Consider the following 227,607-nt stretch of genomic DNA (forward strand, 5'->3'; position numbering starts at 1 on the left):
CTGATGGCCCTGCTGTGCATGATCGGCAGCGGCGCCGCGTTGATCTACGTCACGCCGTGGATCGTCAAAGGCCTGGGCCAGTTCAACAACTACAGCCTGGCGCCAGTGTTGTTGGTGGTGCTGGTGCTGATCGGCGTAGTCGCCGACCGCCGCTGATCTTTGGCTACACCCAAAACAACTGTAAGAGCCGAGCTTGCTCCGGGCGGCGTTCCGACGAAGAGGCCATAACATTCAACATTTATGCTGACTGTTAAGCCGCCATCGCGAGCAAGCTCGGCTCCTACAGTTTTTACAGCGTCACAGCTCAGGACTGTTTTTCGAACTTCAGGTCCCACACGCCATGCCCAAGCCGTTCGCCGCGGCGTTCAAACTTGGTGATCGGGCGTTCGGGCGGGCGCGGCACGCACTTGCCGTCTTCGGCGAGGTTGCGATATCCCGGTGCGACGTTCATCACTTCCAGCATGTACTCGGCGTATGGTTCCCAGTCGGTGGCCATGTGCAGCACACCGCCGACCTTCAACTTGCTGCGCACCAGTTCGGCGAATGACGCCTGAACGATACGGCGCTTGTGGTGACGGCTCTTGTGCCACGGGTCCGGGAAAAACAGCATCAGGCGATCAAGGCTGTTGTCGGCGATGCAGCGATTGAGCACTTCAATCGCGTCGCAATCGTAAACCCGCAGGTTGGTCAGGCCCTGTGTCAGCACGCCATTGAGCAGCGCGCCAACACCTGGACGGTGAACTTCCACGCCAATGAAATCCTGTTCCGGCGAGGCCGCGGCCATTTCCAGCAGCGAATGGCCCATGCCGAAACCGATTTCCAGCGAGCGCGGCGCCGAGCGGCCGAACACCTGATCGAAGTCTACCGGCGCGTCGGCCAGCGGCAGCACAAACAGCGGCGTGCCCTGCTCCAGACCTTTTTGCTGGCCTTCAGTCATGCGTCCGGCGCGCATCACAAAACTCTTGATGCGGCGGTGTTGGCGCTCTTCGCCTTCTTCCGTCTGGATTGGCGTGTCGTTTGATTCAGTCATCAATGGCTCTTACTTGATCAGACCATCCAGCGGCGAGGAGGCGCTGGCATAGAGTTTTTTCGGCATGCGGCCGGCGAGGTAGGCCAGGCGGCCCGCGACGATGGCGTGCTTCATGGCTTCAGCCATCATGATCGGCTGCTGGGCGTGGGCGATGGCCGAGTTCATCAGCACCGCGTCACAACCCAACTCCATGGCGATGGTGGCATCGGATGCAGTACCGACACCGGCATCCACCAGCACCGGGATTTTGGCTTCTTCGAGGATGATCTGCAGATTGTAGGGGTTGCAGATCCCCAGGCCTGAACCGATCAGACCCGCCAGCGGCATGACCGCGATGCAGCCGATTTCCGCCAGTTGGCGAGCGATGATCGGGTCATCGCTGGTGTAGACCATCACGTCAAAACCTTCCTTGACCAGCGATTCAGCGGCCTTGAGGGTTTCGATCACATTGGGGAACAGGGTTTTCTGGTCCGCCAGCACTTCCAGCTTCACCAGGTTGTGACCATCGAGCAGCTCACGAGCCAGGCGGCAGGTGCGCACGGCCTCGATCGCGTCGTAGCAACCGGCGGTGTTCGGCAGGAAGGTGTAGCGATCCGGCGACAGGAAATCCAGCAGGTTCGGTTCGCCCTGGTTCTGGCCCAGATTGGTGCGGCGAACGGCGAAGGTGACAATTTCGGCACCCGAGGCTTCGATGGCCAGACGGGTTTCTTCCATGTCGCGATACTTGCCGGTGCCTACCAGCAAACGCGACTGGTAAGTACGACCGGCCAGGACGAAGGGCTTGTCGCTACGAACGATGCTCATGGGAAATCCTCTGTAGGGGTGAGGTTCTTGCAGAATTCTGTACCCTCGCGGGCTGCACGGCTAGCCGCCACCGATGGCGTGGACGACTTCGACGCTGTCGCCATCGTTCAGCGTGGTGTCGGCATGCTGACTGCGCGGGACGATATCCAGATTGAGTTCAACCGCCACCCGGCGTCCGGTCAGTTCCAGACGGGTCAGCAGGGCCGCAACGGTTTCACCGTCGGGCAGTTCAAGGGATTCGCCGTTCAACTGAATGCGCATACCGAATGCCGCCATCATTTTTAGGGGCTGGCATTCTAGCCCGATCAGTCTTGGCGACCCAAGCCATTCGTCATGAAATGGACCACCCGGTCAGCTCAACCGCCAGGCGGCAAGCCCCAGGCACACCCAACCCACAAGGAATGCGAGCCCGCCGAAGGGCGTGACGATCCCGAGCTTGCTGACACCGGTCAGGGTCAGCAGGTACAGACTGCCGGAAAACAGCAGGATGCCGATGGCAAACGAGGCGCCGGCCCAGGTGATCAAACGCCCCGGAATCTGTGTGGCCAGCAGCGCGATGCCCAGCAATGCCAGGGTGTGCACCAGTTGGTAGGTGACGCCGGTGTGGAAAATCGCCAGGTACTCAGGGGTCAGACGGCTTTTCAGGCCATGTGCGGCGAACGCACCCAGGGCAACGCCGGTGAAACCGAAGAAAGCGGCCAGCATCAAAAAGCCACGCAGCATGAAGAACTCCAGTCAGACTCGATCAACAGGGTCTGTATAATGGCCCGCTCAACGGGTTCGGCCAAGCCATCTCTATGCTGCGTATATTTTTGCGACGATTCACAAAGGCCGTGCTCTGGTTCGCGGGTGGCAGCGTATTGCTGGTGCTGATTTTTCGCGTGGTGCCGCCGCCGGGAACGGCGTTGATGGTCGAGCGTAAGATCGAATCCTGGTTCGACGGCGAGCCGATTGACCTGCAACGGAGCTGGAAGCCATGGGATGAAATCTCCGACGACCTGAAAGTCGCGGTGATTGCCGGTGAGGATCAGAAATTTCCTGAACACTGGGGCTTTGACTTCGGCGCGATTCAGGCGGCTCTGGCTCATAACGAACTGGGTGGGTCGATTCGCGGTGCCAGCACGCTGAGCCAGCAAGTGTCGAAGAATCTGTTCCTGTGGTCTGGCCGCAGTTGGTTGCGCAAAGGTCTGGAAGCCTGGTTTACCGGGTTGATCGAAGTGTTCTGGCCCAAACAGCGGATTCTTGAGGTGTATCTCAACAGTGTTGAGTGGGATGACGGCGTGTTTGGGGCAGAGGCTGCGGCACGGCATCACTTTGGTGTGAGCGCTAAACGTCTTAGCCGTCAGCAATCGAGCTTACTGGCCGCCGTATTGCCCAACCCGCGAGTGTGGAGCGCGAGCCATCCGACCAACTACGTCGCACGACGGGCCGGGTGGATTCGGCGGCAGATGAGTCAGTTGGGTGGTGACAGTTATCTGGTTGGCCTCAACGATTCGCGCCGGGCGCCTTGGGCTCAATAACACTGCAAATCCCTTGTGGGAGCGCGCCTGCTCGCGAATGCGGCGCGTCATTCAGCTCTGATCTTGACTGACACACCGCATTCGCGGGCAAGCCCGCTCCTACAGGGGCCGGTGCCAGCCAGGATAATGTGCACAAACAAAAACGCCCCGATCAATGATCGGGGCGTTTTTTATTGCCGGTTCGCAGGTTATGCCGCAATCGACAACTTGAGCTTGTTCATCGCGCTCTTCTCGAGCTGACGGATACGCTCGGCCGACACGTTGTACTTCTGCGCCAGGTCGTGCAGCGTGGCTTTCTCTTCAGCCAACCAGCGCTGATAAAGGATGTCACGGCTGCGGTCGTCCAGCACTTCCAGTGCTTCGTGCAGGTTGTGGTTGGAGTTGTCGCTCCAGTCAGCATCTTCCAGTTGACGGGCCGGGTCGTACCGGTGGTCTTCCAGATAGTTGGCTGGCGACTGGAAAGCACTGTCGTCGTCCGCTTCCGCGGCCGGGTCGAAGGCCATGTCATGGCCAGTCAGGCGACTTTCCATCTCGCGCACTTCCCGAGGCTCTACACCGAGGCTTTCCGCCACACGGTGGACTTCCTCGTTGTTCAACCAGGCCAGACGCTTTTTCTGGCTGCGCAGATTGAAGAACAGCTTGCGCTGGGCCTTGGTGGTCGCGACTTTCACGATGCGCCAGTTGCGCAGGATGAACTCGTGGATTTCCGCCTTGATCCAGTGCACGGCGAACGAAACCAGACGCACACCCATTTCCGGGTTGAAGCGCTTGACCGCCTTCATCAGGCCGACGTTGCCTTCCTGGATCAGGTCAGCCTGAGCCAGACCGTAGCCGGAATAGCTACGGGCGATATGTACGACAAAACGCAGGTGGGCGAGCACCATCTGCCGAGCCGCCCCCAAATCCTGCTCATAATAGAGACTCTCGGCCAGTTCACGCTCCTGCTCCGGCGTCAGCAATGGAATGCTGTTCACGGTGTGCACATAGGCCTCCAGGTTCGCACCCGGGACCAGAGCATATACAGGTTGCAAAGAATTGGTCATACGAAAAAACCTCCCACTTACAAACTCGTGCAGTTCAGCACTGCGAAAATTGACCGGAAACCGAAAGACAAGTTCCCATAAACGCTGAAAGGTCAATACGAGCAAAATGATACTACTTAGGCGCAAGCTCCCTCAGGTGGCGTGCGACTGCAATCCATGCACCGATATACCCCAACAGCACCGCGCCAAGCAAGAGAGACAGACCATCGGCAACTGGCACACCGGCCAGCGCGAAATCACTGCCGTACAAACCGGCCAGTCCAACCACGGCGTCGTTCAGCCAGTTCAAGCCAAACGCCAGTACGCCCCAGGACAGCATCCCCGCACCGAAGCCATAAAGCGCGCCCATGTACAGAAAGGGCCTGCGCACATAGCTGTCCGTGCCGCCGACGAGTTTAATCACTTCTATCTCTGTGCGGCGGTTTTCAATATGAAGACGAATGGTATTGCCTATCACCAAAAGTAATGCAGAAACCAGCAACACGGTCAGACCGAAGACAAAACGGTCGCCCAGCTTGAGGATGGCGGCCAGACGCTCGACCCAGACTAGATCAAGTTGCGCCTGTTGTACCTTTGGCAGCTCGGAAAGTTTTTGTCTTAATGCTTCAAGCGCAGGCTTGTCGACTTCCTTCGGCGTCACCAGAACCACGCCAGGCAGCGGGTTTTCGGGCAACTCCTTAAGTGCATCGCCCAAGCCGGACTGCTGCTGAAACTCTTCCAGCGCCTGGTCGCGACCAACATATTGCGCATCAGCTACGCCCGGCATGCCTTTGATCTGCTCGCGCAACGACTCGCCCTCAGCAGGGCTGGCCTCCAAATGCAGGTACAGGGATATTTGCGCCGCACGCTGCCAGGAACCGCCCAGCCGCTCGACGTTACTCAGCAAAAGTGACAACCCCATCGGCAAACTCAGCGCAACGGCCATCACCATGCAGGTGAAAAAGCTGCCGATGGGCTGCTTGCCTAAGCGACGCAAGCTGTCCAGCAGACTCGCGCGGTGGCTTTCAACCCAGGCGCGGAACAACGTGGCGAAGTCCGGGCCGTCGTCATCGTCGTGTTTTTTCTTTTGCGGTTGCGGATCGGCAGCCTTCGGGGCTACACGTTCGGAAACTTTGGGGCTGCGTGTCGCACTCATTCGGCAGCCTCCCCGTCGCCAATCAATCGACCACGTTGCAGCGTCAGCATGCGATGACGCATCCGGGCGATCAGTGCCAGGTCGTGACTGGCGATCAGCACACTGGTGCCCAAGCGGTTGATGTCTTCGAACACGCCCATGATTTCGGCGGCCAGACGCGGATCGAGGTTACCGGTCGGTTCGTCTGCCAACAGCAAGGCCGGCCGGTGAACGATGGCGCGGGCAATGCCGACGCGCTGTTGCTGACCGGTGGACAGGTCGCCGGGGTACAAATCGGTTTTGTCCGACAGCGCCACACGCTCCAGGGCCGAATCCACGCGCTTGACGATCTCGGCCTTCGACAGGCCAAGGATCTGCAAGGGCAGCGCGACGTTGTTGAACACCGTGCGATCGAACAACAACTGGTGATTCTGGAACACCACGCCGATCTGCCGGCGAAGATAAGGAATCTGCGCGCTGCTGATGGTGGCGAGGTCCTGGCCGGCCAACAGCAATTTGCCAGTGGTCGGACGCTCCATCGCCAGCAGTAGGCGCAACAAGGTGCTTTTACCCGCGCCGGAATGCCCGGTTACAAACAAGAATTCGCCCCGACGGACTCGAAAGCTCAGCTCATGCAAGCCGACGTGACCGTTCGGGTAGCGTTTACCGACCTGTTCGAAACGAATCATGAACGCTCCCGCTCGGCAAACAGTGCCTGGACAAAGGGTTCTGCTTCAAAGGTACGCAAATCGTCGATGCCTTCACCGACGCCGATGTAGCGGATCGGCAGGCCAAACTGCTTGGCCAGGGCAAAAATCACCCCACCCTTGGCGGTGCCGTCGAGCTTGGTCAGCGCCAGGCCAGTCAGTTCGACGGTCTGGTTGAATTGTTTGGCCTGGTTGATGGCATTCTGGCCGGTGCCGGCATCGAGCACCAACAACACTTCGTGCGGCGCGTCGGCGTCGAGCTTGCCGATGACCCGGCGAACTTTCTTCAGCTCTTCCATCAAATTGTCTTTGGTGTGCAGGCGACCGGCGGTGTCGGCGATCAGTACGTCAATGCCACGGGCCTTGGCCGCCTGAACGGCATCAAAGATAACCGATGCCGAGTCAGCGCCAGTGTGCTGGGCGATGACCGGGATCTTGTTGCGCTCACCCCAGACCTGCAGTTGCTCGACCGCTGCGGCGCGGAAGGTGTCACCGGCCGCGAGCATGACTTTCTTGCCTTCGAGTTGCAGCTTCTTCGCCAATTTGCCGATGGTGGTGGTCTTGCCGGCACCGTTGACGCCCACCACCAGAATCACGAACGGCTTGTTCTGCGAGGTGATTTTCAGCGGCTGCTCGACCGGCTTGAGCATGGCGGCCAGCTCGGCTTGCAGGGATTTGTACAGTGCATCGGAATCAGCCAGTTCCTTGCGCGCTACCTTTTGGGTCAGGCGCTGGATGATCACCGACGTGGCTTCGACGCCAACGTCAGCGGTGAGCAGGCGGGTTTCGAGGTCTTCGAGTAGCTCATCATCGATGGCCTTTCTGCCCAGAAACAAGCTGGCCATGCCTTCGCCGATGCTGGCGCTGGTCTTGGACAACCCCTGCTTGAGGCGGGCGAAGAAACCGGCTTTGGATTCTTCTGTACGCGTTGGCTCGACGGGTGTTTCGACGGGAGCGACGACGGGGGCTGGTGCTTGCACAACCGGAGCAACCGGAGCAGGTACCACAGGTTCTGCAACAACCGGTTCAAGCGCAGCCACGACGACTGGCGCTACAACCGGCTCAGGCGCAGCCACGACGACTGGCGCTACAACCGGCTCAGGCGCAGCCACGACGACTGGCGCTACAACCGGCTCAGGCGCAGCCACAACGACTGGCGCTACAACCGGCTCAGGCGCAGCCACGACGACTGGCGCGACAACCGGCTCAGGCGCAGCCACGACGACTGGCGCTATAACCGGCTCAGGCGCAGCCACGACGACTGGCGCTACAACCGGCTCAACCACCGGAACCTGTACGGGCTCAGGCGCAAACGCGGCCGGAGCAGGAATCGGCGGCGTAATGTGCGGCGCCAATTCATCTTCAACGAGTGCCACTGGCTCTTCGGCCACCGGCAGCGTCAGCCAGGGTTCGGCAATCGGTGTCAGGGAGGCTTGGGTAACGGCCTCGGCAACGAGATCAGGCTCGACCACCGGTTGCAGCACCGGCTCGGCGATGGTTAACACAGTCGGCGCGAGCGCTTCTTCTATAACCGGCACCGGCGTGGGTTCAGGAAGTGGCTGTGGCTGTTCGACGACGGGTTCCTGCGGCTTTTTGCGCAGCCATCCGAACAGGCTTTTCTTCTCGCCAGCCGCAGCTGGGGCTTTCTTGTCGTCGTTGGAACCAAACATGGAGGACGGCTATCTCACGGTAGCGGCGCGCCCAAGGGCGCCCCGGCAAATAAATATTCGATGCAGAACAGACTGTGATTGACCCAGCTTGTTCACGCGCAACATTTTGTCGAGGTGAAAACCGCACCTCAAAGGTCGACTAATTCAAAGGACTGGAACGGCATCGTCGGCGAAAACTCAGAGTTTAGCTGTCAAACTCAAAGCTTGCGCCGCAAACCCAAACAACCTGCTGACCGATCAAAGGCCTGATAGGCGTGGCCGCCAGTAAAACGGATCAGTATCCTAGCACCCTCTCGCCCGCTGACGCTAAGACCAAGCGGGCAGCCCAACAGGTTTAAAAAAGAATGAATGCTCTAGCCCGCCGCGCTGCAGGCCTGCTGCTCAGCACAGTTTGCCTGCCACTGTCAGCCTTGGCTGCCGATCCACAACCCACCCACGAATTCACTCTCGATAACGGCCTGAAAGTTATCGTGCGTGAAGACCATCGGGCGCCAGTGGTGGTTTCTCAAGTCTGGTACAAGGTCGGCTCCAGCTACGAAACACCAGGGCAGACCGGTCTTTCCCATGCCCTCGAGCACATGATGTTCAAGGGCAGCGAGAAAGTCGGCCCCGGTGAAGCCTCGCTGATCCTGCGCGACCTCGGCGCTGAAGAGAACGCGTTCACCAGCGACGACTTCACGGCTTACTATCAAGTGCTGGCCCGCGATCGTCTGGGCGTGGCCTTCGAACTGGAAGCAGACCGCATGGCCAGCCTGCGCCTGCCAACTGACGAGTTCGCCCGCGAAATCGAGGTCATTAAAGAAGAACGTCGCCTGCGCACCGACGACAAACCGATGTCCAAGGCCTACGAACGCTTCAAGGCGATGGCTTACCCGGCCAGCGGTTACCACACGCCGACCATCGGCTGGATGGTCGACCTGGATCGGATGACGGTTGAAGATCTGCGCCACTGGTACCAATCCTGGTACGTGCCGAACAACGCCACGCTGGTGGTGGTCGGTGACGTAACCCCGGACGAAGTCAAAGCCTTGGCCCAGCGTTACTTTGGTCCCATCGCCAAACGCGATGTCCCCCCGGCGAAAATTCCGCTGGAACTGGCCGAACCCGGCGAACGCCTGATCACCCTGCATGTGCAAACCCAATTGCCAAGCCTGATGCTGGGTTTCAACGTGCCGAGCATCGCCACCGCCGAAGACAAACGCTCGGTAAACGCCTTGCGCCTGATCTCGGCCCTGCTGGACGGCGGCTACAGCGGTCGCATCCCGACGCAACTGGAACGCGGTGAAGAGCTGGTGTCTGGCGGTTCGTCGAGCTACGACGCCTACACCCGCGGCGACAGCCTGTTCACCTTGTCGGCTTCACCCAACACTCAGAAAAAGAAAACCATGGCCCAGGCTGAAGCCGGTCTGTGGAAGTTGCTCGAACAGTTGAAAACCACTGCTCCGTCCGCCGAAGAGCTGGAACGCGTACGGGCTCAGGTGATTGCCGGCCTGGTCTTCGAGCGCGACTCGATCACCAGCCAGGCCACTTCCATCGGCCAGCTGGAAACTGTCGGCCTGTCGTGGAAGCTGATGGACACCGAACTGGCCGACCTGCAAAGCGTAACGCCGCAAGACATCCAGAACGCCGCCAAGCTGTATTTCACCCGCGAACGTCTCAGCGTCGCCCATGTTCTGCCACTGGAGACGACTCATGAGTGAGCGTAAAAAAACACGTCTGGCCCTGATCGGCCTGGTCACTGTCGCACTGATCGGCTCCGCTGCCTTTTACTTGTCCAGAAGCAATGAGTCCAAAGCCAGCGAAGCACTGGACAAAGCCAAGTCCAGCCAGAAGCTGCAATCGCTGACTGAACTCGATGGCAAGGCACCGAGCCACCGCTCCCTTGACGTACAGACCTGGAACACCGCCGAAGGCGCCAAGGTGATGTTCGTCGAAGCCCGCGAGCTGCCGATGTTCGACATGCGCCTGATCTTCGCCGCTGGCAGCAGCCAGGACGGCAATGCGCCGGGCCTGGCCGTGCTGACCAACGCGATGCTCAACGAAGGTGTGGCCGGCAAAGATGTCGGCGCCATCGCTCAGGGCTTCGAAGGCCTGGGCGCTGACTTCGGCAACGGCGCGTTCAAGGACATGGCGCTGGTTTCCTTGCGTAGCCTCAGCGCCGCGGACAAGCGTGAACCGGCCCTGAAGTTGTTCTCTGAAGTCATTGGCAAACCGACCTTCCCGGCCGACTCCTTCGCGCGCATCAAGAACCAGATGCTCGCCGGTTTCGAATACCAGAAGCAAAACCCCGGCAAACTGGCGAGCCTGGAGCTGATGAACCGTTTGTACGGCGATCACCCCTACGCGCACTCCAGCGATGGCACGGCGAAAACCGTTCCTGCGATCACACTGGCTCAGCTCAAGGCGTTCCATGAGAAAGCCTACGCCGCTGGCAACGTGGTGATTGCGCTGGTCGGTGACCTGTCTCGCACCGAGGCCGAGGCGATTGCCGCGCAAGTCTCCAGCGCGCTGCCGAAAGGCCCGGCACTGGCGAAGATCGCGCAACCGGAAGAACCCAAAGCCAGCGTCGGCCACATCGAGTTCCCGTCCAAGCAAACCAACCTGATGCTCGCGCAACTGGGCATCGACCGTGACGATCCGGACTACGCCGCACTGTCCATGGGCAACCAGATCCTCGGTGGCGGTGGTTTCGGCACTCGTTTGATGAGCGAAGTGCGCGAGAAGCGTGGCCTGGCTTACGGCGTGTACTCGGGTTTCACCCCGATGCAGGCGCGTGGCCCGTTCATGATCAACCTGCAGACTCGCGCCGAGATGAGCGAAGGCACGCTGAAACTGGTGCAGGATGTGCTGGCCGACTACCTTAAAACCGGCCCGACGCAAAAAGAACTCGATGACGCCAAGCGTGAACTGGCCGGCAGCTTCCCGCTGTCCACCGCCAGCAACGCCGATATCGTCGGCCAATTGGGCGCCATGGGCTTCTACAACCTGCCGCTCAGTTATCTGGATGATTTCATGCGTGAGTCCCAGAGCCTGACCGTCGAGCAAGTCAAAACCGCACTGAACAAACACTTGAGCACGGACAAAATGGTCATCGTCAGCGCTGGCCCGACCGTGCCACAAAAGCCGTTACCGGCCCCAACTGATAAACCTGCCGAGCAGCCGCTCGGGGTTCCGGAGCATTAATGGCCACGCGTCCTAAAAAACCTGTTCACAACGTCCATAACGGCGTGAATCAACTGCGCATCATTGGCGGCGAATGGGGCAGCCGAAAGCTGAGCTTCCCGGATGCCCCGGGCTTGCGCCCGACGCCAGACCGGGTGCGTGAAACCCTGTTCAACTGGCTTGCGCCTTACGTCGCGGGCGCCAAGGTACTGGACCCGTTCGCTGGCAGCGGCGCACTGTTTCTGGAAGCCCTGTCCCGCGGCGCGGCCATGGGCCAGGCGCTGGACGCCAGCAACATCGCGGTCGCCAGCATCAAGGAGCATCTGGGCACACTGCGCTGCACCACCGGCCAGATTCAGACCGCCGATGCCCTGCGCTACCTGGAAACCCAGACAGCCACGGCCTACGACCTGGTGTTCCTCGACCCGCCGTTTAACCAGAACCTGCTGCCGAGCGTCTGCACGCTGCTGGAAGAGCGTCAGTGGCTGGCCAACGAGGCCTGGATCTACACCGAAAGCGAGAACGCGCCGTCGTCCCTTGGCTTGCCAGGCAACTGGCGCCTGCACCGCGAGCAGAAATCCGGGCGGGTTTACTATGCGTTGTGGCAACGTATGGCAGAGATCGCCGGTTAATCGACCGGCCTGAAAAGGTGCGCACCCGTTGCGCACCGCTGCATCGAGAGTAATTGTGTCCCATCCGCCAGACCGCTTCACCCCCGCCCTGGGCCTGGGCAACCCGCACTTGCAAACCTTGTGGGGACCGCTATGGCGAAAAACCACGCACATTGAACGCGAGCGCGAACGCTTGTGGCTCGATGACGGAGACTTTCTCGACCTCGACTGGCATGGCCCACACAGCGCGACGGCGCCGTTGGTGCTGGTGTTGCACGGGCTGACGGGGTCGTCGAACTCACCCTATGTGGCCGGCGTGCAAAAGGCACTCGCCGCCCAACGCTGGGCCAGTGTCGCGCTGAACTGGCGCGGCTGCTCGGGCGAGCCGAACCTGTTGGCCCGCAGCTACCATTCCGGAGCCAGCGAAGATCTGGCCGAAGTCATCAGGCACCTGCGGGCCAAACGCCCGTTAGCGCCGCTGTATGTGGTGGGCTATTCCCTGGGCGGCAATGTCTTGCTCAAGCACTTGGGCGAATCCGGCAGTGACAGTGACGTGGCCGGTGCGGTGGCGGTTTCGGTACCGTTTCGTCTCGACCACTGCGCCGATCGCATTGGCCAGGGCTTTTCCAGGGTCTACCAGGCGCATTTCATGCGCGAGATGCTCGCCTACATCAAGAACAAACAGCGCCAGTTCCAGCATGACGGACGCGAAGAGGGCCTGGCGGCGTTGGCGGCGCTCGGTTCGCTGGAGAACATGCGCACCTTCTGGGATTTCGATGGCCGGGTCACGGCGCCGTTGAATGGTTTTATCGATGCCGAGGATTACTATCGCCGCGCCTCGAGCCGCTATTTCCTTGGAGAGATTCGCACACCGACCCTGATCATTCAGGCAGCAGACGATCCCTTCGTGTTCCCCCACAGCCTGCCGCAAGGCGACGAACTGTCCGCCTGCACGCAACTCGAATTACAAACCAAAGGTGGGCATGTTGGTTTCGTCGATGGCTCGTTCAGGCAACCGGGTTATTACCTGGAACGACGCATCCCGCAGTGGCTGGCAGCCGTGGGGCGCGGCGGGAGATGAGCAGTACTGTGGGAGCCCGCTCGCTCCCACAGGGGGGATTTGCGTTATTCGCCAGTGGCGATGCCGCGCGCGGGATCGTTGATCCACTCGCTCCACGATCCGGCATACAACGAACCCAACGGATAACCCGCCAGGCACAGCGCGAACAGGTTATGGCACGCCGTCACGCCTGAACCGCAGTACGCCACCAGATCGCTCGGCGAACGATCACCGAGTCTTGTGGCAAATCGCTGCTTGAGCTGATCAGCCGGCAGGAATCGTCCATCGCTGCCCAGGTTCTCATTGAACGCCGCACATTGCGCTCCCGGAATGTGCCCGGCAATCGGATCGATCGGCTCCACTTCGCCTTTGAAACGCGGCAAGGCACGGGCGTCCAGCAAGGTCAGCGCCGGCTGGCCGAGACGCTGCTGAAGTTGTTCGGCGCTCAAGATCAGCGCGTTGTCCGGGGTTCCGGTAAAGGTGCCGCGTTTGGTGTCGCACGCATCCAGGCTCAGCGGCAAACCCGCCGCATGCCAGGCCTTGAGCCCGCCGTCCAGAATAAACACGCCGTCACGCTTGCCCAGCCATGCCAGCAACCACCAGGCCCGCGCCGCGTAGGCACCCGGGCCGTCATCGTACAAAACCACTTCGCTGTCGGCGTTGATGCCCCAGGCTTGCAGGCGTTCGACCAACGCTTCAGCGTCAGGCAGCGGATGACGCCCCGTCATGCCCTTGACCACCGGTCCACTCAAATCACGCTCAAGATCGGCAAACTTCGACCCGGCGATGTGCCCTTCGGCATAGCTGCGCTGGCCATAATCCGGGTCTTCGAGGGCAAAACGACAATCCAGAATCACCAACCCCGGCTCGTCCTTTTTCAGGTCCAGTGCTTGCGGGCTGATCAGTTGCGCAATGGGCATAGCGGGCTCCTGTGACTAAGTCGGTTTTAAATCCTACTGCACTTCTTCAAGGGCTTGGGCCAGCGGCACGTAAAACTCTTCGTACAGCGCGTTCACTGCATCGCGAGACTGATCCGTCACGAAACCGGCCTCAAGCACCAGCACCTGATACACCCCACGCTTAATGGCTTGTTCGCTCAGGTGATTGGAGTTTTCCCGCGTGGTGCACAGAAACCGCACCCAGGACGTCAGGATGATCCACGCGTTGAGCGTCAGGGACTCGATCTGCACCTTGTCCATTTGCAGGATGCCGGCTTCGACGAAGGCCCCGTAGATGTGCGTGCCATGAATCAGGCAGCGCTGGGAAAACCGCCGGTAACGGGCGGAGAGTTCCGGATCGCTGTCGAGCAGGTGCTCGAGATCGCGATGCAAAAACCGGTAGCGCCACATCGCCGCCAGCAACTCCTTAAGGTAGAAGCGCTTGTCGTCCACCGTGGACGCACGCCCCTGAGGCGGGCGCAGGAAGCTGTCCACCAGGCTTTCGTACTCACTGAACAACACGGCGATGATCGCCTGCTTGTTGGGGAAGTGGTAGTAAAGGTTGCCCGGCGAAATCTCCATGTGGGCAGCAATGTGGTTGGTGCTGATACTGCGCTCACCCTGCTGATTGAACAGCTCCAGGCTGTTCTGCACGATGCGCTCGCTGGTTTTGATCCGAGGGGCCATGGCTTGAGCTTAAATTCAGAGTGCGATGACGGGCATCTTACGACCTATCCGCGAGTGGATAAAACAAAGCTGTTCGAGGATGTCATTTGACTTTCTAGAGTATAGACTCTAAAAAGGTCTTCATTACAATTAATCCGGAGCCGACAATGACTGCTGACATCGCCTACCTTCAGAACCTGAATCAGCCTCTGGAAGAACTGCAAACCCTGTTCGACGCACAACGCGCCGCGTACGCCGCCAACCCGATGCCGCCGGCCGCCCAGCGTCAGCAATGGCTCAAAGTATTGCGCGACCTGTTGAACAGCGAACGTCAGGCGTTGATCGAGGCGATCAGCCAGGATTTCAGCCACCGCAGCGCCGATGAAACCCTGCTCGCCGAAATAATGCCCAGCCTCCACGGCATTCATTACGCCAGCCAGCGCCTTAAAGGCTGGATGAAGGACTCGCGGCGCAAGGTGGGCATCGCTTTTCAGCCGGCGGCGGCCAAAGTTGTTTACCAACCGTTGGGCGTGGTCGGCGTGATCGTGCCGTGGAACTACCCGCTGTACCTGGCCATCGGCCCATTGGTGGGCGCGCTATCGGCCGGTAATCGGGTGATGCTCAAACTCAGCGAATCAACCCCGGCCACCGGTTTGCTGCTCAAGGAATTGCTCGCCCGGGTCTTCCCTCAAGACCTGGTCTGCGTCGTGCTGGGCGAAGCCGACGTCGGCGTAGCGTTCTCTCGCCTGCCTTTCGATCACCTGCTGTTCACCGGCGCCACCAGCATCGGCAAACACGTGATGCGTGCGGCGGCCGAGAACCTCACCCCGGTGACCCTCGAACTCGGCGGCAAGTCCCCGGCCATCGTGTCCCATGATGTGCCACTTAAGGACGCCGCCGAACGTATCGCCTTCGGCAAGACCCTGAACGCCGGTCAAACCTGCGTGGCCCCGGATTACGTACTGGTGCCGCAAGACCGTGTGGAGGGTTTCATCGAAGCTTATCGTCAGGTGATTCGCGGTTTTTATCCGACACTGGCTGACAACCCGGACTACACCGCCATCATCAACGAGCGGCAACTGGCGCGTCTCAACGGCTACATCAGCGATGCCACCAGCAAAGGGGCGCAGCTGATTCCGTTGTTCGATCAAGGTCAGGGGCGGCGCATGAGTCACAGCCTGCTACTCAATGTCACCGACGACATGACGGTGATGCAGGACGAAATCTTCGGCCCGCTGCTGCCGATCGTGCCGTACAAGACTCTGAACGAGGCGTTCGCCTACATCAACCAACGCCCTCGCCCACTGGCGCTGTATTACTTCGGCTACGACAAGCGCGAACAAAACCGTGTACTCCACGAAACCCACTCCGGGGGTGTTTGCCTCAATGACACGCTGCTGCACGTCGCTCAGGACGACATGCCGTTCGGTGGCATCGGCGCCTCGGGCATGGGTCATTACCACGGCCACGAAGGCTTCCTGACCTTCAGCAAGGCCAAAGGCGTGTTGATCAAACAGCGCTTCAACGCATCGAAGTTGATCTACCCGCCGTACGGAAAGTCCATTCAGAAACTGATCCAGAAGCTGTTTATCCGCTAACCATCACCACCACCGGGTAACAACAATAATGAACCCAAGCTTGACCGATACACCCGCGCTGTCACGGCGCGGCTTGCTGAAATTCAGCCTCGGCGCGAGCGCCTTCCTGGCCACGGCCGGCTTGGGCGCGAGCCTCAGCGGCTGCTCGTCGAGCACTCCGGCGACCGGCTTCATGTTGCTGCGCAGCGGCGACCTGCTGTTTTTGCGGGCCCTGATCCCGGTGATGCTCGAGGGCGCTGTCACGGCCGAGAAAATGTCGGCATCGGTCGACCAGACCTTGCACAGCCTGGATAACAGCCTGAATCACCTGTCGCCGGAAATGCTCAAGTTGACACAACAATTGTTCGATGTGCTGGGGATGGCCGTGACTCGCGGACCGCTGACCGGGATCTGGGGCAGTTGGGAAAACGCCAGCACTGATGAAATCCGGCACTTCCTTGATCGTTGGGAAAACAGTTCGTTGGGCTTGTTGCGCATGGGCCATAGCTCGTTGCTGCAACTGGTGATGATGGCGTGGTACAGCCGGGCGGAATCGTGGGCGCATTGCGGGTATCCCGGACCGCCTACGGTCTGAAACCGGGGCGACCCTATCGCGGGCAAGCCACGCTCCCACAGGTTCGAGGTGAGCCACCCTTTTATGAACGACTCAAAACCCTGTGGGAGCCGGGCTTGCCCGCGATGGCGTCAGTCGCCTCACCACCGCCAATAAAAACAACAAGAGAACCAGAAGATGCCTGTACCCGATCCGTTCCGAGAAGGCCTGTCCCGTGGCTGGAAAACCTACAATGGCTCGCAACTGACCCAAGACCTGATCCTCGAAGCGGACGTGGCGATCATCGGCAGCGGTGCTGGTGGGGGCACCACGGCTGAAATCCTCAGCGCGGCCGGCTACAAGGTGCTGCTGATCGAAGAAGGCCCGCTCAAGACCAGCAGCGACTTCAAGATGCTCGAAGACCAGGCCTACTCCAGCCTCTATCAGGAAGGTATCGGGCGCATGAGCAAGGATGGCGCGATCACCATCCTTCAGGGCCGGGCGGTGGGCGGCACCACGCTGATCAACTGGACCTCGAGCTTTCGCACGCCAGCCCTGACGCTCGAACACTGGGCCAAGGAGCACGATGTCAAAGGCCACTCGCCTGCCGATATGGCGCCGTGGTTCGAGAAAATGGAACAACGCCTCGGCGTCGCACCGTGGATGGTGCCGCCCAACGCCAACAACGACGTGATCCGCAAAGGCTGTGAAAAGCTCGGCTACGCCTGGCACGTCATCCCGCGCAACGTGCGCGGCTGCTGGAACCTTGGCTATTGCGGCATGGGCTGCCCAACCAACGCCAAGCAATCAATGCTGGTCACGACCATTCCGGCGACGCTGGAAAAAGGCGGCGAGCTGCTGTACCTGGCCCGCGCCGAAAGGCTGTCGATCAAGGACGGCAAGGTCACCGGCCTGCAATGCGTGGCGATGGACGACCGCTGCGTCGCGCCGACCGGGCGCACGATCACGGTCAAGGCGCGCCATTACGTACTGGCCGGAGGCGGAATCAACAGCCCGGCGTTGCTCTTGCGTTCCGATGCACCGGATCCGCACAAGCGCCTCGGCAAACGCACGTTCCTGCATTTGGTGAACATGTCCGCCGGGCTGTTCGACGAGGTGATCAACCCTTTCTACGGCGCGCCACAGTCGATCTATTCCGACCATTTCCAATGGCAGGACGGCACCACTGGCAAGATGTCCTACAAACTCGAAGTCCCACCGCTGCACCCGGCATTGGCGACGACCCTGCTCGGCGGTTTCGGCAAGGAAAACGCCCTGCACATGGAGCACCTGCCCCATACCCACGCCATGCTCGCGCTGCTGCGCGACGGTTTCCATCCGGACAGCCCCGGTGGCAGCGTCGAATTGCGCGGTGACAATACGCCAGTGCTCGACTATCAAGTCTCACCCTACACCTGGGACGGCTTGCGCCGAGCCTTCCACAGCATGGCCGAGATCCAGTTCGCCGGTGGCGCCAAAGCGGTGATGCCGATGCACGCCGATGCTCGCTACGTGAAAACCCTGGCCGAAGCGCGCACGCTGATCGATGGTTTGAGCCTTGAGTTGTATCGCACACGTCTGGGCAGCGCCCACGTGATGGGCGGTTGTGCGATGGGTGAAGACCCGAAAAACGCCGTCACCGACAGCCTCGGCCGTCATCACCAGCTCAGTAATCTGTCGGTCCATGACGGCTCGCTGTTTCCCACCAGCATTGGCGCAAACCCGCAGTTGTCGATCTACGGGCTGACAGCACAACTGGCCACTTCGCTGGCCGAACGTTTGAAAAACCCATGAAAAGGGAGAATATTCTTATCGTCTATAGTGCTTTCTTACCCAACAGGCGACTTGGCCGACCGGGAAGGCTGCGATACCATCCGACTCCCCAACGGACTCCCGCCAGGACGACGCGATGAACCGAGTGTTGTACCCAGGTACCTTCGACCCTATTACCAAGGGCCATGGCGACTTGGTCGAACGCGCCGCGCGCCTGTTCGATCATGTGATCATCGCCGTTGCCGCGAGCCCCAAGAAAAACCCGTTGTTTCCTCTGGAACAGCGTGTGGAGCTGGCCCGCGAGGTCACTAAACATCTGCCGAACGTTGAAGTCGTCGGTTTCTCGACGCTGCTCGCGCACTTCGCCAAAGAGAAGAACGCCAACGTGTTTTTGCGTGGATTGCGCGCGGTATCGGACTTCGAATACGAATTCCAGCTGGCCAACATGAACCGCCAACTGGCGCCGGATGTGGAAAGCCTCTTTCTTACTCCATCCGAGCGTTATTCGTTCATTTCTTCAACGCTGGTCCGTGAAATCGCTGCGCTTGGCGGCGACATTACCAAGTTCGTCCACCCTGCCGTGGCGGACGCCCTCACCGAGCGCTTCAAGAAGTAACGACCGCTGAATCGGCGCCCGCGTGCACTGCGGGCGCCAATGCGGCACAATTGTGCGCATTGGTTTATTGCGCCCGGGCCTGCCGCCCTGGCTGGAGTTAGCATGTCCCTGATCATCACCGACGATTGCATCAACTGCGACGTCTGCGAACCCGAGTGCCCAAACGCCGCCATTTCCCAAGGCGAAGAGATCTACGTGATCGACCCGAACCTGTGCACGCAGTGTGTCGGCCACTACGACGAACCTCAGTGCCAGCAAGTGTGCCCGGTGGATTGTATTCCTCTGGACGAAGCGCATCCGGAGACTCAAGACGAGTTGATGGAGAAATACCGGAAGATTACCGGTAAGGCTTGAGTCTTTTAAGACCGCAGGACCTCTCAGCTCTGACAGCGAGGGCAAAAGACGCTGGCGCGCTGCCCGAGTTTCACATCCCGCAGCTCTGTGCCGCAAACCTTGCAGGGCTCATGGCCTCGGCCGTACACGAACAGCTCCTGCTGGAAGTAACCTGGCTGACCGTCACCGCCGATAAAGTCGCGCAACGTGGTGCCGCCGCGCTCGATGGCCGCGGCCAGGATGCGTTTGATCTCGATCGCCAGCTTCAAATAGCGCGCCCGGGAAATGCTCTTCGCTTCGCGGCGCGGATCGATGCCGGCGGCGAACAGCGCTTCGGTCGCGTAGATATTGCCGACGCCGACCACCACGGCGTTATCCATGATGAACGGCTTGACCGCCATGGAGCGCCCGCGAGACTGCTGAAACAAGCGCTCGCCGTCGAACAGGTCGGTCAACGGTTCCGGACCCAGGCGAATCAGCAACTCGTGGTTATAAGGGTCGAGGCTCCAGAGCATCGCGCCAAACCGACGCGGGTCGGTGTAACGCAGCGCCAGGCCGGACTCCAGTTCGATGTCCACATGCTCATGCTTGGCCGCCGGCAGGCCTGCTTCCACCAGCCGCAAATTCCCCGACATGCCCAAATGGCTGATCAGCGTGCCGACTTCTGCATTGATCAACAGGTACTTCGCGCGCCGCTCCACCAGCACGATGCGCTGCCCGGACAGCCGCACATCAAGGTCTTCCGGAATCGGCCAGCGCAAGCGCCGGTCGCGCACGATCACCCGGCTGACCCGTTGGCCTTCCAGGTGCGGCGCAATTCCGCGGCGGGTGGTTTCGACTTCTGGCAATTCAGGCATGGCGCACTCGAATCAGGCTATCCAACATTCAGCGGTGAGTGCCGAGGTCGCGAATCGTTTGCTTGAGCGTCTCGAAGTCATAGTCCGAGAGGCCGACATAATCGAGCACCAGATGCCCGATGCTGTTCCATTCGTGGTCTTCGGCCTGGTTACCCAATACCCGATAGGACGCACAAATGTGTTCGGCCATCTTGAGGATCGCCAGCAGGTTCTTGAGCTGGGCATTGCGCGACGACTCATCGCTGAAGATCGCCAACGCGTTGTGGTGATTGGCGATAGCGGCGGTCACATGATCCGGCAGACGCCAGGACTTGGCGGTGTAGTAACCCACCACGGCATGGTTGGTGTTAAACGCCCGGTTCTCGGTGTCCACCACCCGGCATTCGGTACTGGCGTTAGCATACGCCTCTTCCAGAACCGTCATGTATTGGGGGAAACGCTGAAGCATCAACGGCACACCGCAATCGTGGAACAACCCCAGGGCGTACGCTTCATCGCCGGCCTGAGCGCCAATGCGCTTGGCCAGCGTCAGGCAGGTCATCGCCACGTCTTGAGCCGTATCCCAGAAGCGGTTCAAGGTGACAATGGTGTCGTCATTCATCTCACCCTTGATCGACTGCGCGTTGATCAGGTTGATGATTGAACGGCTGCCCAGCAGGTTCACCGCACGCTGGATCGAGGCGATCTTGTTGCTCAAGCCGTAATACGGCGAGTTGACGATTTTCAGCAAAGCGCCAGAGAGGCCCGGGTCTTGGGAGATCAGCTTCGCGATCACTTCCAGGTCCGGGTCGGGCATGTATTGCTCCATCTGCAAATCCACCATGATTTGCGGCTGGGCGGGCACGCTGATGCCTTGCAGGGATTGTTGAATCTGTTCGGTAGTCAGCTCTTGGGACATATGTACACACTCTGGGCCAGGCGCAGATTCTAGCTTCTAAAAGTTGGATCCGACACCTTGGACGGTACATCTGCTGAAGTTTCATCTCCACCCGCGGCCTTCACCGCATGTCTAACCGCCAAACCGTGGCCTTGCGCAACACGCTATACTCCCGCTCTTTTTTCCGGAGCGACGTCATGTCCCTGCCTAGCCTGCGCCTCAAAGCCAACGCCGACCGTCGCCTGCGAAATGGCCACTTGTGGGTCTACAGCAACGAAATCGATGTAGCCGCTACTCCTTTGCACGGTTTCAAGGCCGGTGACCAGGCGATCCTCGAAGCCGCCGGCGGCAAGCCGCTGGGCATCGTTGCCATGAGCCCGAACAACCTGATCTGCGCCCGTCTGTTGTCGCGCGACATCAAATTGCCGCTGGACAAGTCGTTGCTCGTTCACCGCATCAACGTCGCCCTGTCGCTGCGCGATCGTCTGTTTGACAAGCCGTTCTATCGTCTGGTCTACGGCGACTCCGACCTGCTGCCAGGTCTGGTGGTCGACCGTTTCGGCGACATCCTGGTGGTACAGATCGCCTCGGCGACCATGGAAGCCCATAAAGAAGACGTGATTGCCGCGTTGACCCAAGTGCTCAAGCCAAGCGGCATTCTGTTCAAGAATGACTCCGCCGCCCGTGATGCCGAAGGCCTCAACCGCTACGTCGAAACCGTGTTCGGCCTGGTACCGGAGTGGGTGGCGCTGGAAGAAAACGGCGTGAAATTCGAAGCACCGGTCATGCAAGGTCAGAAAACCGGCTGGTTCTACGACCACCGCATGAACCGCGCACGTCTGGCCCCGTATGCCAAAGGCAAACGCGTGCTGGACCTGTACAGCTACATCGGTGGCTGGGGTGTGCAAGCTGCCGCGTTTGGCGCCAGTGAAGTATTCTGCGTCGATGCTTCAGCCTTCGCCCTCGACGGCGTCGAGCGTAACGCCGCGCTGAACGGTTTCGCCGACAAAATGACCTGCATAGAAGGCGACGTGTTCGAAGCCCTGAAAGAGCTGAAAGCCAGCGAAGAACGTTTCGACGTGATCGTGGCCGACCCTCCGGCCTTCATCAAACGCAAGAAAGACATGAAGAACGGTGAAGGCGCCTACCGTCGCCTGAACGAGCAAGCCATGCGCCTGCTCAGCAAGGACGGCATCCTGGTGAGCGCTTCGTGCTCGATGCACCTGCCCGAAGACGATCTGCAAAACATCCTGCTGACCAGCGCCCGCCACCTGGACCGCAACATCCAATTGCTGGAGCGTGGCGGTCAGGGCCCAGACCACCCGGTTCACCCTGCCATCGCCGAGACTCGCTACATCAAGAGCATCACCTGCCGCCTGCTGCCAAACAGCTGATTACGCCGGTTTGACGGGGAGCCGATCGGCTCCCCGTTCTATTATCTGACATTCAACCCTAGAACTTCCTACACTTGCAGTCCTGACGACTTGCAGGACGTTTCTCTGCATTCTTTATTCTAACGAAAACGCCTTACAAAACTCATTCACACTCTCGATTCATCCGACAAAACTACTAGAACATTCCTACTCAATCTCTCCTTGATAAGAGCGCATTAGCAACTATGATTGAGTTGTCACATTGGAGTGACGCTCACTATCAATTACAAGGAGTTCCAAACATGAAAGCAATTACTCTGGAAGCTAACAACATCGCCAACCTGGCTTTTCTGGTTGCGCCAAAAGCCCGCTAAGTAAATGAAGCGCTGGGGAGTGCCGGCTACCCAGCGTTCTCTATGGAACACTCCAGAGCGAACCGCCCACCATGCAGATAAACCCTTATCTCTTCATACTTCCTCGCACGCCAGGTCAAATAGTGTGGGATTACAAAAACCACAAACAGTATGAGTTGGATCTTGAGCATTCAACCCGACTGGCAGAACTTATTAACAAACCGAACAGATTCAATAATAAAAACAGCATAGACATACAACTTCTTGAAGCAGGAATACTGACCACCGCAACACATTCTGTTATTGAGTGGGGCTGGGATGATCTGTCGAAAATATTCCATATCGGCACCAAGAACATTCCCTGCCAACATACCCCACAAAATATTCATGAATGGTCCAGAGAGTATCTGAACCATTGCAGCGAAGTCCTGGCCACACCGACCCCGGACACGCGACTGGCGGAACGCCTGGCAGGCGAGTTGATTACGCTGCCGAAACCTTCATGGCTGCCGGAAGGCTCTCTGGCTAACACACTGATCGACCGAAAAACCTGCCGAACCTTCACCGGGGACACTCTCCCCTTCGAAGCGGTCAGCACGTTGCTTTACTTGTCCCTGGGCTACTTGCGAGAACGTGAAAACGACATCGACGAAACCATTGCAGAAGGACTCGACGCCCGGCGTACAAGTCCTTCCGGGGGTGGGCTGAACGCTTGTGAAGGCTTCCTTCTTGTACAAAATGTCAGCGGCCTGAAGCCCGGGCTCTATGCCTACCATCCAACCGAGCATGCGTTGAGCTACGTCAACCCACTGCCAATGCGACCGTTAGGGCAACTGCTGTGCGGGCAACACTTCATTAATAACCTGCCGGTGGGCCTGTTCATCACCAGTCGATTCGACAAGCTGTGGTGGAAATATGAACACTCGCGCGCTTATCGAATGGCCTACGTTGAAGCCGGACATATTTCCCAGACCTTCCAGCTGGTGGCCACCTCGCTGGGATTGAACACCTGGCTGACCGGAGCGCTGACGGACGATCAGGTCGAAACGCTGCTGGGTCTCAATGACAGCTCAGAGCAGCCTTTGTTTTTTGTCGGTTGCGGCAACAGCGACGGCGACGTGATGTGCAAGGAACTGAAAATGCTGCTGAGCCGTCAGGACTCGCAACCATGACCGGCTCGCTCATTGAACAGGCATCGCTTCCCGCCGGCTGGGCCCAGCGTTTCACCCTCGGCGCCTGGGATAACCGGGCCGCCGTGCGAACCAGCAAGCACACCTATTTATTGCCGCCGGATGTCGAACAGCAACTGGAAACCCGACATTGGTTTCCACCGGCCTTCCTGCCGTACCTGAATCACCCGGCAGTCAAAGAAGCCGGCCGGGCAATCTCTCATCGCATGTCGGCCAATCACCTGGTGTATTTCCTCGACTACACCACCTTGCTCGAACACCGTATCGTCAACCGGTCTATCGAAACCATCGTCCATGGCGAACTCGGTGTGTGCGTCCCCCAACGGATGAAAAAGGCCGCGCTGCAGTTGTACACCGACGAGGGTTACCACGCTCTGTTTTCCAATAGCCTCGCCGAGCAGATTGCCGATCATTACCGCATGGCCGATCGGCCGGTAATGCCGCAGCGAATCACCCGACTGAACGCCCTGCTCGAGCGCACACCCGACAGGCACAAGCCACTGGCCTGGTTCCTCACCGGTTTCGTCTCCGAGACGATCATCGCCAAGGATCTGCTCGACATCTGTCGAGACGCTTTGGTGTGCGGTGTTCAGGAAATGCTCAGGGATCACCTCGCCGACGAGGCGCTGCACAGTCGCTATTTCTCCGAGGTTTTCCACCATCTGTGGCTGCACCTGAACAGCGCTCAACGCCTGTTCTGCGCCGGGCTGCTGCCGGAGATCATTCGGGTTTTCTTTGAGGTCGATGAGCTTTGGCTGAGGGCAAGCTTTCGCAGTGTCGGCCTCAGCGAGACATCCTGTGTAGACATCATCGACGGGCTGTCCGACGCACAAGCCTGCCTGCAACGAGCGCGGTCGGGTGCCAGCGCCACTCTGAACGCCTTGAAAAAAGCAGGGTTCTTCGATCTGCCTCACAACCGGCAACTCTTCACCAAGGCAGGGCTTTTCGATGAATGAAGGACACGATGCAGCCCACGGCAAAAAACAACGGGTCATGGTCATTCTGTTGATGACCATGACGCTGCTTGGGGTTTTCCCTCTCGACGTTGTGCTCCCGTCTTTTCCTGCGCTTTCTGACTATTTTCAGACTTCGTCGTCCGAGATCGCCCTGTCTGTCAGCGTGTTCGCCATCGGTCTGGCATTGGCTGTGGTGCTGGTCGGGCCACTGTCGGACAGGTGGGGGCGCAAGAAGCTGCTGCTGGGAGGCATTGCTATTGCGGCAATTGGAGCAGCTGGTTGCATGGTCGCCAGCGACTTTGGCTGGTTTTTGTTCTTTCGCGTGATTCAGGCGATTGGTTGCGGTTCATTTTCGTTGTCACAGGCGCTGATACAGGACCTGTTCGCCGGTCGAGAACGGGAGCGCATCAGGATCTGGATGGTGACGGGGGGCGGAGTGTTCATTTCAATTTCGCCACTGCTGGGAACCTGGCTGCAATCATGCTTTGGTTGGCAAGGCAGTTTTTATGTCTTCATTGCACTGGCGGTTATTGCCTGGCTCGGGGCCTACCGGCTAATCAAGGAAACTCCGCCTGTCCACAGGGCGCCACACAAGGGGTTTTTCAGTACTTATTGGCGCTTATGCTCGGATGTACGCTTCATGGGTTACTGGTTGATTTCCGCCTTGGGCTTCGCCTGTCATTTTTCGTTCATTGTTTCTTCGCCCATCATTTTCATGGAGCGTCTGGCGCTTTCGCCGTATGAATTCGCCTGGACGTTATTGCTGTATGGCGCGGCGTATGTATGCGGCGGAGTATTAGCCAGCGTGCTGCATCGATACCTGCAAGCCAACACCCAGATCGTTATCGGGCTGGGGCTGATCGCAGTTTCAGGTGGGATCATGCTGTGGATAACTCGCCAGTTCGGTCTTTCTGCTGCGACGGTGTTGATCCCCATGCTGGTTTGCACCATAGGCACCACCATTGCCAGGCCAATCGTCAACTCCAAAGCCATGAATCTCTACCCGGAAAATGCCGGGGCCTCCACCTCGGTCGGCACCATGCTGATTTTCATGTTCGGCGGTGTGACCAGCTCGCTGATCAATCTGATGCCCGAAAACCTGATCACCACTTTGGCTCTGGGCTTCCTGATACTGAGCGTTGCAGGGCTTGGAGTGAACGCAGTGATCAATCACAAGACTCAACAGGCACTCAATACCGGGTGATACGTGCCAGTCGTCATCTCACCCGCTCCGTCTGCACTGGATCAACGCTTCCCGGCATTCCCTCCTGACGCCAGCCGTGTAGAATCGCGACATTCATCGCCAGTCATCCCCCGGCGGGTTTATGAGCTCAAGCTGAAGCGCGCGGCGATCCCGCAAAGTTATCGGCAACTTCCGGACACACGGCCATTTCTGAGTGTTCCAGACGTCAATAGAAGCTCACTTCCCTTTTGATACCTGATTAGCCGCCCGGAGTGCTTCATGCCTGATTACCGCTCGAAAACATCCACCCACGGCCGCAACATGGCCGGTGCCCGCGCACTGTGGCGCGCCACGGGGATGAAAGATGACGACTTCAAAAAGCCGATCATCGCCATTGCCAACTCGTTCACCCAGTTCGTACCGGGCCACGTCCACCTCAAGGACCTGGGCCAACTGGTCGCCCGCGAAATCGAACGCGCTGGCGGTGTCGCCAAAGAATTCAACACCATTGCCGTGGATGACGGCATTGCCATGGGCCACGACGGCATGCTGTATTCGCTGCCGAGTCGCGAAATCATCGCCGACTCCGTCGAGTACATGGTCAACGCCCACTGCGCCGACGCCATCGTCTGCATCTCCAACTGCGACAAGATCACCCCTGGCATGTTGATGGCCTCTCTGCGCCTGAACATCCCGGTGATCTTCGTCTCCGGCGGCCCGATGGAAGCCGGCAAGACCAAACTGGCCAGCCACGGTCTCGACCTCGTCGACGCCATGGTGATCGCCGCAGACTCCAGCGCTTCTGACGAGAAAGTCGCTGAGTACGAGCGCAGCGCCTGCCCGACGTGCGGCTCGTGCTCCGGCATGTTCACCGCCAACTCGATGAACTGCCTGGTCGAAGCCTTGGGCCTGGCATTGCCGGGCAACGGTTCGACGCTGGCCACCCACAGCGACCGCGAGCAATTGTTCCTGCAAGCCGGGCGCACCATCGTCGAGTTGTGCAAGCGTTACTACGGCGAGAACGACGAGTCGGTACTGCCGCGCAATATCGCCAACTTCAAGGCGTTCGAAAACGCCATGACGCTGGACATCGCCATGGGCGGTTCCACCAACACCATCCTGCACTTGCTGGCTGCGGCCCAGGAAGCCGAGATCGATTTCGACCTGCGCGATATCGACCGTCTGTCCCGCCACGTACCGCAACTGTGCAAAGTCGCGCCGAACATCCAGAAGTACCACATGGAAGACGTGCACCGTGCCGGCGGGATCTTCAGCATCCTCGGCTCGCTGGCCCGTGGCGGCCTGCTGCACACCGACCTGCCGACCGTGCACAGCAAGACTCTGGCCGAAGGCATTGCCAAGTGGGACATCACCCAGACTGACGACGAAGCGGTGCATCACTTCTTCAAGGCCGGTCCTGCGGGCATCCCGACGCAAACCGCGTTCAGCCAGTCGACCCGCTATGAAACACTGGACGACGACCGTGAAAACGGCTGCATCCGCAGTGTCGAGCACGCTTACTCGAAAGAAGGTGGCCTGGCCGTTCTCTACGGCAACATCGCACTGGATGGCTGCGTAGTGAAAACCGCCGGTGTCGACGAATCGATCCACGTCTTCGAAGGCAACGCGAAGATCTTCGAAAGCCAGGACAGCGCCGTACGCGGCATCCTCGCTGACGAAGTGAAGGCCGGCGACATCGTGATCATTCGTTACGAAGGCCCGAAAGGCGGCCCGGGCATGCAGGAGATGCTGTACCCGACGTCCTACCTGAAATCCAAAGGCCTGGGCAAAGACTGCGCCCTGCTCACCGACGGTCGTTTCTCCGGCGGCACCTCGGGCCTGTCCATCGGCCACGCGTCGCCAGAAGCGGCGGCAGGCGGTGCAATTGGTCTGGTGCAGGACGGCGACAAAGTGCTGATCGACATTCCGAACCGCTCGATCAACCTGTTGATCAGCGACGAAGAAATGGCCGGACGTCGTGCCGAGCAGGATCAGAAAGGCTGGAAGCCTGTGGAAAAACGTCCACGCAAGGTGACCACCGCACTGAAAGCCTACGCCCTGCTGGCAACCAGCGCCGACAAGGGTGCCGTGCGTAACAAGGCGATGCTCGACGGGCTGTAATACTTAACCGTCGCACAAAAAAATGCCCCGCCAAGTGCGGGGCATTTTTTTGACTAAAATCTCCAAACACTGGAGATCAACTGTAGGAGCTGGCTTGCCTGCGATGCAGACAACTCGGTCTATCTGGCTAACCGCGTCGATGCTATCGCAGGCAAGCCAGCTCCCACATGGACCGTGCTCGTCGCAACGATCCTTTTACCTTTACTGAATCTCCTCCGGCTTCACGATCACCCAGTTCTTGTCCGCCGTAACCTCCAACCCCTCCTTGGCCTGGGCCGCAGCGTTCTTGGCCATCATGCCGTTAATCTGGGTCATGTATTTGTCTTTGCGATTGACCCACAAGTGGATGCCGCCCTTGTTCACGTCGACGCTGTGGAACAGCATGTAACCGTCGCTGCTCGGGGTATCGCCGCCGACCAGCACCGGTTTTTTCCACTGATCGATGTAGGTCAGGATCGCCGCCTGTTTACCGGCCATCCAGGTCGCCGGGGTCCACAGATACGGAGTCAGTTCGAGGCCAAGGTTAGCCTTCTCGTCATACTTGCCAGCGGTGATCTGTTTGCGCGCGGTGGTCAGCTCGCCGGACTTCGGGTCCTTGAGCAGCAGGCTCACGCCGATGACGTTCTGCGGTTTGACGTTGTAGCCGTACTTCGGATCGGAGGCGACCATGCGCACCAGTTCTTCAGAGGCGGCGGTCATCACGTAGACCTCGATGCCGTTCTCCATCAGTTTGTTGTACAGCTCGGTCTGGCCAGTGAAGACTTTCGGCGGGTTGACGTCGAGCTTTTTCACCACGTCGCCTTCGTAATATGTGGCCGGAACCGGTTTGCCGGACGCCATCAACTCGTCGACATAACCTTTGAGTTCTTTAAGCGTGAAGCCTGAGAACACTTGGGCGACCCATGGGTAACACACCATGTCGTCAATTTCGCAGAGGCGGTAGTAGTAACTGAACAGGCTTTCCTTATGGTCGGCCGTGTCTTTGAACGGAATCAGTTTCAGGGAAGGGTCGAGTTTATCGCGGGTGATCAGACCCTTGTTCTCCATGAACGGCAGCAACGACTCTTCCAGGTCGTAGCGGTAACTGGTGTTGTCCATATCGAACACCGCGTAGTTACCTTTGTTGGCGTTGGCGGCAATCATTGCGTCCAGCGCCTTGGCCTGATCGGCTGGCCAGTGTTTCAAGTCGGTGGCGAGTGCCTGGCCGGCAAGGCCCAGGCAAAGTGCTGCAGCCAGTAATTTCGGTACGAATTTCATCGACATGCTTCTCCTTATTAAAAGTCCCTGAATGTGAAAGACATCGACGCTAACAAATAAGTGTGACAGTCCCCGTCTGTCAGCGACCACTACCGTACCCATCGCGCCAGCTGCATCCCTGACAGCGACACCTGCTTATTCCAAAAACGACACTTAACCTCTGTTTTTGATATTAATTCATTAGATATCAAGCTGTTAGGCTTGCCGGCTCGCGGCTGCCCCGGAAGGTAGCTGGCACACGTCTTATCGGAGTTTTCCAATGAATCTGCCGCTGATCCTCAATCTGCTGGTGTTCCTTGCCCTGCTGTTTGGCCTGGCACAAACCCGTCACTCCACCTCGAGCCTGGCGAAGAAAGTCCTGCTCGCGCTGGTGCTGGGCGTGGTGTTTGGCGTGGCGCTGCACACCGTTTACGGTGCCGGCAACCCGGTACTGAAAACTTCGATCGGCTGGTTCGATCTGGTGGGCAACGGTTACGTGCAGCTGCTGCAAATGATCGTGATCCCGCTGGTGTTCGCCTCGATCCTCAGCGCCGTGGCGCGTCTGCATAACGCATCGTCGTTGGGCAAGATCAGCTTCCTGACCATCGGCACGCTGCTGTTCACCACCGCCATTGCGGCGTTGATCGGTATCGGGTTGACCAACCTGTTCGGCTTGACCGCTGAAGGCCTGGTCGCCGGAACCCAGGAACTGGCGCGCCTTCAAACCATCCAGACCGACTACGCCGGCAAGGTCGCCGACCTGAACGTGCCGCAGTTGCTGCTGTCGTTCATCCCGCAAAACCCGTTTGCCGATCTGGCTCGCGCCAAGCCGACCTCGATCATCAGCGTGGTGATTTTTGCTGCCTTCCTCGGGGTCGCTGCCTTGCAATTGTTGAAGGATGACGTCGAGAAAGGGCAGAAAGTGATCAACGCCATCGACACCCTGCAAGCCTGGGTGATGCGTCTGGTGCGTCTGGTGATGAAGCTGACCCCGTACGGTGTCCTGGCGCTGATGACCAAAGTGGTTGCCGGTTCCAACCTGCAAGACATCATCAAGCTCGGCAGTTTCGTGGTGGTGTCCTACCTCGGCCTGGGCCTGATGTTTGTGGTTCACGGCGTGTTGGTGTCGGCGGCCGGGATCAACCCGCTGCGGTTCTTCCGCAAGGTCTGGCCGGTGCTGACATTTGCCTTTACCAGCCGATCGAGCGCCGCGACCATTCCGCTGAGCATTGAAGCGCAGACCAGTCGATTGGGTATTCCTCAGTCCATCGCCAGTTTCGCCGCGTCGTTCGGCGCGACCATTGGCCAGAATGGCTGTGCCGGTCTGTACCCGGCGATGTTGGCGGTGATGGTGGCGCCGACCGTGGGCATTAACCCGATGGACCCGCTGTGGATAGCAACGCTGGTGGCGATTGTGACGCTGAGCTCGGCCGGTGTGGCGGGCGTGGGCGGTGGAGCGACGTTTGCCGCGTTGATCGTGCTGCCAGCGATGGGCTTGCCGGTGTCACTGGTGGCGTTGCTGATTTCCGTTGAGCCACTGATTGATATGGGGCGTACGGCGCTGAACGTCAGTGGTTCGATGACGGCGGGGGCGATTACCAGCCAGATCATGCAGCAGACGGATAAAGAGTTGCTGGATGCAGATGAGCATGCGGAGTTGGCTCACGCTTAAGTCTTCCAGCGACTGGGTGGGCCTCATCGCGAGCAGGCTCGGCGCCTACAGGGTTTAGTGGTGTTCACACAAAACCCTGTAGGCGCCGAGCTTGCTCGCGATGCTTTTAGGCCTTTTCCCAAACCTCGAAGTTGTACGCCGGTTTGTCATCTACAGCAGGATTCGGGGTGTTGGACACCAGTTTCCACTGGCCCAAATCAAACTCCGGAAACCACGCATCTCCTTCCGGGCTCAGCGCCACGCGCGTCAGATACAACCGATCCGCCTGAGCCATCCCCTGCGCATACAACTGCGCGCCGCCAATCAGCATCAGCTCATCGACGCCCTGCTCCTTCGCCCATTCTTCGGCGCGAACTACTGCAGCTTCCAGCGAAGGGTAAACCTCGGCACCTTCCAGCATCAGGTCCACTTGACGGCTGACCACGATGTTCAACCGGCCCGGCAGCGGACGCCCAAGGGAATCCCAAGTCTTGCGACCCATGATGATTGGCTTGCCGAGGGTGGTGGCCTTGAAGTATTTGAAGTCCCCCGGCAAGTGCCAGGGCATGCTGTTGTCGACGCCGATCACGCGGTTTTCACCGAGGGCTGCGATCAGGCTGAGGGGGAGTGATTTAGTCATGCCCGCGAGGATACCAGAGCCATCCGTACCCCGATAAGCGCCACAGCGGTTATGCTCACAGCTCAATGGAGCGATGGGATCGCGCGTGACTGAGCTGACTGGACTGCAAAACCTCTGGCTGACCGAAACCGTGCGCCTGCGTGAAGAGCACGCCGGCCCCCTGGAAGATCTGGAAGCCAACCGACTGGCCCGCAGCGCCGGTGGTGACTTGCCGACACGGATTCAACGGCGGGCCGTTTGGCTGGCCGAGCGTGATGGTTTGGCCAACGCCCTCCAGCACTGGCTGCAAGGCGCGCGACTGGCGCTGATCGTGATGGCGGTGCTGGCCGTGGTCAGCGGCGCCGGTCTGGCCTTTGCCGCGATGGGCGACGGGCAGACCCCGGTGAACGTGTTCTGGGCCTTGGGCAGTCTGCTCGGGCTGAACCTGATTTTGTTGTTGAGCTGGGCGCTGGGCCTTGTCTTCGCCGGCGAACAGGGCGCCACCCTTGGGCGCTTATGGTTGTGGCTCAGTGAAAAACTCGCCCGCGATGCCAAAGCCGCGCAACTGGCCCCGGCCCTATTGCTGTTGTTGCAACGACAGAAACTCAACCGCTGGGCCATCGGCATGCTGGTCAACGGCCTGTGGTTGCTGGCCATGCTCAGCGCCCTGGCGATTCTGCTGACGTTGATGGCCACCCGGCGCTACGGCTTCGTCTGGGAAACCACTATTTTGAGCGCTGACACCTTCGTCGCCATGACTCAGGCCCTCGGCGCGTTGCCGGCCGTGCTCGGCTTCAGCGTGCCCACCGTGGAGATGATCCGCGCCAGCGGCGATGCCGCGCTGAACATCGAAAGCGCCCGACAGGCCTGGGCGGCCTGGCTGGTGGGTGTCCTGCTGATCTACGGGGTGCTGCCGCGTTTGCTGCTGATGCTGTTTTGCCGATGGCGCTGGAAAACCGGCCAAGCGAAGTTGCATTTGGATCTGAACCTGCCCGGCTATGCCCAACTGCGCGAACGATTGATGCCCACCAGCGAACGCTTGGGCATCAGCGATGCTGCGCCAGAGCAACTTCATCGCGTGGAACGCGGTGTCACCGACCAGCAAAGCAACGGCGCCCTGCTGGTCGCCATCGAACTGGATGACCAACGTCCATGGCCGCCGCAACTGCCGAAAACCGTGAGCAACGCCGGCGTTCTCGACAGCCGCGAATCACGCAACCGACTCCTCGAACAATTGAGCCGCTTTCCACCCGCGCGCCTGGTCATCGCTTGCGACCCACGTCGCTCGCCGGACCGTGGCAGCCTGGCGCTGATCGCCGAACTGGCTCGCAATGCCGCTGCCACCCGCGTCTGGCTGCTGCAAGCGCCACCCGGCGAAGCGCTGGATGCCGAACGACTGGGCGACTGGCATGTTGCGTTGCAACAACTGGAGCTGCCGTTCGCCGATTGTGCGCCGCTGAACTGGCTGGAGAGCGGTCATGACTAACGCCTGGAAGGCACCGTTGAAGCTGGCCGTGGTCGGCCACACCAACGTCGGCAAAACCTCATTGCTGCGCACACTGACCCGTGATGTCGGCTTCGGCGAAGTGTCCCATCGCCCCAGCACCACGCGCCACGTCGAAGGCGCACGCTTGTCGGTGGATGGCGAGCCGCTGCTCGACCTCTACGACACCCCCGGCCTGGAAGACGCCATCGCCCTGCTCGACTACCTCGAACGTCTGGAACGTCCCGGCGAACGCCTCGACGGCCCGGCACGCCTGGCGCGATTCCTTGAGGGCAGTGAAGCCCGGCAGCGCTTTGAGCAGGAAGCCAAAGTCTTGCGGCAACTGCTCACCTGCGACGCCGGCCTCTACGTGATCGATGCCCGCGAACCGGTGCTGGCCAAGTACCGCGACGAACTGGAAGTGCTGGCCAGTTGCGGCAAACCGCTGCTGCCGGTGCTGAATTTCGTCAGCAGCGCCCAGCACCGTGAGCCGGATTGGCGCGAAGCATTGGCGCGTCTGGGCTTGCATGCCCTGGTGCGTTTCGACAGCGTTGCACCGCCGGAAGATGGCGAACGTCGCCTCTATGAAAGCCTCGCGCTGCTGCTGGAAAATTCCCGTGAACAGCTAGAGCGATTGATCGCCGATCAACAGGCCCAGCGCCTCGCCCGCCAGCAAAGCGCGGTGCGGCTGATTGCCGAGTTGCTGATTGATTGCGCCGCCTGCCGACGCAGCGTGGCCAGCGATGCGGAGCAGGAACGGCACGCCATCAGCGAATTGCACAAAGCCGTGCGCCAGCGCGAACAGCGTTGCGTTGAAGCGCTGCTCAAGCTTTACGCGTTTCGTCCGCAGGATGCAGCGGCCAGCGACTTGCCGCTGCTTGATGGCCGTTGGGGCGATGATTTGTTCAATCCGGAAACCCTGAAACAGCTCGGTGTACGGGTCGGCAGCGGGATCGCGGCCGGCGCGGCAGCCGGGGCCGGAGTCGACTTGCTGGTGGGCGGCCTGACACTTGGCGCAGCAGCACTGGCCGGCGCGATTGCCGGCGGCGCACTGCAAACCGCGCGCAGCTATGGCAGCCGGTTGATGGGCAAGCTCAAAGGCCAACGAGAACTGACCATCGATGACAACGTTCTGAGGTTGCTGGCATTGCGTCAGCGCCAACTGCTACAGGCGCTGAACACGCGTGGGCACGCGGCAATGGACAGCATTCAGGTCGCCACGCCGCAGGACAAGACCTGGCGCGAAGGCAAATTGCCCGAGGCCCTGAACAAGGCTCGGGCGCATCCGCAGTGGTCGTCGCTCAATCCTCAGGCGAAGTTGAATCAGGCGGAGCGGCAGGAGCAGATTGAGGTGTTGGCGCAGCAGCTTTAAAGTCCGGTAGTTTGCCGTGCCTGACATGGCCCCATCGCATCGGTTCCAAGGCATTACGCAGCCAGCAGGCGCCGCGCTTTTTCTTTCAGAATCGCCAGGTCAATGACCGGCACCCACATTTCCTTGGCCAACTCATCCCACTGGCGCATACGCAAACTGATCTCGCACAACGGATCTTGCTCGAAGGCTTCAGCCTCGGCAGGCATCATCACGCCGCCCTGATACTCCAGCGTGCGACGGCTGGCTTCACTCAAGCGCTGGTAGTACCCAGGCTCCTTAAACGTCAGATAACGCTTGGCCTGCACGTGGTATTCCACCAGTCGCGCCATGCGCTCGCTGAAACCGGCGCGGCGCAAGTAGTCGGCGCCTAGCCGCTCGTGGCTGACCACGCCGAAGCCGCCCATGTTCTCGGCGCTTTCGACACAGATGTGCCCAATGTCGTGAAAAAACGCAGCCAGCACCACTTCATCATCGAAGCCTTCAGCCATCGCCCGTTGCGCGGCCTGAGACATGTGCTCGATCTGTGACACCGGTTCCCCGATGTAGTCGCTGGCGCCAAAGCGTTCGTACAGACCGAATACTTCGGCAATCACCTGTTCGTGGTTGCCCATCATTGCTCTCCCAACAACGTCGCAACGTTACGTTCAGCCATCGCTGGCCCGACGCTCATGCCGACGCCAGTGTGCATCAGCGCAATGCTGACGCCCGGCATCGGTCGCAGGAACGAAAACGGCCCCGGCCCGCGTGATCCATAAACACCCTGCCAGCGCTCGATCACATGTACCTTGCAGCCCAGTGTCTGCTCGGCCAGTTCGATCATCCAGTTGTCCACTTGCTCGGCGTTGAACGGCGACGGATCGCTACCGTAGTGGTGAGAGTCGCCGATGATCAATTCGCCATAGGGCGTGGGACTGATCAGCAGGTGAATGCCGTTGTCATGCAAATGCGGCTCGTCTCGTAGAATCTGCGCCTGCACCGCCGCCGCTTCCGGCAGATCGGCGAAGGCGCCGTAGTGCACGCCACTCAAACCGGTGAGCAACGCGTGTTGCAAGTTGAGGTTGATCTGCGGGCGGGCGCGGAGCATTTGCAGACGGCAGATTTGCGGGTTGAGTGTGGCAATCGGCTCGGCCAGCAAGGTCTGATAATCGTGGCCGGAGCACACGATGATCTGCTCGGCGCTGAAGGTGCCGGCGGTGCTGTGCAAGCGGCCCGGCTCGATGTCGCGGACCAGGGTCGAAAAGTGAAAGGTGACACCGAGTTCGCGGCGCAGGTAATCAATCAGCGCCGGAATCGCCTCGCGGGAATACAGTTGCTGATCGTCCATCCCGTGCAACGCAGCGCGGTGATGGCTGAACTGGCCGCCGTACAGATCACGCAACGCAGCGCCGCGCAGCAACTCGACGCGATAACCGTGCTGCACCGCGCGACCGGCGCAAAAAGCTTCCAGCAGGTGTTCTTCGGCTTCGGTGCGGGCGAACAGGTACGAGCCGTTACGTTTGAGTTGCAGGCCGGCGAGTTGCGCCCATTGGCCCCAGATCTCACGGCTGGCTTTGGCCAGTTCGAGCATCGGTCCCGGCGGCTGGCCGGTGACGAGGGCCTGGCCGAAGTTGCGCACCGAGGCGCCCAAAGGCGTTTCGCTGCGTTCGAAAACGGTGACCTTGAGACCGCGCCGGGCGGCGGCGTAGGCGTGGGCCAGGCCGAGGATGCCGGCGCCGACGATCAGCATGTCGTTGTGGTGTGTCATGGGGTTTGTTCCCTGAATCCAGAACCGCTATCACGAGCAGGCTCGCTCCTACAGGGGAACGCATTCCAATGTAGGAGCGGGCTTGCCCGCGAAGGGGCCCTGTCAGCCGATAAAGATCTTACTTGGCAGCCACTTTTTCGGACTTGCCGTCATAGCGCTTGCGCCATTCGGTGAGAATTTCGTCGCGGTTCTTGGAGGCCCAGGCAAAGTCGTTCTTGATCAGACGTTGCTCGTAATCAGCCGGCAATTCGGTCTGTGGCTTGGCGATCCCGGGCTGGGCGAGAACAGCGAAGTTCTCTTTATAAAGCTCCATCGCCGCCGGGCTTGCCGAGAAGTCAGCCAGTTTCTTCGCCGCCTCTTCATGCGGTGTGCCCTTGATCACAGCGGTCGCTTCGATCTCCCAGCCCAGGCCTTCTTTCGGCAGGATGATGTCCAGCGGCGCGCCCTGACGCTTCAACTGAACGGCCGGGTATTCAAAGGAAATACCGATCGGGAATTCGCCAGCAGCCGCCAGTTTGCAAGGCTTGGAACCGGAGTGAACGTACTGGCCGATGTTCTGGTGCAGGTCGTCCATGTACTGCCAGCCCTGCTTCTCACCGAAGGTTTGCAACCAGGCGCTGACGTCGAGGAAACCGGTGCCGGACGAGGCCGGGTTCGGCATGACGATCTTGCCTTTGTACTCAGGCTTGGTCAGGTCCTGCCAACTCATCGGTTTGGTCAGGCCCTGCTTCTCGGCTTCAACGGTGTTGAAGCAAATGGTCGCGGCCCAGACGTCCATGCCGACCCAGGCTGGCGGGTTGGCGGCATCGCGATAGTTGCCACCGATTTTGCCCAGGTCCTTCGGCGCGTAGCTTTGCAGCATGCCTTGCTGGTCGAGGATTGCCAGGCTCGAAGCGGCCAGGCCCCAGACTGCGTCGGCTTGTGGGCGGGCTTTTTCGGCCAGCAACTTGGCGGTGATGATGCCCGTGGAATCGCGCACCCACTTGATCTCGACATCCGGGTTGGCTTTTTCGAAGGCTTCTTTATAGGTCTTCAGTTGTTCCGCTTCGAGGGCGGTGTACACCGTCAACTCGGTTTGCGCCGCGAAGGCGTTCAGGCTGAAAGCGGTGAGGACAGCAGCGGCCAGGGCCATAGGCTTGAACATGATCTTTTCCTGTTTTTGAGTTGAAAGGCTTTCGGTTTTAGGAGCAGCGAATCAATTGCCGGGCGCCGTTTGCCGCCAGGCCTGGGAGCGACGCAGCAAACCGCGCGAGGCCCAGGCCAGCAGCAGGGACACGCCCGCCGAGGTGATCAGAATCAGGGTCGACATCGCTGCCGCGCCGCCGACGTTGCCGGCGTCGTCCATGTTCAGCACCGCCACCGCCGCGAGGATGGTGTCGGGGCTGTAGAGGAAGATCGCCGCCGAGACGGTGGTCATGGCCGAGACGAACAGGTAGCGCACGATGTCCAGCAGCGCCGGCAGGCAGATCGGCACGGTGACCCGCAGGTAATGCCGATACAGCGGCGCCTTGAGCGACAGCGCGGCGGCTTCGAACTCGGCGTCGAGCTGACGCAATGCGGTGGTGGCGGTCATTTGCGCGGTGGTCAAATAGTGAGCAATGGTGCAGACCACCAGCAGGGTCATGGTCCCGTAGAGCACATGCAGCGGATTGCCGGTGAGGTTGAAGAAGAAGACGTAGCCCAGGCCCAATACCAGTCCCGGCACCGCCATCGGTACGAAACTGAGCATGCGCAGGGTTAGATTGAGTCCGCGCTGACCTTTGGTTTTTTCCATCAGGTAAGCGCCGGTGAAGATCAGCACGCTGCCGATCAACGCCGTGCACAGGGCCATCTTCACGCTGTTGCCGTAGGCCAGCCAACCACCGCCCGCTGTGTCGTTGAACTGGTAATGGTTGAGCGACAGCGACAGGTTGTACGGCCAGAATTTGACCAGCGATGAGAAGATCGCCATGCCGAACACCAGCAGCAACGCCGCGCAGATCAGCAACACGATGGCCAGGTAGCAACCGTCGCGCCGCTTCGATTCTGCAGGTTTGAACACCTGGGCACGCCCGCTCATGGAGTCGCCATGACGTCGACGCAACCACGCATCGACGCCGAAGCTGAACAGCGCCGGCAACAGCAGGACCATGCCGATCAACGCGCCGCGACCGAATTGTTGCTGGCCGACCACGGCTTTGTAGGCTTCCAGCGCCAGCACTTGATAGTCGCCACCGACCACCACGGGCACGCCGAAGTCGGTGATGGTCAGGGTGAATACCAGGCAGAACGCTGCGAATACGGCCTGACGCGTCGCCGGCCAGGTAATGCTGCGGAAAGCTTTCGCCGGACTCGCGCCCATGCTGGAGGCAGCATCGAACAGTCGCGCATCCGCCAGGGACAGCGCCGACAACAGAATCATCAAGGCGTGCGGGAAGGTGTAGATCACCTCGCCGAGCACAATGCCCCAGAAGCCGTAGATGTTGTCCGAGAGCAGACCGCGCAACAGGCCCTGATTGCCGAACAGGTAAACCAGCGCAATACCCGGCAGCATCGACGGCGCCATCAATGGCAGCAGCGAAATCCCGCGCCAGATGCCTTTGCCGGGAATCAATGTGCGTTGCAGGGCGTAGGCAAACAGATAGGCCAGCGGTACGACAATCGCCGCCACGCTGAGCGAAACCTTCAGGCTGTTACCCAGCAACCAGTGGAAATTCTCGCTGGTCACCAACTCCCGCGCGGCCACCAGACCACCGCCCTGCCCGGCTTCGGCGCTGAAGCCGCGCCAGAAGATCGCCAGCAACGGCATCAACACAGCGACGCCGAGCAACACCAGCAACAGGACCTTGCCGCCGACCACGAACACCCGGTCGCCGATTTCAGCGCGGGAGGTCTGCCGAACCTGCTTGTGCGGTATTGGCAGCGCGATGTTCGCGCTCATCAGGCAAACACCTGCAGGCTGCGCGGCGGCAAGGCGACCATGATCTGCTGGGCGCCGAGGCGCGGTATGGCTTCCGGCGCCAGTTCGGCCAGCAACGGGTGACCTGGCAATTGGTCGAGTTCGAAGCTCACACGGCAACGGTTGCCGAGGAAGGTGATTTCGCGAACCTTGGCCGGGAACAGGTTTTCTTCATGCACCAGCGGGTTGACGTTGATTGCTTCCGGACGGCAAAACAAACGTCCCGACGCGGTTTTCGCGCTGCCATTGGCCAGGCGCATGTTCAACCCGCCGACCTGAGCGTGGCTGTCGCTGCTGCGTTGGAACGGCAGCCAGTTACCCTGACCGACGAACTCCGCCACAAACGGTGTCGCCGGGCGGTCATAGATTTCCTGCGGCGTGGCGTACTGCTCGACCTTGCCGTTATTCATCACGGCAATGCGGTCGGCCATCAGCATGGCTTCATCCTGATTGTGCGTGACCATCAGGGTGGTGATGCCGAGGTTGCGCTGCAGTTGACGCAGTTCAGTGCACAGATGCTCGCGAACCCGGGCGTCGAGTGCCGACATTGGTTCGTCCAGCAGCAGTAACGAAGGCGCTGGTGCCAGGGCCCGCGCCAATGCGACACGTTGCTGTTGGCCGCCAGACAACTGACCGGGGTACTTTTTCTCACTGCCGATCAGGCCGACCAGTTCCAGCATCTGACCGACGCGCTTGCGCACTTCGTCGCGACCGCTGCCCGCGAGGCCGTAGGCAATGTTCGCTTCGACGGTGAGATTGGGGAACAGCGCGTAGGACTGAAAAAGAATGCCGTAGTCCCGCGCCTGAGGGGCCAGATGGGAAACGTCGCGATCGCCCAGGTACAACTCGCCGCTGTCTTGTTTCTCCAGACCGGCGATGCAGCGCAGCAAGGTAGTTTTGCCACAACCCGACGGGCCCAGCAGGCACACCAACTCACCGGCCGCCACGTCGAGGGAAACGTTATCCAGCGCGGTAAAAGCGCCAAAGCGTTTCTGCACGCCGCGCACTTTCATCGGGGCGCCGGGGTGGGTCAGGGCAGTTGCAATCGAGTGGTTCATGGACAGGCCTCATCTAGCAGATGAAGGCCATCCTAGGGATGTAATGCGTCCGTCATGTGGCAGTGAGGCAAAAAAGGCTGATAGTGGTATTCAGGGATTTTGGTTGAGGTCATGTGGTGCCTGTACAGGCCTCTTCGCTGGCAAGCCAGCTCCTACAGGTTATCGCGTTCCCCTGTAGGAGCTGGCTTGCCAGCGAAGAGGCCAGAACAGTCAGCACACATCTCAGGCCGGGGCCATTTCCTGCGCCAACCCGAGAAACGCCGCCGGCAACCGCGCGCCTTTGCGTTCCTTGAGGCAATACAGGTACTCGGGAATCTGCGGCGCATTTTCGATGGTCAGCACCCGCAATTGCGGATCATGCGGCACTTCCTGCCGGGCAATGATGCTGATGCCGATGTTGCGCAGCACCGCCTCGCGAATCGACTCGCGGCTGCCAATTTCCAGCAACGGCCCGAAACTCACCCCGGCGCCGGCCAACAATTCTTCGGTCAATCGCCGGGTAGTCGAGCCCGATTCACGCATTAACAACGTATGCCCGGCCAGCGCACTGAGCGGCACATGATCGTGCACCGCCAGCGGATGATTGCGATGCACGGCCAGCACCAGCGGATCGCTGCCGAGCACTCGGCGAATCAGTCGCGCATCGTCGAGCAATTGCGACGACGCCGCGACATCGACCCGGTAATCCTCCAGCGCTTCGAGCACTTGTTGGGAGTTGCCGATTTCCACCGACACTTCCACTTGCGGCAAACGCTCGCGGAAGGTCTTCACCAGATCAAGGATGTAATACGGCGCCGTGGCCGCGATACGCAGCGTGCCCTGCACCTGACCGCTGTTGCGCAGAAAAAACTCGATGTCGGATTCCTGCTGCAACAACGCCTTGACCATCGGCAGCAGCCGCGCGCCTTCCTCGCTGACACTGAGGCGACGGCCGCCACGGTAGAACAGTTCAACTGAATACTGGCTTTCCAGATTGCGGATCTGCGTCGTCACTGTGGGCTGGCTCAGGCCGAGTTTCTTCGCCGCCAGGGTAATGCTGCCCAGGCGGGCCACCATGTAAAACGCCTTCAGCTCGGCACTCAGCACACCCGCTCCTCATCGCTTATTTGCGCAACAGGCGCAAACCATTGAACACCACCAACAGGCTCACGCCCATGTCGGCAAACACCGCCATCCACATGGTAGCGATCCCGGCGAAGGTTACCCCAAGAAAGATCGCCTTGATGACCAAAGCGAGGGCGATGTTCTGTTTGAGGATGCTGGAGGTCTGGCGCGACAAGCGAATGAACGCTGGAATCTTGCGCAGATCGTCGTCCATCAGGGCGACATCGGCGGTTTCGATCGCAGTATCGGTACCGGCGGCCGCCATGGCGAAACCGATTTCCGCCCGGGCCAGTGCCGGTGCGTCGTTGATGCCATCGCCGACCATGCCGACGTTATGACCCTGTGCATAAAGGGCTTCGATGGCTTGCAGTTTGTCGGTCGGCAGCAGGTCACCCTTGGCTTCGTCGATACCGACTTGCGCGGCAATTGCCTGAGCGGTGTGGATGTTGTCGCCGGTGAGCATCAGGGTTTTGATGCCCAGGTCGTGCAATTGCCGGATCGCCTCGCGGCTGGATTCCTTCACGGTATCGGCCACGGCGAACAGCGCCAACGGGCCGGAGCTATCAAGCAACAACACGACGGACTTGCCCTGTTTTTCCAGTGCAAACAGCTTCTCTTCCAACGCGGGTGAGCAAAGGTTCAGCTCTTCAACCAGACGATGGTTGCCCAAGTGGTAAACCTGACCGTTGATATCGCCGCGCACACCGCGACCGGCCAAGGCTTCGAAGTTATCCACAGTCAGCGGCGCGAATTGTTTATCCACAGCCGCGTTGGCGATGGCCAGCGACACCGGGTGGTCCGAACGACCGGCCAGCGCGGCGGCAATCGCCGGGGCGGATTCGTCGGCAGTCGGATCGAGCGACAAGTAATCGGTCTGCACCGGTTTGCCGTGGGTGATCGTGCCGGTCTTGTCCAGGGCCAGGTAATCGAGCTTGTAACCGCCCTCCAGATAAACGCCGCCCTTGACCAGAATCCCTTTACGCGCTGCTGCCGCGAGGCCGCTGACGATGGTCACCGGGGTAGAAATCACCAGGGCACACGGGCACGCAACCACCAGCAACACCAGCGCCCGGTAGATCCAGTCGAACCAGACCTCGCCCATGAACAGCGGCGGGATCACCGCCACCGCGAGGGCCAGGATGAACACTGCTGGCGTGTAGATTTTCGAAAACTGGTCAACGAAGCGCTGGGTCGGTGCCCGTGCCCCTTGGGCCTGTTCGACGGCATGGATGATCCGCGCCAACGTCGAATTATTGGCTGCGGCGGTGACGGTGTACTCAAGAGAACCGGCCTGATTGATGGTGCCGGCGAACACCTTGTCGCCGACGGTTTTCTCCACCGGCAGGCTTTCGCCCGTGATTGGCGCCTGATCAATGGTAGAACTGCCCGAAACCACTTCACCGTCCAGACCAATCCGTTCACCCGGACGTACCCGCACCCGCGCACCGCGCTCGATGGTTTTGACGTCTTGCTCAGCCCAGCTCCCATCGGCCAACTGCACCGTCGCCTGTTCCGGGGTCATCTGCATCAAGCCGCTGATGGCGTTACGCGCACGGTCCAGGGATTTGGCTTCGATCAACTCGGCCACGGTGAACAGGAACATCACCATCGCCGCTTCCGGCCACTGCCCGATCAGGATCGCGCCAGTCACGGCGATGCTCATCAGCGCGTTAATGTTCAGGTTGAGGTTTTTCAGGGCGATCCAGCCCTTTTTGTAAGTGCTCAGCCCGCCGCTGAGGATCGAGACCAGCGCGATGATCGCCACCACCCAATTGGGCGCGAAATGGGTGAAGTGGATCACTTCGGCGGCCAGCGCACCCACACCGGACAGCGCCAAAGGCCACCACGGCTTGTTCTCCGGTGCTGGAGCGGGCGCTTCCACGCCCTGCTCCAGCGGCTCAGCCTGCATGCCCAAGGATTTGATCGCCTCGATGATCGGCGCGGTATTCGGCAAGTCGTGGGTCACGCCCAACACCCGATTGATCAGGTTGAATTCCAGTTGTTGCACACCCGCGAGCTTGCCGAGTTTGTTCTGGATCAGCGTCTGCTCGGTCGGACAGTCCATCGCATCGATGCGGAAACTGCTCAGCCGTGCGCCGGCGGTTGGCGTTTCGCTCAACTTGATCAGTGAGGGTGCCGCCGCTTTGGAAGAACAGCAGGAATCGCCGTGGCCGCCATGCTCATGCTTCTGAACAGGCTGTAACTTGTGGCTGTGATCGTGCCCAGCCTCGTGTGTGTGGGTGTGTCGGGAATCGCTCATCGGGTCGCGTCCATAAAGGTGCCTGTTGCCAAGTAAAGACCCTGTAGCCACTATAGGGTCAAGCACCCATTTGGAGATTGCCGTCATGAAGATCGGAGAACTGGCCAGACTCACCGACTGCGCCGTGGAAACCATCCGTTACTACGAGCGCGAAAATCTGCTGCCGGAACCGGCCCGCAGCGACGGCAACTATCGCGTCTACACCCAGGCCCACGTCGAACGCCTGACCTTTATCCGCAACTGCCGCACCCTCGACATGACGCTGGAAGAAATCCGCAGCTTGTTGGCCTTGCGCGACAGTCCGCAGGACCAGTGCGAAAGCGTGAATGCGTTGATCGACGAGCATATCCACCACGTCAAAGCGCGGATTGATGGGTTATTGGCCTTGCAGGCACAACTGCTCGACCTGCGCCAACGCTGTGGCGAAGGGCCGGAGATTGATCAGTGCGGGATTTTGCAGCGATTGGAAGTGAGTGGCGGGGTTGTGGCGACAGAGGTTGAGCATTCCCATGTTGGCCGCAGCCACGGCCACTAAAACCACCACATAACCCTGTAGGAGCCGAGCTTGCTCGCGATGGCGGCCTTACAGTCAACATAGATGTTGAATGTGATGGCCTCATCGCGAGCAAGCTCGGCTCCTACAGAGTTAGCGGTGGTTCTTTAGACCGCCATTGGCGCGGTCATTGGCGCATGGTGCTGATAACCCTCAAGCGAGAAATCGCCCGGCTCGATCAGCTCCAGCCACTCCGGCTGATACTCACCCGTCTTGGCAAACTCCGGCACACGATCACTGATCACCAGTTTCGGCATCGGGAACGGCTCGCGCTTGAGCTGTTCGTTCAACATGTCCAGGTGGTTTTCGTAGACGTGGGCATCACCGATGAAATAGGTGAACCAGCGCGGCGTGTAACCGGTCAGGCGACCGATCAGGCTCAGCAGCGCGGCACCTTCGGTGAGGTTGAACGGCGTGCCCAACCCCAAATCATTGGAGCGGATGTAGAGCGTCAAAGAAATCTCTTTGGTCTCGACATTCGGGTGTAACTGGTACAGCAGATGGCACGGCGGCAAGGCCATTTCATCGAGTTGGGCCACGTTCCAGCCGTGGAACAGGATGCGGCGGCTGCCCGGGTCTTTGATGATGGTGTCGACGCACTGGCGGATCTGGTCGATCGCCTTGTACAGCACCACGTAGGCCTGGCCGTCTTCTTCGCCTTCAGCGATCTGGCGATAGCCTTGGCTCAAGGTCTGCTCGATGGCAGCCTGGTTGCTGACCGGGATCTGCTTGTACGCCGGCCATTTGCGCCATTGCACACCGTAGATTTCACCGAGGTCGTCTTCGCCCTGACGGAACGGGTTGGCCAGCCACTGCGCGTTTTCGTTGGCGTTCTGGTCCCAGACTTTGCAGCCCAGCGCCCGGAATTCGGCGGCGTTGTTCACCCCACGCAGAAAACCACACATCTCGCCGATGGCCGATTTGAAGGCCATCTTGCGAGTGGTGATCGCCGGGAACCCTTCTTTCAGGTCATAACGCAGCATCGCGCCTGGAAAGCTGATGGTGTTCACGCCGGTGCGGTTGGCTTGCTTGGTGCCGTTCTTGATGACGTGGGCGACCAGTTCGAGATATTGCTTCATGAGTTACCTGTGTCCTTGAACCCGGAGGCCGTCGCCCCCGGGATTCGAATTTATACGGCCGCCGCTGGGGTCGCCGGGGCGCGGTGATACGCCAGCCAGATCAGGAACAGACCACCGACAATCATCGGTACGCAGAGCACTTGGCCCATGGTCAGCCAGTTCCAGGCCAGATAGCCCAGTTGCGCGTCCGGTACGCGGAAGAATTCGACGATGAACCGGAAGATGCCGTAGAACAGCGCAAACATCCCGGACACCGCCATGGTTGGCCGCGGCTTGCGCGAGAACAGCCACAAGATCAGGAACAGCGCGACGCCTTCCAGCGCGAACTGATACAGCTGCGACGGGTGGCGCGGCAACTGCGACGGATCGCTGAACGGGGGGAAGATCATCGCCCATGGCACGTCGGTCGGCTTGCCCCACAACTCGGCGTTGATGAAGTTACCGATACGCCCGGCACCCAAGCCAATCGGCACCATTGGCGCGACGAAGTCCATCAACTGGAAGAACGACTTGTTGTTCTTTTTCCCGAACCACAGCGCTGCCAGCATCACACCGATGAACCCGCCGTGGAACGACATGCCGCCCTTCCACACTTCGAAAATCAGCGCCGGGTTGGCCAGGTAGGCGTGCAGATCGTAGAACAGCACATAACCCAAACGGCCACCGACAATGACGCCCATCGACATCCAGAAGACCATGTCGGAGAGTTTCTCCTTGGTCCAGGTCGGGTCGAACCGGTTCAACCGGCGAGACGCCAGCAGCCAGGCGCCGCCAATGCCGACCAGGTACATCAAACCGTACCAGTGGATTTTCAGCGGACCGATGGCCAGGGCCACCGGGTCGATCTGCGGGTAAGGCAGCATTGCGACTCCTTGTTGAAAGTTGAAAGCAGAATTCCCGGGCGACGCTGCCACCTCAGGATTAAGCCAGGATTGCGCTGTGCGTCAGAGCAAGAAATTCAGGCCAACGCAAAACAGCAAAGCGGCAAACAGTCTTTTCAGCAACTTCGGCGACAGCCTGTGGGCCAATCGCGCGCCGATACGGGCGAAAAACATGCTGGTCAGGGCGATCCCCAGCAGCGCCGGCAAATAAATAAAACCGAGACTATGGGCCGGCAACAACGGATCGTGCCAGCCCAGAATCATGAAACTTAATGCACTGGCCAACGCGATGGGCAGACCGCAGGCCGATGATGTGGCCACAGCTTGTTGCATCGGCACACTGCGCCAGGTCAGGAACGGCACGGTCAAGGAGCCGCCACCGATCCCGAAAATCGCCGAAGCCCAACCAATCACACTACCGGCCAGGGTCAGACCGAGTTTGCCCGGCACCGTTCGGCTGGCCTTGGGTTTGACGTCCAGCGCCAGTTGCGCGGCGATGACCAGGGCGAATACGCCGATGATCTTCTGCAGGTTCGGGCCGGAGATCGCCTCGGCGGTCAGTGCGCCGAAACCGGCGCCGATCAGAATGCCGACGGTCATCCAGACAAAAATCGGCCAACGCACCGCGCCACGACGCTGGTGTTCGCGGACAGCGTTGATCGACGTAAAGATAATCGTCGCCAGGGACGTGCCGACCGCCAAGTGGGTCAGGATCGACGTGTCAAAGCCCTGCAAGGTGAAACTGAATACCAACACGGGGACGATGATGATCCCGCCACCCACCCCGAACAGCCCGGCCAGCACGCCTGCGCAGGCGCCCAACGCCAGATAGAGCAGAAATTCCATGCCTGCATCCCACTCTTCACCCAAAACCGGAGCGGCATGGTAACGGATGCATGGCCTTGGGCTCCACTGGATGGCGATGGATACCCGCGCGATGTCTGCGTAGAGTGGGCAAAAAACACACAAGGACCACCTTATGTGCCTGATTGTCTTCGCCTGGCGGCCCGGCCACGCCCAGCCGCTGATCGTGGCGGCCAACCGCGACGAATTCTATGCCCGCCCGAGTCTGCCGCTGGCGCAATGGCCCGAAGCGCCACACGTTTATGCCGGTCGTGACCAGGAAGCCGGCGGCACCTGGCTCGGTATCGGCGCTAACGGACGCTTCGCCGCGCTGACCAACATCCGTGATCCGCATCAACCGCCGTCGCGCAAATCGCGAGGTGAACTGGTGGCCGGGTTTTTGTCAGGCGACAAGCCGATTGATGACTATTTGGACGATGTTGTCAGACGTTCACTGGAGTATTCCGGGTTTAATCTGTTGATCGGCAATGCCAATGAGCTGTGGCATTTCAATGCACGGGCGTCCGAGGCAGTGGTGCTGCCACCGGGTGTTTATGGGCTGTCGAACGCCGGGCTCGATACGCCGTGGCCAAAATTGCTCAAAGCGCGGGCGGCGCTGGAGGAAGTGTTGGTAGATCCACATCCTCAGGCCTTGCTGACGTTACTGGCGGATTCGCAGACGGCGCCGTTTGCCGAACTGCCGGACACCGGGGTTGGGCTAGCGACCGAGACGTTGTTGTCGAGTGTGTTTATTGCCAGTCAGAGTTATGGGACGCGGGCGAGTACGGCGTTGATTGTTCAGGCGGATGGCACGCGGCATATGGTCGAAAGGAGTTTCGGGCCATATGGCGGGCATCTGGGGGAAGTGGAGATCAGGGTTTAGTTCTGTTGGCGTTTTTGAAGATGCCATCGGGGGCAAGCCTTGCTCCTACAAAGATCGGGTCGTACGCGATATCCGCGAACAACACATAACTGTAGGAGCAAGGCTTGCCCGCGATGGGGCCGCCAATGTCTTAGAGAGTTTTGACCGAAGCCGGATTGATCATCCGCGCCAACCCTAGGTTCTTCAGCGCCAGTTGTAACGAGCTGTGGATAACTTGCGGGTTGTCGATGGTCATCAGCTCCGCGAGCAAATCCTTGGCCTTGCTCAGGTTGATCTGACGCAGCATCCACTTCACTTTCGGCAAGTTGGTGGCGTTCATCGACAGGCTGTCGAAGCCCATCGCCATCAACAACACCGCTGCTGCCGGATCGCCGGCCATTTCACCGCAGATGCTCACAGGCTTGCCTTCGGCATGGGCGTCACGCACTACATTCTGCAACGCCTGAAGCACCGCCGGGTGCAGGTAGTCGTAAAGGTCGGCCACCCGCGGGTTGTTACGGTCCACGGCCAGCAGGTACTGGGTCAGGTCGTTGGAACCGACCGACAGGAAATCCACCTGCCGCGCCAATTCCTTGGTCTGATACACCGCCGCCGGAATCTCGATCATCACGCCAATCGGCGGCATCGGCACGTCGCAGCCTTCGTCACGCACTTCACCCCAGGCCCGGTGGATCAGGTGCAGCGCCTCTTCCAGTTCATGAGTACCGGAGATCATCGGCAGCAGAATGCGCAGGTTGTTCAGGCCTTCGCTGGCCTTGAGCATGGCACGGGTCTGCACCAGGAAGATTTCCGGATGGTCGAGGGTGACGCGAATGCCGCGCCAGCCGAGGAACGGGTTGTCTTCTTTGATCGGGAAGTACGACAGTGACTTGTCGCCGCCGATGTCCAGGGTGCGCATGGTCACCGGTTGCGGATGGAAAGCGGCAAGTTGCTCGCGGTAGATCGCCAGCTGTTCCTTTTCGCTCGGGAACCGCTGGTTGATCATGAACGGCACTTCGGTGCGGTACAGCCCGACGCCTTCGGCACCGCGCTTCTGCGCTCGTGCTACGTCCGCCAGCAGGCCGGTGTTGACCCACAACGGCATGCGGTGGCCATCGACGGTGATACACGGCAGATCGCGCAGTGCATCCAGCCCGAGGGCCAGTTGTTTTTCTTCCTCGACCACTTCGGCGAACTGCTTGCGCAGCACTTCACTCGGGTTGGTGTAAACCTCGCCGTGGTAGCCGTCGACGATCATCTGGATGCCGTCGACTTTCGAATACGGCAAGTCGACCAGGCCCATCACCGTCGGGATGCCCATGGCACGCGCCAGGATTGCCACGTGGGAGTTGCCGGAGCCGAGGACCGACACCAGACCCACCAGCTTGCCTTCCGGCACCTCGCCGAGCATCGCCGGCGTCAGTTCTTCGCTGACCAGAATGGTGTTGTCGGGGTAAACCAGGGTTTGCTGACGCTCTTCTTGCAAATAGGCGAGCAAGCGGCGACCGAGGTCTTTGACGTCCGAGGCGCGCTCACGCAGGTAGGCGTCGTCCATCAATTCGAAACGGTTGACGTGATCGGTGACCACTTGACGCAATGCGCCCTGGGCCCATTGACCGGTCTTGATGACGGTAGTGACTTCGTTGCCCAGCGCGGCATCGTCGAGCATCATCAGGTAGACGTCGAACAAGGCGCGCTCTTCCGGGCGCAACTGCGTAGCGAGCTTGGTCGATAACGCGCGCATGTCGGCGCGCACGCCTTCGATGGCGGTCTTGAACAGCCCGAGTTCGGCTTCGATGTCGACGATAGTCTTGTCTGGCACCACGTCCAGATCGGCGGGGGGCAGCATGACCACCGCCGATCCGACCGCCGCACCCGGCGAACCCGGCACGCCGACGAACTTGGCTTCCTGAATGCCTTTGCCCTGACGGCCCAGACCCCGGATCGAACCGGTCGCCTCGGCGTGGGCGATAACGCCGGCGAGCTGCGCGCTCATGGTCACGAGGAAGGCTTCTTCGCCTTCATCGAACTGGCGGCGTTCTTTTTGCTGGATGACCAACACGCCGACAACGCGGCGGTGGTGAATGATCGGCGCCCCGAGGAAGGAGGCGTAGCGTTCTTCGCCGGTCTCGGCGAAGTAACGGTAGCGCGGGTGATCCGCGGCGTTTTCGAGGTTCAGGGGTTCTTCACGCGTGCCGACCAGGCCGACCAGACCTTCGTTGGGTGCCATGCTGACCTTGCCGATCGAGCGCTTGTTCAAGCCCTCGGTAGCCATCAGCACGAAGCGGTTGGTCTCAGGGTCCAGCAGGTAGACCGAGCAGACCTGGCTGCCCATGGCCTCTTTGACGCGCAACACAATAATCCCCAACGCCGCCTTGAGATCCTTGGCGGAGTTAACTTCCTGGACGATCTTGCGCAGCGTATTGAGCATGGCTCGGGGTCGAACTCCGTCGTCAGTCGCGCGTTAAAAGGCGCGGGGCAAGCTCTTTGAGAGCGCGTCGATACACCTCGCGCTTGAATGTCACCACCTGGCCCAACGGATACCAATAACTGACCCAGCGCCAGCCATCGAACTCCGGTTTACCGGTCAAATCCATCCGCACCCGCTGCTCGTTGGAGACCAGGCGCAGGAGAAACCATTTCTGTTTCTGGCCGATGCACAGCGGTTGGCTGTGGGTACGGACCAGACGTTGCGGCAAACGATAGCGCAACCAGCCCCGGGTGCAGGCGAGAATTTCAACATCTTCGCGCTCAAGACCCACTTCTTCGTTCAACTCGCGGTACAAGGCGTCTTCCGGCGTCTCCTGGGGGTTGATCCCACCCTGTGGAAACTGCCACGCATCTTGATTGATACGGCGAGCCCATAGCACCTGTCCGGCATCATTCGTGAGAATGATCCCGACATTGGGGCGGAAACCATCGGGGTCGATCACGGCAACAACCTCGCAAACGCATGTCGCCGCATTGTTCCACAAAGGTTGTGAAAGCAGCAACGCGCCGACCGACCTTATGTGCACTCTTGTGAAAAGTCCGTATTCTGGGCGCCTTTCTACAGACTTTTCAGCGAGTAACTGCAATGCGGCTGGCTTTATTCGACTTGGACAACACCCTTCTCGGCGGCGACAGTGACCACGCCTGGGGCGATTACCTGTGTGAGCGCGGCTTTCTCGACGCCGTCGCCTACAAGGCACGCAACGACGAGTTCTATCAGGATTACCTGGCCGGCAAGCTGGATAACGCCGCCTACCTGAACTTCTGCCTGGAAGTCCTCGGCCGCACCGAGATGGCCACGCTGGATCAATGGCACCTGGATTACATGCGCGATTGCATCGAGCCGATCGTGCTGCCGCAGGCCATCGACTTGTTGGCCAAACACCGCGAGGCGGGCGACAAACTGGTGATCATCACCGCGACCAACCGTTTTGTGACCGGGCCGATTGCCCAGCGTTTAGGGGTTGAAACCTTGATCGCAACCGAGTGCGAAATGGTCGATGGTCGTTATACCGGGCGCAGCACTGATGTTCCGTGCTTCCGGGAAGGCAAGGTGACGCGGTTGAATCTTTGGCTGGAAGAGACGGGGTATTCGCTGGAGGACAGCTATTTCTATAGCGACTCGATGAACGATTTGCCGCTGCTGGAGCAGGTGACGAATCCGGTGGCGGTTGATCCTGATCCGAATTTGCGCGCTGAAGCCGAGAAGCGTGGGTGGCCGGTGATTAGTCTGCGCGGCTGATATCGCTTTCGCGAGCAAGCCCGCTCCCACATTAGATCTGCGCCGTACACAAAACCTGTGTGCACCGAAGATCTAATGTGGGAGCGGGCTTGCTCGCGAAGGGGTCAACTCGATTTCAAGCCCTACACAGGCTTGGCACCCATCAACCCCGCAATGGCGATAAAGCAGACAAAACTGAACAACGCCAAGGCAAAGGTAAATTTCCCCACCCCACCCGGCGCCTTGCGCAACTTGTTCAAGCGCACCAACAACCAAAACCACGCCATCGCCGCCACGGTGTAAAGCACGCTCGACGCCAACAACCACGTCTGACCCAACGACCAGCCCACCAGATGCACCATCCACCAGCCAGTCACCGGCATGCTCAGCAGCGCCAGGCCCATCAACAGCCAGATAAACACCTGCGGTCGCTGCAAGGTACGGCTTGCCGCCGTCACGTCACCATTGCGCCGCGTGCGCCAGACCCAGATCCCCAGACCCAGCGCACCGATCAGCAACACCACCGTTGCAACCATGTGCGCCGCTTTCAGGGCAGTTAACGTTTCCATTGTTCGATTTCCTTATGACCTGCCCTTCAGAGTAGCCGCTCAGCCCAGAAACAGCTTATAGGCAGGGTTATCGCTTTCGTCCCAATACGGGTAGCCGATGTCTTCCAGTGCCGCCGGCACCAGATGACGCTCTTCATGCGGCACTTGCAGGCCGGCTACCACCCGGCCATCCGCCGCACCGTGGTTGCGGTAGTGGAACATCGAGATATTCCAGCGTCCGCCGAGTTTGTTGAGGAAGTTGAACAACGCCCCCGGACGCTCCGGGAATTCAAAGCGCAGCACCACTTCATCGACGACCTGGGCCGCACGACCACCGACCATGTGGCGGATGTGCAGCTTGGCCAATTCGTTGTCGGTCAGGTCCAGCACAGGGAAACCCTGCTCGGTGAGGCTCGCCAGGAGCGCACTGCGCGGATCGGTTTCCGGGTGCGTCTGCACGCCCACGAAGATGTGCGCTTCGCTGCCGGTGTTGTAGCGGTAGTTGAATTCGGTGATCTGGCGTTTGCCAATGGCTTCGCAGAACGCCTTGAAGCTGCCCGGTTTCTCGGGAATGGTCACGGCGATGATTGCTTCGCGCCCCTCACCCAGTTCGGCGCGTTCGGCGACGTGGCGCAAGCGGTCGAAGTTGACGTTGGCGCCGGAGTCGATGGCCACAAAGGTATGGCCGGTGATGCCGCGCTGTTCGACATACTTCTTGATCCCGGCCACGCCCAGCGCGCCTGCCGGTTCAGTGATCGAGCGGGTATCGTCGTAGATATCCTTGATCGCCGCGCAGATCTCGTCGGTGCTGACGGTGATCACTTCATCGACATAGTCTTTGCAGATATCGAAGGTGTGCTGACCGATCTGCGCCACCGCGACGCCGTCGGCGAAGAGGCCCACGGTCGGCAAGACCACGCGCTCGCCGGCCGCCATGGCGGCTTGCAGGCAATTGGAATCGTCCGGCTCGACGCCGATGATTTTGATTTCCGGGCGCAGGTACTTCACGTACGCCGCGATGCCGGCGATCAGCCCGCCGCCGCCGACTGGAACGAAGATCGCGTCGAGACGGCCAGGGTGCTGGCGCAGAATCTCCATGGCCACCGTGCCCTGCCCGGCAATGGTGTGGGGATCGTCGTAAGGGTGGATGTAGACGTAACCTTTTTCGTCGACCAGTTTCAGCGAGTAGGCCAGGGCTTCGGGGAACGAATCCCCGTGCAACACCACTTTGCCGCCGCGCGAACGCACGCCTTCGACTTTGATTTCCGGGGTGGTCTTGGGCATGACGATGGTGGCTTTGACACCCAACACTTTCGCCGCCAGGGCCAGGCCTTGTGCGTGATTACCCGCTGAAGCGGTGACCACGCCGCGCGCGCGCTCTTCATCGCTCAGTTGGGTCAGCTTGTTGTAAGCGCCGCGAATCTTGAACGAGAACACGGGCTGCAAGTCTTCACGCTTGAGCCAGATACTGTTGCCCAGCCGCTCGGAGAGCTGGCGGGCAGTCTGCAATGGGGTTTCTACGGCAACGTCATAAACGCGCGAGGTGAGGATCTTTTTGACGTACTGTTCGAGCATCGGAAAGCATCACTGAGCGGGTTGGGCTGGGCCAAGGAGTCTAACCCGGCTTTCGGCTGGGCGACCACACGAATCAAGAGGTTTTAGCCCGGCATGGGGCTATAATGCCGGCCTTTCCGTTCTCCCCTTGCCCGCTTCGGAGCCCGCATGACCCAGGATCAACTCAAACAGGCAGTGGCTCAGGCCGCCGTCGACTTCATCCTCCCGAAACTCGACGACAAAAGCATCGTCGGGGTCGGCACCGGCTCCACCGCCAACTGCTTCATCGACGCACTGGCCAAGCACAAAGGTGCGTTCGACGGCGCGGTCGCCAGTTCCGAAGCCACCGCTTCCCGCCTCAAGGGCCACGGCATTCCGGTGTATGAGCTGAACACCGTCAGCGACCTGGAGTTCTACGTCGACGGCGCCGATGAAAGCGACGAACACCTGAACCTGATCAAGGGCGGCGGTGCAGCCCTGACCCGCGAGAAGATTGTCGCGGCCGTGGCCAAGACCTTCATCTGCATCGCCGACGCCAGCAAACTGGTACCGGTCCTCGGCGCGTTCCCGCTGCCGGTCGAAGTGATCCCGATGGCCCGCAGCCACGTGGCCCGCGAGCTGGTGAAGCTGGGCGGCGACCCGGTTTACCGCGAAGGCGTGCTGACCGACAACGGCAACATCATCCTCGACGTGTTCAACATGCAGATCACCAACCCCGTTGAACTGGAAAAGCAGATCAATGCGATTGTGGGCGTGGTCACCAACGGTCTGTTCGCGGCGCGTCCGGCGGATTTGCTGTTGCTGGGCACCAGCGAAGGCGTAAAAACCCTGCGCGCCGAGTAAGCCCGCCACACCGCAAAACCTGTAGGAGCCGGGCTTGCCCGCGATGGCGGTCCATCATTCAACATCTCTGTCGACTGATGCACCGCTATCGCGAGCAAGCTCGGCTCCTACAGCGTTTGGGGGTCGGTCAGGGTTGAGCCGGTTTTTTGAAGACGTAGAACAGATTGGGCTCGCTGACGAGGTACAGCGTGCCGTCGTCGTCCATGGCGATGCCTTCCGCTTGCGGCACGGTCTTTTGCAGGCCCTGGCGTCCCTTGTTCAGTGACATCGTGCTCAGCGGTCGACCGTCCACATCCAGTTCCAGAATCAGCCGCGACTCGTCAGACAGCGCCAGCAAATGGCCGCTGCGTTCGTCGTATTGCAGGCTCGACAGGTCTCGCACGAACATCCCGGCATCGCGCTTGGGGTTGTTCACCACATGCACGGCGTAGGATTTCTCCGGGTTGTAATGCGGGAAGCCCTGCACTTCGTAGATCAGCATCGGGTCGCGCTCCTTGGCGACGAACAGGCGCTTGCCCACCGAATCATAAGCCAGCCCTTCAAAACCCTTGTTACTGCCCATGTGCACGCCGAGGACCATCTGCTCGGCATCCGCCTCGTCGAGAAAAGTCGTGTCCGGCTCCAGATGAATCTTGATCAGCCGCTGCTGGCTCTCATCCGTAATCACGTAGGTGTCGGCGCTGATGAATTCCACCGCCTCCGGGTCGCCAAAGCCAATCAACGCCACACGCCGCAGGATCTTGCCCTCAAGGGACAGCTCGATCAGCTCGGAGTTTTTGTTGGTGACCGTGAACAGGCTTTTGCGCACCGGATCGAAGGTCAGCGCCGAGACGTTATCGTCCAGCCCGTCGATCACCCGTGCTTCGATGTCCACCCGGTATTGATCCAGACCGATGGATTCGCTGCTCTGGGGCTGCCAAAGGGTGTGCAGGTTGAACCAGGCACGCTCGAACAGCCGCATGTATTGGCCGACCGCAACCAGAGCGATCAGCGCAATCACTGACAGGATCAAAATGAGGGGTTTGGGACGGGCAAGTCGGCGCATTCAGGCAAGCTCGAAAACAAAACGGGCGGATGAAATATCACGCCCGTATGAATTCAAGCTTAATGGCCAGCGGCTTGCGACTACAACTGCGCGATTGTTGCTGCCTACTTCTGCTTTTCGAAGCGATAGAACAGATTCGGCTCACTCACCATGTACAACGTGCCCGCTTCGTCCATGGCCACGCCTTCGGCACGGGGAATGGTTTTTTTCAGGTCGTTGAAACCGCTCAGCAAGGTCATGAAGCTGACCTGCTCGCCCTTCTCGTCCAACTCCAGCAACAAGTGGGAGTCGGCAGACAGCACCAAGGTGTGACCTGTACGTGGATCGATGGCCAGGGCCGACAGGTTACGCATGTCCAGTTCGTCACTGACCAGTTTCTGCTTGTCGCCCTTGAGCAATTGGCTGCCGTCGCTTTTCCAGCTGAACAGCGCAGGCGGACGCTCCTCTCCGAGCAGGATCTGCTGATTGCGTGCATCCCAGACAACGGCTTCAAACGCTTTGTTCTGGTCTTTCGAAGGACCGAGGTCGTATTTCGGGAAGTCGGCGATGTTCAGCTCGCGGGTGTCGGCATCGACCTTGACGATGGACAGGATGTGTTCGCGCTCATCAACAATGGCCAGCAGACCATTGCCCATCACGGTCACGCCTTCCGGGTTGCTCCAGCCCACCAACGGCATCTTGCGCAACACGTCGCCCTGCAACGACAACTCGACCAGGAACGGATTTTTACCCATCACCGAAAACAGGGTTTTGGTCTGCGGATCGTAAGACAGGTCCGAGGCTTCGTCCTTTTCCATGCCCGGCAGCAGCTTGGCGTCGATCACTGCCCGGTAATCCGGCAGCCAGACACTGGCCTGACGCTCGGCCGGGCTTTCGAAACGCTCATGCAGCCAGAGCATGCCGCGGTCATCCCAATGCATCGCAAACGCCACGCCGTAGGCGATGGCCGCAACCAGCAACAGCCAGGAATACCAACGCAAGGCAAAGCGGGAGCGGCGGGCAGTTTTGAAGGTGGGCAGCGGTCGGGTGGCCATTGGGGGATGCGTTCCAGAAATTCAGGCTAGGGGTAATAGCATAATTGAGACCGGCTCAGACGCCGCAAGCGCCGGAATTATCCAGAGAAAATGTGAAAAAAACGGGAAATGGCGGGTTGCCCTAAGCCCTTGTAGGAGCTGGCTTGCCAGCGAAGAGGCCCTTACATTCAACATTCATGTTGACTGTTACGCCGCTTTCGCTGGCAAGCCAGCTCCTACAGGGTTTTGCGCAGGACTTAACGCACGCTGCTGGTGAAGCGGCTCGCGCCTGGCAACTCCAGAACAATCTCATCACCGACATTCAACGGACCAACGCCCACCGGCGTACCGGTCAGGATCACGTCACCGGCCTGCAGCGAGAAGCAGCCGGCCATGTGCTGGATCATTGGCACGATCGGATTAAGCATCGCACTGCTGTTGCCATCCTGGCGCACTTCGCCGTTGATGGTCAGGCGGATGCCGATATCGGTCAGATCCGCGAAGGTGCTGCCGGACACGAACGGCGCAATCACCGCCGCGCCGTCGAAGGACTTGGCGATTTCCCATGGCAGGCCTTTGGATTTCAGCTCGGCCTGCTTGTCACGCAGCGTCAGGTCCAGCGCCGGGGCGAAACCGGAGATGGCATCCAGCACTTCTTCACGGTTCGGCCTGGTCGACAACGGCTTGCCGATCAACACGGCGATTTCTGCTTCGTAGTGCACCGAACCGCGCTCGGTCGGAATCGTGAAACCGCCTTCCAGCGCCACCACGCAACTGCCCGGCTTGATGAACAGCAGCGGCTCGGTAGGCACCGGGTTGTCCAATTCCTTGGCGTGTTCGGCGTAGTTACGCCCGATGCACACCACTTTCCCCAGCGGGAAATGAATACGCGTACCGTCGACATACTGGTGCTGATAGCTCATTGACCGACTCCTGGTTCGTAGCGCTTAAGTTCGAAAGTCAAACAGCAAAGATCTTGCCCGGGTTCATGATGCCGTTCGGGTCGAACACCGCTTTAACTGCTTTCATGTACTCGATCTCAACCGGGGAACGGCTGTAGGTCAAATAATCACGCTTGGTCATGCCCACGCCGTGCTCGGCGGAAATCGAACCGTTGTACTTCTCGACGGTTTCGAACACCCACTTGTTGACGGTGGCGCACTTGGCGAAGAACTCGTCCTTGCTCAGGTTTTCCGGCTTGAGAATGTTCAAGTGCAGGTTGCCGTCGCCGATGTGGCCGAACCAGACGATTTCGAAGTCCGGGTAATGTTCGCCGACGATCGCGTCGATTTCCTTGAGAAACGCCGGGACTTTCGACACGGTGACCGAAATGTCGTTCTTGTACGGCGTCCAGTGGGAAATGGTTTCGGAGATGTATTCGCGCAGCTTCCACAGGTTCTGCAGTTGGGTTTCGCTCTGGCTCATCACGCCGTCCAGCACCCAGCCCTGCTCGACGCAGTGTTCGAAGGTTTCCAGCGCGTGGTTGGCCACTTCTTCGGTGGTCGCTTCGAATTCCAGCAGCGCGTAGAACGGGCAGTCGGTTTCAAACGGTGCCGGGACATCGCCGCGCGCCATGACTTTGGCCAAGGCTTTATCTGAGAAGAATTCGAAGGCGGTCAGGTCGAGTTTGCTCTGGAACGCGTGCAATACCGGCATGATCGAGTCGAAATCGGTGGTGCCGAGGACCATCGCGGTGAGATTTTTCGGTGCGCGATCCAGACGCATGGTCGCTTCAACCACAAAACCAAGGGTGCCTTCAGCGCCGATGAACAGCTGTCGCAGGTCGTAGCCGGTGGCGTTCTTGATCAGGTCGCGGTTCAGTTCCAGCAGGTCGCCCTTGCCGGTCACGACTTTTATGCCCGCCACCCAGTTGCGGGTCATGCCGTAGCGAATAACCTTGATCCCGCCGGCATTGGTGCCGATGTTGCCGCCAATCTGGCTGGAACCTGCCGAAGCGAAGTCCACCGGGTAGTACAGGCCTTTTTCTTCTGCGACGTTCTGCAAATGCTCGGTCACGACGCCCGGCTGACAAACGGCCGTGCGGTCGGTGAGGTTCACATCGAGAATCTGGTTCATGTAGTCGAACGACACGACCACTTCGCCATTGGAGGCCACCGCCGCCGCGGAAAGCCCGGTACGACCGCCGGACGGCACCAGCGCCACCTTGTGCTCATTGGCCCAACGAACAATGGCCTGCACCTGTTCGGTAGTCTTGGGAAACACGATGGCGGTCGGGGCCGGGGCGAAATGCTTGGTCCAATCCTTACCGTAAGCATTCAGGGAGTCGGCATCGGTCAGCACCTTGCCGGGCTCAACCAGGGTCTTCAGCTCTTCAATCAAGGCAGGATTGGTCATCGACAGAACTCTCGAACAATTCATGGTCATCCTGAGAACGCTTCACGTCGCAGGAATGAGTGTTTAGCGGGGTGCGTATGCTAGCATACCGACCCCGCAGCATAGTGCCCAACAGCCATTCTGCGGCGACGGCCTTCTTGCCGTCCGGGTCAGCATCTGTTGACCATTTCCTGCCATTTTTCTCCGGGATACAGGTTTACGCAGATGAGCAAGACTTCTCTCGATAAGAGCAAGATCAAGTTCCTTCTTCTCGAAGGCGTCCACCAATCGGCTGTCGACGTTCTCAAGTCGGCGGGCTACACCAGCATCGAGTACCTCACCGGTTCTCTGCCGGAAGCCCAGCTGAAGGAAAAGATCGCTGATGCGCACTTCATCGGCATTCGCTCGCGCACTCAACTGACCGAAGAGATCTTCGATCACGCGAAGAAGCTGGTCGCTGTCGGCTGTTTCTGCATCGGCACCAACCAGGTTGACCTGAACGCAGCTCGCGAACGCGGGATTGCGGTGTTCAACGCACCGTACTCCAACACCCGCTCCGTAGCCGAGCTGGTGCTGGCCGAAGCAATCCTGTTGCTGCGCGGCATCCCTGAGAAGAACGCTTCCTGCCACCGTGGCGGCTGGATCAAGAGCGCGGCCAACTCCTTCGAGATCCGCGGCAAGAAGCTGGGCATCGTCGGTTACGGTTCGATCGGTACTCAACTGTCGGTCCTGGCTGAAGGCCTGGGCATGCAAGTGTACTTCTACGACACCGTGACCAAGCTGCCACTGGGTAATGCCACCCAGGTCGGCAACCTGCACGAGCTGCTGGGCATGTCCGACATCGTCACCCTGCACGTTCCGGAAACCGCTGCCACCCAGTGGATGATCGGCGAGAAGGAAATCCGCGCTATCAAGAAGGGCGGCATCCTGATCAACGCTGCTCGCGGCACCGTGGTAGAACTGCAAGCCTTGGCAGATGCGATCAAGGACAAGCACCTGATCGGCGCGGCCATCGACGTATTCCCGGTGGAGCCTCGCTCCAACGACGAAGAGTTCGAAAGCCCGCTGCGTGGCCTGGACAACGTGATCCTGACCCCGCACATCGGTGGTTCCACCGCTGAGGCGCAAGCCAACATCGGTCTGGAAGTGGCAGAAAAATTGGTCAAGTACAGCGACAACGGTACTTCCGTATCGTCAGTGAACTTCCCGGAAGTGGCCCTGCCGGCTCACCCTGGCAAGCATCGTCTGCTGCACATCCACGAGAACATTCCGGGTGTGATGAGCGAGATCAACAAGGTGTTCGCCGAAAACGGCATCAACATCTCGGGTCAGTTCCTGCAGACCAACGAGAAAGTCGGCTACGTCGTCATCGACGTCGACGCCGACTACTCGGAAATCGCCCAAGAGAAACTGCAGCACATCAACGGCACCATTCGTTGCCGCGTGTTGTTCTGATAGCGACTTGAGCGACAAAAAAAGGAGACCTTGGGGTCTCCTTTTTCATGGGCGCGGTTCTTTATTCCAAGCAGGTTACTTGACGTTGACGGTGATCTTCTCCGACACGATCGGTGGATCGAACGGCATGTGGTTGCTGTCGCCCAGTTCCAGCTGCAAGGTGTGCTTGCCCGGTGTCAGCGTTACTTCGCCCTGAGTTTCCGCCTTGCCGAAGTGCATGTGGTTGGCATCTTTGGGGATCGGCACACCGGCGGCCGGCAGTTCATCGACATCGATCAGCAAGTGGTGATGGCCAGTGTTCTTGGTGGCGTCGCCCGCGGGCGCCAGCGCAACGTTCTCGACCGCGAACTTGACGACGACCGTTTGCGGAACCGTCGCTCCGTCCTTGGGAGAAACAATGGACACTTCAGCACCCGCGGGGGCAGGCGTAGCAGCACTGGCCAGCACCGAAACACCCATTAGCAGGCCAGCCAAAGCAGCACGAGACATAAACGTTTTCATTCTCTTCTCCAGTTTTTCCGTAAAATCCGCGTGACCATGACAACTTCATGGTCAATCGTTGTCGAAGGCACTCGACAACCATAGCAAAGCGATCCTGAATCAGAGCATCGCGATAATGAATTCAAAGGAGTGACCATGCGTTTTCTGCCTGGCCTGATCTGCTTGCTACCCCTTCTGAGCCCTCTGGCTCATGCCGAACTGATTGACGACATAAACGACCGCGGCGAACTGCGTATTGCGCTTGAGGCCAATACACCGCCCTTCAATTTCAAGGATGAAGGCAAACTCACCGGGTTCGAAGTCGAGCTGGGTCAACTGCTGGCCAACGAGCTCGATGTCCGGGCCGACTTCGTCGTCACCGATTCGGGCGACCTGTTGACCGGCGTTGAAAGCGGCAAGTACGACGTCGCCATCAATCACATAGCAATGACTCCGGATCTGAAAGAACGTTTCGACTTCAGCGAGCCTTACGTTCAAACCAATGCGCAATTGATCGCGCAGAAAGAAGAACAGCGCTCAATGCTGCTGGTGCAGTCGTTTGCCGAAGAGAAACCCAAGGCCAGCCTGCCGGTGGGCCTGGCGATTCCGTTTCAGAAAGGTAACCCGGCGTTTCACGCCAGCCTGGAAAACGCGCTGCAGCGGATCAAGAGCGATGGCCGGATGGCCGCGCTGGAGAAGAAGTGGTTTGGGGCGGATGCAAGCGCGGCGCCGAAACCATAAGGCACTGAAGATCTAATGTGGGAGCGGGCTTGCTCGCGAATGCGGAGTGTCAGTCGACATCAACGTGTCTGGCACTCCGCCTTCGCGAGCAAGCCCGCTCCCACATTAGTTTTGTGTTGGTCTTCAGACTAAGGTTGTCAGGGCTGCCGCCGCTTGCGGCAACTCCAGCTCGCTGAAGACGAGCACGTCATTGCGCCTGAGCAAAGCCGCCGTCACACCTTCGCCCGTAACCTTCACGCCACTGAAGTTTCCGTCATACGTCAGCAAATTCCCGCAGGAAGGGCTGTTGGCCTTGAGCACGGCGATGCGGATGCCGTGCTTTTGCACCAGCTCCAGCGCCTGATAAGCCCCCGAAAGGAACTCGGCACTGACATCCTCGCCCTCGGTGGTGATCACGCAGGCCTGGCCATCCAGCACTTCACCGCCCTGCCCGCCGGGAATTTCCGCCGCGGCCCTGGGCGTCGGCAAGCCGCCGGCAACCTCGGGACACAACGGTACAACCCGGCCTTCATCCAGCCACTGCTGAAGCTGATCGAATGGCCCGCTGGCCCCGCCGTCGTAACGGACGCGGTGACCCAGCAGGCAGCGGCTTACCAGAATCTTTTGCATGATCAGAACGGCTCGTTACCCCGACGCCGGAACCAGCCCGTCAATGACAGGCGATCCCGGGTGGCGGGCAGGACTTCGTGGGGCACTTCGCCCGACAGAAACACCACCAGGCATCCGCCGGTGGGCACGACATCGTATTCCACGCCCTCTTCCAGATACATGCGCAACTGACCGCCGTGCTCGGGCAGCCAGGCGTCATTGAGATACACCACCGCCGACACCATGCGCCGGTCGTCATCGCGGAAACGGTCGACGTGCTTGAGGTAGAACGCGCCGGGAGGGTACAGCGCGAAATGGCTTTCGAAATCTTCCAGACCCAGAAACAAACCGCGATTCATCGCTTGTCGCAGGCTGTCCATCAACGCAAGGTAGCTGTCGCACGCCTCGGCCTGGCCGGGGTCGATCCACTGAATATGGTCACCGCGAATCCCCTCGCGAACCTCCGATGAGGGGCCTCGGCCCACGGCGGCTGGGGCCAGTTCACCCTCGGCCGCACGTTTACGGCACTCAGCCGCCAGCGCTCGGGTCAGATCCTGAGGCAGGAAAATATTCTGTTGCGACCAGCCGCGTGCAGCCAGGTCGTCAACAATACGTAACAGCAGCGGGTGATCCGAGGGTATTTGCATGGCGCGCATAGTATTCCTGTGCCTGAAAATCCGACAGAGCCGCGCAGCGGGTTGATACGAATTCTCGACAAGTGCGGATGCCGCACGGAGAATAGTCGGCTGCTGACAGGAGTCCCTATGCGCCGGTTGCTTTTTTCACTGTTGATGCTCTGTGCTTGGCCCGCTTGGGCAGACGGCCACGACCAGTTGTACAAGGTCGCCGGCTGGCCAGAGCAACGCGCGCATTTCAACGACGCACTCACGGCCGCACAACAACGCTACAAGAGCAGCCTGCCACCCGCAGTGTTTCAAGCGCTGGTCAATAACAGCAATCAGCGTTTCGCTGCCCAGTCCGTCGATCAGCGTGCCGAAGCGCAATTGCGCAAGAGCCTCGCCGATCCAAAACCCGCACTGACCTTCTTTCAATCGCCCCTTGGCAAAAAAGTCGTTGCTGCCGAACTGCTGGCAACCCGTCGCGACCAATTGGCGAAAAACGCCAAGGGTCTGCCGAAGATTCAGGCCAGCGACAGCCGTCAGTTGATCATCGGCCATCTGGCCCAGGCCCTGCCCGCCCGCGAGGCGGGGGCTGAAGTCAGCCTGGCGATTGCCGGTGTGGCGGCCGACAGCCTGAGTTCAATGATCCCAGGGTTGCTCGGTGGCGGTCAGGCGCAAGGGATGTTGAACGGTCAGCGTCAGCGCTTGATGGACCAGATCAGCAGCGACCTGAACAACACGTTGCTGTATGTCTATCGCGACCTTTCGGATGACGAACTGGAAGAGTTCGCCACGTTTGCCGAGTCCACCGAGGGCCAGGCTTATTACCAGGCGGCGCTGGCGGCGATTCGGGCGGGGTTGGCGGTGGGGCGGGATACTTCGAACCTCAGCCAATAATTTTCGGCGCCTACAAAGGCCCCTTCGCTGGCAAGCCAGCTCCTACATTCCGGCCCTTGATCCGCTTGGTCAAAAACCCGAAATACTCCTCCCGCATCACCCGCGTCTCATTCGCCAGATGATGCCGCGCCTCCGGCAGCATCAACACCTGAGGCCGATCGAACTTGGCCTTCAACACCTCAAGGTTATGCTCCCAATCCACCGTCATGTCAGCCTGCCCCTGCACGATCAGCGGCCGACGCGGGCTGTTGGGTGCGGCTTCGATTCGCTTGATCCAGCGCGCCAACGCCCCGACCCAGGCCGTTGGCAGACGCAGCGGCTGCAAAGGATCGGCCTGCAAGAACGGCAGGAAATCGGGATCGTTGGAGTTCTCGCTGAAGCGCCGGGCGATGGCTTTGACGAAAGGTTTGAGCAGGTAATAGCTGAGTTTTGACCAACCCCAGGCTCGTGGCCTCACCAGTGGCGACAGCAGGATGACCTGGCCTTGCGCCGGGCTGCTGGCACCTTGATTGAGCACATGATCAATCACGATCGCCCCGCCCGTGCTTTGCCCGCACAGGTGCCACGGCTGCGGCAGATCGATGGACAACGCCTCGGCGAACAAGCCTTCCAGCGCGTCCTGATACTCAGCGAACTCCTTGATGCTCGCTCGCTCGCCGCTGGACAGACCATGCCCCGGCAGGTCGCAGGCGATCACGGCGAACTCCTGATCCAGCGCCCACTCGATCACATGGCGATAGAGCCCGGTGTGATCGTAGAACCCGTGGAACATAAACAACGTCGCCTTCGCCCGCTCCGGCCACCAGAACTGACTGACCAATTCATAGCCATCGATCTCGAAACGCCCCAGCCCCCTGCGCAGCGTACGACCCGGAAAATCCAGCCCGTAAAAACGCTGATATGCCATGGCCTCGGTCGACAGCGCCTGCCCTTCGGCCAATGGCCGCAGGCTGGCGCGCAAGTGATCGGGGGCAAAAGTGGCGGACATGAAGGATTCCAGAGCGTTAAACAGACTTTATAGGTCTGCGATATTCATCTGTCGCAGCAAGCATGGCAAGCTAGCCGACCTTCGAGGATTCAAACCCATGCGTCCGGCCTACCGCACCCCACTGCTTGCCAGCCTGCTCGCCCTCGTGTGTGCCGGCGTTTTGTGGGCCGCATATGACTGGTTTCAGGGGCGCTACTTGCGCGCGTTCAGCGAACACACCGCGGTGTTTTCCGGCGACCCGTTGCGCCTGCCCGACGACCTCGCCGGCCCCGGCGCCATCCGCCTGGTGCACTTCTGGGACCCGGCCTGCCCGTGCAACGTCGGCAACCAACAACACTTGAGCGAACTGGTTGAGCGCTATGTGCCGCAAGGCGTTGAGTTTTACGCCGTGCAAAAACCCGGCAGTCACGGCCAGCTACCCACCACGCTGAGCGACCTGAAAACCATCACCGTGCTGCCCGGCTCCGAACAGATTCCCGCCAGCCCGGCCGTGGCGATCTGGGACCGCAGCGGCAAACTGGCCTATTTCGGTCCGTACAGCGAAGGTCTGACCTGCAATTCGAACAACAGCTTTATCGAACCCATTCTGCAAGCCCTGAGCGAAGGGCGCGCGGTGAGCGCAACCCATACGCTGGCCATCGGTTGTTACTGCCCGTGGCCGGTGGAAGTGAAGTAAGGCATTCCTGACTTTTGCAGGACCGCAATGCCCGACACAGAAGGTCTGTGTTACATGTTTGCAGCCCACACGGGCGGCAATCCAACAAGAACAAGGAGTCACCATGAAACGCGTCCTGACCGTACTTGTCTTGCTGGTTGTGGTGCTCGTCATCGGCGTCGGCGGGTACGTGTACAGCAAGCAGCCGACGCGCCAGGGCCAGGTCGAGTTGCAACGCCTGCAAGGCTCGGTGACCGTGCGCTACGACGAGCGCGGCGTACCGCATATCCGCGCTGAAAACGAAGCCGACCTCTACCGCACCCTCGGCTATGTGCAGGCCCAGGACCGCTTGTTCCAGATGGAAGCCATGCGACGCCTGGCCCGTGGTGAACTGGCCGAAATCCTCGGCCCCAAACTGATCGACACCGACAAACTGTTTCGCAGCCTGCGCATCCGCGAACGTGCCGCGAGCTACGTGGCCGCGCTGGATCGGCAGTCGCCGGCGTGGAAGGCCCTGGAAGCCTATCTGGACGGGATCAATCAATATCAGGACAGCCACGCAGCGCCCGCCGAGTTCGACGTGCTGGGCATCCACAAACGCCCGTTCACGGCTGAAGACAGCATCAGCGTCGCAGGCTACATGGCGTACAGCTTTGCCGCAGCGTTCCGCACCGAACCCTTGCTGACGTTCGTGCGCAATCAATTGGGCGCCGACTACCTGAACATCTTCGACCTCGACTGGCAGCCCAAAGGCGTGTTGGCCAATGGGCAGTCCAAATCGGCGTCGGCACTGTCCGTCAGTGACTGGAAAGACCTGAACGCCCTTGCCCGCCTGAGCGAACAGGCACTGGCCGACAATGGCCTGCCACAATTCGAGGGCAGTAACGCCTGGGTGATTGCCGGCAACCGAACCAAAAGCGGCAAGCCGTTGCTGGCCGGCGACCCGCATATTCGCTTCTCGGTGCCGGCGGTCTGGTACGAGGCGCAACTCTCGGCGCCGGGCTTTGAGCTGTACGGCCACCATCAGGCGTTGGTGCCGTTCGCGTTTCTCGGCCACAACCTGGATTTTGGCTGGAGCCTGACCATGTTCCAGAACGATGATCTGGACCTGATCGCCGAGAAGACCAACCCGGACAACCCCAACCAGATCTGGTATCGCGGCAAGTGGGTGGACATGGTCATCACCGAGCAACAGATTGCCGTGAAGGGCCAGGCACCGATCAAGCTGACACTGCGTCAATCGCCCCACGGCCCGATCATCAACGACGCACTCGGCACAGCGGCGGGCAAGACGCCGGTGGCCATGTGGTGGGCGTTTCTTGAAACACCGAACCCGATTCTCGAGGGTTTCTATCAGCTCAACCGCGCCGACACGCTGGCCAAGGCGCGCGCCGCAGCCGCCAAGGTTCAGGCACCGGGGTTGAACATTGTCTACGCCAACACCAAGGGCGACATCGGCTGGTGGGCCTCGGCACTGCTGCCAAAACGCCCGGCCGGGGTGAAGCCCGGTTTCATCCTCGACGGCAGCACCAACCAGCCGGACAAGGACGGTTTCTACCCGTTCAGCGCCAACCCGCAGGAAGAAAACCCGGCACGCGGCTACATCGTCTCGGCCAACTTCCAGCCGCTGTCGCCGACCGGCATGGAAATTCCTGGCTACTACAACCTCGCCGATCGCGGCCAGCAACTCAATCACCAGCTCAGCGACAAAAACGTGAAGTGGGACATCGACGCCAGCCAGAAGCTGCAACTGGGCACCACCACTGCTTACGGCCCACGTCTGTTGGCGCCGTTGTTGCCAGTGCTGCGTGAGGTGGTGAGCGATCCCGCAGAACTCAAGCTGGTGGAGCAACTGGCGCAGTGGAAAGGCGACTACCCGCTCGACTCCACCAGCGCCACGCTGTTCAACCAGTTCCTGTTCAACCTGGCCGACGCAACGATGCACGATGAGCTGGGGAATGATTTCTTCGAGACCTTGCTCTCGACCCGGGTGATCGACGCCGCACTGCCACGACTGGCTGCCACGCCTGATTCACCGTGGTGGGACAACCGCAACACCCTCGACAAGGAAACCCGGGCCGATACGGTCAAGGTTGCCTGGCAAGCGAGCATCGCTCACCTCAAGACCACCTTGGGTGCGGATTCTGCGCAGTGGCAGTGGGGCAAGGCGCATACCCTGACGCATGGCCATCCACTGGGCATGCAGAAGCCGCTGGACCTGATCTTCAACGTTGGGCCGTTCGCCGCACCCGGCACGCATGAAGTGCCGAACAATCTCTCGGCCAAAATCGGCCCTGCGCCCTGGCCGGTGACTTACGGCCCGTCGACGCGGCGTCTGGTCGACTTTGCCGACCCGGCTCACAGCCTGACCATCAACCCGGTCGGCCAGAGCGGCGTACCGTTCGACAGCCACTACGACGACCAGGCCGAAGCGTATGTCGAAGGGGTTTACTACGAAGCGCATTTCAACAACGAAGAAGTCACGGCCAATACGCGCAGCACGCTGAAGTTTTTGCCGGCACGGGCTGAGCCCTAGATTTTTGGTGCCTGGACTGACGCCTTCGCGAGCAAGCCCGCTCCCACATTAGACCGTGCCGGTCCGGACACCTCGGTCAACTGTGGGAGCGGGCTTGCTCGCGAAGAGGCCCTGAAGGGCAATACAAACTCTATTGTCCGCGCTGCACTCTGCCCGGCGCCTCTCGCCAGTTGCTCATCATCATTGCTCAATCGGCTCTCAAACCATCGCAGCAAAATTCAGCCTGAACTGCTGCGGTGTCACCCCCAGCCTGCGATTGAACACACTGCGCATGTGCTGGGCATCGCGAAACCCACATTGGTAGGCCACGGTCTTGAGCGGCGAATGCGTGCTCTCCAGCAGTACCCGCGCCGCGTCCACCCTCGCCCGCTCGACGAACTCCGCCGGGGTGATTTTTGCTTCCTTGGCGAACACCCGGGAAAAATTGCGCGTGCTCATGTTGGCCGCATTCGCCAGGTCAGCGAGGGCCAGGTCGCCGGTGAGGTTAGCCAGCACGTAGAGCTGAACCAGCGCCACGGCAGAGGTGGGCTCGGCGTGGGGCGTGAGGAATGGGCTGAACTGCGATTGCCCGCCTGAGCGCTGGGTGAATACCACCAGACGCTTGGCCACGTTCAACGCGACTTCCGGCCCGTGGTCCCTGGCCAGTAAATACAACGACAAGTCGATTCCCGCGGTGACACCGGCCGAGGTATAGAGCTCGCCGTTCTGCACGTACAATCGATCCGCCTCGACCCGGGTCGATGGACACAACTGTGCCAGCGCGGCAGCGTCGCCCCAGTGGGTCGTCACGGTTCGTCCATCAAGCAATCCGGCCCGGGCGAGTATGAACGCGCCATTGCAGATCGAGCCAAAGCGTTGCGCCCGCGCGCAGGCACCCCGCAGCCAGGCATCAAACGCGCCGCCAAAATCCATGAACGGCAACTGCGGCCCACCGGCCACCAGCAGCAAGTCATACGCCTCCAGCGCCTCGCTGAAGTGTCGATGGGCGTTGAGCGACAAACCGTTGGAGCACGGCATTACTCCGCGTCCGACGCCGATCACCTCCAACCGATAGTGGTCGTGCGGCTCGAGGAAACGATTGGCTTCAGAAAACACATCCATGGGGCCGGTGACGTCCAGGGACTGAACGCCGGCGAAGACCACGATGGCGATGGTTTTACTCATGGCGGGAAACGCCTTCTATGGGTTGATGCCGCAGTTTGGGCAAACACAAAACCTGTGGGAGCCGGGCTTGCCCGCGATGACGGTCTTCCAGCCGACATGTGTGGTGACTGACACGCCGCCATCGCGGGCAAGTCAGATCGCCGCACCGCCGCTCCCACATGGACCGCGCACAACCTGCGACGTCTCAAACTTAGCCAATCCACGCGCAACAAGCGAGGTTGGCGCGATATGCCTGTTCATTGGCAAGGATCGCAGCCATGGATCGATTGTCCGCTTTCGGGGGCCAGCACAGACTTTGTCCATCAGCGCCGCCACGGCGTTCCCCGCGAGGACAGCACCATGAGCAGCATCATTGCCGGTATCAACATCCCCGACAGCGCATTGGCCAAGGCCACCACCGAATACATCCGCGACGTCGAATCCGACCTGCTGTATCACCACTCGCGCCGGGTGTTTTTGTTCGGCGCCTTGAGCGGCGAGCGCAAGCAACTGGCCTACAACCCGGAGCTGTTGTACGTCGGCGCGATGTTCCATGACCTCGGTCTGGTGGAAGGTCATCGCAGCGATGACGAGCGTTTTGAAGTCGACAGCGCGAATGCCGCCAAAGCGTTCCTTAAGCCTTACGGGCTGAGCGACGACGATATCGAGCAGGTCTGGTTGTCGATTGCGCTGCACACCACACCGGGCGTGCCGCAGCACTTGCAGCCGAACGTGGCGCTGGTGACCGCAGGCGTTGAAATGGACGTGCTGGGCATCGACTACGCGGCGTTTTCCACCGAGCAGCGTGAGGCGGTGGTGCATGCGCATCCAAGGGGCGAAGGTTTCAAGGAGTGCATCCTGTGTGCATTCGCCAACGGCTTCAAGCACAAGCCGGACACCACGTTCGGCACGGTGAATGCGGATGTGCTGGTCGACAGCGAGGTCAGGTTCAAGCCGATGAACTTCGTCGAGATCATCCGCAAATCCCCTTGGGTGTCCTGACCCCCAGACTGATCGTTCCCACGCTCCGCGTGGGAATGCAGCCCAGGACGCTCCGCATCCCAAAGCGTGACGCGGAGCGTCACAAGAGGCGTTCCCACGCAGAGCGTGGGAACGATCATCCGTGGATCAAGCCGCTTCTGGCGCCTGTTGCGCCCGGCGCACGTCCGGTTGTTTCCAGGAGTCGGCGGCGCTCTCTTCGATCGCTTGCTGAATCGCACGCTTGCGGCTTTCTTCGGCGCGGCGGCTGAAGAACCAGACCAGGAAGGTCACGATCGACACCGCCAGCAGAATCAGACTGGCCACGGCGTTGATCTCAGGCTTCACACCCAGGCGCACCGCCGAGAACACTTCCATCGGCAGGGTCGTCGAACCCGGCCCCGACACGAAGCTCGCCAGCACCAGGTCATCCAGCGACAGGGCAAATGACATCATGCCGCCCGCCGCCAGTGACGGCGCAATCATCGGGATGGTGATCAGGAAGAACACCTTCCACGGCCGCGCACCGAGGTCCATGGCCGCCTCTTCGATGGACAGGTCCAGCTCACGCAACCGCGCCGACACGACCACGGCCACATACGCCGCACAGAAGGTTGTGTGTGCGATCCAGATGGTGATGATCCCGCGTTCCTGTGGCCAACCAATCATCTGCGCCATCGCCACGAACAGCAGTAACAGCGACAGACCGGTGATCACTTCAGGCATCACCAGCGGCGCGGTAACCAAACCACCGAATAGCGTGCGCCCCTTGAAGTGAGTGATACGGGTCAGCACAAACGCCGCCAGCGTACCGAGCGCGACCGCTGCCACCGCCGTGTAGCAGGCGATTTCCAGCGAGCGCACCACCGAGCCCATCAGCTGCGAGTTGTCGAGCAGGCCGACATACCACTTGATCGACCAGCCGCCCCACACCGTCACCAGTTTCGAGGCGTTGAACGAGTAGATCACCAGGATCAGCATCGGCGCGTAGATAAACAGCAAACCGAATACCAGCATCAGGCTGGAGAATCTGAAGCGCTTCATTCTTTGCCCTCCATTTCTTTGGCCTGACTACGGTTGAACAGGATGATCGGCACAATCAGGATCGCCAGCATCACCACCGCCAGGGCAGACGCCACCGGCCAGTCACGGTTGTTGAAGAACTCTTGCCACAGCACTTTACCGATCATCAGGGTTTCCGGACCGCCGAGCAGTTCCGGGATCACGAACTCGCCCACTACCGGAATGAACACCAGCATGCAGCCGGCGACGATGCCGTTCTTGGACAGCGGAATGGTGATCTTCCAGAAGCTGTTGAAGGTACTTGAACCGAGGTCGGAGGCGGCTTCCAGCAAACTGTTGTCGTGCTTCACCAGGTTGGCGTAAAGCGGCAGGATCATGAACGGCAGATAGGAATAAACGACACCAATATAAACGGCGAGGTTGGTGTTGAGGATCTGCAGCGGCTCGTCAATCCAGCCCATGCTCATCAGGAAACCGTTGAGCAGACCGTTGTTGCTGAGGATGCCCATCCACGCGTAAACGCGGATCAGGATCGCGGTCCAGGTCGGCATCATGATCAGCAGCACCAGCACCGTTTGCATCTCTTTACGGGCACTGGCGATGGCGTAGGCCATCGGGTAACCGATCAGCAGGCAAAGGACGGTGCTGATCAGCGCCATCTTCAATGAGCCGAGGTAAGCGGCAATGTACAGCTCGTCGCCAGCCAACATGGCATAGTTGCCGAGGTTTAGTAGCACCTGCAGCTTCTGGTCGACGAAGTTGTAGATCTCGGTGTATGGCGGAATGGCCACGTCGGCTTCGGCGAAGCTGATCTTCAATACGATGAAGAACGGCAACATGAAGAACATGAATAGCCAAATGAACGGAACCCCGATGACCAGCTGGCGGCCACCGGGAATTATTCGATTGAGGCGGCGTTTGAATTTGCGCATGTTCATGAGCGAAGTACCACGCCGCTGTCGTCTTCCCAGTACACGTAAACCTGGTCACCCCAGGTTGGGCGCTGACCACGGCGTTCGGCGTTGGCGACGAACGACTGGACGATCTTTCCGCTCGGCAGTTCAACGTAGAACACCGAGTGACCGCCGAGGTAGGCAATGTCGTGGACCTTGCCGCTGGACCAGTTGTATTCGCAGGTCGGCTGGGTCGGCGTCACCAGCAGTTTTTCCGGACGGATCGCGTAGGTCACGGACTTGTCCTGCACCGAGGTGCTGATGCCGTGGCCCACATAGATCTGGCGGTCCAGGTCCTTGCAGGTGATGGTGGCGTGGCCTTCGGCGTCGTCGATCACTTCACCGTCGAAGATGTTGACGTTGCCGATGAACTCGCACACCAAGCGGCTGGTCGGGGTTTCGTAGATGTCGATCGGGCTGCCGATCTGCGCGATCCAGCCCAGGTGCATGATCGCAATGCGCTCGGCCATGGTCATGGCCTCTTCCTGGTCGTGGGTCACCATGACGCAGGTTACGCCGACGCGCTCGATGATCTCGACCAGCTCAAGCTGCATCTGCGAGCGCAGCTTTTTGTCCAAGGCACCCATCGGTTCGTCGAGCAGCAACAGCTTCGGTCGCTTGGCCAGCGAACGCGCCAGTGCCACACGTTGACGCTGGCCGCCGGACAACTGATGCGGCTTGCGCTTGGCGAACTGGCTCATCTGCACCAGCTTGAGCATATCGGCCACACGCGCATCGACTTCAGCCGCGGGCAGCTTGTCCTGCTTGAGGCCGAAGGCGATGTTCTGCGCCACGGTCATGTGCGGGAACAAGGCGTACGACTGGAACATCATGTTGATCGGCCGCTCGTACGGCGGCATGTCGGTGATGTCTACGCCATCGAGGAAAATCCGCCCTTCGGTCGGTCGTTCGAAGCCGGCGAGCATACGCAGCAACGTGGATTTGCCCGATCCCGAACCGCCGAGCAGGGCGAAAATTTCGCCTTTCTTGATTTCCAGGGACACATCGTCCACGGCAATCGTCTCGTCGAACTTCTTCGTGACCCGGTCGATTTTGACCAACACCTGTTTAGGTGACTGGTCGCCCTCGAGGGCTTTCTTATAGGCGCCGGAGGCAACTGCCATTTACGAAACTCCCAAAAAAAAAGAGTGCAGTTCGCTCAAGGTGAGCCAACCTTGGATAGTTTGAGCCTTGAAGCTATTTACCCGTCTTGACCTTGGTCCAGCTGCGGGTCATCAAACGTTGAATGTTCGGTGGTAACTCGACCGACACGTAGGTCTTGTCGAGGACTGCTTGCGGTGGATAAACCGCTTCGTCGGTGCGAATGGACTGTTCCATCAGTTTGTCCGAGCCGGGGTTGGGGTTCGCATAGCCAACAGAATCACTGACTTGTGCGATCACCTCGGGTTTCAACAAATAGTTGATGAAGGCGTGGGCCTCTTTGACGTTGGCCGAATCCTTGGGAATCGCCAGCATGTCGAACCACAGCGCCCCACCCTCTTTGGGAATGGTGTAGGCAATGTTTACGCCTTTGCCGGCCTCTTCCGCCCGGGCCTTGGCCTGGAACATGTCACCGGAGAAACCGATGGCGATGCAGATGTCGCCGTTGGCCAGGTCGGCGATGTACTTGGACGAATGGAAGTACGTCACGTAAGGCCGCACCGCCAGCAACTTGGCTTCAGCCTTTTTGTAATCTTCGGGGTTAGTGCTGTTGGCGTTCAGGCCCATGTAGTTGAGGACCGTCGGCATCATTTCATCGGCGGAGTCGAGGAACGCTACGCCGCAGCTGTGCAGTTTCTTGATGTTTTCCGGCTCGAACACCACATCCCAGGAGTCGATCTTGTCGACACCCAGTACCGCCTTGATTTTTTCGACGTTGTAACCGATGCCGTTAGTGCCCCACAGGTAGGGAACAGCGTAAAGATTACCCGGATCGTTTTGCTCCAGACGCTTGAGCAGCACCGGATCAAGGTTGGAATAGTTAGTCAGCTTCGACTTGTCGAGCTTTTGGAAAGCGCCCGCCTTGATCTGCTTGCCGAGGAAGTGGTTGGACGGCACGACCACGTCGTAACCGGTACGCCCGGCCAGTAACTTGCCTTCCAGGGTTTCGTTGGAATCGAAAACGTCATAAACCGGCTTGATGCCGGTCTCTTTCTGGAAGTCCGCCAGGGTGGTCGGACCGATGTAATCCGACCAGTTATAAATATGCACAGTGCCGGCGGCCTGAACACTAACGGCAAGCGTCAGCCCGGCGCCAATCAACACGGCATTGCGAAACAAAGAAAAAATAGGCAAGTGGAGGTCCTCTAAAATGAGTGGGGCCCAAGTTGCCCCGCGTTACATGACAGCCATGGCTGCCCGGCAACAAAACCGGCGCGCAACTTACCCTCGAAAAACCGTTCCAGCAAACTTTATGAAAATCTGTAGCAGCTGCCGCAGGCTGCGTTCAACTGCGAAGCAGTTGTGCTGTTGAAAAAGCGGAGGTCCTTCGGACCTCAACGCAGCCTTCGGCAGCTGCTACAGGGTTTTACTTACTTACCGGACTTGATCTTGGTCCAGCTGCGAGTCAGGAGCCGCTGGGTCGCGGCCGGCAAGTCGGCAATCGCGTACAGCTGGCCCAACACTTCCACTGGCGGGTAGATGCCCGGATCGCTGGTGATGTCTTTATCAACCAACGGTGTGGCAGCCGCGTTACCGTTCGGGAAACGCACGGCGTTGGTGATTTCGGCCATGATTTCCGGTTGCATCAGGAAGTTCATGAACTTGTAGGCGCCTTCGACGTTTTCGGCATCTTTAGGCATGGCGACCATGTCGTAGAAGCTGCCCGCACCTTCTTTCGGAATGTTGTAACTGACTTTCACTTTGTCACCGGCTTCAGCCGCGCGGGATTTTGCCTGGTAAATGTCACCCGAATAACCCACGGCTACGCAGATGTTGCCGTTGGCCAGGTCAGAGATGTACTTGGACGAGTGGAAGTAAGCGATCGAAGGACGGACCTTCATGATCAGCGCTTCAGCCTTGTCGATGTCTTCTTTCTTCTGGCTGTCGGTCGGCAGGCCCAGGTAGTGCAACGCCACCGGAATCATCTCGGTTGGCGAGTCCAGCAAGCTGATACCGCACGACTTCAACTTGGCAGCGTTTTCAGGTTTGAAGATCAGATCCCAGGAATTGGTCGGGGCGTCGGCACCCAGTGCAGCCTTGACCTTCTCGGCGTTGAAACCGATACCGATCGAACCCCACATATACGGGAAGGCATGTTCGTTGCCCGGGTCACTCACCGATACCGCTTTGAGCAGGTCAGGGTTCAGGTTTTTCCAGTTAGGCAGCTTGGACTTGTCCAGCTTCTGGTAAACGCCAGCCTTGATTTGCTTGGCCAGGAAGTTGTTCGACGGTACGACGATGTCGTAACCGGACTTGCCCGCCAGCAATTTGGCTTCGAGGGTTTCGTTGCTGTCGAAGACGTCGTAGACCACTTTGATGCCCGACTCGTCTTCGAACTTCTTGACGGTGTCCGGTGCGATGTAATCGGACCAGTTGTACACGTGAAGAACCTTGTCGTCCGCCTGAACTGCACCCGCCATCACGCCCATCAGGGACATGGCGAGAAGGGTCTTGCCAGCTATCTTCATACCTAATGCCTTCATCGGTAATGCTCCAATTTTTTCTTTTTAACCACGTGCTCAGCGACCTTTACTGGGCATCTGAAACAACCGGTAGTCTGGCAAGATCCAAGGCAGGCTTTCAAGGAAAGACCCCTCCTTTGTTTGCTCTGAGCGAAATGTAACGTCACACCCGCTCAGAGCCTAGCACTTAGCCCTGCAACGCACTCAGGGTCAGGTCCAGACACTTGCGTGCCTTGGCCACCAACTCATCGATTTCAGCCGGTGTAATCACCAGTGGCGGAGCAATGATCATGGTGTCGCCCACGGCGCGCATGATCAGGCCGTTGTCGAAGCAGAACTGACGGCAGATCATGCCGACGCCCTTGCCTTCGTAACGTTTGCGCGTGGCTTTGTCCTGAACCAGTTCAATGGCCCCCAACAGACCGACCCCGCGCACTTCCCCCACCAACGGGTGATCGTTCAGTTCCCGCAGACGCTTTTGCAAATAGGGTGCCGTTTCTGCATGTACGCGTTCGATAATTTTTTCTTCGCGCAGGATGCGGATGTTTTCCAGCGCCACCGCAGCGGCCACCGGGTGACCGGAGTACGTGAAACCGTGGTTGAAATCGCCCCCTTCGTTCAGCACCGCGACCACTTCGTCACGCACGATCAGCCCACCCATAGGGATGTAGCCGGAGGTCAGGCCTTTGGCGATGGTCATCATGTCGGGCTTGAGGTCGTAGTAATCGGTACCGAACCACTCACCGGTGCGGCCAAAACCACAAATCACTTCGTCCGCGACGAACAGGATGTCGTACTTGGCGAGGATTTCCTTGATGCGCGGCCAGTAGGTGTCTGGCGGAATGATCACGCCGCCGGCACCCTGGATCGGCTCGGCAATAAAGGCACCGACGTTGTCCACGCCGACTTCCAGAATCTTCTCTTCCAGCTGATTGGCCGCCCAGACGCCGAACTCTTCTGGCGTCATGTCACCGCCTTCGGTGAACCAGTACGGCTGCGCGATGTGGACGATGCCCGGAATCGGCAAGTCGCCTTGTTCGTGCATGTACGTCATGCCACCCAGGCTCGCGCCGGCCACGGTGGAACCGTGATAACCGTTCTTGCGGCTGATGATGACTTTTTTCTTCGGCTGGCCCTTGATCGCCCAGTAGTGACGAACCATACGCAGCATGGTGTCGTTGCCTTCCGAGCCCGAACCGGTGAAGAACACATGGTTCATGCCTTCTGGCGCGATGTCGGCAATGGCCTTGGCCAGTTCCAGTACCGGCGGGTGAGCGGTCTGGAAGAACAGGTTGTAGTAAGGCAGTTCGCGCATTTGCTTGCTGGCGGCATCGGCCAGTTCATCACGACCGTAACCGATCGCTACGCACCACAGGCCGGCCATGCCGTCGAGGATCTTGTTGCCTTCGCTGTCCCACAGGTAGACGCCCTTGGCGTTCGTGATGATCCGCGGGCCTTTCTCTTTCAGCTGCTTGAAATCGCTGAACGGGGCCAGGTGGTGATCATTGCTCAGGGTTTGCCATTCACGGGTTTGCGGATTGTTGCTGGTCATACCAATCTCCAAAAAAAATCAGGTGAAAGCGCCGCCCGACAACGACGGCGCCCGGCGTATCAGACGGCGAAGAGCAGGAATTCCCGCTCCCATGAACTGATCACGCGCTTGAAGTTTTCATGCTCGGCCCGCTTGACCGCGACGTAGCCAGTGATGAATTTTTTGCCCAGGTATTTCTCGACGGTCGCGCTGTTTTCCATGCGTTCCAGCGCGTCCTCGATGGTCAGTGGCAGGCGCAGGTTGCGGCGTTCATAGCCACGGCCCACCACCGGTGCGCTCGGGTTGAGGCCTTCGACCATGCCGATGTAACCGCAGAGCAAGCTCGCGGCAATCGCCAGGTACGGATTGGCGTCGGCGCCCGGCAGGCGGTTTTCCACTCGACGGTTTTGCGGCCCGGCATCCGGAACCCGCAGGCCCACGGTGCGGTTCTCTTCGCCCCACTCCACGTTCACCGGTGCCGAGGTGTCCGGCAGGAAGCGGCGGAACGAGTTCACGTTCGGGGCGAACAGCGGCAACAGCTCGGGGATCAGTTTCTGCAAGCCACCGATGTGGTGCAGGAACAGTTGGCTCATGGTCCCGTCTTCATTGGAGAAGACGTTCTTGCCGGTCTCGATGTCGATGATGCTCTGGTGCAAGTGCATCGCACTGCCCGGCTCGCCGGTCATGGGCTTGGCCATGAACGTCGCCGCCACGTTGTGCTTGAGCGCGGCCTCGCGCATGGTGCGTTTGAACACCAGGATCTGGTCGGCCAGGGACAAGGCGTCGCCGTGACGGAAGTTGATTTCCATCTGCGCCGTGCCGTCCTCGTGGATCAACGTATCGAGGTCCAGCTCCTGCAGTTCGCACCAGTCGTAGACGTCTTCGAACAGCGGGTCGAATTCGTTCGCCGCTTCGATCGAGAACGACTGACGACCGATTTCCGGACGCCCGGAACGGCCAATCGGCGGTTGCAGCGGGTAGTCGGGGTCGTCACTGCGCTTGGTCAGGTAGAACTCCATTTCCGGCGCCACGATGGGTTGCCAGCCGCGGTCGGAATAGAGCTTGAGAACCTTCTTGAGCACGTTGCGCGGCGACAGTTCGATCGGGTTGCCTTGCTTGTCGTAGGTGTCGTGGATCACCTGGGCGGTCGGCTCGATGGCCCACGGCACGAGGAATACGGCGTTCTGGTCGGGGCGGCAGATCATGTCGATATCGGCCGGGTCGAGCAGTTCGTAATAGATGTCGTCTTCGACATAGTCGCCGGTCACGGTTTGCAACAGAACGCTTTCGGGCAGACGCATGCCTTTTTCAGCAATGAACTTGTTGGTCGGCGAGATCTTGCCACGGGTAATCCCGGTCAAGTCGGCGATCATGCATTCGACTTCTGTGATCTTGTGGTCTTTCAACCAATCGGTGAGCTGGTCGAGGTTGTTACTCATAAATGCCTCTAGGCTTTGAGTTTCCTGCCGCTTGCTTGCGTCAGGCAATGGTTGACGCATCGGCGTCGCGTTGAAACGGGTGTCTTTGACAGGCTATCGTGATTTTTTCCGCACGGTGCGGCAAACGTCGGGCGTGCAGCATCACAAGCGATAGTCGGGCCGCTATTGTGAATCGGTTCTATATTGAATGGAGTAACCGTAATGGGGGTGCCATCAAAGCCGTCCAGAATATCGGACGGAGACAGTCGATCCGTCATGTATGACAGGATTACCGTCAGGTCCGCAGGCGCTGAGGCCATTGCGCGGACGTAGGTGTCGCCACTGATGTGATAAGCATGCAGACCGATCTGCTTAGAGCAGTCGGCGACGCCGATTAACGGCAGGCGAGACATGAAGCACCCCGGTATTATTGGTGTTATGGGTTTGAATCGAGCTTAGCCTTGTTCATTTTTTTACACAACACCCCCGTAAAAAATACAACACGCCCCGCTCAAGCCCGCGGCAGCAAAAGCGTTCAAAGGCATAAAAATGCCCCAAAGTGCCTCAAAAAAGCCTTACGAGCGCTTTTTCAGGGCAAAAAAGGCCTCGCTTGACTTCGGCATGCCGTTCGGGTTGACTGGAATCCGAAGAGATCAATGATTGATATTTTTAACAACAAAGGTGTTGCATCATGTCGGTACCCCCGCGTGCCGTTCAGCTTAACGAAGCGAACGCGTTCCTTAAGGAACATCCTGAGGTTCTGTACGTTGACCTTCTGATTGCGGATATGAATGGTGTGGTGCGCGGCAAGCGCATTGAACGCACCAGCCTCCACAAGGTTTACGAGAAAGGCATCAACCTGCCGGCCTCTCTATTTGCTCTGGATATCAATGGCTCGACGGTGGAAAGCACCGGCCTGGGCCTGGACATCGGTGATGCTGACCGAATCTGCTATCCAATCCCTGACACCCTGTGCAACGAGCCTTGGCAGAAGCGCCCTACCGCGCAACTGTTGATGACCATGCACGAACTCGAAGGCCAGCCGTTCTTCGCCGACCCTCGGGAAGTGCTGGCCAATGTGGTTCGCAAGTTCGACGACATGGGCCTGACCATCTGTGCCGCGTTCGAACTGGAGTTCTACCTGATCGACCAGGAGAACGTGAACGGCCGTCCGCAACCGCCACGCTCGCCGGTGTCCGGCAAACGCCCGCATTCGACACAGGTCTACCTGATCGACGACCTCGACGAATACGTCGACTGCCTCCAGGACATTCTGGAAGGTGCGAAAGAGCAAGGCATCCCGGCCGATGCGATCGTCAAGGAAAGTGCCCCGGCGCAGTTCGAAGTCAACCTGCACCACGTGGCCGACCCGATCAAGGCCTGCGACTACGCGGTCCTGCTCAAGCGCCTGATCAAGAACATCGCCTACGACCATGAAATGGACACCACCTTCATGGCCAAGCCTTACCCGGGCCAGGCGGGCAACGGTCTGCACGTCCACATCTCGATTCTTGATAAAGATGGCAAAAACATTTTTGCCAGTGAGGATCCCGAGCAGAACGCCGCACTGCGTCACGCGATCGGCGGTGTGCTCGAGACCCTACCGGCGCAGATGGCTTTCCTCTGCCCGAACGTCAACTCCTACCGTCGTTTCGGCGCACAGTTCTACGTGCCGAACTCGCCATGCTGGGGCCTGGATAACCGCACCGTGGCGATCCGCGTTCCGACCGGTTCCTCCGATGCCGTGCGCATCGAACACCGTGTTGCCGGCGCCGATGCCAACCCGTACCTGCTGATGGCTTCGGTCCTGGCAGGCGTGCATCACGGCCTGACCAACAAAATCGAGCCGGGCGCCCCCGTAGAAGGCAACTCCTACGAGCAGAACGAGCAAAGCCTGCCGAACAACCTGCGCGATGCATTGCGCGAGCTGGACGACAGCGAAGTCATGGCCAAGTACATCGATCCGAAGTACATCGATATCTTCGTGGCCTGTAAGGAAAGCGAGCTGGAGGAGTTCGAACACTCCATCTCCGACCTTGAGTACAACTGGTACCTGCATACCGTGTAAGCGGTTGCAGTAAAAAAAAACGCCGTCGGCTGATAAGGCTGACGGCGTTTTTTTATGCCCCCTCGCCACAGGCGATATGGAACATCTGCCTGCTCTGCGTACAATGCCCGCTGCCCCGCAGGAGACTTCAATGACCCGACTCGCCACCCCACGCAAACCACGCGCCCGCAGCCAGGCGCGGATCGATTCGATACTCGATGCCGCCCGCACGCTGCTGGCCGCCGAGGGCGTGGCCAGTCTGTCGATTTACAGCGTCGCCGAGCGCGCGGAGATTCCGCCCTCCTCCGTCTACCACTTTTTCGCCAGCGTCCCGGCGCTGCTTGAAGCGCTGACGGCCGACGTTCACGCCGCGTTCCGCGCCTGCCTGCAAGCGCCCATCGATCATGGCGCCCTCAGCGGTTGGCGTGACCTGTCACGCCTGGTGGAACAGCGCATGCTGGCGATCTACAGCGAAGACGCCGCCGCCCGCCAATTGATCCTGGCCCAGCATGGCCTGACCGAAGTCACCCAGGCCGACCGCCAGCACGACATTGAACTGGGCGACCTGATGCACAAGCTGTTCGACCACCATTTCGAATTACCGAAATTGCCCACCGACGTCGATGTGTTTGCGCTGGCCATGGAGCTCGGCGACCGCGTTTATGCGCGCTCGGTGCAGCAGCATGGGCAGATCACCCCCCGCATGGCCGAAGAAGGGATGCGCGTGTTTGATGCGTATCTGGGCCTGTACCTGCCACCGTACTTGTCCAAGCGCGACGCATAACGCAACGAGGTGTTCATGGCGCACGTTCCAGAAAGCTACCTTGGCGTGTGGAAACGACGCCTGATCAAATTCCAGTCCGGACGCAGCGACAGTGAAACGGCGGTGTACTGGCTTCAGACCCCGCGCCTGTTTGCCGACCTGCGCATCCCGCCAGCCAAACTCCCGGCGTTGCCTCTGGAGCAACTCGATCACGCTGATCTGCTGACCTTGAGCGAACAAAAAGGCTTCGCTGGCGTGACCCAAGTCGAGGGTGACATATGCCAGTGGCATCGCCGACTCGACTACCAGCCTGGCAGCACCGAGGAAGACATCGGGTGCATGCAGTTTGAAACCAGCGAACGCCTGATCGAAACCGCCCTGGACGATGACTATTATGAGATCTGGGAGCGACTGCCCGACTCTCACGGCACCTGTCGCGGTCAGTGGTTGCAGGCGGCCGATGATCCAGCGCGTGCGGCCTGTCTGGTGCTGGCCGGCGACTACTTTCTGTTCGCCGCCAGCCGGGTAGTCGCACTGGCACCAGGTGGTCATTTACGCGAACAGCTGGAGGCAGCAACTGCGCAGGAACGGCTCGCCTGCGAACTGTCCTTTGGCCGTCACCACGGCGGACAAACCCCGTGGCAGATCGACTACTCCACGCTGCCCCTGCAGATCGGCCAACCATTGTTGCCCGCCGACATTGACCCAAACGCCCGCGAGCTTTTCAGCGAGCGGCGCTTACTGTCCTCACTCGGCCTCTACGCCCCCCTCGCAGGTTGGCGCTGCGCACCCGAGCCCTGACATAGAAAAAACCCCGAAGGGCTCACACCCTTCGGGGTTGTTGCGTGTCCACGCCCTTACAGCTTGGCGATCGATACTTCAGTGGATTTCACAAACGCAATCACTTCACTGCCGACCACCAGTTCCAGCTCTTTCACCGAGCGGGTAGTGATCACCGAAGTGACGATGCCGGACGCGGTTTGCACGTCGATTTCCGACAGCACGTCACCCAGTACGATTTCCTTGATGGAGCCTTTGAATTGGTTGCGAACGTTGATGGCTTTGATCGTCATGATGTTGATTCCTGTCGTTGAAAAAGTCTGGTTAATGAGCCCAACGCAACTGCGTGGGCAAGGGTGAAACGGGTTCCGGTTCCGGCGGTCCGCCGGGCAGTTCGAGCACTCGATTGAGCACTTGGGTTTCCAGCGCCGCCAGCCGATGCGAGCCGCGAAGCCGAGGGCGCGGCAGTTCCACGAGCAGGTCGAGGCCGACTTCGCCCTCTTCGATCAGGATCACCCGATCGGCAATTGCCACCGCTTCACTGACGTCGTGGGTCACCAGCAACACGGTGAAACCATGCTTGCGCCAAAGCCGTTCGATCAGTTGCTGCATTTCAATTCGGGTCAGGGCATCCAGTGCGCCCAGCGGTTCGTCGAGCAACAGCAAACGCGGTTGATGGATCAGCGCGCGCGCCAGGGCCACACGCTGTTTCTGTCCACCGGACAAGGCGGCAGGCCATTCGTTGGCGCGATCGGCCAGGCCGACGGACTCCAGCGCTTCCAGTGCTTGCGGCCGCCAGTTGCCCTTGAGCCCGAGGCCGACGTTGTCGATGACCTTTTTCCAGGGCAGCAAACGCGCTTCCTGAAACATCAAACGCGTGTCTTCTCGCGCATCACTCAGCGGCGCGGCACCGGCGAGCAATACACCGCCCGTGGGTTGGTCGAGCCCGGCCAGCAGGCGCAACAAGGTACTTTTGCCGCATCCGCTACGACCGACCACGGCGACAAATTGCCCCGCCGGAATGTGCAGGTCGATCTCGCGCAGCACTTGCCGAGAGCCAAAGGTTTTTTGCAGTTTGCGCACCACCAGCGGAATCCCGCGCAGCAGGTGTGGAGGTTGTTGAGCCGTCATGCCACACCTCCTTTGACAACCTGATAAGCCGGGTGCCAGCGCAGCCATACGCGCTCAAGCCCACGGGCCGCGAGGTCGGCCAGTTTTCCGAGTACCGCGTACAGAAGAATCGCCAGCACCACCACGTCGGTCTGCAAAAACTCCCGGGCGTTCATCGCCAGATAACCGATGCCGGAACTGGCGGAGATGGTTTCCGCGACGATCAGCGTCAGCCACATGAAGCCCAGTGCGAAGCGCACGCCGACCAGAATCGAAGGCAGCGCGCCCGGCAGGACCACCTGGCGAAACAGACTGAAACCGGACAAGCCATAACTGCGCGCCATCTCCACCAATGCCGGATCGACGTTACGGATACCGTGATACGTGTTGAGGTAGATCGGGAACAACGTGCCCAACGCCACCAAAAAAATCTTTGCCGACTCGTCGATGCCGAACCACAAAATCACCAGGGGAATCAGCGCCAGGTGCGGCACGTTGCGGATCATCTGCACCGAACTGTCGAGCAGGCGTTCGCCCCATTTCGACAGACCGGTGATGAAGCCCAGCACCAAGCCGATGCTGCCTCCGATGGTGAAGCCCAGCCCGGCGCGCCAGCCGCTGATCGCCAGATGCGTCCAGATTTCGCCGCTGCGCACCAGACTGACGCCAGCTTCGATCACCGCGATAGGTGCCGGCAGAATCCGTGTCGACAACCAGCCCGCCGACACCGACAACTGCCACACCGCCAGCAACAACACCGGCAACGCCCAGGGCGCGAGGCTGTGGATAATTTTCTTCATGGCGCGCCTCAGCTCTGGGACACGGCTTTGGGAAGAATGTCGTTGGCGACCATCTCACCAAACGGGCTGACGTAACCCGCGCTTTTCGGCAACTCGGGACGCTCAATGTCGAGGTGCGGGAACAGCAATTCGGCCACGCGGTACGACTCTTCAAGGTGTGGATAACCGGAGAAGATGAAGGTGTCGATACCCAAATCCGCGTATTCCTTCACGCGAGCCGCCACGGTCGGACCGTCGCCAACCAATGCAGTACCTGCACCGCCACGCACCAGACCGACACCGGCCCACAGGTTGGGGCTGACTTCCAGGTTGTCACGGCTGCCGCCATGCAGTGCGGCCATGCGCTGCTGACCGACGGAATCGAAGCGCGCCAGAGAGGCCTGAGCGCGGGCGATGGTGTCGTCGTCCAGATGGGAGATCAATTTATCGGCTGCTTGCCAGGCTTCGGCGTTGGTCTCGCGAACGATCACATGCAGACGAATACCGAAGCGCACAGTGCGACCGAGCTTCGCCGCTTTGGCACGCACTTGCTCGATCTTTTCGGCCACGGCGGCCGGCGGCTCGCCCCAAGTCAGGACCATTTCCACTTGCTCTGCCGCGAGGTCTTGCGCCGCTTCCGACGAGCCACCGAAGTACAGCGGCGGACGCGGTTGCTGGATCGGCGGATAGAGCAACTTCGCCCCTTTCACGCTGATGTGCTGGCCGTCGTAATCAACGGTTTCGCCTTCCAGCACGCGACGCCAGATGCGGGTGAACTCCACCGAGGCCTGATAGCGCTCTTCGTGGCTGAGGAACAAACCATCGCCGGCCAGTTCTTCCGGATCACCACCGGTGACCAGGTTGAACAACGCACGACCGCCGGACAGACGATCCAGGGTCGCTGCCTGACGCGCAGCCACCGTCGGGGAAATGATCCCGGGGCGCAGGGCGACAAGAAATTTCAAACGTTGGGTCACCGGGATCAGCGACGCGGCCACCAGCCACGAGTCTTCGCAGGAGCGGCCGGTAGGAATCAGCACCCCGCCAAAACCCAAGCGATCCGCCGCTTGCGCGACTTGTTGCAGATAACCGTGATCAACGGCGCGAGCGCCTTCGGCGGTGCCAAGGTAATGGCCGTCGCCGTGGGTAGGCAGGAACCAGAAGATATTGAGGCTCATGGAGTGGTCTCCTTGGGGAATCGAGTTACTGCGCTTTGGTTACTGAGCTTTGGGCAACGGCTGCCGGTGGCGTCCAGATCACGTCTTTGATGCTCAGTTGTTTCGGAATCAACTTGAGCTGATAGAAGCTGTCGGCGATTTTCTGTTGCGCGGCGACCACTTCAGGCGTGAGGAACAGCGCGCCGTAGCCCTGGCGTTTGACCGAGGTCAGGGTGATGTCTGCCGGCAGCCCGAGCAGTGGCGACACCTGTTGAGTCACGTCTTCAGGATTGGCCTTGGACCATTCACCGACCGCGCGCACTTCTTCGACGAGGGTCTTGATCACCTCAGGATTTTTCTGAGCGTAAGGTTTAGTCGCGAGGTAGAACTGATGGTTGTCGACGATGCCCTGGCCATCGCGCAGGGTGTGCGCTTGCAGTTGTTTTTCGGCGGCAGCCTGGTACGGGTCCCAGATCACCCAGGCGTCAACGCTGCCACGTTCAAACGCGGCGCGGGCATCGGCCGGCGGCAGGAATACGGTCTGGATATCGGTGTATTTGAGGCCGGCGTCTTCCAGCGCACGCACCAACAGGTAGTGAACGTTGGAGCCTTTATTGAGCACGACTTTCTTGCCCTTGAGGTCTTTCACCGATTTGATCGGCGAATCCTTCGGCACCAGGATCGCTTCGCTGTGCGGCGCTGGCGGTTCGTAGGCGACGTAGAGCAGATCGGCGCCGGCAGCCTGGGCGAATACCGGCGGGGTTTCGCCGGTAACACCGAAGTCGATGGAGCCGACGTTCAGGCCTTCAAGCAGTTGTGGGCCACCGGGAAATTCAGTCCATTGCACGTCCACGCCTTGGGCGGCGAGGCGTTTTTCCAGCGTGCCTTTGGCTTTGAGCAGCACCAGCGTGCCGTATTTCTGATAACCGATTCGCAACACGCCTTCCTGGGTAGAAAGCGCTTGAGCTTGAGTAATGGCGCCGAAGGACACAGCCGCAACAAACAGAGCGACCAGACCACGACGCAAAATGACAGTGCGCATAGCGCTCTCCTTTTGCAGTGAGGTTTTGGCTGCACCTGCTTGGCCGTTGGCGGCTGAGTAAGGTGAGTGGATCAATTTCGGGTGAGGCTCAAATGCTCCAGCGAGCACTCAATAAACGTTCATTCAACAGGTTCGGATCGAGCGGCTTGGGCCGCCTCGCCATGGCGCTGAAAAACAGTTCCAGCGACTCGTTCAATCGTTGTTCCAGCTCCGGCGCCAATTGCGCCTGGGCACTGCCTTCGCCGTAGGCGATCTGGCTGTCTTCAGCAAAAATGCCCTGAAGCATTTCCTGGGCTTTCAGCGCCGACAGCACCGGTTTGAGTGCGTAATCCACCGCCAGCATGTGGGCGATGCTGCCGCCGGTGGCCATTGGCAACACAACCTTGTGGCTGAGTGCGCGCTCCGGCAGCAGGTCCAGCACGGTTTTCAATGCGCCCGAGAACGACGCTTTGTAAACCGGTGTGGCGATCAGCAGACCGTCGGCGTTTTCAATCTGTTGCAGCAGGTCGATGACCTTGGGGCTGTCGAAGCGTGCGTGCAGCAAGTCTTCCGCCGGGAAGTCCCGAATCTGGTAACTCACCACTTCCACCCCCTGCTCCTGCAACCAGCGCTGGGAGCGTTCCAGCAGCACCCCGGATCGGGAGCGTTGGCTTGGACTGCCACCGAGTGAGACGACCAGCATTCAGTGATTCCTTGAACGGTGTTGGCGATTCGCGGTTTGCGATCTCGCTGTGATGGAAGTGACCTTAACAGCTGATTGTTATATCCATAAATCATATTTATTCATTTGGTTATGCGTTATGGAAATATACAAATCGCTGAGTTCGATATATAAAAAAAGGCCGTCGAAACGGCCTGAAATCCCCTGCTATTGGATCTGGGTTCTGCGTTGCCTGTCAGGCCGTCATCGCGAGCAAGCTCGGCTCCCACAGGGGAATGCATTTCAGATGTGGGAGCCGAGCTTGCTCGCGATGGCGATTGAAGGCGCGAAGAAGATGTTTAGCGGTTCGGCTGCGGTGTGAGGCGCAAATACGGTTTTACCGCCCGATAGCCCTTGGGAAAACGCTGCTTGATTTCATCTTCATCCTTGAGCGACGGCACGATCACCACTTCATCACCGTCCTGCCAGTTGGCCGGGGTGGCCACTTTGTAGTGGTCGGTGAGTTGCAGCGAGTCGATCACCCGCAGAATTTCGTGGAAGTTGCGGCCGGTACTCGCCGGATACGTGATGGTCAGTCGAATTTTTTTGTTCGGATCGATCACGAACAGCGAACGCACGGTCAGGGTGTCATTGGCATTGGGATGGATCAGGTCGTAAAGGTCCGACACCTTGCGGTCGGCGTCGGCGAGGATCGGGAAGTTGACGAGGGTGTTCTGGGTTTCGTTGATGTCCTCGATCCACTTGTGGTGCGAGTCCACCGGGTCAACCGACAGGGCAATGGCTTTCACCCCACGCTTGGAAAACTCGTCCTTGAGCCTGGCGGTGAAGCCCAGTTCGGTGGTGCAGACCGGGGTGAAATCCGCCGGATGGGAAAACAGCACGCCCCAGCTATCGCCCAACCACTCGTGGAAACGAAGGGTGCCGGCGCTGGAATCCTGTTCAAAGTCGGGGGCGATATCGCCCAGTCTGAGGCTCATGGTGCTGCTCCTGATGAGTGCTTGTTGAGCTCGACTGTGCCTGTATTTGTGAGTAATTAAAAAGAATAAATATCGATTTATTTAGAACACAAACGAATATTAAAGATCTGTTCACTGGACGTGATCGGTCATCGAGACCAACATCGCCCGCAAGGTTCGAGAAGGCCTTGAGTGCTGCAAAAGAGGGAAATATCGAGGAGGGTTTACGGGGGTGAGCCCGCCTTGAAACGCAAAAGCCCCACCGGGCGTGATGCCGGGCGGGGCTTTTTTGTCTCGGTTACGCGAGCGCTATTACAACAGCGGGATCGAGTAGCTGACGATCAGACGGTTTTCGTCCTGGGTGCGAGTGTTTGGCAGGTCAGTACGCCAGGTCGCATTTTTCCAGGTAACGCCGAGGTTCTTCAGCGGACCTTGCTGAAGAACGTAAGCAACGGTCAGATCGCGCTCCCACTCGGAAGCGCCGTTGGCCGCCTCTCCACCGCTAGCGTTAACGGTATCGATGTCGTCACCGTGCAGGTAAACCATACCTGCCGTCAGGCCCGGTACGCCGACCGTGGCGAAGTCATACAAGTAGCGCGCCTGCCAGGTGTGTTCGCCGGCACGGGCGAACTTCTGGATTTGCGAGTCGGTGATGATGTAGGCCGACGCTCCGTCACCCTGGTTCAGGTAAGGGAAGTCGCTGCTACCGTTGCTGACCTGGTAACCGCCCCCGAAGGTATGACCGGCAACGGAGTACAGGAACAGGCCGCTGTACAGGTTGTTGTCGACTTTACCTTTACCGCTCGGCGCGTTGTAGTTGCCAGTGCTGTAGTACAGCGGGTCGTGACCGTTGGCACCATCATCAGAGCTGTTGAAATAACGCAAATCCGACTTCAACACGCCCGGGCCGATTGCCCAGTTGTGAACCAGACCCAGGAAGTGTTGCTTGTAGAACTCTTCCAGGTTGCCGTAGTAATACTGGGCCGTCAGGTCCTTGGTAATTTTGTAGTCGCCGCCGGCAAAGTTGAACTTGTTGCTGTCGCGGAATTTAGGACCACGAGTGTTCGCACCCGAAATGGACATCTGTTCGTTGTTGCTGGAGTTACGCCCCTTAACGGCTTCGATCTGGCCACCGATCAGCGTCAGGTCCTTGATGTCACCGGAAGAGAGCTGGCCACCCTGCCAGGTTTGCGGCAGCAGACGACCGTCGTTGGTCACGATGACCGGCAGTTTGGGTTGCAGGGTACCCAGCTTCAATTCGGTCTGGGAGATCTTGGCTTTGGCAGTCAGACCCAGGCTGGAGAAGTCATCAACCGCTTCGCCTTTGGAGTTGGTTGGGAAAACAGTGCCGCCGTAGGAGGTTGCAGTGGCGCCATTGGTGCCGCCGCCCGAATCCAGCTTCACGCCCAACAGCCCGATTGCATCAATACCGAAGCCGACAGTGCCTTGGGTATAACCGGAGATGAAACGCAGATCGAAGCCTTGGCCCCATTCTTCGTTTTTGTTCGGGCCCGTACCATCACGGTAATCGGTGTTGATGTAGAAGTTACGCAGCCCCAGGGTGGCTTTGCTGTCTTCGATGAAACCGGCGGCGCTTGCTTGCTGCGCCAGAACCCCAACGGCCACAGTCATAGCCAAGGTGGACTTGTTCATTGTTTCGCTCCTCATTTCTAATGCTTGTGGTCCTGGTCCCGGGTCTGGCGCCCTGGATCCTAAGACGCGCAATTTTTGCCGAGCCGTCTAGCCCGGTCGTTTTGGCGATGCAGGATACAACTCAATAAAGCTAAAAAGAATTTTGTGTTTCTTTTTAATTCCGTTTAGGAATATGCCTATGCAGCAAAGATTCGAGGTATCGGCAAAAACGCCCATTCCTTGACCTCCTCTACTGTCGGGAATCAATGTGCTAAAGCCGAGCCTCAGGATGAGTACCGGACGGGGCTTACTTTAGGTGCTTGCGAAAAAAACCAAAAAGAATAAAAAATACGCACAACAGATGTTATTGGAATATAGACAGGCGAAAAAAAGCCTCGCCAACAGGCGAGGCTTTTTCTGACGGCTTATTACAAGAAGCTGTAGGTGTAGTTGAAGATCACACGGGTCTGGTCCTGGTCAGCGATGTTGATTTCGCTGCCACGGTAGACGCCATTGCGCAACGTCACACCGAAACCTTTGAGAGCGCCTTGCTGGATGGTGTAGTCGATCCGCATGTCGCGTTCCCACTCGGACGCATCCGGGCCGTTGCCGGTCGTAGACTTGATGTTGTCGCCGTGCAGGTAGGCGACCGAGGTTTTCAGGCCCGGCACACCCAGCGCAGCGAAGTCATAGGAGTACTGGCCAAAGGTGGTGTTTTCACCGGCACGGACAAAGCCGTTGATCATGGAATCGGTGAACAGGTAGAAACTGGCACCGCCCTCGCCTTGGTTACGACCATTGCTGTCAACCACGTTGCCCTGGTTCAGGTAGACGAAGCCGCCGTCATCGTTCACGCGCTGGTGACCCAACAGAAATGCGTTGCCACCCAGGGTGTAGGTGAACATTCCGCTCCAGGTCTTGTTATCGACCTCGCCTGGAGTCTTGGCGAAACCACCGTTGTTGTTGAAGCGGAAGCCGGCGTCGCCATTTTTGCCATTAGAGCTGCTGTCGAAGTAGCGAAAATCCGACTTGAACGATTGCTTGGCATCGATCGTCCAGACGTGAACCATACCCAGGAAGTCCTGCTTGTAGTAATCCTTCAGTTCCGAGTGGTAGTACTGCAGGGTAAGGTCTTTGGTGGCCTTCCAGTCAACACCGCCGTAACGGAACTGGTTACTGGCCTCAGTACCGCCCGCCACAGCCAGGCCGCTGGAGTTTGAAGAAGCACGACCCGTCGCGTGTTCGAACTGACCCGCGTTGAGGGTAAAGTTGTCGATATCTTTCGAGGAGAGGGTGCCACCTTCAAAGGTTTGTGGCAGCAGACGGCTGTCGTTCGCTACCAGAATCGGCATGTTCGGTTGCAGGGCGCCGCCCACGTGGGCTTCGGTTTTCGAGATGCGCGCCTTGACGTTGGCCGCCGCGCGGCTCCACTCGTCCACAGCCGAACCGTCGCTGTCGCTTGGGGTGAAGGTGTTGTTATCCGGGTGATGTCCCTTGCCACCGTCCAGGTGGATACCGACCATCGCCTGGGCATCGATACCGAAACCGACAGTACCTGGGGTGAAACCGGACAAGTAATCGAACTTGAGGCCTTCAGCGCTCTCTTTCTGGTCCGCACCGCCGTCACGGTTATCGTTGTTGAAATACATGGTGCGAGAACTGACGGAAAGCTTGCTGTCTTCGATGAAACCTGCGGCGCCTGCCTGCTGCGCCAAAACCCCTACGGCCACGGCCAAGGCCAAGGTGGATTTGTTCATTGTCTAACTCCTCTCGTTTCTAATTCTTGTGTTCCTGGCCTCGGTTCGATGGCCGAAGATCCTAAGATGCGCGATTAGCGCCAGACCGTGACCCACATGTCAATCGTAACTATGTGTGTCTACGACCATGGTCTAATCCCCCGTTTTTTGGTCAATGTTGGTCATGAATTCGTCATAAATCTGAAAAGAACTAGCTAATTCGTTTTTCATACCTTTTAGGAATTTAACGCTGTATAACGCGCTGCCACGGAATAGAGCCCCCAGCTCATAAGTTAATAACAAAATGGTATTTATTAGTTGTTTTTTAGATCGTTTAGCGTTTGAAGCAATTCGGAAACAACCCCCCACCGAAAGGCGACGCCATGACGACCAGACGCGAACTATCCAGCCTATTTGTTACAGTTTGTGTGTCCCTGATATTTTCTCATTCCGCGCAAGCGGCCAACCTGACTGTGGGTTATCAAACCGGCATCGACCCCAGCAAAGTCCCCCAGGCGGATGGCCTGTACGAGCAAACCATCGGCCAGAAAATTGATTGGCGCCGCTTCAACAGCGGCCCTGAAGTGGTGACCGCCATCGCTTCCGGTGACGTGCAGATTGGCAACCTCGGCTCCAGTCCTTTGGCCGCGGCCGCCTCGCGCAATCTGCCGATAGTCGCGTTCATCGTGTCTGCCCAGATAAACGCGGCAGAAGCCCTCGTGGTGCGCAACGGCAGCGGCATCGACAAACCGGAAGATCTGATCGGCAAGACCATCGCCACCCCCTTCGTTTCAACCTCTCACTACAGTTTGCTCGGCGCACTGAAGCACTGGGGCCTGGACGCCTCGAAAGTCAAAGTGGTGAATTTGCAACCGGCGGAGATCGCTGCAGCGTGGAAGCGTGGTGATATTGATGGCGCGTTTGTCTGGTCGCCGGCGCTGGGGGAAATTCGCAAGACAGGCAAGACGTTGACGGATGCCGCGCAGGTTGGCCAGTGGGGGGCGCCGACGTTCGAAGTCTGGGTCGCGCGCAAGGATTACGCCGAGAAACACCCTGAAGTGGTGGCCAAATTTGCCAAGGTCACCCTGGACTCGTTCGCCGACTACGCCGCGCATAAAGACAGCTGGACCGCCGATTCGGTGCCGGTACAGAAAATCGCCAAACTGACCGGTGCCAATGCGGCCGATGTACCGGAATTGTTGGCCGGTTCTGCGTTCCCGGATGCCAAGGCCCAGCAGACCACCGCGCTATTGGATGGCGGCACGGCCAAGGCGATTGGCGAAACCGCGAAGTTCTTGAAGGAGCAAGGGAAGGTTGAAACGGTGCTGCCGGATTATTCGGCGTATGTCAGTGCGAAGTTTGTGGCTGAGTAGTTTTTGAAGGCTGCTGCGCAGCCAATCGCGAGCAGGCTCGCTCCCACACCAGATCTATATTCACTGGAGATCCCCTGTGGGAGCGAGCCTGCTCGCGATGCGGGCGCCACGGTTATAAGGTCTTTTCGAAGATCTTCGAATTGCGCTGATAGTTGTACAGCGAAGCCCGCGCCGACGGCAGGCGTTCAACGCTGCTCGGCACAAACCCACGTTCGCGGAACCAGTGAGCGGTCCGGGTCGTCAGCACGAACAGGGTTTTCAAACCCTGGGCCCGGGCGCGGGTTTCGATGCGTTCCAACAGTTCATCACCCCGCCCGCCATGGCGATACTCCGGGTTCACCGCCAGGCACGCCAGCTCCCCGGCGTCCGAATCGGCAATCTGATACAGCGCCGCACAGGCAATGATCATGCCTTCGCGCTCGACTACGCTGAACTGCTCGATCTCACGCTCCAGCACTTCACGGGAGCGACGTACCAGAATCCCCTGCTCTTCCAGCGGGCTGATCAAATCCAGCAAACCACCGACATCCTCAATCGCCGCTTCGCGCACAATTTCAAATTGCTCCTGCGCCACCAGCGTACCGCCACCGTCGCGGGTGAACAGTTCGGTCAGCAGTGCACCGTTTTCGGCATAGCTGACGATATGGCTACGCGCCACGCCACCCCGGCACGCTTCTGCCGCCGCATCCAACAACTCGGCCTGATAGTTGCTGCCCAGTCGCTGCAAATGCGCCGGCACTTGTTGCGGACGCAATTCACGCACCAGACGACCGTTTTCATCGATCAAGCCCAAGTCGGCGCCGAACAGCAGCAATTTGTCCGCGCTCAGGTCGATGGCCGCACGCGTGGCGACGTCTTCGCAGGCGAGGTTGAAGATCTCACCGGTCGGTGAATAACCCAACGGCGACAACAGCACGATGGAGCGCTCATCCAACAGGCGATTGATGCCTTTGCGATCGACCCGACGCACTTCGCCGGTGTGGTGATAATCCACGCCTTCGAGCACACCAATCGGCCGCGCCGTGACCAGGTTGCCGCTAGCCACCCGCAGGCGCGAGCCCTGCATCGGCGACGAGGCCATGTCCATCGACAAGCGCGCTTCAATGGCGATGCGCAGCTGACCAACCGCATCGATCACACACTCCAGCGTCGCGGCATCGGTGATGCGCATGCCGTGATGGTAATGAGGGGTCAGGCCACGCGCGGCGAGGCGGGTTTCAATTTGCGGACGGGAACCGTGAACCAGCACCAGCCGCACGCCCAGGCTGTGCAACAGCACCAGGTCGTGGACGATATTGCCGAAATTCGGATGTTCCACACCATCGCCGGGGAGCATGACGACAAAGGTGCAATCGCGGTGGGCATTGATGTAAGGCGAAGCGTGACGAAGCCAATTAACGTATTCGGGCATGAACCTGGGCCTGTAATAAATAGCAGCCAAAAAATGGGCGACACTGAAAACGCACAGCGGGCTGATGGTTATCGTCGGAACAGGCTTGGCGACACGCGCGCTCTCCTCATGGATACGGGTTGGGACACTGGCAATTTACAACACCTGTAGGAGCCGAGCTTGCTCGCGATGGCGGTATAACAGTCGACGATGATGTTGAATGTTATGGCCTCATCGCGAGCAAGCTCGGCTCCTACAAGGATTGTGTGACGGCCGGTGTCAGGCAGTAATGTTCGATCAGCTGACGTAATAGATGCACCGTAGGCTGCAAACGTGACATTTCCAGGTATTCCCCAGGCTGGTGGGCGCAGGCGATATCACCCGGGCCAAGCACCAGCGTCTCGCAGCCAAGTTGCTGAAGATAAGGCGCTTCTGTGCCGAACGCCACTGCTTCGGCGCGATGGCCGGTGAGCTTCTCGGCAACCCGGACCAATTCAGCGTCCTCGGCCTGTTCGAAGGGGGGCACTTCGGGGAACAGCGGCGCGTAATCAATTTTCACCTGATGCCGTTCGGCAACCGGTTTGAGCCGCTGCAGAATCTCCGCACGCAAGGCTTTGGGGTCCATGCCCGGCAAAGGTCGCAGGTCAAACTCCAGCGAGCATTGGCCGCAGATACGGTTAGGGTTGTCGCCACCATGGATGCAGCCGAAGTTCATGGTCGGTGTCGGCACGCCAAACTGCGGGTTGCGAAATTCGCGCTGCCACAACAGGCGCAGACCGCGTAATTCGCCAATGGCATCGTGCATGGCCTCAAGGGCGCTATGGCCCAGTCTTGGGTCCGAGGAGTGGCCGCTCTGACCGAGAATGTCGATGCGCTCCATCATGATGCCTTTGTGCATGCGGATCGGCTTCAGCCCGGTCGGCTCGCCGATGACCGCCGCGCGGCCCAATGGACGCCCGGCTGCGGCCAGGGCGCGAGCACCGGACATTGAGCTTTCTTCATCGCAGGTGGCGAGGATCAGCAACGGTTGCTTGAATGGCTGATCGAGCAGCGGTATCACCGCTTCGATGGCCAAGGCGAAAAAACCTTTCATGTCGCAACTGCCCAGGCCTATCCAACGGCCATCGACTTCGGTGAGCTTCAGTGGATCGGTCTGCCACAACGCGCCGTCGAACGGCACCGTGTCACTGTGACCGGCCAGCACCAGGCCACCAGGGCCGGAACCAAAAGTCGCCAGCAGGTTGAACTTGCCGGGGCTGACCTGCTGGATATCGCAGGCAAAACCCAGATCACCCAGCCACGTCGCCAGCAAATCGATCACCGGGCGGTTGGTCTGATCCAGGCTCGGTTGGGTACAACTGACCGACGGTGCAGCGATCAGTGCAGCGAACTGATCTTTCATGGATGGCAAAGGCATCGCTGACTCCAACTCCCGAATTGAAGTCCATCATAGAACCATCCGGCGACAGGAATAAACCGTCGCGGCGCGTAGGAACGCTCACTCCTGTACACTGCACGACCTTGGCAGCCACACATTCCCCCGGCTGCGCTCCCGATCCTGGATTTTCCGGCCATGCAGAAAGAAACCGAAATCAAGCTCCGCGTCAGCCGCGAAACCCTCGCCGCCCTGCGCGAGCACCCGCTCCTGAAAAAACGCAACAAAAGTGGCTGGGAACGCCGTGAGTTGATGAATCAGTACTTCGACACGCCTGAGCGCGACCTGGCCCGCGCCAAGGTTGCCCTGCGCCTGCGCCGCGATGGCGAAGAAGTGATTCAGACCCTCAAAACCCGTGGCCAGAGCGTCGCCGGCCTGTCCGAGCGTAACGAGTACGACTGGAACCTGCCCAAAGCCAAGCTCGACGTGAAGAAACTCGACGGCGAATGCTGGCCTGAAGAATTGGCCGAGCTGGACAAGAAAACCCTCAAGCCGATCTTCACCACCGATTTCGTTCGCGAACGCGCTGAAATCGCCTGGGGCCGTGGCAAGACCAAAGTGGTCATCGAAGCCGCGCTGGACCTGGGCCACGTGATCGTCGGCAAGCAGAAAGAAGAAATCTGCGAGCTGGAACTGGAATTGCGCGAAGGCGAGCCGGCTGCCCTGCTGGAACTGGCCGCCGAACTGGCCGCGACCCTGGCCCTGATGCCGTGTGATATCAGCAAGGCCGAGCGCGGTTATCGTTTGTACGACGCCAACAGCTATTCGTTGAGCTTGCCGGCGCCGCAAATCACCGCCGAAACCCCGCTGGACGACGCCTTCGCCGCGCTGAGCTGGCATTTGCTCGGCAGCAGCCAGCGTCTGGCCGAGCAATATCGCTTCAACGGCCATTGGCGCCTGTTGCAGGACTGGGTCGAAAACCTCGCTGAATTGCGCGCACTGCTCAGCAGCCTGGGCCAAGCCGCACCACGCCAGTCGACGCACGATCTGCGCATTGCGCTGGACGCGTTGCTGGAAGACTGGCGTCCGCTGGTTCTGGCCGGTATCGAAGACGAAGACGTACGCAAAGCCGCGCCGGAACAATTCCTCGAAGAATTGGAAGACCCGCGCTGGGGCCTGTTCTCGCTGAACACCTCACGCTGGTTGTTGGCCCGCACCTGGGCGGCTGATCGCAACGTCCGTGGCAATCGCCAGGGCGCGGCGCAACTGGGCAGCTGGTTGCCGCGCCTGCTGGGGGAAGAAGCGACGTCCCTGCAATTGCAGCGTTATCAGCAACAGCCGGAAGACCTGGCCGAGCAACTGCCGCGCATCGAACGTATCCAGGCGTGGCTGCACCATGCCCGTGGCGTGCTGGACATTCCGGAAATGGATCGCTTGTACGGTGAGCTGAAACAGCTGGCGCAACTGGCCAACGAGCCGATCACCGATGAATCGCTGGATGCGCGTAAGCAGCAGGCGATTGCTGTTTATCAGAATCGTGCCTGGAAAATGCTGCTGCGCATGTAAGATAGCCTTCGCGAGCAAGCCCGCTCCCACATTTGACCGCATTCTTCTGGGAGAACTCGATTAAATGTGGGAGCGGGCTTGCTCGCGAAGGGGCCAGCAAATTCACCGCACAGCTTCAGACCGGCAAACTCGTCGTGGATTTGATCTCCGACAACGCCACAATCGAGTTCACTTCCTGTATCCCCGGCACCATCGACAGTTTTTCGAAGAAAAACCGCTCATACGCCTCAATGTCCGCTGTCACGATCCGCAGCAAAAAATCCACCGATCCCATCAGCACATAACACTCCAGCACTTCGGGAAAGCCGCGAATCGCCTCGGTGAACTCTGTGAAGTTCGAACGCCCGTGCGCGTTGAGTTTGATCTCGGCAAAGATCTGCGTGTTCAGCCCGATCTTCTTGCGGTCAAGCAGCGTCACCTGTGCGCGAATGATCCCCTCTTCCTTCATCCGCTGAATCCGCCGCCAGCACGGCGACTGCGAGAGCCCCACCTGTTCGGCGATCTGAGCGCTGGAGAGCGAAGCGTCCTGTTGCAGCAACGCGAGAATCTTGCGGTCGTAGCCATCCAGCTCGCTTTGCATAGAAAAACCTTCAATTGATAACTTATTGAATTACATGATTCGATTAATCGCCAATAAGCCCAATCATAGATAAGAAATGCCCCGCACCGAATGTAAAAATTCCTCCAGTGATTTTGGAGCCCCACCATGCCGCCTCTTGAAGCCGTCCACACCCTGCCCACCCGTGCCGACGTCTGGAACGTCAGCAACGCGCACTGCCGGGTTCACTATCTATTGCTCGCCGAAGCGGAACCGGACCTGCTGTGCCGGGCGCTCAATCTGTTCGCCTTGCAGTTTCTGACGCCACAACAGGTCAACGTGCAGCGCCACGATGACTTGCTGTCGATTGACATTGTCATGAACGGTCTCAGCTGGCACCGCGCCCAAGTGATTGCGGAAAAACTTCGTAACTTGATAAGCGTCTGCTCGGTCGAGCTGCAAGCGGCTGATGCGGCGTGGGATGAGCCGGCCCAGGCGGCGGGCTGAAAAACCTCGACACGGCTTTGTCCGGTAGTGGCCCAACGGTCGACAGGTCCGCGACTATCCTTGGCGCACTGTTGTTCATGAGGAGCCCGCATGTCCGTTCAACTTGCCATTCAGGACCGCTGGCTGGAGCTCAATGATTTGCTGCGAGAACTGGTCGCCCAAGGCTTTATCAGCCATGACTCGGCCGAGCACGCGCTCAATGCTCGCCGCCGACACGCCACCAATGGCCAGCTGCATCCGCTCGAATTCATTGCCAGCCAACACCTCGACGATCTTAGCCGTCCCGGTAAACACCTGGATCTGGAAAGCCTGACCCTGTGGTTGTCGCAACAGGCCGGTCAGCCTTACTTACGCATCGATCCGCTGAAGATCAACGTCGCGGCCATTACGCCGTTGATGTCCTACGCCTTTGCCCAGCGCCATAAAATACTCGCGGTGTCCATCGACCGCGACGCGGTCACCGTGGCCAGCGCCCAGCCCTACGTCAAAGGCTGGGAAGCCGACCTGACCCACGTGTTGAAGCTGCCGATCAAACGGGTCGTGGCCAACCCTGTCGACATCCAGCGCTTTAGCGTCGAGTTTTTCCGCTTGGCCAAATCGGTCAGCGGCGCAACCAGCGCCGATCAGCAGACCAGCACCCTGGGCAACTTCGAGCAGTTGCTCAACCTAGGCGCCAGCGACCTGGAGCCGGACGCCAATGACGCGCACATCGTCAACATCGTTGACTGGCTGTTTCAGTACGCCTTCCAGCAGCGCGCCAGCGATATCCACATCGAACCCCGACGCGAGCAAGGCACGGTGCGCTTTCGCATCGACGGCGTGTTGCATAACGTCTATCAATTCCCGCCACAGGTCACCATGGCCATCGTCAGTCGCCTGAAGAGCCTCGGGCGGATGAACGTCGCGGAAAAGCGCAAACCCCAGGACGGACGGGTGAAAACCAAGACCCCCGACGGCGGTGAGGTCGAGCTGCGGCTTTCGACGTTACCGACGGCATTCGGCGAAAAAATGGTCATGCGGATCTTCGACCCGGAAGTCCTGCTCAAGGATTTCGACCTGCTAGGGTTTTCCGCCGAAGACCTGCGCCGCTGGCAGGACATGACCCGTCAGCCCAACGGCATCATTCTGGTCACCGGGCCGACCGGTTCGGGCAAAACCACCACGCTATACACCACACTCAAGAAACTGGCGACGCCCGAGGTCAACCTCTGCACCATCGAAGACCCGATTGAAATGGTCGAGCCCGCGTTTAACCAGATGCAGGTCCAGCACAACATCGACCTGACCTTCGCCGCCGGCGTGCGCGCGTTGATGCGACAAGACCCGGACATCATCATGATCGGCGAGATTCGCGACCTTGAAACCGCTGAAATGGCGATTCAGGCAGCGCTCACCGGCCACTTGGTGCTCTCGACGTTGCACACCAACGACGCGCCGAGCGCGATCAGTCGCCTGCTGGAACTCGGCGTGCCGCATTACCTGATCAAAGCCACTGTGCTCGGCGTCATGGCCCAGCGCCTGGTGCGCACCTTGTGTCCGCACTGCAAGGCACCGCTGACGCTGGGCGAAGAGGATTGGCAAACCCTGACCAAACCCTGGCAAGCGCCGCTGCCGACCAACGCGCAACGCGCCATCGGCTGCCTGGAGTGTCGCGACACCGGCTATCACGGCCGCGCCGGCGTCTACGAAATCATGCAACTGACGGACGGCGTCAAAGCGTTGATCAATCCGGACACCGACTTGCTGGCGATCCGGCGTCAGGCGTTCAAGGAAGGCATGCGCAGCTTGCGGCTATCCGGGGCACAGAAAGTGGCGGCGGGTTTGACCACGATTGAAGAGGTGCTGCGAGTGACGCCGCAGAGCGAGCAAAAGTAAACGCGCTCGCCATGGAACTCGATTGTGGGTTGGCTATCCAAGGCCGCAGTCATCCCAGTGGAGTCACTCATCATGCGTTTCAAACTTGCTGTCGCCACCGTCGCGCTGCTGTCTCTTCCAGTCGGTTGCGCGATGGCTGATAGCTTTTGGCAAAATGTCCTCACCTCCGGTGCGACCACTGGCTCGACCTACCTGACGTCCAGGGACAACAAAATGGTCGTCGCCGCCCAGGACGATGCCAGCAGCTTTGTTGCCAGTGACGGCGGCATTCGCGGCCCTTACCTGGAAGCGGCGATGCAGAAAGTCCGCACCGACAACCCGAGCCTGCAAGCGACGGACATGGAACTGGCGAATGCGATTCTGGCGAAGAATGCGGTTGCTTCGAAATAAGTTCGCAGAGACAAAAATCCCCTGTAGGAGCACGGCTTGCCGGCGATGGCGTCCTTAAGGTCGCCATCGCCGGCAAGCCGTGCTCCTACAGGGGTTAGGTGTGCGGCGAGATTTCAGCGGTAGTCATCCACTGGAACACACGCGCAGAACAAATTCCGGTCGCCATAGACGTTATCGACCCGGTTAACCACCGGCCAGTATTTGTGCAGCTTGGTGTGCGCATCCGGCGTCACCGCCTGCTCGATGCTGTACGGCCGTTCCCATACCCCGGTGATGTCCGCCAATGTATGTGGCGAACGCTTCAGCGGGTTGTCCTCGGCCGGCCAATTGCCGTTTTCCACCTCGCTGATTTCCGCACGGATGCTCAGCATCGCCCCGATAAACCGGTCCAGCTCTGCCTTCGATTCACTTTCGGTCGGCTCGACCATCAAGGTCCCCGGTACGGGAAACGACATGGTCGGCGCATGGAAACCATAATCCATCAGGCGCTTGGCAACGTCTTCTTCACTGATGCCGGTCAGCGCCTTCAGCGGCCGCAGATCCAGGATGCATTCGTGAGCCACCCGCTCGTTGCGCCCGGTGTAGAGCACCGGGAACGCACCGGATAAATGCTGCGCCAAGTAGTTTGCGGCGAGGATCGCCACTTCGCTGGCGTCCGCTAGCTGTGGCCCCATCATCGCGATGTACATCCAGCTGATCGGCAGAATGCTCGCGCTGCCCCAGGGCGCCGCGCTCACTGCGCCGTTCTGTGGCAAAGGTCCGTCGATGGGCACCACCGGGTGATTGGCCACGAACGGTGCCAGGTGCGACCGCACCCCAATCGGCCCCATGCCCGGCCCGCCGCCACCATGGGGAATGCAGAAAGTCTTGTGCAAGTTCATGTGGGAAACGTCGGCGCCAATGTCCGCCGGGCGTGCCAGGCCAACCTGCGCGTTGAGGTTGGCGCCGTCCATATACACCTGGCCGCCGTGGCTGTGGATAACTTCGCAGATTTCGCTGATGCCTTCCTCGTAGACGCCGTGGGTCGAAGGATATGTCGCCATCAGGCAGGCGAGTTTGTCTCCGGCCTCTGCGGCTTTGCCTTTGAGGTCATCCAGATCAACGTTACCCGCCTCGTCGCATTCGACGATCACCACGCGCATCCCGGCCATTTGCGCCGAAGCCGGGTTGGTGCCGTGGGCCGAGGACGGAATCAGGCAGACGTCCCGCGCCCCTTGCTGACAGCTCTCGTGGTATTTGCGGATCGCCAGCAACCCGGCGTATTCGCCCTGAGCGCCGGAGTTGGGTTGCATGCAAATCGCATCGAAACCGGTGATTGCGCAGAGCCAGCGTTCAAGCTCTTCGATCATCAGCGAATAACCCATGGCCTGATCCTTCGGCACAAACGGGTGCAGGTTGGCGAACTGCGGCCAGGTGATGGGGATCATCTCGCTGGTGGCATTGAGCTTCATGGTGCAGGAGCCCAACGGGATCATTGACTGGTTGAGGGCAAGGTCCTTGTTCTCCAGTTGCTTGAGGTAGCGCAGCATCTCGGTTTCGCTGTGGTGTGCATTGAACACGGGGTGGCGCAGATAAGGCGAGGTGCGCAACAGCCCGTCAGGAATGCCGCAAGCCAGCGCTTCGGCGTCCAGTTCGTCGATATTCAGGCCATGATTGGCACCGAGGAACACATCGAACAACTTCGCGACGGTGGTTTCGTCCGAGGTTTCGTCGAGGCTCAACCCCAACTGCCCTCGCCCCAGAACCCGTAAATTGATCTGCGCCGCTTGAGCGCTTTCGATGATCGCGGTCTGGGTGCCACCGACCTCCAGGGTCAGGGTGTCGAAATAGTGTTTATTGAGGCGGCTGACGCCACGACGCTCAAGACCGGCAGCGAGGATGCAGGTCAAGCGGTGCACGCGTTGGGCAATTCGCTTGAGCCCTTCAGGGCCGTGGTAAACCGCGTAGAAACTGGCGATGTTGGCCAGCAACACTTGAGCGGTGCAAATGTTCGAGTTGGCTTTCTCCCGCCGGATATGTTGCTCGCGGGTTTGCAGGGCCATGCGCAAGGCAACATTGCCGCGAGCATCTTTTGACACGCCGATGATCCGCCCCGGAATCGCACGTTTGTATTCATCGCGGCTGGCAAAAAACGCCGCGTGCGGTCCGCCATAGCCCATGGGCACGCCGAAACGCTGGGATGAGCCGAAGACCACGTCGGCGCCCAACTCCCCCGGTGGCGTCAGCAATAACAGGCTCAGCAAGTCAGTGGCGACGCACGCCAGGGCTTGCTGAGCGTGCAGATGATCGATCAACGGCCGAAGATCACAGATCTCGCCGTGGGTGTCGGGGTATTGCAGCAGGGCACCGAACACCTGGTGCTGTTTCAAGTTATCCACTGAGTCGATGACCAGCTCGAACCCGAACCCTTCGGCCCGGGTCTGCACCACGGAAATGGTCTGCGGATGACAGTGCTCGTCAACGAAGAACAGATTGCTTTTGGATTTGGCGACGCGCTTGGCCAGCGCCATGGCTTCCGCCGCTGCCGTGGCCTCATCCAGCAGTGAAGCGTTGGCCAGTTCCAGGCCGGTGAGGTCGATGGTCAGTTGCTGGAAGTTCAGCAGCGCTTCGAGCCGGCCCTGGGCGATCTCTGGTTGATACGGTGTGTACGCGGTGTACCAACCGGGATTTTCCAGCACGTTGCGCACAATGACGGTCGGCGTGAGGGTGCCGTGGTAGCCCATGCCGATCAGGCTGGTCCATACCTGGTTTTGCTCGGCGTAGCTGCGCAATTTGGCCAGCGCCGCTTGTTCATCGAGGGCGGGCGGGAGGTCGAGCGCCCGGTTCAGCCGGATTCCCGGCGGCACCGTCTGCTCGATCAGTTCGACCCGGCTGCCGAGGCCGAGGCTGTCGAGCATCGCCTGCTGCTCGGCGGCATCAGGCCCGAGATGGCGGCGCAGAAAGGCATTGGGGTCGCGTAACTGGCTCAAGGACGGCAACTGGGACATGACGGGCTCTCTCTTGACTGGCGCTCAACGTCGATGCAACACGGTCAAACCAGCATAGCAGTCGATATCCGAGCGGATGGCTTGGCGCCGACGACCATTGCGGACATCATGCTCGGCATCTACCTAATGTCCGCTGATCAGGTGACTGTATTTATGAGCCAACTGCCTTTCCTGCCGTTCTCCAAACCCACCATCGATGAAGCGACGATTGCAGCGGTCGGCGACGTGTTGCGCTCGGGCTGGATTACCAGCGGCCCCAAGGTTCAGGCCTTCGAGCAACAACTCTCGGCGTATTTTGGCGGGCGCCCGGTGCTCACCTTCAATTCCGGCACCTGCACCATGGAAATCGCCTTGCGCGTTGCCGGGGTCGGGCCGGGCGATGAAGTGATCACCACGCCGATTTCCTGGGTGGCCACGGCCAACGTCATTCTCGAAGTCGGCGCCACCCCGGTGTTTGCCGACATTGACCCGATCACCCGCAATATCGACCTGGCACAGCTCGAAGCCGCCATCACCCCGCGTACCAAAGCCATCCTGCCGGTGTTCCTCGCCGGGCTTCCCGTGGACATGTCGCGTCTGTACGCACTGGCGAAGAAGTACAACCTGCGAGTGCTGGAAGATGCAGCTCAGGCGCTGGGCTCCAGCTGGAATGGTCAGCGCATTGGCTCGACCGGTGATTTCGTGTCCTTCAGTTTCCAGGCGAACAAAAACGTCACCTCGTCAGAGGGTGGCTGCCTGGTGCTGAACAATGATGAGGAAGTGCGACTGGCGCAGAAGTACCGTTTGCAGGGCGTGACTCGCAGCGGCTTCGATGGTCTGGATGTCGATGTGCTGGGCGGCAAGTTCAACATGACCGACGTCGCGGCAGCCATTGGCCTCGGGCAGTTTGCTCACATCGAAGCGATCACTGCTCATCGCCGTGAACTGGCCAGACACTATTTCGCTTGTTTTGGTGAGGATTTCGAATCGTTGTACGGGGCTCAACTGCCCCCGGCGGATTTCGAGAACAGCAACTGGCATTTGTTCCAGCTGGTGTTGCCGGAGCGCGGGGATGGCCAGCCGGCACGGGCGACCTTCATGGAGCAGATGCAGGCATTGGGCGTCGGTATCGGCTATCACTACCCGCCGATTCACTTGCTGAGTCTTTACCGCGAGCGCGGTTTCAAGGAAGGCATGTTCCCGGTCGCCGAACGGGTCGGCCGCCTGATTGTCTCGTTGCCGATGTTCACGGCCATGAGCAAAGCGGATGTCGAGCGCTCGGTGGCGGCGGTCAAGGCCGTTCTAAAGCCTTGAATCGTTCCTTGTAGGTGCATGGCTTGCCCGCGATGGCGTTTTCGAGGACGCCATCGCGGGCAAGCCATGCTCCTGCAAGAGCAACGTTACTCGCCGATGGCAGCCTTGTAACCGGCGGCGTCGAGCAGCTTTTCCAGGTCAGCCGTGTTGCTTGGCTTGAGCTTGAAGATCCACGCGCCGTACGGGTCGGTGTTGAGCAGCTCCGGGTTGGCGCTCAATTCTTCGTTGACCGCAATCACTTCACCGGCAACCGGGGAGTAGATATCGGAGGCGGCTTTAACCGACTCCACTACACCGGCTTGATCCTCGGCAGCAAACACGTTGCCAACTTCTGTCAGCTCCACGAACACCACATCACCCAGCGCTTCCTGCGCGTGATCGCTGATGCCCACGGTGACGGTGCCGTCGGCTTCCAGGCGGGCCCATTCGTGACTTTCGGCAAAACGCAGGTCGGCAGGAATATCGCTCATGTTCTGTGTCCTCAAGAAAAATGTCAGCGGTTTTAGTCCGCCAAAAAAGGTTAGATCAAGGTTTTGCCGTGGCGTACGAAGGTCGGCTTGACCACTCGGACCGGGTACCACTTGCCACGGATTTCCACTTCTGCGCGGTCGGCGGTTGCCATCGGCACGCGCGCCAGTGCTATCGACTTGCTTAGCGTAGGAGAGAAACTACCACTGGTGATCTCCCCTTCGCCAACATTGGCGATGCGGACCACTTGATGAGCACGCAAAACCCCTCGCTCCTCAAGGACCAGCCCCACCAGTTTGTGCTGCACACCACCGGCCCGTTCGGCCTCCAAGGCCGTACGCCCGATGAACTGGCGAGTGGCCGGCTCCCAGGCAATGCTCCAGGCCATATTAGAGGCCAGCGGCGATACATCTTGATGAATGTCCTGGCCGTACAGGTTCATACCGGCTTCGACCCGCAAGGTATCCCGCGCGCCCAGGCCGATGGGGGAAATACCCGCGCCGACCAGATCGTTAAAAAAACCCGGGGCCTGTCCGGCCGGCATGGCAATTTCCAGACCGTCTTCGCCGGTGTAACCCGTACGTGCGATGTACCAGTCACCCTCTGGCTGGCCTTCGAACGGCTTGAGTAGCTGGATCAGGTTGCTGCGGGCCTGGGACACCAGTTCGCAGACTTTGTGCCGGGCTTGAGGGCCTTGAATGGCCAGCATCGCCAACTCTGCACGCTCGTTGAGCTGCACATCGAAACCATCAAGGTGAGCCTGCATCCAGGCAAGATCCTGATTGCGGGTCGAGGCGTTGACCACCAGGCGATAACCGTCGTCGAGGCGATAGACGATCATGTCGTCGACGATGCCGCCGCGCTCATTGAGCATGGTGCTGTACAAGGCACGGCCGGGGCTGTGCAGGCGCTCGACGTCATTGGCCAGCAAGTGCTGGAGCCAGGCCTTGGCCTGGGGGCCGCTTATATCGATCACGGTCATGTGGGATACATCGAAAACCCCGCAATCGCGGCGCACCTGATGGTGTTCCTCGACCTGCGAGCCGTAATGCAGAGGCATATCCCAACCGCCAAAATCGACCATCTTCGCGCCGAGGGCGAGATGAAGGTCATACAGAGGCGTGCGCTGTCCCATGGGTTTCTCCTTCCGGGCGTGGCGAGGGTGCGGACAGGTGCTGCACGGGGTGAAAACCTTGAAGTAGAAGGCTTCCAGCCGATTTCAGCCACCGGGTCTGTCAGACGGACCGCACCGAATGCCGCGCATTGTAGCCGCAAGGTGTAGGACTGGCACCTAGCTGTTTCGATGCGCCGATCGACGAATCAATCCGATGACCGGCAACAGCCCGACCAATACCAGAGTCAGCGCCGGCAAAGACGCCCTCGCCCACTCACCTTCACTGGTCATTTCAAAGATCCGAACGGCCAGCGTGTCCCAGCCAAACGGGCGCATCAGCAGGGTCGCGGGCATTTCCTTGAGCACATCGACAAACACCAGCAACGCGGCGCTCAACGTACCCGGCAACAACAATGGCAGATACACCTTGAAAAAAAGCCGTGGCCCACTGACGCCAAGGCTACGTGCTGCTTCGGGCAAAGATGGCCGTATACGCGCCAGGCTGCTTTCCAGTGGCCCATAAGCCACTGCGATGAACCGCACCAGATAGGCCAGCAGTAACGCCGACAGACTGCCCAGCAGCAAAGGTTTGCCGGCGCCACCGAGCCAGCCGGACAACGGGATGACCAGTTCGCGATCCAGGTAACTGAACGCCAGCATGATCGAGACCGCCAACACGGAACCCGGTAAAGCGTAGCCGAGATTCGCCAGGCCAATGCCGGAGCGGATCACGCGAGTCGGTGCCAGGCGTCGGGCAAAGGCCAGCACCAAAGCAACGCTGACCGTAATCAATGCCGCCATGCCGCCCAGGTACAAGGTATGAAGGATCAGCCCGGTGTAACGTTCGTCCAGATCCAATCGCCCACGCTGCCAGAACCACACCACCAGTTGCAGCACCGGGATGACGAACGCACAGGCGAACACCAGGCCGCACCAGCTCATCGCCGCCAGGGCCTTGACCCCACGCAGGTGATACAGCGCCTTGACCCGCGGCCGCTCGTTGCTCGCGCGGTTGGCCCCGCGAGCACGACGCTCGCCGTACAGCACCACCATCACCACCAACAGCAACAGGCTGGCCAGTTGTGCTGCGGTGGAAAGGCTGAAAAATCCGTACCAGGTTTTGTAGATGGCGGTAGTGAACGTGTCGAAGTTGAACACCGACACCGCACCGAAATCGGCCAGGGTTTCCATCAACGCCAACGCCACCCCCGCGCCGATGGCGGGGCGAGCCATCGGCAAGGCCACTCGCCAGAACGCCTGCCACGGGGACTGACCGAGAACCCGGGCCGCTTCCATCAGACCTTTGCCCTGAGCGAGGAACGCGGTACGGGCCAAGAGATACACGTAGGGATAGAAAACCAGCACCAGCACGAGGATGACACCGCCGGTGGAGCGTACGCGCGGCAGTCTCAGGCCAGTGCCAAACCACTCGCGCATCAGGGTTTGCACGGGGCCGGCGAAATCCAGCAGGCCGACGAACACAAACGCCAGCACGTAGGCCGGAATCGCAAACGGCAGCATCAGCGCCCAGTCCAGCCAGCGCCGACCAGGAAACTCACAGAGGCTGGTGAGCCAGGCAAGGCTGACGCCCAACAGGGTGACGCCGACACCGACGCCGATTATCAGGGTCAGCGTATTGCCCAAAAGACGCGGCATCTGCGTGTCCCAGAGGTGGGACCAGATCTGTTGATCGATGGTTTGCCAAGACAGCAGTAAAACACTGAGGGGCAACAAGACCAGCGCAGCGATGGCGAAGACCAGGGGATACCAGCGGCGTTGGGCGGGGTGTGCCAAGGGGGTTCTCTAGAAAATGTTAAATGATTGTGCCCACGCTCTGCGTGGGCACACATCTTGTGACGCTCTGCGTCACGCTTCGACGCAGTGCATCGAGGGATGCATTCCCACGCAGAGCGTGGGAACGATCAGCGCGGGTGTCAGTTCCAGCCAGCGCGGTCCATCATGCGGATCGCTTCAGCTTGACGCTTGCCCGCCACTTCCACCGGCAAGGTATCGGCCACGAACTTGCCCCAGGCCGCGACTTCTTCCGAAGGCGCTACCACCGGGTTGGCCGGGAATTCCTGATTCACATCAGCGAAGATTTTCTGCGCTTCAGGGCTGGTCATCCATTCCACCAGCGCCTTGGCCGCTTCCGGGTGAGGAGCGTGTTTGGTCAGGCCGATACCCGACAGGTTGACGTGCACACCGCGATCAGCCTGGTTCGGCCAGAACAGTTTCACGCCCAGGTCGGGCTTTTGCTTGTGCAGGCGACCGTAGTAGTACGTGTTGACGATACCGACATCGCATTGACCCGCATTGATCGCTTCCAACACTGCGACGTCATCCGAGAACACGTCGGTGGACAGGTTGCTCACCCAGCCCTTGAGGATCTTCTCGGTTTTTTCGGCGCCGTGGACTTCGATCATGGTGGCGGTCAGAGACTGGTTGTAGACCTTCTTCGCCGTGCGCAGGCACAGGCGCCCTTCCCAGTTCTTGTCGGCCAGTGCTTCGTAGGTGGTCAGCTCGCCCGGCTTCACGCGATCCGTGGAGTAAGCAATGGTCCGCGCCCGCAGGCTCAGGCCGGTCCAGGCATGGGAGGACGCGCGGTATTGCAGCGGAATGTTGGCGTCGATCACCGGGGAGGTGAACGGCTGCAGGATGCCCATTTGCTCGGCCTGCCACAGGTTACCGGCATCGACCGTCAGCAGCAGGTCGGCGGTGGCGTTCTCACCCTCGGCCTTGATCCGCTGCATCAGCGGCGCTTCCTTGTCGGTGATGAACTTCACCTTCACCCCGGTTTTGGCGGTGTAGGCATCGAAGACCGGTTTGATCAGCTCGTCGATACGCGAGGAGTAAACCACCACCTCGTCAGCGGCCTGGGCGGCGGTGCTGCCAATCAGGGTCAGGGCGAGTGCGGTCAGTAGACGCTTCGGCAACATGGGAGCGATCTCTCGATTGAAAAAGTGAGGGCAAATGATAAGGAATCACATTTAGCTTCTCAATCGAACAGTTTGCGGAGGAGTTACCAGATGTTGCATCGTCCAAGAGTTGCGGTGATTGAGAGGCCGCCTTCGCGAGCAAGCCCGCTCCACATTTGATCGCGGTCTAATGTGGGAGCGGGCTTGCTCGCGAAGGGGCCATAAGCCTCGCAAAATACTTATGCCTTGGCGAGAGCCGGCAAATCCCCGGTCAACCCCAGCGCCTCACGCACAAACAACGCCTTGGCCTCGGGCATCTGCTCAACCATCTTCAACCCGGCATTACGCAACCAGCGCACCGGCAGCGGATCAGCCTGAAACAACCGCTCAAACCCTTCCATCGCCGCCATCAGCGCCAGATTGTGGGGCATGCGCCGACGCTCAAAACGGCTGAGCACCTTTACATCCGCCAACCGTTCGCCACGGGTCAACGCCTGCAGCAGCACTTCAGCCAGCACGGCGGCATCGAGAAAACCGAGGTTCACACCCTGCCCGGCCAGCGGGTGAATGGTGTGCGCCGCGTCGCCGATCAGCGCCAGGCCTTCAGCCACATAACGCTTGGCGTGACGCTGACGAAGCGGCACGCACAGACGCGGGTCGGCGCTGAGCACGGTGCCGAGTCGGCCTTCGAAGGCGCGCTCCAGCTCACGGCAGAAGCCGTCGTCGTCAAGCGCCATCAACCGCTCGGCCTCGTTCGGCGTAGTCGACCAGACGATCGAACACCAATCCTGCTGCCCATCACGCTCCAGCGGCAAAAACGCCAACGGACCGTTGTCGGTGAAGCGCTGCCAAGCGGTCATTTGGTGAGATTTTGAGCTGCGCACGCTGGTGACAATGGCGTGGTGCATATAGTCCCACTCGCGCGTCGCCATGCCGGTCAGGCGCCGAACGGCCGAGTTGGCGCCGTCCGCCGCAATCACCAACGGTGCGCGCAACTTACGGCCGTCGGCAAGGGTCAACAGCCAGTCATCGCCCGAGCGGCGCATCTGTTCCAGACGCGCATTGGCCAGCATCCCGAGGTCGCAGTCGTGCAAGCGGTCGAGCATGGCGTCCTGAACCACACGGTTCTCGACGATGTGCCCAAGCACCTCGGCATGCACGCTGGTGGCCGAAAAATGGATCTGCCCGGTGCCGCTGCCGTCCCAAACGTGCATGTCGGTGTAAGGGCTGCTGCGTCGCTTGGCGATGCCGTCCCACACGCCCAGGCGTTCGAGAATCCGCTGGCTGGCCGCCGACAAGGCGCTCACCCGCGGTTCGAACGGCGCCTGGCCATCGAAGGGTTTGACGCTCAAGGGGCTGCCGTCCAGCAACAGGACCTCAAGCCCACTGTCCTGCAACGCCAGCGCCAAGGCGCTGCCGACCATTCCGGCCCCGACAATCAGCAGATCTGCGCGCATGTCCATGCTTTAAGCCTGTCTCGCTTGCGGCTTGAGCCGCACGTAAAGGGTTTTTTCGACCCGCGCCACCAAGGTGCCGGCACCGTCGTGAATATCGACCTGCAATTGCGGCAGGTATTTTTCGCCATCGGCCGTTTGCCGACGGATCTCGTCGAGCAAGGTTTCATCGATCCGGAAGTTGGCGAACACCGGGCCTTTGCCCGGCGAAATGAAATCGATGTCGGCGGCTTTGTCCCAGACGATGTAATGGCGTCCGAGGTTTTCCATCAGCATCAGCATGTAGAACGGATCGACCATCGAATACAGGCTGCCGCCAAACTGGGTGCCCACGTAATTGCGGTTGTACCAACACAGGCCCATGGACACCGTGACGTCCCGGAAATCATCGCTGATGTGCCGCACCCGTACCCCGGCGCCCAGGTACGGCGGGTAAAAGGACATGAACCAACGCATCAACCGCGCCTTGCCGAATGAGTTCGTTAGCCACTTAAGCATTGGGACGCGTACCCAACCCCATGGCCTGCCGGGCAAACCAGCGCTTGGCCGGCGGCAACAGATCGAGCCCCAGCAAGCCGAGGTTGCGCCCCAGAGACACCAGCGGCTGGGTGCTGCCGAACAAGCGGGTGACCTGATCGGAGAAGCCCACGGTCAGGTTCTGATCCAGACGCTGGCGCTCGCGGTAAGCCTGCAAAGTGGCAAAATCGCCCGGCCCGGTCTCGCTCGCCAGCAGCGCATCGGCCAAGGCCTGGGCATCACGCAGCGACAGGTTGAAACCTTGACCCGCAATGGGGTGCAAGCTGTGGGCCGCGTTGCCGAGAATCGCCAGATGCGGACGCACCTGCTCTTCGGCTTCGATCAGCGTCAGCGGGTAAAGATGCCGCGCGCCGACCTGCTTGAGGGTGCCGAGGCGATAACCGAACACCCCCTGCAACTCGCTGAGGAAGCTCTTTTCATCGAGCGCCGCCAGCCGTTGTGCGTCCATGCCCAGACGGGTCCAGACCAACGCGCAGCGGTTCTCCGGCAGCGGCAACAGCGCCATCGGGCCATCGTCAGTGAACCGCTCAAATGCCATGCCGTTGTGCGCTTCGCTCGGGGTGATGTTGGCGATCAGCGCGCTCTGGTTGTACGGACGCTTCTTGATGCCGATCCCCAGTTGCTCGCGCAGGCCTGAACGGCCGCCATCAGCAAGCACTGCAAGATCGCATTCAAGGGTGGTTTCGTCATTGAGGGTCAGGCGGTAGCCGTCGGTCAGCGGTTCCATGCGCGTGACTTCCGCCGGGCAACGCCAGGTGATCACGCCCTTGTCCAGACCTTGCCAGAGGCATTGGCCGAGCCAGGCGTTTTCCACCACATAACCCAGCGCCGGAACGCCCTCTTCCATCGCCGATAACCGGGCGGTGGAAAAACGTCCACGGTCGGAGACATGAATCTGCTTGATCGGCTCGGCGCGGCGGGAGATTTCCTGCCACACGCCCAACCGTTGATAAATCTGTTTGGCACCATAGGACAGCGCCGAAGAGCGGGCGTCGTAGCTCGGCTGATAGGTATCGCCCGGAGCAAATGGCTCGATCAGGACGATCTTCCAGCCGCGAGCCTTGGCCCCGGCCTGCAACGCCAACGCGAGACTGGCGCCGACCAGGCCGCCACCGATGATTGCCAGATTGACCCGGCTCATGCTGCTTGTGTCCGCGCTTGCGCCATCAAGGCTTCGATGTCGGCGACCGTTTTCGGCACGCCTTGGGTCAATATTTCACAACCGGTTTTGGTTACCACCACGTCGTCCTCGATACGCACGCCAATGCCGCGCCATTTCTTCGCCACGTTCTGGTTGTCCGGGGAAATGTAGATCCCCGGCTCAACAGTCAGCGCCATGCCGACTTCCAGCACACGCCATTCGCCGCCGACCTTGTATTCACCGACGTCATGCACATCCATCCCCAGCCAGTGGCCGGCGCGGTGCATGTAAAACGCCTTATAGGCTTCGCTGGCGATCAATTCGTCTACGTCGCCCTGCAACAGGCCCAACGTCACCAGCCCGGCAGTAATGACTTTAACCGTGGCTTCGTGGGCCTGATTCCAGTGTTTGTTCGGGGCGATTTCGGCGAAAGCTGCTTCTTGCGAGGCCAGCACCAACTCGTAGATCGCTTTCTGTTCCGGTGAATACTTGCCGTTGACCGGCCAGGTGCGGGTGATGTCGCTGGCGTAGCAATCAATCTCGCAACCGGCGTCGATCAGCACCAGATCACCGTCCTTGAGCACCGCGTCATTCTGCTGGTAATGCAAAATGCAGCTATTGCGCCCCGCTGCGACGATTGAACCATAGGCCGGCATCTTTGCGCCGCCCTTGCGGAATTCATAATCGAGCTCGGCTTCGAGGCTGAACTCGTGCAGCCCGGCCCGGCTGGCCTGCATTGCACGGATGTGCGCCTGGGCGGAAATCCGTGCGGCTTCGCGCATCACCTTAACTTCAGCCGCCGATTTATACAGGCGCATGTCGTGAAGAAGATGATCCAGGGCAACAAATTCGTTTGGCGGCTGGGCGCCGAGGTGCGCTTTAGAGCGGATCACGTTGATCCAGTCCATCAGGTGCCGGTCAAATTCGGGGTTGCTGCCCATGGCCGAATACACCCGGTCGCGCCCTTCAATCAGACCCGGCAGGATGTCGTCGATGTCAGTGATGGGAAAGGCGTCGTCGGCACCGAAATCGCGAATCGCGCCTTCCTGGCCGGCGCGCAAACCGTCCCACAACTCTCGCTCGGCGTTGCGCTCACGGCAGAACAGGATGTATTCGCCATGCACGCGCCCCGGCATCAACACGAGAACCGCCTGAGGCTCGGGAAAACCGCTGAGGTACTGAAAGTCACTGTCCTGACGATAGACGTGCTCGACGTCGCGGTTGCGGATGGCTACCGCGGCGGCGGGCAGGATCGCGATGCTGTTGGGTTCCATCTGCGCCATCAAGGCCTTGCGGCGACGGCTGTATTCCGATTTCGGGATATGAATCATGGGCAGATGGCTTTTCCTGGCACGCGATTAATGCAAAGACGGTTTGGCGGCTGGTGGCACGTCCGCTTTTTTGGTTTCGGAGAACAGCAGCAGCGGAGCGACGCGCAGGTACTCCATGACTTCCATGTAATCGCTTTCGCCGTCTTCGGACTCTTCCAGGGCATCTTGCACCTGAGAAATCGCCGCCAGGTCCTGCAATACTTCGGTGGCCTCGGCGCTGAGTGTGCTGCTGTCCCGGCAGTTCAAGCCGAAACCGCTGAGGAAGCCTTGGCACCACTCGCCCAGTGCGACGGCACGCTCAGCCAGCGATGCGTCATCGGTCGGCAGCAGCAAAACGACGGTCACTTCGTCGCCGGTGAGCTCGCCCTTGACCATCGCCTGCAAGCCGATCAAGGCGTTGCGGACGTTGTCCTGCGGTTCGTTTTCGAGCAGCTCGGCAGCATCGACCAGCCAGCCTTCGGCATCGAAGCCGGCACCGGCGCAACTGCGGCCGAGCAACAGGCCATGCAGTTCGGCAGGCGAGACGTTATGACCGCTGGAGGTCAGCAGGGTGGCGAAGGCTTGGTACGGGGAATTCTGAATGGTCATGGGTAGCTAGGCGCCAGACGGCGCTATGTCTAGAATGAAGGCCTTGTATCCTACATCGACAGACTCGCCAAGACTATTAAAGGCTGTCCGCCAGTTACCACCCATCAGACTCTCTATGTGGACACAATGGAAGACACCGACCTGCAAGCGCTGATGGCCAGACTCGAACTGCTAATTAGTCGAGTCGAGCAACTAAAGAGTCAAAACGGACTCTTACTAGCTCAGGAAAAGACCTGGCGCGAGGAACGCGCGCACCTCATTGAAAAAAACGAAATCGCCCGGCGTAAGGTCGAATCGATGATTTCGCGCCTCAAGGCCCTGGAGCAAGACTCATGAGTTCAAGCAATAGCGTCACCGTGCAGATCCTCGACAAAGAATATTCGATCATTTGCCCCCAGGAAGAACGCAGCAACCTGGTGAGCGCCGCCCGCTACCTGGACGGAAAAATGCGTGAAATCCGCAGCAGTGGCAAAGTCATCGGCGCCGACCGCATTGCGGTAATGGCCGCGCTGAACATCACGCACGACCTGCTGCACAGGGAAGAAAGGCCGGACGTACAAGCCAGCGGCTCGACTCGCGAACAGGTTCGCGACCTGCTGGACCGCGTCGATCTGGTGCTCGCTACCGATCCGGACGTCACCAAGGGCTGATTCGTCGAATCGCTTGGGTTATACTCGCAACACTCCCTGGGGTGCTTGCCAGTTGACCACGTCCCTGAGCCGATTCGCACTACCCTGGAGGCTGCACGTTGGGCTGGTGTGCATGTCCGCTAGACGGAAAGCCTTAAAGCCTACTGCATCTTCCACCTTGAACTTTCGGGTTCAAGGGCTAAGTCAGCAGCGGTTCATCCGGGGAGCCTGATTCCAATCCGATGCCGGTTTAATTACCGGCATCGGCTTTTTTACGGGTACGCTTTACGTACTCGTCCTGTCGAAGCCTGAATTCATGAACGAACCTGCGCTGCTTCCCCGCCCGCAACTTCGACGCATGCTGCGCAAGGCCCGCCGCGCACTGACCCCCAGTCAACAGCGCCAGGCTGCTCGCGGGCTGTACAAGCAATTGGCTCAACAACCGTTGTTTCGCCGCGCCAGACACATCTCCCTGTACCTGCCGACCGACGGTGAAATCGACCCGCGCGTCCTGCTGCGTGCCGCTCAACGCCGGGGCAAGGCGACGTATTTGCCGGTACTCAGTGCCTGGCCGCGAACCAAAATGGTCTTCCAGCGCATTCGTCCCGGCGAAAAACTCAAACCTAACCGCTTTCGTATTCTCGAACCCCGGCACAATCTCGCCCTGCAACGCAAAGTCTGGGCGCTGGATCTGATTCTGTTGCCGTTGGTGGGGTTTGATGATGTCGGCGGACGCCTGGGCATGGGTGGTGGCTTCTATGACCGAAGCCTGGCGTATCTGGCGCGCCGCAAAACCTGGCGCAAGCCGACGCTGCTGGGGCTGGCCCATGAATGTCAGAAGGTCGAGCGATTGGCTCAGGCGAGCTGGGATGTGCCGTTGCAAGGAACGGTGACAGACAAGGCGTGGTATTTCGCAGGCTAGACGCCACTGCGATCAGCGGCGTCCAAAAGACAGGTTTAGCGCTTGAACGCCGACGGCTGCTGTTGCTGCGCGATTTCGATCGGCGCGTCGGTCTTGTTATTCCACAGGCTTTGGGCATAACCGGTGGTTACGACGCCAAGGCCGAACAAAATAACCAAAATCCATAGTAAATCCGGTTTGCGTTTCATCGATTGCCCCCCAAAGGCACATCAACACGATGACAGCAGCGGTTCCGTTTCAGGTGTAGGCCGTGCAGCAGCGTCAAGCTTAGAAGGCCGGCATTTTGCGACAACGTGAACTGACACGCAAACACTGGCGTCAACCGACCGTCGGTTTGTCATAAAATTGCCCGACAACCTGTCCACGCACCTCGCAAGGAGCAAAATCCATGGCCTATTGGCTGATGAAATCCGAGCCCGACGAACTCTCGATAAAAGGCCTGGAGAAGCTTGGCCGAGCGCGCTGGGACGGGGTTCGCAACTATCAGGCGCGTAACTTTTTGCGCTCCATGGCGGTTGGTGACGAGTTTTTCTTTTATCACTCCAGCTGCCCGGAGCCGGGAATTGCCGGGATTGGAAAAATAGTCGAGGCGGCATATCCAGACCCGACGGCGCTGGACCCGGAGAGTCATTACTACGACCCCAAGGCCACGGCGGAGAAAAATGCCTGGAGCGCGATTGATGTGGCGCATGTCGAGACGTTTGCCAGGGTGTTGAAGCTGGATTATTTGAAGCAACAGACGGCGTTGGCGGAGATGCCGTTGGTGCAAAAGGGATCGAGATTGTCGGTAATGCCGGTTACGGCTGAGCAGTGGGCGGCGGTGATCGCGCTACGCTGAAATGTTTTTTAATGGCCGCTGCTTGCTAGTGCGCTTTGTAGGAGCGCGGCTTGCCGGCGATGGCGCCCTTGAGATCGCGCCTTTTGTAGGAGCACGGCTTGCCGGCGATGGCGTCCTTGAGATCGCGCCTTTTGTAGGAGCACGGCTTGCCGGCGATGGCGCCCTTGAGATCGCGCCTTTTGTAGGAGCACGGCTTGCCGGCGATGGCGCCCTTGAGATCGAGCCTTTTGTAGGAGCACGGCTTGCCGGCGATGGCGTCCTTGAGATCGCGCCTTTTGTAGGAGCACGGCTTGCCGGCGATGGCGTCCTTGAGATCGCGCCTTTTGTAGGAGCACGGCTTGCCGGCGATGGCGCCCTTGAGATCGCGCCTTTTGTAGGAGCACGGCTTGCCGGCGATGGCGCCCTTGAGATTGCGCCTTTTGTAGGAGCACGGCTTGCCGGCGATGGCGCCCTTGAGATCGCGCCTTTTGTAGGAGCACGGCTTGCCGGCGATGGCGCCCTTGAGATTGCGCCTTTTGTAGGAGCACGGCTTGCCGGCGATGGCGCCCTTGAGATCGCTATCGCTGGCAAGCTATGCTCCTACAGGATCCAGCATTACTGGATGATCAGGTTGTTGAACAACAAATCCTCAACCACCGGTTTGCCGGTTTCGTCGTTCATCACCTGCTGAGTCTGCTTCAGGGCTTCCTGCCGCAGCTTTTCCTTGGCTTCAACGTTACTCATCGTCTCGGTCGTCTGCTGAGCAAACAACGCCACCAGCTGATTGCGGATCAGCGGCTCGTTGGCCTTCACCGCTTTGGTTGCATCCTCACCGGTCACGCGCAAGGCCACATCAGCCTTGTAGACCTTGAGCTTGGGCGTACCGTCCAGCCCATAGTTGCCCACGAATGGCGGGCTGAGGGTGATGTAATTGACCTTCGGAGCTTCACCTTCTTTGGCTTCTTCGGCCATCGCTGCCACAGGCAGAGACAGGGCCAGCAACAACATGATCCACGCTTTCACAATTCGCTCCTTATCCGGTTTGCGGCCTAGCATAACGACCCGCCGCTCAAGCACAAGCTTATGGCTGACTATCAGGGTCGGGCATGCTCGTTGACCCATCGACTCACACACTTACACTTATCGGCCATCACTCCCAAAGGAATAGCCCTGATGAAAGCCGTGCTGTGCAAAGCCTTCGGCCCTGCCGAATCGCTGGTGCTGGAAGACGTCGCCAGTCCTGTCGCCAAGAAGAATGAAATCCTGCTGGACGTGCACGCCGCCGGGGTCAATTTCCCGGACACGCTGATCATCGAGGGCAAATACCAGTTCAAACCACCCTTCCCGTTCTCTCCGGGCGGTGAAGCGGCTGGCGTGGTCAGCGCCGTGGGCGAAAAGGTCAGCCACCTCAAGGTCGGTGACCGGGTCATGGCACTGACTGGCTGGGGCAGCTTCGCCGAACAGGTCGCCGTGCCGGGCTACAACGTACTGCCGATCCCACCGTCGATGGACTTCAACACCGCCGCCGCTTTCAGCATGACCTACGGCACCTCCATGCATGCCCTCAAGCAACGGGCCAATCTGCAACCCGGCGAAACCCTGCTGGTGCTCGGTGCTTCCGGCGGTGTGGGCCTGGCCGCCGTGGAAATCGGCAAAGCCATGGGCGCCCGCGTGATCGCCGCCGCCAGCAGTGCCGAAAAACTTGCGGTGGCCAAGGCTGCCGGCGCCGATGAGCTGATCAACTACAGCGAAACCAGCCTCAAGGACGAGATCAAACGCCTCACCGACGGCCAGGGCGCCGACGTGATCTACGACCCGGTCGGCGGCGACCTGTTTGACCAGGCCGTGCGCGCCATCGCCTGGAACGGCCGTCTGTTGGTGGTCGGCTTCGCCAGTGGACGCATTCCGGAACTTCCAGTGAACCTGGCGCTGCTCAAAGGTGCCGCTGTGGTCGGCGTGTTCTGGGGTGCCTTTACCCAACGCCAGCCTCAAGACAACGCGGCGAACTTCCAGCAGTTGTTTGGCTGGTTTGCCGAGGGCAAGTTGAAGCCGTTGGTGTCGCAGGTGTATCCGCTGAGCAATGCGGCGCAGGCGATCAATGATCTTGGCCAGCGCAAGGCGGTCGGGAAAGTGGTGGTTCAGGTTTGCTGAACCTGAAAATGCGGCCTGGATTATCCAGGCCGCATTTTTATTGGCCGGGACTAGAGTAATTTCCGAATATCCTCTGGCAACAAGCTCATGTACTTGCGCACAGGACTGTTCCGGCACTCCCTGACAATGATAGGTACACGCTTGTTTAGCTTTGCGATGAGTGCCAGACGTTGCTCATTCGATAATTGCGTTTTGAGAAACGGACTCGATAGATAAGCGCGGGTGTGGTGAAAGACAGTTGAATCAACCCAGCCATGCTCCGGGAAATTGACCAGCGATTCGTTGAGATCGCGACACCTCAATTCTTTGAGCCATTGGTTGTTGTGACGCGGAGTTGTGGAGCCAAGCGAAAACACCATCGGCAGGATCACTTGAACCTCGGCCGGTTTATCGCTATCAACCGTCCAAGGTTTGAAGCGCCACTGCGCTATCGCACTCCTGACTGCTTCAGCCAGATCAGGATGGTCACTTTGCAAAATGCTCACTTTACTGACCGCCCCATCAGCATTGGCAGTAAATCTGACCCGTACATCACCGACGATTCCGGCCCTTTGTAGCGCCGGAGGGTAAATCGGCTTCGGGTTACTCACCGGTATCAGAACCACCTCCCCAGCGCCAACACCACTTGCAATAACCAACAAAATGACAAACACCAACCACCGCATAACCTCTCCCCTTCACCGCTGAAATACCAATCCCGGCACCAGCAAAAAGGTTAAGGCGCATTAACCTGAAACAGAACGCCACAACTTCCCATTCCAACGCAGGACATTTCCCAAAGTCCCGCCCTACTCCGGAGCGCAATGCGTCATCAAGGGCTGCAAAAGACGTTTCCCACACCGCCCTTCACTTATGCCTGCACGACATGTTCATAAAGGAACACACGATTGCCCACATTTCTGCTTTTTGCCCAATGCGAACCCGTGATATTTTCGGTAACGAAACTGTAACATTCGCATCCGCAGTCAAAACAAGAAATCTGGAGCTCTTGAATGTTTGCTTTCTTTCGCCCTGCCGCACATCAGGCTCCATTGCCTGAAGAAAAAATAGACGACACCTATAAACGCCTTCGCTGGCAGATCTTCGCCGGTATTTTCATTGGGTATGCGGGTTACTACCTGTTGCGCAAGAACTTCACCCTGGCGTTTCCGGACCTGATTGCCCAAGGTTACACAAAGGGTCAGCTGGGTGTGGCCATGTCGGCGATTGCGATCGCCTACGGCCTGTCCAAGTTTCTGATGGGCATTGTTTCCGACCGCTCCAACCCGCGTTACTTCCTGCCTTTTGGCCTGGTGGTATCCGCTGGGGTCATGTTCGTGTTCGGTTTCGCACCGTGGGCAACGTCCAGCGTGACCATGATGTTCATCCTGTTGTTCATCAATGGCTGGGCGCAAGGCATGGGCTGGCCGCCGAGCGGGCGGACCATGGTGCATTGGTGGTCGCAGAAAGAACGCGGTCAGGTGGTGTCGGTGTGGAACACCGCGCATAACGTGGGCGGTGGCTTGATCGGGCCGTTGGCGATTCTTGGCATGGGCTGGTTCAACGACTGGCACAGCAAGTTCTATGTACCTGCCGCCGTGGCGCTGCTGGTAGCCGTGTTTGCCTTCATTGTGATGCGCGATACACCTCAATCGACGGGCCTGCCACCCATTGAGAAGTACAAGAACGATTACCCGGAAGGCTACGACGCCAGCCACGAAGAAGAATTCAGCGCCAAGGACATCTTCGTCAAATACGTGCTGCGTAACAAAATGCTCTGGCTCATCGCCCTGGCCAACGTCTTCGTCTACCTGCTGCGCTACGGCATTCTGGATTGGGCGCCGACCTACCTCAAAGAGGTCAAACACTTCGACTTCGACAAGACGTCTTGGGCTTACTTCCTGTACGAGTGGGCAGGCATTCCCGGCACGCTGTTGTGCGGCTGGATGTCGGACAAGATCTTCCGCGGCAACCGTGGCCTGACCGGCATGGTGTTCATGGCATTGGTGACCGTCGCGACAATCGTGTACTGGCTGAATCCGCCGGGCAATCCGATGGTCGACATGATTTCACTGTTCGCGATCGGCTTCCTGATCTACGGCCCGGTGATGCTGGTCGGCTTGCAAGCACTGGAACTGGTGCCGAAGAAAGCCGCAGGCACAGCGGCTGGCTTTACCGGCCTGTTCGGTTATCTGGGAGGTTCAGTCGCGGCCAGTGCCCTGATGGGTTACACCGTGGACTACTTCGGCTGGGATGGCGGTTTCATCCTGTTAGTCGCCGCTTGTTTGCTGGCGATGGCTTTTCTTGCACCCACGCTGGGACACAAACAAACCGCCAGTCAGACCCGCGAAGCAGCGATCGCCTGATCGGACTTTGATTTGCAGCGTTTGAGCCGCGCCTCCAGATTTCGATCTGGCATGGCGTGGCTACGCAGGGCATGCGCCGTCTGCTCGACATAATCGCGAGTGGTGCCATACCGCCCGCAAGCGCTTTCGAACACTTGGCTCAGCACATGATCCGGCAAGTTGCCGGCATAGCTGGGCAGGTGTCGCTCCAGAACAAATCCCAATGCCTGAACCTGGCTTCCGTCTTCGAGACGGCAGTTGAGCCAGTGTGGGCGATAGGAGGGGACGGGCATTTCGCGCTGCCACAGCGCGTAAAGCGAGGCTTCCAGTTGTTCTTCGGGCAAACGATAAGCGAAGCCGCTGCAAGAGCCGCCACGATCCAGACCAAACACCAGGCCAGGCATTTCCGGTGTGCCGCGATGCTCGTGAGACCACAGGTACAAACCGCGATGGTATCCATGCACCCGACCGCGAACGCGCTCTACCGCCGTGCACTCTGGACGCCAGATCAATGAACCGTAAGCGAACAACCAGACAGGCCCGCCCTTGTGGCGCGCCATGGTCGACTGCATCGAGCCGAGCAGTTGCTCGTGCGTAAGCTGCGGACCCAAGTCGAGCCGCGGAGGATAAAGATTCAAAAAAGCAGATTCTATGGCGCTCATGGCGAATAGCGTTCAGCTCCCCGCGGGTAATGAATTACTTAATAGAACGCACCGCTGTAACAATAAGGCACATAAGTTTTAAGGCAATTTAGGTGCCATGGCACAGTTATTAAATTATTGCCTTAACGAGATATAACCTACCGGCATTTATATAAATTTATAAATACCGATCGGCTATATGGGGAGTTATATCGGATAAGACTGCGGATCAAAATCGCGGATCAAGATCGCGGCGCGTATGCAAATACATCCGCGCGCATCTGATGAGCATCCATTCCGGCTTCAACCAGCACATCCAGCGTGCCGTAGACCATGGCCGGTGAGCCGCTGGCGTAGACATGCAAGGATTTGAGATCCGGGAAATCCTCACACACCGCTTCATGCAGCATCCCGCAGCGCCCTCCCCACCCGCACTGATCGCTGACGACTTTATGCAGGAACAAATTGGGCAGCTTCAGCCATTCATCCCAATGCTCAATCTCGTAAAAGTCTTCAGGACGGCGCACGCCCCAGTACAGGTGAACCGGATACTTGAAGCCCGTGGCGCGGCAGTGTTCGATCAGACTGTGGATCTGGCCCATGCCGGTGCCTGCGGCGATCAACACCAGCGGGCCGTCCGGCAATTCCGCCAGATGCGTATCGCCAAATGGCAGTTCGACTCGCACCATCGGATTGCGCTGAAGCTGGCTGATCAGATTCAACGCACTGCTTTCGCGCGCCAATACATGAATTTCCAGATCACGCCCACCATGGGGTGCGGACGCCAGGGAAAACGCGGATTTTTCGCCGCTTTCACGCTCGATCATCAGGTACTGGCCCGCGTGATAACGCGGTGGTTTACCGGCCGGCGCGCGCAGCCGTACACGCCAGGTGTCGCCGCCGACGTCCCTGCACTCAATGACCTGACACGACACGCTGCGCACCGGCAGTTCTCCCAGCGCGAGCACGCCATCCCACAGCACGATGCAGTCTTCCAGCGGCTCTGCTATGCAAGTGTAGAACTCGCCATGGTCGCGCACACTACCGGCTTGCTCGACCCGCCCTTCCACCAGCAACGCCGCGCACACGTGGCAATTGCCGTTGCGGCAGCTTTGCGGGCATTCATAGCCCAGGCGCCGCGCACCATCGAGAATCCGCTCGCCGGGCTGAATATCCAGCACTGCTCCGGAGGGCTGCAAGGTTACACGCATCAATCTATTCCTAACTGATTCCAGATGGCATCGATCCGTTGGGTCACGGCGTCGTCCTTGACGATCACCCGGCCCCACTCGCGAGTGGTTTCGCCCGGCCATTTATGCGTGGCATCGAGCCCCATTTTCGACCCCAGGCCTGAGATCGGCGAAGCGAAGTCGAGGTAGTCGATCGGCGTGTTGTCGATCATCACCGTGTCGCGCTTGGGGTCCATGCGCGTGGTGATGGCCCAGATCACGTCGTTCCAGTCTCGCGCGTTGATGTCGTCATCAGTGACGATAACGAACTTGGTGTACATGAACTGTCGCAAAAACGACCAGACACCAAGCATTACCCGCTTGGCATGACCCGGATACGACTTCTTCATGGTCACGATGGCCATGCGGTACGAGCAACCTTCAGGCGGCAGGTAGAAGTCGGTGATTTCCGGGAACTGCTTCTGCAGGATCGGCACGAACACTTCGTTCAGCGCCACGCCGAGAATTGCCGGCTCATCCGGTGGGCGGCCGGTGTAGGTGCTGTGGTAGATCGGCTTGATCCGATGGGTGATGCGTTCGACGGTGAACACCGGGAAGCTGTCGACTTCGTTGTAATAACCGGTGTGGTCGCCATACGGACCTTCGTCGGCCATCTCACCCGGATGGATCACGCCTTCAAGGATGATCTCGGCAGTGGCCGGGACTTGCAGGTCATTGCCACGGCACTTCACCAGCTCGGTGCGATTACCGCGCAGCAGACCGGCAAACGCGTATTCGGAAAGACTGTCCGGTACCGGTGTTACGGCACCGAGGATGGTCGCCGGGTCAGCGCCCAACGCCACGGACACTGGGAATGGCTGGCCAGGGTGCTTCTCGCACCACTCGCGATAATCCAGCGCACCGCCACGGTGGCTCAACCAGCGCATGATGACCTTGTTGCGGCCAATCACTTGCTGACGGTAGATACCGAGGTTCTGGCGGTCCTTGTTCGGACCTTTGGTGACGGTCAGGCCCCAGGTGATCAGCGGTCCCACATCACCCGGCCAGCAGGTTTGCACGGGGAGCATCGCCAGATCGACATCGTCGCCTTCGATGACCACTTCCTGGCACACCGCGTCTTTGACGACTTTCGGCGCCATGGCGATGATCTTGCGGAAGATCGGCAACTTCGACCAGGCGTCTTTCAAGCCCTTCGGAGGCTCGGGCTCTTTGAGGAAAGCCAGCAGCTTGCCGATCTCGCGCAGCTCACTGACCGCCTCGGCACCCATACCCAACGCCACGCGCTCAGGGGTGCCGAACAGGTTGCCGAGCACCGGGATGTCATAACCCGTGGGCTTTTCGAAAAGCAGCGCCGGACCTTTGGCACGCAGGGTGCGGTCGCAGACCTCGGTCATTTCGAGCACTGGGGACACCGGAATCTGGATGCGCTTGAGTTCGCCGCGCTTTTCCAGGCCGCTGATAAAGTCGCGCAAGTCGCGATACTGCATGCGTGAGCCTCGTGTTGGCCGTGCCGTTCGGGGGTGGCAGTTTAGCGCCGAACCCCTCTATTCAGAACCATGAACTGCGGATTGATCAAAAATCAGATAGCAAAAAGCCGGGTTTCCCCGGCTTTTTGGCCTGTTCAACTTACTTGCGTTTCATCGACAGGAAGAACTCATCGTTGGTCTTGGTCGTTTTCAGCTTGTCGACCAGGAACTCGATGGCAGCGATTTCGTCCATCGGGTGCAGCAGCTTGCGCAGGATCCACATGCGCTGCAACTCGTCGTCGGCTGTCAGCAACTCTTCGCGGCGCGTGCCGGAACGGTTGATGTTGATGGCCGGGAAGACGCGTTTTTCAGCGATACGACGATCCAGAGGCAGTTCCATGTTGCCGGTGCCTTTGAATTCTTCGTAGATCACTTCGTCCATCTTCGAGCCGGTTTCAACCAGCGCGGTGGCGATGATGGTCAGCGAGCCGCCTTCCTCGATGTTCCGCGCGGCGCCGAAGAAACGTTTCGGTTTTTCCAGGGCGTGGGCATCGACACCACCGGTCAGTACCTTGCCGGAGCTCGGGATCACGGTGTTGTAGGCGCGAGCCAGACGGGTGATGGAGTCGAGCAGGATCACCACGTCTTTCTTGTGTTCGACCAGGCGCTTGGCCTTCTCGATCACCATTTCGGCAACCTGCACGTGGCGGGTTGGCGGCTCGTCGAACGTCGAGGCAACCACTTCGCCGCGCACGGTGCGCTGCATTTCGGTCACTTCTTCCGGACGCTCGTCGATCAGCAAGACGATCAGATGAACTTCCGGGTTGTTACGTGCGATGTTCGCTGCAATGTTCTGCAGCATGATGGTTTTACCGGCTTTCGGCGGTGCAACGATCAGACCGCGCTGGCCTTTGCCGATCGGGGCGCACAGGTCGATGACACGACCGGTCAAGTCTTCGGTGGAACCGTTACCGGCTTCCATCTTCATGCGCACAGTCGGGAACAGCGGGGTCAGATTCTCGAAGAGAATCTTGTTTTTCGCGTTCTCGGGACGATCGTAGTTGATCGTATCAACCTTGAGCAGCGCGAAATAACGCTCGCCTTCCTTTGGAGGGCGGATCTTGCCAACGATGGTGTCACCGGTGCGCAAGTTAAAGCGACGGATCTGGCTTGGCGAGACGTAGATATCGTCCGGGCCGGCCAGATAGGAAGCGTCAGCGGAGCGCAGGAAGCCGAAGCCGTCCTGGAGAATCTCCAGCACGCCATCACCGGAGATTTCCTCGCCGCTTTTAGCGTGCTTTTTGAGCAGGGAGAAAATCACGTCCTGCTTGCGCGAACGGGCCATATTTTCTATGCCCATCTGTTCGGCCAATTCGAGCAGTTCGGTAATCGGCTTTTGCTTGAGTTCAGTCAGATTCATATAGGAATGACGTAATCATTTATGGAGGGGGGAAATTAAGCTTTTGGCTTAATGAGGCCGCGCCGCAGAGAAGGCGACAGGATCGCGTACTTATTCGAAAAGGAGTGCGTCGGCGACGGCTAGCAGGGGGCAATGGAGAAACCAGTGCGGGGCCGAATGTAACACCTGAGTTTCGGAGCGTCTAGCCCTGAATAACGAAAAGGCCCCGCAATGTGCGGGGCCTTTTTGATGACGCTTAGATCAACGCTTAGATGTTGGCGTCGAGGAAAGCAGCCAGCTGCGACTTGGACAGTGCGCCGACCTTGGTCGCTTCAACGTTGCCGTTCTTGAACAGCATCAGGGTCGGGATACCACGCACGCCATGCTTGGCCGGTGTTTCCTGGTTTTCGTCGATGTTCAGTTTGGCAACGGTCAGCTTGCCTTTGTAGGTTTCAGCAATTTCGTCCAGAACAGGAGCGATCATTTTGCAAGGGCCGCACCATTCAGCCCAGTAGTCGACCAGTACAGCGCCTTCGGCCTTGAGGACGTCGACGTCGAAGCTAGCGTCGGTGACGTGTTTGATAAGATCGCTGCTCATGGAAGTCTCCAGGTTGTAAGCAAAAAAACGTGGCCCATCATAGCGGCCCTTCCTTCGTTCAGGAAGGTGCAGATGATTGAGTCTCGCTATGGTGATCCATGAGTTTGGGTATAGCTCAAGTCATGAGGCGGCGGGAGCAACGAAGGCAATACCTGTACGCAACGCCGCGTTTCGTACATGTTCGTGCATAGCCTTCTGCGCAGCGCCGGATGCCCGCCGGGTCAGCGCGCGGAGGATTTTTCGGTGTTCCTGCCAGGTTTCCATGGCCCGCTCAGACCCGATGAACGGTAGTTTTTGGCTCTCCAGAAAGATCTCGGCGCTGGCGGTCAGGATGCTCAGCATCGCCTGATTCCCGCTGGCCAGCAGGATGCGTCGGTGGAACTCGAAATCCAGCCATGCCGCCGCCTCGAAGTCGCCGGCCTTCAATTCCTTGCGCATGGCAGCGACGTTGTCTTTGCTGCGCAGCCGAACGGGGGCAAGCCCCCTCGCCACAGGGTTGTGCTGGATCAACGCTTTGAACACTGCGCGTTGGCGCCAGCCGTTGATCGTGGCACGATGTCGAGGTTATCGACCGAGACCCTGACCATGCCGCAATCCCAAGCCAAGAATCTGTCCCTGATCGCCGCAATCGACCTGGGCTCCAACAGCTTTCACATGGTCGTGGCCAAGGCCCAGAACGGCGAAATCCGCATTCTCGAGCGTCTCGGGGAGAAGGTTCAGCTGGCCGCCGGCATCGACGAAGAGCGCCATCTCAACGAAGAATCCATGCAGCGCGGGCTTGATTGCCTCAAGCGTTTTGCCCAACTGATCAACGGTATGCCCCCGGGCGCCGTGCGCATCGTTGGCACCAACGCCCTGCGTGAGGCCCGTAACCGCGCCGAATTCATCCGTCGCGCCGAAGACATCCTCGGGCACCCGGTAGAAGTCATCTCCGGCCGTGAAGAAGCGCGCCTGATCTACCTCGGCGTGTCCCACACCCTCGCCGACACCCCGGGCAAACGCCTGGTGGCCGACATCGGCGGCGGCAGTACCGAATTCATCATCGGCCAGCGTTTTGAGCCGCTGCTGCGCGAAAGCCTGCAAATGGGCTGCGTCAGCTACACCCAGCGCTACTTCAAGGACGGCAAGATCACCCCGGCCCGCTACGCCCAGGCGTACACCGCGGCACGGCTGGAGATCATGAGCATTGAACACGCCCTGCACCGCCTGACCTGGGATGAAGCCATTGGCTCCTCGGGTACTATCCGCGCTATCGGCCTGGCGCTGAAGGCCGGCGGCCACGGCACTGGCGAGGTGAATGCCGAAGGTCTGGCCTGGCTCAAGCGCAAGCTGATCAAGCTCGGCGACGTCGAGAAAATCGACTTCGACGGCATCAAGCCCGACCGCCGGGCGATTTTCCCGGCGGGCCTGGCGATTCTCGAAGCGATTTTCGACGCCCTCGAACTCAAGCGCATGGACCACTGCGAAGGCGCGCTACGTGAAGGCGTGCTCTACGACCTGTTGGGCCGTCATCACCACGAAGACGTCCGTGAGCGCACGCTCAGCTCGTTGATGGAGCGTTATCACGTCGATCAGGAACAAGCGGTACGGGTTGAACGCAAGGCGCTGCATGCCTTCGATCAAGTCGCCAAGGACTGGGATCTGGATGACGGTGTCTGGCGTGAACTGCTCGGCTGGGCCGCCAAAGTCCACGAAGTGGGCCTGGACATCGCGCACTATCAGTACCACAAGCACGGCGCCTACCTGATCGAGCACTCGGACCTGGCCGGGTTCTCCCGCGAGGACCAGCAAATGCTGGCCCTGCTGGTACGTGGTCACCGGCGCAACATTCCCAAGGACAAATTCGCCGAGTTCGGCGATGACGGCATCAAGCTGATTCGTCTGTGCGTATTGCTGCGCTTTGCGATCCTGTTCCATCACATCCGCGGCACCCAGCAAATGCCTCAGGTAGAGCTGCGCGCCAAGGGCAACAGCCTGGAAGTGCTGTTCCCGGATCAATGGCTGGACGACAACCAACTGACCCAGGCCGACTTCGCCATCGAAGCTGAATGGCTCACCCGCGTCGATATCGTGCTGAGCGCTCGCTGAAACACCCGCTTGTAGGAGCACGGCTTGCCGGCGATGGCGATCTCACGGGAGCCACCGCCGGCAAGCCGTGCTCCTGCAGGGGGCGGTGGTGAAACAAAAATGGCGATCCCTTGGGATCGCCATTTTTTTACATCAGGCCAGCGTTAACGCACCGTCAGGATCGGGCTGCCCAAACGCTCCAGCAATGTCGCCTGGGCACTGCGCGGGTTCTGGTTGCCGGTCGGCGTGTTACGGACGTAACGACCGTCCGACTGCAAGCTCCAGCTGTGCGTGTTATCCGTGAGGTACAGCTCCAGCTCTTTTTTGACCCGCACAATCAGCTTGCGACCTTCCACCGGGAAGCAGGTCTCGACGCGCTTGTCGAGGTTGCGTTCCATCCAGTCGGCACTGGAGAGGAACATCTGTTCTTCGCCGCCATTGAGGAAGTAGAAGACCCGCGTGTGTTCCAGGAAACGACCGATGATCGAGCGCACGTGGATGTTGTGCGAAACCCCGGCGATGCCCGGACGCAGGCAGCACATGCCGCGCACTATCAGGTCGATACGCACCCCGGACTGACTGGCCTTGTACAGCGCGCGGATGATCTTGGGATCGGTCAGCGAGTTGAACTTGGCAATGATGTGCGCCGGCTTGCCATCGAGGGCGAACTGAGTCTCCCGGGCAATCATGTCGAGCATGCCCTTCTTCAGCGTGAACGGCGCATGCAGCAGCTTCTTCATGCGCAGGGTTTTACCCATACCGATCAACTGGCTGAACAGTTTGCCGACGTCTTCGCACAAGGCATCGTCGGAGGTCAGCAGGCTGTAGTCGGTGTAAAGGCGGGCGTTGCCGGCGTGATAGTTGCCCGTGCCCAAGTGGGCGTAACGGACAATTTCACCCGCCTCGCGACGCAGAATCAGCATCATCTTGGCGTGGGTCTTGAAACCGACCACGCCGTAGATCACCACTGCACCGGCCGCTTGCAGGCGGCTGGCCAGTTGCAGGTTGGATTCTTCGTCGAACCGTGCACGCAATTCGATCACCGCCGTGACCTCTTTGCCGTTACGCGCCGCATCCACCAGCGCATCGACGATTTCCGAGTTGGCGCCAGAACGGTACAGGGTCTGACGCACGGCCAGCACGTGCGGGTCCTTGGCGGCCTGACGCAGCAGGTCGACCACCGGGGTAAACGATTCGAACGGGTGCAACAGCAGGATGTCCTGCTTGCTGATCACGCTGAAGATGTTCTCGCTGTTTTGCAGCAGTTTCGGGATCTGCGGCGTGAACGGCAGGTATTGCAGCTCGCGCTGGCTGTCCAGGCCGGTGATGCTGAACAGACGCGTCAGGTTCACCGGACCGTTGACCTGATACAGCTCGGACTCGCTCAGGTTGAATTGCTTGAGCAGGTAGTCCGACAGGTGTTTCGGGCAGGTGTCAGCCACTTCCAGACGCACCGCATCACCGTAGCGACGCGAGAACAGTTCGCCGCGCAACGCGCGGGCCAGGTCTTCGACATCCTCGGAATCCAGCGCCAGGTCGGCGTTGCGGGTCAGACGGAACTGGTAGCAGCCCTTGACCTTCATGCCCTGGAACAAGTCATCGGCGTGGGCGTGGATCATCGACGACAGGAACACATAGTTGTCGCCGGCGCCGCCGACTTCTTCCGGCACCTTGATGACCCGCGGCAGCAGGCGCGGCGCCGGGATAATCGCCAGACCGGAATCGCGACCGAAGGCGTCGATGCCTTCGAGCTCGACGATGAAGTTCAGGCTCTTGTTTACCAGCAACGGGAACGGGTGCGTCGGGTCGAGACCGATCGGGGTGATGATCGGCGCGATCTCGTCGCGGAAATAACGGCGAACCCAGGTTTTGAGCTTGGTGGTCCAGTGACGACGACGGATGAAGCGGACCTGATGTTTTTCCAGCTCTGGCAACAGAATGTCGTTGAGGATCGCGTACTGACGGTCAACGTGACCGTGCACCAGTTCGCTGATGCGGGCCAGGGCCTGATGCGGTTGCAGACCATCGGCGCCGGCTTGTTCACGGGCGAAGGTGATCTGTTTCTTCAGGCCGGCCACACGAATTTCGAAGAACTCGTCCAGGTTGCTGGAGAAGATCAGCAGAAACTTCAGCCGCTCCAGCAACGGGTAGGACTCATCCAGCGCCTGTTCCAGCACGCGGATGTTGAACTGCAGTTGCGAGAGCTCGCGATGGATGTACAGGCTGCTGTCATCCAGTCCGGGAATGGCAATCGCAGGCGCCGCAGCTGCGGCAGCGGTTTCCGCCACCACCGCGGGCGGAGCGGGCTCCAGCTCCGGCGGGGTTTCTGCGATTTGCTCGACCACAGGTTGAGCCTCTTTTACGGCAACTTCAGTGAGTACTTCGGTATTCATGAAATGTTCCTGGGAGGGCTATTTTTGCTCTCGTAACAGTTGAGCGGCACGGACGGCAAAGTAAGTCAGGATGCCATCGGCGCCTGCACGTTTAAAAGCGGTCAGGGATTCGAGAATAACCCCTTCGCTCAACCAGCCATTCTGGATCGCCGCCATGTGCATGGCGTATTCGCCGCTGACTTGATAAACAAACGTCGGCACTTTGAACTCTTCTTTGACCCGGTAAAGGATGTCCAGATACGGCATGCCTGGCTTGACCATGACCATGTCCGCGCCTTCTGACAAGTCTGCCGCCACTTCGTGCAGGGCTTCGTTGCTGTTGGCCGGGTCCATCTGATAACTGGCCTTGTTGGCCTTGCCCAGGTTCAGCGCCGAACCGACCGCGTCGCGGAACGGGCCATAATAGGCGCTGGCGTATTTTGCCGAATAGGCCATGATCCGCACGTTGACGTGATCGGCCAGCTCCAGAGCTTCGCGGATGGCCTGGATGCGACCGTCCATCATGTCGGACGGGGCCACCACCTGCGCGCCAGCTTCGGCATGGGACAGGGCCTGCCTGACCAGTGCATCGACGGTAATGTCGTTCTGCACGTAGCCTTCTTCGTCGATGATGCCGTCCTGACCGTGGGTGGTAAACGGGTCCAGGGCAACATCGGTGATCACCCCCAGCTCCGGGAACTGCGCGCGCAAGGCGCGAGTGGCGCGCTGGGCAATACCGTTCGGGTTCCAGGCTTCGGCGGCATCCAGTGTCTTGAGCTCAGGTGGCGTGACCGGGAACAGCGCCAACGCCGGAATCCCCAGCTCGACCCACTTCGCGGCTTCTTCCAGCAACAGATCGATGGTCAGGCGTTCGACGCCCGGCATCGAGGCCACCGCCTCGCGACGGTTTTCACCGTCCAGGACGAACACCGGCAGGATCAGGTCATCGACGCTCAGAACGTTTTCCCGAACCAGTCGACGCGAAAATTCATCACGACGGTTGCGACGCAGACGGGTGGCGGGAAACAGACGGTTGGCGGGGGTAAAGCTCACGGCAGACTCCTGAGCTCGCGCTGGCGGGCGAGCGTGACAGTTATAAGCGACCATTATGACCAACACATGACAGTTATGTGCACCCCTGCGGCAGGTAGTCGCATTCCATTGTCGTTGTAGGAAATGTTCACGTCGAGACACATTTGGACACTTTCATGAATGTGCACGAAGGGTTAGGCTGCGCGTTCATTTCGCCAGCACCCAGACAATGCTCCAACAATTTCTGCACGACTTTGGCTACTTTGCCCTGTTTCTCGGCACGTTCTTCGAAGGCGAAACCATCCTTGTGCTCGCCGGCTTCCTCGCGTTCCGCGGATACATGGACATCAATCTGGTGGTGGTTGTGGCGTTCTTCGGCAGTTATGCCGGTGATCAGCTGTGGTATTTCATGGGACGCAAGCACGGTCGTAAATTGCTGGCCCGCAAGCCGCGCTGGCAAATGATGGGTGATCGGGCGCTGGAGCACATCCGCAAGCACCCGGACATCTGGGTGCTGAGCTTCCGCTTTGTCTACGGTTTGCGCACTGTGATGCCGGTGGCCATCGGCCTGTCGGGCTATCCACCGGGACGTTATCTGCTGTTGAACGGGATTGGTGCGGCGATCTGGGCGACCGCACTGGCCGCAGCGGCTTATCACTTTGGCGCGGTGCTGGAAGGCATGCTCGGCAGCGTCAAGAAGTACGAACTGTGGGTGCTCGGCGCCCTGCTGGTAGTGGGCTTGGGCCTGTGGCTGCGTCGTCGTTTCAAAAATGCCCGTCTGGCGAAAAAAGTCTACGCCGACGAGCAAGCCCTGAAAGCCGAACGAGTCAATGTAGAAGTGCCTAAGACGCCAAGCGAGTGAAGCGGTTTCTGCAACAGTAGAGGCCGATGACACTGAACAAGCTGTAACTGAGCAGGCCGACCCAACCCACCGCGCTGGCCGGCCACAGCCCGACTACCGGCGCCAGCCATACCAGCGGCACGTTCGATGCCAGCCGCAGCAGCTCCAGCTTCAACGCCCACGGGCGATTCTCCAGGGCCACGCCCAATGTAAACAACCCCAGCGCCACCGCCCCCCAGCCAAGTACCAACGCGGCAGCTGGCAGGCTCCTTTCCAGGTTCATCAAGTAGCTGCCGAGCGCGATGTAGGCGCAAAACTGCAACACCACATACAGTTGCTGACGGCTGTCCATGGGCACCTCGAATTTACGGAACAGACTCAAGTCAGGCTTGCTCGTCGGGTACTTGGCCGCCACATCCGCCGGACGCCAACCGGTGCGCATGAACCAGATCCGCAGCTTGTCCCACTTGCTCTCGGCACGCCGCGCGTCATCCCACAACTGCGCATAGAACTGCACGTTTGCCCACAGCGGATTCCAGCTCGCCAACGGCGTGGTCACGCCGAAAATCACCGGCTCGTTGTCGTCTTCTTCTTGAAACGAGCCAAATAGCCGGTCCCAAATAATGAACACCCCACCGTAGTTGCGATCCATGTAGAGAGCATTCTGCGCATGGTGAGCCCGGTGATTGGACGGTGTCACGAAGAACCATTCGAACCAGCCGAGCTTGGGAATGTGCCTGGTATGCACCCAGAACTGATACAGCAGGTTCAGCGCCGCCACGCTGACGAACACCAGCAGCGGCACGCCGAGCACGGCCATCGGCAGGTAGAAAATCCAGCTCAGCAGAAAGCCGGTGCTGGTCTGGCGCAGCGCCGTGGAAAGGTTGTACTCCTCGCTCTGGTGATGCACCGAGTGTGCGGCCCAGAGGATATTGCGTTCATGGCCCATGCGGTGCAGCCAGTAGTAGCAGAAGTCGTAGAGGACAAAGGCAAATATCCAGACCCAAACGCTGTCGGCCGATAGCTCGAATAGCGCCATATGCTCAAGGGCAAACGCGTAGGTCAACAGCCCGACACCTTTGGTCAACAGGCCCGTAGTGGTCGACAGCACACCGGCGCTCAAGCTGTTGATCGCATCGGCCACGCGATAATGGCTGACCCCGCGCCAACGATCGGCCAGCAGTTCCACGGCAATCAGTACAAAGAAAAAAGGCACCGCATACAGAATGAAGTCCATGACGCGCCCTGATCGGAATTTTGAGGACAGATGTTAGGTGTAACCGCGTATTTACCCTATGGCAACGAGTGACAAATTAGTGGACATTTAACGTCATGAATCTGGAGAAAAAACCATGAGCAAAAAAATTGCAGTGATCCTTTCCGGCTGTGGCGTGTACGACGGCGCCGAGATCCACGAAAGCGTGATTACCCTGCTGAGACTGGACCAGCGTGGCGCTCAGGTGCAGTGCTTTGCCCCGAACATCGCGCAATTGCATGTGATCAATCACCTGACCGGCGACGAAATGCCTGAGTCGCGCAATGTATTGGTGGAATCGGCGCGGATCGCCCGGGGCAACATCAAGGATATTCGCGAGGCCGATGTCGACGACTTCGACGCGCTGATCGTTCCCGGCGGATTTGGCTCAGCCAAGAACCTGTCGAACTTCGCCATCGAAGGCGCGGGTTGCACCGTGCAACCGGATGTCCTGGCGCTGACCGAAGCCTTCGCCGAAGCGGGGAAGCCAGTCGGCTTGATGTGCATCTCGCCAGCGCTGGCGGCGAAGATCTATGGCCCGGGGGTGAACTGCACCATCGGCAACGACGCCGAGACTGCGGCAGCCATGAACAAAATGGGCGCGACCCACACCGATTGCGCCGTGACCGAAATCGTCGAAGACCGGGCACGTAAACTGGTGAGTACACCGGCGTACATGTTGGCGCAGAGCATCAGTGAGGCGGCCTCCGGCATCAACAAAATGGTTGACCGCGTCCTCGAACTGACCCACGAAAACGACGCCTGACACTATTCCACTGTAGGAGCTGGCTTGCCAGCGAAGACGGCGGCACATCCAGCAGCGATGTGACTGACACACCGCTTTCGCGGGCAAGCCCGCTCCCACAGGGATCACCGCTTGGCTCAGGACTTTCGGCTCAACCGGGTGAGTATCCGGTCCAGCGCATTGGCGAACGCCTGCTTCTCTCGTTCGCCAAACGGTGCCGGTCCGCCGCCCATCTGCCCCTGTTCTCGCAGGTCGGTGAACAGATTGCGCACCGCGAGCCGGTCGCCCATGTTCTGCGCATCGAACTCTTTGCCCCGCGGGTCCAGCGCGGCCACGCCCTTCTTCACCAGACGGTCCGCCAGCGGCACATCGCTGCAAATCACCAGCTCACCCGGCACCGCATGCTCCACCAGGTAATCATCGGCGGCGTCCGGACCACTCGGCACCACGATCAACTTCACCAGCGCCAGCCCCGGCTTGATCTGCGGCTGCCCCGCCACCAACACCACTTCGTACTGGCGCTTGAGGGCGGACTTCACCACCAGATCCTTGGCCGCCCGTGGGCAGGCGTCGGCGTCGATCCAGACTCGCATCATTTTTTCCTCTTCCAAAAAAAATCGCGAGCAGGCTCGCCTCCCACAGAATACACATCATCCTTGTGGGAGCGAGCCTGCTCGCGATTATGAGCGCAGCGAATGCCGTTAAGAGATTGTCACCCGCTGCTTCTCCGCCATCCGACTACGGCTATACAACACAACAATCGCAATGATCGCCACCGCCTGAGCACTCAGCGAATACGCATCCGCATGAATGCCCAGCCAGTCAAAATCAAAGAACGGCACCGGCCGGGTGCCGAAGATCCCGGCTTCCTGCAGCGCTTTCACGCCATGCCCGGCGAACACCACCGACAACGCGCACAGCAGAGCGGCGTTGATGCTGAAGAACAACGCCAGCGGCAACTTCGCCGAACCGCGCAGAATCACCCACGCCAGCCCCACCAACAGCACCAGCGCCGTCGCGCCGCCGGCCAGCAACGCGTTGTGCCCGGCAGGTCCGGCCTGCAGCCATAGGGTTTCGTAGAACAGAATCACTTCGAACAACTCGCGATACACCGAGAAGAACGCCAGGATCGCAAAACCGAAACGCCCGCCACCACCCACCAGGCTGCTTTTGATGTAATCCTGCCACGCCGCCGCATGGCGACGGTCGTGCATCCACACCCCGAGCCAGAGCACCATGACCGAGGCAAACAGCGCCGTCGCGCCTTCCAGCAGCTCACGCTGCGAGCCGCTGACATCGATCACGTACGCCGCCAGCGCCCAGGTCGCCAGACCGGCCACCAGTGCCAGGCCCCAACCGACATTGACGCTGCGCACGGCCGATTGCTGACCGGTGTTGCGCAGGAAAGCCAGGATCGCCGCCAGCACCAGGATGGCTTCCAGGCCTTCACGCAGCAAAATCAGCAGACCAGAGATGAAGCTCAGGGACCAACTCAAGCCATCGCTGCCCAGCAGGCCCGCAGATTCCTTCAATTTGTTCTTGGCCGTGTCCAGGCGCTGTTGGGCCTGGGCCACCGGCAAACCGTCCTGCAACGACTGACGGTAGGCCATTAGCGATTTTTCAGTGTCCTTGCGCACGTTGGCATCGACGTTGTCGAGGGAGCTTTCGACCAGCTCGAAGCCTTCCAGATACGCTGCGACAGACAGGTCATAGGCTTGGTCCTGATCGCCGGCACGGTAGGCGGCGATGCTCTTGTCCAGAGTAGCGGCGGTGTAATCGAGCAACTGCGCCGGGCCACGCTTGACCTGCGGCGGTTGCGCCCGCTGCGCACGGAACGTGGCGGCGCCTTGTGGGCCATCAGCGGCCTGTACTTCGGCCGGCGTCTGACGCCCGAGGTCGGCGATGTTGTAGATCTTGTCGGATTTGGCAACCGCCGGATCGGCGCTGAAGCTGGCGATGTAGGTGGCCAGGTCCCAGCGCTGACGATCGTCAAGCTGATCGGCGAAGGCCGGCATGTCGGTGCCTTCGATACCCTGGCCCAAGGTGCTGTAGAGCGCGTAGAGGCTCAGATGATCCAGGCGTGCCGTATCACGCAGATTGGACGGTGGCGGTGTCAAGCCCACCCCCGCAGGACCATCGCCAGCCCCCGCATCACCGTGGCATACCGAACAATGTTGGGCATACAGCGGTGCACCTCGGGCCGGATCCGGAGTAATGATCGGAGCCTGACTGACTTCAAAGGTCACGGCCAGTTTCGCACCCAGTTGCCGGGCCTGACGGGCCACGTCCGCTCCGTCCTGACGGGTCGCGATGGCACTGGCCAGCGAGCTGACACCCTGCTCCAGCCCGGCTTTCTCCTGCTTGGCCGGCATCGCACTGATCAAGCCTTGCAAGGTTTTGATGGATTCCAGCTGCTCGCGGTATTCGGACTCATCGATCACCTTGCCCGCTTGCACGGTTTGCGGGTAATCCGCGCTGATGTAATCGAGTAAATGCAGCGCTTGCGGCGCGCCTTCCACGGTGTCGGCCAGCAGATTGGAACTGCACAAGGCAAACAGCGGAAGCACCAGCCAGGCCAGAAAACGGGACGGGGCAGTCATGAATGAATCTCAATTGGTAATACGAAGTAACACATTGTTCCCTCCCAATGACTTTCACTCAAGCTTTGTTCGCAAGCACCGCCGGTTCTGTGCTTGTTCGGACATGAAAAAGGCGACCTCAAGGGGTAATGCCGATCAGTTAAGCCTTCTCGCTTGACCTTTGGCCGCAAGAAATCAAAATCCGATGCCTGTACTGGCATCGGATTTTTTATGCGTCTCGCTCGGGCACTGGAACTGACCCACAACATCGCCTCTACCCCCCGCTCTATCGAGGGATTGGATGCCTTGCTCGATCCCTCTTTGGTCGAGCAGGCACTTGAACAGGCAGGCGTGGCGACGCTGTGCAAGCGCCGTTTGCCGTTGGAAATGATGCTCTGGTGCGTGATCTCCATGGCGTTCTTCCGGCGCATGTCGGCGTGGGACGTGGTCAGTCGCATGAACATCATGCTGCCAGGACAACGGCCGTTGGTCGCCCCCAGCGCTGTAGTCCAGGCCCGTCAGAGATTGGGCAGCGAAGCTGTACGACAAGTCTTCGATCTGACCCAGAAAAGTTGGCACGAAGCGGCTGGCCATCCGACTTGGGCCGGTTTGCGCTTACTGGGTGTTGATGGCGTCGTCTGGCGAACGCCCGACACCCCTGAAAACCGTGCGCGTTTCGACTCCGCCAGCAACCAGCATGGCGACACCGGTTTTCCTCAGGTGCGCATGGTCTGCCAAATGGAGTTGACCAGCCACTTGCTGATTGGCAGCGCTTTTGACGGCTACCGCAGCAACGAAATGAAACTGGCCGAGCAACTGATCGAAACCACGCCCGATCACTCGTTGACGCTGTTTGATCGTGGTTTTTACTCGTTAGGTTTACTGCATCAGTGGCAGCAAGCAGGCGTTGAACGCCACTGGCTGATGCCGCTGAAAAAAGGCTCGCAGTATGAGGTGATCCAGCGTTTGGGGTGCCAGGATGCGATTGTTTCGCTGAGTACCTCGCCGCAGGCCCGCAAGCAATGGCCGGGCCTGCCAGAGCGCCTGACCGCACGACTCCTGAGCAAAACCGTCAAGGGCAAGGTGTGTCAGATTCTGTCCTCGATGGCCGACCCATTGCGCTTTCCGGCCGACGAAATCGTCGATCTGTACAGCCAGCGTTGGGAGATCGAACTCGGGTTTCGGGAAATGAAACAGACTCTGCTCAACAGCAGTTACACGCTGCGCAGCAAAACGCCCGAGATGATCGAGCAGGAATGGTGGGGCGTGTTGTTGGGCTACAACTTGTTGCGCTATCAGATGGTGGAAATGAGTCGCCACTGTCCTGGGATTTACCCGTGCGAAATGAGCTTTACCGCCTGCACCTGGGCGATTCTCGGGTTTATCAACAGCGTCTCCGCCGACCGATCCGGGAACATCCCCAAATACTTGGCCGAGCTGCATGCTTCAGCGCCGCACTACGTGCTGCCGCATCGGCGGGAGGAGCGCCTTTATCCCCGGGCCATCCGGCTTAAATCACCGAAGTATCCGATCAAAAATAAAAATGCCAGTCAGCTTAACTGACTGGCATTAACCAAGGGGTCGCCTTTTTTGTACCTGAGTGCTTTAAACCGCGGCTTTACGCAGCGTCGCCATGAACGCCGCTGCGCCGATGAACAGCCCGGCAAAGGTGCGGTTCATGCGTTTTTGCTGCTGGGGTGTGCGCAACAGACGCAGCACTTTGGACGCCAGCCCGGTGTAACCGGCCATGACGATCAGGTCGACACAGATCATGGTCACGCCAATGATCAGATACTGCGCCAGCAACGGTGCATGCGGGTCAATGAACTGTGGCAACACCGCCAGCATGAATACCAGCGCCTTGGGGTTGCTGATGTTGACCAGGAAACCACGGAACACCAGCGCCATCGGCTTGCCGATCTGACGCACCGCCGCGTCATCGCTCATGTCGCTGGGCAGCGCGCGCCATTGCTTGATGGCGAGGTACACCAGGTACGCCACGCCGAACCATTTGATCGCATAGAAGGCAGAAGCTGAAGCCGTGAGGATCGCGCCCACACCGGCGCCGACAATCGCGATCTGCACCGCCAGGCCCAATTGCAGGCCCAGGGCATTCCAGTAACCGCGCCAAAAACCGTATTGCAAACCGCTGGACATCGACGCAATGGCGCCGGCACCGGGAGAGAGACTGATCACCCAGCAGGCGGCGAAAAACGCCAGCCATGTTTGAAGCTCCATTGCACACCTCGAATCAGACTCGTGACAGACGTCTAAGCTAATGCGGCTTTGGGTTGGTGACTATCAATATTTTTGCGAGATGCGACGGCTGACAACCAGTGTTTACAACCTCAGGGCCCCTTCGCGAGCAGGCTCGCTCCCACAATGATCTTCGGTGTTCACAAATTATGCGAACACCCATGCAACCCATGTGGGAGCGAGCCTGCTCGCGAAAGCGGTATCTCGGGCAACAGAAAACTACTTTTCAAACCCGCTAGAAGGGAATACATCACTCCCGCGCCAGCGTCGAACCGAGCGCTGGAAGAACAGGCTGTTAGGCACCTGAACCATGGCGCTGCCGGTGCCGAGTTCTTCCGCTTCGATCAACGTGGTGTAAAGCAGATTGATCGCCACCACCCGACCTTTGACGCCAGGCTTGTCCGTGGTGTCCACCAACTCGACCACATCGCCGAGGCGAAACGGGCCGACGGTGAAGATCAGGATCGCGCACAGCAGGTTGGAGAGCACGCTCCACATGGCGAAGAACGCCACCGCCGCCACCGCGACGAAGCCAGACAGCGCGGTCCAGAGTACCGTGGCCGACACCCCGAGGCGTTCGAGTACGACAATCAATGCGCTGCCCATGATCAGCCAGCGCAGTCCGCCTCGTAGCGGCATCAGCAACTGCGGCGGAAACGGATAACGCTCGCCCAGCCGGTTCAGGCCTTTGGCGACGAAACGCTGGGCAAAATAACCGGCCAGCAGAATCAGCAGGATTTGCACGACGAGCCAGAGGGGTTCGATCCACACCGCCGGCAACGGCAGCTTGAACGCCTCCATCAAGACAGCGCCTCCAGCTCCGACTGCAGGCTTTCAAGCAGTTCCAGCGCTTCCATCCAGGCTTCTTCCAGCTCGGCTTCACGCACCTTCAGCTTGGCTTGTTCAGCCAGCAGATCGCGCAAATCATTCTTGCGCGCCGGTTCGTAGATATCGCTGTCGCCGAGGCTCGTATCTATCTTCGCCAGCTTCTCGTGCAGCTTGCCCAGCTCGGCTTCCAGCTTGTCAGCCTCACGCTTGTGCGGCGCCAGTTGCTGACGCAACGCAGCAGCGGCCTGGCGCTGGGCTTTCTTGTCGGTCTTGTCCGGATTAACCGGCGTATTGCTGACCGGCGCATTGCGCTGGCGATAGTCGACCAGCCAACGGGCGTAGTCTTCCAGGTCGCCGTCAAATTCCTCGACCTTGCCGTCCGCCACCAGATAGAAATTATCTGTCGTGCTTTTGAGCAAATGGCGATCGTGGGAGACCACCAGAACCGCACCACTGAACTCCTGTAGCGCCATGGTCAGCGCCAGACGCATTTCGAGGTCCAGGTGGTTGGTGGGTTCGTCGAGCAGCAGCAGGTTCGGTCGATCCCAAGCGATCAACGCCAGAGCCAGACGGGCCTTTTCACCGCCGGAAAAGTTCAGTACCGGCTCATCGATGCGCGCACCACGGAAGTCAAAACCACCGAGGAAGTCGCGCAGGGTCTGCTCACGCTCGGTCGGTGCCAGACGCTGCAAGTGCAGCAACGGGCTGGCCTTGGAATCGAGAGAGTCCAACTGATGCTGAGCGAAGTAGCCCACCACGGTGTTTTCGCCACGGGTCAGGCGACCGGCCAACGGCTCGAGCTCACCGGCGAGGTTTTTGATCAGCGTCGATTTACCGGCGCCGTTCGGGCCGAGCAAACCGATGCGCGCGCCGGGGGTCAGTTGCAGCTTGACCTTCTCCAGCACGGTTTTGTCGCCGTAACCCAAACGGGCATCGGACAGGTCGATCAGCGGGCTGGAGATTTTCTGCGATTCACGGAAAACGAAATCGAAGGGCGAATCAACGTGGGCGGCGGACAATTCTTCCATCCGCTCCAGCGCCTTGATCCGGCTCTGTGCCTGACGGGCCTTGGTGGCCTGGGCCTTGAAGCGGGCGATGTAACTTTCCATGTGCGCACGTTGCGCCTGCTGCTTCTCGTAAGCCTGCTGTTGCTGGGCCAGACGTTCGGCGCGGGCGCGTTCGAAGGCGCTATAACCACCGCGATACAGCGTGATCTTGCGTTGATCGACGTGAGCCACGTGATCGACCACAGCATCGAGGAAGTCCCGGTCGTGGGAAATCAGCAACAAAGTGCCGGGGTAACTTTTGAGCCACTCTTCGAGCCAGATGATGGCGTCGAGGTCCAAGTGGTTGGTCGGTTCGTCGAGTAGCAACAGGTCCGAGGGGCACATCAAAGCCTGCGCCAGGTTCAGACGCATCCGCCAGCCACCGGAGAAATCTCCTACCGGGCGATCCATCTGCTCGTTGGTGAACCCAAGGCCGGCCAGCAGCTTGCGGGCCCGGGCGTCGGCGGTGTAACCGTCAGCGCTGTCGAGTTCCGAGTGCAGGCGGGCCTGAGCAGCACCGTCATGCGCCGCTTCGGCTGCGGCGAGGTCGCGTTGCACCTCACGCAGTCGCAGGTCGCCATCGAGCACGTAGTCGACCGCCAGGCGTTCGAGCGTCTCGATTTCCTGGCGCATGTGGGCGATGCGCCAGTCGGCCGGCAGAAAGCAGTCACCCGAGTCCGGGTGCAGTTCGCCCCGAATCAAGGCAAACAGGCTCGATTTGCCGGCGCCGTTGGCACCGATGAGGCCGGCTTTGTGGCCGGCGTGCAGGGTCAGCTCAGCGTCTTCTAGCAGACGTTGAGGGCCACGCTGTAAAGTCAGGTTCTGAAGTCGAATCATAATGGCGGCGGAGTCTACCAGCTTCGCTCGCAACTGGCGCGAGTAGCACTATGTCCTCTGACCTGTGGAGCTTTTCCCTGACGACTTACTCCCGTCCCGGCGTTGAACGCGCTTGCCTGCAATTGCAGTCGGCAGGCGTCAATGTGTGTTTGCTGCTCTGTGGATCGTGGTTGGGACAACGTGGCGTCGCCTGCAATGAACAGCGATTACAGCGGCTACGCGACGTGGCACAACCTTGGGATGCGGATGTTGTGCAACCGCTGCGCGCATTGCGTATGCAATGGAAAGCCTGCGCGACTGAGGATGCAGAACTGAAAAAGTTGCGCGAACAAGTGAAGTCACTTGAGCTGGAAGCCGAGCGACATCTGTTGTTGCGACTGGAGCGATCGGCGCAAAGTTGGCCGCAGGGTGAGGCGACCGATCTAACGGCCTGGCTGGAAGGTGTGGCAACAGGCGCCGCCAACCTGGACCACGACGCGCTGCATCAGCTGCGCGTCGCGGTAACCGGCACTTAGGAAGCGCTGGTTGGGGTGGTTGCTGCGATCGATGCGGCGGCCGGCGTTGGCGCTGGCGTGGCTGTCGAGGTGGCTGCTGCTAAAGCAGAAGTTGCTACCGGAGCCGGATTGGCTGGCTTGGCAACTGGCGCGGCGGCCGGCTTGGCGGCAACCGGTTTTTTCACCGCTGGTTTTGCAGCCGGTTTGGCTGCGGCAGGTTTGGCTGCTGGTTTCGCTGCAGCAGGTTTTGCAGCAACAGTTCTGGCAGCCGGTTTGGCTGCAGCTTTTGCAGCTGGCTTGGCAGCCGTTTTAGTCGCGACTGATTTCGCGACAGGCTTGGCAGCAGGTTTCGCAGCGGCAGTTTTTGCAGCTGGTTTTGCGGCCGGTTTGGCAGTTGCTTTCACCGCTGCAGTTTTCGCCACCGCCGGTTTAGCAGCAGCGGTTTTTGCAGCCGGTTTAGCGACAGCTGTTTTGACAGCGGCTGGCCTGGCGGCAGGTTTAGCGGCGGCAGGTTTTGCAGCCGGTTTTGCAGCGCTTGCAGCGGCTGGTTTTTTCGCCGCAGGTTTAGCGGCAGGTTTTGCTGCGGCTTTCACCGGTGCTTTGGCGGCCGGTTTGGCGGCAGACTTTTCCGGTGCTTTTGCAGCAGCGGGTTTGGCAGCGGCTTTCTTGGCAGGTGCCGCAGCAGGCTTGGCCGCACGCAGGGACAATGCCTTGCCGACAGCCTCTTGGACACGACCGACGCCCTGGGCCAGTTTCAGGCTTTCTTGAGCATCGCGCTTGAGTTGCAGAATGTAGCTGCGGGTTTCGGACTGACGATCTTTGAGGGCATCGAGCAATTCCTCAAGTTCACTCACCGCGCCCTTGGCTTTGGCTTGTGCCTTGGCCTTGCCGGCCGCCGCGGCGTCCTGCAATTTGGTACGGGACTTGTGCAATTTTTCTTGCGCTTTTCCGCGCTGCTTTTCCAGTTTGGCGAGCAGTTTTTCAGCATCAGCCAAAGCTTGTGAACAAGCGTTTTCCAAATGATCGAGCAGGCTACCCGACAGTTGTTGGAGTAAGTGCAACGGGGTATTTACAGGCTTCTTGGTGGCCGACATGGTTTACCTCCTGGCTGGCGTGGGTGCGGCTCATACTAGACCTCTGCTGCTACCGCCGCTAGGGCATGTTGACAGTATCCAAAGCGTTGCGTTGCAACGGATCGAAAATCTTCTGCGCTTGCGCAAAACCAGTTCACCTTTGTGCGCATTCACACTGGCATAATCCAGCGCATATCAGGCTGGAGAGTGCTCATGTCGCGCTACCTTTTTTTATCGCTGTGCGTGTTTTTTTCGGTGGCTCAGGCCGACGAAAAAACCTCCGCAAATAACGCTCACGATCTTGCCTACAGCCTGGGGGCGAGCCTCGGTGAACGCCTGCGCCAGGAGGTTCCCGACCTGCAACTTCAGGCACTGCTGGAAGGCTTGCAACAAGCGTATCAAGGCAAGCCGCTGGCATTGAAAGACGAGCAGATCGAGCAGATCCTGGCCGAGCATGAAGCCCGGATCGCCGAGCAACCGGCACTCCCGCAAAGCGAAGCCGCACTCGAAAAAGAGCAGCGTTTTCTCACTGAAGAAAAAGCCAGGCCGGGCGTTCGCGAATTAGCGGATGGTGTATTGCTGACCGAGCTGACTCCCGGTACGGGGGCCAAGGCTGGCCCTGACGGCAAGGTCCAGGTTTTGTATGTCGGGCGCCTGCCGGATGGCACGGTGTTCGATCAGAACAGTCAGCCGCAGTGGTTCAGTCTCGACAGCGTGATCAGCGGCTGGCGCAGTGCACTGCAAAACATGCCGGTCGGTGCGAAATGGCGGCTGGTGATTCCATCGTCTCAGGCCTATGGCGCGGAGGGTGCCGGCGACCTGATCGCACCGTTCACACCACTGGTATTTGAAGTAGAATTGCGCGGCGTCACCAGCTGAATCGCGGACACAAAAAACGGCGCGCATAGCGCACCGTTTTTAGCTTGCAGAAGGGGATTCAGGCCTGAACCGAGTCCTCTTCCTTGTGAGCTGTGTGCAACACTTCGATCAGGCAATCTTCCAGCTCGAAGCGTTCGTGCAACAGCCCGCCCAATTCCTTGAATTTCTCCGCGACGCACTTGCCTGCATCACACAGGTCATTGAACGCCAGCAGCTTTTCAGTGATGACATCGATGCGCGGGTAGATGGTCTCGGCCAGTTCCAGACCACGCTTGTCGTTGAAGGCCTTGGCCTCCCCCGTCAACTGCTCGTAGATCTCGAAGTGTCCGGCAGACACGTAATCGACCAGCACGCCGCAGAACTCCTGCAACGGCTTGCGGTTGTCGCCGAGAGCCTCTGGCTTGGCGCCGAGAGCATCATAGGCTCGAACCAGCTCGTGACGTTCCTGCAACCAACGATCGATCAGCAGATGCACTCCACCCCAACGTTCCTGAGCATTCTGACAACTTTCGAGCATGGTGATCTCTCTTCCCTTGTGGGTCATGCTGCCCTACACCTGTCGCACACTTGAAGGTCAAGTACCGGCCAGGCAGAGCGCCATCGAGCAACATAATTCCAATGACACGTGCGGGCCAGATTATGCCCGCGCGGCTGTGGCTTCAAGGTACGCAGCAGATAAAGTTCATACAAGTGTTTAATCGCTCAACTGCACCCGGTGCGACAACTCGCCGCTGAGCGGTCGCTCGCACGCAAGCCAGACGATGTGCAGCAACTGATAAATTCCCAGAATCGTCATCGCGACAAAGAGCAACAGACTCCACTCCGGAACGCTCAGGTCGAATAACGACCAGGAAATCTCGGCACAATCGGCGTCCCCTTGGAACATGTGCGTGACTTGGCATAACCAGGGCATGTTCTCGTACGCCGCTTCCAGGTTGGGCGGGCAAGTCGATAACTCATGCAAAGGATCACTCTGCAACAAAATCTGCCGCCACGCCGTAATCGTGCCCGCGAGGCTGCAGAAAAAGCCGAGCAACCAATACAGGAATGACCCAAAACGCCCAGGCCCCTGCACGGAGGCTGTCAGGCAGATACCCGTTAGCAACGCCAGGCAAAACCGCTGCAAAAGGCACAAGCCGCACGGTCTGAGTCCGACCGCATATTCCAGGTAAAAGGAAACACCCAAGGCCAGGGAGCCTGTAATGAAAATCATGAAAAACAAGGAGCGTGAGCAGGCCAAAGACATGGCGTTTCCGTACCAGTAGAGACAGGTGGTTACGGTAGAGGAAAGCGCGCCAGCCTTTCAAGGCAGGCCGGCACGGACACTTCACCAGAAGTGTAGGGAATTCCCGACAGCGTCGAGAGGAATTGATGTAGTCCTCTGTAGGACGATGCCGACCAAGGACTACAAAGCTAAACACGCGACGATTTTAAAGCCTCCGGGTCGCCCTTTGACCGCCCCTTGCTCAGCACTTCAAGCGTGAGCCAGCGTCGGAAGCGGTGCCGCCAGCAGGCGCTCATCGAGCATGCCCAGGCCTTCCTGAAACAGCTGATTACTGCGTTCAGTGTCACCCAGTTGCGCCAGCAATCGCGCCAATTCTGCACAGGCTTCCGGATTGCGCTGAACCCGCAGGCTGCTTTCCAGATAATCTCGCGCCTTGCCCCACAAACTGTTTTGCAGACACAAGCGGCCCAATGTCAGCAAGAGGCTTGGGTCGCCCGGATGAGCTTTGAGCCAGCCCTCGGCAGTCTGTAGCTGCCAAGCCGGATCGCTGCCGCGAACCAGCCCATACAGACGCGCCAGATGGCTGTCGTAATTGCGCTTGAGGGCCGTGCGCAACACCTCTTCCGCTTCGACCTGCGCGCCCAGTTGCCGCAGCTGCTCGGCATAGGCCAGCACCAGTTGAGGCTCCTGGCGCTGAGCCGAGGTGAGCTGCTGCCAAGCGCGACCGAGCGATTGCAAACCGACCTTGCCGTCCTCTTCCTGATGCGCCGCCAGAGACAGGTTTTCACCCCACGCACGACGCTCCAGTTCGGCGAGTTCAGCGGGCGGCAGGACTTTATCCTTGCGCAGCTCGGGCAACAGGCGAATCACCGCCGACCAGTCACCACGCTGCTGAAGCAGGCGCTGTAACTGGCGCAACATCTGGGCGTTATGGGGATGGCGTTCATGCATGACCTGAAGGGTTGCCAAGGCGCTGTCGGTGTCGCCACGGTCGGACTGCAATTGTGCGTGATTCAAGGCAATCGCCAATTCAGCCTGCGGCTGGCGCTCGAGGGCACGCTCCAGCAAGTTGTCGCTTTCTTCGTAATGACCTTGTTCGTTTGCGGCACGAGCAGCGCCCAGGTAATAAAGCAATGGCTGGCGCTCGGCTTCGGCAGCCCGCTGTAAATGACGTTGCGCACTCGCCCAGCGACCTTCTGCCAAATCCAGCTGACCGTGCTCGATTGCCACTTGCACCCGACGGCTGCGATTACGGTGCGACCAAGGATTGACCACGCCGCTGGAGGTCATCACCAGCTCAACCAACACCTTGATACCCCAGAACAGCAGCCACAGCACCGCGACCAACGCCAGGGTCGCCCACAGGCTCGATTCGTAACGAAAGCTCTTATAAGCAATCAGCACGTAACCGGCATGTTCGGCAATCGCCAACCCCAGCGCGGCAGCAGCGGCTATCACCAGGAATACGACCACATAGAGGCGTTTCATGGCGTTGCCTCCTGAACGGTATCTGCGGCCGGTTTAGCCATCGGCTTGATCGAGTCTTCGGCGTTGACATTACGTCGCTCCAGATAACCCTGGACAGCGCTTAGCGTGGCGGTCAGATCCGGCGTCACGACGGCGACCCGCTGTTTACTCAATTCACCCACCTGCTCAAGCATCACTTTGCTCTGGGGGTTGTCCGGGTTGAAATTGCCGGTCAGCACATCCCGCGCCTCCGCCAGTGCCTGGGTGTAAACCGCTGCCTGGCCATTGAGCGCGGCCCATTGTGCCTGCTCCAGTGCCAGGCTCAGGGCAAGACGCACCTGGCTCAGGCTCTGCCCGGCCAACAGTGGCCGAACATTTTTGTCAGCGTTGAAGTCGATGCGGATGTAGCGAGAGATCTGATCCCACCACTGCGCCCAACGACTGGCGCCGTCGCCATCGGCGGTCAGGCCCAGCAGCGAATCACCCCGGTCCTTGTACTCGGGCGCCAGTTCGGTCAGGTCGATCACCTGATCACGCAAAGCGCCCAGTCGCAGGAACAACCCGGTGCGATCCGGCTGCTCGGTGCTGCGCAACGCCACCAGGGTTTTGGCCACTTGCTCACGAGCGGCAAATGAGCCCGGGTCGTTCTGTTCACGAAGAATTTCGTCGGCTCCCTGCACCAGCGCCTGGGCGCTGCTGATGTCCTGCAATGCAGAGAGGCGCAGGCTGGCCAGCCGCAGCAAGTGCTCGGCCTCGGCCAGACGCCAGTCCTTGCGGCTGGCACCGAGGACGGTTTCCAGGCGCTGGTTCAGGCGCTGTTGATCACCCTGCAACTGCGTCACCAGACGGGCGCGCGCTTCCAGTTCATCCACGGCAGGCAACTGCTCCAGGCGTGCGCTAATGCGCTGCTCATTGAGCTTGAGGTTTTGCGCCTGATCGTTCAGCGCCTGTACCTGAGCCAGTTGCTGCTGGTTATTGGCCTGCAGGTGACGCACCTGCCAGACGCCCCAACCACCCACCGCAACACCGGCAGCACCGAGCAACAGCGCAACGATTGCCAACCCATTGCCTGGGCGCTGCACGGCGGCAGGCGGTGCAGTTTCAACCGGTGCTTCAACCGGCGCATCGAGCACCGACCGGGCGTCATCTTTAGGCAAGGCAGTTTCGCTCACGTATCCATCCTTTGCGTTAGAGAACGGGTTCGGGATGCTCCCGTAACGCCGTCAGCAAAGCCGCGGCACTGGCGCCGCGACAATCCACAACTGTTTGGGCCCCGGCAGCACGTGCCAGCTCGGCGACCCTGGGGCTTGGAACAAACAACGGCAACCGCGCCAATTGTGGCCAGGCAGCGCCGGCCAGTTGATGCAGGTGCTCGAAACCTTGCCCACTGCTGACCACCAGCCCGTTCAAGCGTTCCGCTTCGATCCGGTCATGCAGTGCCGCCGGTGGGTAGTAAGGCAGGCCGCGGCGGTACAACTCCAGATACTCGACACTAGCACCAAGCTCGCGTAAACGCTCAGCCAGGAGTTCGCGCCCGCCCTCCCCACGCATGATCAACACTCGCGGATCGGGCCGGGTGATAGCCTCGCGCAACTGCGCAAGCTCAAGCAATGCTTCGCTATCATCACCTTCGGCTGGACTGGTCACGTCCAGCCCGCCGTCTTCAAGGATTTGCGCGGTGGCGGCGCCCACACTGAACCACTTCAGCGCAGGGGGTTGCGGCCAATGCCGGTTGACCAGCTCGACGCCGATTCGGGCCGCGGGTTTACTGACCACGATCACCGCGCAAAAACGGTCCAGGCTCTGAATCGTCGCGCACATTGTGTCAGAGACTGGAATCGGCTCGATTTCCAAAAGCGGCAAGCTGCTGCTGAATATCCCCGCTTGCGCAAGAACATCGCTCAGTGCCGCCGACTCATCCGCAGGGCGCGTCAGCAGCAAGCGCCAACCCGTCACTCGTGACCTGCCTCGCCATAAACCGCTTTCAGAATATCGTCAGCGCCCTGGCTCAAAAGGTCTTCGGCCACTTGTATGCCCAAGGATTCGACGTCGGCGCGTGGCGCGCGGGCCTCGGCACTCAGCAACAGACCACCACTTGGATCACCGACCAGACCACGCAACCAGACCTGCTCGCCTTCCAGCACGGCGTAGCAGGCGATCGGTACCTGGCAACCGCCATTCAAATGTTTGTTAAGTGCACGTTCGGCGGTCACGCGAGTGGCGGTGTCCTGATGATGCAAAGGCGCCAACAAGGCATGAATTTCGCTGTCCGCCGTGCGGCATTCGATACCGACTGCGCCTTGGCCACCGGCCGGCAAGCTGTCGTCAACGCTGATCGCCGACGTAATGCGGTCTTCAAAGCCCAGACGAATCAGGCCAGCGGCGGCGAGGATGATGGCGTCGTATTCACCAGCATCGAGCTTGGCCAGGCGCGTATTGACGTTGCCGCGCAGAAAACGGATTTCCAGATCCGGACGGCGGGTCAGCAACTGTGCCTGACGACGCAGGCTGGAGGTGCCGACGATGCTGCCTGGCGGCAACTCATCCAGGCTGGCGAAGGTGTTGGAAACGAAAGCATCGCGCGGGTCTTCACGCTCGCAGATGCAAAACAGGCCGAGGCCTTCGGGGAAGTCCATCGGTACATCTTTCATGGAGTGCACAGCGATGTCGGCTTCGTTGTCCAGCAACGCGGTTTCCAGTTCTTTGACGAACAGGCCCTTACCGCCGATTTTCGACAGCGGCGAGTCCAGCAGCTTGTCGCCGCGACTGACCATGGGCACCAACGTCACGAGCAGACCGGGATGGGCCTCTTCCAGACGGGCTTTTACGTACTCGGCCTGCCATAGGGCCAGGGCACTTTTGCGGGTGGCGATGCGGATTTCGCGAGTGGACATGGATCAATCCGTACTGAATAGATACGGCGGATAATAACAGCTCAGCCAAATCCACTTTGACTTGTATCAGAAACTGCGTGGCCTCCCTGGCCTTGACGTCCTGCAAGCGGGTGTAAATTCGCCGGCGAATGGCGGTTTAAAGCTGCTGCATCATTTTGCGCACGCCGGCCACATGGCGTCGGCTGACGATCAATGCGTCACCGTTCAAGCCTTTAAGGAACAACTGGAAATGCCCCAGAGGCGTGCGCTGCAGGCGTTCGATGCGCTCTCGGGCGACCAGAGCGTTGCGGTGGATACGCACGAATCGGTCGCCAAACTCATCCTCAAGGGCCTTGAGTGGCTCATCCAGTAACACTTCGCCGCCTTCGTGGCGCAGGGTCACGTATTTGTGATCGGCAATGAAGTAGACCACTTGATCCAGGGGGATCAGCTCGATCCCCTTTCGGGTTCGCGCACTGATGTGGCTGCGTGGACCGCTGCCGCTTTCGGCGGCGGGACGAGTCAGGGCGGCGAGTTGGAGACGATTGGGGCGCTCAGCCTTCTTTAATGCTTCGTGAAGATGTTCAGTACGCACAGGTTTCACCACATAGCCTACGGCGCTGGCCTGTAAGGCTTCCACGGCAAATTCATCGGGTCCTGCACAAAACACCACCGCGGGCGGAGTTTCGCGTTCACACAACCGCGCAGCCACTTGCAGACCGTCAAGGCCTGGCATGCGGATATCGAGCAGCACGATATCCGGCTTGTGGCTGTCGATCAGTGCCAACGCCTCTTCGCCGTTCGTGGCGCTGGGTTCCAGGACACTGTATCCCTCGAGTTCGCCGACCATTCGGCTCAGGCGCTCGCGGGCCAGGGGTTCGTCATCAACGATCAGGACATTCATATTGCGCTGGATTCCTGCGTGAGTCTCGCACAAGGATAGCGTAGACAGGTGAAGTGACGTCCGTCACCGCGATCCACGCTAAGACTAGCGCGAGGGCCAAAAAGTGCCGCAAGATCGGCGGCTAAATTTTCAACTGCCGCGTGTTTGGAGGCTCTGGCCCGCGTTGGCGAGGGATCGCCGTAGGGTTTGCCGATACACAATATGAACACCCCCTCTTCTTATAGTCAGTGGTCGCACCAGGAAGTGCGCTGATCCTACTGTCCAACTGTAGACGGTTGCCGGGACGTTATTGCTCAATTGAAAAATATCGTTGCGCAATTTCCCGAAGGCTCACCTTGAGTATGGACCGCGCTGTAAGAAAAAAACGTATCGACCAGTGTCAGCGACAGGATTGGCAACCCTGTTATTATCCGCGACAGCTTTCAACGTCACTTTTCTCCAGCCGATACGAGCGAATTCATGAGCACTGACAAGACCAATCAGTCCTGGGGCGGCCGCTTCAGTGAACCCGTCGACGCCTTCGTCGCACGCTTCACCGCCTCCGTCACTTTCGACCAGCGCCTGTATCGCCACGACATCATGGGCTCGATCGCCCACGCCACCATGCTGGCCAAGGTCGGCGTGCTGACCGATGCCGAGCGCGACAGCATCATCGATGGCCTGAACACCATCCAGGGGGAAATCGAGGCCGGCCAGTTCGACTGGCGCATCGACCTCGAAGACGTGCACATGAACATCGAGGCGCGCCTGACCGATCGCATCGGCGTCACCGGTAAGAAGCTGCACACCGGCCGCAGTCGAAACGACCAGGTTGCCACCGACATTCGCCTGTGGCTGCGCGACGAGATCGACCTGATCCTGGGCGAAATTACCCGCCTGCAAAAAGGCTTGCTGGAGCAGGCCGAGCGCGAAGCCGGCAGCATCATGCCCGGTTTCACCCACCTGCAAACCGCGCAGCCCGTGACCTTCGGGCACCACATGCTGGCCTGGTTCGAAATGCTCAGCCGCGACTACGAGCGCCTGGTCGACTGCCGCAAGCGCACCAACCGCATGCCATTGGGCAGCGCCGCGCTCGCCGGTACCACCTACCCGATCGACCGCGAATACACCGCGCAGCTGCTGGGCTTCGACGCCGTCGGCGGCAACTCGCTGGACAACGTGTCCGATCGTGACTTCGCTATTGAGTTCTGCTCGGCAGCCAGCATCGCGATGATGCACTTGTCGCGCTTCTCCGAAGAGCTGGTGCTGTGGACCAGCGCGCAGTTCCAGTTCATCGATCTGCCAGACCGTTTCTGCACCGGCAGCTCGATCATGCCGCAAAAGAAAAACCCGGACGTGCCGGAACTGGTTCGCGGCAAATCCGGCCGCGTCTTTGGCGCACTGATGGGCTTGCTGACCTTGATGAAGGGCCAGCCGTTGGCCTACAACAAGGACAACCAGGAAGACAAAGAGCCGCTGTTCGACGCCGCTGATACCTTGCGCGACTCGCTGCGAGCCTTTGCCGACATGATCCCGGCGATAAAACCCAAGCACGCGATGATGCGCGAAGCGGCGCTGCGCGGCTTCTCCACCGCCACTGACCTGGCCGACTACCTGGTGCGCCGTGGCCTGCCGTTCCGTGACTGCCACGAAATCGTTGGCCATGCCGTGAAGTACGGCGTGGAAAGCGGTAAGGACCTGGCGGAAATGAGCCTGGAAGAGCTGCGTAAATTCAGCGACCAGATTGATCAGGACGTGTTTGCCGTGCTGACGCTGGAAGGCTCGGTCAATGCCCGTGACCATATCGGCGGCACTGCGCCGGCGCAGGTCAAGCAGGCAGTGGTTCGCGGCCAGGCGTTACTCGCCAGCCGCTAAAAGCTAACAGCTTCGCGAGCAAGTCGAATCGTCGCACCGCCGCTCCCACATTTGACCTATGGTGAACACATAATTCGTGAACACTGGAGCTCGAGTGTGGGAGCGGCGGTGCGACGATTCGACTTGCTCGCGAAGGCGATCTTACAAACACCAAAAAACCTACTTTTTGGACGCGATCATCGCCATAAACTCTGGCATCGCCGCTTCCTTGTCCGCCGCAATCCGCTGCACATTCGGATTTTCTCCCAGACGCTCCAGCAACGCCCTGGCCTCTGGCATCTCAGCCAACAAATCCAGGCCAAACAGTTTCTGCCCCACCGCACACGCCAACGGCACGCTATATAAGAAATAAATGTCGGCAATGCTCAGGCTTTCGCCCGCCACATAAGGGGCGAACTTGCCGTGCCGGGCCAACGAGGCAAACCCTAGCAGCAACTCGGCTTTGGTCCTTTCCTTGATCGCCTCCGGCACCTGCATGCCAAAAAACGCCTCGCCGTAGCACATGCGTCCCGGTAACTCGATGTACAACTCGATTTCCTTGGCCAGCGCCAACACCTGTGCACGCTCGAAAGGATCGCTTGGCAACAGCGGCGTACCTTTCTGGCTCTGCTCGATGTATTCGAGAATCACCGCCGTTTCATTGATAAAACCTTGCTCGGTGCGCAGCACAGGCACCTTGCCGCGCGGGCTGATCGCCAAGGCTTCCGGGGTGGTGCCACCGTAAAACGGCACTTCTTCGAACGGCAGTCCCTTCTCCAGCAGCGCCAGTTTCACCATGTTGTAGTAGTTGCTGACGGAAAATCCATAAAGCTTGAGCATCACAAAGCCTCCAGGCCGTGCGGGGTTGGCAGTCCTGTTTTATAGAACGCCGAAGCGATTCTTGCCAGCAGCATCACAGCGCTGAATGCAGGTAAACTGGCCGCCTTAACTTGAGGAGCCTGCCATGAGCGAGCCAACTGATATCGAAATCGACGAAGAAGAGTTCGCCGAGAACACCCTGATCGAAGCCATCGAAAACCAGATCGAAAGCGACAACCCGCCGGCTGCCAAGGCGACCTTCAACAAGCTGACACTGGTCGGTTACGAGCGTGAAGAAATCCTCAATTTGATGGCGCATGTGCTGGCGGTAGAAATCGACGCGATCCTCGAAGAAGACCGCGCGTTCAATACCGAATGGTACGAAACGGCGCTGCGCGCGCTGCCGGAACTGCCGCCGGAAAAGAAGTAAGCAAGCAGTCGGTAGGAGCAAGGCTTGCCCGCGATGAACGATGACACGATTCATCTGACGGATCGCGGTGCGACAATCGCGGGCAAGCCTTGCTCCTACAGCACCCCGCTGCCGCACCACCCGCCGGGGAATGCTTCCCGAGGTGAAAAAACCCTGATGCAGGCACTGGACATGCCGCACAAGTGGGCTCACCTTAGGGGCGCTGTCGTCCAATTCCTAGAAAGTCTGGAGTCCTTATGTCGCTTACCCCTGAGTTGGTTGCCGAACTGGAAGTCCTCGCACTCTTCAACCTGGACAGTTCCCAGGAAGGTTTGAAAATTCATCAGACCGCTGCCCCGAAACACATCGCCGCTGCCAAACGCCTTTTCGAAAAAGACCTGATCGACCAGCCCGATGGCGGTTATCTGACCAGCCTGGGGCGTGACGCCGCGCAAAATGTGCAAACAGTGCTGACCATCCTGAGCGTCGAAGAAACTGCCTGAAGTTCACCGCATCGCCCACGGAAACCCCAGCGACGGGATTTCCGCGGGCAAACCCGGTGACCCGCCGTTGACCCGCGATATAAATCTGACGTCAAAATCCAAATTCAGATTAAAAGTGCCAGGCCCGAGGCGCTAAACTGCCCCTCATCCGCCGACCCCACTTCCGAGCCTCGCGAGCCGGTTTGAGCTGACATGACCCGCACCCATGAAATCCGCCCTGATCTGGACGAGGGAATCGACCGCAAGGTTCTCAGCCAACTGCGCGCACGCTTTCTAAAGCTCAATGAAGCTCGTATGGCCCGGGCCATGGAAGGGTTGTCGACCCGCCAGCAAACAGTACTGACGCTGCTACCGCTGTTTTTCCACGTTAATCATCCGTTATTGCCAGGGTATGTTTCCGGCAGCACGCCAGCCGGGCTGTCGAACTTCGAGCCTGATGCCAATGCCCTCGCTGAAGCGCAACGCCTGACCCGCTCGTTCTCTTACAAACCGCGCCACGGCAGCAATCCGCCGCGACCGATCCACGGCCTGTTCCTTATGGGCAGCCTTGGCACGTTGGCTCAAGCCGATCAAAGCGACATGGACGTTTGGGTCTGTCATGCGCCGGACCTCAGCGAAAGCGAACTCACTGAGCTGCGTAAAAAGTGCCAGCTACTGGAGATCTGGGCTGCCAGTCAGGGTGCCGAGGCGCATTTCTTCCTGATCGACCCGACGCGCTTCGTGCTTGGCGAGCGCGACTCCCAGTTGAGTTCCGAAGACTGCGGCACCACCCAGCACTACTTGCTGCTGGACGAGTTCTACCGCACCGCCATCTGGCTGGCGGGCCGCACACCTATCTGGTGGCTAGTGCCGGTCTACGAAGAATCAGCCTACGACCGATATACCCACACGCTCCTGTCCAAACGCTTCATTCGTGCCGATGAAAGCCTGGATCTGGGGCATCTGGCCTACATTCCTCCCGGCGAATTCATCGGCGCCGGGCTCTGGCAGTTGTTCAAGGGCATCGAGTCGCCCTACAAGTCGGTGCTCAAACTGCTGCTGACCGAGGTCTACGCCAGCGAACACCCGAAGGTTCATTGCCTGAGCCTGCGCTTCAAGCAAGCCGTGTTCGCCAATCAACCGGACCTCGACGAGCTTGACCCTTACATCGTGGTCTACCGGCGCATCGAGGAATACCTCATGGCACGGGGCGAACCGGAACGGCTGGAATTGGTGCGCCGCGCGCTGTACCTGAAGGTCAATCGCAAACTCACTGGCAACAGCCGCACTCAAAGCTGGCAACGCTCATTGCTCGAGCGGCTGGCTCAGGAATGGGGCTGGGATCAGCGGCAACTGGCGCTACTCGATAGCCGCAGCCAATGGAAAGTGCGCCAGGTCAGCGCCGAACGCCGCGCCCTGGTCAACGAACTGAATAACAGCTACCGCTTCCTGACCCAGTTCGCCCGCACTGAACGCACCGTAAGCCTGATCAACAAACGCGACCTCAACGTGTTGGGTCGACGGCTGTATGCGGCTTTTGAGCGCAAGGCCGACAAGGTCGAATTCATCAACCCGGGCATCGCCCCGGACCTGGCCGAAGACACGCTGACGCTGGTGCAGGTGCCCAACAGGAAAGAGCCGGGGCAAACCCAATGGGGTTTGTACAACGGCAGCCTGACCGCTCAGGAGTGGGAGCATTTCGCGCCGATCAAGCGCAGCCGCCAATTACTGGAACTCCTGACCTGGTGCCACCGCAATGGCGTGATCGACAGCAGCACCCGACTCGCCCTGCACCCCGGCAATAGCGACCTGAGCGAGTTCGAACTGTTCAACCTGCTCGGCAGCCTGCAACAGAGCATCGCGCTGCCCCTGTCTACCGTCGCAGAGGAGCCTTTGCTGCGCGCCAGCGTACCGAGCGAGGTGTTGATTCTGGTGAACGTCGGCGTCGATCCGCTCAAGCACCATCGCGACTTGAACATCCTGATGACCACCGAACGCACCGACTCCCTGAGCTATGCAGGGGTCCGCGAAAACCTGGTGCTGACGCTGGACCAGGTCACGCTCAACAGCTGGAACGAAGTGCTGGTCAGCCGCTACGACGGCCCTCACGCATTGCTCGACTGCCTGAGCGCTTACCTCAACAATCTGCCGAGCGGGCCACAACAACCCAAATTGCGGGTTCGCTGCTTCTGCCATAACCGTGCGCAGTTCATTGCCCGACGGGTTGAAGAGGTGATCGACACCGCGCAGAACCTGCTACTGAGCAATCTCAATCACCGCTACCTGATACAGGTCCAACAGCACTATCACGTGCTGGAGTTGGTGCCGGGCCAGGTACATCACGTCGCCATCGCCACCTTGCCGGCACTGATCGATTACCTGGGGGAGGAACTGGCAGGGTACAGCCCGCTGCACCTGGACCCGATGGCGCTGGAAGACCACGACCTCGCACTGATCCTGCCGATGGGCCAGCCCGAGTGCATTCAGGTGTTCTACAGAATCAACGAGGATCAGGCCGACCTCTACGTTCTGGATGAATTCAATGCGCTATGGCAACAACGCTTGCCCTATCACGACGAACAAAGTCTGTTGGTGCCGCTGCAACGTTTCCTGCAATCGATCCAGTACCGGCGCGATGCCTTGTTGCCGATGGACACTGTGCAGCCCCTGAGCCTGGACACGCTGTACTACCAACTGCTGCCTTCCGGTCTCGGGCGCGCGCGTCGGGTCGAATCACGGCCAGCGCCGCAAACGCCAGTCAACAAACCGTTCTACGACGTGCAGGCGATCATCGGCAAAGCCGCGCCGGGCAAGGTGCAGGTGACGTTGTATTGCAATCAGCGAGAGTTTTCAGAGCTGGAACATGGCGACCAACTGTTCAGCGTGGTCGCGCAAGAAATCGTCGAGCAGCGTCGCGAAACCGAACGCTATCGCTGCTACATCACCGACCTGGATCTTTCGGGCCTGATCGGTGACGGTCAGAATTCCAGCAATCTGTACCTGCGCTACAAGGCCGACCTGGAGCGCTCGTTGAACGAGGCGCTCGAACAGGTCTGAGGGGCGTTATTCCGGGAAGTCGCCGCCATGGGCAGGTTGTGATTCGACTTCCAGCAACGCCAGCTTGAGGGTCTTGCCGCCCGGTGCCGGCCAGTCGATGTGCTGGCCAACCTTGAGACCCAGCAGTGCACTGCCGACCGGCGCCAGAATGGAAATCCTGCCTTCGTCGGCGTTGGCATCCTTGGGATAAACCAGAGTCAGGTGATAGTCCTTGCCACTGCTTTCTTCACGGCAATGCACACGGGAGTTCATGGTCACGACATCGGCAGGCACTTCGTCGTGACCGACCACGGTATCGGCGCGATCCAGTTCGGTTTGCAGCGCGATAACGCCCGGCAGCGTGTCATCCAGGCTGTCGATCAGGCGCTCCAGACGTTGCACGTCCAGACGAGTAAGGGTGATGGAAGGTGCGGACATGATTGAGGCAGACTCCTTTCTTCTGCACAGAAAAAGCAAAACCCCGCCAGAAAAAGACGGGGTTTTCACGGAGCCTCGATGGGTTGAGGCGTTTCTGGACACTATCACAGCTCAATAAATATACAAGTCAGGCCCGACCAGCACCTTGTGGCGAGGGGGCTTGCCACAAAAGCAACTATGCCAAGGTTTTGCGCTGTGAGGCCTGCGCACAAATCACGCGCCGCCGCTCATCATCCGCCGAACGCCATTCACGGATGTCTTCGACATGGCGAAAACACCCCAGGCAGACCTTCTGCTCATCCAGCCGGCACACACCGCTGCACGGCGACGGCACCGCCGGGCTGACATTGCTGTAGAGCGGTTTAGGCGCGCGGCCGGGCGCAGGCCGGGTCACGATCTCACAGGCCTTCGAAATCGAGTTCGACGTCGGCTTGCTGCTTGACGATGCGCTCCAGCATTTCACCCAGTTGCTCATCGCTCTTGTCGCACATCCAACGCTTGCTCTCTTCGTCGTAGTCGAAGTGGAAGCCGCCGGATACGGCCGCCAGCCACAGCTGACGCAGCGGTTCCTGACGACTGAAGATCAACTGGCTGCCGCTTTCGAACTTGACGGTGAGCACACCGGCCGAGCTCTCCAGATCGATATCCAGGTCACACTCGTCGAAAATATCCTCCAGCGTCTGCTGGGTGGCATCGACCAGATCGTGGAAACGGGCTTCGGTCAAACTCATTGCGGCAACCTCAAAAAGTGTCTGTTCACGCTCAAGCGCCGCAAGATACGGGCGAGCCCCGGTGATTGCAAAGGATAACGATCAAGGGCCGATATAGGTACACCTGCAGGAGCGGCGATGCGGCGACCCGACTTGCCCGCGAAGAGGCCGGTAGATTCAATATCTATGTTGACTGAGCCACCGCTTTCGCGGGCAAGCCTGCTCCACAGGGATTGCACCGGGCCCGCTGGCCTCAGCCAAGCCCCGCCGGACGGGAGCCCCATCGCATAGGCAAGCTGTCGGGTGGCCGGTATACTCCGGCGCAATTAACGCATTTTCAAGGATTTCGCCATGAAGCGCCTGATCTCGTCCTTTGCTGCGCTCGCCTCGCTCGTCGCTTTTGCCTGCTTATTATCGGCCTGTGGTCAAAAAGGCCCGCTGTATCTGCCAGACGAAAACCTGGACCCTGTCGAGCAGGCCAAGTCCTCGCAACAGCAGCCTGCATCCAAAGCACACAAGCACGACGTCTACCAATAAGGGAACGACATGGACGCTTTTAATTACCGTGGCGGTGAGCTGTTCGCGGAAGGTGTGGCCCTGTCTGCCATCGCCGAACGTTTCGGCACACCGACCTACGTCTACTCCCGCGCGCACATCGAAGCTCAGTATCTGGCATACGCCGATGCACTGGCCGGCATGCCGCATCTGGTTTGCTTTGCAGTCAAGGCCAACTCCAACCTGGGTGTGCTGAATGTCCTGGCGCGATTGGGCGCCGGTTTTGACATCGTCTCCCGTGGCGAGCTGGAGCGTGTTCTGGCCGCTGGCGGCAGCGCTGACAAGATCGTGTTCTCCGGTGTCGGCAAGACCCGTGACGACATGCGTCGCGCCCTGGAAGTCGGCGTGCACTGCTTCAACGTCGAATCCACCGATGAGCTGGAACGCCTGCAAGTGGTTGCCGCCGAGCTGGGTGTTCGCGCGCCGATCTCGCTGCGCGTGAACCCGGACGTTGATGCCGGCACGCACCCGTACATTTCCACCGGTCTCAAAGAGAACAAGTTCGGCATCGCCATTGCTGACGCGGAAGACGTGTACATCCGTGCCGCGCAGCTGCCGAACCTGGAAATCGTCGGCGTCGATTGCCACATCGGCTCGCAACTGACTACCTTGCCACCGTTCATCGATGCCCTCGACCGCCTGCTGGGCCTGGTCGACCGCCTCGGCGATTGCGGCATCTACCTGCGCCACATCGATCTCGGTGGTGGTTTGGGCGTGCGTTACCGTGATGAAGAGCCGCCATTGGCTGGCGACTACATCAAGGCTGTGCGCGAGCGTCTCGACGGGCGTGACCTGGCGCTGGTGTTTGAACCGGGTCGCTTCATCGTGGCCAACGCCGGCGTGCTGCTGACGCAGGTCGAATACCTCAAGCACACCGAACACAAAGACTTCGCCATCGTCGACGCGGCCATGAACGACTTGATCCGCCCGGCGCTATATCAGGCCTGGATGGACGTCACCGCTGTGCGCCCGCGTGATACGGCGGCGCGTTCCTACGACATCGTCGGCCCTATCTGCGAAACCGGCGACTTTCTGGCCAAGGACCGTCAGCTGGCCCTGGAAGAAGGCGACCTGCTGGCCGTGCATTCGGCTGGCGCCTATGGGTTTGTCATGAGTTCCAACTACAACACCCGCGGCCGCGCCGCTGAAGTGTTGGTGGACGGTGATCAGGCAATTGAAGTGCGTCGCCGTGAGACGGTAGCCGAGTTGTTTGCTGGCGAAAGCCTGCTGCCGGAGTAACCCCATGCTGCTGCGTTTTACCAAGATGCACGGCCTGGGCAATGACTTCATGGTCCTCGACCTGGTCAGCCAGCACGCGCACATCCTGCCCAAGCACGCCAAGCAATGGGGCGATCGGCACACGGGTATCGGTTTCGACCAGTTGCTGATCGTCGAAGCGCCGAGCAACCCGGACGTGGATTTCCGTTATCGGATCTTCAACTCCGACGGTTCCGAAGTGGAACAGTGCGGCAACGGTGCGCGCTGTTTCGCCCGCTTCGTACTCGACAAACGCCTGACCGCAAAACGGCAGATTCGCGTCGAAACCAAAAGCGGCATCATCGAACTCGATGTGCGTAGCGACGGCCAGATCAGCGTCAACATGGGCGCACCGCGCCTGGTGCCGGCCGACATTCCGTTTGTTGCCCCGGAACAGGCGCTGAGTTATCCGGTTGACGTCGATGGCACCCCGGTCGAACTGGCCGCCGTGTCCATGGGCAACCCCCATGCCGTGCTGCGGGTCAGCGACATCAACAACGCACCGGTGCATGAACTGGGTCCGAAAATCGAACACCACCCGCGCTTCCCGGCGCGGGTCAATGTCGGTTTTCTCCAGGTCATCGACCGGAGCCGTGCACAGTTGCGCGTCTGGGAACGTGGCGCTGGGGAAACCCAAGCGTGCGGAACCGGTGCGTGTGCAGCCGCAGTGGCCGCGATCAGCCAGGGGTGGATGGATTCGCCGCTATTGATCGACCTGCCTGGCGGGCGCTTGTCCATTGAGTGGGCAGGCCCTGGCCAACCGGTGATGATGACCGGCCCGGCAGTACGCGTATATGAAGGACAAGTGCGTCTTTGAGTGAGCGAAATCCATGACCGACAAGCCCCAGGTTCCCGTCCTGCAACCCGACGAATCCCCTTGCGAAAGCCTTGAGGCGGCGGCGATTGCCGCGTACCTGGAGGCTCATCCGGATTTCTTCATCGACCACGAAGAACTGCTCCCGGCCATGCGCATTCCGCACCGACGCGGCGATACCGTTTCGTTGGTCGAACGCCAAATGACCATCCTGCGCGACCGCAACATCGAGCTGCGTCATCGCCTCTCGCACTTGATGGACGTGGCCCGCGACAACGACCGACTCTTCGACAAGACCCGCCGCCTGATTCTCGCGCTGATGGACGCCACCAGCCTGGAAGACGTGGTGATCAGCGTCGAAGACAGCTTGCGCCAGGACTTTCAGGTGCCCTTTGTCAGCCTGATCCTGCTGGGTGACAACCCGATGCCGGTGGGTCGCTGGGTCACTCACGCCGAGGCTCAAACGGCCATCGGCGGCTTGCTTACGGAGGACAAAAGCGTCAGCGGCAGCCTGCGTGAACACGAACTGGACTTCCTGTTCGGCGAAGAACAGCGCAAGCAAATCGGCTCCACCGCCGTCGTCGCGATCAGCCATCAAGGCATTCACGGCATCCTGGCCATCGCCAGCCGTGATCCGCAGCACTACAAAAGCTCGGTCGGCACCTTGTTCCTGAGCTACATCGCCGAAGTCATGGGCCGCGTGCTGCCACGGGTCAACAGCTCCCTGCGCTCGGTCCGCTGAGCATGGAACGGCAACTGGACGCTTACTGCGAACACCTGCGCAGTGAGCGACAGGTGTCGCCTCACACGCTGTACGCCTACCGCCGCGACCTCGACAAAGTGCTGGGCTGGTGCGTCAAACAGAACATCGACAGCTGGACCGCACTGGATATCCAGCGACTGCGCAGCCTGATCGCTCGCCTGCATTCACAGGGTCAATCTTCCCGCAGCCTGGCGCGGTTGCTATCGGCGGTGCGCGGGCTTTATCACTATCTGAATCGCGAAGGTCTGTGCGACCACGACCCGGCCAATGGCCTGGCACCGCCCAAGGGTGAGCGCCGCCTGCCGAAAACCCTCGACACCGACCGCGCACTGCAACTGCTGGAAGGCGCAGTCGAGGATGATTTCCTGGCGCGGCGGGACCAGGCGATTCTGGAGCTGTTCTATTCTTCGGGATTGCGTCTTTCGGAGCTGACCGGGCTCAATCTGGATCAGGTGGATCTGGCCGACGGCATGGTTCAAGTGCTGGGCAAGGGCAGCAAGACCCGTCTGCTGCCGGTCGGCAAAAAAGCGCGCGAAGCACTGGAACTCTGGTTGCCGCTGCGGGCCATGACCAACCCGGCGGACGACGCCGTGTTCGTCAGTCAGCAAGGCCGGCGCCTCGGCCCACGAGCCATTCAGGTGCGGGTCAAGGCTGCTGGCGAGCGTGAGCTGGGGCAAAATCTGCACCCGCACATGCTGCGGCACTCCTTTGCCAGCCACTTGCTGGAATCCTCGCAAGACTTGCGCGCGGTGCAGGAATTGCTCGGTCACTCAGACATCAAGACCACCCAGATCTACACCCACCTGGACTTCCAGCACCTGGCCACGGTTTACGACAGCGCCCATCCACGGGCCAAACGCATTAAGGGCGATGACTCATGACCATCCAATTGATCACCTTCGACCTCGACGACACCCTGTGGGACACCGCCCCGGTGATCCTCAGCGCCGAAGCCGTACTGCGTGAATGGCTGACCGAGCATGCGCCGAACCTTGGGGGCGTGCCGGTAGAGCATTTGTGGGCCATTCGGGAGCGGATCCTGAGCAGCGATCCGGGGCTCAAGCATCGCATCAGCGCATTGCGCCGTCGGGTGTTGTTCCATGCTCTGGAAGAGGCCGGTTACGACCACGGCCAGGCAACCGAACTCGCCGAAAAAAGCTTTGAAGTGTTTTTGCATGCGCGGCATCAGATCGAAGTGTTCCCCGAAGTCGAGCCGACCCTGATAACACTGGCCAAGCACTACGCCTTGGGCGTGATCACCAACGGCAACGCCGATGTACGCCGGTTAGGGCTGGCGGATTACTTCAAGTTTGCCTTGTGCGCCGAAGATATCGGTATCGCCAAACCGGACGCGCGTTTGTTTCATGAGGCGCTGCAACGGGGTGGGGCGACGGCGGAAACGGCCGTGCATATCGGTGATCATCCGGGGGATGACATTGCTGGCGCACAGCAGGCAGGGTTGCGGGCGGTCTGGTTTAACCCGCAAGGCAAGTTGTGGGAAGCTGATCGCCAGCCTGACGCGGAGATTCGCAGCCTGACTGAATTGCCGGCGTTGTTGGCCCTCTGGAACTCCCAGCACTGACCGCAATCCACACACCGCCCGTATAGGAGCCGAGCTTGCTCCGGGCGGCGTTCCGACGATGGCTGCATAACATTCAGAATTTATATCGACTGGCACACCGCAATCGCGAGCAAGCTTGTTGGGGTCCAGTTCGGCTCCTACAGGGTTGCGTCAGGCCCCAAGACATTTATTCCGCCCATGAAAAAGCCCGCAGCGACGGCGGGCTTTTTCAGCAAGCAAGAGCAAACGCTTAGATAGGCCGGCTGCCGTACTTGTTATCAGGCTTCTTGGGAGGATCGGCGACCACATTGGCCTCCACTTCCTGCACCTTGCCGCCTTTGGCCAAAAACTCTTCCATGGCCCGCGCGAGAGCATCGCGTTCCTTGTTCTTGGCTTCAACGCTCGGCAGCTCATCGACCGATACCGCAGCCTTGGCTTTGCCTTTGGCGGTCGGAACGGGCGCTTCACCACCATCGTCTTCAGCGACGTCTTCGGCCGCCGCTTCCAGACCTTCTTCGGTTTCGTCGTCGCCTACTTCGAGGTCGTCGTTTTCCAGATCATCGTCGCTCATGTTCTACCTCATGACTTGCGAAAAGCAGATTAGTTATAGCCCAGCTTCACCGTCTGTCGACAGTTGCCGGAAAAATTCAATAACCGCTGGTGACCAGCGGTTCATGCCTCTTCACCGTGCACGGTGGCGAGGACTTTACGGGCACCGCCAAAATCACGGTGCTCGCCCAGATAAACACCTTGCCAGGTCCCCAGCGCCAGTCGCCCTGCCGAGATCGGCAAACTGAGCTGACAGCCAAGCACGCTGGACTTGAAGTGCGCCGGGAGGTCGTCCAGGCCTTCGTCGTTATGCTCATAGCCGTCTGTTCCTTGTGGGATCAGACGATTGAAAAATCGTTCGAAGTCGCGACGTACCGCCGGATCGGCGTTCTCGTTGATGGTCAACGACGCCGAGGTATGCTGCAGCCACAAATGCAACAGACCGACCCGACACGCCTTGAGTTCAGGCAAGCCGGCGAGTAACTCGTCCGTTACCAGATGAAAGCCCCGGGGCCGAGCCCGCAGGGTAATCAGAGTCTGTTGCCACATACAGTTCTCCGCACCTTCGGGGCGCATTCTAGCGCGCTCTGGGAAAAAACAAAGGCCCTAATATTCCTTCAATGATGTAAGCCATTGGCCGCAGAAAAACGCCCGTCGTAAACGCCCCTGAACGTGTACGAAAAAACCTTTCAGCAGTTCCTTCACTGACAAACGCCAGACAAAAAAATGCCCGGCAAGCCGGGCAAGTTTTTTATGCGCGTCTTATAAGTTGTAGCCGCGTTCGTTATGAAGTGCCAGGTCGATGCCGACAGCCTCTTCTTCTTCCGTGATCCGCAGACCCATGACGGCGTCCAGGACTTTGAGAATGATGAAGGTGACGATCGCGGTGTAGATCACCGTGAAGCCCACGCCTTTGCACTGAATCCAGACTTGTGCGGCAATGTCGGTGACGGTGCCGAAGCCACCCAGGGACGGTGCAGCGAATACACCGGTCAGGATCGCGCCAAGAATACCGCCGATACCGTGTACACCGAACGCGTCCAGGGAATCGTCATAACCGAGTTTGCGTTTCAGGGTGGTGGCGCAGAAGAAGCACACCACGCCCGCTGCCAGGCCGATAACCAGAGCGCCCATCGGGCCCACGGTGCCAGCGGCTGGAGTAATCGCGACCAGACCGGCGACCACACCCGAAGCAATACCCAGTGCACTTGGTTTGCCGTGAGTGATCCACTCGGCGAACATCCAGCCCAGTGCAGCAGCGGCGGTTGCGATCTGGGTCACCAGCATCGCCATGCCGGCGGTGCCGTTAGCGGCAGCAGCGGAACCGGCGTTGAAGCCGAACCAGCCGACCCACAACATCGCGGCGCCCATCAAGGTGTAACCGAGGTTGTGCGGGGCCATCGGGGTGGTCGGGAAGCCTTTGCGCTTGCCCAGTACCAGGCAGGCAATCAGACCGGCCACACCGGCGTTGATGTGCACCACGGTGCCACCAGCGAAATCGAGCACGCCCCAATCCCACAACAGGCCGCCGTTACCGGACCAGACCATGTGCGCAATCGGTGCATAAACCAGGGTGAACCACACGCCCATGAAGATCAGCATGGCGGAGAACTTCATCCGCTCGGCGAAGGCACCGACGATCAACGCTGGAGTAATGATGGCGAAGGTCATCTGGAAGGTGACGAACACCGCCTCAGGGAACAGCGCCGCAGGCCCCGTCAGGCTGGCTGGCGTGATGCCGGCGAGGAACGCCTTGCCCATGCCACCGAAGAACGAGTTGAAGTTGACGACGCCCTGCTCCATGCCGGTGGTGTCGAACGCGATGCTGTAGCCATAAATGACCCACAGGACGCTGATCAGACCGGTAATGGCGAAGCACTGCATCATCACGGAAAGAATGTTTTTGGACCGAACCATGCCGCCGTAGAACAGCGCGAGGCCGGGAATGGTCATGAACAGCACGAGGGCTGTCGAGGTCATCATCCAGGCGGTGTCGCCGGAGTTGAGGACTGGGGCCGCCACTTCGTCTGCCGCCATGGCCAGGCTGGGCATTACGAGGGACAACAGGGCTCCTAGCCCTGCGAATTTACGCAGAGTCATATTGTTTTCTCCTGGGGCGTTGGGTTTGTGGCGGCTTTAAATCGCGTCGGTATCGGTTTCGCCGGTACGGATGCGAATCGCCTGTTCCAGATTGACCACGAAGATCTTGCCGTCACCGATCTTGCCGGTGTTGGCCGCCTTGGTTATCGCCTCGATAACCCGATCCAGATCCTTGTCGTCAATGGCGACATCGATCTTCACCTTGGGCAGAAAATCGACCACGTATTCCGCGCCGCGATACAGCTCGGTGTGACCCTTCTGCCGACCGAAGCCTTTGACTTCAGTAACAGTAATGCCCTGCACGCCGATCTCGGACAGCGACTCGCGCACGTCGTCCAGTTTGAACGGCTTGATGATGGCAGTGACTAGCTTCATGAAAACTCTCTCCCGAATTGGTGGACTTGCCCCAGGAAAACAAACCCGTCTCAAGTCTAAGCGCAGTGCCTGGCTTTGTAACGCATCGTCGGCCTTGAATGCCCGTCCGATCCCAGCTAACCACCCCGTACGAAACACTTCCCCCGTTTCGCCTGGCGCACTGCATTCGTCACAGCGACTGCATCAGTGCATGGGTTGATAGTCACTAAGCAGAAAGCTTGCCATCTCGCCAAAAACCTCTGAATTCAATCCCTTGGCCAATGCAGCAAGCCAGCCTGCGTGATTACCCGAGACCTAGCGCACAACAACAGTGCGCTGCCGTCCGTCCCCATGCGCGAAAAGCGTGCGCCGGCTACCCGCCGGAATTGACTATAGACACTGCGTGATACACTGTAAGCGCTCCATAAAACCCACCTAGTCAAAGGTGGGCGGTGCGGTTAGCTATGAGATTGGGGTGCGCAGTTCCAAGGTAGCAGGGCTTCGTAATCTTCCACCGAAGCCGCCATTGGCAGGCGCTCAAGTGCGTGGCGCAGCCACGCATAGGGCTCTTGGCCGTTGGCTTTAGCAGTCTCGACCAAGCTGTAAAGTTGAGCGCTAGCCGTCGCCCCTTTTGGCGTGTCGCTAAACAACCAGTTTTTTCTTCCGATAACGAACGGCCGTATTGCACGTTCTGCGGCGTTGTTGTCGATGGGCAAGTAACCTTCCTCGACGTACCGCTCGAGTTTGTTCCAGTTGTTTGCCAAGTAGCTGACGGCTTTGCCCAATGCGTTCTGTGTAGTCACGTACGGCAGCGTCTTTAGCATCCAGTCTTTCAGTTGACTCAGCACGCTGGCGCTCAACTCCTGGCGGCCTCTTTTCCGCGCCTCATCACCACTCCGTTTGTAGGCGATCTCGATGCCATATAGTTTGCTGATCAACTTCAATGCGATGTCGGCCCGTCCTGTCTTGCCCTTGGGCTGTACTTTTTGCGCTTCGACAAATTTACGCCGTGCGTGAGCCCAACACCCTAAACGTTCAACTCCGGCCTGTGCTCCCAGCGCGTTGTAACCCGCGTAATCGTCAGTCATGACGTAGCCGCGATAACCTTCGAGCAGGCGCGACGGCACCTCCTGCGCTCGGCTGGTGGAGTAGTCGAAAAGGATCACCGGTTTGTCTGGCGGGCCGCCGGTTTGCACCCACATCCAGGACTGACTGCTCGGCTCTCGGTCAGGCTCTTTCAACACCTGTACGCGTGTTTCATCGCAGTGGATGACACGGCTGGCCAACAGGCTATCGCGCATTAAATTCAGCAGCGGCTGGAAGTGCTCGCCGCACTGGATAACCCAGCGAGCCAGGGTCTGGCGCGGAATATCGATGCCGTGGCGGCCTAGTACTTTTTCAAAACGGTGAAGCGGCAGACCGTCCACGTACTTGGTGGTCAGCAGCATCGCCAGAACACTTGGGCTGGCCATGCTTTTTTCAATCAGTTGAGCCGGCTTATCCGCAGTGACCGGTGCCGTCTCACAATCGCGGCAGCCATAAACTTTGCGCACATGTTTGATAACGCGAATCTGCATCGGCACGATTTCAAGCTGCTCGCTGACTTCTTCGCCAATGGCGTGTTTGCGGCAGCCGCAAACGCAAGTCAGTTCATCCTCGGGAAGTTCGTGGATGACTTCGATACGTGGCAGGTCGGCGGGCAGCGGCTTTCGTTTACCGCGACGCCTGGCTGGACCGACGACCTCTTCTTCAGCGTCTTCGCCGACGGGTTCGGCGATGCTTTCAGTTTCGTTGAAAAGAGCTAACTGCGGCGTGGCCGGATCGGCTGTTTGTTCGGACTTGCGTCCGAACAGGCGCTGACGCAGCAGCGCGTTTTCTTCTTCAAGATGAACAATACGGCCCTTGTTAGACTCGCGCTCAAGCAGCATTTGCTCTAGCAATTGCTTGAGCAGCGCAGGATCGTCAGGAAGATCTTTGGGCATTGAAATCATGCCCTGGATTATAACGAATCAGGCCACGAATCGCGGCGTCAAAACCTGATGAGGACGGTTACGCCAGAGGTCGAAACCGTCGAGCATCCAGTTGAGTTCCTGAACAGTTAGGACAATCGCCTCGTCGGTGGCATCGGGCGATGTTTTGAATCGCTCAGATTCAAGGCGCTTGAGCCAAAGGCAGAAGCCGTTGCGCTCCCAGTACAAAATCTTCACGCGGTTGCGCGGTTTGTTGAGGAAGACGAAGAGCACCGGGTCAAACACGGCGACCTTGATGTCCAGCTCGACCAGCGCAGCCAGGCCATCAATGGATTTTCGGAAGTCGACGGGCTTGGGGTACAGATACACTTTTTCGACTTTTGCGTCGGGTCGCATCATGGCGGATGGGCTCCAGAAAGGAATCGGGAGCACAGCATCCGGGATCAATTGGCGGCTTTGAATGTGGGGTTCATGGAGCGGTTACGATACACTGCCCGCCATTGTTTCCAGGACCTTTCCCATGCTCGCGCCCAAAGATTTCCTCGACGCCCTGACGGGCACCGCCTCCCGCCTCTTCAGCGGCGAAACCCCGCTGCCGAAAAGCGAAATCGAAAGCCAGTTCAAGGCGTTGTTGCAGAGCGGCTTCAGCAAGCTCGATCTGGTCAGCCGGGAAGAATTTGATAGTCAGATGGTTGTCCTCGCACGCACCCGGGCACGGCTGGAGAGTCTTGAGGCCAAGGTGGCGGAGCTGGAAGCGAAGCTGAATCCACCTGCCGACTAACAAAATGTCACTGTGCTGCATGCTTAGAATTGCGTTTCCGGGAACAAAGGGAGTTCCCGGACGAATGCAAGTTGGAATAGTCAGCTGACGCAGTACAGTTTGGAGAGTAAATAGTCGACTATGGCTTTTAGTTTTTGAGACCCGTGCTTGTTCTGTTGATAGAGCAACCAGGCCATGCCCTGTGAAGGCCCTACATAGCTCCAATCCGGCAACACGCAGTGCAACCTTTTCTCTTTGATAGCCTGATCAGCCACGGCAACAGGTAAACAGGCGATGCCAAGATCTCGCAGGGTTGCCTCAAGAACGGCTTCACTGTCATTTGAACAGTAACGCCCTTTTACACTGATCTGAAACCTTTCTACATCGTTTATAAACTTCCACTTTTCTCCGCTGGAGTCCTCTGCCATGACGATGCAACTGTGGTCCGCCAAGTCCGCCGGATGCAGCGGAATGCCATATTCAGCAATATAATCGGGTGAAGCGCAAAGCGTATAACCTACATTAAATAGTTTCCGACCAATCAAACCCAACGGCGGAGAGTCGGTAATTCTGATGCACAGATCAATCTCATTAGAAATAAGATTAATCTCTGCGTTATCAAATATAAAATTGACATTGATGTCGGGATACTTTCGCAAAAACTCGGGCATCAGTTGATTGCAAATATTATTCATGATTTTCGGAGCTGATATCCTTATCAGACCTTGCGGACGCGCCAATTCATCCTTCAACTCAAACACTCTGGATGACGAGTGCAACAATGCTTTGCAATGAGAGTAGATCTTGGCACCATCTTCATTGACTTTCAACTGTCGAGTACTACGCTCCAACAAACGCAATGACAGTGCACGTTCCAGCTTTGAAATTTGACGGCTCACGGCTGAAGCCGACAACCCCAATTTGGTTGAGGCATCAATAAAACTACCCGTTTCTACGACGACCGCAAACGCCGCCATGTAGGGGAGCATCTCAATATGACCCTTATGCATATAGTTATTCTCAATCCTTAAGGAAGATGATTATTATTCGTGGACTGAAAACTCGTGAACAACGCACTCGTAATCAGCCATAACTATAGACAGCTAGCGATATGAATACACAGCTCACCTGACAATACGGCCACTTTGGCCGTTGTCATTTTATTAAATTTGCGCTTTGAACCCCTCTTGCAGGCTATTAAGAAGTGGAATAAAAACCTACTTCTCGCAAGCCCTTCGAAGCTTGCTTATTATCAAATTACACTTGCACGAACATTTACCTGCCCCCTTGAAAAAGTCAGTGAAACAGATGGAGAATTATCGCACCTATCAGAACTAGAACAATCCCAGCCACCTGAATCGAACCAAGTCTCTCCTTAAAGAATAAATACCCCAATACAGCCGCGATACCTCCTGACAAAGTACTGATTACAGTTACCACTGAAACCGAACCGTTGATAGCCCCGAATGAAAACGCTGTAAATCCACCAAGATTTAATAAGCTGGCGCTCGTTAGCGTGCCGAGGCTTTTTACAGAGGGTAAGTTCAGCCCAGACTCTACTTTTAATACCAGGATGAACAAGATAAATAATCCCACCGCGTAGCCCAACCACAGCATGGTTATCGGACCTAACGTCGGCAGCGTGTATTTACCCTGAATCCAAAAACTTGCGCCATACAAAAGTGCTGCGAGCAAACCATAAACTATTGAAGCCTTGTTTTGACGTTTAACTTGACCGTCAGCATTGCCATGAGCACTTGTCAGAAGTACTCCTACAACGCAAACCGCAATCCCAAGAAGTTGACTTAGCACCATTACATCGCCACTGGCCCAGGCCAGTGCGGTAGTGAATACTCCGTAAGAGGTGACGATCGGTGCGACAATTGCTGCCTTACCCAATGCAAAAGCCTTTGAGAGCGCGAGAGCTCCGGCGACCGTAAAAATGGCAGCAACGCAGCCTAATAGCCACACTTGCAGAGGAGCAGACAACGACTTAATGAGATAGGCCGGGTACAGCAGCAGCAGAGCGCTCATCAAGATAAAACCCAAGGCTTGCCCGAAAAAAACGGCTCTTTTTACCCCAACGGCTCGGGCATTCAACCCAACGAGAAAGTCTGTTCCGCCCCAAAATAACGCAGCAACAAAGCCCATCAATATGTCCACAGCAATCGTCCCTTTTTATTGGATCCATTTTTTGTATGGTTGCAAAATAGACTGAATCCAATAAAAAAGTCAAATTTTTGACTCGCCACTACTTGCAATTGGTATATCTATCGACTTGGATGATCGTTGCATCCACATCGTTAATAATGGCATGGTCATAACTGTGGAAAACAACGCAAGTATCAATAAAACGCTGTACGTAGTTGCTGACAAAATACCCAGTTCAAGACCTATACTCAGCACCACCAGTTCAACGAGTCCCTTGGTATTCATCAGCACTCCAACTTCCATAGCCGTTGTCGGTGTAAGTCCGCATATCCGCCCTCCCAAATAGGCACCCCCAATTTTTCCCAGAAAACCGCCCAAAACAAACAACGCCAACCATCCCCATATAATGCTTTCTGAAAAAGAACCGAATGATGCTTGAAGTCCAGAGTACGCAAAAAACAAAGGCGTCAAAAATGTTCCAGAGAATCGACCAATCACGCTCCCCCAATTTTGTTCAAGCCCTGGAACTTTACAAAAAACATACGCGGCTACTATAGCTCCGATGGCGTGGTGAAAGCCGAGACGCGCGGTAATCTCAGAACTAACCAGGCAGTAGCAGAACGCAATGGACAACTTCATGCGACTGCCACTTGCAGAGGTCATATGCTGCAAACCCGTCAACAATGGACGCATGACATAGAAGGAAAACAGAAAGAAGCTGATCAACAGTAATGTATTGACTATAGAGTCCAGCACGTCATTCGCCCCCATCGAATGGAACGCTACCAAGAGGGCCACACCCAGCCATGCAAAGACATCCGTATAAATAGCGGATGAAAGCGCGTATGAAGCGGAGGCAACGCTGATATTTTTGGCATCCGCAATAATCCGCACTAATACAGGGAGCGCGGTGACCGATAATGCCAGTCCGCAAAAAAGCACGTAAGACCAGAGTTCTTGGTCAGGAGCCAAATCCTGTTTAGATAATATAGCTATCACACAACCAATCAAAAATGATGAAAGCATCCCGAACAGGGCGATGGTGATCGGAATGAATTTCGCCGCTGGTAGATGACCGGATCGTTGAGAAGGCACGTGCCAGGCAATTTCAAACATCAAAAGCACCAACCCTAATTCCGCTAGAACTTTCAAGTTACTCAACGATTCTGCGAAAAACAAAAACCCTGTAAGATTCGGAAATAGCGCTCCCAGTACAGAAGGTCCTAACAGCAGACCCGCTGCAATTTCACCAATTACACGGCTCTGGCCGAGCCTTTCAGCCACTCGACCGAGCAATAGTGATACAGCCAAAATTAGACAAACCTGAAGCATCCAGTGCGACATAAACTCTACCTCAAGATATGCTTTACTACTTTGTTTATTCGACGTAACACAACGCATGCGGCTGTATCATGAGGCCGCCCTCGGATCAGGTGTAGTGCAAGCGTAGGGTTTGATGAACAAGCCTGGAATGTTCGGCAAGAACTTTGGCGTCCTCATGGACAAGGTAGACAAACCCCCAGGTCGACAGGAAATCCTGAGTATCCTGAATATATTCCCCCTCCTTCACCAATATATTTATATCGTGCACAGATGAGAGCCTTGTGACAGCTTCCAGCCCTGCGATCGAATTGATTTCCCCTGGTTGGGTATTGATCAGGCAACAGATACAAAAGTGCTTTGCATAATCGACATCACGAAAATCATCCGTCATCTGCCCCAGAAAAATATCCAGATTCAAGCTGTAACAGTTAAGCCCGGTACACGCTTCCACAAGGGAAGGTACATTGGCGCCCGGCAAACGCCCATTTTGCTCAATAATGAAGTGACCCTTATCGTTGATTTTGAACTCAACATCATTGATCCCGAAATCGGCCTCTAGCGCTTCGTTCACCTGGCTGATATAGGCAAAAGCCTCAATAGCTTTTTCGCTCAAGGGCGGAAGGGATCGAATGTTTTTGTAGACGCTGGGGTTGTTGCCGACACTGATTTTCTCGTATTCCGCGAAGCACAGAATCTGCTTCTTCCTATTTTTTCCATAATTCGCCGTGGCGATAAAGTATTCAGGACCCTCAATAAACTCTTCAATCAGTGCTCCCCGCTCCTCATCCACATGTCCTTCATTCGCGGACTCGATAGCCGCCAGCGCCTTGTAAACGTCACTTCGAGTATGGCAAACCTTCACATTTTTACTGCCGGTGCCTTGGCTGGGTTTGACCACTGCAGGGAAATCCAGTGTCAACAACTCACCGTTAAGCATTTGATCGAGAGACATTAGGGTGGATTGAGTAGCGGGAACCCCGAGTAATCCGAGTTGCCGCTTCATCGCAAACTTGTTGGTTCTCGCCTGCCGCGTAGCCACCGGATTACCGACCAGAGCGAAGTGCTGCGCAAGTCGATCAACGAGTTTAAGTGCTGAATCCGAACCAGGAATGATCGCCTTGATGTTGTAGTCGGAAAGCTTTTCCACAGCTTCATCAAAATCATAAGCCTTAATGGATTCCGAAAACCCCTCACAACTGTGCAGGCGATGAAGCATGCCAGGGAACCTGTCGCGAGTCGTAAGGGCAATTGAGCGAAATCCTTTCTTCGAAATCTCACGACCATAGCGGCGGCCGGAGCTCACCGGATCAATTACGACAATAGCTGGAGCTGGGGTCATGGTCATATTCCCCGCATCGCGTCATACATGTATCGGTAATACCGGACGGCCACGTTGTATCGAATCATGACGCCCATTGCCAACTCCTGAATTACCTGCGCGCCGCCTTCGGAGTAATGCTGCAGAACTGTTTCGAACCACGCCTCACTGTGATGTGTATCGATGCCGATATGCGCCTTATGATAAGCAATCACTTCCTTGGGTTGATTAAGGCGCTCCAATGCCTCAGTGGTGGCGCCAAACCTTGTCGGAGCAGAGCCTTCGACAAGCCCCATGGCCCCAATCAGACGCATGTTGTATTCACGACGTACAGCCCACATCAAAAGAATATTGCCATTCATCAAACACTCTTTAGGAGGGATTTCAGGGGTGATGTTCTTTTGAGCCAGAATATTTCGCATGTAAGCCGATGAGGTCTTAAACATTGACGTATGAACAAAGTCAAAATTTCCATTCCCCATCTCATCCCAGTAATTCTCACCCGCAACCATCTTGCAATTAATCGGCATACCCAACTGTACGACGGCCATCAAATCGTCAAACGAACCGTCCACCATTTCTTCCATACAAATGTAATAGGCCATTTGCTCAAGCGTTGCACTTTTTTTCATGTATTCAACAAAGAAACTGATGTCTTCGTTAATTTTTTTCTCACACTCCAAATACCACGTAAGAAACTCTTCCTTGGTAGTTGGCAACTCGCGCATATCGACATCGGCTTCTTCCGCGTTGGTCCACTCATCTTCAATGCGTTCAACTTCTTTACGCAGGCTTCGCAAGTGCACCCCTTGCCCCACCAGAGCTGCTGGATCGTTCAATATACTTCGATAGTAATCGGCAATATATTGCTGGCCATCTCGTTGTTCAAAATCCATTTCCACGCCCTCAATAGATAACAATTGGTAAATCACTTGATTTGAGATCGAACGCCTGGTGAGAGGGCCCAACCTCATAAAGGATTTGCATTTTTTCATGGGCTTCTCTAAGGGTCGGAATATGTCCCTCGTTAACCCACCACATCACTACACGAGGCTTATGGATTGGAATAAACCACTCGCCTCCTCTCCGAAGAAACTCGTTATGAGGGGTCTTATACAAAAAATCCTTCAACGCTTCAGGACTTCTCCATAATGAAAGTGTGTAGAGATAACCCTCACCCCATAATTCATCAAGTAGCGCTTGATCTTCATTTAACTCACGCCAAATAAAACCGGGATGTTGTTCCGCAAGATCATTGACGTATCGAACAGACTCATAAAAGCCAGTCATACGTGGATCGGCTTTAGGAAAACGAGGTGATACCAGATCAAACTGCGCCAGGACTGCCATTCAATTGTGATCCCACATCTGAACTTCAATAATGTTTCTATCAGGGTCTCGCACATAAACAAATGTACAAACCCCAACACCCTCGATGACTTGACTGGCCAGCTTTCCAAGCATCCAGCCACCTGCCCGAATTACCTTGGTACAAACTTCGTCAATATCGGACACTTCAAAAGCAAGGTGAGTCAGCCCCTTTGAATTGGCATGAGCTGCCTCGCGCTCTCGATTCTCAAGGTATTGGAATATCTCCAAAGTCGGACCGTCAGGGCCATAGCCCGGCAACCTCAAATGCACGCCTTCGAGTTGCGCATTCTCAACGCCTGTCCCCCCGGAAACGCTTGCCCCGGACAAATACCGTATCGGACCAACTTGCGCACAACTAAAAACGTCGATATAGAATTTGGCAATTTTTTTCCAGTTCGACGCAATTAGATTGGTATGACTGTATTTAACTGTATTCATTATCAGAAACCCGACGTATTCATCAATCTCGGAAAACAAAGGTCTCGTGTTCAACAAGACGATCACGGTCTCGTGCGCGTTCCCACGTTGTATTCAGAATGATTCGCTGAACGTCTTGAGTCAGGGGTTTTACTCGGTGCAATGTGGTGTCAGCTTTAAGTAGATAAACGTCGCCTGTCATATGGAAATACGAGTCAATTGTGTTTTCCACTAACAGGTTTTCGACCCTTGGATTCTTCTTATCCCAATTGGTATGCGGTACGCATTCCAGCAAACCACCCGATTCGATGCTAGGAGCTTCTACGATCCAAATGATCGTGTAAGGATAATCACCCCAGTGCCAACCATGGGTATCACCTGACTTATGCTGACTGTTTATAATGTAATTATCCCACTTCCAAGGTGTTGGAATAACCTCTTCCTTGACAATATTGCCAATCAAACTCATCAAATACTTTGAGTTATAAGCCAGCGGGATATATTTACCAAACTCTTCAATATTGTCTCGACTAACATTACTCAAATAGCGAGGTGTATTTCCGGTAGACTCAATTAAAAAGTCGCGGCGCTTGGCATGATTCGCCATTAGGTATTTAACGTCTTCCATTATTGAATCCCGCACCAGAGGATCAATTAAGTGATTGATTTTCAGATAGCCATCACGTGCAAATCGATGGCGCTCCCAAAACAGATCCCGCTCTTTATACGGATCACTATCGAGAATTTCAAAGTGTGCTTGATCGACAGTCATACTTTCCGGGTTTGCAATCATCTTTAGTTCCTTTTATGCCGGCGATAGTTAGTTAACGCTTAGTGCCGGCGTTTAAGATCCTATCCAGCTTTCGAATCGCGATAAATATGAGCAGGGGAACTACTCTCATTCTCTAAACGAAGTAATACGGAAAGCAGGCACATAGCCAGCCCTCTATAAGTCCGTTCGTTCGCGCTAAAGAATAAGTAATATTCTGTAATGTATCTAACTGTTTCGATTTGTTGCGGCGTTGCGAATTTTTTAAACTTGCGCCGAGTGCCTTGCTTGACGATGCAACCCGCAACATCCTGTGAACGTTTGCCTTCTCATTCGCCACGCTGAAACACGACGCCCCGACTATTCTTCAAAAAACCGCAGGAAGCAGTTTTCTGTCAGCTCAAGGAACGACCATGTCCCTCTCCATCGTCCACAGCCGCGCCCAGATAGGCGTGGATGCGCCCGCCGTTACCGTCGAAGTCCACCTGGCCAACGGCTTGCCATCGCTGACCATGGTTGGATTGCCCGAAGCAGCCGTGAAGGAAAGCAAGGATCGGGTGCGAAGCGCGATCATCAACTCGGGCCTGCAATTCCCGGCGCGGCGCATCACGCTGAATCTCGCGCCTGCGGACTTACCAAAGGACGGCGGACGGTTCGATCTGGCGATTGCCTTGGGAATTCTGTCAGCCAGCGTGCAGGTGCCAACCTTGACGCTGGATGACATTGAATGTCTGGGAGAGTTGGCGCTGTCAGGCGCGGTACGTGCCGTGAGAGGCGTATTGCCGGCTGCGCTGGCGGCACGCAAGGCCGGGCGCTCGCTGATGGTGCCGCGGGCGAATGCCGAGGAGGCGTGCCTGGCGTCGGGGTTGAAGGTGTTTGCCGTGGATCACCTGCTGGAAGCCGTTGCGCACTTCAATGGACATACGCCAGTCGAGCCCTACGTTTCCAACGGGTTGCTCTACGCCAGCAAGCCCTATCCGGACTTGAATGAGGTGCAAGGGCAAATCTCGGCCAAGCGCGCTTTGCTGATTGCGGCGGCGGGGGCCCATAACCTTTTGTTCAGCGGACCACCCGGGACCGGGAAAACACTTTTGGCGAGTCGTTTGCCGGGGCTGCTTCCTCCTTTGGCCGAAAACGAGGCACTGGAAGTCGCAGCCATTCAATCCGTCACCAGTTGCGTGCCCTTGAGCCACTGGCCGCAACGACCGTTCCGCCAACCCCACCACTCCGCTTCCGGGCCGGCGCTGGTGGGCGGCGGTTCGAAGCCGCAACCCGGCGAAATCACCCTCGCCCATCACGGCGTTCTATTCCTCGATGAACTCCCGGAATTCGATCGCAAGGTATTGGAGGTTTTGAGGGAGCCACTGGAATCCGGCCACATCGTGATTTCCCGCGCCAAGGATCGCGTGAGGTTTCCGGCGCGCTTTCAATTGGTGGCTGCGATGAACCCGTGTCCCTGTGGATATCTTGGAGAACCCAGCGGCAAATGCAGTTGTACACCGGACATGGTCCAGCGCTACCGCAACAAACTTTCCGGGCCGCTGCTGGATCGTATCGACCTGCACCTGACCGTCGCTCGGGAAGCCACAGCGCTGAATCCTGCGCTCAAACCTGGCGATGACACCGCGACTGCTGCGGTGCTGGTCGCTGACGCTCGGGAGCGGCAACACAAACGCCAAGGCTGCGCCAATGCTTTCCTTGATCTGCCGGGCCTGCGCCGACACTGCAAGTTATCCACAACCGACGAAGCCTGGCTGGAAACGGCGTGTGAGCGGTTGACCTTGTCGCTGAGAGCGGCCCATCGACTGCTTAAAGTAGCGCGCACATTGGCGGATCTTGAACAAGTCGACGGCATCACTCGCGAGCACCTGGCCGAGGCGCTTCAATACCGGCCAACTACAAACTAGCAGGGACTATTCCTTGCTGAGGTCCACCAACGGCGTAGGCCTCACCTCAGTCTCCCGTCCACCCTGAATATCACTCACCTGCTTCAACGCCCTATCCACAGCCCCCTTATCCGCCAGCAAGCTGTACTTGATCTGAAACTGCTTCTGCTCTTTAACCCCAATCGTCGGCACCAAACCGATCGGCCGCTGATAACGACGGTTATAGGAAAAACTCGTCCCTGGCTCCAACCCGGTCACATACCCCTGCCCTTGCGTATCGGTGTTCTTCCACAACGAGAACACGGGCAACTGCTGAGTATTAAACCCAACCGACACCCCAAGGGTCCCTGCCTTGTTATGCAGCACGGTCAACGTGTCACCTTTGGCATCGCCATAAGGCACAACGTTGTAAACCGTTTCGTCATAGTCCTTGGTCGGCGCGCGATAGGTCTGCCAATCCGCCAGATCCCCTTTGGCCTTGTCGTTGAACGGCGACACCTGTTTGACCGGAGCCACAAATCGGGCGCCCTGCTCAAGGAACGGCGTACTGAAGTTACTGTGATAAAGCGCCTGGTATTCCTTCGGGTAATCACCGTTGTTGGTCAGGGTGTCAGTGAGGGCAAACGCAACGCTGCCAGGCTCAGTGAACAGCTCAGTCATCACCGAGAAATCGACTTTCTTGAACGCCTGCTCTTTGAGTTCGCCGCGCAGGCTGATCGCGTAAGGCGGTTTTTCATCTATATGCAGGGTGACTGTGCTGGCCGGGATGTTGGCGGCGCGGCCATGCAGGGTCAGCAGTTCGCCGTTGTCCATGCCAGGATGGCCGACCCATTCGTAGCCGCAGCGAGTGACGAGCTCGTTGAAGCCTTCGAGCCAGCCCAGGCCGCCACGACCGTTGAGCTCGATGAAGGACGGATTGACCACGTCCTTGACCGGCGAATCCCAGCCCATGCGCACATTACCGACCGACGCCTGCAGGACATTCATCCCGCGAGTCGGCACCACCGAGAGTTTCATCGTGCCGTTATCGATGTCGACGATGCTGACGCCCTCTTGCCGACCGCCGTGCAAGGTACGAAGGGTCACGGAGAAAGGATGGTCGGTTTTCACACCGAGTTGCTGGCTGGTGATCTGCCAGTTTTGCGCGGCTTTGTCGCTGTCGAGCAGGACGTAATCCCAGGCCATGGCGTGGGAGGCGGACAGCGCGCCAAGGGCGACGAGGAGTTTGAGCGAGGTCATGGGGAAAGCCTTTCTTGGAGTTGTGCATTTTTTATAGCGCTGGTGAAACGATTCAGCAAGCTTAAAAAAGCTTACGCCCGAGCCTTCCCAAACCAATTAAAATTGACCTTATGCAACCTCCGCACGCTTACGTTAGTCTCATAAGGTTTGAACCTCCGGCAGATTGACGGCGATATCATGATGACATTAAGGTCGCCCGCTAAATGCAGGAGCAAGCACAGGCAGATTTGTCTGTCATTTTTGCGCAACGGATCGTATGGAGTTTGAATGCGCGGGGCACTATTACGCAGCGGTAAGAGCGGGTCATTCACTGCCCTCGGCGAAACAGGTCAACCGGTCTACCGGGCAGCCCTGCAATTGCGCGAAGCCATTCGCCGCAAGAACCCCGATTTGGTCGATCATCTGGCCATCCCTCAAAGCGATGAACTCGGCAACCAGATCGATTGGTACAGCGCCCTCGACGGCGATGTGATTCCGTGGAGCAGCGCGACCGAAGAAGAACGCGCCCCTGCCCGCCGCCAACTTGAAGCGCTGAAAACTGCACTCGAGGAATTGAGCCAGCGTTTCCTGGTCACTGATTCCGGAGAACAGCAGCAAGGCGACAAAGCCGTGTTCGGCAAGTTGCTCAAGCGCGTGATTCATTTCCCAGACGAAAACTTCGTCTACCTGGTGCAAGGCAAACCGGTGCTGACCTTCTGGGGTTTCGAGCATGCCGGTACCGGCAATGGCGATCCCCTGCACTGCCTCTATCAAGTTCCGCCCGCGTTCACGCTGCCACCCGTGGTCGAAGCGCCTGTTGTTGCGCCCGTCGTGCCGGTGGTTGCTCGTCCGTGGTGGCGACGCTGGTGGTGGCTGTTGTTGCTTCCGCTCCTGCTGCTGCTTTTGTGGCTGTTGCTCGGCCTGCGCGGTTGCGTCCCGATTCCGTTGGTGGCGGTAGACCTGCTGCCCAAGGGACTCGTGCCGGTGGAAAAACAACTGGAAGAGCCACAACTGCCTGGCAATGTCACGACACTGAATGGCGTTCCGGGGCCAGGCACCGTCATAGGCTCCACCACTGGAACCGGCACCGCCGTGACGGGAACACAGGGTGTGGAAACCCCGGCCGTAGAGGGTAACAAGGCTGACGCAGCACCCGCCGACTTGACCAAAGATCCAGCCACAGACCCAGCCAAAGACCCGGCAGCCGAAAACAAAACTGCGCCACCCGAAAACAAAACCGCGCCGCCGGATGTCACATCGCCCGAAGCAGGAAAATCCGCCGCCAAAAAACCCGGCCCTCCCCTGAGCATCCCGCCAAACGCCGCCGACGGTGCCGCCAAGTTCCTCGACGGTCAGTACAACGCAGGCGCCGGGATACAGGACCGCCGGACCGGCAAACCGCTGCGCCTGGAATACCAGCTCAAGGACGGTAAGGGCCAAGTCACCGTACACCAGGCTGACGGCTCGAAATGCAGTGGGCCGGTGAGCGCTACTATGAAGGGTGGCAGCCTGGCCATCGACAGCCAGGGCCAAGCCGTTTGCGGCGATGGCAGCACTTACGACATGCCCAAGGTCAACTGCCGCCCAGGGGCGACCACGGTCGCGGACTGCACCGGCGGTTACGGAAAAGATCAATTCCCCATGTCCATGCGGCAAGCGGCCGAAAAAACGGAATAACCCGACATGTTGCCTGAAGTCACTCAATTCGAAGACACCGTCACGCTGGTCAGCGACACCGGCATCCAGTTCATGGATTTCGCCCTGCGCCTGGATCCCCGCAAGGAACCGGCGGGCGAGTTCGCACCGATGATCAGCGGGCTGATCTGCCTCCTGGAGTACAACGAAGAGAAAGACTTCTTTTTCTACGAGCCCGAACCGGAAAAGGTCGAAAAAGCCAAACCTGCGTTCAGCGTCGACATGAAAAGCAGCCTCGAACTGCTCGACGGTATCTGGCTGCCGACTCCGTTTTTCCGCTTCATGCCGCCGCATCGCTTCGATGAAGGTCCGACCAACTGGTCGCGCATGCGTCTGGTGAAACTGGCAATACCCGACATCGACGGCAACACCCACCGTCTGACGATGGCGTTCGACAGCCGTGTGATGCCCAAGCGTGACGGCACCGCGTACCTGGCACCAAACGAAGAAGACATCAGCTCCGGCGTGTCCTTCAAACTGGCGACCAAGGCTAGCGAAACCCGCTGGTTTCTGGCGCAGCCGTGGGTCAATGAGTGGCTGCTGGAAGTGTTCAACGAGGGCAATGCCCACCGTTCGCGCGCAGAGTTGGACATCGATATCCGCGCCAACTATCACTTGGCGCACTACCTCAACTTGCTCAGCCTGTTGAGCAAACCGTCGGCGGCCCAGCAATCGACGGCCCGGGCGAAAGTTGAAATCCCCGAGCTGAAAGTGGTCGCCAACGACAGCAATGGCCTGGTCAAACCGATTCCTGTGGACCTGGTGCTGGACGTCGGCAACTCGCGCACCTGCGGCATCCTGATCGAAAACCACGGTCAGGCCGGCTCCGGGCTGAAGCAGAACTACGTGCTGGAACTGCGCGACCTGATCACCCCCGAGCACACCTACAACCTGCCGTTTGAAAGCCGCGTGGAATTCGCCCAGGCGTACTTCGGCAAGGACCACTGCTCGGTCAAGAGCGGCCGTCACGATGCGTTCCAATGGGCGACGATTGCCCGTGTCGGCAATGAAGCCAGCCGTCTGGCCAGTCGTCGTCGCGGCACCGAAGGCTCCACTGGCCTGTCCAGCCCGAAACGCTACCTGTGGGACGAAAACGCCTATGGCCACGGCTGGCGCTTCAACTGCTCGTACATCAAGACCGACAACGAGCCGTACGCCACCGCCGCGCCATTCTCGCATCTGATCAACGAAACCGGCGAGGCGCTATACAGCCTCGAAGAAGACGATCGTCTGCCAGTGTTCATGCCGCGTTATTCACGCAGCTCGCTAATGACCTTCATGCTCGCCGAAGTGCTGGCCCAGGCGCTGTCGCAAATCAACAGCCCGGCCCAGCGTTCGCGCCAGGGTCACACCCGCGTGCCGCGCCAACTCAACAGCATCACCCTGACCGTGCCGCCGGGCATGCCACAGGCCGAGCGCAGCATTCTCAACGAACGCATGCTGCAAGCCATCGGCCTGGTGTGGAAAAGCCTCGGCTGGCATGCCGGCGAGGAAGATCCACATCAGGATCAGGCCGTCAGCCCGCGCACGCCGATCCCGAGTATCCGCGTGGAATGGGACGAAGCGTCCTGCGGCCAGTTGGTGTACCTGTACACCGAGGTCAACGAGAATTTTGCCGGTCATCCGGAAGAGTTTTTTGACACCATCGCCCGGCCGGACAAGACCGACCGCCAACGCATCACCCTCGCGACCATCGACATCGGCGGCGGCACCACCGACCTGGTGATCACCGACTATCGCCTCGACCGCGCGGGTAATACCGGCAGCGGCAGCAACGTGCACATCGTGCCCGAACAGCGTTTTCGCGATGGCTTCAAAGTGGCCGGCGACGACATCCTGCTGGACGTGATTCAGGACTTCATCCTGCCGAGTTTCGAAAAAGCCTTGCAGAACGCCGGCGTGAAAGCCCCGGATTCGCTGATGTCACGGCTGTGTGGCGATGAATCGGTCAGCGCCCAGGACATGATCCTGCGCCAGCAACTGAACCTCCAGGTGTTCGCCCCGCTGGGCCTGGCGCTGCTCAAGGCGTACGAGCATTACGATCCGCAGGTCCCGCAAGAAGTCACCCCGCAAAGCTACCGCCAATTGCTCGGTGACAACGCGATCAGCAAGACCGTGCTCGACTACGTCAACGCCGCCGTGCGCCGCGACGTCGGCGCTCAGAATGGTTTCGACCTGTATGCCGCGCCGATCAGCTTCGACCTGCAAAAGCTCCACGCCGCATTCCTCAACGACCAGATCAATATCACCAAGATCCTTGGTGCGCTGTGTGAAGTGGTCGCGCATTACCCGTGCGATGTCTTGCTGCTGACCGGCCGCCCTTCGCGACTGCCCGGCATCCAGGCGTTCATTCGCAAGGTGTTACCGCTGCCACCGGGACGCATTCTGGCGCTGCAAAACTACCGCACCGGCGGCTGGTATCCGTTTCACAAGAACGGCCGGATCGACGACCCGAAAAGCACCGCGTCGGTTGGCGCCATGCTCTGCCTGTTGTGCGCCAACCACAGCGTGCCGAACTTCTACTTCCGTGCATCGGCGCTCAAGCCGTATTCGACGGTCAAGCACATCGGCGTCATCGACCTGAACAACGTGATCAAGGATGCCGACGTGCTGTACCGCGACATCCAGTCTGAAGACTACAAAATAAAGCTGCCGGTAATTGGCGTTGGCGACGCCGCCGACACGCCACAGCTGGAAATGCGTGGCGATCTGCGCCTCGGTTTCCGCCAGTTGGCTGCCGACCGTTGGGCCGCCTCGCCGCTGTACACCTTGCGGTTCACCAAGGCGGGTCGGGAGAAGTTTTCCCGCGCAATCGGTGAAAACGGCAGCGCGCCGCTGCTCAAGGTGCGGTTTGAGGTCAAACCGGCAGACAAATACACGCGCAAGCAGGATCTGGTCAGCGACCGCCTCTCGGTTCGCGACATCGAATCCAACAGTAACAACGTCAACTTCAACCCGCGCAGCGACCTCGAGCTGGAACTCAACACCATGCTCGACGCCGGCCTGAGCGAGACCAAGTACTGGCTCGACAGTGGAAGTGTGAAACGCAAATGAAAGACCTGACCCCCGATCAAACTCAGCTCTCTGCCAGTTGGGCCGCTGTTTATGAAGGCGCCGGTCAGGCGCTGGACTGGATTGGCCAGACGCGCGGCAATGCGCCGCGCCTGGACAGCGAAGCCGACAACCTGAACATCCGCCTGCATCGCGCCCGCAATCTGGCTCAAAGCCTCGGTCGCGTGGCCTGCACGCCGATGACCATTGGCTTTTTCGGCTTGTCCCAGGCCGGTAAGTCCTACCTGATCTCAGCCCTCGCGGCGGGTCAGAACGGCAAGTTGGAAACCGATTTCGGTGGCCAGCGCCTGGACTTCATCAAGCACATCAACCCGGTGGGTGGCGGCAAGGAAGCCACCGGTCTGGTGACGCGCTTCAGCCGTCGGGCGACGGAAAGTCAGGACAATGACTTTCCGGTAGAGCTCACGCTGTTCAAGGAAATCGAGCTGGCGAAGATTCTCGCCAACGCCTGGTTCAAGGATTTCGACCTTGAGCGGATTTCCTACGAGATCGATGAAGAACGCATCCAGCGAATGCTCAAACCGTTTGAAGGCCGCGAAACCGGGCCGCTGCAAACGGGGGTCGATGCCGACGATCTGGTGTCGCTGTGGGATTACTTGCGCGACAACTTCCGCAATTCGGTGAAAAAGCTTGAGCACCTGTACTGGCCCAAAGCGTTGCTACTGGCGCCACGCCTGAATTTCCAGGAACGAGCCGAGCTGTTTTCGATCCTCTGGGGTGAGCAAAGCGAGTTGACGCGCGTGTACCAGCAACTCGCCGGCGCGCTGCACAAGCTGGGTCTGCCCGAGACCGTGTTCACACCGTTGAAAGCCTTGGTGAGTTTCGAAAACGACACCTACAGCCAGCGCGACAGCATCATGAACGTCGACATCCTCGAACGCTTCGGCAGCCCGCTGGACTTGCCGATCGATGTTCGACCGCTGGTGGGCGATCGCCTGCAAAACAGTCAGGCGATCCCGGTCGCGCAACTGGCGGCACTGACCGCCGAAATGACCTTCCGCCTGATCGAAGCGCCGGTGGATGACATCGTCAATCAGGTCGACCTGCTGGATTTCCCTGGCTATCGCGGGCGCCAGAAACTGCACGAGATCGCCGATTCCAACGACCCAAAATCCACTGCCAAGGACAACTCCGTTTCCCAGCTGATCCTGCGCGGCAAGGTCGCCTACCTGTTCGAACGCTACACCGACAACCAGGAAATGAACGCGCTGGTGGTCTGCACAGGCTCGACCAAGCAGAGCGACGTCAACGACGTGGGCCCGGTGCTGACCCGCTGGATCGAAAAGACCCAGGGCGCCGACTCGGCCGCTCGCAGCAAGCGCGATACCGGTCTGATCTGGGCGCTGACCATGCTCGATCTGCGCATTACCAACTCCCTCAGCCTGACACCGGATCAGTACGACGAGAGCTGGAACGGCATGGTCAAGCTGACCATGCTGGAGCGCTTCGGCAGCCTGAGCTGGATGAACGACTGGGCCGGCACACCGTTCCAGAACACCTACCTGGTGCGCAAACCGCGTATGGACGCGGCGTTCATCGGGCAAGACGCGACCGGTGCGGAAACCGGCCTCAATGCCATCTATCAGGAACGTGTCAGCGCGCTGGGCGCCAGCTTCGCCAGCAACGCTCTGGTGTGCAAACACATCAAGAACCCGGCCAACGCCTGGGCAGAAATGCTGCGCAACGATGACGGTGGTATCAGCCACTTCAGCGGCAGTTTCAAAGGCGTGGCCAATATCGAATTCAAATTGCAGCGCATCCGCGAGCAATTGAGCGAGTGCCTCGAAGGCCTGACCACTCACGGCCTGAGCCCTTGGTACCACGCCGACGGCGACGGCGCCGCAGCTGCCAAGAAAGCCAAGGCGCAAATGATTTTGACGGGCCTGGGCCGTCGCCCTGCGGTGCTTGGCGAATTGATCGATCAACTCGACATTCCGAGCGAAGAGGTGCGCGACCTGTACCTCAGCGGTGTGTACGAAACCGATGACGAGCCCGCCGTGAGCGACGAACCGGTTGCCCCGACACCGAGCCAGAGCCTGTATGGCAACGACGCCGGTTTCGATTTCGATTTCAGTGACGACCTGAGCCATGACGCGCCGGTCAGCAGCAAAACCGGCACCCCGGCGCCCGAGCTGCAAAGCAACGAGCACCGTTTTGCCAAAGCGGCCTTCAAGGCCTGGATCGCGCACCTGCGTGAACTGACCACCCGGCAAAGCCTGCTCAACCTGCTGGGGCTGGAAAAGGCCTTGCTGGAAGCGGTGGTCGATGAACTGATCACCGCCGGCTATCGCCAGGACTTGCCGGGGCAACTGAGCCGCGCCGTCCTCAAGCGCGCACAAAGTGGCGCGCGGCGCGATCAACTGGTCGAGCGCCAGGTACTGGAAGTGCAACGTGTGCTGCGCGACTTCGTGTCCTGGTTCGGCTACCTCCAGAAGCCGGTTAGCGAGCGCCCAAACAGCCGCGCCGGTGCCAAGGAGCCGTTGTTTTCGTTCTACACCGACATTGGCCCGGGACAAGTCCCCGTGCTGCCGGCGCAACCGGCCAATCAGGCGCAGCGGTACTTAGGCGACTGGCTCTCGGGCCTTGCCTACATCACGCAGGACAATGCCGGCCATGGTGCCGGACGTGAAATTACCCCTGAACAGAACGAACGGCTGGGCCAAGTGCTCACAGCCTTCGCAGCGAGATAAGCAATGCCAATTCGTGTCGACCTGCTCGCGTTAGAGCCCAATGTGCCTGGCCAGGCCCGCCTCACTGTGAAGAAATGGCAGGGTGGCGAGGAACAGCTGGAGTTTTCCATTCAGCGCAACCAGGACGGTTTTTACCTCCAGGACCACAAGGCCTGGAGCAACAATCCATTCTGGTTCAAGGTCTCGCGTTTCAACCTCACGGCCAACGGCGAAGCTTTGGAAACGCAGGTCGGCCCGGAAGTGGTCGACCCGCTGCTGGAAGGCGGCGCCAACTCGCAATTCCAGATCGAACTGCGCGAACAGAACCACGGTCATGCCGATAAAGGCGTGGTTCGCCCAGGCGTTGGCTTGCTGCCGTCCACGGCCGGCGGCCAGACGCGCTCGACCTACGGCGGTGCCGAACTGACGGCTCCGAGCGTACCGGCGCCGGAAATCCCGGAAATCCCGGAGATGCCTGAACTGATCCTGTCCACCGCCGAGCCAGAAGTGGAATTGGAGTCGGTACTCACCGAGCCCGCCTACACGCCGCCTCCCCCACCGGTGAAGAAAAGCAACAAAGGCCTGATCGGTCTGTTGATTGTGATGTTGCTGCTGGCGGCGGGCGCCGGATTCTGGTTCTACAAACGTCCCCCGGCCCCTGCGGTTGCAGCCACTGCCGCCGCACCAGCCGGCGCCGACGCTCAAGCCTGCACCCTCGACAGCATGAACAGCCTGCCCGAGCTGACCTTCGTCCAGACCTGCATCAAGGCAGCACCCGACAGTGCCAAGTTGCTGGAGATCATCAACCAGGCCAAGGCCGGCAAGCACTGCGGCGTCGCCCAGCGTCTGTACGCCAACCGTGCCCAGGCCGGTGACGCATTGATCGCCAACGCTTATGCCCGCGAATACGACCCAAAATACCTGAAGGCCAGCGAATGCTTCCCGGCCGCGGACAACGCCACCGCCGCCTACTGGTATGAAACCATCCTCACCCAGGACCCGAACAACGCCGAAGCCAAGCAGCGCTTCGAGGAGTTGCAGAAGTGATGCGCTCGCCCATGAGTCGATTCCTGCTGAGCGGTGCCGCATTACTGGCGCTGTGCATCAGCCCGCTGTCCCAGGCCGATGACAAACCGCTGATCCAGGCCGGTAAAAAGACCCTGTTTCAACGCGTGCTGACCACGCCCGGCTGCAAGATCAGCCCGACGGCGGGCGGTGCCGAAGGTGACGCACAACCCGTCTTTAGCCGCTTTTATGTGTACGAGCGCGCCCAGGCAAACAACGCCGAGTGGCTGAAAGTCGGCCCCGACAGCTACGGCAAAACCATTGGCTGGCTGCCTGCCAGCTGCACCACCGACTGGAAGATGCAGTTGACGCTGGCCTTCACCAACCCGGCCAACCGCGACCGGCTGCTGTTCTTCAAGGACCGCGCCACCGTCGAAGGCATCCTTGATGCGCCGGACCCGGTCAGCAAAGTCGCGCCGCTGCGGGCCACGCTGAAAAAGGGCCAGCAAGCTCCGGGCGTACTGGCTGAAGAACCGGAATACTTCGTCGACCTGCAAAAGCAGTTCTACCTGCTGCCGGTGCTCAGTGGCGAAGAAGTCATGACCGAAAGCGGTTTCCGCACGCGCCTGCTCAACGTCGCCTCCGTCAGCAAGCCGGATGACAAGAACGCCAAGGGCGGTGTTGCAAACAGCGCTGCCGGCAGCAAGGAAGCCGAAGATAAAAAGGCCAACCAGCTGAAGGAATTCAGTGCGGCCGTAGTATTTGTCATCGACTCGACGATTTCGATGGACCCCTACATCGATCGCACCCGCGAGGCGATCCGTAAGGTTTACCAGAAGATCGAAGCGCAGAACCTCGGCAAACAGGTCAAGTTCGGCCTGGTGGCTTTTCGCTCCAACACCCAGGCGGTACCGGGGCTGGAATACACCACCAAGATGTACGCCGACCCGACGAAGGTCAAAGACAGCGCCGACTTTTTCGCCAAGATCGCCGACCTCAAACAAGCCACCGTGTCGAGCAGCAGCTTCGATGAAGACTCGTTTGCCGGCGTCATGGAGAGCATCGACAAGGTTGACTGGAGCCAGTTCGGCGCGCGATACGTGGTGCTGATCACCGATGCGGGCGCCATCGAAGGCGACGACAAGCTGTCGAAGACCGGTTTGAGCGCCGCACAGGTGCGTATGGAAGCCGCCAACCCGGGCGTGGCGATTTACACCCTGCACTTGAAAACACCGGCCGGGGCCAAGGATCACGCCAAGGCCGAAGCGCAATACCAGAACCTGTCGACCTATCCGGGCACCAACACTTCGCTGTACTACCCGGTCAACGCTGGCGATGTGCAGGAATTCGGGCGCAAGGTCGACGCCTTGGCCGGGGCGATCACTACACAAGTGAAAGCCGCCTACATGGGCGAAGACGCCATTGGCAGCGCGGCGAACGCCAAGCAGGACCCGGCCGAGAAGAAAATGCTCGAAGACGCGGCGCTGATCGGCCACGCCATGCAACTCGCTTATCTCGGCGAGAAGACCAACAGCAAGGCCCCGCCGGTATTCAAGGCGTGGATCTCCGACCGCGACCTGATCAAGCAGAACATCCCGACCACCGACGTGCGGGTGCTGCTGACCAAGTCACAGCTCAGCGACTTGAGCGACGTGATGAAGCAGATTCTTGATGCCGCCAACGAAGGCCTGATTTCACCCACGGAAATGTTCGATCGCCTGCGCTCGGTGGCCGCGACCATGGGCGCCGATCCCAATCAGCTCAAGCAGAACGGCAACGCCAAACTGGCGGACATGGGCGTCCTCGGCGAATACCTCGAAGACCTGCCTTATCACAGTGAAGTGCTGAACCTGGATGAAGAGACCTGGAAGAGCTGGGACGGTCTGGCGCAAGAGAAATTCATCCGCACGCTGAACACCAAACTGCGGCATTACCAGCGTTACAACGCCGACGTCGACCGCTGGGTAGCGTTAGCCAAAGACAGCGATGCGCGGGACAACGTCTATCCCGTGCCCCTGGAAATGATGCCTTAACGAGACGCCGATGCTCGATATCAAGAACCTGCTGGTGCGCCGTGGTGAAGGCGCACAGGCCCATCACGTGCGACTGCCGCACTTGCAGGTCGGCGCCGGAGAAATCCTCGCCATCACCGGCGAGAGCGGTAGCGGCAAAAGCACGTTGCTCGAAGCCATCGGCCTATTGCTCGCGCCGATGGAGCTCGAGCGCTTTCGGCTGGGCCCGACGCACGCTCAGGATATCGCCCAACTGCTGGCGGCTGACGACCAGCCTGCTCTTGCAGCGGTGCGTTCACGGCATTTGGGATTCATTTTGCAGAGCGGCGGCTTGCTGCCGTTCCTGAGCGTGCGGGACAACATCAGCCTGCCGCGCCGTTTGCTCGGGATGCCGGCAAAGAGCGATCACATCGACCACGCCGTTGACGTGTTGCGCCTGCAAGGGTTGCTGGATAAACAACCTCAGGCCTTGTCGATCGGCGAACGCCAGCGCGTTGCCTGCGTTCGGGCAATTGCCCATGAACCGCTGCTGCTGTTGGCCGACGAGCCGACCGCCGCGCTCGACCCTCACAGTGCCCGGCGTTTGTTCGAGTTGCTCCTGAGCCTGGTGTCGAGCATGGGCCTGAGTGCACTCGTTGTATCCCATGACTGGGCCTTGCTGAAAGATTTCGGCTTACCGCGACTCGGCGCTATCAGCCATCAGGGAGAGACTCTGTTTGAACCGATGGACTGATCGCTTGCGCCTGCTGGGCTCACTGGCGCTGCAAGACCTCTGGCACGACCGTAAGGTCTCGCTGTGCATCGCCGCGTCCCTGGTGGCGGTGATCGCACCGTTGTTGCTGCTGTTCGGGCTCAAACACGGGGTGGTCAGCCAGCTGCAGGACGAACTGCTGCGCGACCCGCGCAACCTTGAAGTGAAAATGCTCAGCAACGGCAATTACGACACGGCCTGGATCGAGCGTTTGCGCCAACGCCCCGAGACCGGTTTTGCCCTCGGCCAGACCCGCTCGCTCAATACCCAGGCTGATCTGCTGAACGGCATGCAACGGTTTGTCGAAGGTGCGGAAATCATTGCCACCGAGCCGGGCGACCCACAACTGAACCTGGCGCCACTCAATCCCGTCGGCAATCAAGTGATCCTCAGCGCCAGTGCAGCGCAACGCTTGCAGGCCAAGGCCGGCGACAGCCTGCAGCTGCGGGCCTCGCGCCGCCTGGATGGGGTCAATGAACGTGGCGAGATGACGCTGACGGTACTGGCCGTGCTCGACGGTGCCCGTTTCGGTCGCGCTGCCGGGTTTGTCGCCCCGCCGCTGCTTCTCGATCTGGAGCGTTTTCGCGACGGTTATCAGGTCAGTGCGTTCGGTGTGACCACTGGCAAGCCTCAGGGTAATCTACAACCGCTGTATGCTCGCGCCCGCGTCTATGCGCGCGACATCGATCAGGTCGCACCGCTGGAACACTGGCTCAACGAACAACACATCGAAACCTCGAGCCGACTGGCCGATATCGACAACGTCAAAGCCATCAACCATGTGCTGGGGCTGATCTTCGGTGTGATCGCCATGGCGGCGCTGATCGGCTGCGTAGCGTCGATGGTCGGCGCGTTCCTGGCCAACATCGACCGCAAACGCAAAAGCCTGGCGGTCCTGCGTCTGCTGGGTTTCAAACGCAGCGCCGTCGGCGGTTTCGTGGTCCTGCAAGCGCTGGTGCTGAGCCTGGCCGGCTACGTGGGCGGGCTGGGGTTTTATGCCGTGGGCAGTCATTTGTTCGACTACCTGCTCGGCAGCAGCCAGGCCACAGGCACCTTCGTTTGCCACATCAGTGTTTGGCACGGCTTTGCCGCCCTGCTCTTTACCTTTTTGGTTGCTGCATTGGTGGCCATGATCGGCGCCCTGCGAGCCATCAACATCCAACCTGCGGAGAGTCTGCGTGAGCTATAAACGTTTTGGCTTGCTGTTGCCCCTGACCCTCGGCTACTTGCTCGACGCCTCGGCAGCGGGCTGGGAAGAGAAGTATTACAACCCGATGCCCGAGGCGAGCGACGTCGTGCTGCCAATGCCCTGCGAAGGCTCGATGGTGTTTCGCAAGGTGTTCATTCCGGTCACCGGTCCGCTGGATGACTACCCGATCAACATCGGTCAGGACGGCGCGGAATACGGTTACGTCGAACAGACCCGTCCAACATTCATCGCGGGCAGTTTTACCGGGGCCAAGAACGACAAATCCCGCTACTACCTGATGGCCAAGTACGAGATGAGTCAGCTGCAATACGCCGCCCTGACCGAAGCCACTTGCCCCACCGCCGCCACCAAGATGCGCTTGCCGCAAACCGCGGTGAGCTGGGTGCAGGCCATCGATGCCGCCGACAAGTACAACCTCTGGCTGCGCAAAAACGCCGCCGGCAAGCTGCCCAAGGAAGACGGCGTGCAAGGCTTCCTGCGCCTGCCCACCGAAGTCGAATGGGAGTTCGCCGCGCGCGGCGGGCTGGAAGTCGGTGCCGCTGAATTCCGCGACACACACTACCCGATGCCGGAAGGCATCAACGCCTACGAGTGGTTTGCCGGGGCGCAATCGTCCAACGGCAAAGTGCAATTGACCGGACTGCAAAAGCCCAACCCGCTGGGCCTGCATGACATGCTCGGTAACGTCGACGAAATGATGTTCGAACCGTTTCACCTGAACAAACTCGACCGCCAGCACGGTCAGGCCGGCGGCTACGTCGTCCGTGGCGGTAACTACCTGACCGCGCAGGCCGACCTGCGTACGGCACTGCGTCAGGAACAGCCGTATTACAACGCCGAAGGCCAGGTGAAAAACAAGACCACCGGCCTGCGCCTGGTGCTGGTCTCCCCGACCCTCACCTCTCGCGAACGGGTCGCCAGCATCGAAAGCAGCTGGAAGAAACTTGGCACCGGCAGCACGGAAGCCGAAGCCGCCGACAAAGGCACCGTGCAATCCCTGAACAGCCTGGCCTCGGGCGTCGAAGATAAAGCGCTCAAGGAAAAACTCCAGGCCCTGGAAAACCAGCTGCGTGCCAGCAACCAGCAGCAGGAAGAAACCCGCGACCAGGCGATTCGCGCCAGCCTCAATCTGGGCGCATTCTTGTGCACCAAGATGCTCGACGACGGCCAGTACGTGGAATTCCTGCAAAAGAACTACAAGCTCAACTGCGAAAGCGCGGACAAAGACGCGAGCTGCGATATGCGTAAAACCAAGCTCGACGAGCAAAAGGATCGCCTGCACAAACTCAGCCGTTACTACGCCAGCAGCCTGGTGGAATCGGCTACCTTGTACGGCCAGCCACTGCTTGAAACGCAGGTCCCGGTGATGGAAGAAATCATCACCCGCAACAAACAGCTGCAGGACCTCAAACCTTACTTGCGCACCCACTGGGCCAATCAGAAGGCGTTCCTGCAAAAGCAGAAAATCGATACTGAGGGCTGGCTGAACAGCTGCAAAGCCGTCACTCAATAACTCACCTTAATAACAACGCGTCAACACCGTTACGTAGGAGTTTCACCATGTCGCGCAGCCATTGGTCTCGCTTCAAGCTACAGATCGCTTTCGTAGTCGCCGGCAGCCTGCTAATGACCGGTTGCGCTAACACTGGCAGCTCCATGCTCGGCGAAGGCGACGGTGCCGATCCGCGCCTGACCCAGGGCAATGACGCAGAGTTCTTCAGCAAATCCGGATACCAGGCCTGCGCCGTCGGCGCCGGTATCGGCATCCTCGCTTGCGCGCTGTCCAACAGCAGCAACAAAACCGTGTGCGTGGTCGCCGCCGGTATTACCGCGTGTGGTGTGGCCATGGGCGCGAACTATTACCTGGATCAACGTCGCGCCGAATACGCCGACACCACCACCCGTTTGGCGAAGATGAACAGCGACGTCGAACTAGACACGCAGAAGGTGATCGCCCGTACCGCGACCGCTCAGCAAGTGATCAATGATGACCAGGCGCAAATCGCCCAGATCAAAAAGGACATCGCCAACAAGAAAGTCGACAAGAGCAGGGCTCAGGCGCAAATCGCCGGTATCGATTCGGACATCGCACGCCTGCGTAAAGACCTTGCCAACATGCGTACCAAAGTCACCGAGTACAGCAAAGTGGCAGACGCCGAGCGTTCCCAAGGCACCAGTGCCGAGATCAGGCAGGTGGACATGAACATTCAGAGAATGAACCAGAAAGTCGTCAGCCTGCAGAAGGAAGTCGACGCCCTGTACAGCCAACGCTCCGCAATTACCCTGGGTTAAGCACATGACGCTAAGACAACTGATGGTTATCACTGCCGTCCTGGCCCTGAGCGGTTGCGCGACCACGCCCGGCGAATGCGATGCGACCAATCGCGACAGCAGCATGCTGACAAAGATGAACTGCGACTATTCCGGTGGTTACAGCGATCAGGTCAAGCAGAAGGAACTGGCCCTGAGCGAGTCCCGTCAGCAAAACGCAATGTTCCGTCAGGTGTACGAGAACATTCAGGCTCAGCAGCTCAGCACCAAGACCGATCTGGCCACCCAGCAAAAATCCCAGGCGGCGCTGAATCAGTCGCTGGCGCAACTGCTGACCTCGCTCAAGGCTCGGCATGGCAATGAAGCCCAGGTGCAGAAGCAGATTGCCGCCCTCGAGCAGCAGCTCAAGGCTTCGCAAGCAGCGCCAACGACCAAATCAACGCCCGCAACACTGGCAGCCAAGCAGCAAGAGTTGAAAACGTTGCAGAAGAAGGTCAATCAGCTGCAATTCAGCCTCGGCTACGAAGAGTAACTTTTCACCCCGCAGGGCATCCCGACGGATGTCTGCACTTTTTCAGGAATCGTCGTCATGCAGCGGGTCATCAGGGATGCGCAAGCCACATCGGAGGGGATGAGTGCGCTGCAAGCCAAAGTCGCCCTTATCCAGAAACACTTTCCGCCGACCGTCGCCAGTCTGTTTGCTATCCCGCGGATGGGCAGCGGCGACGTGCTGGAATGGTGGACCGAACTGGGTGGCCAACCCACGCCCTATGCCGACCTCAACGAGGACGCGCAACGACGTCTGCTGGAAACCTATGAAGTACGTCAGACGTCCCTCGAACAGTTGGCGGATGAACTGCAAAAACGCGGTCAACCGACGGTAGCGGATGATCTGCGCAGCCTGCTCGGCACACCTGAACTGGACAAACTCTACAGCCTCAACGGTGAGCCTTTGGTGGTGCGCTGGAATCAGCGTCCGCCCAGACCGATCGTGCCGCCGGTGGTTCCGGTGGTGCCGGTCGTACCGCCGTCGCGTCGTGGCTGGTGGATCGCGGCGGCCTTGCTCGCGCTGCTGTTGCTGCTTCTGGCACTCTGGCTCTGGTGGTTCCTGCACCGTGAGCCGGTTGTCGTGGTTCCGCCTGTAGCGCCTGTGGCGCCGGTGGTAACTCCGGTTGAGAAACCTGTCGAGAAACCGGTTGAGCCTGTCCCCGAGCCTGTTGTGGAACCGGAACCTGCTCCAGTACCAGAACCCACGCCAGAACCGGTACCGGAACCCAAGCCTGTCCCACCACCAAAACCGGCACCGGAACCCAAGCCGATCCCGCCACCCAAACCGGTTCCACCACCAAAACCGGTAGTGGCTGCCCCACCACCACCCCCCCCACCGGCCCCGACGCTGGACAACTTCGCATGCCGTAAAAATGCGCCGAACGCAGAGATCCCACAATTCGTGGTGGTGCTCGACACCTCGGGTTCGATGAACTTGAACATCAAGTCAGTGAAAGCCGACGAGGACTGGTTCTTCGGTGGTGGTGACCTCAACAAGCTCCTGGACCCGAACCGCTACATGCGTCTCACCGCCAAACCCAGCCGCATGGACGTCGCCAAGGACTCGCTGGCCGGCATGATCAACGGGCTGGACCCGAAGATCGACACACGCCTGATCACCTTCGCCGGCTGCGAAAGGACACCGGACCGGGGTGTGTTCAAGTTCGGCGACCGCCAGCGGCTGATCAACGGGATTCGAGGTCTGGCTCCCGACGACGGCACACCGCTGGCCGACAGCCTGGCCCACGCGGCGAGTATGGTCGACGGGCGCAATAACGATGCGGTTATTGTAATGTTTGTCGACGGAGAAGACGGATGCGGGCAGGACGTTTGCGCGGTATCCCGTCGAATCGCCAGGGAACAACCGCGGTTGCGGGTCAACGTGGTGAAAATCGGTGTTGGCGGCACGTCACGCTGCATCGCTGAAAACACCGGCGGCCGGGTTTACAACAGCACCAATGCGGCTGAGTTGAGCAACCAGTTGAAACAGGCGAGCAAGGAAGTATCCAGCAATGCCAAGTGCGATTAGCGTGGGGACTGATCCGACTTGCCGGCGATGATTCAGCGCAGGTGCTCGACCGCCGGTAAATCCATGGCCCGAACCTCTCCCAAGAGAAAATCGCTGAGGCGTCGCAAACGCTCACCTCCGGGGCGGGTTTTCGGCCAGACGAGGTAATAATTCTCACCGCTGGCGACCGCCGTCGGCCACGGCAAGCTCAGGCGTCCCTGCGCAACATCCTCCGCCACCATCAACAAATCACCCATGGACACGCCGTAGCCCCGCGCAGCAGCGATCATGCCCAGCTCCAGCGTGTCGAACACCTGGCCGCCCTTGAGCGAGACCTGATCGGTCAGGCCCATGCGCTCCAGCCAACTGCGCCAGTCGCGACGGTCGGGCGTTGGGTGCAGCAGTTCGGTGCTGGCCAGGCGCGCGACGTCCCAAGGCTGATCGTTCAGAAGATTCGGCGCGCCCACGGGAATCAGCTCCTCTGGAAATAACAAAGTAGCCTCCCAGTCCGGCGGGAAATGCCCGTTGCCGAGAATCACGGCGCAATCGAACGGTTCCTGATTGAAGTCCACCGAGTCGATGTCCATCCAGGCGCTGGTCAGCTGCACTTCATTGCCCGGTTGCAGGTGCCGAAATCGGCTGAGCCGCGCCAGCAACCAGCGCATGGTCAAGGTCGACGGGGCTTTCATGCGCAGGATGTCGTCTTCGGCGCGCAAGGTATTGCAAGCGCGCTCCAGGGCGGTGAAACCGTCACGAATGCCCGGCAGGATCAACCGCGCCGACTCGGTCAGTTGCAAATTGCGCCCACTGCGGTGAAACAGCCGACAGGCGAAATGCTCTTCGAGTGTACGAATATGCCGGCTCACCGCGCTTTGAGTGATCGACAGTTCTTCCGCCGCGCGGGTGAAAGAGCTATGCCGCGCCGCCGCTTCAAATGCGCGCAAGGCATACAAGGGAGGAAGACGACGAGACATGAGGAAAGGTCCTATAGCGAAATCCGGCTACCGTAGCAGAAACTCTTCAGCATGAGTCTGACTCATGCTACCCATCCTTTTTATCCCTTTGTGCAAACCCTGTGAAGCGCCGAGAATCGACGCTTTCCAGTCCTCTTTGATAATCGAGCGTGATGACCATGAAGCATCCAGCGCGTATTGAACTCTGGGCCATTCTGCGGCTGGCGGGGCCGTTGATTGCCTCGCAGTTGGCGCACATGCTGATGGTCCTCACCGACACCTTGATGATGGCGCGCCTGAGTCCCGAGGCATTGGCCGGGGGCGGTCTGGGCGCGGCGACTTACTCGTTCGTGTCGATTTTCTGCATTGGCGTCATCGCCGCCGTCGGCACTTTGGTGGCAATCCGTCAGGGCGCGGGCGACATCGTTGGCGCGGCGCGACTGACCCAGGCAGGATTGTGGCTGGCGTGGTTGATGGCGCTGGTGGCCGGGTTGCTGCTATGGAACCTGAAACCGGTATTGCTGCTGTTCGGTCAGACGGAAAGCAACGTCCACGCGGCTGGGCAGTTTCTGCTGATCCTTCCGTTCGCCCTACCCGGTTACCTGAGTTTCATGGCCCTGCGCGGCTTCACCAGCGCCATCGGCCGGGCGACGCCAGTCATGGTGATCAGCCTCGGCGGTACGGTGGCCAACTTCCTGCTCAACTATGCGTTGATCACCGGGATGTTCGGCCTGCCGAAAATGGGTCTGGTCGGCATCGGGCTGGTGACGGCAATTGTCGCCAACCTGATGGCCGTGGCGCTGGCGCTGCACATCCGTCGGCATCCGGCCTACTACGCGTATCCGCTGCGCCAGGGTTTGTCGCGGCCTAACCGCCAGTACTTGAAAGAGCTGTGGCGCCTCGGCCTGCCGATTGGCGGCACGTATGCGGTGGAAGTCGGGCTGTTTGCGTTCGCCGCGTTGTGCATGGGCACCATGGGCAGCACGCAACTGGCGGCGCACCAAATCGCCCTGCAGATCGTTTCGGTGGCGTTCATGATTCCGGCGGGGCTTTCCTACGCGATCACCATGCGCATCGGCCAGCATTACGGCGCCGGGCAATTGCTGGATGCGCGGTTGGCCGGTCGGGTCGGCATAGCCTTCGGCTCGGCGGCGATGCTGGGTTTTGCGATGGTCTTCTGGCTGCTGCCAAATCAGTTGATCGGCCTGTTCCTGGATCACAACGATCCAGCGTTTCGCCCCGTCATTGAACTGGCGGTGAACCTGCTGGCGGTGGCGGCCTGGTTCGAGCTGTTCGACGGCACGCAAACCATCGCCATGGGCTGCATACGCGGACTCAAGGACGCCAAGACCACATTCCTGGTCGGCTTGGGTTGCTATTGGCTGATTGGCGCACCGGCCGCGTGGTGGATGGCCTTCCATATGCACTGGGGGCCGACGGGCGTCTGGTGGGGGTTGGCGTTGGGACTGGCGTGCGCGGCGGTGAGTTTGACGCTGGCATTTGAATGGAAGATGAAGCGGATGATTCGGCAGGAGCCGTCGTCACAGCGTTTCGACATCGCCCAGACCGAGTGAGATCCCTGTAGGAGCATGGCTTGCCCGCGATGAACGCTAACGCGGTGTGCCTGCAAAACCGTGTCGCCTGCATCGCGGGCTAGCCTTGCTCCTACAGGATCCTCGCTAGCTCACAACTTCCAGTGCGGGCAGCTGGCTATTGCCGAAGGTCAGGTATTCCACCAGCTCCGCCAGCGGCAACGGCTTGCTGATCAAGTAACCCTGCACCTGATCGCAGCCAAACCCGCGCAACAAATCCAGCTGTTCCGCTGTTTCCACCCCTTCAGCAACGACCTCAAGATTGAGGTTGTGCGCCAGGTTGATCATCGCGTGGACCAGTTTGCGATTCTCTTCACGTTCTTCCATGCCGCCGACAAAGCTCTTGTCGACCTTGAGCAAGGCGATAGGCAGGCTGTTGAGGTGCACGAAGGAAGAGAACCCGGTGCCGAAGTCATCCAGCGAGAAGCGCACGCCCAGGCGTCCGAGGGCGTCCATGGTTTGCTTGACCAGATCGCTGCGGCGCATCACGGCGGTTTCGGTCAGTTCGAACTCCAGCCACTGCGCTTCGACGCCGCGTTCGGCAATCAGCCGGCTCAAGGTGGAGAGCAACTGGCTGTCCTGAAACTGCCGGAATGACAGGTTGATCGCCATGTGCAACGCCGGCAAACCCTGTTCGCGCAAGGCTTGCATGTCTTGCAGCGCCCGGGAAATCACCCAGTAACCCAGCGGCACGATCAAACCGCTTTGCTCGGCCAGCGGTACGAATTCGCTCGGTGGCAGCAAACCGCGCTCGGCATGGCGCCAGCGCACCAAGGCTTCGAGACCGACGATCTGGCCGTCAGCAAGGTTCAGGCGGGGCTGGTAATGCAGTTCCAGTTCGTCACGGCGCAAGGCCCGGCGCAGCTCGCTTTCAAGGTCGGCCATGCTGCGGGCGTTGCGGTTGATGCGTTCGTTGAAGATGTGAAAGGTGCAGCCTTGGGTGCTCTTGGCTTGCTGCATGGCGATGTGCGCGTGCCACATCAGCGGGTCGGCGCCGGCCTGGGCCCGGGCGTGGGCAATGCCCAGGCTGGAACCGATCAACAGGCTTTCGCCGTCGACCCAGTAGGGTTCGGCCAGTGCTTCGGTAATGCGCTCGGCCATCCACTCGGCGCGCTGAGGCGCACGGCGGGTGTCGATCAGCAAGGCGAATTCATCACTGCCCAGGCGCGCCAGTTGATCGCCGGCCTCAAGCTGGCTTTTCAATCGTGCGACCACTTGCAGGATCAAGCGGTCGCCGGCCTGGTGGCCGAGGGCATCGTTGGCGTGACGGAAGTTGTCGAGATCAAGGTGACCGAGGGCCAGGCCGCGGCCGTCGTTTTCCGCCAGACGTGCTGCCAGCAAGGTCTGAAAACCCTGGCGGTTGGCGATACCGGTCAACGGATCTTGCTCCGCCAGGCGCTGCAAGGTGTTTTCCAACAGGCCTCGCTCACGCACATGCCGCAGGCACCGGCGCAGCATGCCGGCATCGAGCAGATCACGCACCAGCCAGTCACTCACACCATCGGGCGTCACCGGTGGCTCGTGTTCGACCAACAACACCGTTGGCAAGCTGCAACGGCCAGGTAGCGGCTGAAGTGCAGGAACAGTCAACAACACCGCGTTGCGGTTGTCATCGAACAAATTGCTGACCGACTCCCAGCTCGGCGCGCTGATGAGCACGGCCGAGCTTCCCATCGGAGCCAGACACTCACGCAACAACGCTACCCACGCTGGCTCTTCGGCCAGTAGCAGCAAACGCAAGGGTTCGACAGGCGTAGACAAGCTAGCTCCCTAGACTCTGCAAGGATGTAGGCGGCAGGCATTATGCCGCGCCGGTAACCAATGTCCAAATGACATCAGTTATCAAACGCGGATTTGTGTCTGGAATCTGAACATTAGCCGCACATTCACCGCGCATCCTGCTTGAAAGTATCAAAACCGGCAATTAGAGAAAGCGAGTTGCGTCACAAGTCGGACAGAGCAGCACAATTCGCTGAGCCTGTTAAAATGCCGGCCCATTTCACAAACGACTCCCTGAATTCTGTATGTCCCGACTCAATCCCCGGCAGCAAGAAGCCGTGAGCTACGTCGGCGGCCCTCTTTTGGTGCTCGCCGGCGCAGGCTCCGGCAAGACCAGTGTGATCACGCGCAAGATCGCGCACCTGATCCAGAATTGCGGCATCCGCGCCCAGTACATTGTCGCCATGACTTTTACCAACAAGGCCGCGCGCGAAATGAAGGAACGGGTCGGCACCCTGCTCAAAGGCGGCGAAGGCCGTGGCCTGACGGTGTGCACCTTCCACAACCTGGGCCTGAACATCATCCGCAAGGAACACGTGCGGCTGGGCTACAAACCAGGCTTCTCGATCTTTGACGAGACTGACGTCAAAGCCTTGATGACCGACATCATGCAGAAGGAATACGCAGGCGACGACGGCGTCGACGAGATCAAGAACATGATCGGCTCGTGGAAAAACGACCTGATCCTGCCCGCCGAAGCCCTGGAAAATGCGCGCAACCCCAAGGAACAGACCGCCGCCATCGTCTACACCCACTACCAGCGCACGCTCAAGGCGTTCAACGCGGTGGACTTCGACGACCTGATCCTGCTGCCGGTGAAGCTGTTCCAGGAACACGCCGACATCCTCGAAAAGTGGCAGAACAAAGTCCGCTATTTGCTGGTGGACGAATATCAGGACACCAACGCCAGTCAGTATTTGCTGGTGAAATTGCTGATTGGCACGCGCAACCAGTTCACCGTGGTCGGTGACGATGACCAGTCGATCTATGCCTGGCGCGGCGCGCGCCCGGAAAACCTGATGTTGCTCAAGGACGACTACCCGTCCTTGAAAGTCGTCATGCTGGAGCAAAACTACCGCTCCACCAGCCGCATCCTGCGCTGCGCGAACGTGCTGATATCGAACAACCCGCACGAATTCGAAAAGCAGCTGTGGAGCGAGATGGGCCACGGCGACGAGATCCGCGTGATCCGCTGCCGCAACGAAGATGCCGAAGCCGAGCGCGTGGCCGTGGAACTGCTGACCCTGCACCTGCGCACGGACCGGCCATACAGCGATTTCGCGATTCTGTATCGCGGTAACTACCAGGCCAAGCTGATCGAGCTGAAGCTGCAACACCACCAGATCCCGTATCGCCTGTCCGGCGGCAACAGCTTTTTCGGGCGTCAGGAAGTGAAAGACCTGATGGCCTACTTCCGCCTGATCGTGAACCCGGACGACGACAACGCCTTCCTGCGGGTGATCAACGTTCCACGCCGCGAGATCGGCTCGACCACCCTGGAAAAGCTCGGCAACTACGCCACCGAACGCAAAATCTCGATGTACGCCGCCACCGACGAAATCGGCCTGGGCGAGCATCTGGACACGCGCTTCACCGATCGCCTGTCGCGCTTCAAGCGCTTCATGGACAAGGTGCGCGAGCAGTGCGCTGGCGAAGACCCGATCTCGGCGCTGCGCAGCATGGTCATGGACATCGACTACGAGAACTGGCTGCGCACCAACAGCTCCAGCGACAAGGCCGCCGATTACCGCATGGGTAACGTCTGGTTCCTGATCGAGGCGTTGAAAAACACCCTGGAGAAAGACGAAGAAGGCGAGATGACCGTCGAAGACGCCATCGGCAAACTCGTTTTGCGCGACATGCTGGAACGTCAGCAGGAAGAGGAAGACGGCGCCGAAGGTGTGCAGATGATGACCTTGCACGCCTCCAAAGGCCTGGAGTTCCCCTACGTGTTCATCATGGGCATGGAAGAGGAAATCCTCCCGCACCGCTCCAGCATCGAAGCCGACACCATCGAGGAAGAACGCCGCCTGGCCTACGTCGGGATTACCCGCGCGCGCCAGACACTGGCCTTCACCTTCGCCGCCAAGCGCAAGCAATACGGCGAGATCATCGACTGCGCGCCAAGCCGCTTCCTTGATGAGCTGCCGCCGGACGATCTGGCCTGGGAAGGCAACGACGACACCCCCGTTGAAGTCAAAGCCGTTCGCGGAAATACCGCATTGGCGGATATACGCGCGATGTTAAAGCGCTAGAATTGCACACTTTTTAACCAACGCATTTTTAACCAAACACTTTTTACAAGCTTGGCGCATTCGGCGCCAGTAGAGGAAAGCTTCATGGAAGCACTGCACAAGAAAATTCGCGAACAAGGCATCGTGCTTTCCGATCAGGTCTTGAAGGTCGACGCCTTTCTGAACCACCAGATCGACCCGGCGCTGATGAAGCTGATCGGCGATGAATTCGCCGCGCTGTTCAAGGACTCGGGTATCACCAAAATCGTCACCATCGAAGCCTCGGGCATCGCTCCGGCGATCATGACCGGTCTGAACCTCGGCGTGCCGGTGATCTTCGCCCGCAAGCACCAGTCCCTGACCCTGACCGAAAATCTGCTGTCGGCGACCGTTTACTCGTTCACCAAGCAGACCGAAAGCACCGTGGCGATCTCCCCGCGCCACCTGACCAGCAGCGATCGCGTGCTGATCATCGATGACTTTCTGGCCAACGGTAAGGCGTCGCAGGCGCTGATCTCGATCATCAAACAGGCCGGCGCGACCGTGGCAGGCTTGGGTATCGTGATTGAGAAGTCGTTCCAGGGTGGGCGCGCGGAACTGGATGCACAGGGTTATCGCGTGGAATCGTTGGCTCGCGTGCAATCGCTGGCTAACGGCGTCGTGACCTTCATCGAATAAAGCCACACCGCCCTCCCCCTGTAGGAGTGAGCCTGCTCGCGATTGCGGTGTATCAGTCGACATTTTCGTTGACTGATACACCGCAATCGCGAGCAGGCTCACTCCTACAGTTGTTTCGGCTATCTGTTATTGCGTGGTGGCTTTGAGGCCGGCGAGTAGTAGGCGTTGGAACAAATCTTCCTTCAAACCGTCAGGGTCGGTCAGCTGCATCCGCTCCAAATGCTCTGGAAACATCGAAGCCTCTGGCGCATCCAGCGCTGCTTTTCCCAACTCCAGAATCTCCGTCAGTTTGAATTTGCTCTTCAGCCAATTCAGCGCCCGCAACACGTCGCGCTCCACCTCAGTGAAATCACAGCCCAGCGGATACTCCGGAAACAGGTTCGGGTGCCGCGCCTGAATCGCCTGTAAACGTTCCGGACTGTTATCGGCGAAACGTGGATCGATGCGGAAATCCTTCGGCAGCTTACCCACGCTCTGCGCTTGCTCGATCAACCCCTGCTGAAACCGCGAATCGCTGATATTGAGCAACGCCTCGATCACCGCCACATCGGTCTTGCCACGCAAGTCGGCGATGCCGTATTCGGTGACCACAATGTCCCGCAGATGCCTTGGGATCGTGCAGTGGCCGTACTCCCAGACAATGTTCGAGCTGACCTGCCCTCCCGACTCTCGCCAACTGCGCAGCAACAGCACCGAACGCGCGCCTTCCAGTGCATGACCCTGGGCGACGAAGTTGTACTGCCCGCCTACACCGCTGAGTACCCGTCCGTCCTCCAGCTGATCGGCCACGCCGGCACCAAGTAAGGTCATGGTGAACACGGTGTTGATGAAGCGCGCATCGAGGCGCTGCAAACGCTTGAGCTCTTCCTGACCGTACAGCTCGTTGATGTAGCTGATGCGGGTCATGTTGAATTCGAGGCGCTTGCTTTGTGGCAGCTCACGCAGGCGCTCGTAGAAACTGCGGGGGCCGAGGAAGAAACCGCCGTGGACCGAGATGCCGTCAGTTTGCGCGGCTTCATCGAGGGTGCCGGCGTTCGCCTGTTGCTGAGTCGGCACATGCGGGTAAACCTTGCGCCGCACGATCCCGGCATCGACCAGCACCAGCAGACCGTTGACGAACATTTCACTGCAACCGTACAGGCCTTTGGAGAACGGTTCGAGGCCGCCTTCGCGATCGATCAACTGCGCCCACTGGCTGAGATTCACGTCCACCAGCAACGCCTTGTATCCGGTATTGTCGGCTTGGCGCGCCAGCAACGCAGCGGTCAGCGCATCGCCCATGGCTCCGATGCCGATTTGCAACGTGCCGCCATCGCGCACCAGCACACTGGCGTGCAGGCCGATGAAGTGGTCCTGGAAGCCCACTGGCATGTTCGGCGTGGAAAACAACGTGGTGCTGTCTTTCTCGTCGATCAGCAGGTCGAAGGAGTCGATGCCGATTTCCGCGTCGCCGGGCATGTAGGGCAAGTCGTTGTGTACCTGACCCACCAACAGAATCGTCTCCCCCGTCGCTCGGCGTTTGGCGATCATCGGGAACAGGTCGAGGGTGATGTCCGGGTTGCAGCTCAGGCTCAGTCGATCCGGGTGCCCGGGATGGCTGGCCACCAGCTGCGCGACCAGGTTCAAACCGGCGCCGTTGATGTCCCGCGCGGCGTGGCTGTAGTTGCTGCTGACGTAATCCTGCTGGGCCGATGCACTATGCAGCAGACTGCCCGGCTGCATGAAAAATTGCTGGATGTGAATGTTCGCCGGCAGATTGTCTTTATGCAGGCCCTCCAGAAAATCCAGTTCCGGATAGTCACCGAACACCCGTTCGATAAAGGGCTCAAGAAAGCGCTTTTGCAGGCCATCGCCCAATGCAGGGCGACCCAGGCACAGCGCGGTGTAGATCGTCAGCCGCCGATCAGGCAATTGCGCAATGCGCTGGTACAGCGCGTTGACGAAGTGGTTGGGTTTGCCCAGACCAAGGGGCAAGCCCATGTGAATGTGCGCCGGCAAACGCGCCAACACATCATCCACCGCCTGCTCGATAGAACACAGCTGCACCATCTGATCCTCCCTTAACATTCCGTGAATCGGGGTTGGACCGAGCTTGCCGGGTCTTTGCTGCAATGAACAGTCTCAGGCGCAAATCGCAGGCACAAAAAAACCGCTCGAAAGCGGTTTTTTCGCTGAAGATGTGGGCTTATTTCAGGCCGGACATCTTCTGGATGGCGCCTTTTAGATCGGCATCGGAGCAATCGGCGCAGGTGCCTTTAGGTGGCATCGAGTTGATACCGCTAATGGCTTTGGCCAGGATGCCGTCGAGGCCGCCCTGGTGATCGGCACGTTCCTTCCATGCTGCGGTGTCGCCGATTTTCGGCGCGCCCAACAGGCCGCTGCCGTGGCAAGCGTTGCAATGTTTTGCAATCACTGAGTCAGGGGTTTTGGCATCTCCACCACCCGCAGAGGCAGCAACTTCCATCCCCTTGCACTCTTTGCCCTGTACACAGACCTGACCGACCGGTTCAAGGCGTTTGGCAATATCGTCGTTCGTCGCAGCTTGAGCGCTGACAGCCCAAAGGGCCAATACGGTTGCTGGTACAGCCAGCATTTTCATAATTAGGTTCACGCGTTCACCCTCAATGGTGGCTAGTCACGCCTACGGCCACGGTTCGCAGGCGGGCGCAAGTATAGCGGTAAGCCCGCCACACTGAAACAACCCCAAAGTCGAAGGGGTCTTATGCAGCAGCGGAAAAACTCTCCGGGGGCCTCAGCCTGACTGGCAGGGCGCCTTCTTTACTTAGAAATTCGCCGGTGTCGCTGCGCTGATTAGTCGCGCCGGCGCATCGAACGGATTTCGGAAACGATGCGGCTTGGTACTTTCAAAGTAGTAGCTATCGCCGGCTTCGAGCACAAAAGTTTCCAGCCCGACCACCAGCTCCAGTCGACCTTCCACCAAAATGCCGGTTTCCTCGCCCTCATGGGTGAGCATCTCGTCACCGGTGTCGGCGCCTGGCGGGTAGATTTCATTCAGAAAGGCGATGGCCCGGCTCGGATGCGCCCGACCGACCAGTTTCATGGTCACGGCGCCATCGGAAATGTCGATCAGCTCGTTGGCCTTGTAGACAATCTGCGTCGGTTTTTCCTGCAGGATTTCTTCAGAAAAGAACTCGACCATGGACATGGGAATCCCGCCCAGCACTTTGCGCAGCGAACTGATCGAGGGGCTGACGCTGTTCTTCTCGATCATCGAAATCGTGCTGTTGGTGACACCCGCGCGCTTGGCGAGCTCACGCTGCGAAAGGCCTTTGAGCTTACGGATGGATTGCAGTCGTTCACCGACGTCCAATGCTTGCGCCTCCAGGGATTCAGGTTGTTGGAATATTGAGCGTTATCATGGCGACAGCGTTCAGTATTTACAACACTTGGACCTGAATCCTGTGGGGCGAGGCGACTTTCGGTGTGGGCCGTGGGCTGTCAGCCCTCGGAATAGAGCAGTGGCACCCGGCGCAGGTTGCAGAAAATCTGATATGGAATCGTGTCCGCTGCCGCCGCCACGTCGCTGGCGAGGATGTTTTTACCCCATAACTCGACGGTCGAACCGAGGCCGGCTTGCGGCACATCGGTCAGATCGATGCACAGCATGTCCATCGAAACCCGGCCGATTAACTGGCTGCGTTGCCCAGCGACCATGACCGGCGTGCCGGTCGGCGCGTGGCGCGGATAACCGTCGGCATAGCCCATGGCGACCACGCCAACGCGCATCGGCCTGGGTGTGATGAACCTGGCGCCGTAACCAATCGGCTCGCCGGCCGGCAGTTCACGCACGCAAATCACTTTCGATTCCAAAGTCATTACCGGTTGCAGGCGAGCGGCCACGGTGTTGGCTTCTTCGAACGGTGTCGCGCCATACAGCATGATGCCAGGGCGAACCCAATCACTCGGGATCTGCGGCCAACCCAACACGGCTGGCGAGTTGCGCAGGCTGACTTGCGCCGACAAACCTTTACGCGCAGCTTCAAACACCGCGACCTGCTCAGCACTGGACTGTTCGTGCAACTCATCGGCCCGGGCGAAGTGGCTCATCAGCACAACTTTCGCGACCTTGCCGCTGGCCAGAAGCCGTCGATAGGCCTCCTGATAATCCTTTGGGTGCAGGCCGACGCGGTGCATGCCGGAATCGAGCTTGAGCCAGACGGTGATCGGCTTGCTCAGCGTGGCCTTTTCGATGGCTTCAAGCTGCCACAGCGAGTGCACCACACACCAGAAATCGTGCTCGACGATCAGCGCCAACTCATCGGCTTCAAAGAACCCTTCCAGCAGCAACACCGGCGCCCGAATACCCGCAGCGCGCAGTTCCAACGCCTCTTCGATGCAGGCCACGGCAAAACCGTCGGCCTCGGCTTCCAGCGCCTGGGCGCAACGCACCGCGCCGTGGCCGTAGGCATCGGCCTTGATCACCGCGAGGGCCTTGGCCCCGGTGATTTCACGGGCGATTCGGAAGTTGTGACGCAGGGCTTGAAGGTCGATCAGGGCACGGGCTGGACGCATGGCGGCAGACTTCTAGGCGGTCATGGGAATAAAAAAACCGGCGCTGGCTGGCGGCGTAAACCGCCAACAGCACCGGCAGAGGGATTTTGCTGAATCTATTACGGCAGAGCAGCGACAACCGACAGTTCAACCAGAATTTCCGGTTCGCACAGCTTCGACTCAACGGTCGCACGGGCCGGGGCCACGCCTTTTGGCAGCCACTTGTCCCAGACCGCGTTCATGCCTTCGAAGTGTGCATCAATGTCTTTCAGGTAAATCGTCACCGACAACAGGTGGTTCTTGTCGGTGCCCGCCAGATCCAGCAAACGCTCGATGTTGGCGAGAGTTTCAAGGGTCTGCTGTTCAATCCCGGCGTTCATGTCATCGCCGACCTGCCCTGCCAGATACACAGTGCCGTTGTGGCTGACGATCTGACTCATGCGCTCATTGGTGAGCTGGCGCTGGATTGACATGTTTTGCGGACTCCTGGGTCTTGCTGCCATAACGGGAAATATCGAGGCCTTCGGCGCTGATCTGTGGCGCTTTCTTCGCCATCAGGTCAGCCAGCAAGCGACCGGAGCCACAGGCCATGGTCCAGCCGAGTGTGCCGTGACCGGTGTTCAGGAACAGATTCTTGAACGGTGTCGCGCCAACGATCGGCGTGCCGTCCGGGGTGGTCGGGCGCAGGCCGGTCCAGAAACTGGCCTGGGCCAGATCGCCGCCCTGAGGATAAAGGTCGTTGACGATCATCTCCAGGGTTTCGCGCCGACGCGGGTTCAGCGACAGGTCAAAACCGGCGATTTCAGCCATGCCGCCGACGCGGATGCGGTTGTCGAAACGAGTTATCGCGACCTTGTAGGTCTCGTCGAGAATGGTCGACGTCGGAGCCATTGCCGGGTTGGTGATTGGCACAGTCAGCGAGTAACCCTTGAGTGGGTACACCGGGGCTTTGATGCCCAGCGGCTTGAGCAATTGCGGAGAATAGCTGCCGAGCGCCAAGACGTAGCGGTCCGCGGTTTCCAGCTTGCCGTCAATCCACACACCGTTGATGCGATCACCGGCGTAGTCGAGCTTCTGAATGTCCTGGCCGAAGCGGAACTCAACACCCAGTTTCACAGCCATTTCGGCCAGGCGGGTGGTGAAAATCTGGCAGTCGCCAGTCTGGTCGTTCGGCAGGCGCAAGGCACCGGCGAGGATGTCGGTGACACTGGCCAGCGCGGGCTCAACGCGGGCAATGCCGGCGCGATCGAGCAGTTCGAACGGTACACCGGACTCTTTCAGCACGGCGATGTCTTTCGCGGCGCCGTCCAGTTGAGCCTGGGTGCGGAACAGCTGGGTCGTGCCGAGGCTGCGGCCTTCGTAGGCAATGCCGGTTTCAGCGCGCAATTCGTCGAGGCAGTCGCGGCTGTACTCGGACAGACGGACCATGCGCTCCTTGTTCACCGCGTAACGGCTGGCGGTGCAGTTGCGCAGCATCTGCGCCATCCACAGGTATTGGTCGATGTCGGCGGTGGCCTTGATCGCCAACGGTGCGTGGCGCTGCAACAGCCACTTGATGGCCTTGAGCGGCACACCCGGCGCCGCCCACGGCGAGGCATAACCCGGCGAAACCTGGCCGGCGTTGGCGAAACTGGTCTCCATGGCAGCGGCCGGCTGACGGTCCACGACCACCACTTCAAACCCGGCCCGAGCCAGATAGTAAGCACTGGCGGTACCGATGACGCCGCTACCCAAGACCATAACGCGCATTTTCATATCCCTCATCGCGGCTGACCGCTGACGTGTGTTGTATTCAAGCAGTGATGTGCGCAGTGTAAAAAAGATTTGCCAGTGTTTTTCACTATATAAACGGCTATATTTGGCGACAATTCTCGGCAAAAACCCTTTTCACGGAGGCGCATCCCCTATGCGTACCAACACTCAGACCAAACGAGAGCTGGACAAGATCGACCGCAACATCCTGCGGATCCTGCAAGCGGACGGACGCATCTCCTTCACGGAGCTGGGGGAAAAGGTCGGGCTCTCCACCACGCCGTGCACTGAGCGGGTGAGGCGTCTGGAGCGGGAAGGGATCATCATGGGCTACAACGCGCGGCTCAATCCGCAGCACTTGAAGGGTAGTCTCCTGGTGTTCGTCGAGATCAGCCTTGACTACAAATCCGGCGATACTTTCGAAGAGTTCCGACGCGCGGTGCTGAAATTGCCCCATGTGCTGGAATGCCACTTGGTGTCAGGGGATTTCGACTATCTGGTGAAGGCACGGATTTCCGAGATGGCCTCGTACCGCAAACTGCTGGGGGACATCCTGCTCAAGCTGCCGCATGTGCGCGAGTCCAAGAGCTACATCGTGATGGAAGAGGTGAAAGAGAGTTTGAGTTTGCCGATTCCGGATTGAGCCCTGTGGTGCCTGTTCGGCCGCCTTCGCGACTCGGTCTACCTAGACCAGCACCTGCCGGGTAGAAGCCATGTACTCATGAATCTGCTTCTCCACCCGAGGATGAATCAACTCCACCGGCCCCCGTCCATTCGGGCATGGCAACGTCTTGGTGGTGCCAAACAACCGGCAAATCAGCGGTCGTTCGTCATACACCGTGCAACCGTTCGGCCCAAGGTGCACGCAATTGAGCTCATCCATCGCCGCGTCCTGCTCGGCGCGGGTCTTGCGCGGCAGGCGCGACATTTCTTCCGGCGAGGTGGTCACCGGCCCACAGCAGTCATGGCAGCCGGGCACGCACTCGAACGAGGGGATCTGCTGTCGTAGCGTACGGATTTTCTGACTGTTGCAGCTCATTGAAGCGGTAACCAAAAGCGGAATAGAGCGCGATTCTGAAGCAAAGGCACGGATCCATACAGCAGCAGCCGACCAATGTTGCCCGCATCCGAAGGTCCGGCTTATGCTCCGTCAAATTTTCCAGACGCCAGAATCGGGAACTCGCACATGAACGCCGGTGCTCAGCCATCCGCTACAAGCCACCAGCACATCGCCTCTTACTACGCCGCCAGCAGCCTGCCGCAACCCGACTATCCCGTGCTCCGGAGTGAGCTGATGGCGGATGTGTGCGTGGTCGGCGGCGGGTTCTCCGGGCTGAACACTGCGCTTGAACTGGCTGAACGTGGTTTGAGCGTCATCCTCCTCGAAGCCCACAAAATCGGCTGGGGCGCCAGCGGGCGCAATGGCGGGCAGTTGATTCGGGGTGTCGGTCATGGCCTTGATCAATTCGCGAATGTGATCGGCGCAGACGGCGTGCGCCAGATGAAACTCATGGGCCTTGAGGCCGTGGAAATCGTCCGAAAACGCGTCGAGCGTTTTCAGATCCCCTGCGACCTGACCTGGGGTTATTGCGACCTGGCCAACAAGCCCCGCGAACTCCAAGGCTTCGCCGAAGACGCCGAAGAGCTGCGCAGCCTCGGTTACCGTTATGAAACGCGCCTGCTGCAAGCCAATGAAATGCACTCGGTGGTGGGTTCCGACCGCTACGTCGGCGGCCTGATCGACATGGGCTCGGGGCATCTGCATCCGCTGAACCTGGCACTGGGCGAAGCGGCGGCGGCCCACGAAATGGGGGCGATACTGTTCGAACAATCGGCGGTCACCCGCATCGATTATGGCCCCGTGATTAAAGTCCACACGGCCCAAGGCTCGGTCCGTGCGAAGACGCTGGTACTGGGCTGCAACGCCTACCTCAACGAACTCAACCCCGAACTCAGCGGCAAGGTGCTGCCGGCAGGCAGCTACATCATTGCCACCGAGCCGTTGAGCGAAGAACTGGCGCACGCCCTGCTGCCGCAGAACATGGCGGTCTGCGATCAGCGGGTGGCACTGGATTACTACCGACTCTCGGCGGACCGACGCTTGCTGTTTGGTGGCGCCTGCCACTATTCAGGCCGCGATCCGAAAGACATCGCCGCGTACATGCGCCCCAAGATGTTGGAAGTCTTCCCGCAACTGGCCGGGGCGAAGATCGACTATCAATGGGGCGGGATGATCGGCATCGGCGCCAACCGGCTGCCGCAGATTGGCCGGCTCAAAGACCAGCCGAATGTGTATTACGCCCAGGCCTATTCCGGTCACGGGGTGAATACCACGCATTTGGCGGGCAAGTTGCTGGCTGAGGCGATCAGTGGGCAGCAGGGTGGCGGGTTTGATCTGTTTGCCAAGGTGCCGCACATCACCTTTCCGGGGGGCAGGCATTTGCGCTCGCCGTTGTTGGCGCTGGGGATGTTGTGGCATCGGCTTAAAGAGTTGGTCTGAAAGATTTTCCGGGAGTGTTGCGACGCCTTCGCGGGCAAGCCCGGCTCCTACAGGAGCGGGCTTGCCCGCGAAGAGGCCCGAAAGAACACCGAAAAAATCAGATCTTCCAGAAAGGCTTAAGCCCCTCCTCTCGCGCCTGCTCCCGCGTCAGCCCCACATCCCTGAGCTGCTCCGGCGTCAGCGCCAGCAACGCCTTGCGCGTGTGCAGACGATGCCAGAACAGACCCCAGCGACTCAGGCCGCACGGCGCATTGCGCATCTGCGCACCGTTGTCTTGCCCTCTCACCAGTTCCTGACTGTGTAACGTCAGCCGCACATCGCTCAAGCCGTTCATTTGATTGCTCCTGTTTACTTGGGTAGCCAGAGCTTTCATGATGCGTGGGCGACCAAAAGCATTACAGATTCAACAGGCAAGTATTAACTCCATACAGATTTTGCGTTCCTGCGTCTGAATCCTGATTTTTGCTTCGATCTGTATTGGTTTACCGAATCACCCACACCGAGACTGCACCATGACCCTTTACGTCAACCTCGCCGAATTGCTCGGCACACGTATCGAACAGGGCTTCTATCGCCCCGGTGACCGACTGCCCTCGGTGCGGGCACTGAGTGTCGAACATGGGGTCAGCCTGAGCACCGTGCAGCAGGCCTATCGCGTACTGGAAGACAGTGGCCTGGCGACGCCGAAACCCAAGTCGGGCTACTTCGTGCCGGTGGGTCGCGAACTGCCGGAGCTGCCGGCTATTGGGCGCCCGGCCCAGCGACCGGTGGATATTTCGCAATGGGACCAGGTGCTGGAACTGATCCGCGCGGTGCCGCGCAAAGACGTGGTGCAACTGGGTCGTGGCATGCCGGACATCACCACCCCGACCATGAAACCGCTGCTGCGCAACCTCGCGCGTATCAGCCGCCGGCAAGATATGCCCGGCCTGTATTACGACAACATCCACGGCACTCTCGAACTGCGCGAACAGATCGCGCGCCTGATGCTCGATTCCGGTTGCCAGTTGAGCGCCAGCGATCTGGTGGTCACGACCGGGTGCCATGAAGCGCTGTCCACCAGCATCCGGGCGATCTGCGAGCCGGGGGACATTGTGGCCGTGGACTCGCCGAGCTTTCACGGCGCCATGCAAACCCTCAAGGGACTGGGCATGAAAGCGCTGGAAATCCCCACTGATCCGCTCACCGGCATCAGTCTCGATGCGCTGGAACTGGCCCTGGAACAGTGGCCGATCAAAGTCATACAGTTGACTCCCAACTGCAACAACCCGTTGGGCTACATCATGCCGGAGTCGCGCAAACGCGCGTTGTTGACACTTGCACAGCGTTTCGACGTGGCGATTATCGAAGACGATGTGTATGGCGAACTGGCCTACACATACCCGCGCCCGCGCACGATCAAATCCTTCGACGAAGACGGCCGTGTCCTGCTCTGCAGTTCTTTTTCCAAGACCCTTGCACCCGGATTACGCATCGGCTGGGTAGCGCCCGGCCGGTATCTGGAACGGGTGCTGCACATGAAATACATCAGCACCGGCTCCACCGCGCCCCAACCGCAAATCGCGATTGCCGAATTTCTCAAGGCCGGGCATTTCGAGCCACATTTGCGGCGGATGCGCACGCAATACCAGCGTAATCGCGACGTGATGATCGACTGGGTCACGCGCTACTTCCCGGCCGGCACTCGCGCCAGTCGCCCACAAGGCAGCTTCATGCTGTGGGTTGAGCTGCCGGAAGGCTTCGACACCCTGAAACTCAATCGCGCCCTGCATGATCAGGGCGTACAGATTGCCGTCGGCAGCATTTTTTCCGCGTCGGGCAAGTACCGCAACTGCCTGCGCATGAACTACGCTGCCAAGCCAACGCCGCAGATTGAAGAAGCGGTGCGCAAGGTCGGCGCCGCGGCGATCAGGCTGTTAGCGGAAAATGACAGCATCACTGACTGACTTTTCTCGGGAAACCAACGTCCATATGCCGACGCCTGCCGCCAATCGGAACGTTCCCACGTGAGAGTCAGACAGCCCCTGCCCGCGCTTCTGCTATTCGCCTCGCTCCTCAGCGGCTGCGCCAGCGTTGATGTTCAGCGCCAGCCGAGCCAGGCGCTGCCCGCCAGCGACTCGGCGTTTGGCCGGTCGGTCCAGGCGCAGGCCGCGCCTCATGAGGGACGGTCGGGCTTTCGCCTGCTGTCCGATAGCACCGAAGCCTTCACGGCCCGCGCCGAACTGATCCGCAACGCTCAAAGCAGCCTCGATTTGCAGTACTACATCGTGCATGACGGCATCAGCACACGAATGCTGGTGGAGGAACTGCTCAAAGCGGCTGATCGCGGCGTGCGCGTCAGGGTCCTGCTCGACGACACCACCAGCGATGGCCAGGATCAGCTCATTGCCACCCTCGCTGCACACCCGAACATCCAGATCCGCGTGTTCAACCCGTTACACCTGGGTCGCAGCACCGGCGTGACGCGCACCATGGGCCGCCTGCTCAACCTGTCGCAGCAACACCGACGCATGCACAACAAGCTGTGGCTAGCGGACAACAGCATGGCGATCGTAGGCGGGCGTAATCTGGGTGACGAGTATTTCGATGCCGAGCCCAATCTGAACTTCACTGACATCGACATGCTCGGCGTCGGCCCGGTCGCCGAACAGCTGGGGCAGAGTTTCGATCAGTACTGGAACAGTGCGCTGAGCAAACCGATCGAACAATTCCTGTCCCGCAAACCGACGGCCAAGGACTTGCAAAACACCCGGACCCGCCTGGAGGAATCGCTCGCTGACACACGCAAACAGAACCATGCGCTGTATCAACAACTGATGACCTTCAAGACGCACCCGCGCCTGGACATCTGGCGTCGAGAATTGATCTGGGCCTGGAATCAGGCGTTGTGGGATGCACCGAGCAAGGTGCTGGCCGATGGCGAGCCGGATCCGCACTTGTTGCTGACGACGCAACTGGCACCCGAGCTCAACGGTGTGAGCAAAGAGCTGATCATGACCTCGGCCTACTTCGTCCCCGGCCAGCCGGGCCTGGTGTACCTGACCGGCCGCGCCGATGCCGGGGTATCCGTGAGCTTGCTGACCAACTCACTGGAGGCCACCGACGTGCCCGCCGTGCATGGCGGCTATGCGCCGTATCGCAAGGCGCTGCTGGAACACGGCGTGAAGTTGTTCGAACTGCGGCGCCAACCGGGTGAGGGCGGAGGCAGCGGGCCGCACTTTTTCGGACGCTCCACCTACCAGGGCTCCGACTCCAGCCTGCACAGCAAGGCGATGATCTTCGACCAACAGAAATCTTTCGTTGGCTCGTTCAATTTCGATCCACGCTCTGTGCTGTGGAACACCGAAGTCGGGGTGCTGGTGGACAGTCCCGAGCTGGCCGCGCATGTCCGCGAACTGGCCATGCAGGGCATGGCGCCAACGCTGAGCTATGAGGCGAAGCTGGAGGATGGTCAGGTTGTCTGGGTCACCGAAGACGACGGCAAGCTGCATACCCTGACCACAGAACCGGCAAGTTGGTGGCGACGCTTCAACGCATGGATGAGCACCAACGTCGGCCTGGAGCGGATGCTCTGACAGACGATAAACACCTCTGTAGGAGCGAGCCTGCTCGCGATGGCGGAGTATCAGTCACTCAATCATTGACTGACACGACGTCATCGCGAGCAGGCTCACTCCTACAGGGGGAATGTGGCTGACTGGCTGGTCGGTGTCAGGCGGGTTCGGCAACCGTGCCAAACGCACCCTGGCGCATCAGCAGAATCACCAAACCAAACGCACCGGCCGCCATCAACAACGGCAACGCATGCCCGCTGATCCATTGACTACCCGCCCCCGCCGCCAACGGCCCGACCAGGCAACCAATCCCCCACAACTGCGCGATATGCGCATTGGCGCGCACCAGCGCATCGTCGCGATAACGTTCGCCGATCAGGATCAGTGACAAGGTAAACAAGCCGCCTGCACTGGCGCCAAACAGCACCCACAAGGGCCAGATCATCAACGTGTCGATCAACAACGGGATCGCCAGGCTCGACAGCAGCAACACCACCGCACAGCCCGTAAACAGCGTGCGCCGTGACAGGCGATCCGCCAGCGCACCAATCGGCAATTGCAACAACGCATCGCCGACCACCACCGTACTGACCATCGCCAACGCGATTTCCGTGGTGAAGCCCTGACGCAGGCAATACACCGGCAACAAGGTCAGGATCATCGCTTCGAATGCGGCGAACAGCGACACCGCCCAGGCAATCGCTGGCAGGCCACGGCAGAAGGTCAGCAAATCACCGAACGTCACGCTGCTCGCTTCGCTGCCGGGCGCGCCGCCGCGACCCAACAACAGCAACGGTGCCGTCATCAGCAAGCCGACACCCACCCAAAATCCGTAATCGTGTTCAGTGCCCAGAACGCCCAGCAACACAGGCCCGGCGAGCTGGCTCAGCGCATAGCTGCAGCCATACAGCGCCACCAGCCGCCCGCGCCACTGCTCGACCACAAGCTGGTTGATCCAGCTTTCACCGAGAATGAACACCAGCGTCAGGATCACCCCGATCATCAGCCGCAATACCAGCCAAATCGGGTAACTCGGCAACAACGCCAGCAAACCGATGGACAACGCCCCGGCCCACAAGCACAGGCGCATCAGATTGGCCGTGCCCAGACGCGCGGCCAGATGGCTGGAGATCTTCGCCCCCAGCAAGACGCCAATGGCCGGCATAGCGGCCATCACGCCGATAGCGAACGAGCCATAACCCCAGCTTTCCAGGCGAAACGATACCAGCGGCATGCTGACACCCAGGGCCAGGCCGACACTCAAGACAGACGCCAACACGGCGAAATAAGTCGCCCAACGCATGTTCCACGCTCCTGTGGATATTATTTTTTCGGCACACCACAAACCAAATGTGGGAGCGAGCCTGCTCGCGAAGAGGCCAGCACATTCAACATCAATGTTGACTGTTACACCGTCTTCGCGAGCAAGCTCGCTCCCACAGGGGATCTACGTCGTTAAGAAAACCGGCTTACAACTTGATCCAGGTCGCCTTCAGCTCGGTGTACTTGTCGAACGCGTGCAGCGACTTGTCGCGGCCGTTACCGGACTGCTTGAAGCCACCGAACGGCGCGGTCATGTCGCCGCCATCGTACTGGTTGACCCAAACGCTACCCGCACGTAGCGCGCGGGCGGTCAGGTGAGCCTTGGAGATGTCCTTGGTCCACACCGCTGCGGCGAGGCCGTACGGCGTGTCGTTGGCGATCGCAACGGCTTCTTCGGCAGTGTCGAAAGCGATGACCGACAACACTGGCCCAAAGATTTCTTCCTGAGCGATTTTCATCGCGTTGCTCACACCGTCGAAAATCGTCGGCTCAACGTAAGTGCCACCGGTTTCCTGAAGCGTGCGCTTGCCACCGGCCACCAGCTTGGCGCCGTCGGCATGACCCGACTCAATGTAGGACAGCACGGTGTTCATCTGCTGGGTATCGACCAGCGCGCCGACATTGGTCGCCGGATCCAGCGGGTTGCCCGGCTTCCAGGTTTTCAGGGCCTCGATCACCAGCGGCAGGAAAGTGTCCTTGATCGAACGCTCGACCAGCAGACGCGAACCGGCGGTGCACACTTCGCCCTGGTTGAAGGCGATGGCGCCGGCAGCGGCTTCGGCAGCGGCTTGCAGGTCCGGGGCATCGGCGAACACGATGTTCGGGCTCTTGCCGCCGGCTTCGAGCCAGACGCGCTTCATGTTCGACTCACCGGAGTAGATCAGCAGCTGCTTGGCGATCTTGGTCGAACCGGTGAACACCAGCGTATCCACGTCGTTGTGCAGGGCCAGGGCCTTGCCGACGGTGTGACCGTAACCCGGCAACACGTTCAGCACGCCTTTCGGAATGCCGGCTTCAACGGCCAGCGCTGCGATGCGAATGGCGGTCAGCGGGGATTTTTCGGACGGCTTGAGGATCACCGAGTTACCGGTGGACAGTGCCGGGCCGAGTTTCCAGCAGGCCATCATCAGCGGGAAGTTCCACGGCACGATGGCACCCACAACACCGACCGGCTCGCGAGTCACCAGACCCAGCTGATCATGCGGGGTGGCCGCGACTTCGTCGTAGATCTTGTCGATGGCTTCGCCGCTCCAGCTCAGCGCTTGCGCCGCGCCGGGAACGTCGATGTACAGGGAATCGCTGATTGGCTTGCCCATGTCCAGGGTTTCAAGCAGCGCCAGCTCTTCAGCATTTTGCTTCAACAGGCCGGCGAAACGGATCATGGTGGCTTTGCGTTTGGTCGGCGCCAGGCGCGACCAGACGCCGGAATTGAAAGTGGCGCGAGCGTTTTCAACAGCGCGCTGGGCGTCGGCGGCGTCACAGCTGGCAATCTTGCCCAGCAGGCGGCCATCGACCGGGCTGATGCACTCGAAGGTCTCGGCGGAGACCGCATCGGTGTATTCGCCATTGATGTAGGCGCGGCCTTCGATCTTCAGATCGCGAGCCCGTTGCTCCCAATCGGCACGAGTCAGGGTGGTCATTCGAGTGTCCTCCTCTTATTGAATACGAACGCTGCGCGGTCTTCGCGGGCGCTGTCAGGAATTCTGCCCGGCCAGCCTGCTTTTCGGCCCAAGGCAACAGTCACCCTAAACCAGCGGCAGGTGAAGTTTCAATATATTTGACATAAGGCCGTCAAACGGCCTTGCGATGTTCATTTTAATAAACATAGACTTTGGTCTTTCAGGCAATCACGGGAAATTACAACAATGAATATCCAGGATGTCGTCGACTTCAGCCAGGCCACGACCGCGCCCGAGCGCTATCGGCCGGACCCGGTGAAAGTCCTCAAGGGCGACCCGGAGCAAGCGGTGTACAACCATTACAACAGCCCGTGCGGGCAGTTGAATGCTGGCGTTTGGGAAGGTGCGGTCGGGCAATGGACCGTGAATTTCACCGAACACGAGTACTGCGAAATCGTGCAAGGGGTGTCGGTGCTGCGTGACAACGACGGCAACAGCAAAACCCTGCGCGCAGGTGACCGCTTCGTGATTCCGGCCGGGTTCCGGGGCACCTGGGAAGTGCTGGAGCCGTGCCGCAAGATCTATGTGGCGTTTGAACAGAAGGCTTGAGGATTTGAGTTGTCTGGGCCGGCCTCATCGCGGGCAAGCCATGCTCCTACAGTGATCTGTGTCGATCACAAAACCTGTGGGAGCGTGGCTTGCCCGCGATGAGGCCCTGACAGGCACCAGAAAATCCAGGCAACAAAAAAGGCCCGTATCTCGCGATACGGGCCTTTTTCGTAAGAGAGAAAAATCAATTACTTGATTTTGCCTTCTTTGTAGATCACGTGCTTGCGAACAACCGGATCAAATTTCTTGATCTCGATTTTGTCCGGAGTAGTACGCTTGTTCTTGTCGGTAGTGTAGAAGTGACCAGTACCGGCGCTCGAAATCAAACGAATCAATTCACGCATGATTAGCTCCCTTAGATCTTGCCGGCTTTGCGGATTTCGGCCAGCACGACAGTGATGCCACGCTTGTCGATGATACGCATGCCTTTGGCAGATACGCGCAGACGCACGAAACGTTTCTCTTCTTCAACCCAAAAGCGGTGATGCTGCAGGTTCGGCAGGAAACGACGACGGGTTTTGTTGTTTGCGTGGGAAATGTTATTCCCAGTCACCGGACCCTTACCGGTAACTTGACATACTCTCGACATGCCTCAGCCCTCTAAAACCACATGCCCAACCCGGCATGGGTTGGCCGCTTAATCTCTCAGTCATTTGGCGCCAGGCGCCGCGTTTCTTTAGAGGTCTTACCGGCTACACCTACAGTGAAGGAACCGGGCCCCTAGAAAAGAGCGCTGCTTTATACCAGAAAGACTGGAGAGCAACAACATTCCGTGTGCACAGACTTCATAAAAACCCCGTTTTTCTGGCCACGAGCGCCTTGGATAAAGGCTATCGTCGATAAAGACCACTCGTCGCAGAGAATCGGCCAACCCGCCGATTCAGGATTTTTTCAGCCCATGCGCACTGAAAACAATCGCACATACTCCCCTTAAAATGAAAAAGGGGATAGTCATTTGCAAAAGAGCCTACTAGGGTAAGTCTTTTCCAGACTGCACTTGCAGATGGGCCTTCGATCTGTAAAGGAATCCGACCATGCGCCTCGCTGCCCTACCCCTTTTGCTCGCCCCATTGCTGCTGGGCCCGCAGGCCATGGCCGCGGCCCTGACTGTCTGCACCGAGGCCAGTCCTGAAGGGTTCGACGTGGTGCAGTACAACTCGCTGACCACCACCAACGCCTCCGCCGACGTGCTGATGAACCGCCTGGTGGACTTCGACACCGCCAGCGGCAAAGTGGTCGCCAGCCTCGCGGACAGCTGGGAAGTCTCGCCCGACGGCCTGACCTACGTGTTCAAACTGCATCCGCAGGTGCCATTCCACCGCACCGAATACTTCAGCCCGACGCGTGACCTGACCGCCGAAGACGTGATCTTCAGCTTCGAGCGCATGCTCGACCCGGCCAACCCGTGGCACAAAGTCGCCCAGAGCGGCTTCCCGCATGCGCAATCGATGCAATTGCCCGTGCTGATCAAGAAGATCGACGCACTGGATCCGCTGACCGTGCGTTTCACCCTCGATCACCCGGACTCGACGTTCTTGGCCACCCTGAGCATGGGGTTCGCTTCGATCTACTCCGCCGAGTACGCCGACAAGCTGATGAAGGCCGGCACGGCGGAAAAACTCAACAGCCAGCCAATCGGCACCGGCCCGTTCGTGTTCACGCGCTTCCAGAAAGACGCGTCGATTCGCTACAAGGCCAACCCGGAGTACTTCGGCGGCAAGCCCTCGGTGGACCCGCTGATCTTCGCGATCACCCCGGACGCCAACGTGCGCTTGCAGAAATTGCGGCGCAATGAGTGCCAGATCGCCCTGTCGCCAAAGCCTCTGGACGTACAGGCCGCACTGAAAGAGCCAGAGCTTAAAGTGGAAAAAACCGACGCGTTCATGACCGCTTTCGTCGGCATCAACAGCCAACATCCGCCGCTGGACAAGCCGGAAGTGCGCCAAGCGATCAACCTCGCCTTCGACAAGGCCAATTACGTCAAAGCCGTGTTCGAAGACACCGCAGAGCCGGCCAAAGGCCCGTACCCACCGAACACCTGGAGCTACGACAAAAGCTTGCCGGGTTACCCGCACGACGTTGAGAAGGCCAAGGCATTGATGGCCAAGGCTGGTCTCAAGGATGGCTTTCAGACCACCATCTGGACCCGCCCTTCCGGCAGCACGCTGAACCCCAACCCGAGCCTCGGCGCTCAATTGCTCCAGTCCGACCTCGCGCAGATCGGTATTCAGGCCGAAATCCGGGTGATCGAATGGGGCGAGCTGATCCGCCGCGCCAAGGCCGGCGAGCATGACCTGCTGTTCATGGGTTGGGCCGGCGACAACGGCGACCCGGACAACTTCCTCACACCGCAGTTTTCCTGCGCAGCGGTCAAGTCCGGTACCAACTTCGCCCGTTACTGCAATCCGGACCTGGACAAGCTGATCAGTGCCGGCAAGACCACCGGCGAGCAAGGTGTGCGCACCAAGCTCTACGAACAGGCGCAGGCGCAGATTCAGCAGCAGGCGCTGTGGCTGCCACTGGCGCACCCGACGGCGTTTGCGCTGACGCGCAAGGATGTCGAGGGTTATGCGGTGAGCCCGTTCGGCCGTCAGGATTACTCGAAGGTCAGCCTCAAGCCATAAGCACCAACACCAACCCTGTGGGAGCGGGCTTGTGGCGAGTGGGCTTGCCCCCGTTGGGCTGCGAAGCAGCCCCAAAATCTCTGATGCACCAATGATCTTGTGAGTGCTATGCCCTCAAACGGGGGCAAGCCCCCTCGCCACAGGTTCGCGCCCACAGGGTCTCGCTTAACCTGCCCCTCTTCCTACATCCACCCATACTCGGCCATGGACAGCGGGTCGCCGTCGCCGATGATGAAATGGTCGAGCACCCGCACATCGATCAGGCCCAGCGCCTCCTGCAGGCGCTTGGTCAGCAACCGGTCGGCCTGGCTGGGGTCGGGATTGCCCGACGGATGGTTGTGGCACAGGATCAGCGCTGCGGCGTTGTGAGCTAAAGCACGCTTGACCACTTGGCGCGGATAAACGCTGGTGTTGTCGATGGAGCCGCGAAACAGCACTTCGAAAGTCAGTACTTGATGCCTGGAATCCAAAAACAGGCACCCAAACACCTCGTGGGGCTCGTGGCGCAGCATCGATTTCAGGTAATCCCGAACGGCCTGCGGATTTTCCAGCGCTGATTTTTGGCGAGCTCGCTCGGCTAAATGCCGCCGGCCCATCTCCTGCACCGCTTGCAACTGGGCGAATTTCGCTGGCCCGAGCCCCAATTGCCTGCTGAACGCTACCTGATCGGCCTCAAGCAATGAGCGCAGGCTGCCAAACTGATTCAACAGGTGTCGAGCCAGGTCCACCGCGCTTTTACCCGACACGCCGGTCCGTAAAAAAATCGCCAGCAATTCGGCATCTGAAAGACTTGCCGAACCCAACTCAAGCAGCCTCTCCCGCGGCCGCTCCGCCGCCGGCCAATCACGAATACTCATAGCACCTCCCTGGTATGTGGGCGCCGCTGTTCCGTAGCGGTCGCTGTGATATCGTAGCCCATCTTTTTTGCTGGCGATTTCATCCCTGGGGAGGGGGTCTCGCCATGCAGTCATCAACGAAATGAAAGGCAGACCTATGCAGCGGCTGTATCGGAAACGCATCGTTCTGGGCGTCGGCGGCGGCATTGCTGCCTACAAGAGTGCCGATCTGGTTCGCCGCCTGATCGACCAAGGCGCCGAAGTGCGCGTGGTCATGACCCGTGGCGGCAGCGAGTTCATTACTCCGCTGACCATGCAGGCCTTGTCCGGCCACCCGGTTCACCTCGACCTGCTGGACCCGGCGGCGGAAGCTGCGATGGGCCACATCGAGCTGGCCAAATGGGCCGACCTGGTGCTGATCGCCCCCGCCACCGCGGACCTGATCGCCCGTCTGGCACAGGGCATTGCCGACGACCTGCTGACCACGCTGGTGCTGGCCACCGACGCTGTGGTCGCTGTCGCGCCGGCGATGAACCAGGCCATGTGGCGCGATCCGGCGACCCAGGCCAACCTGCAAACCCTCGAAAGCCGCGACATCAAAGCCTTCGGTCCGGCCTCCGGCAGCCAGGCCTGCGGCGACGTCGGTCTAGGCCGCATGCTCGAAGCCGTCGAACTCGCCCAGTGCGCGGCGGACTGCTTCCAGCGCCAGGCGCTGACCGGCAAACACGTACTGATCACCGCCGGTCCGACCCAGGAAAACATCGACCCGGTGCGTTACATCACCAACCACAGCTCCGGGAAAATGGGCTTCGCCCTGGCCGAAGCAGCCGTGGAAGCCGGCGCCCGCGTGACCCTGATCACCGGCCCGGTGCACCTGCCAACGCCGGATCGCGTCACGCGCATCGACGTCGTCAGCGCCCGCGACATGCTCGCCGCCTGCGAGGCCGCGATCCCTTGCGACCTGTTCATCGCCTCGGCAGCGGTCGCGGACTACCGTCCGGAAGTCGTCGCCCCACAGAAACTCAAGAAAGACCCTACGAACGGCGACGGCTTGTTGCTACAGATGGTGCGCAACCCGGACATCCTGGCCACCATCGCCACGCGCCCCGACCGTCCGTTCAGTGTCGGTTTCGCTGCCGAAACCGAACACCTGCTCGACTACGCTGCCCGCAAGTTGAAAGACAAGAACCTCGATTTGATCGTCGCCAACGACGTCGCCAACCCGAGCATTGGCTTCAACAGCGAAGAAAACGCCTGCAGCGTGATCGACCGTGAGCTTCACGCCACACTTTTCGCCCAGACCAGCAAGAGCAAGATTGCTCGCCAGCTGATCACTTTTATCGCCGAACGTCTGAACCAGGTTTAATTTACATGCACGCTTTGCAAGCCAAGATCCTCGACCCCCGCATCGGTACCGAATTCCCGTTGCCGCAGTACGCCACGCCAGGCTCCGCCGGCCTTGACCTGCGCGCTATGCTGGAAAAAGACATCGTCATCAAGCCGGGTGAAACCGTGCTGATCCCGACCGGCCTGTCGGTCTACATCGGTGATCCGGGCCTGGCCGCGCTAATCCTGCCGCGCTCTGGCCTGGGCCACAAGCACGGCATCGTGCTGGGCAACCTGGTCGGTTTGATCGACTCCGATTACCAGGGCCCGCTGATGGTGTCCTGCTGGAACCGTGGCCAGACCGAATTCACCATGGTCGTTGGCGAGCGGCTGGCCCAGTTGGTGCTGGTGCCAGTGGTTCAAGCGCATTTCGAGATGGTTGAAGAGTTCGTCGAAACCCAGCGAGGTACAGGCGGTTTCGGGCATTCCGGCAGCCATTGATGAATTCATTGTGGGAGCGAGTTTGCTCCCACAGGTTTTGCACTGAATTACACAAAGTTCATCTGGAAGGTTTACCGCCGAAAATCAAGGCATTGGCCGACCAAAGTTTCGCTAATCCCGGTGGCATGGCCTTTTCGCACCACGAACTCTCTGTGGAAAACGCCGTCATACCCTTCAGTTTGAGCCGGCCGAAGCGTACCAAGCAGGCCTGTCCAGTCACTTTCGAGATGGAGCATTCCTACAGATGAACACCCCCGCCCAAGTCGCACCCAAGTTCCCAGACAGCATCTTTCGCGCCTACGACATTCGCGGCACCGTCCCGGAATTCTTGAACGCTGAAACCGCTTACTGGCTCGGTCGCGCCATTGGCGCCCAAAGCCTGGCGCAGAACGAGCCGAACGTTTCCGTTGGTCGCGATGGTCGCCTGTCCGGCCCGGAACTGGTTGAGCAACTGATCAAAGGCCTGGCCGATGCCGGTTGCCATGTCAGCGACGTCGGCCTGGTGCCAACGCCAGCGCTGTACTACGCCGCCAATGTATTGGCCGGCAAATCCGGGGTGATGCTCACCGGCAGCCACAACCCGTCGAACTACAACGGCTTCAAGATCGTCATCGCTGGCGACACCTTGGCCAACGAACAGATCCAGGCCCTGCACGAGCGCCTCAAGACCCACAACCTGAGCAGCGGCAAAGGCAGCGTGACCAAGGTCGAAATCCTCGACCGCTACAACACCGAAATCGTCCAGGACATCAAACTGGCCCGTCGCCTGAAAGTCGTGGTCGACTGCGGCAACGGCGCAGCCGGCGTGATCGCCCCGCATCTGATCGAAGCGCTGAACTGCGAAGTCATCCCGCTGTTCTGCGACGTCGACGGCAACTTTCCGAACCACCATCCGGATCCGGGCAAACCTGAAAACCTCGTCGACCTGATCGCCAAGGTCAAGGAAACCAAGGCCGACATCGGCCTGGCCTTCGATGGCGATGGCGACCGCGTTGGTGTGGTGACCAACACCGGCAGCATCGTCTACCCGGACCGCTTGCTGATGCTGTTCGCCCGTGATGTTGTGGCGCGCAACCCTGACGCGGAAATCATCTTCGACGTCAAATGCACCCGACGCCTGATCCCGCTGATCAAGGAATATGGCGGTCGTCCGCTGATGTGGAAGACCGGTCACTCGTTGATCAAAAAGAAAATGAAACAATCCGGCGCGCTGTTGGCCGGTGAAATGAGCGGGCACATCTTCTTCAAGGAGCGCTGGTTCGGTTTCGACGACGGCATTTACAGCGCCGCGCGTCTGCTGGAGATCCTCAGCAAGGAAAAATCCACTGCGGAAGAGCTGTTTGCGACCTTCCCGAACGATATTTCTACGCCGGAAATCAATATCCATGTGACCGAAGAGAGCAAATTCAGCATCATTGATGCATTGCACGATGCGAAGTGGGGCGAAGGCGCTGACCTGACCACCATCGACGGCGTGCGAGTCGACTACGCCAAAGGCTGGGGTCTGGTGCGCGCCTCCAACACCACACCGGTGCTGGTGCTGCGTTTCGAGGCCGATGATGAAGCTGAATTGCAGCGCATCAAAGACGTGTTCCACACCCAGCTGAAACGTGTTGCACCTGACCTCCAACTACCGTTTTGATTGATTGAAGCGCATTTTATTGAAGTGCCGGAGCCCTGAATGACCCTCGAACGCGAAGCCGCCGCCAACACCGCCAAGGTCCTGTCCGAAGCGCTGCCTTACATTCGCCGCTATGTCGGCAAGACGCTGGTGATCAAATACGGCGGCAACGCGATGGAAAGCGAGGAGCTGAAAACCGGCTTCGCCCGCGACATCGTGCTGATGAAAGCTGTGGGCATTAACCCGGTAGTCGTTCACGGTGGTGGCCCGCAAATCGGCGACCTGCTCAAGCGACTGTCGATCGAGAGCCACTTTGTAGATGGCATGCGCGTCACTGACGCCGCGACCATGGACGTGGTGGAAATGGTCCTCGGCGGCCAGGTCAACAAGGACATCGTCAACTTGATCAACCGTCATGGCGGCAGCGCCATCGGCCTGACCGGTAAAGACGCCGAGCTGATTCGAGCGAAAAAGCTCACCGTCACCCGCCAGACCCCGGAGATGACCCAACCGGAAATCATCGACATCGGTCACGTCGGCGAAGTGGTCGGCATCAACACCGATCTGCTGAACCTGCTGGTAAAAGGCGACTTCATCCCGGTGATCGCGCCCATCGGCGTTGGCGCCAACGGTGAGTCGTACAACATCAACGCTGACCTGGTGGCCGGTAAAGTCGCCGAAGCGTTGAAAGCTGAGAAGCTGATGCTGCTGACCAACATCGCCGGGCTGATGGACAAGTCCGGTACCGTGCTGACCGGCCTGACCACCCAACAGGTCGACGACCTGATCGCCGACGGCACCATCTACGGTGGCATGCTGCCGAAGATCCGTTGCGCGCTGGAAGCCGTGCAAGGTGGCGTGGGCAGCTCTCTGATCATTGATGGTCGAGTGCCTAATGCGATTCTGCTGGAGATCTTCACCGATACAGGTGTGGGTACCTTGATCAGCAATCGCAAACGTCACTGAGTCCAACGTTAAAAAAATCGCAGCCTTCGGCAGCTCCTACGGACGTATGAATAATCCGTAGAACCTGATGAAGCCTGCGATCTTTTTATGCGAGCCCAGCGGGGCTCGAAAAACATCGTGCAACACGACCCTGCGCAGAAGTCCAATGCCAAACACGCCAG

Annotated in this window: 210 protein-coding genes, 1 other RNA gene and 3 pseudogenes (1 of these 214 only partly in view); 88 read left to right on the forward strand and 126 right to left on the reverse strand. The window is 59.3% G+C overall.

Going from position 1 to position 227,607, the window contains the following annotated elements:
- A protein-coding gene (locus ACA048_RS27690) for a DUF3392 domain-containing protein (protein WP_497627100.1) crosses the window boundary here: on the forward strand, nt 1-156 show its final stretch. It extends 168 nt beyond the left edge of the window; only the last 156 of its 324 coding nucleotides appear in the window; its start codon lies off the left edge, out of view; its stop codon occupies nt 154-156.
- Between the two features lie 148 nt (nt 157-304).
- On the opposite strand, the gene trmB is transcribed toward ACA048_RS27690, so the two are convergent.
- The 4 genes from trmB to ACA048_RS27710 all read right to left on the reverse strand — a co-directional run bounded on the left by trmB (nt 305) and on the right by ACA048_RS27710 (nt 2,557).
- On the reverse strand, nt 305-1,030 hold the full coding sequence (gene trmB / locus ACA048_RS27695; RefSeq protein ID WP_497627101.1) for a tRNA (guanosine(46)-N7)-methyltransferase TrmB: 726 nt from the start codon (nt 1,028-1,030) through the stop codon (nt 305-307).
- A 9-nt stretch (nt 1,031-1,039) separates the two neighbouring features.
- The gene (locus ACA048_RS27700; RefSeq protein WP_007945511.1) at nt 1,040-1,834 is read right to left on the reverse strand and encodes a thiazole synthase; all 795 of its coding nucleotides are present in this window, start codon (nt 1,832-1,834) and stop codon (nt 1,040-1,042) included.
- 60 nt (nt 1,835-1,894) lie between these two features.
- Nucleotides 1,895-2,095 carry a sulfur carrier protein ThiS gene (gene thiS, locus ACA048_RS27705; protein ID WP_008026157.1) on the reverse strand — a complete coding sequence of 67 codons (201 nt, stop codon included), beginning with the start codon at nt 2,093-2,095 and terminating at the stop codon, nt 1,895-1,897.
- Nucleotides 2,096-2,185: 90 nt separating this feature from the next.
- Nucleotides 2,186-2,557 (reverse strand): DUF423 domain-containing protein, encoded by a 372-nt coding sequence (locus tag ACA048_RS27710; RefSeq protein ID WP_497627102.1) that lies wholly within the window; start codon nt 2,555-2,557, stop codon nt 2,186-2,188.
- 74 nt (nt 2,558-2,631) lie between these two features.
- On the opposite strand from ACA048_RS27710, the gene mtgA reads away from it, so the two are divergent.
- A complete protein-coding gene (gene mtgA / locus ACA048_RS27715; protein ID WP_497627103.1) occupies nt 2,632-3,354 on the forward strand; it encodes a monofunctional biosynthetic peptidoglycan transglycosylase in 723 nt (240 codons plus the stop codon).
- A 188-nt stretch (nt 3,355-3,542) separates the two neighbouring features.
- Here mtgA and rpoH read toward each other — a convergent pair whose 3' ends face one another.
- From rpoH to ftsY, 4 genes are all read right to left on the reverse strand, one after another.
- Nucleotides 3,543-4,397 (reverse strand): RNA polymerase sigma factor RpoH, encoded by an 855-nt coding sequence (rpoH, locus tag ACA048_RS27720; RefSeq protein ID WP_158833536.1) that lies wholly within the window; start codon nt 4,395-4,397, stop codon nt 3,543-3,545.
- 112 nt (nt 4,398-4,509) lie between these two features.
- The gene (gene ftsX, locus ACA048_RS27725) at nt 4,510-5,532 is read right to left on the reverse strand and encodes a permease-like cell division protein FtsX (RefSeq protein WP_497627104.1); all 1,023 of its coding nucleotides are present in this window, start codon (nt 5,530-5,532) and stop codon (nt 4,510-4,512) included.
- The gene (gene ftsE / locus ACA048_RS27730) at nt 5,529-6,200 is read right to left on the reverse strand and encodes a cell division ATP-binding protein FtsE (RefSeq protein WP_007945516.1); all 672 of its coding nucleotides are present in this window, start codon (nt 6,198-6,200) and stop codon (nt 5,529-5,531) included. The genes ftsX and ftsE overlap by 4 nt, the downstream gene beginning before the upstream one ends.
- Nucleotides 6,197-7,888, reverse strand: a complete 1,692-nt coding sequence (gene ftsY / locus ACA048_RS27735; RefSeq protein WP_497627105.1) for a signal recognition particle-docking protein FtsY — start codon at nt 7,886-7,888, stop codon at nt 6,197-6,199. Before ftsY ends, ftsE begins: the two co-directional genes overlap by 4 nt.
- Nucleotides 7,889-8,232: 344 nt before the next feature.
- Between ftsY and ACA048_RS27740 the strand changes: the two genes are divergently transcribed.
- Genes ACA048_RS27740 through ACA048_RS27755 form a run of 4 tightly spaced genes read left to right on the forward strand, consistent with a single transcriptional unit; the run spans nt 8,233 to nt 12,742 of the window.
- Nucleotides 8,233-9,588 carry a M16 family metallopeptidase gene (locus tag ACA048_RS27740; RefSeq protein ID WP_497627106.1) on the forward strand — a complete coding sequence of 452 codons (1,356 nt, stop codon included), beginning with the start codon at nt 8,233-8,235 and terminating at the stop codon, nt 9,586-9,588.
- The gene (locus ACA048_RS27745; RefSeq protein WP_497627107.1) at nt 9,581-11,071 is read left to right on the forward strand and encodes a M16 family metallopeptidase; all 1,491 of its coding nucleotides are present in this window, start codon (nt 9,581-9,583) and stop codon (nt 11,069-11,071) included. Before ACA048_RS27740 ends, ACA048_RS27745 begins: the two co-directional genes overlap by 8 nt.
- Complete coding sequence (gene rsmD / locus ACA048_RS27750; RefSeq protein ID WP_140664229.1) at nt 11,071-11,682, forward strand: 16S rRNA (guanine(966)-N(2))-methyltransferase RsmD; 612 nt, start codon at nt 11,071-11,073, stop codon at nt 11,680-11,682. Before ACA048_RS27745 ends, rsmD begins: the two co-directional genes overlap by 1 nt.
- A 55-nt stretch (nt 11,683-11,737) precedes the next feature.
- Nucleotides 11,738-12,742, forward strand: coding sequence for a hydrolase (locus ACA048_RS27755; RefSeq protein WP_497627108.1), 1,005 nt, complete (start codon nt 11,738-11,740; stop codon nt 12,740-12,742).
- Nucleotides 12,743-12,786: 44 nt separating this feature from the next.
- On the opposite strand, the gene ACA048_RS27760 is transcribed toward ACA048_RS27755, so the two are convergent.
- Nucleotides 12,787-13,641: a sulfurtransferase gene (locus tag ACA048_RS27760; RefSeq protein WP_497627109.1), complete on the reverse strand. Its 855-nt coding sequence runs from the start codon at nt 13,639-13,641 to the stop codon at nt 12,787-12,789.
- 33 nt (nt 13,642-13,674) lie between these two features.
- Nucleotides 13,675-14,346, reverse strand: coding sequence for a TetR/AcrR family transcriptional regulator (locus tag ACA048_RS27765; RefSeq protein ID WP_497627110.1), 672 nt, complete (start codon nt 14,344-14,346; stop codon nt 13,675-13,677).
- A 146-nt stretch (nt 14,347-14,492) separates the two neighbouring features.
- Here ACA048_RS27765 and ACA048_RS27770 point away from each other — a divergent pair, with 146 nt between their 5' ends.
- The 5 genes from ACA048_RS27770 to ACA048_RS27790 all read left to right on the forward strand — a co-directional run bounded on the left by ACA048_RS27770 (nt 14,493) and on the right by ACA048_RS27790 (nt 19,198).
- The gene (locus ACA048_RS27770) at nt 14,493-15,923 is read left to right on the forward strand and encodes a coniferyl aldehyde dehydrogenase (RefSeq protein WP_497627111.1); all 1,431 of its coding nucleotides are present in this window, start codon (nt 14,493-14,495) and stop codon (nt 15,921-15,923) included.
- 28 nt (nt 15,924-15,951) lie between these two features.
- Nucleotides 15,952-16,497, forward strand: coding sequence for a twin-arginine translocation pathway signal protein (locus ACA048_RS27775; protein WP_497627112.1), 546 nt, complete (start codon nt 15,952-15,954; stop codon nt 16,495-16,497).
- Nucleotides 16,498-16,653: 156 nt separating this feature from the next.
- Nucleotides 16,654-18,249, forward strand: coding sequence for a GMC family oxidoreductase (locus ACA048_RS27780; protein WP_497627113.1), 1,596 nt, complete (start codon nt 16,654-16,656; stop codon nt 18,247-18,249).
- Between the two features lie 115 nt (nt 18,250-18,364).
- Nucleotides 18,365-18,844 (forward strand): pantetheine-phosphate adenylyltransferase, encoded by a 480-nt coding sequence (gene coaD / locus ACA048_RS27785; RefSeq protein ID WP_007945531.1) that lies wholly within the window; start codon nt 18,365-18,367, stop codon nt 18,842-18,844.
- Between the two features lie 102 nt (nt 18,845-18,946).
- Nucleotides 18,947-19,198 (forward strand): YfhL family 4Fe-4S dicluster ferredoxin, encoded by a 252-nt coding sequence (locus tag ACA048_RS27790; protein WP_110965364.1) that lies wholly within the window; start codon nt 18,947-18,949, stop codon nt 19,196-19,198.
- 23 nt (nt 19,199-19,221) lie between these two features.
- On the opposite strand, the gene mutM is transcribed toward ACA048_RS27790, so the two are convergent.
- Both mutM and ACA048_RS27800 read right to left on the reverse strand, forming a co-directional pair.
- The gene (mutM, locus tag ACA048_RS27795) at nt 19,222-20,034 is read right to left on the reverse strand and encodes a bifunctional DNA-formamidopyrimidine glycosylase/DNA-(apurinic or apyrimidinic site) lyase (protein ID WP_223517970.1); all 813 of its coding nucleotides are present in this window, start codon (nt 20,032-20,034) and stop codon (nt 19,222-19,224) included.
- A gap of 28 nt (nt 20,035-20,062) precedes the next feature.
- A complete protein-coding gene (locus ACA048_RS27800) occupies nt 20,063-20,878 on the reverse strand; it encodes an HDOD domain-containing protein (protein ID WP_223518208.1) in 816 nt (271 codons plus the stop codon).
- Nucleotides 20,879-21,108: 230 nt separating this feature from the next.
- Between ACA048_RS27800 and ACA048_RS27805 the strand changes: the two genes are divergently transcribed.
- The 5 genes from ACA048_RS27805 (at nt 21,109) to ilvD (ending at nt 28,087) form a co-directional block, all read left to right on the forward strand.
- The gene (locus ACA048_RS27805; RefSeq protein WP_452628526.1) at nt 21,109-22,305 is read left to right on the forward strand and encodes a class I SAM-dependent rRNA methyltransferase; all 1,197 of its coding nucleotides are present in this window, start codon (nt 21,109-21,111) and stop codon (nt 22,303-22,305) included.
- Between the two features lie 424 nt (nt 22,306-22,729).
- Entirely contained in the window at nt 22,730-23,809 is a 1,080-nt protein-coding gene (locus ACA048_RS27810) for a SagB family peptide dehydrogenase (RefSeq protein WP_497627114.1), read from the forward strand.
- Entirely contained in the window at nt 23,806-24,783 is a 978-nt protein-coding gene (locus ACA048_RS27815) for a diiron oxygenase (RefSeq protein ID WP_497627115.1), read from the forward strand. Before ACA048_RS27810 ends, ACA048_RS27815 begins: the two co-directional genes overlap by 4 nt.
- Nucleotides 24,776-25,987: a Bcr/CflA family efflux MFS transporter gene (locus ACA048_RS27820; protein ID WP_497627116.1), complete on the forward strand. Its 1,212-nt coding sequence runs from the start codon at nt 24,776-24,778 to the stop codon at nt 25,985-25,987. The genes ACA048_RS27815 and ACA048_RS27820 overlap by 8 nt, the downstream gene beginning before the upstream one ends.
- Nucleotides 25,988-26,245: 258 nt before the next feature.
- Entirely contained in the window at nt 26,246-28,087 is a 1,842-nt protein-coding gene (gene ilvD / locus ACA048_RS27825) for a dihydroxy-acid dehydratase (protein WP_131061090.1), read from the forward strand.
- 201 nt (nt 28,088-28,288) lie between these two features.
- Here the strand turns inward: ilvD and ACA048_RS27830 are convergent, their stop codons facing one another.
- Entirely contained in the window at nt 28,289-29,344 is a 1,056-nt protein-coding gene (locus ACA048_RS27830) for an HAD family hydrolase (RefSeq protein WP_497627117.1), read from the reverse strand.
- Between the two features lie 259 nt (nt 29,345-29,603).
- On the opposite strand from ACA048_RS27830, the gene ACA048_RS27835 reads away from it, so the two are divergent.
- Nucleotides 29,604-30,995, forward strand: coding sequence for an L-cystine transporter (locus ACA048_RS27835; protein WP_497627118.1), 1,392 nt, complete (start codon nt 29,604-29,606; stop codon nt 30,993-30,995).
- 106 nt (nt 30,996-31,101) lie between these two features.
- Here the strand turns inward: ACA048_RS27835 and ACA048_RS27840 are convergent, their stop codons facing one another.
- Nucleotides 31,102-31,614 (reverse strand): dihydrofolate reductase, encoded by a 513-nt coding sequence (locus tag ACA048_RS27840; protein ID WP_497627119.1) that lies wholly within the window; start codon nt 31,612-31,614, stop codon nt 31,102-31,104.
- A gap of 85 nt (nt 31,615-31,699) precedes the next feature.
- On the opposite strand from ACA048_RS27840, the gene ACA048_RS27845 reads away from it, so the two are divergent.
- Together ACA048_RS27845 and ACA048_RS27850 are read left to right on the forward strand one after the other, a co-directional pair.
- Entirely contained in the window at nt 31,700-33,079 is a 1,380-nt protein-coding gene (locus tag ACA048_RS27845) for a DUF2868 domain-containing protein (protein ID WP_497627120.1), read from the forward strand.
- Nucleotides 33,072-34,448, forward strand: coding sequence for a GTPase/DUF3482 domain-containing protein (locus ACA048_RS27850; RefSeq protein ID WP_497627121.1), 1,377 nt, complete (start codon nt 33,072-33,074; stop codon nt 34,446-34,448). Before ACA048_RS27845 ends, ACA048_RS27850 begins: the two co-directional genes overlap by 8 nt.
- 53 nt (nt 34,449-34,501) lie before the next feature.
- Here the strand turns inward: ACA048_RS27850 and ACA048_RS27855 are convergent, their stop codons facing one another.
- From ACA048_RS27855 to ACA048_RS27885, 7 genes are all read right to left on the reverse strand, one after another.
- Nucleotides 34,502-35,059, reverse strand: a complete 558-nt coding sequence (locus ACA048_RS27855; RefSeq protein ID WP_497627122.1) for a phosphonate degradation HD-domain oxygenase — start codon at nt 35,057-35,059, stop codon at nt 34,502-34,504.
- The gene (locus ACA048_RS27860; RefSeq protein WP_497627123.1) at nt 35,059-36,192 is read right to left on the reverse strand and encodes a TIGR03364 family FAD-dependent oxidoreductase; all 1,134 of its coding nucleotides are present in this window, start codon (nt 36,190-36,192) and stop codon (nt 35,059-35,061) included. The genes ACA048_RS27855 and ACA048_RS27860 overlap by 1 nt, the downstream gene beginning before the upstream one ends.
- A 118-nt stretch (nt 36,193-36,310) precedes the next feature.
- Nucleotides 36,311-37,336: a putative 2-aminoethylphosphonate ABC transporter substrate-binding protein gene (locus ACA048_RS27865; RefSeq protein WP_497627124.1), complete on the reverse strand. Its 1,026-nt coding sequence runs from the start codon at nt 37,334-37,336 to the stop codon at nt 36,311-36,313.
- Between the two features lie 51 nt (nt 37,337-37,387).
- A complete protein-coding gene (locus ACA048_RS27870; RefSeq protein WP_497627125.1) occupies nt 37,388-39,112 on the reverse strand; it encodes a putative 2-aminoethylphosphonate ABC transporter permease subunit in 1,725 nt (574 codons plus the stop codon).
- A complete protein-coding gene (locus ACA048_RS27875) occupies nt 39,112-40,188 on the reverse strand; it encodes a putative 2-aminoethylphosphonate ABC transporter ATP-binding protein (protein WP_497627126.1) in 1,077 nt (358 codons plus the stop codon). The genes ACA048_RS27870 and ACA048_RS27875 overlap by 1 nt, the downstream gene beginning before the upstream one ends.
- A gap of 222 nt (nt 40,189-40,410) precedes the next feature.
- Complete coding sequence (locus ACA048_RS27880; protein ID WP_497627127.1) at nt 40,411-41,274, reverse strand: LysR family transcriptional regulator; 864 nt, start codon at nt 41,272-41,274, stop codon at nt 40,411-40,413.
- Between the two features lie 16 nt (nt 41,275-41,290).
- Nucleotides 41,291-43,552, reverse strand: coding sequence for a heavy metal translocating P-type ATPase (locus tag ACA048_RS27885; RefSeq protein ID WP_497627128.1), 2,262 nt, complete (start codon nt 43,550-43,552; stop codon nt 41,291-41,293).
- 85 nt (nt 43,553-43,637) lie between these two features.
- On the opposite strand from ACA048_RS27885, the gene cadR reads away from it, so the two are divergent.
- Complete coding sequence (gene cadR / locus ACA048_RS27890) at nt 43,638-44,087, forward strand: Cd(II)/Pb(II)-responsive transcriptional regulator (protein ID WP_497627129.1); 450 nt, start codon at nt 43,638-43,640, stop codon at nt 44,085-44,087.
- A gap of 125 nt (nt 44,088-44,212) precedes the next feature.
- On the opposite strand, the gene ACA048_RS27895 is transcribed toward cadR, so the two are convergent.
- From ACA048_RS27895 to ACA048_RS27905, 3 genes are all read right to left on the reverse strand, one after another.
- Entirely contained in the window at nt 44,213-45,184 is a 972-nt protein-coding gene (locus tag ACA048_RS27895; protein WP_497627130.1) for a thymidylate synthase, read from the reverse strand.
- A gap of 50 nt (nt 45,185-45,234) precedes the next feature.
- Nucleotides 45,235-46,047: a prolipoprotein diacylglyceryl transferase gene (lgt, locus tag ACA048_RS27900; protein ID WP_497627131.1), complete on the reverse strand. Its 813-nt coding sequence runs from the start codon at nt 46,045-46,047 to the stop codon at nt 45,235-45,237.
- A gap of 81 nt (nt 46,048-46,128) precedes the next feature.
- Entirely contained in the window at nt 46,129-46,911 is a 783-nt protein-coding gene (locus ACA048_RS27905) for a sulfite exporter TauE/SafE family protein (protein ID WP_489337796.1), read from the reverse strand.
- 133 nt (nt 46,912-47,044) lie between these two features.
- Between ACA048_RS27905 and ACA048_RS27910 the strand changes: the two genes are divergently transcribed.
- Nucleotides 47,045-47,791: an NRDE family protein gene (locus tag ACA048_RS27910; protein WP_497627132.1), complete on the forward strand. Its 747-nt coding sequence runs from the start codon at nt 47,045-47,047 to the stop codon at nt 47,789-47,791.
- A gap of 130 nt (nt 47,792-47,921) precedes the next feature.
- On the opposite strand, the gene ptsP is transcribed toward ACA048_RS27910, so the two are convergent.
- Together ptsP and ACA048_RS27920 are read right to left on the reverse strand one after the other, a co-directional pair.
- Complete coding sequence (gene ptsP, locus ACA048_RS27915) at nt 47,922-50,201, reverse strand: phosphoenolpyruvate--protein phosphotransferase (protein ID WP_497627133.1); 2,280 nt, start codon at nt 50,199-50,201, stop codon at nt 47,922-47,924.
- 22 nt (nt 50,202-50,223) lie between these two features.
- Nucleotides 50,224-50,703 (reverse strand): RNA pyrophosphohydrolase, encoded by a 480-nt coding sequence (locus ACA048_RS27920; RefSeq protein WP_095083604.1) that lies wholly within the window; start codon nt 50,701-50,703, stop codon nt 50,224-50,226.
- Nucleotides 50,704-50,846: 143 nt separating this feature from the next.
- On the opposite strand from ACA048_RS27920, the gene ACA048_RS27925 reads away from it, so the two are divergent.
- Nucleotides 50,847-51,503 carry a histidinol-phosphatase gene (locus ACA048_RS27925; RefSeq protein WP_497627134.1) on the forward strand — a complete coding sequence of 219 codons (657 nt, stop codon included), beginning with the start codon at nt 50,847-50,849 and terminating at the stop codon, nt 51,501-51,503.
- Between the two features lie 122 nt (nt 51,504-51,625).
- On the opposite strand, the gene ACA048_RS27930 is transcribed toward ACA048_RS27925, so the two are convergent.
- Together ACA048_RS27930 and ilvA are read right to left on the reverse strand one after the other, a co-directional pair.
- Nucleotides 51,626-52,051 carry a DUF2269 domain-containing protein gene (locus tag ACA048_RS27930; RefSeq protein WP_497627135.1) on the reverse strand — a complete coding sequence of 142 codons (426 nt, stop codon included), beginning with the start codon at nt 52,049-52,051 and terminating at the stop codon, nt 51,626-51,628.
- A 39-nt stretch (nt 52,052-52,090) separates the two neighbouring features.
- Nucleotides 52,091-53,605: a threonine ammonia-lyase, biosynthetic gene (ilvA, locus tag ACA048_RS27935; protein ID WP_497627136.1), complete on the reverse strand. Its 1,515-nt coding sequence runs from the start codon at nt 53,603-53,605 to the stop codon at nt 52,091-52,093.
- 147 nt (nt 53,606-53,752) lie between these two features.
- Here ilvA and rpiA point away from each other — a divergent pair, with 147 nt between their 5' ends.
- The gene (gene rpiA / locus ACA048_RS27940; RefSeq protein WP_497627137.1) at nt 53,753-54,427 is read left to right on the forward strand and encodes a ribose-5-phosphate isomerase RpiA; all 675 of its coding nucleotides are present in this window, start codon (nt 53,753-53,755) and stop codon (nt 54,425-54,427) included.
- Nucleotides 54,428-54,554: 127 nt separating this feature from the next.
- Here the strand turns inward: rpiA and ACA048_RS27945 are convergent, their stop codons facing one another.
- The 4 genes from ACA048_RS27945 to ACA048_RS27960 all read right to left on the reverse strand — a co-directional run bounded on the left by ACA048_RS27945 (nt 54,555) and on the right by ACA048_RS27960 (nt 58,840).
- Nucleotides 54,555-55,472 (reverse strand): SdiA-regulated domain-containing protein, encoded by a 918-nt coding sequence (locus tag ACA048_RS27945; protein ID WP_497627138.1) that lies wholly within the window; start codon nt 55,470-55,472, stop codon nt 54,555-54,557.
- Nucleotides 55,473-55,576: 104 nt separating this feature from the next.
- Entirely contained in the window at nt 55,577-56,506 is a 930-nt protein-coding gene (locus ACA048_RS27950; protein WP_497627139.1) for an SdiA-regulated domain-containing protein, read from the reverse strand.
- 236 nt (nt 56,507-56,742) lie between these two features.
- Nucleotides 56,743-57,408 (reverse strand): fumarylacetoacetate hydrolase family protein, encoded by a 666-nt coding sequence (locus tag ACA048_RS27955; protein WP_497627141.1) that lies wholly within the window; start codon nt 57,406-57,408, stop codon nt 56,743-56,745.
- A gap of 37 nt (nt 57,409-57,445) precedes the next feature.
- Nucleotides 57,446-58,840 carry a D-2-hydroxyglutarate dehydrogenase gene (locus ACA048_RS27960; RefSeq protein ID WP_497627142.1) on the reverse strand — a complete coding sequence of 465 codons (1,395 nt, stop codon included), beginning with the start codon at nt 58,838-58,840 and terminating at the stop codon, nt 57,446-57,448.
- A 204-nt stretch (nt 58,841-59,044) separates the two neighbouring features.
- Here ACA048_RS27960 and serA point away from each other — a divergent pair, with 204 nt between their 5' ends.
- Entirely contained in the window at nt 59,045-60,274 is a 1,230-nt protein-coding gene (gene serA, locus ACA048_RS27965; protein ID WP_157714314.1) for a phosphoglycerate dehydrogenase, read from the forward strand.
- A 75-nt stretch (nt 60,275-60,349) separates the two neighbouring features.
- Here serA and ACA048_RS27970 read toward each other — a convergent pair whose 3' ends face one another.
- Complete coding sequence (locus ACA048_RS27970) at nt 60,350-60,775, reverse strand: DUF4399 domain-containing protein (protein WP_497627143.1); 426 nt, start codon at nt 60,773-60,775, stop codon at nt 60,350-60,352.
- A 135-nt stretch (nt 60,776-60,910) separates the two neighbouring features.
- Here ACA048_RS27970 and ACA048_RS27975 point away from each other — a divergent pair, with 135 nt between their 5' ends.
- Entirely contained in the window at nt 60,911-61,495 is a 585-nt protein-coding gene (locus tag ACA048_RS27975; protein ID WP_497627144.1) for a transporter substrate-binding domain-containing protein, read from the forward strand.
- A 123-nt stretch (nt 61,496-61,618) separates the two neighbouring features.
- Here the strand turns inward: ACA048_RS27975 and ACA048_RS27980 are convergent, their stop codons facing one another.
- Complete coding sequence (locus ACA048_RS27980; protein ID WP_497627145.1) at nt 61,619-62,104, reverse strand: 2-thiouracil desulfurase family protein; 486 nt, start codon at nt 62,102-62,104, stop codon at nt 61,619-61,621.
- 2 nt (nt 62,105-62,106) lie between these two features.
- Nucleotides 62,107-62,739 carry a 2OG-Fe(II) oxygenase gene (locus ACA048_RS27985; protein WP_497627146.1) on the reverse strand — a complete coding sequence of 211 codons (633 nt, stop codon included), beginning with the start codon at nt 62,737-62,739 and terminating at the stop codon, nt 62,107-62,109.
- Nucleotides 62,740-62,847: 108 nt separating this feature from the next.
- On the opposite strand from ACA048_RS27985, the gene ACA048_RS27990 reads away from it, so the two are divergent.
- A complete protein-coding gene (locus ACA048_RS27990) occupies nt 62,848-63,600 on the forward strand; it encodes a DUF2059 domain-containing protein (protein WP_497627147.1) in 753 nt (250 codons plus the stop codon).
- Nucleotides 63,601-63,610: 10 nt separating this feature from the next.
- On the opposite strand, the gene bipL is transcribed toward ACA048_RS27990, so the two are convergent.
- On the reverse strand, nt 63,611-64,588 hold the full coding sequence (gene bipL / locus ACA048_RS27995) for a phospholipase BipL (RefSeq protein ID WP_497627148.1): 978 nt from the start codon (nt 64,586-64,588) through the stop codon (nt 63,611-63,613).
- Nucleotides 64,589-64,685: 97 nt separating this feature from the next.
- Between bipL and ACA048_RS28000 the strand changes: the two genes are divergently transcribed.
- Nucleotides 64,686-65,264, forward strand: coding sequence for a DUF6436 domain-containing protein (locus ACA048_RS28000; protein WP_497627149.1), 579 nt, complete (start codon nt 64,686-64,688; stop codon nt 65,262-65,264).
- A 103-nt stretch (nt 65,265-65,367) separates the two neighbouring features.
- On the forward strand, nt 65,368-67,779 hold the full coding sequence (locus tag ACA048_RS28005) for a penicillin acylase family protein (RefSeq protein ID WP_497627150.1): 2,412 nt from the start codon (nt 65,368-65,370) through the stop codon (nt 67,777-67,779).
- A gap of 198 nt (nt 67,780-67,977) precedes the next feature.
- Here ACA048_RS28005 and ACA048_RS28010 read toward each other — a convergent pair whose 3' ends face one another.
- Nucleotides 67,978-68,943, reverse strand: coding sequence for a GlxA family transcriptional regulator (locus tag ACA048_RS28010; RefSeq protein WP_497627151.1), 966 nt, complete (start codon nt 68,941-68,943; stop codon nt 67,978-67,980).
- A 339-nt stretch (nt 68,944-69,282) separates the two neighbouring features.
- Between ACA048_RS28010 and ACA048_RS28015 the strand changes: the two genes are divergently transcribed.
- Nucleotides 69,283-69,924, forward strand: coding sequence for an HD domain-containing protein (locus ACA048_RS28015; protein ID WP_497627152.1), 642 nt, complete (start codon nt 69,283-69,285; stop codon nt 69,922-69,924).
- Nucleotides 69,925-70,050: 126 nt separating this feature from the next.
- Here the strand turns inward: ACA048_RS28015 and ACA048_RS28020 are convergent, their stop codons facing one another.
- The 8 genes and pseudogenes from ACA048_RS28020 to ACA048_RS28055 all read right to left on the reverse strand — a co-directional run.
- Nucleotides 70,051-70,944, reverse strand: coding sequence for an ABC transporter permease subunit (locus ACA048_RS28020; protein ID WP_497627153.1), 894 nt, complete (start codon nt 70,942-70,944; stop codon nt 70,051-70,053).
- A complete protein-coding gene (locus ACA048_RS28025) occupies nt 70,941-71,861 on the reverse strand; it encodes an ABC transporter permease subunit (RefSeq protein ID WP_497627154.1) in 921 nt (306 codons plus the stop codon). The genes ACA048_RS28020 and ACA048_RS28025 overlap by 4 nt, the downstream gene beginning before the upstream one ends.
- Nucleotides 71,858-73,000: an ABC transporter ATP-binding protein gene (locus ACA048_RS28030; protein WP_497627155.1), complete on the reverse strand. Its 1,143-nt coding sequence runs from the start codon at nt 72,998-73,000 to the stop codon at nt 71,858-71,860. Before ACA048_RS28030 ends, ACA048_RS28025 begins: the two co-directional genes overlap by 4 nt.
- A gap of 73 nt (nt 73,001-73,073) precedes the next feature.
- The gene (locus tag ACA048_RS28035; RefSeq protein WP_497627157.1) at nt 73,074-74,171 is read right to left on the reverse strand and encodes a polyamine ABC transporter substrate-binding protein; all 1,098 of its coding nucleotides are present in this window, start codon (nt 74,169-74,171) and stop codon (nt 73,074-73,076) included.
- 236 nt (nt 74,172-74,407) lie between these two features.
- Nucleotides 74,408-75,505 (reverse strand): polyamine ABC transporter substrate-binding protein, encoded by a 1,098-nt coding sequence (locus tag ACA048_RS28040; protein ID WP_497629939.1) that lies wholly within the window; start codon nt 75,503-75,505, stop codon nt 74,408-74,410.
- A 181-nt stretch (nt 75,506-75,686) separates the two neighbouring features.
- Nucleotides 75,687-77,051, reverse strand: coding sequence for an aspartate aminotransferase family protein (locus ACA048_RS28045; RefSeq protein ID WP_497627158.1), 1,365 nt, complete (start codon nt 77,049-77,051; stop codon nt 75,687-75,689).
- 59 nt (nt 77,052-77,110) lie between these two features.
- The gene (locus ACA048_RS28050; protein ID WP_497627159.1) at nt 77,111-78,469 is read right to left on the reverse strand and encodes a glutamine synthetase family protein; all 1,359 of its coding nucleotides are present in this window, start codon (nt 78,467-78,469) and stop codon (nt 77,111-77,113) included.
- Between the two features lie 146 nt (nt 78,470-78,615).
- Nucleotides 78,616-78,861 (reverse strand): annotated as a pseudogene (locus tag ACA048_RS28055) (gamma-glutamyl-gamma-aminobutyrate hydrolase family protein); the annotation flags it as partial.
- 278 nt (nt 78,862-79,139) lie between these two features.
- Between ACA048_RS28055 and ACA048_RS28060 the strand changes: the two are divergent.
- From ACA048_RS28060 to ACA048_RS28070, 3 genes are all read left to right on the forward strand, one after another.
- Nucleotides 79,140-80,516: a glutamine synthetase family protein gene (locus tag ACA048_RS28060; RefSeq protein ID WP_214379630.1), complete on the forward strand. Its 1,377-nt coding sequence runs from the start codon at nt 79,140-79,142 to the stop codon at nt 80,514-80,516.
- Nucleotides 80,517-80,646: 130 nt separating this feature from the next.
- On the forward strand, nt 80,647-81,279 hold the full coding sequence (locus tag ACA048_RS28065; protein ID WP_497627160.1) for a TetR/AcrR family transcriptional regulator: 633 nt from the start codon (nt 80,647-80,649) through the stop codon (nt 81,277-81,279).
- Between the two features lie 15 nt (nt 81,280-81,294).
- Nucleotides 81,295-82,059, forward strand: coding sequence for a hypothetical protein (locus ACA048_RS28070; protein ID WP_497627162.1), 765 nt, complete (start codon nt 81,295-81,297; stop codon nt 82,057-82,059).
- A 56-nt stretch (nt 82,060-82,115) separates the two neighbouring features.
- Here the strand turns inward: ACA048_RS28070 and ACA048_RS28075 are convergent, their stop codons facing one another.
- The 9 genes from ACA048_RS28075 to ACA048_RS28115 all read right to left on the reverse strand — a co-directional run bounded on the left by ACA048_RS28075 (nt 82,116) and on the right by ACA048_RS28115 (nt 91,132).
- The gene (locus ACA048_RS28075) at nt 82,116-82,331 is read right to left on the reverse strand and encodes a TOBE domain-containing protein (protein ID WP_003229256.1); all 216 of its coding nucleotides are present in this window, start codon (nt 82,329-82,331) and stop codon (nt 82,116-82,118) included.
- A 31-nt stretch (nt 82,332-82,362) separates the two neighbouring features.
- Complete coding sequence (ssuB, locus tag ACA048_RS28080) at nt 82,363-83,169, reverse strand: aliphatic sulfonates ABC transporter ATP-binding protein (RefSeq protein WP_497627163.1); 807 nt, start codon at nt 83,167-83,169, stop codon at nt 82,363-82,365.
- Complete coding sequence (gene ssuC, locus ACA048_RS28085) at nt 83,166-83,948, reverse strand: aliphatic sulfonate ABC transporter permease SsuC (RefSeq protein WP_497627164.1); 783 nt, start codon at nt 83,946-83,948, stop codon at nt 83,166-83,168. The genes ssuB and ssuC overlap by 4 nt, the downstream gene beginning before the upstream one ends.
- Before the next feature lie 8 nt (nt 83,949-83,956).
- Nucleotides 83,957-85,105 carry an FMNH2-dependent alkanesulfonate monooxygenase gene (gene ssuD, locus ACA048_RS28090; RefSeq protein ID WP_497627165.1) on the reverse strand — a complete coding sequence of 383 codons (1,149 nt, stop codon included), beginning with the start codon at nt 85,103-85,105 and terminating at the stop codon, nt 83,957-83,959.
- 25 nt (nt 85,106-85,130) lie between these two features.
- Nucleotides 85,131-86,126 carry a sulfonate ABC transporter substrate-binding protein gene (locus tag ACA048_RS28095; RefSeq protein WP_497627166.1) on the reverse strand — a complete coding sequence of 332 codons (996 nt, stop codon included), beginning with the start codon at nt 86,124-86,126 and terminating at the stop codon, nt 85,131-85,133.
- 88 nt (nt 86,127-86,214) lie between these two features.
- A complete protein-coding gene (gene ssuE / locus ACA048_RS28100) occupies nt 86,215-86,808 on the reverse strand; it encodes an NADPH-dependent FMN reductase (protein WP_497627167.1) in 594 nt (197 codons plus the stop codon).
- Nucleotides 86,809-87,125: 317 nt separating this feature from the next.
- Entirely contained in the window at nt 87,126-87,764 is a 639-nt protein-coding gene (locus tag ACA048_RS28105) for a peroxiredoxin (RefSeq protein WP_477794314.1), read from the reverse strand.
- 291 nt (nt 87,765-88,055) lie between these two features.
- On the reverse strand, nt 88,056-89,396 hold the full coding sequence (locus ACA048_RS28110) for an OprD family porin (protein ID WP_497627169.1): 1,341 nt from the start codon (nt 89,394-89,396) through the stop codon (nt 88,056-88,058).
- 407 nt (nt 89,397-89,803) lie between these two features.
- On the reverse strand, nt 89,804-91,132 hold the full coding sequence (locus ACA048_RS28115; protein ID WP_497627170.1) for an OprD family porin: 1,329 nt from the start codon (nt 91,130-91,132) through the stop codon (nt 89,804-89,806).
- A 362-nt stretch (nt 91,133-91,494) separates the two neighbouring features.
- Here ACA048_RS28115 and tauA point away from each other — a divergent pair, with 362 nt between their 5' ends.
- A complete protein-coding gene (tauA, locus tag ACA048_RS28120) occupies nt 91,495-92,484 on the forward strand; it encodes a taurine ABC transporter substrate-binding protein (protein WP_497627172.1) in 990 nt (329 codons plus the stop codon).
- Between the two features lie 112 nt (nt 92,485-92,596).
- Here tauA and argA read toward each other — a convergent pair whose 3' ends face one another.
- Nucleotides 92,597-93,895 carry an amino-acid N-acetyltransferase gene (gene argA, locus ACA048_RS28125; protein WP_497627173.1) on the reverse strand — a complete coding sequence of 433 codons (1,299 nt, stop codon included), beginning with the start codon at nt 93,893-93,895 and terminating at the stop codon, nt 92,597-92,599.
- A gap of 232 nt (nt 93,896-94,127) precedes the next feature.
- Nucleotides 94,128-95,291, reverse strand: a complete 1,164-nt coding sequence (gene argE, locus ACA048_RS28130) for an acetylornithine deacetylase (RefSeq protein WP_497627174.1) — start codon at nt 95,289-95,291, stop codon at nt 94,128-94,130.
- A 156-nt stretch (nt 95,292-95,447) separates the two neighbouring features.
- Between argE and ACA048_RS28135 the strand changes: the two genes are divergently transcribed.
- Nucleotides 95,448-96,815, forward strand: a complete 1,368-nt coding sequence (locus ACA048_RS28135) for a CYTH domain-containing protein (RefSeq protein ID WP_497627176.1) — start codon at nt 95,448-95,450, stop codon at nt 96,813-96,815.
- 115 nt (nt 96,816-96,930) lie between these two features.
- On the opposite strand, the gene ACA048_RS28140 is transcribed toward ACA048_RS28135, so the two are convergent.
- Nucleotides 96,931-97,395, reverse strand: coding sequence for an Lrp/AsnC family transcriptional regulator (locus ACA048_RS28140; protein ID WP_497627177.1), 465 nt, complete (start codon nt 97,393-97,395; stop codon nt 96,931-96,933).
- A gap of 126 nt (nt 97,396-97,521) precedes the next feature.
- On the opposite strand from ACA048_RS28140, the gene ACA048_RS28145 reads away from it, so the two are divergent.
- From ACA048_RS28145 to ACA048_RS28155, 3 genes are all read left to right on the forward strand, one after another.
- Nucleotides 97,522-97,860, forward strand: a complete 339-nt coding sequence (locus ACA048_RS28145) for an ACT-like domain-containing protein (protein WP_497627178.1) — start codon at nt 97,522-97,524, stop codon at nt 97,858-97,860.
- A gap of 90 nt (nt 97,861-97,950) precedes the next feature.
- Complete coding sequence (tfpB, locus tag ACA048_RS28150; protein WP_497627179.1) at nt 97,951-99,735, forward strand: type IV pilus assembly ATPase TfpB; 1,785 nt, start codon at nt 97,951-97,953, stop codon at nt 99,733-99,735.
- A 72-nt stretch (nt 99,736-99,807) separates the two neighbouring features.
- Nucleotides 99,808-100,125 carry a DUF2388 domain-containing protein gene (locus ACA048_RS28155; RefSeq protein ID WP_497627180.1) on the forward strand — a complete coding sequence of 106 codons (318 nt, stop codon included), beginning with the start codon at nt 99,808-99,810 and terminating at the stop codon, nt 100,123-100,125.
- 113 nt (nt 100,126-100,238) lie between these two features.
- Here the strand turns inward: ACA048_RS28155 and gcvP are convergent, their stop codons facing one another.
- Nucleotides 100,239-103,112: an aminomethyl-transferring glycine dehydrogenase gene (gene gcvP, locus ACA048_RS28160; protein ID WP_497627181.1), complete on the reverse strand. Its 2,874-nt coding sequence runs from the start codon at nt 103,110-103,112 to the stop codon at nt 100,239-100,241.
- 153 nt (nt 103,113-103,265) lie between these two features.
- Between gcvP and ACA048_RS28165 the strand changes: the two genes are divergently transcribed.
- On the forward strand, nt 103,266-104,405 hold the full coding sequence (locus ACA048_RS28165) for a DegT/DnrJ/EryC1/StrS family aminotransferase (RefSeq protein WP_497627182.1): 1,140 nt from the start codon (nt 103,266-103,268) through the stop codon (nt 104,403-104,405).
- A gap of 86 nt (nt 104,406-104,491) precedes the next feature.
- Here the strand turns inward: ACA048_RS28165 and gcvH are convergent, their stop codons facing one another.
- From gcvH to ACA048_RS28210, 9 genes are all read right to left on the reverse strand, one after another.
- A complete protein-coding gene (gcvH, locus tag ACA048_RS28170) occupies nt 104,492-104,875 on the reverse strand; it encodes a glycine cleavage system protein GcvH (protein WP_452628583.1) in 384 nt (127 codons plus the stop codon).
- Between the two features lie 50 nt (nt 104,876-104,925).
- A complete protein-coding gene (gcvT, locus tag ACA048_RS28175; RefSeq protein ID WP_497627183.1) occupies nt 104,926-106,008 on the reverse strand; it encodes a glycine cleavage system aminomethyltransferase GcvT in 1,083 nt (360 codons plus the stop codon).
- Nucleotides 106,009-106,164: 156 nt separating this feature from the next.
- Nucleotides 106,165-107,781, reverse strand: a complete 1,617-nt coding sequence (locus ACA048_RS28180) for an ABC transporter permease (protein WP_497627184.1) — start codon at nt 107,779-107,781, stop codon at nt 106,165-106,167.
- 140 nt (nt 107,782-107,921) lie between these two features.
- On the reverse strand, nt 107,922-108,923 hold the full coding sequence (locus ACA048_RS28185; RefSeq protein ID WP_497627185.1) for an extracellular solute-binding protein: 1,002 nt from the start codon (nt 108,921-108,923) through the stop codon (nt 107,922-107,924).
- A gap of 218 nt (nt 108,924-109,141) precedes the next feature.
- Nucleotides 109,142-110,359: a 2-octaprenyl-3-methyl-6-methoxy-1,4-benzoquinol hydroxylase gene (locus ACA048_RS28190; RefSeq protein ID WP_497629940.1), complete on the reverse strand. Its 1,218-nt coding sequence runs from the start codon at nt 110,357-110,359 to the stop codon at nt 109,142-109,144.
- A gap of 9 nt (nt 110,360-110,368) precedes the next feature.
- The gene (locus ACA048_RS28195) at nt 110,369-110,854 is read right to left on the reverse strand and encodes a DUF4442 domain-containing protein (RefSeq protein WP_497627186.1); all 486 of its coding nucleotides are present in this window, start codon (nt 110,852-110,854) and stop codon (nt 110,369-110,371) included.
- A complete protein-coding gene (gene ubiH / locus ACA048_RS28200; RefSeq protein ID WP_497627187.1) occupies nt 110,847-112,034 on the reverse strand; it encodes a 2-octaprenyl-6-methoxyphenyl hydroxylase in 1,188 nt (395 codons plus the stop codon). Before ubiH ends, ACA048_RS28195 begins: the two co-directional genes overlap by 8 nt.
- Nucleotides 112,031-113,365: a Xaa-Pro aminopeptidase gene (gene pepP, locus ACA048_RS28205; RefSeq protein WP_497627188.1), complete on the reverse strand. Its 1,335-nt coding sequence runs from the start codon at nt 113,363-113,365 to the stop codon at nt 112,031-112,033. Before pepP ends, ubiH begins: the two co-directional genes overlap by 4 nt.
- A 27-nt stretch (nt 113,366-113,392) precedes the next feature.
- The gene (locus ACA048_RS28210) at nt 113,393-113,953 is read right to left on the reverse strand and encodes a YecA/YgfB family protein (RefSeq protein WP_497627189.1); all 561 of its coding nucleotides are present in this window, start codon (nt 113,951-113,953) and stop codon (nt 113,393-113,395) included.
- Between the two features lie 126 nt (nt 113,954-114,079).
- On the opposite strand from ACA048_RS28210, the gene ACA048_RS28215 reads away from it, so the two are divergent.
- The 4 genes from ACA048_RS28215 to ACA048_RS28230 all read left to right on the forward strand — a co-directional run bounded on the left by ACA048_RS28215 (nt 114,080) and on the right by ACA048_RS28230 (nt 115,504).
- Complete coding sequence (locus ACA048_RS28215) at nt 114,080-114,289, forward strand: TIGR02449 family protein (RefSeq protein WP_007942437.1); 210 nt, start codon at nt 114,080-114,082, stop codon at nt 114,287-114,289.
- Nucleotides 114,286-114,603: a cell division protein ZapA gene (locus ACA048_RS28220; protein WP_497627190.1), complete on the forward strand. Its 318-nt coding sequence runs from the start codon at nt 114,286-114,288 to the stop codon at nt 114,601-114,603. Before ACA048_RS28215 ends, ACA048_RS28220 begins: the two co-directional genes overlap by 4 nt.
- 30 nt (nt 114,604-114,633) lie before the next feature.
- Nucleotides 114,634-114,812, forward strand: a non-coding RNA gene (gene ssrS, locus ACA048_RS28225) — 6S RNA.
- Between the two features lie 86 nt (nt 114,813-114,898).
- A complete protein-coding gene (locus ACA048_RS28230) occupies nt 114,899-115,504 on the forward strand; it encodes a 5-formyltetrahydrofolate cyclo-ligase (RefSeq protein ID WP_497627191.1) in 606 nt (201 codons plus the stop codon).
- Between the two features lie 35 nt (nt 115,505-115,539).
- On the opposite strand, the gene ACA048_RS28235 is transcribed toward ACA048_RS28230, so the two are convergent.
- A complete protein-coding gene (locus ACA048_RS28235) occupies nt 115,540-115,692 on the reverse strand; it encodes a hypothetical protein (protein ID WP_007942433.1) in 153 nt (50 codons plus the stop codon).
- A 200-nt stretch (nt 115,693-115,892) separates the two neighbouring features.
- Between ACA048_RS28235 and ACA048_RS28240 the strand changes: the two genes are divergently transcribed.
- Both ACA048_RS28240 and ACA048_RS28245 read left to right on the forward strand, forming a co-directional pair.
- Nucleotides 115,893-116,342: an EVE domain-containing protein gene (locus ACA048_RS28240; RefSeq protein WP_497627192.1), complete on the forward strand. Its 450-nt coding sequence runs from the start codon at nt 115,893-115,895 to the stop codon at nt 116,340-116,342.
- A gap of 22 nt (nt 116,343-116,364) precedes the next feature.
- The gene (locus ACA048_RS28245) at nt 116,365-117,012 is read left to right on the forward strand and encodes a hypothetical protein (RefSeq protein WP_497627193.1); all 648 of its coding nucleotides are present in this window, start codon (nt 116,365-116,367) and stop codon (nt 117,010-117,012) included.
- Here ACA048_RS28245 and ACA048_RS28250 read toward each other — a convergent pair.
- Complete coding sequence (locus ACA048_RS28250; RefSeq protein WP_452628591.1) at nt 116,937-117,344, reverse strand: flagellar basal body-associated protein FliL; 408 nt, start codon at nt 117,342-117,344, stop codon at nt 116,937-116,939. The genes ACA048_RS28245 and ACA048_RS28250 overlap by 76 nt on opposite strands.
- 150 nt (nt 117,345-117,494) lie before the next feature.
- Between ACA048_RS28250 and ACA048_RS28255 the strand changes: the two genes are divergently transcribed.
- Nucleotides 117,495-118,472, forward strand: coding sequence for an NADPH:quinone oxidoreductase family protein (locus ACA048_RS28255; RefSeq protein ID WP_497627194.1), 978 nt, complete (start codon nt 117,495-117,497; stop codon nt 118,470-118,472).
- 50 nt (nt 118,473-118,522) lie between these two features.
- Here ACA048_RS28255 and ACA048_RS28260 read toward each other — a convergent pair whose 3' ends face one another.
- Nucleotides 118,523-119,137 (reverse strand): energy transducer TonB, encoded by a 615-nt coding sequence (locus ACA048_RS28260; protein WP_497627195.1) that lies wholly within the window; start codon nt 119,135-119,137, stop codon nt 118,523-118,525.
- Nucleotides 119,138-119,464: 327 nt separating this feature from the next.
- Between ACA048_RS28260 and glpT the strand changes: the two genes are divergently transcribed.
- Complete coding sequence (gene glpT / locus ACA048_RS28265) at nt 119,465-120,817, forward strand: glycerol-3-phosphate transporter (protein ID WP_497627196.1); 1,353 nt, start codon at nt 119,465-119,467, stop codon at nt 120,815-120,817.
- Here glpT and ACA048_RS28270 read toward each other — a convergent pair.
- The 6 genes and pseudogenes from ACA048_RS28270 to ACA048_RS28295 all read right to left on the reverse strand — a co-directional run.
- Nucleotides 120,790-121,458 (reverse strand): gamma-glutamylcyclotransferase, encoded by a 669-nt coding sequence (locus ACA048_RS28270; protein ID WP_497627197.1) that lies wholly within the window; start codon nt 121,456-121,458, stop codon nt 120,790-120,792. The two genes, glpT and ACA048_RS28270, sit on opposite strands and share 28 nt — an antisense overlap.
- A 221-nt stretch (nt 121,459-121,679) precedes the next feature.
- Nucleotides 121,680-122,648, reverse strand: coding sequence for a CDP-6-deoxy-delta-3,4-glucoseen reductase (locus tag ACA048_RS28275; protein ID WP_497627198.1), 969 nt, complete (start codon nt 122,646-122,648; stop codon nt 121,680-121,682).
- Nucleotides 122,648-124,114, reverse strand: coding sequence for a 4-hydroxy-3-polyprenylbenzoate decarboxylase (gene ubiD / locus ACA048_RS28280; protein WP_497627199.1), 1,467 nt, complete (start codon nt 124,112-124,114; stop codon nt 122,648-122,650). The genes ACA048_RS28275 and ubiD overlap by 1 nt, the downstream gene beginning before the upstream one ends.
- A gap of 139 nt (nt 124,115-124,253) precedes the next feature.
- Nucleotides 124,254-125,513 carry a transcription termination factor Rho gene (gene rho / locus ACA048_RS28285; RefSeq protein ID WP_007942421.1) on the reverse strand — a complete coding sequence of 420 codons (1,260 nt, stop codon included), beginning with the start codon at nt 125,511-125,513 and terminating at the stop codon, nt 124,254-124,256.
- Between the two features lie 247 nt (nt 125,514-125,760).
- Nucleotides 125,761-126,090, reverse strand: a complete 330-nt coding sequence (gene trxA / locus ACA048_RS28290; protein ID WP_008150340.1) for a thioredoxin TrxA — start codon at nt 126,088-126,090, stop codon at nt 125,761-125,763.
- 120 nt (nt 126,091-126,210) lie between these two features.
- A pseudogene (locus ACA048_RS28295) lies at nt 126,211-126,579 on the reverse strand (FadR/GntR family transcriptional regulator); the annotation flags it as partial.
- A 96-nt stretch (nt 126,580-126,675) separates the two neighbouring features.
- On the opposite strand from ACA048_RS28295, the gene ppx reads away from it, so the two are divergent.
- A complete protein-coding gene (gene ppx, locus ACA048_RS28300; protein ID WP_497629941.1) occupies nt 126,676-128,178 on the forward strand; it encodes an exopolyphosphatase in 1,503 nt (500 codons plus the stop codon).
- Between the two features lie 143 nt (nt 128,179-128,321).
- On the opposite strand, the gene ppk1 is transcribed toward ppx, so the two are convergent.
- Both ppk1 and hemB read right to left on the reverse strand, forming a co-directional pair.
- Nucleotides 128,322-130,550 (reverse strand): polyphosphate kinase 1, encoded by a 2,229-nt coding sequence (gene ppk1, locus ACA048_RS28305; protein ID WP_497627200.1) that lies wholly within the window; start codon nt 130,548-130,550, stop codon nt 128,322-128,324.
- Between the two features lie 18 nt (nt 130,551-130,568).
- Complete coding sequence (gene hemB / locus ACA048_RS28310; protein WP_497627201.1) at nt 130,569-131,582, reverse strand: porphobilinogen synthase; 1,014 nt, start codon at nt 131,580-131,582, stop codon at nt 130,569-130,571.
- A gap of 208 nt (nt 131,583-131,790) precedes the next feature.
- On the opposite strand from hemB, the gene ACA048_RS28315 reads away from it, so the two are divergent.
- Entirely contained in the window at nt 131,791-132,423 is a 633-nt protein-coding gene (locus tag ACA048_RS28315; protein WP_497627202.1) for a DedA family protein, read from the forward strand.
- Here ACA048_RS28315 and ACA048_RS28320 read toward each other — a convergent pair.
- Nucleotides 132,404-133,639, reverse strand: a complete 1,236-nt coding sequence (locus ACA048_RS28320) for a sterol desaturase family protein (RefSeq protein ID WP_497627203.1) — start codon at nt 133,637-133,639, stop codon at nt 132,404-132,406. The two genes, ACA048_RS28315 and ACA048_RS28320, sit on opposite strands and share 20 nt — an antisense overlap.
- Nucleotides 133,640-133,754: 115 nt before the next feature.
- Between ACA048_RS28320 and elbB the strand changes: the two genes are divergently transcribed.
- A complete protein-coding gene (elbB, locus tag ACA048_RS28325) occupies nt 133,755-134,423 on the forward strand; it encodes an isoprenoid biosynthesis glyoxalase ElbB (RefSeq protein ID WP_497627204.1) in 669 nt (222 codons plus the stop codon).
- Between the two features lie 116 nt (nt 134,424-134,539).
- On the opposite strand, the gene ACA048_RS28330 is transcribed toward elbB, so the two are convergent.
- Both ACA048_RS28330 and ACA048_RS28335 read right to left on the reverse strand, forming a co-directional pair.
- Nucleotides 134,540-134,995, reverse strand: coding sequence for a YaiI/YqxD family protein (locus ACA048_RS28330; RefSeq protein WP_497629942.1), 456 nt, complete (start codon nt 134,993-134,995; stop codon nt 134,540-134,542).
- Between the two features lie 108 nt (nt 134,996-135,103).
- A complete protein-coding gene (locus ACA048_RS28335) occupies nt 135,104-137,002 on the reverse strand; it encodes an FTR1 family protein (RefSeq protein WP_497627205.1) in 1,899 nt (632 codons plus the stop codon).
- A gap of 210 nt (nt 137,003-137,212) precedes the next feature.
- Between ACA048_RS28335 and ACA048_RS28340 the strand changes: the two genes are divergently transcribed.
- The gene (locus ACA048_RS28340; RefSeq protein ID WP_497625789.1) at nt 137,213-138,544 is read left to right on the forward strand and encodes an IS4 family transposase; all 1,332 of its coding nucleotides are present in this window, start codon (nt 137,213-137,215) and stop codon (nt 138,542-138,544) included.
- A 42-nt stretch (nt 138,545-138,586) separates the two neighbouring features.
- Here the strand turns inward: ACA048_RS28340 and rhtB are convergent, their stop codons facing one another.
- The 3 genes from rhtB to ACA048_RS28355 all read right to left on the reverse strand — a co-directional run bounded on the left by rhtB (nt 138,587) and on the right by ACA048_RS28355 (nt 141,948).
- A complete protein-coding gene (rhtB, locus tag ACA048_RS28345) occupies nt 138,587-139,219 on the reverse strand; it encodes a homoserine/homoserine lactone efflux protein (protein WP_027926427.1) in 633 nt (210 codons plus the stop codon).
- A gap of 237 nt (nt 139,220-139,456) precedes the next feature.
- Entirely contained in the window at nt 139,457-140,038 is a 582-nt protein-coding gene (locus tag ACA048_RS28350) for a mechanosensitive ion channel domain-containing protein (RefSeq protein WP_497627206.1), read from the reverse strand.
- Nucleotides 140,038-141,948 carry an ATP-binding cassette domain-containing protein gene (locus ACA048_RS28355; RefSeq protein WP_497627207.1) on the reverse strand — a complete coding sequence of 637 codons (1,911 nt, stop codon included), beginning with the start codon at nt 141,946-141,948 and terminating at the stop codon, nt 140,038-140,040. Before ACA048_RS28355 ends, ACA048_RS28350 begins: the two co-directional genes overlap by 1 nt.
- A 50-nt stretch (nt 141,949-141,998) precedes the next feature.
- On the opposite strand from ACA048_RS28355, the gene ACA048_RS28360 reads away from it, so the two are divergent.
- Nucleotides 141,999-142,463: a TIGR02444 family protein gene (locus ACA048_RS28360; RefSeq protein WP_497627208.1), complete on the forward strand. Its 465-nt coding sequence runs from the start codon at nt 141,999-142,001 to the stop codon at nt 142,461-142,463.
- Here the strand turns inward: ACA048_RS28360 and ACA048_RS28365 are convergent.
- Nucleotides 142,460-143,536 (reverse strand): AlgP family protein, encoded by a 1,077-nt coding sequence (locus ACA048_RS28365; protein ID WP_497627209.1) that lies wholly within the window; start codon nt 143,534-143,536, stop codon nt 142,460-142,462. The two genes, ACA048_RS28360 and ACA048_RS28365, sit on opposite strands and share 4 nt — an antisense overlap.
- 192 nt (nt 143,537-143,728) lie before the next feature.
- Between ACA048_RS28365 and ACA048_RS28370 the strand changes: the two genes are divergently transcribed.
- The gene (locus tag ACA048_RS28370) at nt 143,729-144,394 is read left to right on the forward strand and encodes an FKBP-type peptidyl-prolyl cis-trans isomerase (protein ID WP_497627210.1); all 666 of its coding nucleotides are present in this window, start codon (nt 143,729-143,731) and stop codon (nt 144,392-144,394) included.
- A gap of 58 nt (nt 144,395-144,452) precedes the next feature.
- On the opposite strand, the gene rsd is transcribed toward ACA048_RS28370, so the two are convergent.
- The 7 genes from rsd to ACA048_RS28405 form a co-directional block, all read right to left on the reverse strand.
- Entirely contained in the window at nt 144,453-144,911 is a 459-nt protein-coding gene (rsd, locus tag ACA048_RS28375; protein ID WP_477789479.1) for a sigma D regulator, read from the reverse strand.
- 177 nt (nt 144,912-145,088) lie between these two features.
- Nucleotides 145,089-145,640 carry a disulfide bond formation protein B gene (locus ACA048_RS28380; RefSeq protein ID WP_497627211.1) on the reverse strand — a complete coding sequence of 184 codons (552 nt, stop codon included), beginning with the start codon at nt 145,638-145,640 and terminating at the stop codon, nt 145,089-145,091.
- A gap of 228 nt (nt 145,641-145,868) precedes the next feature.
- Nucleotides 145,869-147,107 (reverse strand): heme biosynthesis protein HemY, encoded by a 1,239-nt coding sequence (locus tag ACA048_RS28385; RefSeq protein WP_497627212.1) that lies wholly within the window; start codon nt 147,105-147,107, stop codon nt 145,869-145,871.
- Complete coding sequence (locus ACA048_RS28390) at nt 147,104-148,258, reverse strand: uroporphyrinogen-III C-methyltransferase (RefSeq protein ID WP_497627213.1); 1,155 nt, start codon at nt 148,256-148,258, stop codon at nt 147,104-147,106. Before ACA048_RS28390 ends, ACA048_RS28385 begins: the two co-directional genes overlap by 4 nt.
- 16 nt (nt 148,259-148,274) lie before the next feature.
- Nucleotides 148,275-149,042 (reverse strand): uroporphyrinogen-III synthase, encoded by a 768-nt coding sequence (locus ACA048_RS28395; RefSeq protein ID WP_497627214.1) that lies wholly within the window; start codon nt 149,040-149,042, stop codon nt 148,275-148,277.
- Nucleotides 149,039-149,980, reverse strand: a complete 942-nt coding sequence (gene hemC, locus ACA048_RS28400) for a hydroxymethylbilane synthase (protein ID WP_497627215.1) — start codon at nt 149,978-149,980, stop codon at nt 149,039-149,041. The genes ACA048_RS28395 and hemC overlap by 4 nt, the downstream gene beginning before the upstream one ends.
- A 136-nt stretch (nt 149,981-150,116) precedes the next feature.
- Nucleotides 150,117-150,863 carry a LytR/AlgR family response regulator transcription factor gene (locus tag ACA048_RS28405; RefSeq protein WP_046032227.1) on the reverse strand — a complete coding sequence of 249 codons (747 nt, stop codon included), beginning with the start codon at nt 150,861-150,863 and terminating at the stop codon, nt 150,117-150,119.
- Between the two features lie 459 nt (nt 150,864-151,322).
- On the opposite strand from ACA048_RS28405, the gene argH reads away from it, so the two are divergent.
- Complete coding sequence (argH, locus tag ACA048_RS28410) at nt 151,323-152,717, forward strand: argininosuccinate lyase (RefSeq protein ID WP_310262298.1); 1,395 nt, start codon at nt 151,323-151,325, stop codon at nt 152,715-152,717.
- A gap of 159 nt (nt 152,718-152,876) precedes the next feature.
- Here the strand turns inward: argH and ACA048_RS28415 are convergent, their stop codons facing one another.
- Nucleotides 152,877-153,536 carry a glutathione S-transferase family protein gene (locus tag ACA048_RS28415; RefSeq protein ID WP_497627216.1) on the reverse strand — a complete coding sequence of 220 codons (660 nt, stop codon included), beginning with the start codon at nt 153,534-153,536 and terminating at the stop codon, nt 152,877-152,879.
- 124 nt (nt 153,537-153,660) lie between these two features.
- On the opposite strand from ACA048_RS28415, the gene ACA048_RS28420 reads away from it, so the two are divergent.
- The 3 genes from ACA048_RS28420 to ACA048_RS28430 all read left to right on the forward strand — a co-directional run bounded on the left by ACA048_RS28420 (nt 153,661) and on the right by ACA048_RS28430 (nt 157,463).
- The gene (locus ACA048_RS28420) at nt 153,661-153,945 is read left to right on the forward strand and encodes a hypothetical protein (RefSeq protein WP_007894899.1); all 285 of its coding nucleotides are present in this window, start codon (nt 153,661-153,663) and stop codon (nt 153,943-153,945) included.
- 236 nt (nt 153,946-154,181) lie between these two features.
- A complete protein-coding gene (locus tag ACA048_RS28425) occupies nt 154,182-154,427 on the forward strand; it encodes a TIGR02647 family protein (RefSeq protein WP_223517767.1) in 246 nt (81 codons plus the stop codon).
- 192 nt (nt 154,428-154,619) lie between these two features.
- Nucleotides 154,620-157,463: a class I adenylate cyclase gene (locus ACA048_RS28430; RefSeq protein WP_497627217.1), complete on the forward strand. Its 2,844-nt coding sequence runs from the start codon at nt 154,620-154,622 to the stop codon at nt 157,461-157,463.
- A 6-nt stretch (nt 157,464-157,469) separates the two neighbouring features.
- Here ACA048_RS28430 and rnk read toward each other — a convergent pair whose 3' ends face one another.
- The 3 genes from rnk to cyaY form a co-directional block, all read right to left on the reverse strand.
- Complete coding sequence (gene rnk / locus ACA048_RS28435) at nt 157,470-157,880, reverse strand: nucleoside diphosphate kinase regulator (protein ID WP_497627218.1); 411 nt, start codon at nt 157,878-157,880, stop codon at nt 157,470-157,472.
- Nucleotides 157,881-158,055: 175 nt separating this feature from the next.
- Nucleotides 158,056-158,274 carry a DUF1289 domain-containing protein gene (locus ACA048_RS28440; RefSeq protein WP_497627219.1) on the reverse strand — a complete coding sequence of 73 codons (219 nt, stop codon included), beginning with the start codon at nt 158,272-158,274 and terminating at the stop codon, nt 158,056-158,058.
- 4 nt (nt 158,275-158,278) lie between these two features.
- Nucleotides 158,279-158,611 (reverse strand): iron donor protein CyaY, encoded by a 333-nt coding sequence (cyaY, locus tag ACA048_RS28445; protein ID WP_449645363.1) that lies wholly within the window; start codon nt 158,609-158,611, stop codon nt 158,279-158,281.
- Between the two features lie 330 nt (nt 158,612-158,941).
- Between cyaY and lptM the strand changes: the two genes are divergently transcribed.
- The 6 genes from lptM to ACA048_RS28475 are packed head-to-tail and all read left to right on the forward strand — an operon-like array spanning nt 158,942 to nt 163,561.
- A complete protein-coding gene (gene lptM, locus ACA048_RS28450; RefSeq protein WP_223517756.1) occupies nt 158,942-159,127 on the forward strand; it encodes an LPS translocon maturation chaperone LptM in 186 nt (61 codons plus the stop codon).
- A 9-nt stretch (nt 159,128-159,136) separates the two neighbouring features.
- Nucleotides 159,137-160,384, forward strand: a complete 1,248-nt coding sequence (gene lysA, locus ACA048_RS28455; RefSeq protein ID WP_497627220.1) for a diaminopimelate decarboxylase — start codon at nt 159,137-159,139, stop codon at nt 160,382-160,384.
- A 4-nt stretch (nt 160,385-160,388) separates the two neighbouring features.
- Entirely contained in the window at nt 160,389-161,219 is an 831-nt protein-coding gene (dapF, locus tag ACA048_RS28460) for a diaminopimelate epimerase (protein WP_223517754.1), read from the forward strand.
- A gap of 13 nt (nt 161,220-161,232) precedes the next feature.
- Nucleotides 161,233-161,958 (forward strand): DUF484 family protein, encoded by a 726-nt coding sequence (locus tag ACA048_RS28465; RefSeq protein WP_497627221.1) that lies wholly within the window; start codon nt 161,233-161,235, stop codon nt 161,956-161,958.
- Nucleotides 161,959-161,960: 2 nt separating this feature from the next.
- Nucleotides 161,961-162,860, forward strand: coding sequence for a tyrosine recombinase XerC (gene xerC, locus ACA048_RS28470; protein ID WP_497627222.1), 900 nt, complete (start codon nt 161,961-161,963; stop codon nt 162,858-162,860).
- A complete protein-coding gene (locus tag ACA048_RS28475; RefSeq protein WP_497627223.1) occupies nt 162,857-163,561 on the forward strand; it encodes an HAD family hydrolase in 705 nt (234 codons plus the stop codon). The genes xerC and ACA048_RS28475 overlap by 4 nt, the downstream gene beginning before the upstream one ends.
- A gap of 229 nt (nt 163,562-163,790) precedes the next feature.
- On the opposite strand, the gene sutA is transcribed toward ACA048_RS28475, so the two are convergent.
- The 6 genes from sutA to tnpB all read right to left on the reverse strand — a co-directional run bounded on the left by sutA (nt 163,791) and on the right by tnpB (nt 168,912).
- Nucleotides 163,791-164,111, reverse strand: coding sequence for a dormancy-specific transcriptional regulator SutA (gene sutA, locus ACA048_RS28480; protein ID WP_497627224.1), 321 nt, complete (start codon nt 164,109-164,111; stop codon nt 163,791-163,793).
- Nucleotides 164,112-164,212: 101 nt separating this feature from the next.
- Complete coding sequence (locus ACA048_RS28485; protein ID WP_497627225.1) at nt 164,213-164,638, reverse strand: secondary thiamine-phosphate synthase enzyme YjbQ; 426 nt, start codon at nt 164,636-164,638, stop codon at nt 164,213-164,215.
- A gap of 213 nt (nt 164,639-164,851) precedes the next feature.
- Nucleotides 164,852-166,189 carry an ammonium transporter gene (locus ACA048_RS28490; RefSeq protein ID WP_157711851.1) on the reverse strand — a complete coding sequence of 446 codons (1,338 nt, stop codon included), beginning with the start codon at nt 166,187-166,189 and terminating at the stop codon, nt 164,852-164,854.
- Nucleotides 166,190-166,225: 36 nt separating this feature from the next.
- Nucleotides 166,226-166,564: a P-II family nitrogen regulator gene (glnK, locus tag ACA048_RS28495; RefSeq protein WP_002555808.1), complete on the reverse strand. Its 339-nt coding sequence runs from the start codon at nt 166,562-166,564 to the stop codon at nt 166,226-166,228.
- A 437-nt stretch (nt 166,565-167,001) separates the two neighbouring features.
- Nucleotides 167,002-168,534 carry an IS66 family transposase gene (gene tnpC, locus ACA048_RS28500; protein ID WP_497370897.1) on the reverse strand — a complete coding sequence of 511 codons (1,533 nt, stop codon included), beginning with the start codon at nt 168,532-168,534 and terminating at the stop codon, nt 167,002-167,004.
- Nucleotides 168,535-168,552: 18 nt separating this feature from the next.
- Nucleotides 168,553-168,912: an IS66 family insertion sequence element accessory protein TnpB gene (tnpB, locus tag ACA048_RS28505; protein ID WP_024647222.1), complete on the reverse strand. Its 360-nt coding sequence runs from the start codon at nt 168,910-168,912 to the stop codon at nt 168,553-168,555.
- Between the two features lie 121 nt (nt 168,913-169,033).
- Between tnpB and ACA048_RS28510 the strand changes: the two genes are divergently transcribed.
- On the forward strand, nt 169,034-169,294 hold the full coding sequence (locus tag ACA048_RS28510) for an accessory factor UbiK family protein (protein WP_497627226.1): 261 nt from the start codon (nt 169,034-169,036) through the stop codon (nt 169,292-169,294).
- Nucleotides 169,295-169,374: 80 nt separating this feature from the next.
- On the opposite strand, the gene ACA048_RS28515 is transcribed toward ACA048_RS28510, so the two are convergent.
- From ACA048_RS28515 to ACA048_RS28550, 8 genes are all read right to left on the reverse strand, one after another.
- Nucleotides 169,375-170,283 (reverse strand): LysR family transcriptional regulator, encoded by a 909-nt coding sequence (locus ACA048_RS28515; RefSeq protein WP_497627227.1) that lies wholly within the window; start codon nt 170,281-170,283, stop codon nt 169,375-169,377.
- A gap of 286 nt (nt 170,284-170,569) precedes the next feature.
- The gene (locus tag ACA048_RS28520) at nt 170,570-171,424 is read right to left on the reverse strand and encodes an EamA family transporter (protein WP_497629943.1); all 855 of its coding nucleotides are present in this window, start codon (nt 171,422-171,424) and stop codon (nt 170,570-170,572) included.
- 81 nt (nt 171,425-171,505) lie between these two features.
- The gene (locus ACA048_RS28525; RefSeq protein ID WP_497627228.1) at nt 171,506-172,768 is read right to left on the reverse strand and encodes a cation:proton antiporter; all 1,263 of its coding nucleotides are present in this window, start codon (nt 172,766-172,768) and stop codon (nt 171,506-171,508) included.
- Nucleotides 172,769-172,853: 85 nt separating this feature from the next.
- Nucleotides 172,854-174,086 (reverse strand): ATP-grasp domain-containing protein, encoded by a 1,233-nt coding sequence (locus ACA048_RS28530; RefSeq protein ID WP_497627229.1) that lies wholly within the window; start codon nt 174,084-174,086, stop codon nt 172,854-172,856.
- 2 nt (nt 174,087-174,088) lie between these two features.
- Complete coding sequence (locus tag ACA048_RS28535; protein ID WP_497627230.1) at nt 174,089-174,961, reverse strand: iron-containing redox enzyme family protein; 873 nt, start codon at nt 174,959-174,961, stop codon at nt 174,089-174,091.
- Nucleotides 174,962-174,971: 10 nt separating this feature from the next.
- On the reverse strand, nt 174,972-175,415 hold the full coding sequence (locus tag ACA048_RS28540; RefSeq protein ID WP_497627231.1) for a DUF3291 domain-containing protein: 444 nt from the start codon (nt 175,413-175,415) through the stop codon (nt 174,972-174,974).
- On the reverse strand, nt 175,416-175,874 hold the full coding sequence (locus ACA048_RS28545; RefSeq protein WP_497627232.1) for a VOC family protein: 459 nt from the start codon (nt 175,872-175,874) through the stop codon (nt 175,416-175,418).
- A 22-nt stretch (nt 175,875-175,896) separates the two neighbouring features.
- Nucleotides 175,897-176,646 carry a HalD/BesD family halogenase gene (locus ACA048_RS28550; protein ID WP_497627233.1) on the reverse strand — a complete coding sequence of 250 codons (750 nt, stop codon included), beginning with the start codon at nt 176,644-176,646 and terminating at the stop codon, nt 175,897-175,899.
- Nucleotides 176,647-177,035: 389 nt separating this feature from the next.
- Between ACA048_RS28550 and ACA048_RS28555 the strand changes: the two genes are divergently transcribed.
- Nucleotides 177,036-178,529, forward strand: coding sequence for a YifB family Mg chelatase-like AAA ATPase (locus tag ACA048_RS28555; protein ID WP_497627234.1), 1,494 nt, complete (start codon nt 177,036-177,038; stop codon nt 178,527-178,529).
- Nucleotides 178,530-178,535: 6 nt separating this feature from the next.
- On the opposite strand, the gene ACA048_RS28560 is transcribed toward ACA048_RS28555, so the two are convergent.
- Nucleotides 178,536-179,747: an aldose 1-epimerase family protein gene (locus ACA048_RS28560; protein ID WP_497627235.1), complete on the reverse strand. Its 1,212-nt coding sequence runs from the start codon at nt 179,745-179,747 to the stop codon at nt 178,536-178,538.
- A 267-nt stretch (nt 179,748-180,014) separates the two neighbouring features.
- On the opposite strand from ACA048_RS28560, the gene ACA048_RS28565 reads away from it, so the two are divergent.
- From ACA048_RS28565 to ACA048_RS28615, 11 genes are read left to right on the forward strand one after another with little or no spacing between them, the layout of a single operon-like run.
- Nucleotides 180,015-181,403, forward strand: coding sequence for an SrfA family protein (locus ACA048_RS28565; protein WP_497627236.1), 1,389 nt, complete (start codon nt 180,015-180,017; stop codon nt 181,401-181,403).
- A 6-nt stretch (nt 181,404-181,409) separates the two neighbouring features.
- Nucleotides 181,410-184,475, forward strand: a complete 3,066-nt coding sequence (locus ACA048_RS28570; protein ID WP_497627237.1) for a virulence factor SrfB — start codon at nt 181,410-181,412, stop codon at nt 184,473-184,475.
- On the forward strand, nt 184,472-187,183 hold the full coding sequence (locus ACA048_RS28575) for a putative virulence factor (RefSeq protein WP_497627238.1): 2,712 nt from the start codon (nt 184,472-184,474) through the stop codon (nt 187,181-187,183). Before ACA048_RS28570 ends, ACA048_RS28575 begins: the two co-directional genes overlap by 4 nt.
- A 3-nt stretch (nt 187,184-187,186) precedes the next feature.
- On the forward strand, nt 187,187-188,209 hold the full coding sequence (locus ACA048_RS28580; RefSeq protein WP_497627239.1) for a hypothetical protein: 1,023 nt from the start codon (nt 187,187-187,189) through the stop codon (nt 188,207-188,209).
- A gap of 11 nt (nt 188,210-188,220) precedes the next feature.
- Nucleotides 188,221-190,200: a vWA domain-containing protein gene (locus ACA048_RS28585; RefSeq protein WP_497627240.1), complete on the forward strand. Its 1,980-nt coding sequence runs from the start codon at nt 188,221-188,223 to the stop codon at nt 190,198-190,200.
- Nucleotides 190,201-190,210: 10 nt separating this feature from the next.
- Nucleotides 190,211-190,912 (forward strand): ABC transporter ATP-binding protein, encoded by a 702-nt coding sequence (locus ACA048_RS28590; protein ID WP_497627241.1) that lies wholly within the window; start codon nt 190,211-190,213, stop codon nt 190,910-190,912.
- A complete protein-coding gene (locus ACA048_RS28595) occupies nt 190,896-192,119 on the forward strand; it encodes an ABC transporter permease (protein ID WP_497627242.1) in 1,224 nt (407 codons plus the stop codon). Before ACA048_RS28590 ends, ACA048_RS28595 begins: the two co-directional genes overlap by 17 nt.
- Nucleotides 192,109-193,653: an SUMF1/EgtB/PvdO family nonheme iron enzyme gene (locus ACA048_RS28600; protein ID WP_497627243.1), complete on the forward strand. Its 1,545-nt coding sequence runs from the start codon at nt 192,109-192,111 to the stop codon at nt 193,651-193,653. The genes ACA048_RS28595 and ACA048_RS28600 overlap by 11 nt, the downstream gene beginning before the upstream one ends.
- 47 nt (nt 193,654-193,700) lie before the next feature.
- Nucleotides 193,701-194,432, forward strand: coding sequence for a hypothetical protein (locus tag ACA048_RS28605; protein WP_497627244.1), 732 nt, complete (start codon nt 193,701-193,703; stop codon nt 194,430-194,432).
- A 4-nt stretch (nt 194,433-194,436) separates the two neighbouring features.
- On the forward strand, nt 194,437-194,943 hold the full coding sequence (locus ACA048_RS28610; RefSeq protein WP_497627245.1) for a hypothetical protein: 507 nt from the start codon (nt 194,437-194,439) through the stop codon (nt 194,941-194,943).
- 57 nt (nt 194,944-195,000) lie between these two features.
- Complete coding sequence (locus tag ACA048_RS28615) at nt 195,001-196,488, forward strand: vWA domain-containing protein (RefSeq protein ID WP_497627246.1); 1,488 nt, start codon at nt 195,001-195,003, stop codon at nt 196,486-196,488.
- Nucleotides 196,489-196,520: 32 nt separating this feature from the next.
- On the opposite strand, the gene ACA048_RS28620 is transcribed toward ACA048_RS28615, so the two are convergent.
- Nucleotides 196,521-197,441 (reverse strand): LysR substrate-binding domain-containing protein, encoded by a 921-nt coding sequence (locus ACA048_RS28620; RefSeq protein WP_497627247.1) that lies wholly within the window; start codon nt 197,439-197,441, stop codon nt 196,521-196,523.
- 158 nt (nt 197,442-197,599) lie between these two features.
- Between ACA048_RS28620 and ACA048_RS28625 the strand changes: the two genes are divergently transcribed.
- Nucleotides 197,600-198,994, forward strand: a complete 1,395-nt coding sequence (locus ACA048_RS28625) for a NorM family multidrug efflux MATE transporter (protein WP_497627248.1) — start codon at nt 197,600-197,602, stop codon at nt 198,992-198,994.
- A 105-nt stretch (nt 198,995-199,099) separates the two neighbouring features.
- On the opposite strand, the gene ACA048_RS28630 is transcribed toward ACA048_RS28625, so the two are convergent.
- A complete protein-coding gene (locus ACA048_RS28630; protein WP_497627249.1) occupies nt 199,100-200,773 on the reverse strand; it encodes a putative bifunctional diguanylate cyclase/phosphodiesterase in 1,674 nt (557 codons plus the stop codon).
- 263 nt (nt 200,774-201,036) lie between these two features.
- On the opposite strand from ACA048_RS28630, the gene rep reads away from it, so the two are divergent.
- Together rep and ACA048_RS28640 are read left to right on the forward strand one after the other, a co-directional pair.
- The gene (gene rep, locus ACA048_RS28635) at nt 201,037-203,046 is read left to right on the forward strand and encodes a DNA helicase Rep (RefSeq protein ID WP_046030650.1); all 2,010 of its coding nucleotides are present in this window, start codon (nt 201,037-201,039) and stop codon (nt 203,044-203,046) included.
- A gap of 84 nt (nt 203,047-203,130) precedes the next feature.
- Nucleotides 203,131-203,703: a xanthine phosphoribosyltransferase gene (locus ACA048_RS28640; RefSeq protein WP_497627250.1), complete on the forward strand. Its 573-nt coding sequence runs from the start codon at nt 203,131-203,133 to the stop codon at nt 203,701-203,703.
- Between the two features lie 126 nt (nt 203,704-203,829).
- On the opposite strand, the gene ACA048_RS28645 is transcribed toward ACA048_RS28640, so the two are convergent.
- The 6 genes from ACA048_RS28645 to dadA form a co-directional block, all read right to left on the reverse strand.
- Nucleotides 203,830-205,752: an acetyl-CoA hydrolase/transferase C-terminal domain-containing protein gene (locus tag ACA048_RS28645; protein WP_497627251.1), complete on the reverse strand. Its 1,923-nt coding sequence runs from the start codon at nt 205,750-205,752 to the stop codon at nt 203,830-203,832.
- A gap of 136 nt (nt 205,753-205,888) precedes the next feature.
- Nucleotides 205,889-206,302, reverse strand: a complete 414-nt coding sequence (locus ACA048_RS28650) for a c-type cytochrome (RefSeq protein WP_497627252.1) — start codon at nt 206,300-206,302, stop codon at nt 205,889-205,891.
- A gap of 183 nt (nt 206,303-206,485) precedes the next feature.
- A complete protein-coding gene (locus tag ACA048_RS28655) occupies nt 206,486-207,034 on the reverse strand; it encodes a cupin domain-containing protein (RefSeq protein ID WP_007947433.1) in 549 nt (182 codons plus the stop codon).
- Between the two features lie 128 nt (nt 207,035-207,162).
- Entirely contained in the window at nt 207,163-208,236 is a 1,074-nt protein-coding gene (alr, locus tag ACA048_RS28660) for an alanine racemase (RefSeq protein ID WP_497627253.1), read from the reverse strand.
- A 98-nt stretch (nt 208,237-208,334) separates the two neighbouring features.
- On the reverse strand, nt 208,335-208,688 hold the full coding sequence (locus tag ACA048_RS28665; RefSeq protein WP_497627254.1) for a RidA family protein: 354 nt from the start codon (nt 208,686-208,688) through the stop codon (nt 208,335-208,337).
- Complete coding sequence (gene dadA, locus ACA048_RS28670; protein ID WP_497627255.1) at nt 208,660-209,964, reverse strand: D-amino acid dehydrogenase; 1,305 nt, start codon at nt 209,962-209,964, stop codon at nt 208,660-208,662. Before dadA ends, ACA048_RS28665 begins: the two co-directional genes overlap by 29 nt.
- 157 nt (nt 209,965-210,121) lie before the next feature.
- Here dadA and ACA048_RS28675 point away from each other — a divergent pair, with 157 nt between their 5' ends.
- Nucleotides 210,122-210,610, forward strand: coding sequence for an Lrp/AsnC ligand binding domain-containing protein (locus ACA048_RS28675; RefSeq protein ID WP_003177284.1), 489 nt, complete (start codon nt 210,122-210,124; stop codon nt 210,608-210,610).
- A 42-nt stretch (nt 210,611-210,652) separates the two neighbouring features.
- Here the strand turns inward: ACA048_RS28675 and ACA048_RS28680 are convergent, their stop codons facing one another.
- Nucleotides 210,653-211,006: a YkgJ family cysteine cluster protein gene (locus ACA048_RS28680; protein WP_007947437.1), complete on the reverse strand. Its 354-nt coding sequence runs from the start codon at nt 211,004-211,006 to the stop codon at nt 210,653-210,655.
- A gap of 147 nt (nt 211,007-211,153) precedes the next feature.
- Between ACA048_RS28680 and ACA048_RS28685 the strand changes: the two genes are divergently transcribed.
- Nucleotides 211,154-212,467 carry an NAD(P)/FAD-dependent oxidoreductase gene (locus tag ACA048_RS28685; RefSeq protein WP_497627256.1) on the forward strand — a complete coding sequence of 438 codons (1,314 nt, stop codon included), beginning with the start codon at nt 211,154-211,156 and terminating at the stop codon, nt 212,465-212,467.
- A gap of 97 nt (nt 212,468-212,564) precedes the next feature.
- Here the strand turns inward: ACA048_RS28685 and ACA048_RS28690 are convergent, their stop codons facing one another.
- Nucleotides 212,565-212,801, reverse strand: coding sequence for a DUF1127 domain-containing protein (locus tag ACA048_RS28690; protein ID WP_497627257.1), 237 nt, complete (start codon nt 212,799-212,801; stop codon nt 212,565-212,567).
- Between the two features lie 178 nt (nt 212,802-212,979).
- On the opposite strand from ACA048_RS28690, the gene ACA048_RS28695 reads away from it, so the two are divergent.
- A complete protein-coding gene (locus tag ACA048_RS28695) occupies nt 212,980-214,413 on the forward strand; it encodes an aminotransferase-like domain-containing protein (RefSeq protein WP_497627258.1) in 1,434 nt (477 codons plus the stop codon).
- Nucleotides 214,414-214,473: 60 nt separating this feature from the next.
- Nucleotides 214,474-216,042, forward strand: coding sequence for a phospholipase D family protein (locus ACA048_RS28700; protein ID WP_497627259.1), 1,569 nt, complete (start codon nt 214,474-214,476; stop codon nt 216,040-216,042).
- 136 nt (nt 216,043-216,178) lie between these two features.
- Here the strand turns inward: ACA048_RS28700 and ACA048_RS28705 are convergent, their stop codons facing one another.
- Entirely contained in the window at nt 216,179-217,324 is a 1,146-nt protein-coding gene (locus ACA048_RS28705) for an MFS transporter (RefSeq protein ID WP_497627260.1), read from the reverse strand.
- A 166-nt stretch (nt 217,325-217,490) separates the two neighbouring features.
- The gene (locus ACA048_RS28710) at nt 217,491-218,984 is read right to left on the reverse strand and encodes an aldehyde dehydrogenase (protein ID WP_497627261.1); all 1,494 of its coding nucleotides are present in this window, start codon (nt 218,982-218,984) and stop codon (nt 217,491-217,493) included.
- 225 nt (nt 218,985-219,209) lie between these two features.
- On the opposite strand from ACA048_RS28710, the gene ACA048_RS28715 reads away from it, so the two are divergent.
- Nucleotides 219,210-219,572, forward strand: a complete 363-nt coding sequence (locus tag ACA048_RS28715; protein WP_497627262.1) for a cupin domain-containing protein — start codon at nt 219,210-219,212, stop codon at nt 219,570-219,572.
- Between the two features lie 188 nt (nt 219,573-219,760).
- Here ACA048_RS28715 and rpmG read toward each other — a convergent pair whose 3' ends face one another.
- Together rpmG and rpmB are read right to left on the reverse strand one after the other, a co-directional pair.
- Entirely contained in the window at nt 219,761-219,916 is a 156-nt protein-coding gene (gene rpmG, locus ACA048_RS28720) for a 50S ribosomal protein L33 (RefSeq protein WP_007894709.1), read from the reverse strand.
- Nucleotides 219,917-219,927: 11 nt separating this feature from the next.
- Nucleotides 219,928-220,161, reverse strand: a complete 234-nt coding sequence (rpmB, locus tag ACA048_RS28725; RefSeq protein ID WP_007894701.1) for a 50S ribosomal protein L28 — start codon at nt 220,159-220,161, stop codon at nt 219,928-219,930.
- A gap of 445 nt (nt 220,162-220,606) precedes the next feature.
- On the opposite strand from rpmB, the gene ACA048_RS28730 reads away from it, so the two are divergent.
- On the forward strand, nt 220,607-222,196 hold the full coding sequence (locus tag ACA048_RS28730) for an ABC transporter substrate-binding protein (RefSeq protein WP_497627263.1): 1,590 nt from the start codon (nt 220,607-220,609) through the stop codon (nt 222,194-222,196).
- 182 nt (nt 222,197-222,378) lie between these two features.
- On the opposite strand, the gene radC is transcribed toward ACA048_RS28730, so the two are convergent.
- A complete protein-coding gene (radC, locus tag ACA048_RS28735) occupies nt 222,379-223,053 on the reverse strand; it encodes a RadC family protein (RefSeq protein WP_497627264.1) in 675 nt (224 codons plus the stop codon).
- Between the two features lie 136 nt (nt 223,054-223,189).
- On the opposite strand from radC, the gene coaBC reads away from it, so the two are divergent.
- The 4 genes and pseudogenes from coaBC (at nt 223,190) to argB (ending at nt 227,446) form a co-directional block, all read left to right on the forward strand.
- Complete coding sequence (coaBC, locus tag ACA048_RS28740; protein ID WP_497629944.1) at nt 223,190-224,398, forward strand: bifunctional phosphopantothenoylcysteine decarboxylase/phosphopantothenate--cysteine ligase CoaBC; 1,209 nt, start codon at nt 223,190-223,192, stop codon at nt 224,396-224,398.
- A gap of 5 nt (nt 224,399-224,403) precedes the next feature.
- A complete protein-coding gene (gene dut / locus ACA048_RS28745) occupies nt 224,404-224,859 on the forward strand; it encodes a dUTP diphosphatase (protein ID WP_027926354.1) in 456 nt (151 codons plus the stop codon).
- Nucleotides 224,860-225,124: 265 nt separating this feature from the next.
- Nucleotides 225,125-226,501 (forward strand): annotated as a pseudogene (locus ACA048_RS28750) (phosphomannomutase/phosphoglucomutase); the annotation flags it as partial.
- Between the two features lie 39 nt (nt 226,502-226,540).
- Nucleotides 226,541-227,446: an acetylglutamate kinase gene (gene argB, locus ACA048_RS28755; protein ID WP_034147720.1), complete on the forward strand. Its 906-nt coding sequence runs from the start codon at nt 226,541-226,543 to the stop codon at nt 227,444-227,446.
- Nucleotides 227,447-227,607 lie beyond the last annotated feature (161 nt).

The sequence above is a fragment of the Pseudomonas sp. LBUM1659 genome (assembly GCF_059716045.1).

Excerpts from the sequence above, each read along its gene's own strand:
- ACA048_RS27765 (WP_497627110.1), bottom strand. The coding sequence starts at position 14,346 with ATGGCCCCTCGGATCAAAACCAGCGAGCGCATCGTGCAGAACAGCCTG.
- mtgA (WP_497627103.1), top strand. The coding sequence starts at position 2,632 with ATGCTGCGTATATTTTTGCGACGATTCACAAAGGCCGTGCTCTGGTTC.
- ACA048_RS28140 (WP_497627177.1), bottom strand. The coding sequence starts at position 97,395 with ATGCAAAGCGAGCTGGATGGCTACGACCGCAAGATTCTCGCGTTGCTG.
- ACA048_RS28020 (WP_497627153.1), bottom strand. The coding sequence starts at position 70,944 with ATGAAGCGCTTCAGATTCTCCAGCCTGATGCTGGTATTCGGTTTGCTG.
- ACA048_RS28110 (WP_497627169.1), bottom strand. The coding sequence starts at position 89,396 with ATGAACAAGTCCACCTTGGCTATGACTGTGGCCGTTGGGGTTCTGGCG.
- ACA048_RS28155 (WP_497627180.1), top strand. The coding sequence starts at position 99,808 with ATGCGTTTCAAACTTGCTGTCGCCACCGTCGCGCTGCTGTCTCTTCCA.
- ACA048_RS27710 (WP_497627102.1), bottom strand. The coding sequence starts at position 2,557 with ATGCTGCGTGGCTTTTTGATGCTGGCCGCTTTCTTCGGTTTCACCGGC.
- rpmG (WP_007894709.1), bottom strand. The coding sequence starts at position 219,916 with ATGCGTGAATTGATTCGTTTGATTTCGAGCGCCGGTACTGGTCACTTC.
- ftsX (WP_497627104.1), bottom strand. The coding sequence starts at position 5,532 with ATGAGTGCGACACGCAGCCCCAAAGTTTCCGAACGTGTAGCCCCGAAG.
- lysA (WP_497627220.1), top strand. The coding sequence starts at position 159,137 with ATGGACGCTTTTAATTACCGTGGCGGTGAGCTGTTCGCGGAAGGTGTG.
- ACA048_RS28360 (WP_497627208.1), top strand. The coding sequence starts at position 141,999 with ATGTCCTCTGACCTGTGGAGCTTTTCCCTGACGACTTACTCCCGTCCC.
- ACA048_RS28370 (WP_497627210.1), top strand. The coding sequence starts at position 143,729 with ATGTCGCGCTACCTTTTTTTATCGCTGTGCGTGTTTTTTTCGGTGGCT.
- ACA048_RS27910 (WP_497627132.1), top strand. The coding sequence starts at position 47,045 with ATGTGCCTGATTGTCTTCGCCTGGCGGCCCGGCCACGCCCAGCCGCTG.
- ACA048_RS27855 (WP_497627122.1), bottom strand. The coding sequence starts at position 35,059 with ATGGGCAACCACGAACAGGTGATTGCCGAAGTATTCGGTCTGTACGAA.
- hemC (WP_497627215.1), bottom strand. The coding sequence starts at position 149,980 with ATGTCCACTCGCGAAATCCGCATCGCCACCCGCAAAAGTGCCCTGGCC.
- ACA048_RS27875 (WP_497627126.1), bottom strand. The coding sequence starts at position 40,188 with ATGAACCACTCGATTGCAACTGCCCTGACCCACCCCGGCGCCCCGATG.
- ACA048_RS28355 (WP_497627207.1), bottom strand. The coding sequence starts at position 141,948 with ATGATTCGACTTCAGAACCTGACTTTACAGCGTGGCCCTCAACGTCTG.
- ACA048_RS28695 (WP_497627258.1), top strand. The coding sequence starts at position 212,980 with ATGACCCTTTACGTCAACCTCGCCGAATTGCTCGGCACACGTATCGAA.
- ACA048_RS27740 (WP_497627106.1), top strand. The coding sequence starts at position 8,233 with ATGAATGCTCTAGCCCGCCGCGCTGCAGGCCTGCTGCTCAGCACAGTT.
- ACA048_RS28015 (WP_497627152.1), top strand. The coding sequence starts at position 69,283 with ATGAGCAGCATCATTGCCGGTATCAACATCCCCGACAGCGCATTGGCC.
- ACA048_RS28385 (WP_497627212.1), bottom strand. The coding sequence starts at position 147,107 with ATGAAACGCCTCTATGTGGTCGTATTCCTGGTGATAGCCGCTGCTGCC.
- ACA048_RS28235 (WP_007942433.1), bottom strand. The coding sequence starts at position 115,692 with ATGAAACGCAAACCGGATTTACTATGGATTTTGGTTATTTTGTTCGGC.
- ssuD (WP_497627165.1), bottom strand. The coding sequence starts at position 85,105 with ATGAGCCTCAATATCTTCTGGTTCCTGCCTACCCACGGCGACGGCCAT.
- tnpB (WP_024647222.1), bottom strand. The coding sequence starts at position 168,912 with ATGATGCGACCCGACGCAAAAGTCGAAAAAGTGTATCTGTACCCCAAG.
- ACA048_RS28640 (WP_497627250.1), top strand. The coding sequence starts at position 203,131 with ATGGAAGCACTGCACAAGAAAATTCGCGAACAAGGCATCGTGCTTTCC.
- ACA048_RS28000 (WP_497627149.1), top strand. The coding sequence starts at position 64,686 with ATGCGTCCGGCCTACCGCACCCCACTGCTTGCCAGCCTGCTCGCCCTC.
- ACA048_RS27930 (WP_497627135.1), bottom strand. The coding sequence starts at position 52,051 with ATGGAAACGTTAACTGCCCTGAAAGCGGCGCACATGGTTGCAACGGTG.
- ACA048_RS28240 (WP_497627192.1), top strand. The coding sequence starts at position 115,893 with ATGGCCTATTGGCTGATGAAATCCGAGCCCGACGAACTCTCGATAAAA.
- rsd (WP_477789479.1), bottom strand. The coding sequence starts at position 144,911 with ATGCTCGAAAGTTGTCAGAATGCTCAGGAACGTTGGGGTGGAGTGCAT.
- ACA048_RS28710 (WP_497627261.1), bottom strand. The coding sequence starts at position 218,984 with ATGACCACCCTGACTCGTGCCGATTGGGAGCAACGGGCTCGCGATCTG.
- ACA048_RS28165 (WP_497627182.1), top strand. The coding sequence starts at position 103,266 with ATGAGCCAACTGCCTTTCCTGCCGTTCTCCAAACCCACCATCGATGAA.
- ACA048_RS28105 (WP_477794314.1), bottom strand. The coding sequence starts at position 87,764 with ATGAGCCTCAGACTGGGCGATATCGCCCCCGACTTTGAACAGGATTCC.
- ACA048_RS28060 (WP_214379630.1), top strand. The coding sequence starts at position 79,140 with ATGTCGGTACCCCCGCGTGCCGTTCAGCTTAACGAAGCGAACGCGTTC.
- ACA048_RS28045 (WP_497627158.1), bottom strand. The coding sequence starts at position 77,051 with ATGACCAGCAACAATCCGCAAACCCGTGAATGGCAAACCCTGAGCAAT.
- lptM (WP_223517756.1), top strand. The coding sequence starts at position 158,942 with ATGAAGCGCCTGATCTCGTCCTTTGCTGCGCTCGCCTCGCTCGTCGCT.
- ssuE (WP_497627167.1), bottom strand. The coding sequence starts at position 86,808 with ATGCTGGTCGTCTCACTCGGTGGCAGTCCAAGCCAACGCTCCCGATCC.
- ftsE (WP_007945516.1), bottom strand. The coding sequence starts at position 6,200 with ATGATTCGTTTCGAACAGGTCGGTAAACGCTACCCGAACGGTCACGTC.
- ACA048_RS28520 (WP_497629943.1), bottom strand. The coding sequence starts at position 171,424 with ATGGGCTTTGTTGCTGCGTTATTTTGGGGCGGAACAGACTTTCTCGTT.
- dut (WP_027926354.1), top strand. The coding sequence starts at position 224,404 with ATGCACGCTTTGCAAGCCAAGATCCTCGACCCCCGCATCGGTACCGAA.
- ACA048_RS28425 (WP_223517767.1), top strand. The coding sequence starts at position 154,182 with ATGTCGCTTACCCCTGAGTTGGTTGCCGAACTGGAAGTCCTCGCACTC.
- cyaY (WP_449645363.1), bottom strand. The coding sequence starts at position 158,611 with ATGAGTTTGACCGAAGCCCGTTTCCACGATCTGGTCGATGCCACCCAG.
- ACA048_RS28625 (WP_497627248.1), top strand. The coding sequence starts at position 197,600 with ATGAAGCATCCAGCGCGTATTGAACTCTGGGCCATTCTGCGGCTGGCG.
- ACA048_RS27745 (WP_497627107.1), top strand. The coding sequence starts at position 9,581 with ATGAGTGAGCGTAAAAAAACACGTCTGGCCCTGATCGGCCTGGTCACT.
- ACA048_RS28095 (WP_497627166.1), bottom strand. The coding sequence starts at position 86,126 with ATGCGCACTGTCATTTTGCGTCGTGGTCTGGTCGCTCTGTTTGTTGCG.
- ACA048_RS28705 (WP_497627260.1), bottom strand. The coding sequence starts at position 217,324 with ATGCGTTGGGCGACTTATTTCGCCGTGTTGGCGTCTGTCTTGAGTGTC.
- ACA048_RS28510 (WP_497627226.1), top strand. The coding sequence starts at position 169,034 with ATGCTCGCGCCCAAAGATTTCCTCGACGCCCTGACGGGCACCGCCTCC.
- ACA048_RS27925 (WP_497627134.1), top strand. The coding sequence starts at position 50,847 with ATGCGGCTGGCTTTATTCGACTTGGACAACACCCTTCTCGGCGGCGAC.
- gcvH (WP_452628583.1), bottom strand. The coding sequence starts at position 104,875 with ATGAGCGATATTCCTGCCGACCTGCGTTTTGCCGAAAGTCACGAATGG.
- tnpC (WP_497370897.1), bottom strand. The coding sequence starts at position 168,534 with ATGATTTCAATGCCCAAAGATCTTCCTGACGATCCTGCGCTGCTCAAG.
- ACA048_RS27895 (WP_497627130.1), bottom strand. The coding sequence starts at position 45,184 with ATGAAGCAATATCTCGAACTGGTCGCCCACGTCATCAAGAACGGCACC.
- ACA048_RS27790 (WP_110965364.1), top strand. The coding sequence starts at position 18,947 with ATGTCCCTGATCATCACCGACGATTGCATCAACTGCGACGTCTGCGAA.
- rho (WP_007942421.1), bottom strand. The coding sequence starts at position 125,513 with ATGAATCTGACTGAACTCAAGCAAAAGCCGATTACCGAACTGCTCGAA.
- ACA048_RS27700 (WP_007945511.1), bottom strand. The coding sequence starts at position 1,834 with ATGAGCATCGTTCGTAGCGACAAGCCCTTCGTCCTGGCCGGTCGTACT.
- ACA048_RS28565 (WP_497627236.1), top strand. The coding sequence starts at position 180,015 with ATGCGCGGGGCACTATTACGCAGCGGTAAGAGCGGGTCATTCACTGCC.
- glpT (WP_497627196.1), top strand. The coding sequence starts at position 119,465 with ATGTTTGCTTTCTTTCGCCCTGCCGCACATCAGGCTCCATTGCCTGAA.
- ACA048_RS28230 (WP_497627191.1), top strand. The coding sequence starts at position 114,899 with ATGAACGAACCTGCGCTGCTTCCCCGCCCGCAACTTCGACGCATGCTG.
- ACA048_RS28380 (WP_497627211.1), bottom strand. The coding sequence starts at position 145,640 with ATGTCTTTGGCCTGCTCACGCTCCTTGTTTTTCATGATTTTCATTACA.
- gcvT (WP_497627183.1), bottom strand. The coding sequence starts at position 106,008 with ATGGGACAGCGCACGCCTCTGTATGACCTTCATCTCGCCCTCGGCGCG.
- ACA048_RS28645 (WP_497627251.1), bottom strand. The coding sequence starts at position 205,752 with ATGGTGCAGCTGTGTTCTATCGAGCAGGCGGTGGATGATGTGTTGGCG.
- rep (WP_046030650.1), top strand. The coding sequence starts at position 201,037 with ATGTCCCGACTCAATCCCCGGCAGCAAGAAGCCGTGAGCTACGTCGGC.
- glnK (WP_002555808.1), bottom strand. The coding sequence starts at position 166,564 with ATGAAGCTAGTCACTGCCATCATCAAGCCGTTCAAACTGGACGACGTG.
- alr (WP_497627253.1), bottom strand. The coding sequence starts at position 208,236 with ATGCGTCCAGCCCGTGCCCTGATCGACCTTCAAGCCCTGCGTCACAAC.
- ACA048_RS28335 (WP_497627205.1), bottom strand. The coding sequence starts at position 137,002 with ATGACTGCCCCGTCCCGTTTTCTGGCCTGGCTGGTGCTTCCGCTGTTT.
- ACA048_RS28550 (WP_497627233.1), bottom strand. The coding sequence starts at position 176,646 with ATGATTGCAAACCCGGAAAGTATGACTGTCGATCAAGCACACTTTGAA.
- ACA048_RS27760 (WP_497627109.1), bottom strand. The coding sequence starts at position 13,641 with ATGCCCATTGCGCAACTGATCAGCCCGCAAGCACTGGACCTGAAAAAG.
- pepP (WP_497627188.1), bottom strand. The coding sequence starts at position 113,365 with ATGATTCATATCCCGAAATCGGAATACAGCCGTCGCCGCAAGGCCTTG.
- ssuC (WP_497627164.1), bottom strand. The coding sequence starts at position 83,948 with ATGAAGAAAATTATCCACAGCCTCGCGCCCTGGGCGTTGCCGGTGTTG.
- ACA048_RS28490 (WP_157711851.1), bottom strand. The coding sequence starts at position 166,189 with ATGACTCTGCGTAAATTCGCAGGGCTAGGAGCCCTGTTGTCCCTCGTA.
- dapF (WP_223517754.1), top strand. The coding sequence starts at position 160,389 with ATGCTGCTGCGTTTTACCAAGATGCACGGCCTGGGCAATGACTTCATG.
- ubiH (WP_497627187.1), bottom strand. The coding sequence starts at position 112,034 with ATGAGCCGGGTCAATCTGGCAATCATCGGTGGCGGCCTGGTCGGCGCC.
- dadA (WP_497627255.1), bottom strand. The coding sequence starts at position 209,964 with ATGCGCGTTATGGTCTTGGGTAGCGGCGTCATCGGTACCGCCAGTGCT.
- ACA048_RS28515 (WP_497627227.1), bottom strand. The coding sequence starts at position 170,283 with ATGCATAAGGGTCATATTGAGATGCTCCCCTACATGGCGGCGTTTGCG.
- ACA048_RS28215 (WP_007942437.1), top strand. The coding sequence starts at position 114,080 with ATGGAAGACACCGACCTGCAAGCGCTGATGGCCAGACTCGAACTGCTA.
- ACA048_RS28050 (WP_497627159.1), bottom strand. The coding sequence starts at position 78,469 with ATGAGTAACAACCTCGACCAGCTCACCGATTGGTTGAAAGACCACAAG.
- thiS (WP_008026157.1), bottom strand. The coding sequence starts at position 2,095 with ATGCGCATTCAGTTGAACGGCGAATCCCTTGAACTGCCCGACGGTGAA.
- ACA048_RS28610 (WP_497627245.1), top strand. The coding sequence starts at position 194,437 with ATGACGCTAAGACAACTGATGGTTATCACTGCCGTCCTGGCCCTGAGC.
- ACA048_RS28525 (WP_497627228.1), bottom strand. The coding sequence starts at position 172,768 with ATGTCGCACTGGATGCTTCAGGTTTGTCTAATTTTGGCTGTATCACTA.
- ACA048_RS28145 (WP_497627178.1), top strand. The coding sequence starts at position 97,522 with ATGCCGCCTCTTGAAGCCGTCCACACCCTGCCCACCCGTGCCGACGTC.
- ACA048_RS27835 (WP_497627118.1), top strand. The coding sequence starts at position 29,604 with ATGAATCTGCCGCTGATCCTCAATCTGCTGGTGTTCCTTGCCCTGCTG.
- ACA048_RS27865 (WP_497627124.1), bottom strand. The coding sequence starts at position 37,336 with ATGTTCAAGCCTATGGCCCTGGCCGCTGCTGTCCTCACCGCTTTCAGC.
- rpmB (WP_007894701.1), bottom strand. The coding sequence starts at position 220,161 with ATGTCGAGAGTATGTCAAGTTACCGGTAAGGGTCCGGTGACTGGGAAT.
- ACA048_RS28690 (WP_497627257.1), bottom strand. The coding sequence starts at position 212,801 with ATGAACGGCTTGAGCGATGTGCGGCTGACGTTACACAGTCAGGAACTG.
- ACA048_RS28075 (WP_003229256.1), bottom strand. The coding sequence starts at position 82,331 with ATGACGATCAAAGCCATCAACGTTCGCAACCAATTCAAAGGCTCCATC.
- ACA048_RS27870 (WP_497627125.1), bottom strand. The coding sequence starts at position 39,112 with ATGAGCGCGAACATCGCGCTGCCAATACCGCACAAGCAGGTTCGGCAG.
- ACA048_RS27840 (WP_497627119.1), bottom strand. The coding sequence starts at position 31,614 with ATGACTAAATCACTCCCCCTCAGCCTGATCGCAGCCCTCGGTGAAAAC.
- argB (WP_034147720.1), top strand. The coding sequence starts at position 226,541 with ATGACCCTCGAACGCGAAGCCGCCGCCAACACCGCCAAGGTCCTGTCC.
- ACA048_RS27830 (WP_497627117.1), bottom strand. The coding sequence starts at position 29,344 with ATGAAATTCGTACCGAAATTACTGGCTGCAGCACTTTGCCTGGGCCTT.
- ACA048_RS27820 (WP_497627116.1), top strand. The coding sequence starts at position 24,776 with ATGAATGAAGGACACGATGCAGCCCACGGCAAAAAACAACGGGTCATG.
- ACA048_RS27850 (WP_497627121.1), top strand. The coding sequence starts at position 33,072 with ATGACTAACGCCTGGAAGGCACCGTTGAAGCTGGCCGTGGTCGGCCAC.
- trxA (WP_008150340.1), bottom strand. The coding sequence starts at position 126,090 with ATGAGCAGCGATCTTATCAAACACGTCACCGACGCTAGCTTCGACGTC.
- ACA048_RS28430 (WP_497627217.1), top strand. The coding sequence starts at position 154,620 with ATGACCCGCACCCATGAAATCCGCCCTGATCTGGACGAGGGAATCGAC.
- rpiA (WP_497627137.1), top strand. The coding sequence starts at position 53,753 with ATGACCCAGGATCAACTCAAACAGGCAGTGGCTCAGGCCGCCGTCGAC.
- ACA048_RS28070 (WP_497627162.1), top strand. The coding sequence starts at position 81,295 with ATGGCGCACGTTCCAGAAAGCTACCTTGGCGTGTGGAAACGACGCCTG.
- ACA048_RS28615 (WP_497627246.1), top strand. The coding sequence starts at position 195,001 with ATGCAGCGGGTCATCAGGGATGCGCAAGCCACATCGGAGGGGATGAGT.
- ACA048_RS27990 (WP_497627147.1), top strand. The coding sequence starts at position 62,848 with ATGCGCCGGTTGCTTTTTTCACTGTTGATGCTCTGTGCTTGGCCCGCT.
- ACA048_RS27975 (WP_497627144.1), top strand. The coding sequence starts at position 60,911 with ATGCGTTTTCTGCCTGGCCTGATCTGCTTGCTACCCCTTCTGAGCCCT.
- ACA048_RS28220 (WP_497627190.1), top strand. The coding sequence starts at position 114,286 with ATGAGTTCAAGCAATAGCGTCACCGTGCAGATCCTCGACAAAGAATAT.
- ACA048_RS28680 (WP_007947437.1), bottom strand. The coding sequence starts at position 211,006 with ATGAGCTGCAACAGTCAGAAAATCCGTACGCTACGACAGCAGATCCCC.
- ACA048_RS28405 (WP_046032227.1), bottom strand. The coding sequence starts at position 150,863 with ATGAATGTCCTGATCGTTGATGACGAACCCCTGGCCCGCGAGCGCCTG.
- ACA048_RS28190 (WP_497629940.1), bottom strand. The coding sequence starts at position 110,359 with ATGCGCGCAGATCTGCTGATTGTCGGGGCCGGAATGGTCGGCAGCGCC.
- cadR (WP_497627129.1), top strand. The coding sequence starts at position 43,638 with ATGAAGATCGGAGAACTGGCCAGACTCACCGACTGCGCCGTGGAAACC.
- ACA048_RS27805 (WP_452628526.1), top strand. The coding sequence starts at position 21,109 with ATGTCCCTGCCTAGCCTGCGCCTCAAAGCCAACGCCGACCGTCGCCTG.
- rpoH (WP_158833536.1), bottom strand. The coding sequence starts at position 4,397 with ATGACCAATTCTTTGCAACCTGTATATGCTCTGGTCCCGGGTGCGAAC.
- ACA048_RS28185 (WP_497627185.1), bottom strand. The coding sequence starts at position 108,923 with ATGTTGCCGAAGCGTCTACTGACCGCACTCGCCCTGACCCTGATTGGC.
- mutM (WP_223517970.1), bottom strand. The coding sequence starts at position 20,034 with ATGCCTGAATTGCCAGAAGTCGAAACCACCCGCCGCGGAATTGCGCCG.
- ACA048_RS28005 (WP_497627150.1), top strand. The coding sequence starts at position 65,368 with ATGAAACGCGTCCTGACCGTACTTGTCTTGCTGGTTGTGGTGCTCGTC.
- argH (WP_310262298.1), top strand. The coding sequence starts at position 151,323 with ATGAGCACTGACAAGACCAATCAGTCCTGGGGCGGCCGCTTCAGTGAA.
- ACA048_RS28065 (WP_497627160.1), top strand. The coding sequence starts at position 80,647 with ATGACCCGACTCGCCACCCCACGCAAACCACGCGCCCGCAGCCAGGCG.
- ACA048_RS28675 (WP_003177284.1), top strand. The coding sequence starts at position 210,122 with ATGCGTACCAACACTCAGACCAAACGAGAGCTGGACAAGATCGACCGC.
- ACA048_RS27955 (WP_497627141.1), bottom strand. The coding sequence starts at position 57,408 with ATGAGCTATCAGCACCAGTATGTCGACGGTACGCGTATTCATTTCCCG.
- ACA048_RS28420 (WP_007894899.1), top strand. The coding sequence starts at position 153,661 with ATGAGCGAGCCAACTGATATCGAAATCGACGAAGAAGAGTTCGCCGAG.
- ACA048_RS28605 (WP_497627244.1), top strand. The coding sequence starts at position 193,701 with ATGTCGCGCAGCCATTGGTCTCGCTTCAAGCTACAGATCGCTTTCGTA.
- ACA048_RS27980 (WP_497627145.1), bottom strand. The coding sequence starts at position 62,104 with ATGCAAAAGATTCTGGTAAGCCGCTGCCTGCTGGGTCACCGCGTCCGT.
- ilvD (WP_131061090.1), top strand. The coding sequence starts at position 26,246 with ATGCCTGATTACCGCTCGAAAACATCCACCCACGGCCGCAACATGGCC.
- ACA048_RS28340 (WP_497625789.1), top strand. The coding sequence starts at position 137,213 with ATGCGTCTCGCTCGGGCACTGGAACTGACCCACAACATCGCCTCTACC.
- argA (WP_497627173.1), bottom strand. The coding sequence starts at position 93,895 with ATGCCCGAATACGTTAATTGGCTTCGTCACGCTTCGCCTTACATCAAT.
- rsmD (WP_140664229.1), top strand. The coding sequence starts at position 11,071 with ATGGCCACGCGTCCTAAAAAACCTGTTCACAACGTCCATAACGGCGTG.
- ACA048_RS28275 (WP_497627198.1), bottom strand. The coding sequence starts at position 122,648 with ATGCGTGTAACCTTGCAGCCCTCCGGAGCAGTGCTGGATATTCAGCCC.
- ACA048_RS27905 (WP_489337796.1), bottom strand. The coding sequence starts at position 46,911 with ATGGAATTTCTGCTCTATCTGGCGTTGGGCGCCTGCGCAGGCGTGCTG.
- ACA048_RS28585 (WP_497627240.1), top strand. The coding sequence starts at position 188,221 with ATGAGTCGATTCCTGCTGAGCGGTGCCGCATTACTGGCGCTGTGCATC.
- ACA048_RS28715 (WP_497627262.1), top strand. The coding sequence starts at position 219,210 with ATGAATATCCAGGATGTCGTCGACTTCAGCCAGGCCACGACCGCGCCC.
- lgt (WP_497627131.1), bottom strand. The coding sequence starts at position 46,047 with ATGCTGCCTTACCCGCAGATCGACCCGGTGGCCCTGGCCATCGGTCCG.
- ACA048_RS27770 (WP_497627111.1), top strand. The coding sequence starts at position 14,493 with ATGACTGCTGACATCGCCTACCTTCAGAACCTGAATCAGCCTCTGGAA.
- ptsP (WP_497627133.1), bottom strand. The coding sequence starts at position 50,201 with ATGCTCAATACGCTGCGCAAGATCGTCCAGGAAGTTAACTCCGCCAAG.
- ACA048_RS28115 (WP_497627170.1), bottom strand. The coding sequence starts at position 91,132 with ATGAACAAATCCACCTTGGCCTTGGCCGTGGCCGTAGGGGTTTTGGCG.
- ACA048_RS28350 (WP_497627206.1), bottom strand. The coding sequence starts at position 140,038 with ATGGAGGCGTTCAAGCTGCCGTTGCCGGCGGTGTGGATCGAACCCCTC.
- ACA048_RS27775 (WP_497627112.1), top strand. The coding sequence starts at position 15,952 with ATGAACCCAAGCTTGACCGATACACCCGCGCTGTCACGGCGCGGCTTG.
- ACA048_RS28030 (WP_497627155.1), bottom strand. The coding sequence starts at position 73,000 with ATGGCAGTTGCCTCCGGCGCCTATAAGAAAGCCCTCGAGGGCGACCAG.
- ACA048_RS27885 (WP_497627128.1), bottom strand. The coding sequence starts at position 43,552 with ATGAGCGATTCCCGACACACCCACACACACGAGGCTGGGCACGATCAC.
- ACA048_RS27945 (WP_497627138.1), bottom strand. The coding sequence starts at position 55,472 with ATGCGCCGACTTGCCCGTCCCAAACCCCTCATTTTGATCCTGTCAGTG.
- ACA048_RS28260 (WP_497627195.1), bottom strand. The coding sequence starts at position 119,137 with ATGCGGTGGTTGGTGTTTGTCATTTTGTTGGTTATTGCAAGTGGTGTT.
- ACA048_RS28580 (WP_497627239.1), top strand. The coding sequence starts at position 187,187 with ATGCCAATTCGTGTCGACCTGCTCGCGTTAGAGCCCAATGTGCCTGGC.
- ppx (WP_497629941.1), top strand. The coding sequence starts at position 126,676 with ATGCCGCAATCCCAAGCCAAGAATCTGTCCCTGATCGCCGCAATCGAC.
- tfpB (WP_497627179.1), top strand. The coding sequence starts at position 97,951 with ATGTCCGTTCAACTTGCCATTCAGGACCGCTGGCTGGAGCTCAATGAT.
- ACA048_RS28590 (WP_497627241.1), top strand. The coding sequence starts at position 190,211 with ATGCTCGATATCAAGAACCTGCTGGTGCGCCGTGGTGAAGGCGCACAG.
- ACA048_RS28210 (WP_497627189.1), bottom strand. The coding sequence starts at position 113,953 with ATGACCATTCAGAATTCCCCGTACCAAGCCTTCGCCACCCTGCTGACC.
- ACA048_RS27780 (WP_497627113.1), top strand. The coding sequence starts at position 16,654 with ATGCCTGTACCCGATCCGTTCCGAGAAGGCCTGTCCCGTGGCTGGAAA.
- ACA048_RS27860 (WP_497627123.1), bottom strand. The coding sequence starts at position 36,192 with ATGACACACCACAACGACATGCTGATCGTCGGCGCCGGCATCCTCGGC.
- ACA048_RS28315 (WP_497627202.1), top strand. The coding sequence starts at position 131,791 with ATGCTCCAACAATTTCTGCACGACTTTGGCTACTTTGCCCTGTTTCTC.
- ppk1 (WP_497627200.1), bottom strand. The coding sequence starts at position 130,550 with ATGAATACCGAAGTACTCACTGAAGTTGCCGTAAAAGAGGCTCAACCT.
- ACA048_RS28415 (WP_497627216.1), bottom strand. The coding sequence starts at position 153,536 with ATGCTCAAGCTTTATGGATTTTCCGTCAGCAACTACTACAACATGGTG.
- sutA (WP_497627224.1), bottom strand. The coding sequence starts at position 164,111 with ATGAGCGACGATGATCTGGAAAACGACGACCTCGAAGTAGGCGACGAC.
- serA (WP_157714314.1), top strand. The coding sequence starts at position 59,045 with ATGAGCAAGACTTCTCTCGATAAGAGCAAGATCAAGTTCCTTCTTCTC.
- trmB (WP_497627101.1), bottom strand. The coding sequence starts at position 1,030 with ATGACTGAATCAAACGACACGCCAATCCAGACGGAAGAAGGCGAAGAG.
- ACA048_RS28330 (WP_497629942.1), bottom strand. The coding sequence starts at position 134,995 with ATGCGAGTCTGGATCGACGCCGACGCCTGCCCACGGGCGGCCAAGGAT.
- ACA048_RS27970 (WP_497627143.1), bottom strand. The coding sequence starts at position 60,775 with ATGAAAACGTTTATGTCTCGTGCTGCTTTGGCTGGCCTGCTAATGGGT.
- coaBC (WP_497629944.1), top strand. The coding sequence starts at position 223,190 with ATGCAGCGGCTGTATCGGAAACGCATCGTTCTGGGCGTCGGCGGCGGC.
- ssuB (WP_497627163.1), bottom strand. The coding sequence starts at position 83,169 with ATGACGGCTCAACAACCTCCACACCTGCTGCGCGGGATTCCGCTGGTG.
- ACA048_RS28620 (WP_497627247.1), bottom strand. The coding sequence starts at position 197,441 with ATGTCTCGTCGTCTTCCTCCCTTGTATGCCTTGCGCGCATTTGAAGCG.
- ACA048_RS28650 (WP_497627252.1), bottom strand. The coding sequence starts at position 206,302 with ATGAAAATGCTGGCTGTACCAGCAACCGTATTGGCCCTTTGGGCTGTC.
- ACA048_RS28135 (WP_497627176.1), top strand. The coding sequence starts at position 95,448 with ATGCAGAAAGAAACCGAAATCAAGCTCCGCGTCAGCCGCGAAACCCTC.
- ftsY (WP_497627105.1), bottom strand. The coding sequence starts at position 7,888 with ATGTTTGGTTCCAACGACGACAAGAAAGCCCCAGCTGCGGCTGGCGAG.
- ACA048_RS28320 (WP_497627203.1), bottom strand. The coding sequence starts at position 133,639 with ATGGACTTCATTCTGTATGCGGTGCCTTTTTTCTTTGTACTGATTGCC.
- ACA048_RS28040 (WP_497629939.1), bottom strand. The coding sequence starts at position 75,505 with ATGAAGATAGCTGGCAAGACCCTTCTCGCCATGTCCCTGATGGGCGTG.
- ACA048_RS28475 (WP_497627223.1), top strand. The coding sequence starts at position 162,857 with ATGACCATCCAATTGATCACCTTCGACCTCGACGACACCCTGTGGGAC.
- ACA048_RS28570 (WP_497627237.1), top strand. The coding sequence starts at position 181,410 with ATGTTGCCTGAAGTCACTCAATTCGAAGACACCGTCACGCTGGTCAGC.
- tauA (WP_497627172.1), top strand. The coding sequence starts at position 91,495 with ATGACGACCAGACGCGAACTATCCAGCCTATTTGTTACAGTTTGTGTG.
- ACA048_RS28540 (WP_497627231.1), bottom strand. The coding sequence starts at position 175,415 with ATGGCAGTCCTGGCGCAGTTTGATCTGGTATCACCTCGTTTTCCTAAA.
- ACA048_RS28730 (WP_497627263.1), top strand. The coding sequence starts at position 220,607 with ATGCGCCTCGCTGCCCTACCCCTTTTGCTCGCCCCATTGCTGCTGGGC.
- bipL (WP_497627148.1), bottom strand. The coding sequence starts at position 64,588 with ATGTCCGCCACTTTTGCCCCCGATCACTTGCGCGCCAGCCTGCGGCCA.
- ilvA (WP_497627136.1), bottom strand. The coding sequence starts at position 53,605 with ATGCTCGAACAGTACGTCAAAAAGATCCTCACCTCGCGCGTTTATGAC.
- coaD (WP_007945531.1), top strand. The coding sequence starts at position 18,365 with ATGAACCGAGTGTTGTACCCAGGTACCTTCGACCCTATTACCAAGGGC.
- ACA048_RS28665 (WP_497627254.1), bottom strand. The coding sequence starts at position 208,688 with ATGTCAATCCAGCGCCAGCTCACCAATGAGCGCATGAGTCAGATCGTC.
- xerC (WP_497627222.1), top strand. The coding sequence starts at position 161,961 with ATGGAACGGCAACTGGACGCTTACTGCGAACACCTGCGCAGTGAGCGA.
- ACA048_RS28685 (WP_497627256.1), top strand. The coding sequence starts at position 211,154 with ATGAACGCCGGTGCTCAGCCATCCGCTACAAGCCACCAGCACATCGCC.
- ACA048_RS28485 (WP_497627225.1), bottom strand. The coding sequence starts at position 164,638 with ATGTGGCAACAGACTCTGATTACCCTGCGGGCTCGGCCCCGGGGCTTT.
- ubiD (WP_497627199.1), bottom strand. The coding sequence starts at position 124,114 with ATGCAGTATCGCGACTTGCGCGACTTTATCAGCGGCCTGGAAAAGCGC.
- gcvP (WP_497627181.1), bottom strand. The coding sequence starts at position 103,112 with ATGTCCCAGTTGCCGTCCTTGAGCCAGTTACGCGACCCCAATGCCTTT.
- radC (WP_497627264.1), bottom strand. The coding sequence starts at position 223,053 with ATGAGTATTCGTGATTGGCCGGCGGCGGAGCGGCCGCGGGAGAGGCTG.
- ACA048_RS28255 (WP_497627194.1), top strand. The coding sequence starts at position 117,495 with ATGAAAGCCGTGCTGTGCAAAGCCTTCGGCCCTGCCGAATCGCTGGTG.
- ACA048_RS27960 (WP_497627142.1), bottom strand. The coding sequence starts at position 58,840 with ATGACCAATCCTGCCTTGATTGAAGAGCTGAAGACCCTGGTTGAGCCC.
- ACA048_RS28575 (WP_497627238.1), top strand. The coding sequence starts at position 184,472 with ATGAAAGACCTGACCCCCGATCAAACTCAGCTCTCTGCCAGTTGGGCC.
- ACA048_RS28465 (WP_497627221.1), top strand. The coding sequence starts at position 161,233 with ATGACCGACAAGCCCCAGGTTCCCGTCCTGCAACCCGACGAATCCCCT.
- ACA048_RS28545 (WP_497627232.1), bottom strand. The coding sequence starts at position 175,874 with ATGAATACAGTTAAATACAGTCATACCAATCTAATTGCGTCGAACTGG.
- ACA048_RS28535 (WP_497627230.1), bottom strand. The coding sequence starts at position 174,961 with ATGGATTTTGAACAACGAGATGGCCAGCAATATATTGCCGATTACTAT.
- ACA048_RS28195 (WP_497627186.1), bottom strand. The coding sequence starts at position 110,854 with ATGCTTAAGTGGCTAACGAACTCATTCGGCAAGGCGCGGTTGATGCGT.
- ACA048_RS27810 (WP_497627114.1), top strand. The coding sequence starts at position 22,730 with ATGCAGATAAACCCTTATCTCTTCATACTTCCTCGCACGCCAGGTCAA.
- ACA048_RS28025 (WP_497627154.1), bottom strand. The coding sequence starts at position 71,861 with ATGAACATGCGCAAATTCAAACGCCGCCTCAATCGAATAATTCCCGGT.
- ACA048_RS28365 (WP_497627209.1), bottom strand. The coding sequence starts at position 143,536 with ATGTCGGCCACCAAGAAGCCTGTAAATACCCCGTTGCACTTACTCCAA.
- ACA048_RS28010 (WP_497627151.1), bottom strand. The coding sequence starts at position 68,943 with ATGAGTAAAACCATCGCCATCGTGGTCTTCGCCGGCGTTCAGTCCCTG.
- ACA048_RS28555 (WP_497627234.1), top strand. The coding sequence starts at position 177,036 with ATGTCCCTCTCCATCGTCCACAGCCGCGCCCAGATAGGCGTGGATGCG.
- ACA048_RS28530 (WP_497627229.1), bottom strand. The coding sequence starts at position 174,086 with ATGACCCCAGCTCCAGCTATTGTCGTAATTGATCCGGTGAGCTCCGGC.
- ACA048_RS27950 (WP_497627139.1), bottom strand. The coding sequence starts at position 56,506 with ATGGCCACCCGACCGCTGCCCACCTTCAAAACTGCCCGCCGCTCCCGC.
- ACA048_RS27815 (WP_497627115.1), top strand. The coding sequence starts at position 23,806 with ATGACCGGCTCGCTCATTGAACAGGCATCGCTTCCCGCCGGCTGGGCC.
- rnk (WP_497627218.1), bottom strand. The coding sequence starts at position 157,880 with ATGTCCGCACCTTCCATCACCCTTACTCGTCTGGACGTGCAACGTCTG.
- argE (WP_497627174.1), bottom strand. The coding sequence starts at position 95,291 with ATGCCTTTGCCATCCATGAAAGATCAGTTCGCTGCACTGATCGCTGCA.
- rhtB (WP_027926427.1), bottom strand. The coding sequence starts at position 139,219 with ATGGAGCTTCAAACATGGCTGGCGTTTTTCGCCGCCTGCTGGGTGATC.
- elbB (WP_497627204.1), top strand. The coding sequence starts at position 133,755 with ATGAGCAAAAAAATTGCAGTGATCCTTTCCGGCTGTGGCGTGTACGAC.
- ACA048_RS28270 (WP_497627197.1), bottom strand. The coding sequence starts at position 121,458 with ATGAGCGCCATAGAATCTGCTTTTTTGAATCTTTATCCTCCGCGGCTC.
- ACA048_RS27985 (WP_497627146.1), bottom strand. The coding sequence starts at position 62,739 with ATGCGCGCCATGCAAATACCCTCGGATCACCCGCTGCTGTTACGTATT.
- ACA048_RS28560 (WP_497627235.1), bottom strand. The coding sequence starts at position 179,747 with ATGACCTCGCTCAAACTCCTCGTCGCCCTTGGCGCGCTGTCCGCCTCC.